The organism is Micromonospora lupini str. Lupac 08 (assembly GCF_000297395.2).
In the GTDB taxonomy this organism is placed as follows: Bacteria; Actinomycetota; Actinomycetes; order Mycobacteriales; family Micromonosporaceae; genus Micromonospora; species Micromonospora lupini.
In genome coordinates, this window is record NZ_HF570108.1 from 5,379,700 (window position 1) to 5,606,923 (window position 227,224).

The 227,224-nt window shown below is 72.6% G+C and carries 210 protein-coding genes, 1 tRNA gene, 1 other RNA gene, 5 pseudogenes and 1 riboswitch (1 of these 218 cut by a window edge); of the genes and pseudogenes, 112 read left to right on the forward strand and 105 right to left on the reverse strand.

The genetic code is table 11. The annotated features are described in order from the left end of the window. Positions 1-577 (forward strand): class F sortase (locus tag MILUP08_RS25515; protein ID WP_337588122.1); only part of this gene is annotated, 577 nt, incomplete at its 5' end. Between the two features lie 114 nt (positions 578-691). On the opposite strand, the gene MILUP08_RS25520 is transcribed toward MILUP08_RS25515, so the two are convergent. The 5 genes from MILUP08_RS25520 to MILUP08_RS25540 all read right to left on the reverse strand — a co-directional run bounded on the left by MILUP08_RS25520 (position 692) and on the right by MILUP08_RS25540 (position 4,502). After that, a complete protein-coding gene (locus MILUP08_RS25520) occupies positions 692-1,042 on the reverse strand; it encodes a DUF2203 domain-containing protein (RefSeq protein WP_007463111.1) in 351 nt (116 codons plus the stop codon). 258 nt (positions 1,043-1,300) lie between these two features. After that, positions 1,301-2,119 (reverse strand): pyrroline-5-carboxylate reductase, encoded by an 819-nt coding sequence (proC, locus tag MILUP08_RS25525; protein ID WP_007463113.1) that lies wholly within the window; start codon positions 2,117-2,119, stop codon positions 1,301-1,303. A 115-nt stretch (positions 2,120-2,234) separates the two neighbouring features. Then, positions 2,235-3,263, reverse strand: coding sequence for a 6-phosphofructokinase (locus tag MILUP08_RS25530; protein WP_039906634.1), 1,029 nt, complete (start codon positions 3,261-3,263; stop codon positions 2,235-2,237). Between the two features lie 159 nt (positions 3,264-3,422). Further along, positions 3,423-3,926 (reverse strand): pyridoxamine 5'-phosphate oxidase family protein, encoded by a 504-nt coding sequence (locus MILUP08_RS25535; RefSeq protein WP_007463117.1) that lies wholly within the window; start codon positions 3,924-3,926, stop codon positions 3,423-3,425. Between the two features lie 78 nt (positions 3,927-4,004). After that, entirely contained in the window at positions 4,005-4,502 is a 498-nt protein-coding gene (locus tag MILUP08_RS25540) for a polyadenylate-specific 3'-exoribonuclease AS (protein WP_007463119.1), read from the reverse strand. 305 nt (positions 4,503-4,807) lie between these two features. Here MILUP08_RS25540 and MILUP08_RS25545 point away from each other — a divergent pair, with 305 nt between their 5' ends. Continuing rightward, positions 4,808-5,500: a Crp/Fnr family transcriptional regulator gene (locus tag MILUP08_RS25545; protein ID WP_007463121.1), complete on the forward strand. Its 693-nt coding sequence runs from the start codon at positions 4,808-4,810 to the stop codon at positions 5,498-5,500. A gap of 92 nt (positions 5,501-5,592) precedes the next feature. On the opposite strand, the gene MILUP08_RS25550 is transcribed toward MILUP08_RS25545, so the two are convergent. Next, on the reverse strand, positions 5,593-5,790 hold the full coding sequence (locus tag MILUP08_RS25550; protein ID WP_007463123.1) for a hypothetical protein: 198 nt from the start codon (positions 5,788-5,790) through the stop codon (positions 5,593-5,595). A gap of 139 nt (positions 5,791-5,929) precedes the next feature. Between MILUP08_RS25550 and MILUP08_RS37205 the strand changes: the two genes are divergently transcribed. After that, complete coding sequence (locus tag MILUP08_RS37205) at positions 5,930-9,505, forward strand: adenylate/guanylate cyclase domain-containing protein (protein ID WP_007463124.1); 3,576 nt, start codon at positions 5,930-5,932, stop codon at positions 9,503-9,505. A 6-nt stretch (positions 9,506-9,511) separates the two neighbouring features. Here the strand turns inward: MILUP08_RS37205 and MILUP08_RS25560 are convergent, their stop codons facing one another. Further along, on the reverse strand, positions 9,512-10,189 hold the full coding sequence (locus tag MILUP08_RS25560) for a lysophospholipid acyltransferase family protein (protein ID WP_007463127.1): 678 nt from the start codon (positions 10,187-10,189) through the stop codon (positions 9,512-9,514). Between the two features lie 378 nt (positions 10,190-10,567). On the opposite strand from MILUP08_RS25560, the gene MILUP08_RS25565 reads away from it, so the two are divergent. Next, complete coding sequence (locus tag MILUP08_RS25565) at positions 10,568-11,428, forward strand: hypothetical protein (protein ID WP_007463128.1); 861 nt, start codon at positions 10,568-10,570, stop codon at positions 11,426-11,428. 168 nt (positions 11,429-11,596) lie between these two features. Beyond that, positions 11,597-13,078 carry an alpha,alpha-trehalose-phosphate synthase (UDP-forming) gene (locus tag MILUP08_RS25570; protein ID WP_083916055.1) on the forward strand — a complete coding sequence of 494 codons (1,482 nt, stop codon included), beginning with the start codon at positions 11,597-11,599 and terminating at the stop codon, positions 13,076-13,078. A gap of 13 nt (positions 13,079-13,091) precedes the next feature. Here the strand turns inward: MILUP08_RS25570 and MILUP08_RS25575 are convergent, their stop codons facing one another. The 6 genes and pseudogenes from MILUP08_RS25575 to MILUP08_RS25600 form a co-directional block, all read right to left on the reverse strand. Then, complete coding sequence (locus MILUP08_RS25575) at positions 13,092-13,904, reverse strand: alpha/beta hydrolase (protein WP_007463133.1); 813 nt, start codon at positions 13,902-13,904, stop codon at positions 13,092-13,094. Beyond that, a complete protein-coding gene (locus MILUP08_RS25580) occupies positions 13,901-15,307 on the reverse strand; it encodes a flavin-containing monooxygenase (protein ID WP_007463135.1) in 1,407 nt (468 codons plus the stop codon). Before MILUP08_RS25580 ends, MILUP08_RS25575 begins: the two co-directional genes overlap by 4 nt. Positions 15,308-15,436: 129 nt before the next feature. After that, positions 15,437-16,140 (reverse strand): annotated as a pseudogene (locus MILUP08_RS25585) (endonuclease/exonuclease/phosphatase family protein). 11 nt (positions 16,141-16,151) lie between these two features. Continuing rightward, the gene (locus MILUP08_RS25590) at positions 16,152-17,099 is read right to left on the reverse strand and encodes an ROK family glucokinase (RefSeq protein ID WP_007463141.1); all 948 of its coding nucleotides are present in this window, start codon (positions 17,097-17,099) and stop codon (positions 16,152-16,154) included. Between the two features lie 76 nt (positions 17,100-17,175). Then, complete coding sequence (locus tag MILUP08_RS25595; RefSeq protein WP_039906636.1) at positions 17,176-17,868, reverse strand: hypothetical protein; 693 nt, start codon at positions 17,866-17,868, stop codon at positions 17,176-17,178. Between the two features lie 31 nt (positions 17,869-17,899). Further along, positions 17,900-18,355, reverse strand: coding sequence for an SRPBCC family protein (locus MILUP08_RS25600; protein ID WP_007463145.1), 456 nt, complete (start codon positions 18,353-18,355; stop codon positions 17,900-17,902). Between the two features lie 122 nt (positions 18,356-18,477). Here MILUP08_RS25600 and MILUP08_RS25605 point away from each other — a divergent pair, with 122 nt between their 5' ends. The 7 genes from MILUP08_RS25605 to MILUP08_RS25635 all read left to right on the forward strand — a co-directional run bounded on the left by MILUP08_RS25605 (position 18,478) and on the right by MILUP08_RS25635 (position 26,729). Continuing rightward, positions 18,478-20,292: an AMP-dependent synthetase/ligase gene (locus MILUP08_RS25605; RefSeq protein WP_007463147.1), complete on the forward strand. Its 1,815-nt coding sequence runs from the start codon at positions 18,478-18,480 to the stop codon at positions 20,290-20,292. 14 nt (positions 20,293-20,306) lie between these two features. Beyond that, positions 20,307-21,998 carry a sensor histidine kinase gene (locus tag MILUP08_RS25610; RefSeq protein WP_007463149.1) on the forward strand — a complete coding sequence of 564 codons (1,692 nt, stop codon included), beginning with the start codon at positions 20,307-20,309 and terminating at the stop codon, positions 21,996-21,998. A 7-nt stretch (positions 21,999-22,005) separates the two neighbouring features. After that, a complete protein-coding gene (locus tag MILUP08_RS25615) occupies positions 22,006-22,674 on the forward strand; it encodes a response regulator transcription factor (RefSeq protein WP_007072219.1) in 669 nt (222 codons plus the stop codon). Positions 22,675-22,862: 188 nt separating this feature from the next. After that, on the forward strand, positions 22,863-23,672 hold the full coding sequence (locus MILUP08_RS25620; RefSeq protein ID WP_007463157.1) for an SAM-dependent methyltransferase: 810 nt from the start codon (positions 22,863-22,865) through the stop codon (positions 23,670-23,672). Positions 23,673-23,751: 79 nt separating this feature from the next. Next, positions 23,752-25,410, forward strand: coding sequence for a putative bifunctional diguanylate cyclase/phosphodiesterase (locus MILUP08_RS25625; RefSeq protein WP_083916057.1), 1,659 nt, complete (start codon positions 23,752-23,754; stop codon positions 25,408-25,410). A 52-nt stretch (positions 25,411-25,462) separates the two neighbouring features. After that, positions 25,463-26,047 (forward strand): TetR/AcrR family transcriptional regulator, encoded by a 585-nt coding sequence (locus MILUP08_RS25630; RefSeq protein WP_007463160.1) that lies wholly within the window; start codon positions 25,463-25,465, stop codon positions 26,045-26,047. A 13-nt stretch (positions 26,048-26,060) separates the two neighbouring features. Further along, on the forward strand, positions 26,061-26,729 hold the full coding sequence (locus tag MILUP08_RS25635; protein ID WP_007463161.1) for a lysophospholipid acyltransferase family protein: 669 nt from the start codon (positions 26,061-26,063) through the stop codon (positions 26,727-26,729). 13 nt (positions 26,730-26,742) lie between these two features. On the opposite strand, the gene MILUP08_RS25640 is transcribed toward MILUP08_RS25635, so the two are convergent. The 3 genes from MILUP08_RS25640 to MILUP08_RS25650 all read right to left on the reverse strand — a co-directional run bounded on the left by MILUP08_RS25640 (position 26,743) and on the right by MILUP08_RS25650 (position 29,678). Continuing rightward, positions 26,743-27,867 carry a glycosyltransferase family 4 protein gene (locus MILUP08_RS25640; protein WP_007463163.1) on the reverse strand — a complete coding sequence of 375 codons (1,125 nt, stop codon included), beginning with the start codon at positions 27,865-27,867 and terminating at the stop codon, positions 26,743-26,745. Continuing rightward, entirely contained in the window at positions 27,864-29,123 is a 1,260-nt protein-coding gene (locus MILUP08_RS25645) for a M48 family metallopeptidase (RefSeq protein ID WP_007463165.1), read from the reverse strand. The genes MILUP08_RS25640 and MILUP08_RS25645 overlap by 4 nt, the downstream gene beginning before the upstream one ends. A gap of 339 nt (positions 29,124-29,462) precedes the next feature. After that, complete coding sequence (locus tag MILUP08_RS25650; protein WP_007463167.1) at positions 29,463-29,678, reverse strand: hypothetical protein; 216 nt, start codon at positions 29,676-29,678, stop codon at positions 29,463-29,465. 316 nt (positions 29,679-29,994) lie between these two features. On the opposite strand from MILUP08_RS25650, the gene MILUP08_RS34020 reads away from it, so the two are divergent. From MILUP08_RS34020 to MILUP08_RS25665, 3 genes are all read left to right on the forward strand, one after another. Next, positions 29,995-30,387 (forward strand): hypothetical protein, encoded by a 393-nt coding sequence (locus MILUP08_RS34020; protein ID WP_007463169.1) that lies wholly within the window; start codon positions 29,995-29,997, stop codon positions 30,385-30,387. A 23-nt stretch (positions 30,388-30,410) separates the two neighbouring features. Next, a complete protein-coding gene (locus tag MILUP08_RS25660) occupies positions 30,411-30,743 on the forward strand; it encodes an SH3 domain-containing protein (RefSeq protein ID WP_007463171.1) in 333 nt (110 codons plus the stop codon). Positions 30,744-30,917: 174 nt separating this feature from the next. Further along, a complete protein-coding gene (locus MILUP08_RS25665; RefSeq protein ID WP_007463173.1) occupies positions 30,918-31,265 on the forward strand; it encodes a hypothetical protein in 348 nt (115 codons plus the stop codon). A 29-nt stretch (positions 31,266-31,294) separates the two neighbouring features. On the opposite strand, the gene MILUP08_RS25670 is transcribed toward MILUP08_RS25665, so the two are convergent. Continuing rightward, positions 31,295-32,725, reverse strand: a complete 1,431-nt coding sequence (locus MILUP08_RS25670) for an NYN domain-containing protein (protein WP_007463175.1) — start codon at positions 32,723-32,725, stop codon at positions 31,295-31,297. A 127-nt stretch (positions 32,726-32,852) separates the two neighbouring features. Here MILUP08_RS25670 and MILUP08_RS25675 point away from each other — a divergent pair, with 127 nt between their 5' ends. The 5 genes from MILUP08_RS25675 to MILUP08_RS25695 all read left to right on the forward strand — a co-directional run bounded on the left by MILUP08_RS25675 (position 32,853) and on the right by MILUP08_RS25695 (position 38,408). Beyond that, the gene (locus MILUP08_RS25675) at positions 32,853-34,607 is read left to right on the forward strand and encodes a DEDD exonuclease domain-containing protein (RefSeq protein WP_007463177.1); all 1,755 of its coding nucleotides are present in this window, start codon (positions 32,853-32,855) and stop codon (positions 34,605-34,607) included. Positions 34,608-34,735: 128 nt separating this feature from the next. Then, positions 34,736-36,529, forward strand: a complete 1,794-nt coding sequence (locus tag MILUP08_RS25680; protein ID WP_039906643.1) for a RelA/SpoT family protein — start codon at positions 34,736-34,738, stop codon at positions 36,527-36,529. A gap of 53 nt (positions 36,530-36,582) precedes the next feature. Then, positions 36,583-37,125: an NUDIX hydrolase gene (locus MILUP08_RS25685; RefSeq protein WP_007463181.1), complete on the forward strand. Its 543-nt coding sequence runs from the start codon at positions 36,583-36,585 to the stop codon at positions 37,123-37,125. Next, positions 37,122-37,991 (forward strand): sugar phosphate nucleotidyltransferase, encoded by an 870-nt coding sequence (locus tag MILUP08_RS25690; protein ID WP_007463183.1) that lies wholly within the window; start codon positions 37,122-37,124, stop codon positions 37,989-37,991. Before MILUP08_RS25685 ends, MILUP08_RS25690 begins: the two co-directional genes overlap by 4 nt. A gap of 129 nt (positions 37,992-38,120) precedes the next feature. Next, positions 38,121-38,408, forward strand: a complete 288-nt coding sequence (locus tag MILUP08_RS25695) for an Lrp/AsnC family transcriptional regulator (RefSeq protein WP_007463184.1) — start codon at positions 38,121-38,123, stop codon at positions 38,406-38,408. A gap of 87 nt (positions 38,409-38,495) precedes the next feature. Here MILUP08_RS25695 and MILUP08_RS25700 read toward each other — a convergent pair whose 3' ends face one another. The 5 genes from MILUP08_RS25700 to ctaE form a co-directional block, all read right to left on the reverse strand. Further along, positions 38,496-39,176: a DUF4142 domain-containing protein gene (locus MILUP08_RS25700; RefSeq protein WP_007463186.1), complete on the reverse strand. Its 681-nt coding sequence runs from the start codon at positions 39,174-39,176 to the stop codon at positions 38,496-38,498. 192 nt (positions 39,177-39,368) lie between these two features. Further along, complete coding sequence (qcrB, locus tag MILUP08_RS25705) at positions 39,369-41,000, reverse strand: cytochrome bc1 complex cytochrome b subunit (protein WP_007463187.1); 1,632 nt, start codon at positions 40,998-41,000, stop codon at positions 39,369-39,371. Further along, positions 40,997-42,085: a cytochrome bc1 complex Rieske iron-sulfur subunit gene (gene qcrA, locus MILUP08_RS25710; protein ID WP_007463189.1), complete on the reverse strand. Its 1,089-nt coding sequence runs from the start codon at positions 42,083-42,085 to the stop codon at positions 40,997-40,999. Before qcrA ends, qcrB begins: the two co-directional genes overlap by 4 nt. Positions 42,086-42,149: 64 nt before the next feature. Continuing rightward, on the reverse strand, positions 42,150-42,989 hold the full coding sequence (gene qcrC, locus MILUP08_RS25715; protein ID WP_007463191.1) for a cytochrome bc1 complex diheme cytochrome c subunit: 840 nt from the start codon (positions 42,987-42,989) through the stop codon (positions 42,150-42,152). A gap of 72 nt (positions 42,990-43,061) precedes the next feature. Then, the gene (gene ctaE / locus MILUP08_RS25720) at positions 43,062-43,661 is read right to left on the reverse strand and encodes an aa3-type cytochrome oxidase subunit III (protein WP_039906645.1); all 600 of its coding nucleotides are present in this window, start codon (positions 43,659-43,661) and stop codon (positions 43,062-43,064) included. A gap of 108 nt (positions 43,662-43,769) precedes the next feature. Here ctaE and MILUP08_RS25725 point away from each other — a divergent pair, with 108 nt between their 5' ends. From MILUP08_RS25725 to MILUP08_RS25740, 4 genes are all read left to right on the forward strand, one after another. Beyond that, positions 43,770-44,759 carry a cytochrome c oxidase assembly protein gene (locus tag MILUP08_RS25725; RefSeq protein WP_007463195.1) on the forward strand — a complete coding sequence of 330 codons (990 nt, stop codon included), beginning with the start codon at positions 43,770-43,772 and terminating at the stop codon, positions 44,757-44,759. A gap of 105 nt (positions 44,760-44,864) precedes the next feature. Then, complete coding sequence (locus MILUP08_RS25730; protein ID WP_007463197.1) at positions 44,865-45,260, forward strand: hypothetical protein; 396 nt, start codon at positions 44,865-44,867, stop codon at positions 45,258-45,260. A gap of 89 nt (positions 45,261-45,349) precedes the next feature. Continuing rightward, positions 45,350-46,414, forward strand: a complete 1,065-nt coding sequence (trpD, locus tag MILUP08_RS25735) for an anthranilate phosphoribosyltransferase (protein WP_007463199.1) — start codon at positions 45,350-45,352, stop codon at positions 46,412-46,414. A gap of 421 nt (positions 46,415-46,835) precedes the next feature. After that, positions 46,836-47,042 carry a hypothetical protein gene (locus MILUP08_RS25740; protein ID WP_007463201.1) on the forward strand — a complete coding sequence of 69 codons (207 nt, stop codon included), beginning with the start codon at positions 46,836-46,838 and terminating at the stop codon, positions 47,040-47,042. A gap of 152 nt (positions 47,043-47,194) precedes the next feature. Here MILUP08_RS25740 and MILUP08_RS25745 read toward each other — a convergent pair whose 3' ends face one another. Both MILUP08_RS25745 and ctaC read right to left on the reverse strand, forming a co-directional pair. Continuing rightward, positions 47,195-47,620, reverse strand: a complete 426-nt coding sequence (locus tag MILUP08_RS25745; protein ID WP_007463203.1) for a cytochrome c oxidase subunit 4 — start codon at positions 47,618-47,620, stop codon at positions 47,195-47,197. A gap of 9 nt (positions 47,621-47,629) precedes the next feature. After that, on the reverse strand, positions 47,630-48,601 hold the full coding sequence (ctaC, locus tag MILUP08_RS25750; protein WP_007463205.1) for an aa3-type cytochrome oxidase subunit II: 972 nt from the start codon (positions 48,599-48,601) through the stop codon (positions 47,630-47,632). A 405-nt stretch (positions 48,602-49,006) separates the two neighbouring features. On the opposite strand from ctaC, the gene MILUP08_RS25755 reads away from it, so the two are divergent. Both MILUP08_RS25755 and MILUP08_RS25760 read left to right on the forward strand, forming a co-directional pair. Continuing rightward, positions 49,007-50,158 (forward strand): cysteine desulfurase family protein, encoded by a 1,152-nt coding sequence (locus MILUP08_RS25755; protein ID WP_007463206.1) that lies wholly within the window; start codon positions 49,007-49,009, stop codon positions 50,156-50,158. Next, the gene (locus MILUP08_RS25760) at positions 50,155-50,388 is read left to right on the forward strand and encodes a sulfurtransferase TusA family protein (protein ID WP_039906648.1); all 234 of its coding nucleotides are present in this window, start codon (positions 50,155-50,157) and stop codon (positions 50,386-50,388) included. The genes MILUP08_RS25755 and MILUP08_RS25760 overlap by 4 nt, the downstream gene beginning before the upstream one ends. Positions 50,389-50,394: 6 nt before the next feature. Here the strand turns inward: MILUP08_RS25760 and MILUP08_RS25765 are convergent, their stop codons facing one another. The 3 genes from MILUP08_RS25765 to MILUP08_RS25775 all read right to left on the reverse strand — a co-directional run bounded on the left by MILUP08_RS25765 (position 50,395) and on the right by MILUP08_RS25775 (position 53,251). Further along, complete coding sequence (locus MILUP08_RS25765) at positions 50,395-51,372, reverse strand: carbohydrate kinase family protein (protein WP_007463209.1); 978 nt, start codon at positions 51,370-51,372, stop codon at positions 50,395-50,397. Positions 51,373-51,571: 199 nt separating this feature from the next. After that, positions 51,572-51,940: an iron-sulfur cluster insertion protein ErpA gene (gene erpA / locus MILUP08_RS25770; protein ID WP_007463211.1), complete on the reverse strand. Its 369-nt coding sequence runs from the start codon at positions 51,938-51,940 to the stop codon at positions 51,572-51,574. 171 nt (positions 51,941-52,111) lie between these two features. Continuing rightward, the gene (locus MILUP08_RS25775) at positions 52,112-53,251 is read right to left on the reverse strand and encodes a glycerate kinase family protein (RefSeq protein WP_007463213.1); all 1,140 of its coding nucleotides are present in this window, start codon (positions 53,249-53,251) and stop codon (positions 52,112-52,114) included. Between the two features lie 67 nt (positions 53,252-53,318). Here MILUP08_RS25775 and nadA point away from each other — a divergent pair, with 67 nt between their 5' ends. The 6 genes from nadA (at position 53,319) to MILUP08_RS25805 (ending at position 64,187) form a co-directional block, all read left to right on the forward strand. Then, complete coding sequence (gene nadA, locus MILUP08_RS25780; RefSeq protein ID WP_039906649.1) at positions 53,319-54,518, forward strand: quinolinate synthase NadA; 1,200 nt, start codon at positions 53,319-53,321, stop codon at positions 54,516-54,518. 212 nt (positions 54,519-54,730) lie between these two features. Continuing rightward, a complete protein-coding gene (gene murA, locus MILUP08_RS25785) occupies positions 54,731-56,086 on the forward strand; it encodes a UDP-N-acetylglucosamine 1-carboxyvinyltransferase (RefSeq protein WP_007463216.1) in 1,356 nt (451 codons plus the stop codon). A 115-nt stretch (positions 56,087-56,201) separates the two neighbouring features. After that, positions 56,202-56,795, forward strand: a complete 594-nt coding sequence (locus MILUP08_RS25790) for a DUF3043 domain-containing protein (RefSeq protein ID WP_007463218.1) — start codon at positions 56,202-56,204, stop codon at positions 56,793-56,795. Between the two features lie 227 nt (positions 56,796-57,022). Beyond that, positions 57,023-57,583, forward strand: coding sequence for a helix-turn-helix domain-containing protein (locus MILUP08_RS25795; RefSeq protein ID WP_007463219.1), 561 nt, complete (start codon positions 57,023-57,025; stop codon positions 57,581-57,583). Positions 57,584-57,957: 374 nt separating this feature from the next. Continuing rightward, positions 57,958-63,144, forward strand: a complete 5,187-nt coding sequence (locus tag MILUP08_RS37210) for a WG repeat-containing protein (RefSeq protein WP_007463222.1) — start codon at positions 57,958-57,960, stop codon at positions 63,142-63,144. A 44-nt stretch (positions 63,145-63,188) separates the two neighbouring features. Beyond that, the gene (locus MILUP08_RS25805) at positions 63,189-64,187 is read left to right on the forward strand and encodes an aldo/keto reductase family protein (RefSeq protein ID WP_007463224.1); all 999 of its coding nucleotides are present in this window, start codon (positions 63,189-63,191) and stop codon (positions 64,185-64,187) included. Positions 64,188-64,250: 63 nt separating this feature from the next. On the opposite strand, the gene MILUP08_RS25810 is transcribed toward MILUP08_RS25805, so the two are convergent. Beyond that, positions 64,251-65,048: a site-2 protease family protein gene (locus MILUP08_RS25810; RefSeq protein ID WP_007463226.1), complete on the reverse strand. Its 798-nt coding sequence runs from the start codon at positions 65,046-65,048 to the stop codon at positions 64,251-64,253. Continuing rightward, positions 65,048-65,248: a hypothetical protein gene (locus MILUP08_RS25815; RefSeq protein ID WP_007463228.1), complete on the reverse strand. Its 201-nt coding sequence runs from the start codon at positions 65,246-65,248 to the stop codon at positions 65,048-65,050. Before MILUP08_RS25815 ends, MILUP08_RS25810 begins: the two co-directional genes overlap by 1 nt. Before the next feature lie 145 nt (positions 65,249-65,393). Here MILUP08_RS25815 and MILUP08_RS25820 point away from each other — a divergent pair, with 145 nt between their 5' ends. The 5 genes from MILUP08_RS25820 (at position 65,394) to MILUP08_RS25840 (ending at position 71,447) form a co-directional block, all read left to right on the forward strand. Then, complete coding sequence (locus tag MILUP08_RS25820) at positions 65,394-66,896, forward strand: serine/threonine-protein kinase (RefSeq protein ID WP_007463230.1); 1,503 nt, start codon at positions 65,394-65,396, stop codon at positions 66,894-66,896. Then, positions 66,893-67,189 carry a hypothetical protein gene (locus MILUP08_RS25825; RefSeq protein ID WP_144057014.1) on the forward strand — a complete coding sequence of 99 codons (297 nt, stop codon included), beginning with the start codon at positions 66,893-66,895 and terminating at the stop codon, positions 67,187-67,189. Before MILUP08_RS25820 ends, MILUP08_RS25825 begins: the two co-directional genes overlap by 4 nt. Before the next feature lie 135 nt (positions 67,190-67,324). Beyond that, the gene (locus MILUP08_RS25830) at positions 67,325-69,322 is read left to right on the forward strand and encodes a bifunctional adenosylcobinamide kinase/adenosylcobinamide-phosphate guanylyltransferase (protein WP_007463234.1); all 1,998 of its coding nucleotides are present in this window, start codon (positions 67,325-67,327) and stop codon (positions 69,320-69,322) included. Next, entirely contained in the window at positions 69,312-70,085 is a 774-nt protein-coding gene (locus tag MILUP08_RS25835) for an adenosylcobinamide-GDP ribazoletransferase (protein ID WP_007463236.1), read from the forward strand. Before MILUP08_RS25830 ends, MILUP08_RS25835 begins: the two co-directional genes overlap by 11 nt. A gap of 66 nt (positions 70,086-70,151) precedes the next feature. After that, entirely contained in the window at positions 70,152-71,447 is a 1,296-nt protein-coding gene (locus MILUP08_RS25840) for a DUF2314 domain-containing protein (RefSeq protein WP_007463238.1), read from the forward strand. Positions 71,448-71,595: 148 nt separating this feature from the next. Here the strand turns inward: MILUP08_RS25840 and gcvT are convergent, their stop codons facing one another. Beyond that, the gene (gene gcvT, locus MILUP08_RS25845) at positions 71,596-72,819 is read right to left on the reverse strand and encodes a glycine cleavage system aminomethyltransferase GcvT (RefSeq protein WP_039906651.1); all 1,224 of its coding nucleotides are present in this window, start codon (positions 72,817-72,819) and stop codon (positions 71,596-71,598) included. 162 nt (positions 72,820-72,981) lie between these two features. On the opposite strand from gcvT, the gene MILUP08_RS25850 reads away from it, so the two are divergent. Then, positions 72,982-74,556: a leucyl aminopeptidase gene (locus tag MILUP08_RS25850; RefSeq protein WP_007463242.1), complete on the forward strand. Its 1,575-nt coding sequence runs from the start codon at positions 72,982-72,984 to the stop codon at positions 74,554-74,556. Between the two features lie 48 nt (positions 74,557-74,604). Here the strand turns inward: MILUP08_RS25850 and MILUP08_RS25855 are convergent, their stop codons facing one another. Further along, positions 74,605-74,934 (reverse strand): hypothetical protein, encoded by a 330-nt coding sequence (locus MILUP08_RS25855; protein ID WP_007463244.1) that lies wholly within the window; start codon positions 74,932-74,934, stop codon positions 74,605-74,607. A 178-nt stretch (positions 74,935-75,112) separates the two neighbouring features. Between MILUP08_RS25855 and lpdA the strand changes: the two genes are divergently transcribed. Together lpdA and sucB are read left to right on the forward strand one after the other, a co-directional pair. Next, complete coding sequence (gene lpdA / locus MILUP08_RS25860) at positions 75,113-76,504, forward strand: dihydrolipoyl dehydrogenase (protein WP_039906652.1); 1,392 nt, start codon at positions 75,113-75,115, stop codon at positions 76,502-76,504. 67 nt (positions 76,505-76,571) lie between these two features. Next, a complete protein-coding gene (sucB, locus tag MILUP08_RS25865; protein WP_007463248.1) occupies positions 76,572-78,416 on the forward strand; it encodes a 2-oxoglutarate dehydrogenase, E2 component, dihydrolipoamide succinyltransferase in 1,845 nt (614 codons plus the stop codon). Between the two features lie 63 nt (positions 78,417-78,479). Here sucB and MILUP08_RS25870 read toward each other — a convergent pair whose 3' ends face one another. Further along, complete coding sequence (locus MILUP08_RS25870; protein ID WP_007463250.1) at positions 78,480-79,415, reverse strand: SDR family NAD(P)-dependent oxidoreductase; 936 nt, start codon at positions 79,413-79,415, stop codon at positions 78,480-78,482. A 153-nt stretch (positions 79,416-79,568) separates the two neighbouring features. Here MILUP08_RS25870 and MILUP08_RS25875 point away from each other — a divergent pair, with 153 nt between their 5' ends. Both MILUP08_RS25875 and MILUP08_RS25880 read left to right on the forward strand, forming a co-directional pair. Continuing rightward, positions 79,569-80,906, forward strand: a complete 1,338-nt coding sequence (locus MILUP08_RS25875; RefSeq protein WP_007463252.1) for a low temperature requirement protein A — start codon at positions 79,569-79,571, stop codon at positions 80,904-80,906. Positions 80,907-80,992: 86 nt separating this feature from the next. Beyond that, positions 80,993-81,502: a hemerythrin domain-containing protein gene (locus MILUP08_RS25880; RefSeq protein WP_007463253.1), complete on the forward strand. Its 510-nt coding sequence runs from the start codon at positions 80,993-80,995 to the stop codon at positions 81,500-81,502. Here the strand turns inward: MILUP08_RS25880 and MILUP08_RS25885 are convergent. Next, positions 81,492-81,911: a MerR family transcriptional regulator gene (locus MILUP08_RS25885; RefSeq protein WP_007463255.1), complete on the reverse strand. Its 420-nt coding sequence runs from the start codon at positions 81,909-81,911 to the stop codon at positions 81,492-81,494. The genes MILUP08_RS25880 and MILUP08_RS25885 overlap by 11 nt on opposite strands. Positions 81,912-81,971: 60 nt before the next feature. Here MILUP08_RS25885 and MILUP08_RS25890 point away from each other — a divergent pair, with 60 nt between their 5' ends. From MILUP08_RS25890 to MILUP08_RS36950, 3 genes are all read left to right on the forward strand, one after another. Next, positions 81,972-82,970 carry an aldo/keto reductase gene (locus MILUP08_RS25890; protein WP_007463257.1) on the forward strand — a complete coding sequence of 333 codons (999 nt, stop codon included), beginning with the start codon at positions 81,972-81,974 and terminating at the stop codon, positions 82,968-82,970. A 130-nt stretch (positions 82,971-83,100) separates the two neighbouring features. Then, positions 83,101-84,000 carry a TIGR01777 family oxidoreductase gene (locus MILUP08_RS25895; RefSeq protein WP_007463259.1) on the forward strand — a complete coding sequence of 300 codons (900 nt, stop codon included), beginning with the start codon at positions 83,101-83,103 and terminating at the stop codon, positions 83,998-84,000. A 198-nt stretch (positions 84,001-84,198) separates the two neighbouring features. Next, entirely contained in the window at positions 84,199-84,564 is a 366-nt protein-coding gene (locus tag MILUP08_RS36950) for a hypothetical protein (protein ID WP_007463261.1), read from the forward strand. Positions 84,565-84,640: 76 nt separating this feature from the next. Here MILUP08_RS36950 and MILUP08_RS25905 read toward each other — a convergent pair whose 3' ends face one another. Beyond that, positions 84,641-85,876: an extracellular catalytic domain type 1 short-chain-length polyhydroxyalkanoate depolymerase gene (locus MILUP08_RS25905; protein ID WP_007463263.1), complete on the reverse strand. Its 1,236-nt coding sequence runs from the start codon at positions 85,874-85,876 to the stop codon at positions 84,641-84,643. Positions 85,877-86,086: 210 nt separating this feature from the next. Here MILUP08_RS25905 and MILUP08_RS25910 point away from each other — a divergent pair, with 210 nt between their 5' ends. The 6 genes from MILUP08_RS25910 to MILUP08_RS25935 all read left to right on the forward strand — a co-directional run bounded on the left by MILUP08_RS25910 (position 86,087) and on the right by MILUP08_RS25935 (position 92,445). Beyond that, positions 86,087-87,919 (forward strand): DUF6311 domain-containing protein, encoded by a 1,833-nt coding sequence (locus tag MILUP08_RS25910; protein WP_007463265.1) that lies wholly within the window; start codon positions 86,087-86,089, stop codon positions 87,917-87,919. 61 nt (positions 87,920-87,980) lie between these two features. Continuing rightward, entirely contained in the window at positions 87,981-89,255 is a 1,275-nt protein-coding gene (locus tag MILUP08_RS25915; RefSeq protein ID WP_007463267.1) for a TolB family protein, read from the forward strand. Between the two features lie 160 nt (positions 89,256-89,415). Continuing rightward, a complete protein-coding gene (gene lipB / locus MILUP08_RS25920) occupies positions 89,416-90,057 on the forward strand; it encodes a lipoyl(octanoyl) transferase LipB (RefSeq protein ID WP_007463269.1) in 642 nt (213 codons plus the stop codon). A 38-nt stretch (positions 90,058-90,095) separates the two neighbouring features. After that, the gene (locus MILUP08_RS25925; RefSeq protein ID WP_007463271.1) at positions 90,096-90,647 is read left to right on the forward strand and encodes a pyridoxal-phosphate dependent enzyme; all 552 of its coding nucleotides are present in this window, start codon (positions 90,096-90,098) and stop codon (positions 90,645-90,647) included. Positions 90,648-90,850: 203 nt separating this feature from the next. Beyond that, positions 90,851-91,195, forward strand: coding sequence for a YciI family protein (locus MILUP08_RS25930; RefSeq protein WP_007463273.1), 345 nt, complete (start codon positions 90,851-90,853; stop codon positions 91,193-91,195). A 5-nt stretch (positions 91,196-91,200) separates the two neighbouring features. Beyond that, positions 91,201-92,445 (forward strand): RNA polymerase sigma factor, encoded by a 1,245-nt coding sequence (locus MILUP08_RS25935; RefSeq protein WP_007463275.1) that lies wholly within the window; start codon positions 91,201-91,203, stop codon positions 92,443-92,445. Positions 92,446-92,490: 45 nt separating this feature from the next. On the opposite strand, the gene aspS is transcribed toward MILUP08_RS25935, so the two are convergent. Next, positions 92,491-93,807, reverse strand: coding sequence for an aspartate--tRNA(Asn) ligase (aspS, locus tag MILUP08_RS25940; protein WP_007463277.1), 1,317 nt, complete (start codon positions 93,805-93,807; stop codon positions 92,491-92,493). A gap of 448 nt (positions 93,808-94,255) precedes the next feature. Here aspS and lipA point away from each other — a divergent pair, with 448 nt between their 5' ends. Together lipA and MILUP08_RS25950 are read left to right on the forward strand one after the other, a co-directional pair. After that, complete coding sequence (gene lipA, locus MILUP08_RS25945) at positions 94,256-95,251, forward strand: lipoyl synthase (protein ID WP_007463279.1); 996 nt, start codon at positions 94,256-94,258, stop codon at positions 95,249-95,251. A gap of 53 nt (positions 95,252-95,304) precedes the next feature. Then, positions 95,305-96,945, forward strand: coding sequence for a hypothetical protein (locus tag MILUP08_RS25950; protein ID WP_007463281.1), 1,641 nt, complete (start codon positions 95,305-95,307; stop codon positions 96,943-96,945). A gap of 18 nt (positions 96,946-96,963) precedes the next feature. Here MILUP08_RS25950 and MILUP08_RS25955 read toward each other — a convergent pair whose 3' ends face one another. After that, positions 96,964-99,855 (reverse strand): helix-turn-helix transcriptional regulator, encoded by a 2,892-nt coding sequence (locus MILUP08_RS25955; RefSeq protein WP_237747190.1) that lies wholly within the window; start codon positions 99,853-99,855, stop codon positions 96,964-96,966. 591 nt (positions 99,856-100,446) lie between these two features. Here MILUP08_RS25955 and MILUP08_RS25965 point away from each other — a divergent pair. Continuing rightward, positions 100,447-101,133 (forward strand): DUF4191 domain-containing protein, encoded by a 687-nt coding sequence (locus MILUP08_RS25965; RefSeq protein WP_007463286.1) that lies wholly within the window; start codon positions 100,447-100,449, stop codon positions 101,131-101,133. A gap of 120 nt (positions 101,134-101,253) precedes the next feature. Here MILUP08_RS25965 and MILUP08_RS25970 read toward each other — a convergent pair whose 3' ends face one another. After that, positions 101,254-101,652, reverse strand: coding sequence for an RDD family protein (locus MILUP08_RS25970; protein WP_007463288.1), 399 nt, complete (start codon positions 101,650-101,652; stop codon positions 101,254-101,256). A gap of 261 nt (positions 101,653-101,913) precedes the next feature. Here MILUP08_RS25970 and glnA (MILUP08_RS25975) point away from each other — a divergent pair, with 261 nt between their 5' ends. The 3 genes from glnA (MILUP08_RS25975) to MILUP08_RS25985 all read left to right on the forward strand — a co-directional run bounded on the left by glnA (MILUP08_RS25975) (position 101,914) and on the right by MILUP08_RS25985 (position 104,784). Further along, positions 101,914-103,338, forward strand: a complete 1,425-nt coding sequence (gene glnA / locus MILUP08_RS25975; RefSeq protein ID WP_007463290.1) for a type I glutamate--ammonia ligase — start codon at positions 101,914-101,916, stop codon at positions 103,336-103,338. A 103-nt stretch (positions 103,339-103,441) separates the two neighbouring features. Beyond that, entirely contained in the window at positions 103,442-103,807 is a 366-nt protein-coding gene (locus MILUP08_RS25980) for a PadR family transcriptional regulator (RefSeq protein WP_007463292.1), read from the forward strand. After that, on the forward strand, positions 103,804-104,784 hold the full coding sequence (locus MILUP08_RS25985; protein WP_007463294.1) for a hypothetical protein: 981 nt from the start codon (positions 103,804-103,806) through the stop codon (positions 104,782-104,784). The genes MILUP08_RS25980 and MILUP08_RS25985 overlap by 4 nt, the downstream gene beginning before the upstream one ends. A 51-nt stretch (positions 104,785-104,835) precedes the next feature. Here the strand turns inward: MILUP08_RS25985 and mptB (MILUP08_RS25990) are convergent, their stop codons facing one another. Continuing rightward, positions 104,836-106,275 (reverse strand): polyprenol phosphomannose-dependent alpha 1,6 mannosyltransferase MptB, encoded by a 1,440-nt coding sequence (gene mptB, locus MILUP08_RS25990; RefSeq protein ID WP_039908812.1) that lies wholly within the window; start codon positions 106,273-106,275, stop codon positions 104,836-104,838. A 92-nt stretch (positions 106,276-106,367) separates the two neighbouring features. Beyond that, positions 106,368-107,768: a polyprenol phosphomannose-dependent alpha 1,6 mannosyltransferase MptB gene (mptB, locus tag MILUP08_RS25995; protein WP_193376581.1), complete on the reverse strand. Its 1,401-nt coding sequence runs from the start codon at positions 107,766-107,768 to the stop codon at positions 106,368-106,370. A 44-nt stretch (positions 107,769-107,812) separates the two neighbouring features. On the opposite strand from mptB (MILUP08_RS25995), the gene MILUP08_RS26000 reads away from it, so the two are divergent. Beyond that, the gene (locus tag MILUP08_RS26000; protein WP_007463300.1) at positions 107,813-109,411 is read left to right on the forward strand and encodes a hypothetical protein; all 1,599 of its coding nucleotides are present in this window, start codon (positions 107,813-107,815) and stop codon (positions 109,409-109,411) included. A 6-nt stretch (positions 109,412-109,417) separates the two neighbouring features. Here MILUP08_RS26000 and MILUP08_RS26005 read toward each other — a convergent pair whose 3' ends face one another. Continuing rightward, complete coding sequence (locus MILUP08_RS26005; protein WP_007463302.1) at positions 109,418-112,639, reverse strand: bifunctional [glutamine synthetase] adenylyltransferase/[glutamine synthetase]-adenylyl-L-tyrosine phosphorylase; 3,222 nt, start codon at positions 112,637-112,639, stop codon at positions 109,418-109,420. Beyond that, entirely contained in the window at positions 112,639-113,406 is a 768-nt protein-coding gene (locus MILUP08_RS26010; RefSeq protein ID WP_007463304.1) for a type 1 glutamine amidotransferase, read from the reverse strand. Before MILUP08_RS26010 ends, MILUP08_RS26005 begins: the two co-directional genes overlap by 1 nt. A gap of 350 nt (positions 113,407-113,756) precedes the next feature. On the opposite strand from MILUP08_RS26010, the gene MILUP08_RS26015 reads away from it, so the two are divergent. Further along, positions 113,757-114,692 carry a S66 peptidase family protein gene (locus MILUP08_RS26015; RefSeq protein ID WP_007463306.1) on the forward strand — a complete coding sequence of 312 codons (936 nt, stop codon included), beginning with the start codon at positions 113,757-113,759 and terminating at the stop codon, positions 114,690-114,692. A gap of 113 nt (positions 114,693-114,805) precedes the next feature. On the opposite strand, the gene MILUP08_RS26020 is transcribed toward MILUP08_RS26015, so the two are convergent. Continuing rightward, complete coding sequence (locus MILUP08_RS26020; protein WP_007463308.1) at positions 114,806-115,696, reverse strand: Vgb family protein; 891 nt, start codon at positions 115,694-115,696, stop codon at positions 114,806-114,808. Positions 115,697-116,003: 307 nt separating this feature from the next. Between MILUP08_RS26020 and MILUP08_RS26025 the strand changes: the two genes are divergently transcribed. Beyond that, positions 116,004-116,462, forward strand: coding sequence for a hypothetical protein (locus MILUP08_RS26025; protein ID WP_007463309.1), 459 nt, complete (start codon positions 116,004-116,006; stop codon positions 116,460-116,462). 553 nt (positions 116,463-117,015) lie between these two features. Here the strand turns inward: MILUP08_RS26025 and MILUP08_RS26030 are convergent. The 4 genes from MILUP08_RS26030 to glnA (MILUP08_RS26045) all read right to left on the reverse strand — a co-directional run bounded on the left by MILUP08_RS26030 (position 117,016) and on the right by glnA (MILUP08_RS26045) (position 120,258). After that, on the reverse strand, positions 117,016-117,393 hold the full coding sequence (locus MILUP08_RS26030; RefSeq protein ID WP_007463312.1) for a VOC family protein: 378 nt from the start codon (positions 117,391-117,393) through the stop codon (positions 117,016-117,018). A 127-nt stretch (positions 117,394-117,520) separates the two neighbouring features. Next, positions 117,521-118,357 carry a helix-turn-helix transcriptional regulator gene (locus MILUP08_RS26035; RefSeq protein WP_237747192.1) on the reverse strand — a complete coding sequence of 279 codons (837 nt, stop codon included), beginning with the start codon at positions 118,355-118,357 and terminating at the stop codon, positions 117,521-117,523. Between the two features lie 38 nt (positions 118,358-118,395). After that, positions 118,396-118,821 carry a DUF350 domain-containing protein gene (locus MILUP08_RS26040; protein ID WP_007463315.1) on the reverse strand — a complete coding sequence of 142 codons (426 nt, stop codon included), beginning with the start codon at positions 118,819-118,821 and terminating at the stop codon, positions 118,396-118,398. 87 nt (positions 118,822-118,908) lie between these two features. After that, complete coding sequence (glnA, locus tag MILUP08_RS26045; protein WP_007463316.1) at positions 118,909-120,258, reverse strand: type I glutamate--ammonia ligase; 1,350 nt, start codon at positions 120,256-120,258, stop codon at positions 118,909-118,911. A gap of 239 nt (positions 120,259-120,497) precedes the next feature. Between glnA (MILUP08_RS26045) and MILUP08_RS26050 the strand changes: the two genes are divergently transcribed. The 4 genes from MILUP08_RS26050 (at position 120,498) to MILUP08_RS37475 (ending at position 125,253) form a co-directional block, all read left to right on the forward strand. Continuing rightward, positions 120,498-122,255: an NAD+ synthase gene (locus tag MILUP08_RS26050; protein ID WP_007463318.1), complete on the forward strand. Its 1,758-nt coding sequence runs from the start codon at positions 120,498-120,500 to the stop codon at positions 122,253-122,255. A 154-nt stretch (positions 122,256-122,409) separates the two neighbouring features. Further along, the gene (panB, locus tag MILUP08_RS26055; RefSeq protein ID WP_007463321.1) at positions 122,410-123,255 is read left to right on the forward strand and encodes a 3-methyl-2-oxobutanoate hydroxymethyltransferase; all 846 of its coding nucleotides are present in this window, start codon (positions 122,410-122,412) and stop codon (positions 123,253-123,255) included. Positions 123,256-123,679: 424 nt separating this feature from the next. Next, the gene (locus MILUP08_RS26065) at positions 123,680-124,930 is read left to right on the forward strand and encodes an HNH endonuclease signature motif containing protein (protein WP_007463325.1); all 1,251 of its coding nucleotides are present in this window, start codon (positions 123,680-123,682) and stop codon (positions 124,928-124,930) included. After that, entirely contained in the window at positions 124,927-125,253 is a 327-nt protein-coding gene (locus tag MILUP08_RS37475) for an Imm32 family immunity protein (protein ID WP_007463327.1), read from the forward strand. The genes MILUP08_RS26065 and MILUP08_RS37475 overlap by 4 nt, the downstream gene beginning before the upstream one ends. 48 nt (positions 125,254-125,301) lie before the next feature. Here MILUP08_RS37475 and npdG read toward each other — a convergent pair whose 3' ends face one another. Further along, positions 125,302-126,000 (reverse strand): NADPH-dependent F420 reductase, encoded by a 699-nt coding sequence (npdG, locus tag MILUP08_RS26070; RefSeq protein ID WP_007463329.1) that lies wholly within the window; start codon positions 125,998-126,000, stop codon positions 125,302-125,304. A gap of 240 nt (positions 126,001-126,240) precedes the next feature. Then, a complete protein-coding gene (locus tag MILUP08_RS26075) occupies positions 126,241-126,657 on the reverse strand; it encodes a winged helix-turn-helix transcriptional regulator (RefSeq protein WP_202805300.1) in 417 nt (138 codons plus the stop codon). Between the two features lie 80 nt (positions 126,658-126,737). Between MILUP08_RS26075 and MILUP08_RS26080 the strand changes: the two genes are divergently transcribed. Next, positions 126,738-127,625 (forward strand): SDR family oxidoreductase, encoded by an 888-nt coding sequence (locus MILUP08_RS26080; RefSeq protein ID WP_237747193.1) that lies wholly within the window; start codon positions 126,738-126,740, stop codon positions 127,623-127,625. A 181-nt stretch (positions 127,626-127,806) separates the two neighbouring features. Here the strand turns inward: MILUP08_RS26080 and MILUP08_RS26085 are convergent, their stop codons facing one another. The 3 genes from MILUP08_RS26085 to MILUP08_RS34915 form a co-directional block, all read right to left on the reverse strand. Then, positions 127,807-129,237 (reverse strand): RNB domain-containing ribonuclease, encoded by a 1,431-nt coding sequence (locus MILUP08_RS26085; protein ID WP_007463336.1) that lies wholly within the window; start codon positions 129,235-129,237, stop codon positions 127,807-127,809. Between the two features lie 187 nt (positions 129,238-129,424). Further along, positions 129,425-130,375, reverse strand: a complete 951-nt coding sequence (locus MILUP08_RS34910; RefSeq protein ID WP_193376582.1) for a histone — start codon at positions 130,373-130,375, stop codon at positions 129,425-129,427. Between the two features lie 81 nt (positions 130,376-130,456). Then, entirely contained in the window at positions 130,457-130,660 is a 204-nt protein-coding gene (locus tag MILUP08_RS34915) for a hypothetical protein (protein WP_083915919.1), read from the reverse strand. Positions 130,661-130,868: 208 nt separating this feature from the next. Here MILUP08_RS34915 and MILUP08_RS26095 point away from each other — a divergent pair, with 208 nt between their 5' ends. Together MILUP08_RS26095 and MILUP08_RS26100 are read left to right on the forward strand one after the other, a co-directional pair. After that, positions 130,869-132,134 (forward strand): M48 family metallopeptidase, encoded by a 1,266-nt coding sequence (locus MILUP08_RS26095; RefSeq protein WP_083916061.1) that lies wholly within the window; start codon positions 130,869-130,871, stop codon positions 132,132-132,134. A gap of 59 nt (positions 132,135-132,193) precedes the next feature. Then, positions 132,194-132,691, forward strand: coding sequence for an NUDIX hydrolase (locus MILUP08_RS26100; RefSeq protein WP_007463342.1), 498 nt, complete (start codon positions 132,194-132,196; stop codon positions 132,689-132,691). Positions 132,692-132,701: 10 nt separating this feature from the next. Here the strand turns inward: MILUP08_RS26100 and MILUP08_RS26105 are convergent, their stop codons facing one another. From MILUP08_RS26105 to soxR, 5 genes are all read right to left on the reverse strand, one after another. Further along, a complete protein-coding gene (locus MILUP08_RS26105; protein ID WP_007463344.1) occupies positions 132,702-133,568 on the reverse strand; it encodes an AraC family transcriptional regulator in 867 nt (288 codons plus the stop codon). A gap of 89 nt (positions 133,569-133,657) precedes the next feature. After that, a complete protein-coding gene (locus MILUP08_RS26110) occupies positions 133,658-134,230 on the reverse strand; it encodes a GNAT family N-acetyltransferase (protein ID WP_039906661.1) in 573 nt (190 codons plus the stop codon). A gap of 35 nt (positions 134,231-134,265) precedes the next feature. Next, positions 134,266-135,207 carry a redoxin family protein gene (locus MILUP08_RS26115; RefSeq protein ID WP_007463351.1) on the reverse strand — a complete coding sequence of 314 codons (942 nt, stop codon included), beginning with the start codon at positions 135,205-135,207 and terminating at the stop codon, positions 134,266-134,268. After that, complete coding sequence (locus MILUP08_RS26120; RefSeq protein ID WP_007463353.1) at positions 135,208-136,434, reverse strand: epoxide hydrolase family protein; 1,227 nt, start codon at positions 136,432-136,434, stop codon at positions 135,208-135,210. Between the two features lie 162 nt (positions 136,435-136,596). Then, positions 136,597-137,055 carry a redox-sensitive transcriptional activator SoxR gene (gene soxR, locus MILUP08_RS26125; RefSeq protein WP_007463355.1) on the reverse strand — a complete coding sequence of 153 codons (459 nt, stop codon included), beginning with the start codon at positions 137,053-137,055 and terminating at the stop codon, positions 136,597-136,599. An 85-nt stretch (positions 137,056-137,140) separates the two neighbouring features. Here soxR and MILUP08_RS26130 point away from each other — a divergent pair, with 85 nt between their 5' ends. Further along, complete coding sequence (locus MILUP08_RS26130; RefSeq protein ID WP_007463356.1) at positions 137,141-138,019, forward strand: NmrA family NAD(P)-binding protein; 879 nt, start codon at positions 137,141-137,143, stop codon at positions 138,017-138,019. 119 nt (positions 138,020-138,138) lie between these two features. Here MILUP08_RS26130 and MILUP08_RS26135 read toward each other — a convergent pair whose 3' ends face one another. Then, entirely contained in the window at positions 138,139-138,585 is a 447-nt protein-coding gene (locus MILUP08_RS26135; protein WP_007463358.1) for a DUF3592 domain-containing protein, read from the reverse strand. Between the two features lie 199 nt (positions 138,586-138,784). Here MILUP08_RS26135 and MILUP08_RS26140 point away from each other — a divergent pair, with 199 nt between their 5' ends. The 4 genes from MILUP08_RS26140 to MILUP08_RS26155 all read left to right on the forward strand — a co-directional run bounded on the left by MILUP08_RS26140 (position 138,785) and on the right by MILUP08_RS26155 (position 144,012). Beyond that, complete coding sequence (locus MILUP08_RS26140) at positions 138,785-139,708, forward strand: expansin EXLX1 family cellulose-binding protein (RefSeq protein WP_007463360.1); 924 nt, start codon at positions 138,785-138,787, stop codon at positions 139,706-139,708. A gap of 82 nt (positions 139,709-139,790) precedes the next feature. Next, positions 139,791-140,513: a hypothetical protein gene (locus MILUP08_RS26145; RefSeq protein WP_007463363.1), complete on the forward strand. Its 723-nt coding sequence runs from the start codon at positions 139,791-139,793 to the stop codon at positions 140,511-140,513. A gap of 168 nt (positions 140,514-140,681) precedes the next feature. Further along, entirely contained in the window at positions 140,682-141,068 is a 387-nt protein-coding gene (locus MILUP08_RS26150; RefSeq protein ID WP_202805237.1) for a hypothetical protein, read from the forward strand. Between the two features lie 148 nt (positions 141,069-141,216). Further along, positions 141,217-144,012: a TIM-barrel domain-containing protein gene (locus MILUP08_RS26155; protein WP_007463367.1), complete on the forward strand. Its 2,796-nt coding sequence runs from the start codon at positions 141,217-141,219 to the stop codon at positions 144,010-144,012. A gap of 56 nt (positions 144,013-144,068) precedes the next feature. Here MILUP08_RS26155 and MILUP08_RS26160 read toward each other — a convergent pair whose 3' ends face one another. Both MILUP08_RS26160 and MILUP08_RS26165 read right to left on the reverse strand, forming a co-directional pair. Then, entirely contained in the window at positions 144,069-144,332 is a 264-nt protein-coding gene (locus tag MILUP08_RS26160) for a hypothetical protein (protein WP_007463369.1), read from the reverse strand. After that, positions 144,329-144,604 carry a hypothetical protein gene (locus MILUP08_RS26165; RefSeq protein WP_007463371.1) on the reverse strand — a complete coding sequence of 92 codons (276 nt, stop codon included), beginning with the start codon at positions 144,602-144,604 and terminating at the stop codon, positions 144,329-144,331. The genes MILUP08_RS26160 and MILUP08_RS26165 overlap by 4 nt, the downstream gene beginning before the upstream one ends. A 394-nt stretch (positions 144,605-144,998) precedes the next feature. On the opposite strand from MILUP08_RS26165, the gene MILUP08_RS26170 reads away from it, so the two are divergent. Genes MILUP08_RS26170 through MILUP08_RS26180 form a run of 3 tightly spaced genes read left to right on the forward strand, consistent with a single transcriptional unit; the run spans position 144,999 to position 146,221 of the window. Further along, the gene (locus MILUP08_RS26170; protein ID WP_007463375.1) at positions 144,999-145,805 is read left to right on the forward strand and encodes a helix-turn-helix domain-containing protein; all 807 of its coding nucleotides are present in this window, start codon (positions 144,999-145,001) and stop codon (positions 145,803-145,805) included. Next, a complete protein-coding gene (locus MILUP08_RS26175) occupies positions 145,792-145,983 on the forward strand; it encodes a DUF397 domain-containing protein (RefSeq protein ID WP_007463378.1) in 192 nt (63 codons plus the stop codon). The genes MILUP08_RS26170 and MILUP08_RS26175 overlap by 14 nt, the downstream gene beginning before the upstream one ends. Before the next feature lie 46 nt (positions 145,984-146,029). After that, on the forward strand, positions 146,030-146,221 hold the full coding sequence (locus MILUP08_RS26180; protein ID WP_007463379.1) for a DUF397 domain-containing protein: 192 nt from the start codon (positions 146,030-146,032) through the stop codon (positions 146,219-146,221). A 329-nt stretch (positions 146,222-146,550) separates the two neighbouring features. Here the strand turns inward: MILUP08_RS26180 and MILUP08_RS35560 are convergent, their stop codons facing one another. Continuing rightward, positions 146,551-146,895, reverse strand: a complete 345-nt coding sequence (locus tag MILUP08_RS35560; RefSeq protein ID WP_193376583.1) for a hypothetical protein — start codon at positions 146,893-146,895, stop codon at positions 146,551-146,553. Between the two features lie 227 nt (positions 146,896-147,122). On the opposite strand from MILUP08_RS35560, the gene MILUP08_RS26185 reads away from it, so the two are divergent. After that, positions 147,123-148,634, forward strand: coding sequence for a cellulose binding domain-containing protein (locus tag MILUP08_RS26185; RefSeq protein WP_007463386.1), 1,512 nt, complete (start codon positions 147,123-147,125; stop codon positions 148,632-148,634). Between the two features lie 59 nt (positions 148,635-148,693). Here MILUP08_RS26185 and MILUP08_RS26190 read toward each other — a convergent pair whose 3' ends face one another. Further along, entirely contained in the window at positions 148,694-151,141 is a 2,448-nt protein-coding gene (locus tag MILUP08_RS26190; protein ID WP_007463388.1) for an ATP-binding protein, read from the reverse strand. A gap of 155 nt (positions 151,142-151,296) precedes the next feature. Further along, on the reverse strand, positions 151,297-151,512 hold the full coding sequence (locus MILUP08_RS26195; RefSeq protein WP_007463391.1) for a hypothetical protein: 216 nt from the start codon (positions 151,510-151,512) through the stop codon (positions 151,297-151,299). 213 nt (positions 151,513-151,725) lie between these two features. On the opposite strand from MILUP08_RS26195, the gene MILUP08_RS26200 reads away from it, so the two are divergent. After that, complete coding sequence (locus MILUP08_RS26200; protein ID WP_007463393.1) at positions 151,726-152,115, forward strand: hypothetical protein; 390 nt, start codon at positions 151,726-151,728, stop codon at positions 152,113-152,115. 210 nt (positions 152,116-152,325) lie between these two features. On the opposite strand, the gene rnpB is transcribed toward MILUP08_RS26200, so the two are convergent. Both rnpB and MILUP08_RS34030 read right to left on the reverse strand, forming a co-directional pair. Further along, an RNA gene (rnpB, locus tag MILUP08_RS34105) (RNase P RNA component class A) lies at positions 152,326-152,741 on the reverse strand. A 122-nt stretch (positions 152,742-152,863) separates the two neighbouring features. Then, positions 152,864-153,397: a hypothetical protein gene (locus tag MILUP08_RS34030; RefSeq protein WP_007463397.1), complete on the reverse strand. Its 534-nt coding sequence runs from the start codon at positions 153,395-153,397 to the stop codon at positions 152,864-152,866. Positions 153,398-153,633: 236 nt separating this feature from the next. Here MILUP08_RS34030 and MILUP08_RS26210 point away from each other — a divergent pair, with 236 nt between their 5' ends. Then, positions 153,634-154,395 (forward strand): sulfite exporter TauE/SafE family protein, encoded by a 762-nt coding sequence (locus tag MILUP08_RS26210; protein ID WP_007463399.1) that lies wholly within the window; start codon positions 153,634-153,636, stop codon positions 154,393-154,395. A gap of 108 nt (positions 154,396-154,503) precedes the next feature. On the opposite strand, the gene MILUP08_RS26215 is transcribed toward MILUP08_RS26210, so the two are convergent. Continuing rightward, on the reverse strand, positions 154,504-155,736 hold the full coding sequence (locus MILUP08_RS26215) for an MFS transporter (RefSeq protein ID WP_007463401.1): 1,233 nt from the start codon (positions 155,734-155,736) through the stop codon (positions 154,504-154,506). A gap of 54 nt (positions 155,737-155,790) precedes the next feature. Between MILUP08_RS26215 and MILUP08_RS26220 the strand changes: the two genes are divergently transcribed. Next, positions 155,791-156,249, forward strand: a complete 459-nt coding sequence (locus MILUP08_RS26220) for a MarR family winged helix-turn-helix transcriptional regulator (protein ID WP_007463403.1) — start codon at positions 155,791-155,793, stop codon at positions 156,247-156,249. A gap of 383 nt (positions 156,250-156,632) precedes the next feature. Here MILUP08_RS26220 and mctP read toward each other — a convergent pair whose 3' ends face one another. The 7 genes from mctP to MILUP08_RS26255 form a co-directional block, all read right to left on the reverse strand. Further along, entirely contained in the window at positions 156,633-158,282 is a 1,650-nt protein-coding gene (gene mctP / locus MILUP08_RS26225) for a monocarboxylate uptake permease MctP (RefSeq protein WP_007463406.1), read from the reverse strand. Next, the gene (locus tag MILUP08_RS26230; protein WP_007463408.1) at positions 158,282-158,524 is read right to left on the reverse strand and encodes a DUF3311 domain-containing protein; all 243 of its coding nucleotides are present in this window, start codon (positions 158,522-158,524) and stop codon (positions 158,282-158,284) included. The genes mctP and MILUP08_RS26230 overlap by 1 nt, the downstream gene beginning before the upstream one ends. A 165-nt stretch (positions 158,525-158,689) precedes the next feature. Beyond that, positions 158,690-159,853, reverse strand: coding sequence for a bifunctional RNase H/acid phosphatase (locus MILUP08_RS26235; protein ID WP_007463411.1), 1,164 nt, complete (start codon positions 159,851-159,853; stop codon positions 158,690-158,692). A gap of 3 nt (positions 159,854-159,856) precedes the next feature. Further along, on the reverse strand, positions 159,857-160,594 hold the full coding sequence (locus MILUP08_RS26240) for a zinc ribbon domain-containing protein (protein ID WP_007463414.1): 738 nt from the start codon (positions 160,592-160,594) through the stop codon (positions 159,857-159,859). Then, positions 160,584-161,456 (reverse strand): Nif3-like dinuclear metal center hexameric protein, encoded by an 873-nt coding sequence (locus MILUP08_RS26245; protein WP_007463416.1) that lies wholly within the window; start codon positions 161,454-161,456, stop codon positions 160,584-160,586. The genes MILUP08_RS26240 and MILUP08_RS26245 overlap by 11 nt, the downstream gene beginning before the upstream one ends. Before the next feature lie 94 nt (positions 161,457-161,550). Then, complete coding sequence (locus MILUP08_RS26250; protein WP_007463418.1) at positions 161,551-162,123, reverse strand: flavoprotein; 573 nt, start codon at positions 162,121-162,123, stop codon at positions 161,551-161,553. Between the two features lie 16 nt (positions 162,124-162,139). Beyond that, on the reverse strand, positions 162,140-163,366 hold the full coding sequence (locus MILUP08_RS26255; protein WP_007463420.1) for a helix-turn-helix domain-containing protein: 1,227 nt from the start codon (positions 163,364-163,366) through the stop codon (positions 162,140-162,142). 249 nt (positions 163,367-163,615) lie between these two features. On the opposite strand from MILUP08_RS26255, the gene MILUP08_RS26260 reads away from it, so the two are divergent. Continuing rightward, positions 163,616-164,287 carry a bifunctional DNA primase/polymerase gene (locus tag MILUP08_RS26260; RefSeq protein WP_007463422.1) on the forward strand — a complete coding sequence of 224 codons (672 nt, stop codon included), beginning with the start codon at positions 163,616-163,618 and terminating at the stop codon, positions 164,285-164,287. Between the two features lie 263 nt (positions 164,288-164,550). Here the strand turns inward: MILUP08_RS26260 and MILUP08_RS26265 are convergent, their stop codons facing one another. Genes MILUP08_RS26265 through MILUP08_RS26285 form a run of 5 tightly spaced genes read right to left on the reverse strand, consistent with a single transcriptional unit; the run spans position 164,551 to position 170,878 of the window. Continuing rightward, positions 164,551-165,273, reverse strand: coding sequence for an FAD:protein FMN transferase (locus tag MILUP08_RS26265; RefSeq protein WP_039908828.1), 723 nt, complete (start codon positions 165,271-165,273; stop codon positions 164,551-164,553). 49 nt (positions 165,274-165,322) lie between these two features. Beyond that, on the reverse strand, positions 165,323-165,928 hold the full coding sequence (locus tag MILUP08_RS26270) for an FMN-binding protein (protein WP_007463426.1): 606 nt from the start codon (positions 165,926-165,928) through the stop codon (positions 165,323-165,325). An 11-nt stretch (positions 165,929-165,939) separates the two neighbouring features. Then, positions 165,940-167,358: a ferredoxin reductase family protein gene (locus tag MILUP08_RS26275; RefSeq protein ID WP_007463428.1), complete on the reverse strand. Its 1,419-nt coding sequence runs from the start codon at positions 167,356-167,358 to the stop codon at positions 165,940-165,942. Then, positions 167,355-168,746, reverse strand: a complete 1,392-nt coding sequence (locus tag MILUP08_RS26280) for a DUF1501 domain-containing protein (protein ID WP_039906667.1) — start codon at positions 168,744-168,746, stop codon at positions 167,355-167,357. The genes MILUP08_RS26275 and MILUP08_RS26280 overlap by 4 nt, the downstream gene beginning before the upstream one ends. 8 nt (positions 168,747-168,754) lie before the next feature. Next, the gene (locus MILUP08_RS26285) at positions 168,755-170,878 is read right to left on the reverse strand and encodes a DUF1800 domain-containing protein (RefSeq protein WP_007463432.1); all 2,124 of its coding nucleotides are present in this window, start codon (positions 170,876-170,878) and stop codon (positions 168,755-168,757) included. Positions 170,879-171,309: 431 nt separating this feature from the next. Between MILUP08_RS26285 and MILUP08_RS26290 the strand changes: the two genes are divergently transcribed. Then, positions 171,310-171,567, forward strand: coding sequence for a DUF3040 domain-containing protein (locus MILUP08_RS26290; RefSeq protein WP_007463435.1), 258 nt, complete (start codon positions 171,310-171,312; stop codon positions 171,565-171,567). 4 nt (positions 171,568-171,571) lie between these two features. Here the strand turns inward: MILUP08_RS26290 and MILUP08_RS26295 are convergent, their stop codons facing one another. From MILUP08_RS26295 to MILUP08_RS37480, 3 genes and pseudogenes are all read right to left on the reverse strand, one after another. Further along, a complete protein-coding gene (locus tag MILUP08_RS26295; RefSeq protein WP_007463437.1) occupies positions 171,572-172,471 on the reverse strand; it encodes an SWIM zinc finger family protein in 900 nt (299 codons plus the stop codon). Beyond that, positions 172,471-175,119: pseudogene (locus tag MILUP08_RS26300) on the reverse strand (DEAD/DEAH box helicase); the annotation flags it as partial. The gene MILUP08_RS26295 and the pseudogene MILUP08_RS26300, both read right to left, overlap by 1 nt. 123 nt (positions 175,120-175,242) lie before the next feature. Then, a pseudogene (locus tag MILUP08_RS37480) lies at positions 175,243-175,710 on the reverse strand (ATP-dependent helicase); the annotation flags it as partial. 171 nt (positions 175,711-175,881) lie between these two features. On the opposite strand from MILUP08_RS37480, the gene MILUP08_RS26305 reads away from it, so the two are divergent. Beyond that, positions 175,882-176,754, forward strand: a complete 873-nt coding sequence (locus MILUP08_RS26305) for a carbohydrate kinase family protein (RefSeq protein ID WP_007463441.1) — start codon at positions 175,882-175,884, stop codon at positions 176,752-176,754. 16 nt (positions 176,755-176,770) lie between these two features. Here the strand turns inward: MILUP08_RS26305 and MILUP08_RS26310 are convergent, their stop codons facing one another. Continuing rightward, positions 176,771-177,292 (reverse strand): DinB family protein, encoded by a 522-nt coding sequence (locus MILUP08_RS26310; protein ID WP_007463443.1) that lies wholly within the window; start codon positions 177,290-177,292, stop codon positions 176,771-176,773. A gap of 82 nt (positions 177,293-177,374) precedes the next feature. Between MILUP08_RS26310 and MILUP08_RS26315 the strand changes: the two genes are divergently transcribed. Then, positions 177,375-177,581, forward strand: a complete 207-nt coding sequence (locus MILUP08_RS26315; protein WP_007463445.1) for a hypothetical protein — start codon at positions 177,375-177,377, stop codon at positions 177,579-177,581. 7 nt (positions 177,582-177,588) lie between these two features. Here MILUP08_RS26315 and MILUP08_RS26320 read toward each other — a convergent pair whose 3' ends face one another. Together MILUP08_RS26320 and MILUP08_RS26325 are read right to left on the reverse strand one after the other, a co-directional pair. After that, positions 177,589-178,731, reverse strand: coding sequence for a polysaccharide pyruvyl transferase family protein (locus tag MILUP08_RS26320; RefSeq protein WP_007463446.1), 1,143 nt, complete (start codon positions 178,729-178,731; stop codon positions 177,589-177,591). A gap of 78 nt (positions 178,732-178,809) precedes the next feature. After that, a complete protein-coding gene (locus MILUP08_RS26325) occupies positions 178,810-179,277 on the reverse strand; it encodes a GNAT family N-acetyltransferase (RefSeq protein WP_144057015.1) in 468 nt (155 codons plus the stop codon). 132 nt (positions 179,278-179,409) lie between these two features. On the opposite strand from MILUP08_RS26325, the pseudogene MILUP08_RS26330 reads away from it, so the two are divergent. Next, positions 179,410-180,343, forward strand: a pseudogene (locus MILUP08_RS26330) (phosphotransferase). 28 nt (positions 180,344-180,371) lie between these two features. Here MILUP08_RS26330 and MILUP08_RS26335 read toward each other — a convergent pair. After that, the gene (locus tag MILUP08_RS26335) at positions 180,372-180,998 is read right to left on the reverse strand and encodes an HAD-IA family hydrolase (RefSeq protein WP_007463452.1); all 627 of its coding nucleotides are present in this window, start codon (positions 180,996-180,998) and stop codon (positions 180,372-180,374) included. Positions 180,999-181,131: 133 nt separating this feature from the next. Between MILUP08_RS26335 and MILUP08_RS26340 the strand changes: the two genes are divergently transcribed. After that, positions 181,132-181,878, forward strand: a complete 747-nt coding sequence (locus tag MILUP08_RS26340) for an SDR family NAD(P)-dependent oxidoreductase (protein WP_144057016.1) — start codon at positions 181,132-181,134, stop codon at positions 181,876-181,878. Between the two features lie 56 nt (positions 181,879-181,934). On the opposite strand, the gene MILUP08_RS26345 is transcribed toward MILUP08_RS26340, so the two are convergent. After that, a complete protein-coding gene (locus tag MILUP08_RS26345; protein WP_007463457.1) occupies positions 181,935-182,483 on the reverse strand; it encodes a hypothetical protein in 549 nt (182 codons plus the stop codon). Positions 182,484-182,741: 258 nt separating this feature from the next. Here MILUP08_RS26345 and MILUP08_RS26350 point away from each other — a divergent pair, with 258 nt between their 5' ends. After that, positions 182,742-183,524 (forward strand): hypothetical protein, encoded by a 783-nt coding sequence (locus tag MILUP08_RS26350; protein WP_051065812.1) that lies wholly within the window; start codon positions 182,742-182,744, stop codon positions 183,522-183,524. A 7-nt stretch (positions 183,525-183,531) separates the two neighbouring features. On the opposite strand, the gene MILUP08_RS26355 is transcribed toward MILUP08_RS26350, so the two are convergent. Beyond that, on the reverse strand, positions 183,532-184,083 hold the full coding sequence (locus tag MILUP08_RS26355; RefSeq protein WP_007463460.1) for a DinB family protein: 552 nt from the start codon (positions 184,081-184,083) through the stop codon (positions 183,532-183,534). An 89-nt stretch (positions 184,084-184,172) separates the two neighbouring features. Here MILUP08_RS26355 and MILUP08_RS26360 point away from each other — a divergent pair, with 89 nt between their 5' ends. The 4 genes from MILUP08_RS26360 (at position 184,173) to MILUP08_RS26370 (ending at position 187,898) form a co-directional block, all read left to right on the forward strand. Continuing rightward, a complete protein-coding gene (locus MILUP08_RS26360) occupies positions 184,173-185,045 on the forward strand; it encodes a class I SAM-dependent methyltransferase (protein WP_007463462.1) in 873 nt (290 codons plus the stop codon). 209 nt (positions 185,046-185,254) lie between these two features. Beyond that, the gene (locus tag MILUP08_RS26365) at positions 185,255-185,722 is read left to right on the forward strand and encodes a hypothetical protein (protein ID WP_039906671.1); all 468 of its coding nucleotides are present in this window, start codon (positions 185,255-185,257) and stop codon (positions 185,720-185,722) included. A gap of 199 nt (positions 185,723-185,921) precedes the next feature. Continuing rightward, on the forward strand, positions 185,922-186,095 hold the full coding sequence (locus tag MILUP08_RS36115; protein WP_007463466.1) for a hypothetical protein: 174 nt from the start codon (positions 185,922-185,924) through the stop codon (positions 186,093-186,095). A 357-nt stretch (positions 186,096-186,452) separates the two neighbouring features. Further along, a complete protein-coding gene (locus MILUP08_RS26370) occupies positions 186,453-187,898 on the forward strand; it encodes an RICIN domain-containing protein (protein ID WP_007463468.1) in 1,446 nt (481 codons plus the stop codon). A gap of 122 nt (positions 187,899-188,020) precedes the next feature. On the opposite strand, the gene MILUP08_RS36120 is transcribed toward MILUP08_RS26370, so the two are convergent. Together MILUP08_RS36120 and MILUP08_RS26380 are read right to left on the reverse strand one after the other, a co-directional pair. Next, entirely contained in the window at positions 188,021-188,194 is a 174-nt protein-coding gene (locus MILUP08_RS36120) for a hypothetical protein (RefSeq protein ID WP_007463470.1), read from the reverse strand. Beyond that, positions 188,191-188,409 (reverse strand): hypothetical protein, encoded by a 219-nt coding sequence (locus tag MILUP08_RS26380; protein ID WP_007463472.1) that lies wholly within the window; start codon positions 188,407-188,409, stop codon positions 188,191-188,193. Before MILUP08_RS26380 ends, MILUP08_RS36120 begins: the two co-directional genes overlap by 4 nt. Before the next feature lie 418 nt (positions 188,410-188,827). Between MILUP08_RS26380 and MILUP08_RS26385 the strand changes: the two genes are divergently transcribed. After that, on the forward strand, positions 188,828-189,067 hold the full coding sequence (locus tag MILUP08_RS26385; protein WP_007463473.1) for a winged helix-turn-helix domain-containing protein: 240 nt from the start codon (positions 188,828-188,830) through the stop codon (positions 189,065-189,067). Positions 189,068-189,666: 599 nt separating this feature from the next. Here the strand turns inward: MILUP08_RS26385 and MILUP08_RS26390 are convergent. After that, positions 189,667-190,131 carry a hypothetical protein gene (locus MILUP08_RS26390; RefSeq protein ID WP_007463475.1) on the reverse strand — a complete coding sequence of 155 codons (465 nt, stop codon included), beginning with the start codon at positions 190,129-190,131 and terminating at the stop codon, positions 189,667-189,669. A gap of 122 nt (positions 190,132-190,253) precedes the next feature. Here MILUP08_RS26390 and MILUP08_RS26395 point away from each other — a divergent pair, with 122 nt between their 5' ends. After that, a complete protein-coding gene (locus MILUP08_RS26395) occupies positions 190,254-190,652 on the forward strand; it encodes a hypothetical protein (RefSeq protein WP_007463477.1) in 399 nt (132 codons plus the stop codon). A gap of 125 nt (positions 190,653-190,777) precedes the next feature. Here the strand turns inward: MILUP08_RS26395 and MILUP08_RS26400 are convergent. From MILUP08_RS26400 to MILUP08_RS26425, 6 genes are all read right to left on the reverse strand, one after another. After that, positions 190,778-190,849 (reverse strand) — tRNA-Val (locus tag MILUP08_RS26400). Between the two features lie 74 nt (positions 190,850-190,923). Then, on the reverse strand, positions 190,924-191,391 hold the full coding sequence (locus MILUP08_RS26405) for a peroxiredoxin (RefSeq protein WP_007463481.1): 468 nt from the start codon (positions 191,389-191,391) through the stop codon (positions 190,924-190,926). Positions 191,392-191,480: 89 nt separating this feature from the next. Continuing rightward, entirely contained in the window at positions 191,481-191,918 is a 438-nt protein-coding gene (locus MILUP08_RS26410) for a DUF3052 domain-containing protein (RefSeq protein ID WP_007463483.1), read from the reverse strand. Positions 191,919-192,030: 112 nt separating this feature from the next. Then, positions 192,031-194,457, reverse strand: coding sequence for a thiamine pyrophosphate-dependent enzyme (locus tag MILUP08_RS26415; RefSeq protein WP_007463485.1), 2,427 nt, complete (start codon positions 194,455-194,457; stop codon positions 192,031-192,033). A 51-nt stretch (positions 194,458-194,508) separates the two neighbouring features. After that, complete coding sequence (locus MILUP08_RS26420; RefSeq protein ID WP_051066061.1) at positions 194,509-194,988, reverse strand: MarR family winged helix-turn-helix transcriptional regulator; 480 nt, start codon at positions 194,986-194,988, stop codon at positions 194,509-194,511. Between the two features lie 55 nt (positions 194,989-195,043). Then, a complete protein-coding gene (locus MILUP08_RS26425; RefSeq protein ID WP_007463489.1) occupies positions 195,044-196,000 on the reverse strand; it encodes an EamA family transporter in 957 nt (318 codons plus the stop codon). A gap of 72 nt (positions 196,001-196,072) precedes the next feature. Here MILUP08_RS26425 and MILUP08_RS26430 point away from each other — a divergent pair, with 72 nt between their 5' ends. Further along, a complete protein-coding gene (locus MILUP08_RS26430) occupies positions 196,073-196,990 on the forward strand; it encodes a LysR family transcriptional regulator (RefSeq protein ID WP_007463491.1) in 918 nt (305 codons plus the stop codon). A gap of 25 nt (positions 196,991-197,015) precedes the next feature. On the opposite strand, the gene MILUP08_RS26435 is transcribed toward MILUP08_RS26430, so the two are convergent. Continuing rightward, entirely contained in the window at positions 197,016-197,420 is a 405-nt protein-coding gene (locus tag MILUP08_RS26435) for a YjbQ family protein (protein WP_007463493.1), read from the reverse strand. Between the two features lie 185 nt (positions 197,421-197,605). On the opposite strand from MILUP08_RS26435, the gene aceE reads away from it, so the two are divergent. After that, positions 197,606-200,344 carry a pyruvate dehydrogenase (acetyl-transferring), homodimeric type gene (aceE, locus tag MILUP08_RS26440; RefSeq protein ID WP_007463495.1) on the forward strand — a complete coding sequence of 913 codons (2,739 nt, stop codon included), beginning with the start codon at positions 197,606-197,608 and terminating at the stop codon, positions 200,342-200,344. 189 nt (positions 200,345-200,533) lie between these two features. On the opposite strand, the gene MILUP08_RS26445 is transcribed toward aceE, so the two are convergent. Continuing rightward, the gene (locus MILUP08_RS26445; RefSeq protein WP_007463496.1) at positions 200,534-200,980 is read right to left on the reverse strand and encodes an SRPBCC family protein; all 447 of its coding nucleotides are present in this window, start codon (positions 200,978-200,980) and stop codon (positions 200,534-200,536) included. Between the two features lie 188 nt (positions 200,981-201,168). Here MILUP08_RS26445 and MILUP08_RS26450 point away from each other — a divergent pair, with 188 nt between their 5' ends. The 3 genes from MILUP08_RS26450 to gltX are packed head-to-tail and all read left to right on the forward strand — an operon-like array spanning position 201,169 to position 205,251. Next, entirely contained in the window at positions 201,169-202,518 is a 1,350-nt protein-coding gene (locus MILUP08_RS26450) for a GH1 family beta-glucosidase (protein WP_007463498.1), read from the forward strand. Further along, on the forward strand, positions 202,515-203,792 hold the full coding sequence (locus MILUP08_RS26455) for an MFS transporter (RefSeq protein WP_007463499.1): 1,278 nt from the start codon (positions 202,515-202,517) through the stop codon (positions 203,790-203,792). The genes MILUP08_RS26450 and MILUP08_RS26455 overlap by 4 nt, the downstream gene beginning before the upstream one ends. 49 nt (positions 203,793-203,841) lie before the next feature. Then, entirely contained in the window at positions 203,842-205,251 is a 1,410-nt protein-coding gene (gene gltX / locus MILUP08_RS26460; protein WP_007463500.1) for a glutamate--tRNA ligase, read from the forward strand. Positions 205,252-205,462: 211 nt separating this feature from the next. On the opposite strand, the gene MILUP08_RS26465 is transcribed toward gltX, so the two are convergent. Further along, a complete protein-coding gene (locus MILUP08_RS26465; RefSeq protein ID WP_237747194.1) occupies positions 205,463-206,122 on the reverse strand; it encodes a copper resistance CopC family protein in 660 nt (219 codons plus the stop codon). A gap of 241 nt (positions 206,123-206,363) precedes the next feature. Between MILUP08_RS26465 and MILUP08_RS26470 the strand changes: the two genes are divergently transcribed. After that, complete coding sequence (locus tag MILUP08_RS26470) at positions 206,364-207,014, forward strand: hypothetical protein (protein WP_007463504.1); 651 nt, start codon at positions 206,364-206,366, stop codon at positions 207,012-207,014. Between the two features lie 69 nt (positions 207,015-207,083). Here the strand turns inward: MILUP08_RS26470 and MILUP08_RS26475 are convergent, their stop codons facing one another. Beyond that, positions 207,084-207,416 carry a hypothetical protein gene (locus tag MILUP08_RS26475; protein ID WP_007463505.1) on the reverse strand — a complete coding sequence of 111 codons (333 nt, stop codon included), beginning with the start codon at positions 207,414-207,416 and terminating at the stop codon, positions 207,084-207,086. 105 nt (positions 207,417-207,521) lie between these two features. After that, entirely contained in the window at positions 207,522-208,061 is a 540-nt protein-coding gene (locus tag MILUP08_RS26480; protein ID WP_007463507.1) for a hypothetical protein, read from the reverse strand. A 203-nt stretch (positions 208,062-208,264) separates the two neighbouring features. Here MILUP08_RS26480 and MILUP08_RS36420 point away from each other — a divergent pair, with 203 nt between their 5' ends. The 7 genes and pseudogenes from MILUP08_RS36420 (at position 208,265) to fabF (ending at position 214,986) form a co-directional block, all read left to right on the forward strand. Then, positions 208,265-209,467 (forward strand): sensor histidine kinase, encoded by a 1,203-nt coding sequence (locus MILUP08_RS36420; protein WP_039906678.1) that lies wholly within the window; start codon positions 208,265-208,267, stop codon positions 209,465-209,467. Further along, a complete protein-coding gene (locus MILUP08_RS36425; protein WP_007463510.1) occupies positions 209,464-210,153 on the forward strand; it encodes a response regulator in 690 nt (229 codons plus the stop codon). Before MILUP08_RS36420 ends, MILUP08_RS36425 begins: the two co-directional genes overlap by 4 nt. A gap of 68 nt (positions 210,154-210,221) precedes the next feature. Beyond that, positions 210,222-211,487 carry a PucR family transcriptional regulator gene (locus MILUP08_RS26495; protein WP_007463512.1) on the forward strand — a complete coding sequence of 422 codons (1,266 nt, stop codon included), beginning with the start codon at positions 210,222-210,224 and terminating at the stop codon, positions 211,485-211,487. A 78-nt stretch (positions 211,488-211,565) separates the two neighbouring features. Next, positions 211,566-212,483, forward strand: a pseudogene (locus MILUP08_RS26500) (ACP S-malonyltransferase); the annotation flags it as partial. Positions 212,484-212,488: 5 nt separating this feature from the next. Continuing rightward, positions 212,489-213,433, forward strand: coding sequence for a beta-ketoacyl-ACP synthase III (locus MILUP08_RS26505; protein WP_007463515.1), 945 nt, complete (start codon positions 212,489-212,491; stop codon positions 213,431-213,433). 84 nt (positions 213,434-213,517) lie between these two features. Beyond that, complete coding sequence (locus tag MILUP08_RS26510) at positions 213,518-213,757, forward strand: acyl carrier protein (RefSeq protein ID WP_007463517.1); 240 nt, start codon at positions 213,518-213,520, stop codon at positions 213,755-213,757. Between the two features lie 2 nt (positions 213,758-213,759). Further along, entirely contained in the window at positions 213,760-214,986 is a 1,227-nt protein-coding gene (gene fabF, locus MILUP08_RS26515) for a beta-ketoacyl-ACP synthase II (protein WP_007463519.1), read from the forward strand. Between the two features lie 92 nt (positions 214,987-215,078). Here the strand turns inward: fabF and MILUP08_RS26520 are convergent, their stop codons facing one another. From MILUP08_RS26520 to MILUP08_RS26530, 3 genes are all read right to left on the reverse strand, one after another. Beyond that, positions 215,079-215,297, reverse strand: coding sequence for a hypothetical protein (locus MILUP08_RS26520; protein WP_007463521.1), 219 nt, complete (start codon positions 215,295-215,297; stop codon positions 215,079-215,081). Between the two features lie 140 nt (positions 215,298-215,437). Next, on the reverse strand, positions 215,438-217,171 hold the full coding sequence (locus MILUP08_RS26525) for a glycoside hydrolase family 3 protein (protein WP_007463523.1): 1,734 nt from the start codon (positions 217,169-217,171) through the stop codon (positions 215,438-215,440). A gap of 85 nt (positions 217,172-217,256) precedes the next feature. Beyond that, positions 217,257-217,748, reverse strand: coding sequence for a DUF3145 domain-containing protein (locus tag MILUP08_RS26530; protein WP_007463525.1), 492 nt, complete (start codon positions 217,746-217,748; stop codon positions 217,257-217,259). 307 nt (positions 217,749-218,055) lie between these two features. On the opposite strand from MILUP08_RS26530, the gene MILUP08_RS26535 reads away from it, so the two are divergent. Continuing rightward, entirely contained in the window at positions 218,056-218,385 is a 330-nt protein-coding gene (locus MILUP08_RS26535) for a hypothetical protein (RefSeq protein WP_007463527.1), read from the forward strand. Positions 218,386-218,834: 449 nt separating this feature from the next. On the opposite strand, the gene MILUP08_RS26540 is transcribed toward MILUP08_RS26535, so the two are convergent. Further along, positions 218,835-219,458: a carbonic anhydrase gene (locus MILUP08_RS26540; protein WP_007463530.1), complete on the reverse strand. Its 624-nt coding sequence runs from the start codon at positions 219,456-219,458 to the stop codon at positions 218,835-218,837. 147 nt (positions 219,459-219,605) lie between these two features. Between MILUP08_RS26540 and MILUP08_RS26545 the strand changes: the two genes are divergently transcribed. The 5 genes from MILUP08_RS26545 to MILUP08_RS26565 all read left to right on the forward strand — a co-directional run bounded on the left by MILUP08_RS26545 (position 219,606) and on the right by MILUP08_RS26565 (position 225,793). After that, entirely contained in the window at positions 219,606-220,550 is a 945-nt protein-coding gene (locus tag MILUP08_RS26545) for an alpha/beta fold hydrolase (RefSeq protein ID WP_007463532.1), read from the forward strand. 107 nt (positions 220,551-220,657) lie between these two features. After that, complete coding sequence (locus tag MILUP08_RS26550) at positions 220,658-222,775, forward strand: HelD family protein (RefSeq protein WP_007463534.1); 2,118 nt, start codon at positions 220,658-220,660, stop codon at positions 222,773-222,775. Positions 222,776-222,882: 107 nt separating this feature from the next. Next, positions 222,883-223,800, forward strand: a complete 918-nt coding sequence (locus MILUP08_RS26555; protein WP_007463536.1) for a cation diffusion facilitator family transporter — start codon at positions 222,883-222,885, stop codon at positions 223,798-223,800. 141 nt (positions 223,801-223,941) lie between these two features. Next, positions 223,942-224,073, forward strand: a riboswitch (cyclic di-AMP (ydaO/yuaA leader). A 5-nt stretch (positions 224,074-224,078) separates the two neighbouring features. Then, entirely contained in the window at positions 224,079-225,146 is a 1,068-nt protein-coding gene (locus tag MILUP08_RS26560; RefSeq protein ID WP_007463537.1) for a coiled-coil domain-containing protein, read from the forward strand. Positions 225,147-225,268: 122 nt separating this feature from the next. Beyond that, positions 225,269-225,793: a hypothetical protein gene (locus MILUP08_RS26565; RefSeq protein WP_007463539.1), complete on the forward strand. Its 525-nt coding sequence runs from the start codon at positions 225,269-225,271 to the stop codon at positions 225,791-225,793. 100 nt (positions 225,794-225,893) lie between these two features. On the opposite strand, the gene MILUP08_RS26570 is transcribed toward MILUP08_RS26565, so the two are convergent. After that, complete coding sequence (locus MILUP08_RS26570) at positions 225,894-226,361, reverse strand: hypothetical protein (RefSeq protein WP_007463541.1); 468 nt, start codon at positions 226,359-226,361, stop codon at positions 225,894-225,896. Between the two features lie 171 nt (positions 226,362-226,532). Between MILUP08_RS26570 and MILUP08_RS26575 the strand changes: the two genes are divergently transcribed. After that, positions 226,533-227,224, forward strand: partial view of a PfkB family carbohydrate kinase gene (locus tag MILUP08_RS26575; RefSeq protein WP_007463543.1) — the 5' portion only. 286 nt of this gene lie beyond the right edge of the window; 692 of the gene's 978 nt are visible here — the first part of the coding sequence; the start codon lies at positions 226,533-226,535; the stop codon falls past the right edge of the window.

The window sequence follows — 227,224 nt, forward strand, 5'->3', positions numbered from 1 at the left end:
CGCGGCCGGCGCGGCGGTCTGCCTGGCCGCCGGCACCGGGGTCGGGTTGGCCACCACCGACCCGCCGCCGCCGGCCGCGAGCTGGCGCCCCGGCTGTGCCGACGGCTGCCCGTCCGTGGCCGCGCCGCCGCGCCCGGCGGGTCCACCCACTCGGGTACGCGTGCCGCGCATCGGCGTCGACTCGGGGCTCACGGTGTTGGGCCTGGACCGTGCGGGCGTGCTCGTTCCGCCGACCGACTTCGACACCGCCGGCTGGTACGGGGGCGGTCCGGCGCCCGGCGACACCGGGCCGGCCGTGCTGGCCGGGCACCTGGACTCGCGGCGCGGCCCGGCGGTCTTCGCCCGGCTCGACGAGCTGCGTCCGGGTGACCGGGTCGAGGTGTGGCGCGGCGGGCGGTGGCTGTCGTTCCGGGTGACCGGATCGCTGCGTACCCGCAAGGACCGCTTCCCGACGGCGGTGGTCTACGGCCCGACGCCCGGGCCGGAGCTGCGGCTCGTCACCTGCGGGGGCGATTTCGACAGGCGGCGCGGGCACTACCGGGACAACGTGGTGGTGTTCGCGGTCGCCGACGGCTGATCAACTCGCCTTCCTGGAACTCGGGGTGTCCGGCTCGGTCGGATGCCCCGGATTCCTGGATCCCGAGTCGATCACCGCCTGGTGGGGCGGCGTCAGACCGGGCGGGGCCCGGCGTCAGACCGGGCGGCGGCCGGCGAAGCCGCACTCGGCGCGGTGGTACCAGCGCACGTCGGAGTCGCCCTCCAGCCAGCACCAGAGCACCGCGCGGCCGGCCCGCTCGCCGGGGAAGTCGAGCAGCACCGGCGCGATGCCCTTGACCTGGATCTCGTGCTGGTGCAGCTCCTCGACGACCCCGTGCAGCCGGGCCTCCAGCCCCTTCACCTCGGCCAGCCCGCCGAGCGCGCTGACGCCGTGGTCGGCCAGGTCGACGCGCAGTTCGGCGAGGTCGGCGCGGAGCCGGATCAGCTCGTCGACACGAGGCTGCAGGGTGGCCACCAGGTGCCGGGCCTGAGCGAGTGTGAACACGCCGCCAGTATGCGCCACGTGCCGCGCCGCGCACGTCCCCACGAGTCGCGCGACTGCCGCGCCGCGCACGTCCCCGCGAGTCGCGCGACTGCCGCGCCGGGCAGCCGATGAAGATGCTGCGCCGCGCGCTGCGGCCCGGTGACGTCGGCGGCCAGCTCGGCCAGGCGACACCACGCACACCACGCGACTGCCGCGCCGTTCGCGGCCCCGCGAGTCGCGTGCCGTGTCGGTCGGCGGGCGCGGTCCGCTCGCCGACCGTCAGTCGGCCTGGGCGGCCAGTTCGCGGGCGCGGTCCCGGGCGGCCTCCAGCGCGGCGAGCAGCGCCGCGCGTACGCCGTGCTTCTCCAGCTCACGGATCGCGGAGATGGTCGTGCCGGCCGGCGAGGTGACCGCCTCGCGCAGCTTGACCGGGTGCTCGCCGGAGTCGCGCAGCATCACGGCGGAGCCGATCGCGGTCTGCACGATCAGCTCGTGCGCCACCTGCCGGGGCAGCCCGAGCAGGATCCCGGCGTCGATCATGGCTTCGACCAGCAGGTAGAAGTAGGCCGGGCCGGAGCCGGAGAGCGCGGTGACCGCGTCCTGCTGTGACTCGGGCACCCGGATCGTCTGACCGAGGGGCTTGAACATCTCCTCGGCCAGGGCGAGGTGTTCGCCTGTGGCGTACGCGCCCGCCGAGATGGCCGTCATCGCCTGGTCGACAAGCGCCGGGGTGTTGGTCATGACGCGGACCACCGGGGTGCCCTCGGGCAGCCGGCGGTTGAAGAAGCTGGTGGGCAGGCCGGCGCAGAGCGAGATGACCAGCTTGTCGGCGGGCACCTTGGGGCCGATGTCGTCCAGCAGGGCGGCGGCGTCCTGTGGCTTGACCGAGACCGCGAGCACGGCCGCCTCGTCGACGGCGGTCAGGTTGTCGACCACCCGGACGCCGTAGCGGGCGGTCAACTCCTCGGCGCGGGCCGGTCGGCGGGCGGTGGCGAGCAGCCGCTCCACCGGCCATCCGGAGCGCAGCAGCCCGGAGAGCATCAGCTCGCCGATCTTGCCCGCGCCGATCACCGCGACCGTGTGCACCCCTGCTGACATCTCGGCCGTACCCCCTCGCGTCGTGCCGCGCCGCGGCGGGCCGCACGCCCGCTGCGCCGTCGAACGTCGGTCGGCGGCGCGACGACCGCAGGGGCCGCCGCGCCGCTACCGTCGATCAGCTGCCGAAGAAGACCTCGGCCTCTTCGTACCGCTCCAGCGGCACCGTCTTCAGCTCGCGGGTGGCCTCGGCCAGCGGGACCCGGACGATGTCGGTGCTCTGCATCGCGACCATCTTGCCCCAGTCACCCTCGTTGACCGCGTCGATGGCCTGCAGGCCCAGGCGGGTGGCGAGCACCCGGTCGAAGGCGGTCGGGGTGCCACCGCGCTGGATGTGGCCCAGCACCACGGTGCGGGCCTCCTTGCCGGTCTTGGCCTCCAGCTGCTCGGCCAGCCACTGGCCGATGCCGCCGAGGCGGACGTGGCCGAACGAGTCCAGCTCCTGGTTGGCGAGCACCATCTGACCGTCCAGCGGCTGGGCGCCCTCGGCGACCACCACGATCGGGGCGTACTGGTGCTGGAAGCGCTTCTCGACGTAGCCGGCCACCTGGTCGACGTCGAACTGCCGCTCGGGCAGCAGGATCACGTTGGCGCCGCCGGCCAGGCCGGCGTGCAGGGCGATCCAGCCGGCGTGCCGGCCCATGACCTCGACGACCAGGGTGCGGTGGTGGCTCTCCGCGGTGGTGTGCAGCCGGTCGATGGCCTCCATCGCGATGTTGACCGCGGTGTCGAAGCCGAAGGTGTAGTCGGTGGCGCCCAGGTCGTTGTCGATGGTCTTCGGCACGCCGACCACGTGCACGCCCAGCTCGTAGAGCTTGGTGGCCACGCCCAGGGTGTCCTCGCCGCCGATGGCGATCAGCGCGTCGACGCCCTGCTCGGCGAGGTTGTCCTTGATCCGCTCGACGCCGTTCTCGATCTTGAACGGGTTGGTGCGGGACGAGCCGAGGATGGTGCCGCCGCGGGGCAGGATGCCGCGGACGTCCGCGATGCCCAGGGGACGGGACAGACCCTCGAGCGGGCCCTTCCAACCGTCCCGGAAGCCCACGAACTCGTGACCGTAGGTGGCGACGCCCTTGCGGACCACCGCCCGGATGACCGCGTTGAGACCTGGGCAGTCGCCGCCGCCGGTGAGCACGCCGATACGCATGATCCGCTCATCCTCCTGGAGCATCAGGTAAAGCCCGATATGCCCCAGGGTATGTGTCAGGTCAGACCATCGGCGCCATTGCCGGCCCGGGGCGGGCCGTCACTGCGCACTGTAGTCGGCCTGCCTGCGCGACGACAGCGCGCCCCGGGGGGCGACGGGTCAGTAGGTCACCTCGTGGTTCTCGCCGGCGGCCGGCGGGTGACCGGTGACGGCGGCCTTCGCGAACCCGAGCAGGTTGACCACGGTGCTGCTCGGCGAGTCCCAGTACTCGGCGGAGCTGGCGTGCACCTTGATCAGCGTCAGGCCGGGCGTGTCCAGCCCGTCCGGGAACCAGGTCTTGAGCAGCGGGTTCCACAGCCGCTCGGCGCGCTCGGCGTCGAAGCCCTCGCTGGCGGTGCCCGAGACCGACACCCAGGCGTTGTGCTTCTGGTCCGAGAAGGCGACGTTGACCTCCGGGTTCACCCGGATCTGGCGCACCTTGGCCGAGTCGTCGTACGCGAAGAACCACAGGTCGCCGTCGAACTCGGCCTCCTGCAGCCCCATCGGCCGGCTCACCTGCCGCCCGTCCAGCGCGATCGTGGTGAGCATGCAGATCCGGGCGGCGCGGACCAGCTCGGTGACCCGCGTCCGGGCCTCGGTGACGCTTGTCGGATCGTTGCTCATGGCAGTCTCCCTCGGCTCGACTGGTCGAACCGATGCCCGGGACAGAACCGGTCAAACCTGCAAACGTACGACGACCGCTCAGCGGGTCGTCATCGCCCGCCAGCGGGCCAGGTTGTGCCGGGCGTCGACAAGGGCGTCGTGCCGGGCCGCGTCCGCATCCGGCAGGGTCGGCCGGCCCCGGTCGTCCCAGAGTTGCCGCAGGTCCTTGGTGAACCGGGGGATCTCCCGGGGCAGCGCCGGCATCGCCCCCCAGAGCTGGGCGAGGACGACGTGGTCGTACGCCGCGTACCAGGCCCACAGCTCCAACTGCTCTCCCGGCCGGTCCCGGACCGGCTCCATGAGGAAGTCGTACAGGTCGTCACGGATGCGCTCCCGGGAACGCCAGGACCGGTCCGCCGGCGACGGCAGCCGGTCCAGCACGTTGCGCCGGACCCAGGGCACGGCACGGGAGTCGTCGAACTCCGTGGAGACCGCGTAGAACTCGCGGCCGTACTCGTCGACGACACCTATCGAGACGAGGTCGACGATCCGGCCGTCCTCGATGAACTCGCAGTCGTAGAAATAGCGGTACACCATTCCGGCCATCCTCGCCCACCGCCGACCGGCGACGCCCGGCGGGGCCGGGTGCGACCCACGGCCGGTCCGCGGCGGACCAGCGGCGACCCGGCCGCCGACCTGCGACCAAGGGCCCGGGCAGGGGGTACGTCGCAGCTCGCGACGGTCACGGAAGTGCTTCGAGGGGTGTACAGCAAGCGACCGGACCGTCATGATCTGATGTGTACCGCTACCGGACGCCGAATCGGTGTCAGTTCACCTTGTCAGGGCCATCAGGTTCACCCGGTGAGCGATTGTGTGGTCCATGACCGGGGAGGGGTTGGGCCGTGGAGATGCGCCTGCCGGAGCCGGGTGACGCGCTCACGGGTGTCGAGATGTTCGCCGGGCTGGAGCCCGAGGTGCGCCAGCGTGTCATCGCTGCCGCCGTCCCGCGGACGTACCGCAAGGGGCAGTTGCTCTTCGTGGAGAACGACCCGGGCGAGTCGCTTATCGTGCTGCGCCGCGGCGCGGTCGCCGTCTTCCGCACCGCGCCGACAGGCGAACGGGCGGTGCTGTCGGTGATCCGTCCGCCGGACGTGCTCGGCGAGGTCTCGCTGCTCGACGCCTCCACCCGGTCCGCGTCTGCCGAGGCCATCGAGGACTGCGCGGCGCTCGCCCTCTCCCGGGGCGCGTTCATGGAGCTGGTGCATTCCAACCCGCGCATCCTGGACGCGGTGATGCGCTCGCTGGGCGGCCTGATCCGTCGCCTCACCGAGCAGAACGCCGACCACGTCTTCCTCGACCTGCCCGGCCGGGTCGCCAAGACACTGGTCCGGCTTGCCGGCGAGAGCCAGGCCCCGATGATCACGATCGAGCTCAACCAGAGCCAGCTCGCCGAGATGGCCGGCGGTTCCCGCCAGAGCGTCAACCAGGCCATCGGCTCCTTCGCCAGCCGCGGCTGGCTGCGGACCGAGGGCCGCCGGATCGTGGTCACCGACGTGGCCGCGCTGCGCCGCCGCGCCGGCATGAACGACCGCTGAGCAGCGCCGCCGCTGCGGCACCACTCTGGACATGACTCGGCCGGGTCGCCCGTGGGCGGCCCGGCCGGGTCGTCGCGTCACCGACGCGTGGTTCAGGCTCCGGAACTGCCCGGGCCGGCCCACTTGTCCGGGCCCTTGCCCTCGCCACCCGGGCCGTGGGACTGCTCGCTGACGATGCCCTCGGCCTGAAGCGTGGCCAGCGTGGCGGCGTCGACGTCCACCGACTCGCCCGCGGAGTGGCTGACCCCGTTGCCGTCGGTCCAGTCGCTCTCCAGCTTGACGTACACCATTGACCTGTCCCCCTCTGGTCGCTGATCGAAGATGTGGCGGACTGAATGTAGTCCGCCGGACCCCTCGTGGGCTGTCCACAAACCAACAGGCCGGTACCTGACACAAGCCGACAGGCCGGTACCTGACAGACGCGCGAGCGTGGATACTCCCTGTGACGGGACGACGGGGGGCGTCGGCCCGGTTCGCCTTGGAGGGTTTGTCATCGCCGCGCAGTGTGGGCGCTGTGGACGTACGGCCGCCGACGGCGACCGCTTCTGCGGTGGCTGCGGCGCCGAGCTGGGTGCCGTCTGCCCCCACTGCCTGCGCCCGCTCGCCTCGGACGTCACGTTCTGCACCTCGTGCGGGTCACCGCGGCCGGGCACGGACCGGGCGACCGCCGCCGCCACGCAGGAGGACCGCCGCCGGGTGAGTGTGCTCTTCGTCGACCTCATCGACTTCACCCCGTACGTCGAGCGGGCCGACCCGGAGCAGGTCCGCGGCATGCAGACCGGCTTCTTCTCGGCGGCCCGCCGGGTGGTCGGCCAGTACGGCGGGGTGGTGGAGAAGTACATCGGTGACGCGGTGATGGCGTTGTTCGGGGCGCCCATCGCCACCGAGACCGACGCGCTGCGCTGCGTCCGGGCCGGGCTGGAGCTGCAACGGGTGCTCACCCGGTTCGCGCCGACCGGCAGCGCCGAGATGCGGTTCCGGGTGGGGGTCGCCACCGGCGAGGCCCTCGTCGACGTGGCCGCCGCCCGCGACGGCGGGCAGGCGATCGTGGCCGGGGACGTGGTGAACACGGCCTCCCGGATGCAGTCGGTCGCGCCGCCGGGCGGGGTGCTGGTGTGCGGCACCACGCACGCGCTGACCAGGGACACGATCCGCTACGAGGAGCAGCCTCCGGTCACCCTGCGCGGCCGGTCGTCGCCGACCGAGGTGTGGCTCGCGCTGTCGCCGCTGCGTCGCCTGCCGACCGACCGGGAGCCGGACACCACGCCGCTCGTCGACCGGGAACACGAGCTGGGCATGCTTGTCAACGCCCTGCACCGGTCACTGCGCGACCGGCTGCCGCAGGTGGTGACGATCTTCGGCCGGGCCGGCATCGGTAAGAGCCGGCTGCTGCGCGAGCTGTACCGGCACACGGGCCGGCTGGTCGACGAGCCGCTGACCTGGCGGACGGGGCGCTGCCCGCCGTTCGGGGAGAACGTCACGTTCGCCGCGCTTGCCGACATCGTCAAGACCGAGGCCGGCATCCTGGACACCGACCCGGCCGCCAGCGCCGCGCAGCGGCTGGCCGGCGCGGTGGCCGAGCTGATCGGCCCGGGCGAACGGGACCGGGTGGTGGACGCCCTGCGCCCGCTTGTCGGGCTGCCCGGCACGCCGCTGCCGGCGGAGGAGGCCGAGTCGGCGTGGCGACGGTTCCTGCTGGCGTTGGCCGCCCGCCGCCCCACCGTGCTGGTCTTCGAGGACCTGCACTGGGCCGACGACGCGATGCTGCGCTTCGTGGAGCTGCTCGGGGCTGCGGCCCGCGAGGCGCCGCTGCTGCTGCTCTGCACCGCCCGTCCGGAGCTGGTCGATCGGGATCCGAGCTGGGCGGGGACCATCACCGGCTCGGTGACCATCACCCTGCCGCCGCTGCGCGACACCGGCATCGCCGCCCTGTACGCGCACCTGTTCGGCCAGGCGGCGTTCTCCGCCGACATGCTGACCCCGCTCATCGAGGTGGCCGGCGGCAACCCGCTCTACGCGCACGAGTACGTCCGGATGCTCATCGAGCAGGGCGCGCTGCGCCAGTCCGGGCGGGGCTGGTCGCTGGACAAGCAGCTCGAACTGACCATGCCGGAGAGCGTGCACGCGGTGATCGCCAACCGGGTGGACCTGCTGGACGCCAAGGACCGCTCGGTGCTGCTGGCGGCCTCGGTGGTCGGGGTGCAGTTCTGGCCGGGTGCGGTGGCCGCCGCGTTGGGGCAGCCGGTCGAGTCGGTCGAGCGGGCGCTGCGCCGGCTGGAGCAGCGCGACTTCGTCCACGAGCAGGCCGCGTCGACGATGGCCGGGCAGGCGGAGTTCCGCTTCCGGCACGTGCTGGTACGCGACGTCTGCTACCAGCGGCTGCCGCGCACCGAGCGGGTGGCGCGGCACGAACGGGCCGCGGACTGGCTCGACGCGTTGTCGCACAGCCGCGACACCGATCTGGCGGAGGTGCTCGCCCACCACCGCTGGGCGGCGCACGAGATCGCCCGCTCGCTGGGCATGCCGGTCCGCAGGTACGCGGGGCCGGCGCGGCAGGCGCTGCACCGGGCGGCCCGCCGGGCGTACGCCCTGCACGGGCTGGACGCGGCGGCGAGCCACGCGGGTCGGGCGCTGGGCCTGGCCGACGACAGCGACCCGGTGGGCCGGCTGCAACTGGAGCTGCTCAGCACGGAGATCTCGTTCTACCGCGACGGCAACGCGTTCCTCTCCGGCGGTGGGCCGGAGCAGGTGCACGCGCTTGCCGACCGGCTGTCGGCGCACGGCGACGACGCGTGCGCCGCGCGGGCGTGGACGCTGCTGGGCCAGGCGGCCTGGCTGCGCGCCGACCGGGGCGACGCGCTGGCCTGCCTGGATCGCGCGGTCCAGTTGTTCGAGTCGTTGCCGGACAGCCCGCAGAAGGCCGACGCGTACGCCGAGCTGGGCCGCCTGCACATGCTCAACTACGAGCGCGACCCGGCCGTGTCGGCGGCGGACACCGCAGCGGAGATCGCGGAGCGGCTGGGCCTGACCGAGGCGCGCACCAACGCGCGGATCACCGCGGCCACCGCCCGCTACCAGGCCGGTGACCGGGTCGGCCTGGACGAGCTGCACGCGATAGTCGAGTTCGCGCGCTCCGGTCAGCTGCTCGCGCTGCCCCGCGCCACCCAGAACCTGGCCTGGGCCATCCGCGAGGAGGGCGACTGGCTGCGTTCGAACGCCCTGCTCTCGGCCGCGCCGGCGCGTACGGCGAGCGGCCAGACGCTCACCACCAGCTATTCCGCCGAGGCGATGCGGGCGTGGTTCGAGGGTGACTTCGGCCGGCTGCTCACCGCGGCGGAGGCGTTCGTGGACACGCCTACCGGCAGCTGGGACATGCAGGTGCGCGGGTTGCGCTGCTGCCTGCTGGTGCTCCGCGACGACGAGGATCCGACCGACCTGACCGACGCGCTGGCCACCGCGCGACGCAGCGGCTTCCACCGGCTGCGCTGGACGATGCTGAGCATGGCGGCGCTGTGCCGGGCACTGCAGGGCCGCGACGCCGAGGCGGCGGAGCTGATCGACGAGCTGGACCGGTCCTGGTCGGCAGTGCCGGCGCTGGCCAGCGGAGAGTGGATCGCCGCCGCCGCGTACGCCGCCGCCCTGGCCGGACGGGACGCCTCCGTGCGGGTCCGCGCGATGCTGGACCGGGTCGGACATCGCACGCCGTGGTCGGAGGCGGCGCTGCGCACGGTGACGGCGGCGGTGGCGGCGGCCGACGGCGACCACCGGCGGGCGGCCGAGCTGCACCTGGCCGCCGCCGAGACGTACGGGCGGATTCCGGACGTCAGCGACCGGGTGTTGGCGCTGGCGCTCGCGGCGGCGGAGCTGGCCTGTGCCGGCGATCCGGCGGGCGCCCGGGTGCCGCGGGCCGAGGTGCGCACCTTCGCGCTGCGCAACGACGCCCCGGGCCTGCTGGCGCTGGCCGGCCGACCGATCAGCCCGACCGGGCCGGCCGTGGCCTGCTGAGGCGACTCAGGCGGGCACCGGCTTGAGCTTCTGGGCGTAGATGTCGACGTACTCGCGGCCGGAGAGCTCCATCAGCTCGTACATGATCTCGTCGGTGACCGCGCGCTCGACGAACCGGTCGCCGGCGAGCCCCTCGTAGCGGGAGAAGTCCAGCGGGGCGCCGAAGCGGATCCGCACCCGGTCGATCCGGGGGATGAGCGTGCCGGGCGGCTGGATCTCGTCGGCGTTGAGCATCGCCACGGGCACCACCACCGCGCCGCTCTCCAGCGCGAGCCGGGCGACGCCGGTCTTGCCCCGGTAGAGCCGCCCGTCCGGGGAGCGGGTGCCCTCGGGGTAGATGCCCGCCACTCCCCCGGCGCGCAGCACCCGTAGTTGGGTGTCCAGGGCGGCGCGGGCGGCCTGGCCGCCGGAGCGGTCCACCGGGATGGTGCCGGTGCCGACGAAGAACATCTTCGTCAACCAGCCCTTGATCCCCTTGCCGGTGAAGTACTCGGCCTTGGCCACGAAGGTGACCTTCCGCGAGATGATCAACGGGGTGAAGATCGAGTCGGAGAAGGAGAGGTGGTTGCTGGCCAGGATCACCGGCCCGGTCGCCGGCACGTGGTGCAGGCCCTCCACCTGCGGGCGGAAGATCAGCTTGAGCAGCGGACCGAGGAGAACGTACTTCAACAGCCAGTAGAGCACCGGCGTCCTTTCCCGTGGTGCGCCCGCGACAGCACCATGCCGGGAGCGCCGCCGTCGCGGACGAGCCTACGAAGCCCGCGCGCACACCACAACGGACGTTGATGCCTCTCATCTTTCCGATCGTCGGCGGTCCGCAGCGCGGCCTGGAAGGGTCGAACCACCCGGTCGCCAACGATCACCGAGATCGCACGTGTCGCGCAAGAACGGACAAAGAGCCACCGCCGCGACCTGCGGCAGCGCCCCTGACTTTGGAAGACGCGACACAACGCACTCCCGGAACGGGCCTCCGACGTGTCACGATTCAGAGCACGGCGTGCGGACGGGCGCCGAGGGGGCAGGGGTGGCCGCGCCGCAGGGCGCGTTGAGGAGGATTGCCGGGTGTCAGCGGGTGGTGCCCGCCGGGGACGGCGGGACAACGGGCTCGACGCTAGCGAGTACGCCATCGTCGGCGACGTCGATCCGCGCGTCGGTGAGCACCTGCTCGACGTGCTGGCCGCCGGCGGGATCGCCGCGTACCTGCAACCCTCCGCCGACCTCAACCCGGTCACCCGCACCACCACGGTTCCGGCCCGTCCGGTCGACCGGCTCTACGTCGACCGTTCGCACCTGACGACCGCCCGCGACTACCTCACCCAGCTCGCCGACGAGAGCGCCCCGGAGCAGCCGCCGGCCCGCGACGAGCCGGACATCGACGCCGAGTGGGCCCGGATCGTTGCCGGCTTCCACACCACCTCGACGACCGACGAGCGCCCGTGGCCGGCTGCGGAGGACGTGGACGAGCGCGACGACCGGGAGACCCGGGACGAGCCGACGGCCGGTCCACTCGCCCGCTCCGGCGTCGACGAGGCCGGGCCGACCGCCACCGACGTCCGCCGGCTGCCGTCGGCCACCGACATCTCCGGGATCTCCGTCGGCCGGGGCACCCGCGGTGACGAGCCCTCGCTGCTGGACGGTCTGGACACCTTCGGCGCCGACCTGCCCGACGACGACGAGGACGAGGGTTACCACCCGCCACCCCCGCCGCCGCTGCCCCGGATCTCGAAGTACGCGGTGGTCGGCGCGCTCGCGGTGGTCGTCGGGTTCGTGCTCTTCCTCTTCCCGTCGCTGATCCCGGTGGACCGCTCGGCGGTCACCCTGTTCGGGTTCACCGGCATCCTGGCCGGCTTCGTCACGCTGATCTGGCGCCTGCGCCCCGGCGACGAGAACGACGACGACCCGGACAACGGCGCCGTCGTCTGACGCCCCCGCCCGCGGACCGCATCGCGGGACGACGACGCCCCCGCTCGGGGCGTAACAATGGTGTAACTTACTGTCAGTAGGAATACCGCTGTACGTCACTTCCCCCGCTGACTGACCGGTTTTCCCTTGCTCGTGGCGGTCAGTCCTCTGCTGATCGGAATGCCCGAGATGCGACAGAGTTCCCTCGTGGTGGTGGCCAACCGCCTCCCCATCGACGACAGCCAGGCGCCCGACGGCGCATGCGAGTGGCGCCGCAGCCCCGGTGGGCTGGTCAGCGCGCTGCACCCCCTGCTCCGGCACACCCCGGCGACCTGGGTCGGCTGGGCCGGCGGCACCGGAGCGGCACCCGCCCTGCCGGACGTGGACGGCGTCCACATGCACACCGTCGCCCTCAGCCACGAGGATCTACGCGACCACTACGAGGGCTTCTCCAACGCCACCCTCTGGCCGCTCTACCACGACGCCGTCGAGCAACCCGAGCACCACCGCCGCTGGTGGGAGGCGTACCAACGGGTCAACCAGCGCTTCGCCGAGGCGGCCGCCGAGGTCGCCGAGCCCGGCGGCGTGGTCTGGGTGCAGGACTACCACCTGCAACTGGTCCCCGGGCAACTGCGCGCGCTCCGCCCCGACCTGCGCATCGGCTTCTTCCTGCACGTGCCGTTCCCACCGCCGGAGCTGTTCATGCAGCTGCCCCGCCGTGCGGAACTGCTGCGCGGCATGCTCGGCGCCGACCTGGTCGGCTTCCAGCGCGCCCAGGCGGCGCACAACTTCGCCCAACTGGTCACCCGGGTACTGGAGCTGCCGGCCACCGACCGCCGGATCGGCATCGACGACCGGGTGGTGCGCATCGGCGCGTTCCCGGTCTCCATCGACACGGCCGAGATGGCCGCCCTCGCCGCCCGCCCCGACGTGGCCGCGCGGGCCCGCCGCCTCCGCCAGGATCTCGGCGATCCCCGCCAGGTCATCCTCAGCGTGGACCGGATGGACTACACCAAGGGCATCGAGCAGCGCCTCAAGGCGTACAGCGAACTGCTCGCCAGCGGCGACGTCAAGGTCCGCGACACGGTGCTCGTGCAGGTCGCCATGCCGAGCCGGGAACGCGTCGGTCAGTACCAGATCCTGCGCGAACGGATCGAGCGCGAGGTGGGCCGGATCAACGGCGAGTTCGGCCGGGTCGGCGAACCCGCCATCCACTACCTCACTCAGCCCTTCGACCGGGCCGAGCTGGCCGCGCTCTACCGGGTCGCCGACGTGATGGCGGTGACCCCGCTGCGCGACGGGATGAACCTGGTCGCCAAGGAGTACGTCGCCGCCCGGGTGGACGACGACGGCGCGCTGCTGCTCAGCGAGTTCGCCGGCACGGCCGCCGAGCTGTCCCAGGCGTACCTGGTGAACCCGCACGACCTGGAGGGGCTCAAGCAGGCGCTGCGCACGGCGCTGCGGGCCAGCCCCGCCGACGTCACCGAGCGCATGCGGGCCATGCGCGCCCACCTGCACCAGCACGACATCCATGCCTGGGCGCGCTCCTACCTGAGCGCCCTGGACGAGCGCGGCGCCCTGGTCGGCAGCCTCGCCAACGCCGACGGCGCTGCCCTGGTGCCGCGTCCCGCGACCCGGGCCACGTCCGCCACGCAGCACACCGGCGGCTGACCGGCGCGACCACTCACCGCGCGGCCGGCTCCTTCTCCAACCAGTCCAGGATGGCGTCGATCGGCTCGGCCCAGCGCGCGTCGAGCATCAGGTCGTGCCCCATGCCGGGGAAGAGCAGCGGAGCCGACCCGTACCGGCGGGCGATCCGCGTCAACGTCGACGCCGGCACCACACGGTCGTCCGGGCTGCCCAGCACCAGGACCGGCGGCGCGCCCACGGCCGGCTCGGCCTCCGGCTCGCCCAGCAGCGCCCACTGCGCCCGCCGACCGGCCCGACCCAGCCGCGCCACGTACCGCCGGGCCTCCTCGTCGGGCAGCTCGCGGCTGAACAGCTGCGCCCGACTGAGCCGCAGCGGCCCGCCGAACACCGCCGGCAGCGTCCCGGCCGGGTTGCGGCGCACCGCCGTGGACAACATGCCCCAGCCGCCGAAGACCGGCGCCACCAGCACCGCGCCGCGGGCCGGGTAACGCGCCAGCGCATGCGCCACCACGAGCGCCCCGGCGCCGTGCCCCACCAGCACCGCCTGGCGCGGCAGGCCCGCCGCCACCTGGACCACATCATGGGCGTACGCGCGCAGCGTCGCCTCCGGCGCCGGCTCGCTGCCGCCGTGCCCGCGCAGGCTCAGCGCGTACGCCGGGAAGCCCCGCGACGCGGCGTGCCCCAACCAGTGCTCGGCGAACGCCCACGCGCCGTGCCCGAACCCGGGAACGAAGAGCAGCGGAGGCCGCCCCTCCTCCACCTCGGGAACGGCGCTGAGCACCTCACGTCGCGCCGGCCGGACCGGCCGGGACCACTCCCGGCCCCGCATGATCCGCAGCTCGGTCATTTGGCCTCCAGGTCGTGCAGGGCGCGCTGGACGGCGCGCAGGTAGTCGGCGTGCCCGACCTCGAACCAGTGCCGGCTGCTGTCCTTGACCTGCCCCGAGTAGCGCTCCCCGGCCCGGTCACGCACCCGCTGCGCGAACGCCGCCGCCCGCTCGGGCCGGTCCCGACGGGCCTGCAACAGCCGGGCGAAGAGCACCGTCTGCCAGTGCGCCAGGGTGAACATCCCGGAGTCCGGCTGCACCAGGCCGGCGACCGCAAGTGTCGGGTGCCCCGGCGTGAAGGCGTTGAGCCAGAGCGTGGGCCGGCCCGTGCCGGCGCTGTCGCCGAACACCGACGCGTCGAGGAACTCGAACCGCGGCAGGTACCCGGTGGCGAAGATGACCAGGTCGGGGTCGATCTCGCGGCCGTCGGCCAGTTCCACGGCGTACGGGCGGAAGCGGGCCAGGTCGGGCACCGGGCCGATGCCGCCGTGGCCCACGTAGTAGACGAGCTGACTGTTGGCGATCGGGTGCGTCTCGTACACCCGGTGGTCGGGCTTGGGCAGCCCGAAGCGGGTCAGGTCGCCGACGGTCAGGCGCAACGTCCAGTGGTAGAGCCACTGGCGGACCCGCAGCGGCACCCGCAGCGCCAGCAGGGCGTCGTTGACCTGGTCGGCCGGACGCCCGAGGACGTACTTCGGGGCGTACCAGTAGCCGCGGCGGGTGGAGTGCCAGCAGCGCGACGCCTGCTGGGCGGCCTCGACGGCGATGTCACAGCCGGTGTTGCCGGCGCCCACGACCAGCACCCGCTTGCCGCGCAACTGCGCCGGGTCCTTGTAGGACGACGCGTGCATGATCTCGCCGCGGAACTCCTCCAACCCCTCGTAGCGGGGCAACTTCGGCGACCAGTTGTGCCCGTTGGCGATGACCACGGCGGCGTACCGGGAGGTGCGCTCGGGCCCGTACCCGCCGGTGGAACGGGTGGTCACGTCCCAGCGGTCCCCCTCGGCGGGCTCCACCCGGATCACCTCGGTGCCGAACCAGACGTGCGACCGCAGGTCGAAGTGGTCGGCGTACCGCTCGAAGTACGCCAGGAGCTGGCTGTGGTGCGGGTAGTCCGGCCACGAGTCCGGCATCGGGAAGTCGGGGAACTGGGTGAACGGCTTCGACGACAGCAGGTGGGTGCTGGCGTACACCGGGCTGCGGTCGTGCCGCCAGTTCCAGGCGCCGCCGACGCCGGTCTCCCGTTCGTAGCAGTCCACCCCGAACCCGTGCTCGCGCAGGTTCTTGATGGCCGTCAGGCCGCTGGCCCCGGCCCCGATGACGCAGACCGTGTCGCCCCGGTCGGAGAGCGGACGGCCCTCGGGGCTCTGCGCGGACGGGGTCGCATCCGGGTCGGGCCGGCCGTGGTCGGTGGAGGTGGACACCGGGACATCTCCTTTTGTGCGGCACGGGTGCCGGTCGCCGCGAAATCCTCTCCACATCGGAGCCGGATGTCCAGCCCCGGCGCGGACCGATCGGCGGGTCCCGGCCGGTGGGGGGTCAGCCGGTGGGGGTCAGCCGGTGGTGGGCAGCAGCAGGTCGACGAGGACCGGGAAGTGGTCGCTGGCCCGGCGGGTCTGCGGGGTGTCCACCACGTCGTAGTCGACCACGCTGATCCGGGGATCGACGAAGAGCGCGTCGATGCGCCGGCGCGGGTCGGCGCACGAGTAGGTGAGCCGGTCCGCCTGGTCGGCGGCGATCGCCGCGTCGGTCAGGCCACGCGCCACCGTGGCCCACGCCTGCCCGTCCGGCCCCTCGTTCAGGTCGGCCCCGGCCACCACCGGGCTGCTCGCCGCGTCCAGCCCCCGCCGGAACTCGGCGGCCTGCGCGGGCCGCTCGGTCGGGTCGGTGGACAGGTGCGAGCCGGCGAGGGTGAACCGGGCCTCGCCGACCCGGCACTCGGCGTACGCGGCGCCGCGCAGGTGTCGACCCGGGGTCAGCGGGAAGCGCTGGCAACGGGTGTCGCGCACCTGCACCGCAGGCTGGTCAGCAACAGGTTGCCCAGGGCGGGCAGGCCCCCGGCGGCCACCACCAGACCGAAGGACTCGGCCAGGGTGGCGGACTTCTGCCGCCACCGGAACCGGCGCGGCCCCTCCTGCACGATCACCACGTCCGGCCTCGCGGCCCGGACCACCGCCGCCAGCGCGGCGGTGTCGTCGCGCTGGCTGTGGACGTTGTACGACACCACGCGCAGCGGTACGCCGGCAGCCTCGCCCATCGTCGGCCGCCTCAGATCCGGCGGGCCAGGTCGGCCGCGCCGATCACCCCGGCGCTGTTGCCCAGCTCGGCGGGGAGCACCTCGGCCACCGGCAGGCGACCCCGCTGGGCGAGCGCGTCGAGATACGAGCGGCGCGTCGGGCCGAGCAGCAGGTCGCCGGCGTCGATCACGCCGCCGCCGACGACAAGGGTCTGCGGGTCGAGGATCTGCGCCATGTCGGCGAGGCTGGTGCCCAGCCAGCGGCCGATCTGCGCGAACGCCTCGGCGGAGACCGGGTCGCCGCCCTGCGCGGCGGCGGTCACCATGTGGCCGGTGATCGCCTCGGCCTCGCCGCCGGCCAGCTCCAGCAGGGCGGTGGCCCGTTGCGGTTCCTGGCGGGCGCCGGCGCGGGCGAAGCGGACCAGGGCGCTGCCGCTGGCGTACTGCTCGATGCAGCCCAGCCGCCCGCAGCCGCACTGGTGCCCGTCCGGCACGGCCAGCATGTGGCCCAGCTCCGCGGCGACGCCGTGCGCGCCGCGCATCAGCTCGCCGCCGAGCACGATGCCGCCGCCGACGCCGGTGCCGATGGTGAACATGATCATGGAGTCGTCGGCAGCCCGGGCGGCGCCGTAGCGGAACTCGGCCCACGCGGCCACGTTGGCGTCGTTCTCCACGATCACCGGCAGGCCGACGGCGGCGCCGACGTACTCGCGCAGCGGCTCGTCACGCCAGGCCAGGTTCGGGGCGAAGAGCACTGTCGACCGGGTGGCGTCGATCCAGCCGGCCGCGCCGATTCCGACGGCCTCGATCGTCCGCCCGGCAGCCAGCTCGCCGACCAGCTCGATGATGACGTCGCGGGTCTTGCCGACGTCATCGGCGGGAGTGTCCCGTCGGCTCTGCACGAGAACCGTGCCGGTGTCATCCACGACACCGCCGGCCACCTTCGTGCCACCGACGTCGACTCCGATGGTCAGCGTCACCGCTGCCGCTCCCCTCTGCTGTGCTGTCCGGTCCGCGCGCCGACGGCGCGCCGGTCCGGATCGCGATGTCCCGCGCTCAGGCGCCGCCGCCCGGCGCGTCCGCGCCGGTGTCGTCGGACGCCCGCGACGCGGGCACCGCGGGTCGGCTGGTCGGCGCCGGTGCGGCCACCGACCCGGCGTCGTCGACGGGTGCTGCGGTGGCCGGGGCGGGTGGGCCCGCCGTCCGGGTGGCGACCGACCAGACATCCCGCTCCGGCGCCGGCTGAGAATCATGCCCGGTGCGGGTGGCATCGCGCCACACGTGCTCGTCGTCGGTCTCGGCGGAGCGGCCGGCCGGGGCGGAGGACGGGGCCTCGTCGTCGCTGCTCGGGGCGGACGCCGGCCGCGACGGCGTGGACGGCTGCGGTGCGGCCGTCGTGGGTGGCTCCGGCGGCGCGAACGCGCGGAGCAGGCTGGCCACGCCGGCCGCGAGGTCTCCGGCGCCGGTGGCGAGCCGTTCGGCGAATTCCGGACTCGGATCGCGCAACGCGGCGATGCCGCGACAGACCGGGCAGACACAACATTCGGCCGAACCGGTGGCGAACCCACCACCGCCGTGGCGGCCGCCGCCCGGAGCGGCACTGTGACCGAGGACACCGGCCAGCATCCCGCCCAGCGGGCCGAACGGGCCGCCCGCCGACCCGCCGGAGGCCAGGCGCGCCCCCGCGAGCAGGGTGGCGACCAGACGCTCCGCCTCTTCCCGGGCCGAACCCGGATCCGTTCCGCCCACAGTCGGCTCCTCTACCCTGCCGGCGGACGCGTCACTGCGCCGCACCGGGTGCTTCTACCCGGCGCTTGAGCTGCTTCAACGCCGTGTCCATGATCATCTTCTCGGCCTTGCGCCGAAACATGCCGAGCATCCCCACCGACAGTTCGACCTCAAGCGTGTACGTCACGGTGGTGCTCCCGTCCGGGTTCGCCACCAGGTCGTACGAGCCGCGCTGGCTCTTCTGCATCTTGGAGGGGCCGAGCAGGTGCCACTCGACGCGGGACAGGTCCTCGGCGTACTCGTAGGCGAGCACGTACTCGTCGGCCATCACCCCGGCGTCGATGACGAACCGCACCTGGCTCGCGTAGCCGTCCTCGTACTCCTCGATCACCTCGGCGTGGCGCACCGCCTCGGTCCACTCCGGGTAACTCGGGAAGTCACAGATGACCGCCGCCACCCGGTCCGGTGACGCGCCGATGATGATCGACTGGGTGGAGGAGTCCGCCATGGGGGGAGGCTACCCGGCGGGTACCGCCCGCACGCCGCGCCGCCCCCGCCGGGTAGGTTTCGACAGAGCCGACAGCCGTGAATGGGCAGCGGCCCGGCCAGTGCGAGCACGAAGGAGTGCAGGTGCGCGAGTTCTCCGTTCCGCCGATCGTCACCGTTGGCGACGCGGCCAACCTCACCGATCCGGTCTGGGACAACGCCGAGGCCGCACCGGACACCGTCCAGTTCGCCCGCGCCACCCGCTCGCCCGACGGCGGCGGCACCGCCTGGGCCGAGGTGACCTGCCTCCAGTTCCGCGACGAGGTGACCGCGGTGGCCCGGGGCCTGATCGCCGCCGGCGTCTCCCCCGGCGCCCGGGTCGCGCTGATGAGCCGGACCCGCTACGAGTGGACGCTGCTCGACTACGCCATCTGGACTGTCGGCGCGGTCACCGTGCCGATCTACGAGACCTCCAGCGCCGAGCAGGCCGCCTGGATCCTGGCCGACTCCGGCGCGGTCGCCGCCGTGGTGGAGACCGACGCGCACGCCGACCTGGTCGCCGGCGTCCGCGACCGCCTACCCGAGCTGACCCACCTGTGGCAGATCGACCGCGACGGGGTCGACGAGCTGGTCACCGCCGGCGCCGCCGTCGAGCTGGCCGAGGTCGAGCAGCGCCGCAAGGCCGTCCGGGCCGGCGACCTGGCGACGATCATCTACACCAGCGGCACCACCGGCCGCCCCAAGGGTTGCGTGCTCACCCACCGCAACATGTACGCCGACATCGCCAACGCGGTGCCGGTGCTGCCGAACCTGTTCAACGCCGGCGCGGCCACCCTGCTCTTCCTGCCGCTGGCGCACGCGTTCGCCCGGCTCATCCAGATCGGCGTGGTGCAGGCCCGGGCCACCCTGGCGCACTGCCCCGACACCAAGAACCTCGTCGGCGAGCTGCAGGAGTTCCGCCCCACCTTCGTGCTCTCCGTACCCCGGGTGTTCGAGAAGGTCTACAACGCGGCCAAGCAGAAGGCCGAGGCCGACGGCAAGGGCGGCGTCTTCGCCCGCGCCGAGCAGGTCGCCATCGCGTACAGCGAGGCTCTGGAGACCCCGCGCGGGCCCGGCCTGGCGCTGCGCGCCCAGCACGCGGTCTTCGACCGCCTCGTCTACCGCAAGCTGCGCGCCGCGCTCGGCGGACGGTGCCGCGACGCCATCTCCGGCGGCGCGCCGCTGGGCGCCCGGCTCGGTCACTTCTTCCGTGGCGTCGGCGTGACGGTCCTGGAGGGGTACGGGCTGACCGAGACCTCGCCCGCCGCCGCGGCGAACCTGCCCACCGGCACCCGGATCGGCACCGTCGGCCGGCCGCTGCCCGGCGTGACCGTCCGGATCGAGGACGACGGCGAGATCCTGATCTCCGGTGACCTGGTCTTCCAGGGCTACTGGCACAACGAGGCCGCGACCGCGGAGGCGCTCAGCGCCGACGGCTGGTTCCGCACCGGCGACCTGGGCCAGCTCGACGCCGACGGCTACCTGAGCATCACCGGTCGCAAGAAGGAGCTGATCGTGACCGCGGGCGGCAAGAACGTCGCCCCCGCGGTGCTGGAGGACCAGGTCCGCGCCCACCCGCTGATCAGCCAGTGCGTCGTCGTCGGGGACGCCAAGCCGTTCATCGCCGCGCTCGTCACCATCGACGAGGAGGCGTTGCCGACCTTCCTCGCGAGCGCCGGACTGCCCTCGGACACCCCGATGGAGGAGCTGCGCGAGCACGAGGGCCTGCGCGCCGAGGTCCAGTCCGCGATCGACACCGCGAACCAGGCCGTGTCGAAGGCCGAGGCGATCAAGGTCTTCCGGATCCTGCCCCGTGACTTCGCCGAGGCCACCGGTGAGCTGACCCCGTCGCTCAAGGTCAAGCGACAGGTCGTCCACAAGACGTACGCGGCGGAAATCGCCGACATCTACCGAGGCTGACTACCATCCGTCACGTGCCCGCATCCGCATCCGCCACACCACGTCCGCATCCCCTCGCCGCGGCCGCCCGCCTGGTGATGCTGGCGCTGGTCGCGATCCTGACCCTGTTCGCCACCCGTGACGTCACCCAGCTGTGGTGGATCGCGCTGCTGGCGGTCGCCGGAGCGCCGTCCCTGCTCGCCCCGCAGCACCGGCTGATCGGGCCGCTGAGCCGGGTGGCCGAGGTGGTGGTGCTGGGGCTGGCCGCGAGCCAGGTCGCCGCGGTCGCGTCGATCGGGGGCACTGTCGACGGCCTCGGCGCCTCCGCGGTGCTGCCCTACCTGGCGGTGCCGGTGACCGTCACCGCCCTGCGCCGCCGCTTCCGCGAGGGCGCGGCGCTGCTCGCGGTGACCGCCGGCACGCTGCTCCTCAGCGGCGCGTTGACCGAGGTCGACGGCGGGCCTCAGCTCGGCCAGGTGGGTTACCTCGCGGTCTGCGCGCAGTGGCTGATCCTCGCCGCGCTCGGGCTCTACGCGGCCGGCACCCTGCACCGGGTGATGGCCGTCCGCGGGGAGGGCAAGCCCCAGCCGTACGCCGAGGCGACCCGGCTGCTGACCCAGCTGCGGACGGTGGCCCGGCAACTGCCCGGGGCGACCCTGGACCCGGGCGGCATCTCCGAGCACCTGCTGGAGGAGCTGCGCACGGTGGCTCAGGCGGACCGTGGCGCGGTGCTGTCGGCAAGCGGCGGGGGCCGGCTCGTGGTGCTCGCCCAGGCCGGCGTGGACCGGGTGGACTGGGAGACGACGCTGGACGCGGACTCGGCGATCGCCGACGCCTGGGCCAGCCAGCAGGCCACGACTGCCGCCCGCTCGCAGTCGCGCTCGCACCGGGGCGGGGACGTGTCGGCGCTCATCGTCCCGCTGGTCGCCGGGGTGCGCACGGTCGGGCTGGTGGTGCTGGAGGCGGACGTCGCGCAGGCGTACCCGCCGCCGGTGGTGTCCCGGGTGACCGGGCTGACCCGGCCGGCCGCGCTGCGGCTGGAGGCGGCGCTGCTGTTCGACGAGGTCCGCTCGCTGGCCACCAACGAGGAGCGGCAGCGGCTGGCCCGGGAGATCCACGACGGGGTGGCGCAGGAGCTGGTGATGGTCGGCTACGGCATCGACAACGCCATGGCCACCGTCTTCGACGACGCCGACGAGACCGCCGAGGCCCTGCGTACGCTGCGCGGCGAGGTGACCCGGGTGATCCAGGAGCTGCGGTTGAGCCTCTTCGAGCTGCGCAGTGAGGTGGACCGGCAGGGCGGGCTGGCCGCGGCGATCGCCGAGTACGCCCGGACGGTCGGCGCCTCGGGCGGGCTGCGGGTGCACCTGTCGCTTGACGAGTCCACCGCGCGCCTGCCGGCGGCCACCGAGGCCGAGTTGCTGCGCATCGCGCAGGAGGCGGTGACCAACGCCCGCAAGCACGCCGGGGCCTCGAATCTCTGGGTCACGTGTGAGGTGGACCCCCCGTACGCCCAAATTGAAGTGTCGGATGACGGTCAGGGGATGGCTGACCAGCGCCCCGACGGACGGTACGGTCTTGCGATCATGGCCGAGAGGGCGGAACGTATCCGGGGCCGGTTGGAGATCAGGCCGCGGCAACCCAGCGGCACGACCGTGGCGGTGGTTCTCGGCACCTCGTCCCGGCGCGACAACGTGCGCGACAGCGCAGCACCAGAAGGGGAGTAACCCGAGGATGACCACAAGTCCGACACCGGCCACCCGCACCAAGGTCCTCCTTGTCGACGATCATGACCTGATTCGCAAGGGCCTGCGGCACGCCTTCGAGCGCGACCGCCAGTTCGAGGTCGTCGGCGAGGCCGCGACCGCGGCAGAGGGGGTACGCCAGGCCGGCGCCCTGCAGCCGGACGTGGTGATCATGGATCTGCGGCTGCCCGACGGCAGCGGCCTGGAGGCCACCCGCGCGCTGCGCAAGTCCAGCGCGTCGATGGGCATCGTGGTGCTGACCATGTACGCGGGCGACGACCAGCTCTTCGGTGCCCTGGAGGCCGGCGCGAGCGCCTTCGTGCCGAAGACCGCCCCGGCCGACGAGGTGGTGGCCGCCGCGCGGCACGCCGCCTCCTCGCCCAGCGCGTTCACCGCCGCCGACCTGGCCGAGGCGATGAAGCGTCGGCTCGCCCCGTCCGGCCCGCAGCTCTCCCCCCGGGAGGGGCAGGTCCTGCGGCTGCTCGCCGACGGGATGAGCGTGGCGGGCATCGCGAAGCAGCTGTTCGTGAGCGAGTCCACCGCCAAGACGCACATCTCGAAGCTCTACGAGAAGCTCGGCGCCGCCAACCGGGCACAGGCGCTGATGACCGCGCTGCGGCTCGGCCTGCTCGAGGCGCCGGACGCCCCGAAGTTCTGATCCGCGCCCGCTCGTCGAGCGGGACACCGCGACCGAAGGTCCGTGCCGGCTCCCCCCGGCGCGGACCTTCGTGTATCGACCGACGTCGGCGGGAATTCGGCGGCAGGCTATGGTCTGGCGGGTACGTCGGGGGCACAATACCCGCGCGGGCGACGACGCCCGCGTCGCGGACTCAAGGGGTTGAGCGCATGCAGCGGCCGGACTGGGCACCCGACACCATCGACATCGAGCGCCCGAGCGTCGCGCGCATGTACGACTACTACCTCGGCGGGTCGCACAACTTCGCCGCCGACCGGGCCGCCGCGCAGGCGATGGTGGCCGCCGTCCCGGAGGCGCCGCTGATGGCGCAGGCCAACCGGGCGTTCCTGCGCCGGGCGGTCCACCACCTCGCCGAGGCCGGCGTCCGACAGTTCCTGGACATCGGCTCGGGCATTCCCACCGTCGGCAACGTGCACGAGATCGCCCAGCGGATCGACCCGGAGTCGCGGGTGGTCTATGTGGACGTCGACCCGGTCGCGGTGGCGCACAGCCGGGAGATCCTGGCCGGCAACGACCGCGCGGTGGTCGTACAGGAGGACCTGCGACACCCGGAGCGGATCCTGGCCCATCCCGACGTCCGCAAGCTGCTCGACCTGAGCCAGCCGGTGGCCGTGATGATCGTGGCCGTGCTGCACTTCGTCTCCGACGACGACCGGCCGGCGGAGCTGCTGCGAGCACTGCGTGACGCGTTGGCGCCCGGCAGTTACCTGGTGCTGTCCCAGGTCAGCGACGACGGGCGCAGCGGAGACGAGCGGGCCGAGGCCGAGCGGGTCTACCGGCGCACCGACAGCCCGCTCTGGATTCGCAACCGGGCCGAGCTGACCGCGCTCTTCGACGGGTTCGAGCTGGTCGACCCCGGCGTCGTCTGGGTGCCACAGTGGCGACCGGACACCCCGGAGAGCGCGGAGGACGCCGAGCGTGCGGCCTTCATGGGCGGCGTCGGGCGACTCGGTGACTGAGTCGCCCGAGGCGGTCACCCGCCCGGGCACCTTCGCCCGCGCGTGGGCCAAGGCGGTCTCCGGCACGAGCTACCTGCCGATGACCCAGGCCCAGCTCGAGGCCCTGCTGCACCGGCTCACCGGGCAGCTCGCCGGCGCGCTGCTCGCCGAGCCGTTCGACCTGCGGACCGGGCACCGGGTCGGCGCGGAGCTGGTCGCGGCGCACATCGCGTCCGCGGAGGGGCTGGGTCGTACGGTCGAGGTCATCCAGCTCCGGCTCGTACGGGACCTGGGACTGGTGGCCGAGGACGTCGAGGACCGGATGGCGCGGCTGCTGGCCGCCGTGGCGACCGGCTACGCCCGCGCCCTGCGCGACCGGACGCTCGACGAGCAGGAGTCGATCCGCCGGGCCGCCATGATGGCCCGCACGCAGGCCGAGCGGGCGCTGCGGGCCAGCGAGGCGCGGTTCCGCCACCAGGCCACCCACGACCCGCTCACCGGGCTGCCCAACCGGACGTTGTTCACCGAACGACTCACCGCCGCGCTCAACGAGCCGGGCCGGGGCGCCCAGCGCGTCGGGGTGTGCTTCCTCGACCTGGACCGCTTCAAGGTCGTCAACGACAGCCTGGGGCACCAGGTGGGCGACCGGCTGCTGACCACTGTGGCCGAGCGGCTGCGCCAGACCCTCGGTGAGCACCTGGTGGCCCGCCTCGGCGGGGACGAGTTCGTCATCCTGGTGGAGGACGCCGCCGGCACCGACGCCGTGGTGGAGGTGGCCGAGAGCGCCCTGGCCGCGGTCCGCACACCGGCGGTGGTCGACGGGCACGAACTCCAGGTCACGGCGAGCATCGGCATCGTCGAGCGGCGGGTGGCCGGTGCCAGCCCCAGCGACCTGATGCGGGCCGCCGACAGCACCCTGCACTGGGCGAAGTCGGCCGGCGGGGCGCGCTGGGCGCTCTACGACGCCGAACGCAACCGCCGCGAACTGGCTCGTTACGCCCTCTCGGCGGCCATCCCGGCCGCGCTGGAGCGGGGCGAGTTCTACCTCGACTACCAGCCCCTCACCTCGCTGCGCGACGGCCGGCTGCTCGGCGTGGAGGCGCTGGTCCGCTGGCGCCATCCGGAGCTGGGCGTCCTGCGGCCGGACAGCTTCATCGCGCTGGCCGAGGAGACCGGCCTGATCGTGCAACTGGGCGGGTGGGTGCTGGCCGAGGCGTGCCGGGAGGCCGAGGCGTGGTCGGCGGGGGGCGTCGAGGCGCCGTTCGTCAGCGTCAACCTGGCGGTCCGGCAGGTACACCGGCCCGGCCTGGTGCAGGAGGTTCGCGCGCTGCTGCGCCAGACCGGTCTGCCGCCCGAGCGACTCCAGCTGGAGATCACCGAGAGCACGATGATGAGCAGCGCCAAGGAGCCCGTGCGCGCGCTGCGGGTGCTTGCCGATCTCGGGGTGCGCATCGCCATCGACGACTTCGGCACCGGCTACAGCAACCTGGCGTACCTGCGGGACCTGCCCGTCACCGAGCTGAAGGTGGCCGGGGAGTTCGTGGCCGGCCTGCGCTCGCCTGCGGTGGGGCGTACCGACGAGCGGATCCTCGCCTCGCTGGTGTCGCTGGCGCACGCGCTGGACCTGACGGTGACGGCCGAGGGCGTGGAGACCGCCGGGCAGGCCGAACGGCTGCGGGCGATCGGTTGCGACGCGGCCCAGGGCTGGCACTTCGGCCGGCCGGCCCCCGCCGACCGCATCCTGGCCCGCATCCGCTGAACCCCCGCACCGCCGGTAGACAGCGTCTACGCCCACCTGGTAGACACTGTCCATGAGTCCGGAGGAGACGGGCGTACGGGCCCGACTGGTGGCCGCCGGGGTGGACCTGGTGCTGCGCGAGGGCCAGTCGGCGGTGTCCCTGCGGGAGATCGCCCGTCGGGCGGGCGTCTCGCACGGCGCGCCGCGCCGCTACTTCCCCACCCACGTCGACCTGCTCTCCGCCATCGCCCGGGAGGGCTTCGCCGACCTCACCGCCCGCGTCGAGAAGACCATGGACGCGGCCGGCGAGGATCCGCGTACCCGCCTGGTCGCGCTGGCCCGGACGTACCTGGACTTCGCCGCGGCGCACCGCGGCATGTTCGAGCTGATGTTCCGCCACGACCTGCTGGCCAGCGGCCGTCTGCGGCTGCGGGAGACGAGCCTGCCGCTGTTCACCCTCCTGGTCGACCTGGTCGCCCGGGCACGCCAGCCGGCCGACAAGCCCGCCCCGGTGCTGGCCGGCGCGCTCTGGGCAAACCTGCACGGCATCGCCCAGCTCTGGGCGTGGGGCAGCCTTCCGCTGGCCACCGGCGCCACCGACGACGACACCCTGCTGCGGGCCGCGCTCGACGCGCACCTCGGCCCCGCGCCGCACTGAACCGGGAGAAGACGTGCCCCTGCTGTACGACATCGGCAAACTGACCGTCGGCACCACACTGCGGCTGGGCTGGCGGCCCCGCGTGGAAGGGCTGGAGCAGGTGCCCCGCCACGGCGGCGCGATCCTCGCCAGCAACCACCTGTCCGTCGCCGACGAGGTGTTCCTCGGCTGCCTGACGCCGCGCCACGTCACCTTCTGGGCCAAGGCCGAGTACTTCACCGGCCGGGGCCCGGGTGGCTGGCTCAGCCGGCAGATCGTCGCCGGCATGGGCGCCATCCGGGTCGAGCGTGCCGGTGGCCGGGCGGCCCTCACGGCCCTCGACGCGGCAGTGCCGGTGCTGCGCGCCGGCGGTCTCGTCGCCATCTACCCGGAGGGCACCCGCTCCCCGGACGGGCGGCTCTACCGGGGTCGGGTCGGCATGACCCGCCTCGCCCGCGACGCCGAGGTGCCGATCATCCCGGTCGGTGTGCTCGGCACCGCCGAGGTCCTGCCGGTCGACGCGCGGCTGCCCCGCCGACACCCGGTCACCCTGCGGTTCGGGCCGCCGATCACCGTCGCCGGGCGCATCACCGGCCCCCGCGACATCCGGACGATCACCGATGAGGTGATGGCCGCGATCCAACGGCTCACCGACCAGGAGTACGTGCCCCGCCACGCCCCGCCACGGCCGGCCCGCACCTGAGCACGGGCTGCGGTCAGCCGGCGAGCAGAGCCGCCATCCGCTGCGCCTGCGCCTCCCAGCGCCACTCCCGCTCCACCCACGCCCGGCCGGCCGCGCCCAGTTGGCGGGCCAGATCCCGGTCGGCGAGCAGGCGGGCGACCCGGTCGGCGAGCTGGGCGACGTCCCGGCCGCGGACCACGTACCCCGTCTCTCCCTCACGGACCGCGTCCGGGGCGCCGCCGGAGTCCCCGGCCACCACCGGCAGACCGGTCGCGGACGCCTCCAGGTAGACGATGCCCAACCCCTCCACGTCCAGGCCGCGGTTGCGGGTGCGGCAGGGCATCGCGTAGACGTCGCCGGCCGCGTAGTGCGCCGGCAGCTCGGCCGCCGGCACCGAACCGGTGAACACCACGTCCTGCTCGACGCCCGCCTGCCGGGCCAGCTTCTCCAGGGTCGCCCGGTACGGCCCGCCGCCGACGATCAGCAGCGCCGCGTCGGGCACCCGGCGGCGGATCTCCGGCAGCGCGCGGATCAGCATGTCCTGACCCTTGCGCGGCACCAGCCGGGACACGCAGACCACCACCGGTCGGTCGGTCAGCCCCAACCGGGCCCGGACCGGCTCACCGTCCACCGTCGGGTGGTAGGTGTCCACGTCCACCCCGGGCGCGAGCCGGCGCAGGTCGGTCAGCCCGTCGAGCACGCGGGCCAGCCGGACGCGGGTGTACTCCCCGAGGTAGGTGGTCACGTCGACACCCCGACCGATGCGCCGCAGCGCCGGCCGGGCGGCCGGCAGCGCCGCCCAGCCGACCTCGTGGCCGTGGGTCTGCGCCACCACCCGGCGGATGCCCGCCCGTCGGCGCAGGCCCGCGGCGAGCAACCCCAGCGGGGCCGCCGCGCCGAACCACACCGTGTCGCAGTCGTACGCGCGGGCCAGGCGGGCCGCCCGGCGGGCGATCAGCGGGGTGGGCAGCAGCACGCGGGTGCGCTCACGGATCACCTCGAACGGCTGGTCGGCGTCGAACTTCGCGGCGCCCCGCCAGCTCGACGCGTACACGACCACCGACCCGGCCGGCTGACGCACGGCGAGGTTGTGCACGAAGGACTGGATGCCTCCCGGGCGGGGCGGGAAGTCGTTGGTGATCAGCAGCGTGCGGTTCATCGGGCGGTCTCCCGGGCGTACGCGCGGGCGGCGGCCATCCGCTCCACGGTGGACGGATGCGAGGCCGAGTAGAGGTATTCCCAGCGCGGCGGATCAGGGTCGCCGAGGTTTACCGAGCCGAGGCGGCGCTGCATCGACTCGAAGGCCACCGGGTCGCCGGTGAGCGCGAGCGCGTGCGCGTCGGCGCGCGCCTCCACCCGCCGCGACAGCAACGCCTGCACCGGCGTGGTGACCAGGCCCGCCACCGTGACCAGGGCGATCAGCAGCGGAAACGCACGTGGATGGGCCACCGAGTCGACGCCTGCCAACCGCAGCAGCAGCCCCCACGAGCCGAGCAGGTAGAGCGCCACCACGGCGGCGGCGGCACCCAGCGCCCCGGTCAGCGTGCCCACCGTCACGTCGGAGTCCTTCGCGTGGCCCAGCTCGTGCGCCACCACCGCGGTCACCTCGGCCGGGGTGGCCTCGCTCAGCAGCGTGTCGTAGACGACCACCCGGCGGGTCGGCCCGAGGCCGGAGACGTACGCGTTGACCGCCCTGGTGCGCCGCGAGGCGTCGGCGACCAGCACGTCGCGCACCGGCACCCCGTCGCGGGCGGCCATGCTCATCAGCTCGGTGCGCAGCGCGCCCTGCTCCATGGGGGTGAACTTGTTGAACACCGGCTCCACCAGCACCGGCAGCACGAACGAGAGCAGCACCACCAGCAGGGCCGCGCCCGCCGCGCCGAACGCCCACCACCAGCGCGGCGCGAGCCGGATGACCGTGTAGAAGCCGAACAGCGCCACCGCGCCGATCACGGCGCTCACCGCGTACGACTTGAGCAGGTCCACGGCCCAGCCGTTCCACCCGTTGGTGCTCAACCCGTAGCGGGTCAGCACGCTCTGCCGCCAGGCGGCGAACGGGAGGGTGAGCAGGTCGGCGACGAGCACCACGGCGAGCCCACCGAGCACCGCCTGCGCGATCCAGTGCCCACCGAACGGCCGGCCCACCAGCTCGACGAGGCGGCTGCCCAGCGGGGTGAGGCCCAGCGCGACGGCGATCAACAGCCCGACGGCGAGCGCGGCGTAGCTCCCGGGGCGCAGCGCGGCACGGAACTCGCGCCCCTTGGCCACCTGCTCCGCCGGGAGATCACGTAGCGCGGCGAGCTGGTCGGCGCGGGGCGCCGGCGGCCGGTGCCAGGGAATGAACAACGCGGCGGTCACCAGCAGGGCCACCGTCAGCCCGGCCAGCGTCAGCAGCGCCCAACCGCGCGGAGTCACCGCGGCACCGCCGCGCGCGTCACGCGCTGGGCCCGCGCAGCACCGACGAGCCCGCCGTACTCGCGTCGTACCCCGCTCATCCGCCGCTCCTCCCGCCGTGACCGCCCATCCTATGGCCCGCGAAAAGCCCGCTTCGCCCGCGGTGTCGCGCTCCGCCGCGCGGCCGGCGGCCGCGAGGGAACTCAGGCCAGCCGGCGTGCGGCGACGTCGGGCCGCGCGGCGGACCGGCGTGTGCGGGGACGTCGGGCCGGCGGACCCGGCGTGCGCGGCGACGTCGGGCCGGCGGACCCGGCGTGCGCGGCGACGTCGGGCCGGGCGGCAGACCGGGCGTGCGGGAAGTCAGGCCACCCGGCGGACCCGGCGTGCGGCGACGTCGGGCCGCGCGGGCGCGGCCAGCACCTCGACGTCGAAGCCGGCCCGGGCGAACACCTCGATCGCCTCGACCTCGGCGGCGACCAGCCCGGCCGCCGGGGACGTCTCGTCGAACAGGGCGGTCAGCGGACAGCCGGAACAGCCGTCGGCCCGCTTCACGCACCCGTCGCAGTCGATGAGCATCGCGCCTCCTGATCGCTCGCGATGCGCGGTCGACGCCCTGTCGTCGTCGCCCGAGCACCGTCGGTCACATCGACGCTATCCACCGGGTACGACAGAACCGCCCGCACCGCCCCGTTGAGGGCTAGATCGACTCCAGATCAGCGAAATCGGGGTATCCCGACCGGCCGGACGCCCCGACATCGGCAATCCCGTGACGAGCCAATCGCCGGTCAACTGCCGGTCAAGCGCCTGTTCCGTCCATGGTGGCCACTGCGATCGTGATGCTACGGCCGAGCGGAACCGGCCGAACCCCAGGTCGACCCACGGAGGACTCGACATGCGCGGACCATCCTCGACCACACGATCCCGCCTCTCGGCCGTCGCGCTCCTCGCGGGCGCCGCGACGGTCGCGAGCGGGCTCGTCGCCACGCCGGCGCAGGCCACCTCGGCATTCGGCTGCAACTACCCCCGCGTCTGCTTCTGGGTGTCCGGGAGCCCGTACGACGACGCCCCGCCGACCGCGTCGTTCCAGGACAACTACTACCAGACCCTCGGCTCCCGCAGCCGGGGCGCCGACTGGGTCTACAACACCCGCAACGACGACGGCGCGAAGATCTTCTACTCCAACGGCGACTGGGTCTGCGTCGCGCCGGGCGAACTCGCCTACCTCGAGCCGTACGGCTACGCGGTCGCCCTCGACATCATGGACTCCCCCTACTGCTCCTACTGACCCGCCCACCGGAGGTTGAAGACATGAATCCACGACGTCTCCTGGCCGCGTGCGCCGTCACCGTGACCGCAGCGGTCGGCCTCGTCGCCACCCCCGCGTTCGCCGGCGGCACCTTCCAGACCAAGACCGACCTGAACCTGCGCTACTGCCAGTGGCTGAACAACTCGCAGTGCTCGGTCATCCTCACGATCCCGAAGGGCCAGTCGGTCTACCTGAACTGCTGGGCGCCCGGATCGTCGGTCAACGGCGACACCGTCTGGTACAACGCCTTCTACGGCAACGCGAGCGGCATGCTCGCCGGCGACTACATGAACACGGGCCACGACCCGAACCCCGCCGTCTACCGCTGCGTCTAGCGACATCCACTCCAGATCGGCGATGTCGGGGTGTTCCGACTGTCCGGACACCCCGACATCGCCGACCTCGTCTCGATCGCCGGGCCAGGACGGGCTACGGCCCGTCCGTTGCGAAGTCCTCCTACCGTGGGCCGTGACCATCGGAGGTAGGCATGACAGTCGGGGGTCAGGTAGGTGGCTGACGAGGATGACGGCCCTCCGTCGGACCATTCGCACGGCGTGGTGCCGCCGCGCAGCCGAACCGGATCGACGAAACGACACGTCATTGTGGTGGCGGTGATCACCTGCGTTCTCGCCGTGGTGATCGGGCTGATCGCGACGTTGGCGCGCGGTGACACCGACGGAACCGTCTCGGGCAAGGACCTGGTCTCCACGTCGGCCTGCAACCGCAAGGGCCAGATGTGCCGCCTGCAAACCTGCTACCAGGTCACCTACGTGACCAGCAGCGGCCGGAGCAGGAAGTCCTGCGTCCAGAAGCCTCGCTACGACCGCATTCGCGTCGGCGACCGCTTCTCGGAATAGCGCCGGGTGCGGCGACCCCGGCCCTGCCCTCAGGAGCGGGCGAGGCGGCGCAGCAGCGAGTCGGCGCCCAGCGGGTACGCCCCGTGCCGGCGTACGCCGTCGGCGACCTCACGGTCGGACGAGATCACGACGACCGGCCGGCCCGCCGGCTCGGCGCGGACCAGACGGCGGATCAGCTCGTCGGCGGTCTCGCCCTTGCGGGAGAAGAGCACCCGGACGCCGCGGGGCGCCGGGGGCAGCCCGTGCATCCGTTCGGCGCCGTCGAACACGACTGTGACCTCGTCACCGGTCTGCGCGGCGATCCCGCCCAGCCCGGTGATGAGGCGCTTGCGCTGCTGTTCCAGCGACATCTCGCCGAAGCCGCGCTTGGTGACGTTGTAGCCGTCCACCACGAGGTGCGCCCGGGGCAGGGCGAGCAGCTGGTCCAACCGGGCCGGGTCGTCGGTGTCGCGGGCACGGGCGGCCGGGCCGGCCGGGGCGGTGCCCGGCTGCTCGGCGAACGCGTCGGCGACGAAGTCGGCGGGGAGCTTGTCCACCGGGTCGAGCGCCAGCTCCCGGCGCAGCCCGACGGCGGCCTGGCCGATGGTCTCCAGCAGCAGCCAGAGGCGGGCGTCGTCGACCGAACGCGCCTCTTTGGCGCTGGCCCGGGCCACCCCGGCGGCGGCCTCCGCCTCGGCTAGCCGGGCGCGGGCGCGGCGCAGTTCGGCGTCCACGTCGGCGCTGGCACGTGCGGCCCGGCCGCGTTCGGTGGCCAGGAGTTCGGTGGCTTTGCGTTCACGGGTCTGCGTCTCGCGCAGGGTACGGGCCAGTTGGCGGGACTCCTCGCGGAGCTGGCCCAACTCCTCGCGGACCCGCGCCAGCTCGTCGCGGAGCTTCTCGGCCTCGACCCGGGCCACCGCCCGGTCGTGCTCGGCGCGGGTGGCCCGCTGCTCGGCCTCGCGGACCAGCTCGGCGACGACAGCGCTGTCCGCCTCGGCGCGGACCGCGGCGCCGCTGGCGTCGATCAGCTCCCGCCAGCCGCGGGGTCGGGCCAGGTAGGCCAGTGCGGCCACCTCGACGGGGTCGGCGGCGGCCGGCGCGGTGCCCTCGACCACTGCCGCGCCGAGGTCGCCGGCGTCGGCAAGCACCCGGGCGGTGACCCGCTGCCGGAACAGCGGGTCGGCGGTGAGCTGGGCGGCGATGGCCGGGGCGCCGAGCCGGGCCCGGCGGTTGGGGGCGAACTTGGCCACCCGGCGCAGCGGCACGGGCACCTCGTCGGCGGGCAGGGTGGGCAGCACGGTGGCGGTCAGCGCCACGATCCGCTGCCGGACCGGCTCGGGCAGCGTCGGCTCCGGCTCGACCGCCGGATCGCCACCGGAATCGGCAGGTGTGTCGCTGTTGTCCAGGTCGCCCACGGCACCGTCGACCGCGACCGGATCCTCCTGCGGGAGGTGGTCGTCGTGCGGCTCGGTGAGGGGCATGTGGCAAGTCTCCCACCGCGACCGGGCCCACCGCCCGGTGAGTGAGCCGATCTCTCATCCTAGCCCCATGGTGACTGCTGGGACGCCTGCGACGGGAGTGTCGGACCGGGGCGCTAGCGTGCCGCCGATGGCACAGGCGGAGTACGTCCAGGAGTCACTGGCCGGTCTCGACCCGGCGGTGGGCGGGGTGGACCCGGCCCTGCCGCTGTACGCGACGACGTTCGTGGTGGTCGACCTGGAGACCACCGGCGGGGCGCCCGACGGCGGCGGCATCACCGAGATCGGCGCGGTCAAGGTGCGCGGCGGCGAGCAACTGGGTGAGCTGGCCACCCTGGTCAACCCGGGGCAGCCGATTCCGCCGTTCATCACCGTGCTGACCGGGATCACCCAGGCGATGCTGGTGCCGGCGCCGCCGATCGAGCAGGTGCTGCCCAGCTTCCTGGAGTTCATCGCCGACGCGGTGCTGGTCGCCCACAACGCCCCGTACGACGTGGGGTTCCTCAAGGCCGCCTGCGCGAAGCACGGCCACCGCTGGCCCAATCCGCGCGTGCTGGACACGGCGGCGCTGGCCCGTCGGGTGCTGACCCGCGACGAGGTGCCCAACCGCAAGCTGGGCACCCTCGCGGCCTACTTCCGCACCGCCACGCAGCCCACCCACCGGGCGCTCGACGACGCGAAGGCCACCGTCGACGTGCTGCACGGACTGATCGGCCGGCTCGGTGGGCACCGGGTGGACACCGTCGGCGACGCCATAGAGTTCGCCCGCGCGGTCACCCCCACGCAGCGCCGCAAGCGGCACCTGGCCGAGGGGCTGCCCAAGGTCCCCGGCGTCTACATCTTCCGAGCCGCGGACGAACGGCCGCTCTACGTGGGCACCTCCGTCGACATCGCCACCCGGGTGCGCAGCTACTTCACCGCCGGCGAGAAGCGCGCCCGGATCTCCGAGATGCTGGCCGCCGCCGAGCGGGTCGAGGCCGTGGAGTGCGCCCACTCGCTGGAGGCGGAGATCCGCGAGCTGCGCCTGATCGCCGCGCACGCGCCTCCGTACAACCGGCGCTCGAAATACCCGGAGCGGATGGTCTGGCTCAAGCTGACCGACGGTCCGTACCCTCGGCTGTCGATCGTCCGGGACCTCTCCCCCACGGACACCGCCTACCTCGGGCCGTTCACCTCGCGGCGGGCCGCCGAGCTCGCCGCCGCCGGCTTCCACGACGCGGTGCCGCTGCGCCAGTGCACGCACCGGCTCTCGCTGCGCACCGTCACGCCGGCCTGCGCGCTTGCCGAGCTGGGTCGCTGCCCGGCGCCCTGCGAGCACAAGATCACCCCCGAGGAGTACGACGACAGAGCGGCCGGGCCCTTCCGCACCGCCACCGCCAGCGACCCGCAGCCCGTGGTGGACGCGCTGCTGGCCCGGATCGACGCGCTCGCGGCCGACCAGCGCTACGAGGAGGCCGCCGTGGTGCGGTCCCGGCTGGCCGCGGTGCTGCGCGCCACCGTGCGGATGCAGCGGCTGGCGGCGCTCACGTCGATCGTGGAGCTGGCCGCCGCCCGACCGGCCGCCCGGGGCGGCTGGGAGCTGGCCCTGGTCCGGCACGGTCGGCTGGCCGGTGCCGGGGTGTCCCCGCCCGGCGTCCACCCGCGACCCACCCTGAACGCCATCCGCGCCACCGCCGAGACGGTGTCGGGCGGGCACGGTCCGGTGCCGTCGGCCACGGCGGAGGAATCCGAGCGCATCCTGTCCTGGTTGGAACGGCCGGAGACCCGGCTGGTCGAGATGTCGTCCGGTTGGTCCTCGCCGGCGGGCGGGGCGGGCCGCTTCCGTGACCTGCTGGCGAAGGCCGAGAGCGGCGCGTCGCACCAACTCTCGACCGAACGCTCATGACCAACTGACCGATCGGACTACGTCGACTCCCTTAGGCTGTTAGAGAAGTGCAGTCCTGCCCGTTTCGTGGGCCTGCTCCCGATCGTCCGGTCCGGCGGTCGCGGAGCCGGGGTGAGGAGGTGTCCCTCGTGGACGTCGACGCCGGACACGGCGCCGCCCTGGGGGGCGCCCTGCCGACCCAGTCGGGTGAGCTGCCCCTGACCCGCCGACTGCGGTCGTTGCTCTCCTGGCCGACCACCGACTCCGACCCGGTCACCCACCTGGTCCGCACCCATCGGGGCATCCACGCCGGCACCGACCCCGCCGTGCTGCGCCGGGCGTACACGATCGCGGAGAACATGCACCGCGGTCAGTTCCGCAAGAGCGGCGAACCGTACATCACCCACCCCCTCGCGGTGGCGCAGATCTGCGCCGAGCTGGGCATGGACACCACGACCCTGGTGGCGGCGCTGCTGCACGACACCGTCGAGGACACCCGCTACACGCTCCAGGCGCTGTCGGAGGACTTCGGCGGCGAGGTGGCCCACCTGGTCGACGGGGTGACGAAGTTCGACAAGGCGTTCTACGGCAAGGCCGCCGAGGCGGAGACGGTCCGCAAGATGATCGTCGCGGCCGCCAAGGACGTCCGGGTGCTGATCATCAAGCTGGCCGACCGGCTGCACAACATGCGCACCCTCGGTGTGCGCTCCGCCGCGTCGCGGGAACGGATCGCCCGCAAGACCCAGGAGGTGCTGGTCCCGCTCTGCGACCGGCTGGGCATCCAGACCCTCAAGCGCGAGCTGGACGACGTGGTGCTGCTGCACCTGGAGCCCGACGAGCACGCCCGGCTGGCCCGGCACGTGCACGACCGGCCCGGCTGGGACTCGTACCTCGACTCGGTGGTGGCACAGGCCCGGGTGGCGCTGCGCCGCAGCCGGGTCGACGCCATGGTGGGCCCGCGTCCCCGGCACCTCTACTCGATCTGGAAGGACACCATCGCCGGCGGCCACACCGCCCCGTACGACCTGCCCCGCATCTCGGTGGTGGTCGACGGCCCGGCCACCGACTGTTACGCCGCGCTGGGCGCGATCCACGGCACGTGGCGGCCCGTCCCGGGCCGTTTCAAGGACTTCATCGCCTCACCGAAGAACAACCTCTACCGCTCGCTGCACACGAGCATCTGCGGCCCACAGGACCGCACGGTGGAGGTGCTGATCCGCACGGAGGAGATGCACCGTTCGGCCGAGTACGGCATCGCGGCCGACTTCCGCTTCCCGCGCTCGGGCAGCAGCAGCGCGGCGGCCCGGGCGGAGCAGTTGGACTGGCTGCGCCGCGTGCTCGACTGGGAGCCGGACGCCGCCGACCCGGCGCAGTTCTACGAGTCGCTGCGCTGCGACCTCGCCGAGGGCCAGATCCAGGTCTTCGCCGACGGGCGTCAGGTCGTGCTGCCGGCCGGTGCCACACCTGTGGACCTGGCGTACGAGCTGGGCAGCCAGCGGGGCGACCACTGTCTCGCCGCCCGGATCAACGGCCGGCTGGCACCGCTGAGCTCGGAGCTGGACGAGGGCGACGTGGTGGAGATCTTCACCGAGAACGACGGCGACAACGGCTTCGAGGCCGGTGTGGCGCCGCGCGGCCCGCGCAAGGAGTGGCTGGGCTTCGTCAAGTCGCCGCACGCGCAGATGCAGATCAACAGGTGGTTCGCCGAGCACACCGAGCCGGGCATCACGATCAGCGACAAGGTCCGCCTCGGCCGGGCCACCATCGGGCTCGCCCTGCGCCAGCACAACCGCGGCCTCGCCAGCGACCTGCCGCTGCTGCGGCTCTCCGAGGAACTGGGCTATCCCGACCTGGAGACCCTGCTCGTCGCGGTCTTCGACCGGGTGATCGAACCGGACACCGTGGTACGCCAGCTCATCGACCTGGTCGACCATCGACAGTGACCGGCCGGCCCCCAGCGCGTCCGAGGGACATTCGTGACCACTAACCTGGGGTCATGATCCCCCGTTCCCGCGCCACCGGTCGGGCCATCTTCTACCAGGCGTTCTACCGGCTACCGCTGCCGGTGCGCCGTCGCCTGGTCAAGCTGGCCGTGCCCAAGTACATCGTCGGGGCGGTCACGCTGGTCCGGGACACCGAGGCGACGGGTGCGGGCCGGCTGCTGATGCTGCGCCAGCCACCCGGCAAGGGCTGGTCGCTGCCCGCCGGCCTGCTCAACCGGGCCGAACCACCGGTCGTGGGCGCGGCCCGCGAGCTGTTCGAGGAGTCCGGCATCCGGCTACCGCCGTCCCGGCTGCGCCCGGCGGCGCCCAACGCGATCGTGCACGCCAAGGGCTGGGTCGACATGGTCTTCGAGACGGAGGTGCCGGCGTCCCGCACCGAGCTGGCGGTCGACGGCGCGGAGGTCTTCGAGGCCGCCTGGCATCCGCTGGACGACCTGCCCAAGCTGACCTGGCCGACGGCCCGCCTGCTCGCCTACTACGACATCGGGCCGCTGGCCGGGCAGTTCCCGCCTCTGATCCCCGACGACCTGCCATGACCGCTCGGGCTTCCGTGCCGGACGAGTTGTGCGCGGTGGTGCTCGCCGCGGGTGAGGGCACCAGGCTGCGCCCGCTCACCGCACGGGTGCCCAAGGCGCTCTGCCCGGTCGGCAACGTGGCACTGCTGGACCGGGCGCTGGCCCGCCTGACCGGCCTCGGCCTGAGCGGTCCGGCACGCGTCGCGGTGAACGCCTGCTACCTCGCCGACCAGGTGGTCGTACACGTCGACGATCGCGCCCACCTGTCGGTGGAGCCCGGCGACCCGCTCGGCACCGCCGGTGGGGTGGCCAACCTGCGAGACTGGATCGACGGCCGGCCGGTGCTGGTCGGCAACGCCGACGCGTACCTGGCCGACGCCGCCACTCCCCCGGGCCCCGACGTGGCCGCGCTGCTGGACGGCTGGGACGGCACCTCGGTACGCCTGCTCGGGCAGCCCGCCGCCGACCCGACGGCGCCCGGCACCTTCGCCGGGCACTGCTTCACCGGGTTCTCGCTGCTGCCGTGGCGGCTGGTCCGCGACCTGCCGCTGGTCTTCTCCGACCTGGTACGCGCCGTGTGGCGGCCGGCCGAGGCGGCCGGCGCGCTGGAGGTGGTCCCCTACCCGGGCACCTTCTACGACACCGGCACCCCCGCCGACTACCTGGCGGCCAACCTGCACGCCGCCGCCGGCGGTGCTCTCGTCGACCCGTCCGCGACGGTGACCGGGCGCTGCGTGGAGTCGGTGGTCGGCGCGGGCGCACGGGTGGACGGCGAGGTGCGCCGCACGGTGGTGTGGCCGGGCGCGCTCGTGCGCGACGGCGAACGGCTGCACGACGTGATCCGGTTCGGCGACGACTGCACGGTCCAGGCCGCGGCACACGGCTGAGCCCGACGCAGAGCCACGCGCCGCACCGGGGTCAGGTCGACGAACCCGACCCGACGGGGTACGCCCTCTCCCGGTCCAGCCGGAGACATCTAGCATGGGCGACGACGCCGACGAACGGAGAATTGCCCCGTGATCACCGCGATCGTGCTGATCGACTGCGCCACCGACGCGATTCCCGAGGTGGCGGAGACCCTGGCCAATGTCACAGGCGTCAGCGAGGTCTACTCGGTGGCCGGGCACGTCGACCTCATCGCCATCGTCCGGGTCCGCGAGTTCGACCAGATCGCCCAGGTCATCGCGGGCAGCATCTCCAAGGTGCCGGGTGTGCTGAACACGGAGTCGCACATCGCGTTCCGGGCGTACTCCCAGCTCGACCTTGAGGAGACGTTCGCGATCGGCCTCGCCGACGCCGACTGACCCGCCAGGCCGCGTGGACGGCCGGTGCCGGACGCGGCGCGGCCGGCCCACCCGTGCGGGTGGACCGGCCGTCTGCCTGCCGCTAGGTCAGCTCTCGCTGGGAGCGGGCCGCTCGGTGGTGCCGAGGCCCGGTTCCGGGGACTCGGTGATGCCACCACTCGGAGCGGGCGACTCGGTGACGCCACCCGGAGCCGGCGACGAGGTACCCGGGCTGGGCGTACCGCTGGCGCTGGTCTGCGGGACCGGGATGCCCAGCTGGTTGGCGAGCTGGACCAGCTCGTCGTAGTGCGCCTGCAGCGTCGGCAGGGCGGTCTGGGCCAACTGGACCACCGACTGCTCGGAGCCCTGCGAGATCTCCGTCTGGGTGGCCTGGATGGCCTGGACGTGACCGGCCAGCTCACTGGTCACCCAGAGCCTGTCGAACTCCGCGCCGCTAACGTTGTTCAGCTTGTCGATGACCGCCTGCTGATCGGTCGTGGGCTCGTTGGGCAGTTCGACGTTGAGCTGGGACGCAGTCTGCTGCACCGTCTGGTCCAGCTGGGTGTGGTCGGTCTTGAACATCGCGCCCAGGTCCTTGACCCCCTGGTTCTGGCCCTTCTGCTGAGCCAGGTCACCGGCGGTGATCTCGAACAGGTTCACCTGGTGCACCGCCTGCAGATACTGGGTGTCCTGCGTCGACGGCTGTGCCGCGGCCTGCGCGGCCACGGCCGGCGCGACACCTACCAGCACCAGTGCGGCCAACAGGCCGAGGCGTTTGAGACCCAACATGCTTCCCCCCCTTGAGACGTTGGACCGCACGGATACCCGGCTCACGGGGGTTATTCCTGCGATCGCCCGGCGCGCGGGGTGCACCGGTCCCGCCGTGGCCGTCCGGCTCCTGCTCGGATGGGCGACGGCACGCCGACAACGACGTGGCGCCCGCCGGAAGTCCGGCGGGCGCCACGTTCGGTGCAGTCGGGGTCAGTGGCGGCTCTCGCCGCTGCCGATCTCCGCGCGCTCGGGCCGGGGCTCGACCGGCGGGTGACCCGGCGAGACCGGCGCCTCGACCGGCTTCTCGATCGGGTAGAAGAAGCCCCGGACCGCCGGGCCGAGAGCCCCGAGCCGGTTCATCTTCTTCGGCACCACCCAGCCGACGTAGTCCAACTCACCGTGGCCGTCCGCGTGCCCGTTCGCCGCGCTGAGCGGCTGGTGCACCTCGACGAACCGGCCGTCCGGCAGGCGCCGGATGATGCCGGTCTCCACGCCGTGCGCGAGCACCTCCCGGTCGTGCTGCTGCAGACCCAGGCAGAGCCGGTAGGTGACGTAGTACGCCAGCGGCGGGACCACGAGCAGGCCGACGCGGCCCGCCCAGGTCATCGCGTTCAGGCTGATCTGGAACTTGTCGGCGATCACGTCGTTGCCGCCCGACAGGGTCAGCACCACGTAGAAGGAGACCGCCATGGCGCCGACGGCCGTACGGGCCGGAACGTCGCGGGGCCGCTGGAGCAGGTTGTGGCTCTTGCGGTCCTTGAGGTGCCGGGCCTCCAGGAACGGGTACATCGTCGACAGGCCGACCAGGATGCCGGGCAGCACGACAGTCGGCCAGAACAGCGGCGGGATGACGTACCCGTCGCCGATCGGGATGTTGAGCTCCCAGGCCGGCATGAGTCGGGTCGAGCCGTCGAGGAACATGACGTACCAGTCGGGCTGGCTGGCGGCCGAGACCACCCACGCCTCGTACGGGCCGAACAGCCAGATCGGGTTGATCTGGAACAGACCGCCCAGCAGCGCGATGACGCCGAAGACGACCATGAAGAAGCCGCCCTGCTTCAGCGCGTAGCGGGGGAACATCCGCTCGCCGACCACGTTGCCGTTGGTCCGGCCGGGGCCGGGCCACTGGGTGTGCTTCTGCTTGAAGACCAGGCCCAGGTGGGCGCTGATCAGCGCGAGCAGCAGACCCGGGATCAGCAGGACGTGAGCGATGAAGAACCGGCTGATGATGATCGTGCCGGGGAACTCGCCACCGAAGATCGACGACGTGAGCCAGGAGCCGATCACCGGGATGGACAGCATGATCGCCGAGGCGATCCGCAGGCCGGTGCCGGACAGGCCGTCGTCCGGCAGCGAGTAGCCGGTGAAGCCGGCCAGGAAGCCGACCCAGAACAGCAGCGAGCCGATGATCCAGTTGGTCTCGCGCGGCTTGCGGAACGCGCCGGTGAAGAACACCCGCAGCATGTGCACGACGATCGCGGCCATGAACAGCAGCGCCGCCCAGTGGTGCATCTGCCGCATCACCAGGCCGCCGCGGACGTCGAACGACAGGTCCAGGCTGGAGGCGTACGCGGCGGACATCGGCGTGCCCTGCAACGGCGCGTAGCTGCCGTCGTAGACCACCTCGGTCATCGCCGGCTCGTAGAAGAAGGTGAGGAACACACCGGTCAGGAGCAGCACGATGAACGAGAACAGCGCGATCTCGCCCAGCAGGAACGACCAGTGGTCCGGGAAGACCTTGTTCAGCAGCCGACGGAGCGGGGTCGCCACCTGGAAGCGGTCGTCCACCCCCACTGCGGCCTTGCCCGGCGTGGCCGCCAGGTCAAACTTTCGACGCTTCATGGCCGCTCCCAGAAGTCAGGCCCGATGGTCTCGGTGTAGTCGGACTTCGCCACGAAGAAGCCCTCGGAGTCCACCTCGATCGGCAGCTGCGGCAGCCGCCGGCTGGCGGGGCCGAAGACGGGCCGGGCGTTGTCGGTGATCAGGAACTGGGACTGGTGGCACGGGCAGAGCAGCCGGTTGGTCTGCTGCTCGAACAGGCTCGCGGGGCAGCCGGCGTGCGTGCAGATCTTGGAGAACGCCGCGTAGTTGCCCCACATGAAGTCGCCGTGGCCGATCCGCTCGTTGGCCCGGCGTGACTCCTGGGCGTCCGAGTCACGCAGGTGGATCAGCAGCGTCGGCGAGTCGGCGTGCCTGTTGCTCACACCGTGCTCGATGCCCGGGAAGACCGTCAGCTGGCCGCCGGTGCTGATGTCCGCCGGGCGCACCGGACGGCCGTCCTCGCGGACGAGGCGGATCCGCTGGCCGCCCTCGGCGGTGGCGAACCCGGTGGTGAACATCTGGTTGTTCTTGTGCGGCTGCGAGATCAGACCGCCGACCAGCGGCGCCGCCGCGACCGCGGCGACCGGCGCGAGGCCGGCCAGCAGCGAGATGCCGAGCAGCGGACGACGCTTCACACCCAGCTCGTCGGCCATGTAGAGCATGGTCTGGCCGGTGATGGTGCGACCGTCGGCGTCCACCGCGCCCTCGTGCCGGTCCTGGATCGAGACCTCCTTGGGCAGCAACTTCTTGCCCCAGGTCAGGATGCCGAAGCCGACGGCGAGCAGCGCGATGCCGAGGGTGGCGCCCAGCAGCGGGGTGTAGAACTTGTCGCCGCCGCGGCCCGGCGCGTACTGCCACGGCCACCAGATGTAGATGGCCAGGAACGCGGTCGCCGCCAGGCCGGTGATCAGGAAGAAGCCGGCCACCACCCGGGTCAGCCGACGCTCGGCCTTCGTGCCGGGCAGCACCTGGGGCTCGTAGTGCACGATCTCGATGTCGTCACGACGCGCGCCCTCACGGACGATGTCGAACCGGGTCAGCCCGGGGTCGTTCACGTCGAGCGGCTCCCGGCCCTGCGGGGCCTGGTGCTCGGTGTGCGTGCTCATGCCGTCACCTCGCTACGGGTGGCGCCGAGCGGCACCACGGCACTGAATCTGACGATCCGCTCGGTCACGACTTACCCGCAATCCACAGGCTAGCGAACACGAGCGCCACAATGCCAACCAGGAAGATCGCCAGGCCCTCGGTGGACGGCCCGTACCGACCGAGGTTGAACCCGCCCGGGTCCTGGTCGGTCTTCAGCGTCTCCTGGATGTAGGCGATGATGTCGGCCTTCTGCTCCGGCGTGATCTGGTTGTCGCCGAACACCGGCATGTTCTGCGGGCCGCTCAGCATCGCCGCGTAGATCTGCCGGTCGGTCGCCGGGTGCAGGCTCGGGGCGAACTTGCCCGACGAGAGCGCGCCACCGCCGCCGCCGAAGGCGTGGCACTGCGAGCAGTTGATCCGGAACAGCTCGCCGCCGGCCGCGACGTTGCCGTCCTCGTGGAGGTTGTCCTCGGTGCCCGGGACGACCGGGCCGCCACCCAGCTCCTGGACGTACTGGCCGAGCTGGCGGACCTGCTCGTCGGTGAAGACCGGCGGCTTGCGGTGCGCCTGGGCCTCCTGGCGGGCCAGCGGCATACGGCCCGAGCTGACCTGGAACTCGACCGAGGCCGCGCCGACGCCGATCAGGCTCGGCCCGCGACCCTCGACGCCCTGGGCGTTGCGTCCGTGGCAGGTCACACAGCTCACGTCGAACAGCGCCTTGCCCTCGGCTGCGGCGCCGGTCAGCGGCGGATTGTCCTGCGCCTGCGCACCGGGGGCGAAGACGGTGTAGGCGCCGCCGGCGAGCATCAGCGCGGCGAACAGCCGGACCGCGGCGCCCAGCCGGCGGCGGCCCCTGCTGCGCGCGGCGGGCCGCCCGCGCAACCGCGCGAGCAGGCCGCGTCGGCGGTCGTTGTCAGAAGTCATGACCTGTGTCCTTAACCGGTTGGACCTTGTCTCAGGGGACGGAGCAGCGGCGCGGTTCGTGACGCGCCAAGATCACTGAAGCCAGTAGATCATGGCGTACAGCCCGATCCACACGACGTCGACGAAGTGCCAGTAGTACGACACGACGATCGCCGAGGTCGCCTGCGCCGGGGTGAACCGACCCATGGTCGTGCGGACCATGAAGATGATGAAGGCGATCAGACCGCCGGTCACGTGCAGGCCGTGGAAGCCGGTCGTCAGGTAGAACATCGAGCCGTAACCGTCGACGTTGAGCTTGACGCCGTCCTCCACCAGGTGGCGGTACTCGTTCACCTGGCCGAGCACGAAGATCAGGCCCATCACGAAGGTGACGGTGAACCAGCGTCGCAGCGCGTGCACGTCACCCTTCTCCGCCGCGAAGACGCCGAGCTGGCAGGTCACCGAGGACAGCACGAGGATCACCGTGAAGGTGGTCGCGTACGGGATGTTCAGCGACTCGGTGTGCTTCTCCCACTGCTCCGGCGCTGCCGCACGGATCGAGAAGTACATCGCGAAGAGCGCCGCGAAGAACATGAGTTCGCTGGAGAGCCACACGATCGTCCCGACGCTGACCATGTTGGGTCGCGTCAGAGAGTGGATCCGGCTCTTGTCAATGGCTGGGGCCGCAGTCACGCCGTCATTATTGCCCCTGACCGGGGCCGGCGATCAGCGGGGTGGCAAACCTGCGCCTTCCGTGGCCCGACCGTCGGGGTCCGGTTCGCCTGGCCTAGCCTGAAAAGCGTGCTGCACGTCGATCCGATCCTCGCCGCCACCTCGGCCGTCCCGGCCGATGTGTTCGCGGCCACTGTGGCAGGCCCGTCCACGCTTGCCGCCGGGGCCGAGGCGACCCCGCCACCGTTCACCGTCGGCGCGGTGCTGACCGAGACCCGGCTGGACAGCTGGCTGGCCCTCGGCCTGGTGCTCGCCGCCGGCCTCTACCTCTACGGGGTGCACCGGTTGCGCGTCCGCGGGGACCGCTGGCCGATCGCCCGTACGGTGTTCTTCCTCGGGCCCGGCCTCGGCGGCATCGCCCTGGTCACCGTGAGCGGCCTGCACGCCTACGACACCACGCTGCTGTCGGTGCACATGGTCCAGCACATGGTGCTCTCCATGGTGTCGCCGATCTTCCTGGCGCTGGGCGCACCGATGACGCTGGCCCTGCGGACCCTGCCGGTCGGCCCGCGCAAGCGCCTCCTGGCGATCGTGCACAGCCGCGTCGCGCGGGTCTACAGCTTCCCGCTTGTGGCGTTCGCCATCTTCGTGGTCAACCCGTTCGCGTTGTACTTCAGCGACCTGTACCGCTTCACGTTGGAACACGCCTGGGCGCACGAGCTGGTGCACGCGCACTTCATCGTGACCGGCTGCGTGTTCTTCTGGCCGCTGCTCGGCCTCGACCCGCTCCCGGGCCGCTGGCCCTACCCGGCGCGGGCCCTGCTGATGCTGCTCTCCGTGCCGTTCCACACCGTGCTCGGGCTCACCATCATGCAGAGCACCACCCTCTTCGGCGGCGACTGGTACCCGTCGCTCAACCTGAGCTGGGCCGACCCCAAGGCCGACCAGGTGGTCGCCGGGGGCATCCTCTGGGCCGGCGGCGAGTTCGTCAGTGTGACCATGCTCGCGGTGCTCGTCGTGCAGTGGGTGAAGCAGTCCGAGCGGGAGGCCCGCCGGGTCGACCGCGAGCTGGACCGCCAGGAGGCCCGCGAGCGCGCCGCCGACGCCGCGACCACCTGAGCTGCGCAGACGGTACGCCGGCGGCCGGGCGTCGGGCGGGATGTCGGCTACGTCACGTCGACCGGTACGATCGGCGGGCAGCTACGAGGTGGGAGCCTGTCAGCCATGAGCGATCGTCTGTGCACCGTCCTGCTCTACAGCGACGACCCGCAGGTCCGTGACCGGATGCGGCTCGCTGTCGGCACCCGGCCCGCGCCCGGGCTGCAGATCGAGTTCGTCGACGCGTCGACGTACGCCGAGACCATCCGGCTTGTCGACGACTACGAGATCGACCTGCTGGTGCTCGACGGTGAGGCGAGCCCCGGCGGCGGCATCGGCATCGCCCGCCAGATCAAGGACGATCGGGACGACGCCCCTCCCACCTGCCTGGTGATCGCCCGCGCCGCGGACCGATGGCTCGCCGCGTACGCCGAGGTCGACGCGACGCTTGTGCACCCCCTCGACCCGGTGACCACCGGCAGCACGGTGGCCGAGCTGCTGCGGACGCACGCTCCCGCCTGACGTCCCCCGCTCTCCGGCACCGACGCGGCGCCGGACCAGCCGGCGCCGGTTCCAGCCCACCCGCACTTCGTACGCTCGGGAGGCCCGCCATGGGCGATCGGACCTGGCCGCACCTGCTCAACTCGCTGCTGCGCGGCGAGGAGCTGTCCACCGCCGACACCGCCTGGGCGATGGGCGAGATCATGGCCGGCTCGGCGGGGGCGGCGCAGGTCGCCGGCTTCGCCGTTGCCCTGCGGGCCAAGGGCGAGACCTCGGCCGAGCTGGCCGGCCTGGTGGAGACGATGTTGAGCCGGGCCGTCCCGGTCGACCTCCCCGACGAGCTGCGCTCGACAGCCCTGGACGTGGTGGGCACCGGCGGTGACCTCGCCCACACGGTCAACATCTCCACCATGGCCGCGCTGGTCGTGGCGGGCGCCGGCGTCCGGGTCGTCAAGCACGGCAACCGGGCCGCGTCCTCCCTGTGCGGCACCGCCGACCTGCTGGAGTTCCTCGGCGTCCCGCTCGACCTCGACCCGGACGCCATCGTGCGCTGCGTCACCGAGGCCGGCATCGGCTTCTGCTTCGCCGCCCGGTTCCACCCGGGGATGCGGCACACCGGCCCGGTCCGCCGGGAGCTGGGCGTCCCGACCGTGTTCAACTTCCTCGGCCCGCTGACCAACCCGGCCCGCCCCCGCGCAGGCGCCGTCGGCTGCTTCGACGCGCGGATGGCGTCGGTGATGGCCGGCGTGTTCGCCGCCCGGGGCGACTCGGTGCTGGTGATGCGCGGCGAGGACGGGCTGGACGAGTTCACCACCGCCGCACCGACCCGGGTGTGGGCGGCGCAGGGCGGCACCGTACGAGAGGCTGTGCTGGACGCGACGGACCTGGGGGTCCCCCGGTCCACCCTCGGTGACCTGCGCGGCGGTGACGCCGCCTACAACGCCGGCGTGGCCCGTCGCCTGCTGGCCGGTGAGACCGGCCCGGTCCGCGACGCGGTGCTGGTCAACGCGGCCGCGGCGCTGGCGACCCAGGGTCCGTTGGACGGCGACCTGACCGAGGCGCTGCGCGCCGGCCTGGACCGCGCCGCCGAGTCCATCGACTCGGGTGCGGCGGCGGCCACCCTGGACCGCTGGATCGAGACCGCCACCACCGCCGAGAAGGCCGCCACCGCCTGACCCGCGCCGGGGCCCGCGTGACCGACGCGGCGCAGCCGCCCGGGTGGCCCGCATGACCCACGCGGCGCAGCAGCGCCGGACGGCCCGCGTGATCGACGCGGCGCAGCAGCCCGGGGTGGCCCGCATGACCCATGCGGCGCAGCAGCGCCGGACGGCCCGCGTGATCGACTCGGGTTCCGGGAATCGGCGGTGTCCAGCCGGTCGCGATGCCCCGACTTCCCTGATGTCGAGTGGATCACGCCGTGGCCAGGGCGCCCAAGCCGCGGGCCGGGGTGCCCGAGCTGCGGGCCGGGGTGCGCGGGCGGCACCCGCGGAGATTTGTCGGACCCGCGTGGGAAACTACAGGCGAGTGATTCTCCGCTTCCGTTGTGCGTCGCTGTCGCATTCGGGGGCGGCTCGCCTGGAGTGAGAGGAGACGCCCGTGTCGCATCACGAGCTTTACTGCGACGTCTGCGAGGGCGTGGCAGCGTTCGAGGCGCCGCCCTGCGTCGACGGCCACGGCAGCGACTGCCCCGAGCTGGCCTGCACCGGTTGCGGCGCCGCCGTGGTGATCGCCACGTACGCCGTCGGCGTCACCCGGCTGGCCGACCGCCGCCGTCGCCAGCCCACCCACCGCCACGCCGCCTGACCCCTCGGTCGACCCCGACCGCGCCGCCGACCTGGCCCCAACGACGGCACCGCCGACGTGGAGTCGACCACGGCACCGCCACGACGAAGGCCCGCTCCCCCGATGGGGTGCGGGCCTTCGTCACGCCTGTCGGTCGCGGGCGACCGGGTGGATCAGTGCTCGGCGGTGCGCCGGGTGCCGGTGTAGTACTCGAACAGCAGGCCGCAGGCGGCGAAGATGACCGCCAGCAGGCCGGCGCCGATCAGCCAGAACTGCCAGAACACCATGCCCAGCGCGGCGGTCGCGGCGGCCAGCGCCAGACCGAACGGCCAGTAGCTGCCCGGGCTGAAGAAGCCGACCTCACCGGCGCCGTCGGCGATCTCGGCGTCCGCCCGGTCCTCCGGGCGCAGGTCGATACGGCGGGAGACGAACCAGAAGAAGCCACCGCACATCGAGCAGAGCAGGAACGACAGCAGCAGGGCTACGGTGCCGACCCACTCGACGTTGCCGGACTCACCGTGGGTCCAGGCGCCGTAGAGGATGGTGGCGCCGAAGAGGAACCCGGCGATGATCAGGAAGATACGCCACTCGGTCTTCATGCGGCTGCCTCAGCTTCCCGTGCCGGCCGGAGCGCTGTCCGGGTTGAAGTTGCTCTGCGTCCGTCGGGTGTCGAACGGCTGCGTGGTCTGCGCGTACGGCTCCTCGCCGATCTGGGCCAGCGCGTCCTGCGTCGACTTGCCGCTCTGCTTGGCCGCGAGGAACTGGTCGTACTTCTCCGGCGAGACCACGCGCAGCTCGAAGTTCATGAACGCGTGGTAGCTGCCGCACAGCTCGGCGCAGCGGCCGACGTACGCGCCCTCGGCGTCCAGGCGGGAGACCTCGAACACGTTGCGGATCTTGCCCGGCATGACGTCCCGCTTGAACAGCAGCTCCGGCACCCAGAACGAGTGGATGACGTCGCGGCTGGTCTCCTCGAACCGGATGGACCGGTTGGTCGGCAGCACGAGCACCGGGATGACCTCACTGGTGCCGAGCGTCGACGCGGTGGTGCGGGCCTCTGTGCCCTGACCGTCGCGGTAGTTGAACTGCCAGTTCCACTTGAAGGCGACGACCTCGACCGTGACGTCCGGGTTCTTCGACAGCTTGTCGACGTCGGTCTGCACGATCGCCGTGTAGTAGAAGAGCACGGAGACGATCAGGATCGGCGCGATGGTGTAGAGGAACTCCATCGGCAGGTTGTAGCGGGTCTGCACCGGCAGGGCGTTGCCGCGCTTGCGGTAACGCACCACACACCAGAAGATCAGGCCCCACACGAAGACGCCGACCGCGAGCGCGGCGACGCAGGAGGCGATCCACAGGTCGTACATCCGGTGCGACTCCGCCGAGATGCCGCCCTGCGGCCAACCGAAGCCTTCGAACGTCTTGCCGACGTCACAGCCCGTGAGCAGAACCAGCAGAGCCACGCCCCCGAGACCGAGCCCGGCCAACCGACCAGCACCGCGTCCCCGGCGTCCACCGACCCCTGGGGCAGCACCGTGCCGTACGGCCGACGGCCGTACCTCCGAACTCCTTGCGACCACCTGGTCCTGCCTCCCTAGCGCGCCGCGGTGCGTCTTTCCTCAGCACCGGCGGCAAAGGCGTCACCGACGGTCGCAGATTACTCGACCATGACGGACTCGGCCGTGGTGGGGTCACTGTCCGCCCCCATCGGGGGGATCCTGGGCATAACGTCGCGATAGCGTCTGATCCGTGAGCGCGAGGAGTGAGCCCGGGTTGCGAGCCCCGCAGCCGCGAACAGAGGCAGGTCCGTGAGCGCGAGGAGTGAGCCGGGGTTGCGAGCCCCGCAGCCGCGAACAGAGGCAGGTCCGTGAGCGCGAGGAGTGAGCCGGGGTTGCGAGCCCCGCAGCCGCGAACAGAGGCAGGTCCGTGAGCGCGAGGAGTGAGCCGGGGTTGCGAGCCCCGCAGCCGCGAACAGAGGCAGGTCCGTGAGCGCCTCTTCGGTCTACCTGGACGCGGCGACCGCCGCGCCGCTGCATCCGGTCGCCCGGCAGGCGCTGCTGGCCGCCTTGGAAGACGGCTGGGCCGACCCGGGAAAGCTCTACAGCCAGGCGCGCCGTGCGCGGCAACTGCTCGACGCCGCCCGCGAGGCCGCCGCGCAGACGCTCGGCGTCCGCGCCGACGAGCTGTCCTTCACCAGCAGCGGTACGACGGCAGCCCACGGCGCGGTGCTCGGCGGCCTGGCGGGACGGCACCGGGCCGGGGCGACGCTCGTGCACTCGGCGATCGAACACTCCGCCGTCCTGCACGCCGCCGAACGGCACGTCGCGGCCGGCGGCGTCGCCCACTCGGTGCCGGTCGACCGGGTGGGCCGGCTCGATCTGGAAGCCTGGTCGGCGGCCGTCCGGGCACCCGGGGTCGCGCTGGCCGCGCTGATCACCGCCAGTCACGAGGTGGGCACCGTGCAGCCCGTCGCCGAGGCGGCGGCCGTCTGCGGGGACGTCGGGGTGCCGCTCTACGTCGACGCGGCGCAGTCGGTCGGGCGGGTGCCCCTGCCGGCCGGCTGGTCCATCCTCAGCGCCAGCGCGCACAAGTGGGGCGGGCCGCCCGGGGTGGGGCTGCTGGCGGTCCGCAAGGGCACCCGCTGGGAGTCGCCCTGGCCGGCCGACGAGCGGGAGGGTGGGCGTACCCCCGGGTCGGTGAATCTGCCCGCGGTGGTGGCGGCGGCGGCGAGCCTGCGCGCGGCGGCGGCCGACGCGGCCGCTGAGGCGACCCGGCTGGACCCGCTGGTGGACCGGATCCGGACGCGGGTCGCGGCGGAGGTGCCCGACGTGGAGGTGGTCGGCGACCCGGTGCTGCGACTGCCCCACCTGGTGACCTTCTCCTGCCTGTACGTCGACGGCGAGACGCTGCTGCACGCGCTGGACCGGCGGGGGTTCGCGGTGTCGTCCGGCTCGTCCTGCACGTCGTCCACGCTGCGGCCGTCGCACGTGCTGGAGGCGATGGGGGTCCTCTCGCACGGCAACGTCCGGGTCAGCCTGCACCGGGACACCACCGAGTCCGACGTCGAGCGGTTCCTCGCCGAGCTGCCCGGGATCGTCGCCGGGCTGCGCGCCGACGCCGGGGTGGTGGGGCTGTGACGATGCCGGACGAGGTGCTCGACTGTCGGGGGCAGCGCTGTCCGCTGCCGGTGATCGCGGCGGCCCGCCGGATGCCGCAGGTGCCGGTCGGCACGGTGGTCCGGGTGCTCGCCGACGACCCGGCCGCGGCCGTGGACCTCCCCGCCTGGTGCCGGATGCGCGGCCAGGAGTTCCTCGCGGCGATCACCGGCCCGGACGGCCCCGCCTACGACATCCGCCGCACCCACTGACCCGGGTTACGGGAGGAGGTGCGGGCGGACCTCGTCGGCGGCGGCGTCGCCGTAGGACTCGGCGAGGCGCTTGACGAACAGGTCGCGGCGGACGTCGTACTCCTGGGTGCCGACCGTCTCCAGCACGAGCGTGGCAAGCAGCGAACCGACCTGGGCGGCCCGCTCCAGACCGAGGCCCCAGGAGAGCGCGGTGAAGAAGCCGGCCCGGAAGCCGTCGCCCACACCGGTCGGGTCGACGGCCCGGATCTCCCGCGCGATGGGCACGTGGATCGGGTCGATGCCCCGGCCGGCGATCTCCACCCCGTCCTTGCCCAGCGTGGTGACCCGCACCTTGACCAGGTCCAGCAACTGGTCGTCGCTGAGCTGCGCCTTGCTCTGCAGCAGCGACTTCTCGTAGTCGTTCGTCATCAGGTACTCGGCGCCTTCGATCAGCGCCACCACGTCCTCACCCGGCATCCGGGCGAGCTGCTGGGAGGGGTCGGCGGCGAAGGCGTACCCACGGGTGCGGCACTCGGCCGAGTGTCGCAGCATCGCCTCCGGGTCGTTGGCGCTGACCAGCACCAGGTCCAGACCGCCGAGCCGGTCGGCGACCGGGGCCAGCTCGATGTTGCGCGCCTCGCTCATCGCACCCGCGTAGAACGACGCGATCTGGCACATGTCGGTGTCGGTGGTGCAGACGAACCGGGCCGTGTGCGCCACCTCACTGATGTGCACGGAGTCACAGTCCACACCGTGCCGCTCCAGCCAGGAGCGGTAGTCGGCGAAGTCCGCGCCCACCGCCCCGAGCAGCACCGGGCGCAGCCCGAGCTGGCCCATGCCGAAGGAGATGTTCGCCGCGACCCCGCCACGGCGGAGCACCAGGTCGTCCACCAGGAAGGAGAGGGAAACCTTGTGCAGCTGATCGGCGATGAGCTGGTCGGCGAAGCGACCCGGGAAGCTCATCAGGTGATCGGTGGCGATCGAGCCGGTCACGGCGATCTTCATGTCAACCCTCGGGGTCGGGAGCAGGGCGCGGTCAGCCTACCGGCCCGGCAACCCGGACGTGACCGGTCGGTCGGGCAACGGCAACCCGCCGGCCACTGATCGGCCGGGCGGTCCCGGGACCGCTCCCACCCTCACCCGACACGACGACGGGGCCGTCCCGGAGGACGGCCCCGTCGTCGGTGGTGCGTGGTGCGCGACTTTAGTTGAACGAGTCGCCACAGGCGCAGGAGTTGCCCGCGTTGGGGTTGTCGATGGTGAAGCCCTGGGCGTCGATCCGGTCGGCGAAGTCGATCGTCGCGCCGGACAGGTAGGGGGCGCTCATCCGGTCGACGACGACCTCGACGCCACCGAAGTCGGTGACGACGTCACCGTCGAGCGAACGCTCGTCGAAGAAGAGCTGGTACCGCAGGCCGGAGCAGCCACCCGGCTGCACCGCGACGCGGAGCCGCAGGTCGTCGCGGCCCTCCTGCTCGATCAGGGCCTTGACCTTCTGCGCCGCGACGTCGGTGAGGACGACGGAAGTAGGGGCCTGGGCCTCGGTCGACTCGGTCTGCGCTGGCGTGGTCACGTGGAAGTCTCCCTGCGCGGTTTTGGGTCCGGACGCACTGGCCAACGCCGCGCGCCGTCCAGTGATTCCCGGTTGTGGTCCGGTTCCGATCGTACGCCGCCCCGGCCGCGCTCACCCGCGTGGCGTGATCGCGGCCGCAGGTCGGCCCCGGTGACGCGTTGGTCGGGAGCCTCAGCGGCTCCACTGCCGGGCCAGTCGGGCGCCCAGCTCGCGCAGCCCGTCGGCGGGACGGCTCAACGCGGCGTCGAGCCCGCCGGCCTGCTCCCCACCGAAGTGCTCGACAAGGCTGTACGCGTCGGTGACCCCCGCCGACGCGGCCTCCCGTCGGCCGGTGCTGACCTGGCCGGCCACCACCACGCAGGGCACCCCACGGTCGCGGGCGGCCCCGGCCACCCCGGCGACGACCTTGCCGCGCAGCGACTGGTGGTCGAAGGACCCCTCCCCGGTGATCACCAGATCGGCGGTGTCGAGCGCTGCCTCCAGCCGGGTGGCCCGGGTGACCAGGCCGATGCCCGACTCGCAGGCGCCGCCGAGCGCGAGGACTGCCGCGCCGAGGCCGCCGGCGGCCCCACCGCCGGGCAGCGCGCCGAGCCCCGCCGGACAGCCGGGGAGATCCCGCTCCAGCACCGCCGCGAAACGCTCCAGGGCCGCGTCGAGCAGCAGCACGTCGGCGCGGTCGGCGCCCTTCTGCGGGCCGAACACGTTGCTCGCGCCGTGCAGGCCGAGCAGCGGGTTGTCCACGTCGGTGGCGGCGACCAGCCGGGCGCCGCGCAGCCGCGGAGCGCCGTCGAGGGCGTCGACCACTGCCAACGCCGCCCCGCCGTACGGCAGCGCCGCACCCGTGGCGTCCAGGGGTGTGGCGCCAAGCGCGGTGAGCATGCCGGCGCCGCCGTCGTTGGTGGCGGAGCCGCCCAGCCCGATCACCACCGTCCGGGCCCCGCTCTCCACGGCGGCGGTCACCAGCAGACCCAGCCCGTACGAGGTGGTGGCCTTCGGGTCACGCTCGGCGGCGGAGAGCAGGTGCAGGCCGCACGCCTGCGCGCTCTCCAGGTAGGCGGTCGCGCCGTCGACGGTGAGCAGGATCTCACCGGCCGCCGGCCGGCCCAGCGGGTCGACCGTCGGCACCGTCACCCGCCGGCCGCCGAGCGCGTCGGCGAGCACGTCCACGAATCCCGGCCCGCCGTCGGCGAGCGGCCGGATCAGCAGGTCGTCACCGTCGGCGACGCTGCGCCATCCGTCCGCCACCGCGGCGGCGACCTCCGGGGCGGGCAGGGTGCCGGCGAACTTGTCCGGGCAGAGCAGCACGCGCATGCCGAGCAGTGTGGCAGCCCACACCGAGCGGAGCTGCGGCGCGCTCGCGCTGTGGGACCATGGCTACGTGACTTCGACCTGGGTGGAACCCTCCAACACGGCGACGGCTCTGCTGCTGCTCGGCCGGGGCAGCGACCCCGACACCGAGCGCGGCGTCGAGTGTCCGGGCGACCTGCCGGCGCCCAGCGACCCGGACCTGGTGGCCCGGGCCACGGCGGCGAAGGCGAAGCTGGGCAGCAAGGTCTTCGTGCTGGGGCACCACTACCAGCGCGACGAGGTGATCCAGTTCGCGGACGTGACAGGTGACTCGTTCAAGCTGGCCCGCGAGGCCGCGGCCCGCCCGGACGCCGAGTACATCGTCTTCTGCGGCGTGCACTTCATGGCCGAGAGCGCCGACATCCTCACCACGGACGCCCAGCGGGTGATCCTCCCCGACCTGGCGGCCGGCTGCTCGATGGCGGACATGGCCGTCCTCGGTCAGGTCGAGGCCGCCTGGGACACGCTCGCCGAGCTGGGCATCGCCGGCGAGACCGTGCCGGTGACGTACATGAACTCCTCGGCCGACATCAAGGGCTTCGTCGGCCGCAACGGCGGCGTGGTCTGCACCTCGTCCAACGCCAAGCGCGCTCTGGACTGGGCGTTCGAGCAGGGCTCGAAGGTGCTCTTCCTGCCGGACCAGCACCTGGGCCGCAACACGGCGGTGCTGGAGATGGGCCTGTCGCTGGACGACTGCGTCCTCTACGACCCGCACAAGCCCGGTGGCGGCCTCACGCCGGAGCAGCTCCGCGACGCCAAGATGATCCTGTGGCGGGGGCACTGCTCGGTGCACGGCCGGTTCACGCTGGAGAGCGTCAACGACGTCCGCGAGCGGGTGCCCGGGGTGAACGTGCTGGTCCACCCGGAGTGCCGGCACGAGGTGGTCACCGCGGCCGACTACGTGGGCTCCACCGAATACATCATCAAGGCCGTCGAGGCCGCTCCGGCCGGTTCGGCGTGGGCGCTGGGCACCGAGCTGAACCTGGTCCGCCGGCTCGCGCTGGCCCACCCGGACAAGCAGATCATGTTCCTCGACAAGGCCGTCTGCTACTGCTCGACCATGAACCGGATCGACCTGCCGCACCTGGTCTGGGCGCTTGAGGAGCTGGTCGCGGGCCGGGTCGTCAACCAGATCACGGTGGACGCCGACACCGCGCACCACGCGCGGGTGGCGCTGGACCAGATGCTCGCCCTGCCGGGGGCGGACACTCCGCCACCGGCGGCTGCCTGATCACGATCAGTGACGCCCTTGGTACGCAAAAGTGCCGGATCACCGATTAATGCCACACACGCCGGTGTGACCGAGTCCTTTTTCGTCACCGAGGGCTATGCTGCCGAGGCGAGGACGCAAGCGGGCCGTTTCGATATGGCCGCATCCGGGGTAGCCACATAGTTCACGCTCCCCACCATCAACACAGCAGCACCGACGCGCTGGAGGTTGCGTTGACCGACGACGTCCTGGTCGTGCATGGAGGCACTCCGCTCGAAGGGCGGATCCGCGTGCGCGGCGCGAAGAACCTGGTTTCGAAGGCGATGGTCGCCGCACTGCTGGGCGACAGCCCGAGCCGGCTGTTCGACGTGCCGAAGATCCGCGACGTCGAGGTGGTCCGGGGTCTGCTCGGTCTGCACGGCGTCAAGGTGACCGACGGCGCCGAGGACGGCGAGCTCGTCTTCGACCCGGCGAACGTGGAGAGCGCCAGCACCGACCAGATCAACGTGCACGCTGGTTCGAGCCGGATCCCGATCCTGTTCTGCGGGCCGCTGCTGCACCGGCTCGGGCACGCGTTCATCCCGGATCTGGGCGGCTGCCACATCGGCCCGCGCCCGATCGACTTCCACCTGCAGGCACTGCGGGAGTTCGGCGCCACTGTCGACAAGCGGCCCGAGGGTCTGCACCTGTCCGCGCCGAACGGGCTGCACGGCACCAAGTTCGCTCTGCCGTACCCGAGCGTCGGCGCCACCGAGCAGGTGCTGCTGACCGCGGTGATGGCCGAGGGCGTCACCGAGCTGCGCAACGCCGCGGTGGAGCCGGAGATCATCGACCTGATCTGCATCCTGCAGAAGATGGGTGCGATCATCAAGGTCCACACCGACCGGGTGATCGAGATCCAGGGCGTGCCGAAGCTGCACGGGTACACCCACCGGCCGATCCCCGACCGGATCGAGGCCGCCAGCTGGGCCGCGGCCGCGCTGGCCACCCGTGGCCACGTCGAGGTGCTCGGCGCGCAGCAGGCCGACATGATGACCTTCCTGAACATCTTCCGGTCCGTCGGCGGCGAGTACGAGGTCACCGACACCCGGCCGCCGAAGCTTGGCGACCCGGGCCAGGAGGGCGGCATCCGCTTCTGGCACCCCGGCGGTGAGCTGAACGCGGTGGCGCTGGAGACGGACGTCCACCCCGGCTTCATGACCGACTGGCAGCAGCCGCTGGTCGTGGCGCTGACCCAGGCCCGCGGCCTGTCGATCGTGCACGAGACGGTCTACGAGCAGCGGCTGGGCTACACCGAGGCGCTGAACTCGATGGGCGCCAACATCCAGGTCTACCGCGACTGCCTCGGCGGCACCCCCTGCCGCTTCGGCCGGCGCAACTTCAAGCACTCGGCGGTGATCGCCGGGCCGAGCAAGCTGCACGCCGCCGACCTGGTCATCCCCGACCTGCGGGCCGGCTTCAGCCACCTGATCGCGGCGCTCGCGGCCGAGGGCACCTCCCGGGTGTACGGCGTCGACCTGATCAACCGGGGCTACGAGGACTTCGAGGCGAAGCTCGCCGACCTCGGCGCGCACGCCGAGCGCCCGTAACCTGTCTCACCCATCGTTCGGCCACGACGGCTCCAGATCGCGCACCGCGACCTGGAGCCGTCGGCCGCTGTACCGCGATGTGCACCGGGCGCGAACCGTTGGCTACCCTTGCCGCGTGCCGTCGCTCTTTCGCCGCAAGTCCACCGACCTCGTCGACGAGGCCGTCTCCTCGGTGACCCCCGAGGAGACCGCTGACCGTCCCCGGGGTTACACCCCCGCCAAGGGTCGGGAGACGCCGAAGCGACCCACCGTCGGCCGTCGCCCGGCCGGCCCCACCCGCCCCCTCACGAAGGAGGAGGAGCGGGAGCGGCGCCGCCAACTGCGCACCGAGGCCGCTGCCGACTTCCGCCGCGAGGGTGGCCCCCGTGACCGGGGCCCGGAGCGACTGCTGGCGCGCAACGTGGTCGACTCCCGGCGTACCGTCGGCACCTGGTTCTTCGGCGGCGCGTTGATCGTGCTGATCGGCTCGAACGCGGCGATGCCCCCGGTGGTCCGGCTGATCTCCAACGTGCTCTGGGGCGCGCTGGCCCTGGGCGTGGTCGTCGACTCGCTGCTCATCTGCCGCAAGATCGGCAAGCTGGTCCGCGAGCGCTTCCCGAAGACCGACCAGCGGATGGGCTCCCTCTACCTCTACGCCGTGATGCGGTCGATCACCTTCCGGCGGATGCGCGCTCCGGCCCCCCAGGTCAAGCTCGGCGACAAGGTCTGATCCCGGCTTCGGCGACCCGGCGCCGCCCCAGCGGCGACTGCGGCCGCGTCGGGTGCCGGCCTCGGGGCCCGCGTCGGGTGCCGGCCCTGGTACCCGCGTTGGGGGCAAAGCACAGCGGGAAGCGTCCGCGCAGCGGCTGTTCGTTGTACCGTGCGCGTAGTTCATCACGGTGAACAGGTCGCCCGTTGTTCGTCACCGCGAACGTTGATCCAATGGAGCGAACACGCATGCCTGGAGAGCCGGCTGCCCCGTTGGCCAACATCGCCGCCGCCCTGCGCCGCGAACGGGAGCGCGTCGGTGTCTCGCTGACCGAGCTGGCTCATCGGGCGGGAGTGTCCGAGTCGACGCTCGCGCACCTGGAATCGGGGACCGGCAACCCCAGCGTCAAGACGCTCTGGGCGCTCGGTGTGGCGCTGGGCGTACCGTTCAGCCGCCTCGTGGAGCCGGCCGACGTCGACATCCGGGTGATCCGCGCCGGGGAGGGGCCCCGGGTTGGTTCCGAACAGGCCGACTTCACCGGGACGCTGCTCAGCGCCGGCACGGCCCACCTGCGCCGGGACGTGTACCTGATCGAGTTGGAGCCGGGCGCGGTCCGGGAGGCGGACGGGCACACCCCCCGCAGCATCGAGCACGTGGTGGTGGCCGCCGGACGGCTGCGCCTCGGCCCCGAGGGGGGCACCGTCGACCTCGGTCCCGGTGACTACGCGACGTTCCCCGGCGACACACCGCACCGGTACGAGGCACTGGTCCCGGGCACCTTCGCCGTCCTCGTCATGGAGCATCCCTGACCCGATGCTCCGGTCCGTCCCGTCGTCGGGTGGGGTATCGTCGAAGGTCAGATAGCGTTATCGGCCCAAATGTCCGGAACCATCGGATAACGTTTGCGCTCGTGGGCGGTGCCACAGTGGCGGTGAGCGAGCCCGCGCCGTTACCCTCCATCCGCAGCCACGCCCTGCCGGAACGGGCGACCCGACCGGCACGCGAGGCCCCAGCGCGACAATTTGCAACGAGGTGACAACGCCGTGAGCGAGCGGACGCGAGCCGGCCACCGGGGCGTGGCAGGCGGCGACCGGACGCCCATCGGTCACCGGGGCACGACCGCGGACACCTCACCGTCGACGGGGAGCGGCCACACGGCCGGGTGTGGCGACGGGCTCGACGGATGAACGGCCGCTACACCGACCGGTGGCGGGACCCGAACGAACCGTCCTGGGTGGTCGAGCCGACCACCGAGTGGCACCCCCAGTTCCCCGGCCAGCGCTACGCCGGCGACATCGGCGTCACCCACCAGCCCGCACCGCCGCCGCGCGGACGAGCGAGCGTGGCCGGTCGTACCGAGGTGCCTCCGCTCGCGCCCACCCGACCGGACGGCACCTACCTCGGCCGCTCCTGGGCCGACGAACCTCCGGCCGAGCCAGCCCCCAACGGCCGGTGGGGAACGGACGACGAGCCGGGCGAGTCACCGGCCTACGGCTGGTCACGCAGCGACGAGCGCCCGGTCGACACGGCGCACCACGGACGACCCGAGACCCCGCACTACGACCATGAGCCGTACCGCCGGCCGCTCCCCGAGCCGCCCCGGCGGGAGGAACGCCGTTCCCCCGAGTCCGACCGGCGGACCGCCTGGTCCGACCGGCGCCCCGGCGACGACCGGGGACCGGCCCGCGAGGCCGCCTGGCACCGCGAGCAGCCCACTTCCGAGCGGTACGACGGCCGCTCGCCCCGCAACGAGCCGGGCGACCGGGACCGGACGTACCCGACAGCGCCACCCGTCTCCCCCGGTCCCTACTCCCCCGCGCCGCGCAGCGACTCCGGGTGGGTGCCCGAGCCGGACGAGGCGCCGCGTCGGCGCGGCACGTCGGAGCGGCCGGCCGCGAGTCACGATCGGCACCCCGGCGACGGGTACGGCACCCGACCGGCCCGGGGCCACGACGGCCGCCCGACCGACGGCTGGGCCGCCGAGGGGGCCGGCCAGTGGGCACCCGTGGACAGTCGCTCCCGCTACCGGGCCGACGGCCACCCCGACGACGCCCGCCGGATGGAACGGCAACCCGACGATGCCCGCCGCGCGGAACGCCTACCCGACGACGCCCGCCGCGCTGAGCGGCAACCGGACGACGCCCGCCGCGCGGAACGGCTGCCCGACGACGCCCGCCGGATGGAACGGCAACCGGACGACGCCCGCCGCTCGGAGCGGGGCGTCGCCGACGGTCGGTCCCGGGTGGACGCTGGCCCCGGCGCGCCCACCGACCGGCAGCGCCGGCCGGACGAGGCCTTCGGCCCGCCGTCGACGTCCGAGGGCGGACGGCGGCGACGCCCCGAACCGGAGGCGCCGGAGCAGCCCCGCCGCGACGACGAGCGCCGCCGTCCCGATGTCGAGCCGCACCGCCACCAACCCCGCGAGGCGGCGGCCCGCACCGAGACGTACCCGGACCGTCGCCCGCGCGAGAACACCCGGCCGGAGCGGTACGGCGAGGAGCAGCCGTACCGCGAGGAGAGTTACCGCGAGACCCGGTCGCAGCCCGGCACCCGGTCGGGTGGCGGCCTGCCCTGGCCGACGCCCGGACCGGTGCACCCGGACCGCACCCGCGAGCCGAGCTACCGGCCCGAGCCGCACCGCGACGCCGAGCCGGGGGGCCCGTCGCGGCCGGCCGCCCGACCCGAACGGCCGCCGGCGGAGCCGCCCCGGTACGACGAACGGCCCGCCGCGACGGCACCGTCCACCTCCGGCCGGGCAACCCCGGCCCCACCGACACCCGTCTCCCCCGCCGCACCGGACACCGGCCGGACCAACCCGGTCCCGCCGACACCCGTGTCCCCGGCGGCACCGGATACCCGCCGGACCACCCAGGTCCCTCACACACCCATCTCTCCGGCCGCACCGGGCACCGGCCGGGCCAACCCGGCCCCGTCCGCACCCGTCTCCCCAGCCGCAGCGGGCACCGGCCGGGCAGAACCGGTTCGACAGGTGTCCCCGGAGCGACAGGTGTCGCCCGCCGGGCCCGTCCGCGACCGGCCGGTGTCCGCGGCCCCCGTTTCTCCCGCCCCGGCAGACCAGGGGTGGCGCCCGTCCACGTCGTCCGCTCGTCCCGAGCGCGACCGGCCGGTGTCGGCCGCACCGGTCTCCCCGGCGGACGTCCCCGTCTCCGGTCCACCGGCCGCCCGGCTGCGGCTGGAGTTCCTGCCCGCCCCGGTGGATCCCCCGCCCTCCGACGAGCGGCCGGAGCCGCCGCAGCGGCCCGAGCACCGCACACCTTCCGAAGCGGCTTCCACCGCCGACGCCCGGTCCACCGCGCCACCGCGCTATCCCGGTCCGGACGCCGGCAGCCGCTCGCCCGACCGACGGCGGGACGACAAGCCGGCGGCCGACCAGCGCCAGCCGGCGCCGCCGGTGCGTCCTGCCCCGCAGGACCAATCCACGCACCCCACACCCGCGCAGCGGCCCTCGTCGACCGCGGATGACCGCCCGCCGGTCGCGCCGCCGCCGGCCTGGCAGCGACCGGAGCAGCCCGCCGCCCAGGTGACGCCGACGTCCTCGGCACCGGCGACGGACGCCGCGCCGGCGCTTCCGATCGCCCCGGGCGTGCCGCGTCGCTACGTGCCGCCGGCACCCTCGGAGACGACCGCGCCGAGCGCTCCGGAGCCGGCGGAGGTGCTGGCCCGGGGGCCGGAAGCCTGGTTCAGCCCCGCCGCCCAGCCGGTCGAATCCGATCAGGACGAGACGCCAGCCGACCAGCTGCCGACCGAGGAAACCGCGACCCCCACCGTCGCCGAGACGACCGACAACTGGAAGCCGGGCGACGGGTCGGCCGGCTCGCCACCACACGACGGGGACGAGCACGACCGGTCGTCGGCATCCGGCCAAGCGCTGGTCGGCGACGCCGCAACCGACCGGCGACCCGACGTGGCCGTCGAGGACACTGCGACACCGATCTCTGGACCGCCCGCCGGTCCGGTCACCCCGCCATCGAGCCGGCCGGTGTCCGCACCGCCAGCCGACCCGACCGCCGCACGGCCCGCCCCGCCCGACTCGGCACGACCAGTCTCGGCGCCGCCCGACTCGGCTCGGCCCGTCTCGGCACCGCCGGTCTCCGCGCCGCACGATTCGGCCTGGCCCGTCTCCGCACCGCCGGTCTCCGCACCGCCCGACTCGGCCTGGCCCGTCTCCGCACCGCCGGTCTCCGCACCCGATTCGGCCTGGCCCGTCTCCGCACCGCCGGTCTCCGCACCGTCCGACTCGGCCTGGCCCGTGTCGGCACCGCCGGCCTCCACCACGCCGTCGGAGGTGGCCGACGGTGAGCGTTTCCCCATGGCCGACGACCTCGTCACCCACGTGGAGCCCGCCAGCGAGCCGACCCCGAGCGACGAACCGGAGCCGGTCTCCGGACCGCCGGCACACCCGGTCTCCGGTGCTCCACCGGCCTGGTCGAACGACCCGCTCGACGATGATGCTGCTGACGACGCAGCGGCAACCGTCGAGCCGACACCCGCCGACATCCACCGTCCAACTGGCGACGAGCCGTACGCCGAGACGCCGGAGCACCACGGCGAACGCGCACCCGACGACGTCCACGAGCCCGCTGGCCCGACAAGCGCGCCGACCGCCGACACCTTCACCGACACATCGCGCGACGGCCTCGCCGACGCTGGGCCGGCGGACCGACCGACGTCGGCACCGCCCGCGACGAGCAGCGCGTTTCCGTCAACCGACGGGCTGGACGCGAATGTCGACCCGGCCGGGTCCGGCCCGGCGACCGAGGCGACGCGCACGCCGCCCGAGCCGGCGGCGGAGCGGCCCACCTCGACGGCACCCGTCTCCGCACCGCCAGCCGCTACGCCACCGGCCGCGCAGGCGCCCGTCTCCGCACCACCGGCCTCCCCGCCACCGGCCGCGCAGGCACCCGTCTCCGCACCACCGGCCTCCCCGCCACCCGCCGCGCCTGTCTCCGCCGTACCGCTCGCCGGCATTCCCGCGCCCCGCAGCGGATCGTCCGACCAGGACGCGCCGGTGTCGGCGCCGCCCGCCGTGGCACCGGAGACGCCTCGTCCCTCGCTTGCCGATCAGGGCGACCCGGAACAGGTCCTGGCCGCGTACCGCTGGCGGCTGGACCCGGTGACCCTGCGCGAGGAGTTGACGGAGCCGGACGCCATGCGGGCCATCCGACGGCGGTTGACCGAGAAGCTGGGCTCGGCCGTGGACAACAGGGCCCGTGCGCGGCTGCTCAGCCTGCGCGCGGTAGCCTCGCGGATCCTCGGCGACCTCGACGACGCGTTGGCCGACGGCCGGCTCGCCCTCACCTACGCCGAAGCCACCGGCGAGCTGCGTCGGACCGCTCTGGCCCAGGCCCGGCTGGCTCACGTCCTGCGCTGGCGGGGCGACTACGCCGAGGCCGACCAGCTCTTCGCCGAGGCCAACTCGATCGAGCTGCCCGACCGGCTGCGGGCCGCACTGCACGAGCACGCCGGGCGGTGCTGCTATGACCAGGGCCGGCTGATGGAGGCCTGTCACCACTTCGAGCGGGCGCTCGACCTGCGCGGGGCCGGCGACGCCGAACTGCTGGACCGGGTCCGGGTAGCCCTCGACGCGGTGACGGCGCGGGCATCGGCGGATGGCTTCGGGGCGTACCCCCGGGGTCGGGACGAGGTGCTCGACCGTGACCGGCCCCCGCAGCCGGACCGGGACGGACCGCTGTGGGGTTACACCGACCACGCCGGCGACCAGGTCATTCCCGCCCGGTACGCCGAGGCGCAGCCCTTCCACGACGGGCTGGCCTGGGTCCGGCGGCCGGACACCGACCGGTGGTCCCTGATCAACCTGCTGGGTACGACGGTGATCCCGCCCTCGTTCCGGGCGGTGCGCCCGTTCAGCGACGGCCTGGCCTGGGTGGTCACCGACGGCGGGTGGACGGCGATCGACCCGACCGGCGCGGTGCAGGTTCCGCCCAACTTCGCCGACGTGCGGCCGTTCCGCCGGGGGCTGGCCGCGGTGAAGCGCGAGGGGTGGGGGGCGGTCGACCGGACCGGCCGGATCGTGGTGCCGACCCGGTACCACGGCTTCGTCACCGAGCTGACCGAGGGAGGGCCGGTCGACGGCTTCACCGACGAGGGTCTCGTGGTCGTCGACGTGGCCGGACGGCGCGGTGTGGTGGACCGGACCGGTGCGGTGCTGGTGCCGCCGTCGTACCCGATGGTGGTCATCCACCCGGTGGCGTTCCTCGTGGGCAGCGGCGGCCGGTGGGGCGCGCTGGACCGGCGGGGTGAGCCGCTTATCGACCCGGTGCACCCCGATCGCGCGACGGTGCTGGAGGAGATCGACCGGCTGCTGACCGACGCCAACCCGGTGCTCTGAGTCGCCGCTCGGCGATCGTGATCCACCGGAGTTAGGGTCGGGGCATGGAATTCCGACACCTGGGCCGTTCCGGCCTGATGGTCAGCGAGATCTCGTACGGCAACTGGATCACCCACGGTTCACAGGTCGAGGAGGACGCGGCGAACGCCTGCGTCCGGGCCGCCCTCGACGCGGGGATCACCACCTTCGACACCGCCGACGTGTACGCCGGCACCCGGGCCGAGGACGTACTCGGCCGGGCGCTGCAGAACGAGCGTCGCGAGGGCCTGGAGATCTTCACCAAGGTCTACTGGCCCACCGGGCCGGGTCGCAACGACCGCGGCCTGTCCCGCAAGCACATCATGGAGTCGATCAACGGCTCTCTGCGCCGGCTGCGCACCGACTACGTGGACCTCTACCAGGCCCACCGGTACGACTACAGCACGCCGCTTGAGGAGACGATGGAGGCGTTCGCCGACGTCGTGCACTCCGGCAAGGCGCACTACATCGGCGTCTCCGAGTGGACCGCCGAGCAGCTGCGGGCCGCCCACCCGCTCGCCCGTGAGCTGCACGTCCCGCTGGTCTCCAACCAACCCCAGTACTCGATGCTGTGGCGGGTCATCGAGACCGAGGTCGTACCGGCCAGCGAGGAGCTGGGCATCGGCCAGATCGTCTGGTCGCCGATGGCCCAGGGCGTGCTCTCCGGCAAGTACCTGCCGGGGCAGCCGCCGCCGGCCGGTTCCCGCGCCACCGACGAGAAGTCGGGCGCGAACTTCATCTCCCGGTTCATGAACGACGACGTCCTGACCCGGGTGCAGCAGCTCAAGCCGCTCGCCGAGCAGGCCGGGCTGAGCATGGCCCAGCTGGCCGTGGCGTGGGTCCTGCAGAACCCGAACGTCTCGTCGGCGATCATCGGCGCGTCCCGCCCCGAGCAGGTGCACGACAACGTGAAGGCGGCCGGGGTGAAGCTCGACGCCGAGCTGCTCAAGGCCATCGACGAGATCGTCGAGCCGGTCACCGAGCGAGACCCGGCGAAGACCGAGTCCCCCGCCGAGCGTCCCTGACGCGGCTCCGGTCCGGTCGGCGCGAGGGTTCTCGCGTCGACCGGACCGGAAAGCTCAGCCCGGTCAGCTCTTCCAGAAGCGAATCAGGTCCAGGCCTGCGGCGTACAGCCACGACGGCAGGCCCAGCAGGTCACCGACGGCGAAGACCGCGTCGAAGAACCAGCCGCCGATGCGCGGGTTCCACAGCAGCGCGAAGAGCAGCAGGAAGCCGTACGGGGCGAACAGGTCGTACATTTTGCGCCACTGCGGATTGAGCCACGGCTGGATCATGTTGCCGCCGTCCAGGCCGGGCACCGGCAGCAGGTTGAGCACGCTGGCGGTGAGCTGGAGGAAGGCGAGCAGCGCCACCCCGGCCCAGAACTCCACCGGGCCGTCCGAGGACGTGCCGAGTCGCACCGCCGCCACGAGCAGCAACGTGAACAGCACGTTTGTCGCCGGGCCGGCGAGGCTGACCAGGGTGTGCCGCAGCCGCCCCGGAATGGCGTGCCGGTCCACCCACACCGCGCCGCCGGGCAGGCCGATGCCGCCGAGCAGCACCACCACCACCGGCAGCACGATCGACAACAGCGGGTGGGTGTACTTGAACGGGTTGAGCGTCAGGTAACCACGATGGGCGATGTTCCGGTCACCGGCCCGGTAGGCCACCACCGCGTGCGCGTACTCGTGCAGGCAGAGCGACACCAGCCAGCCGGAGACCACGAACAGGAACACGTCGAAGCGGACGCTGCCGTAGCCGTTCCAGGCCAGCACCCCGCTGACCGCGAAGAGCGCGACCAGGCCGAGGAAGACCGGGCTGGGCCGGAACGCCGCCTTGGGCACGCCGAGCACCAGCCCGTCGGCACCCGGCCGGTCGTACGCCATCACTCGGCCGTGGGCAGCAGGCTCATCCGGTAATCCACCCGGTCGTCCTCGACGAGTGCGACCGAGGTGACGCCGGACGCCGCGAGCTCACGCCAGGTCTGACCGATCCAGGATTCGGCGTCGGCCTGGCTGCCGAACGACTCCGCCGGGCCCTCGACCGTCTGACCGTCCGTGCCCTCGTACCGCCAGCTCCACGCCATGCCGCGTCTCCCCTCGCCGCTGAAGTCCCCGTGGGACGAACCCCCGCCAGCGTAGTCGGCCCGGCGCGCAACGGCCGCTCGCTCGCCCCCGCGGCAACCCACGGGTTGATCAATCCAGGTCGGTGCGGGCCGGTACGGTGGCTCGGTGCTGACTCGGGGAGTGCTGCTCGACGACCGGTACCGGCTGGGCGATCGGGTGGCGACGGGCGGGATGGGCGCGGTCTGGCGCGGCACCGACGTGCTGTTGGAGCGCGAGGTGGCGGTGAAGGTGCTGCTGCCGTCGCTTGTCGCCGACGCCGAGTTCACCGCCCGCTTCCGCGCCGAGGCGCGGATGCTCGCGGCGTTGCGGCACCCCGGCGTGGTCGCGGTGCACGACGTCGGGCAGGCGGCGCTCGCCGACGGCAGCCGGGTCGACTACCTGGTGATGGAGTACGTCGAGGGCGAGCCGTTGTCGGCCCGCGTCCGCACGGCGGGTCGATTGGATGCGGCCACCACCATGTCGGTGCTGGCGCAGGCGGCCGACGCCCTGCACACCGCCCACCTCGCCGGCATCGTGCACCGGGACGTGAAGCCCGGCAACCTGCTGGTCAAGGCCGACGGTCGGGTGGTGCTCGTCGACTTCGGTATCGCCCGGTCCCGCAGCATGGCCGGGCTGACCGCCGCGAACATGGTGCTCGGCACCGCCGCGTACATGTCTCCCGAGCAGGCCACCGGCCAGCCGGTCGCCGCCGCCACGGACGTCTACGCCCTCGGGGCGGTGGCGTACTTCTGCCTGGCAGGGCAGCCACCGTTCGACGGCGACAACCCGCTCGCGGTGGCGTTGCGGCATGCCCAGGACGAGCCGGCCCCGCTGCCGCCGGATACGCCGCCGGCAGTGGTGGCGGTGATCGCGCGGGCGATGGCCAAGCGGCCGGCGGACCGGTACGCCAGCGCCGCTGAGCTGGCCGCTGCCGCCGCTGATGCCCGCGACGCGACCCTGGCCAGCATCCCGCCCGCCGCCCGCCCTCCGTGGGCGGTGGCCGCACCCGCCCCGCCCGTGGTGGGCGCCACCCCGGCCGTCGCGCCGCCGGTCCCGCCCGTTCCGAGCCCCACACCGTCCGTGCCGACCCGCGCGCCGACGCCGCAGCCGGTCGGGGCCACGGACCCGACCCTGCCACCGGCCTTCCGGGCCGGGCTGGCCCCGATCCGGACCGAGACCGGGCCGACCCGCGAGGATTCGTTGCCGACGTCGTCCCGGCGGCGACGTGGGCCGCTGCTGGTCGGGGTGGGCGCGATCATTCTGATCGCGCTGGTCGGCGGGGCCGTGGCGGCGTTGCGACCGGACGCCGGGCCGGGCAGGACGACCGGTCCGGCGGCGCTGGCGGGTGAATCGACGTCGGGCGCCGGCGTCGCGCCCCGACCGCCGACAACACCACCCCGGGACCCCGGGCCAGTGGCACGCCGAGCGCCGACCGGACCGGGACCGCCACACCGACCGGCGGCGACCGATCGGGTACGCCCGCCAGCGGCAGCCCGGCCATCCGCAGCGCGGCACCGGGGACGACGCCGACCAGGGCGGCCAGTGGCAGACCGACGTCCAGTGGCAGCCCGGCGGGTCGGTCCAACCCGTACACGGCGGTGCAGGCGTGCGGCAGCGGCTACCAGGTGATCGACTCGGCGACGCTCACCGACGGTGGCGGCCGCCGTCAGGGCCGCGTCTACCTGCTCTACCACGCGGGCAACGGCAACAACTGCGTGGTCACCCTCAAGGACACCGCGGTCGGGGTCAGGACGGCGGTGTCGGCGTACCTGGAGGTGCAGGGACGGGCCCGCAGCACCGACAGCGGGTCGTTCGACTACTACGCGGGGCCGGTGCGGGCCTCCGCCGCCGGCGCGTGCGTGAAGTGGGGCGGCGCCACCGGCGGGGTCAGCTACGGCAGCGGGTTCGAACACTGCGACTGACCGTGCCGGCGATGCCGGCCGGAGCGGTGCGGGGATCCGGACGCTTGCCGGCAATGGACGCGGATCGGACTTTCGATCGTCGTCGGGGCTGGGGCGACGTGCCCAACCCCGAAGGATGCGAACTAAGGTACGGACATGTCCGTTGACGGGTGGAACACGGTCCTGGTGCTCGGCGGTATCCGGTCCGGCAAGTCCGAGTTCGCCGAGTCCCTGGTCGCCGACGCGCCGGTGGTCCGTTACATCGCCACCGCGCCCGAGGGCGACCCGGAGGACACCGAGTGGGCGACCCGGCTGGCGACGCACCGCGCCCGACGACCGGGCAGCTGGACCACCGAGGAGACCGCCGACGAGCCGCGCCGACTGGCGGACGTGCTCGAATCCGCCGAGCCCAACGAGACGCTTCTCGTGGACGACCTGGGCGGCTGGGTGACGGTGCTGCTCGACCCGGACCACCAGCCCGCCGACGACGTGGCGACGATCGCCGAGCTGGCCGAGGCGATCCGCACCTGCTCGGCGCGGGTCGTGGTGGTCAGCCCCGAGGTGGGGCTGTCGCTGGTGCCGACCACCCCGCTGGGCCGGGCGTTCACCGACGCGCTCGGCGCGGCCAACCGCGCGGTCGCCGACGCCTGCGACGCAGTGGTGCTGGTGGTCGCCGGTCAGCCGGCCTGGCTGAAGCCGACCGCCGCCCTCGCCGCCGCCCCGACCGTGAGCGCGTCGGCGAGGTCCGTGCCGCCGACCGCGAGCCAGGCCGCCGCCCAGGACGCGAGCCGGACCGACACGAGCCGGGCCGGCGCGGGCAGGGCCGGCACGAGCCTGGTCGACGCCGAGCCCACGCCCGAGGTGCAGCTCCCCGACGTACTGACCCACACCCCGCCGGTCGCTCCGAACCAGGAGCCGGGCAACCCCTGGGCCGCACCCACCATGGCGCTGCCGATGGTGGCCACCGGGCTGGTCATCCAGCCCGGCATGGAGCTGCCGATGCCCGACGACTACGCCGGCCCGCAGGCTGTCGACCGGCTGGCCACGTTGGACGTACCGGGTGCCGGGCTCGGCGTCCTGGACCGGGTGGTCGGCTTCGCCGCCGCCACCCAGGGCACGTCGACGCCTGTCGCCTGGGGTTCGGTGCGGGTGCTGCTGCTCAACGGCGACCACGCCGGTGGCGCGTCGGCCGGCACCGTCGCGGGCGAGTCGGCGCGTCGGGCCGCGCAGGCGCGCGCCGGGCGGGGCGCGCTGGCCCGGCTGGCTGCCGAGAGCGGCGCCAGCCTGCAGGTGGTGGACACCCCCGTCTCCGCCCCGATGGAGGCCCAGCCGGCGCTCTCCGGCGACCAGGTCGAGTCGGCGCTGCGCTACGGCTGGCGGCTGGCCGAGCAGGCGGCCGACGCGGGCGTACAACTGCTGGTCCTGGGGGCGTGCGGTGCCGGCACCGAGGCGGCAGCGGCGGCGGTGCTGGCGGCCACGGCCGGCGCGGAACCGCCGGCCGTGCTCGGCCGGGTGATCACCGATTCCGGTGAGATCGACGACGCGGCCTGGATGGTTCGCTGCGCGGCGGTGCGCGACGCGCTGCACCGCACCCGCCGCTCGCCGCGCGGCGCGAAGGACGTGCTGTCCGAGCTGGGCGGCGGCGATGTGGCGGTGGCCACCGGCGTGCTGCTGGGCGCGACGGCCCGCCGGGTGCCGGTGCTGCTGGACGGGCCGGTCGGGCTGGCCGCCGGGATGGTCAGCCGTGACCTCGCCGGGCAGGCCCGGCACTGGTGCCTGCTGGCCGACCACGGCGGGCACCCCGCGGTACGGCTGGCGGCCGACGTGCTCGGCCTGACGCCACTGCTCGACCTGCGGCTGGACCTCGGCGAGGGTGCCAACGCGCTTGTCGCGCTGCCGCTGCTGCGCTCGGTGCTGGCGCTGGCCGCCGCGCTGCCGGTCCACCCGTCGCTGGCCACCGACACCGACGCCGACCGGGCCGACGAGCCGCAGACCGACCCGGAGTACGCCGAACCTGACGAGGCCGAGGCCGAGCCGGCCTACACCGGGCCCGACTACACCGACCCGGACTTCGCCGAGCCGGAGCCGGCCGGACCGGGCCCCACCCGCACGGAGACGGACGAGCAGCCGGCGTCGGGCTGGCGTGCCGGCTGAGTCGCGGTTCGTCGCGGGCGTCCGGCTGGCCGTCACCACCTTCAGCACGTTGCCGGTACGCGCCGGGCGGATCGACCGTCCGGTGGCGGGTACCGCGATGGCGCTCGCCCCGGCCGTCGGCGCGCTGCTCGGCGTGCTGCTGGGCGGCGTCCTGCTGCTCACCGGCACGCTCGCTCCCCCGCTTGTCGCCGCCGGCGTGACAGTGGGCGCGGCCGCCCTGCTGACCCGAGGGCTGCACCTGGACGGGCTTGCCGACACGGTGGACGCGCTCGGGTCGTACCGGCGGGGCGCTGCCGCCCTGGAAATCATGAAGAAGCCGGACGTCGGGCCGTTCGGTGTCGTCGCCCTGTTCGTCGTACTCCTGGTGCAGGCGGCGGCGCTCGCCGAGCTGGCCGGCCGGTCCTGGCCCGCCGCCCTCGCGGCCGTGGTCGCGGCCACCGCCGCCGGACGGCTGGGCGTCACGGTGGCGTGCCGGCGGGGCGTGCCCGCCGCCCGGCCGGACGGGCTGGGAGCTATGGTGGCCGGCACGGTCGGCCCGGTGGCCGTGACCGTCGGCGCGGTCGCCGTCGCGCTGCTGGCGGTGCCCGCGGTGCCGGGCCGCCCGTGGCAGGGGCCGCTCGCCGTCGTCGCCGCGCTCGCCGTCGCGGTGCCGCTGCTGACCCACGTGGTACGCCGGCTCGGCGGGATCACCGGCGACGTGCTCGGCGCGACAGTCGAACTGGTCACCACGCTGGTCTACCTGGGTGTGGTGCTGTCCGCCTGAACCCGGCACGGCGGGCCGGGTAGCGTTCGGCTCGACAGCACCGGCACGGCCACCGGGGGAACCCACATGCTCATCACTGACGACTTCCTGCCCGTACCGGTGCCGGAGTCGCTCAGCGCGACCTACCTGGTGCCGATGGCGGGGCTGCCGAAGGTCAGCGCGAAGACGGCGGTGGCGGCGCTGACCGGCCGGCTGGCCGAGCCGGTGCACGGGCTCGCCCGGCAGATGCTGGACAGCCCGCTGATGAGCGTGGACACCCGGCCGATCGCCGAGTTCCCCGCGCTGCCGCCGGATCTGCTCACCGCGTTCGGCGCCACCGAGGCGCAGTTGGCCCGGCTGGCCGCGGCGACACACCTGGTGGTGGTGCAGGCGGAGTACCGGCCCGGCTGGCCGCCGGCGCACGAGTGGGCGGCCCGGGCGGTGGCGGCGGCGGTGGCCGAGTCCGTCGACGGCGACGTGGTGGACGTCTTCGGCCTCCAGTTCCTCGACCCGGCGACCGCGCTGCGCTCGCTCCCCGACGAGCAGGGCCGGATCCGGCTGGTCGACTGGGTGCTGGTGCCGTACTCCTCGGACACCGAGGGGCTGTGGTTCACCACGAAGGGGCTGCGGCGCTTCGGTCTGCTGGAGTTGCAGACCCAGGGGGTGCCCGACCATCTGACCCGCGCCTGGGGTGCCGTGATGACCGGGGCGGCGCGGCGGCTGCTGCGGGACTGGACCGACGGGCTCACCGGCGAGGAGGTGCCGGCGTTCGTGCAGCTGCCGGTGCTGGCCACGGTGACCGGGCACGACATCGCGGTGGCGTACGGCAACCCGGAGCAGCACGGCGCGACGGCCCCGGTGCTGCTGCGCCTGGAGCTGGATCCGGCGACCGACCCGGACGCCGACTCGTTCCTGAGCCTGCGTCCGCCGGCCGGGCACCCCGGTCCGGACGGGCGCTACTACGCCGCCGCCTGCGCGACGCTGTTCTCCGGCATCCAGCCGGACGTGCGCTACGCCCGCTCCGGCGACGCGATGAGCCGTGCGGTCGCCACCGCCCGTGCCGCCCTGGACGACGCGCGGGCGCGTTTCGTCGCCGGCCAGCTACCGGTGGAGTCGCAGCTGGTGGTCAAGTACGGCCTGCCGGGCGACGACGGCCCGGAGTACGTCTGGGCGGGCGTCACCGCGTGGGAGACCCCGGAGCGGATCGTCGGCGTCAGCGCCAGCGACGCCAACACCGACCCCAGCGTGCGGATCGGCGCCCCCGTGGTGGTGGAGGCGACCGACGTCGTCGACTGGGCCGTCCTGAACGCCACAGGCGTCATCGAGGGCGGCTGGACCCAGGCGGTCCTGGACGCCGGCGAACCCCCAACCCCAACCCCCTAAAACCCCACCCACCCCCCCAACCCCCAGCCCCACCCCCCCACCCCCGGTTGATCATGGGGTTAGCGGGGGCTTTGATCTCCCAGCGCCCCGCCAACCTCATGATCAACGCCGAAAAGCCGGGGGCGGAGGGGGCGGGGGGAGGTGGGGGTTAGTGGGTTGAGGGGGTTACGAAGGGAGGTTTGGTGAGGGTCAGGGGGGCTCGGCGGCCTCGGATGTCGATCTCGACCTGGTCGCCGTCGGCCAACTGGGCGTCCGTGTCCAGCAGGGCCAGGGCGATGCCCTGCTTACGGGTCGGGGAGAAGGTGCCGCTGGTCACCGTGCCGACCTGCTTGTCGCCCACGTGCAGGGTCATGCCGGGGCGCGGGATGGCCCGGTCGACGGCCACCAGACCGCGCAGCGTACGCCGGGGGCCGGCGGCCTTCTCGGCGAGCAGCGGGTCGCGGCCCCAGAAGGCCGGCTTGTCCCACCCGACCGCCCAGCCCGACCGGGCCTGCACCGGGGTGATGTCCAGGGAGAGGTCCTGCCCGTGCAGCGGGTAGCCCATTTCGGTGCGCAGCGTGTCCCGGGCGGCCAGCCCGCAGGCGCGCAGCTCGAACGCCTCGCCCGCGGCGAAGAGCGCGTCCCACACGGCCACCGCGTGCTCCGCCGGCACGACCAGCTCGTAGCCCAGCTCACCGGTGTAGCCGGTCCGGCAGACGGTCAGCTCCACGGCGGCGGAACGGACGGCGAGGCCGGCGGCGGCACCGGCGGCGGCACCGGCGGCGGGGTCGACAGCCAAGCCGGCCGCGGGGTCGACAGCGGGGTCGGCGGTGAGGCTGGCGGCGTCGAAGCTCATGTAGCCGTGCTCGGTGGGCAGGCCGAGGGCGGCGAGCAGCTCACCAGAGCGGGGGCCCTGCACGGCCAGCACCGCGTACGCCTCGTGCTCGTCGGTGACGGTGATCCGCTCCGGGGCGGCGGCGCGCAGCCGGCGCACCACCTCGGCGGTGTTCGCGGCGTTCGGGATGAGGAAGACGTGGTCGTCGGCGTACAGGTAGGCGATGATGTCGTCCACCACGCCGCCGGTGGCGTCGCAGCACAGCGTGTACTGCGCGCGGCCGGGCCCGATGCGGCGCAGGTCGTTGCTGAGGCAGGAGTTGACGAACTCGGCCGCGCCGGGACCGGTCACCCGGGCCTTGCCCAGGTGCGACACGTCGAAGACCCCCACCGCCGTACGCACCGCGGTGTGCTCCTTGAGCACCCCGCCGCCGGCGTACTCCAGCGGCATCTCCCAGCCCCCGAAGGGGGCGAACTTGGCGCCGGCGGCGGTGTGCCGCTCGTGCAGCGGGGAACGACGCAGCCGGGTCGCGGCGGCGTCGGAGGTCACGTCGGTCATGGGTGGCAACTTACCGGGGGCAACGCCGCTGGTTAGCATCGGCGGGACCCCGTTGGCGTGATCGACGGGACAGCCCTGACGTCCGGCGGGTAGGTTCCGCCGGAGACCTTCACCGCTGGTACGCGACGCCGCGACCGGCCCGGCCCGCCCGGAGTAGCTTCAGTGACATCACCCCGCACCACCAACCTGAGCCTGGTCGACACCGACCCGGCCGAGCTCGCCGTCGACGCGATCGTGATCGGCGTGCACAGCCAGCCCGGAGAGCAGGGCGCCACCAGCGGCCTCGCCGGCACCCTGCTGCTCGCCAGCGGCGCCGAGAGCATCGCCGTCGCGTTCGACGGCAAGCTGACCGAGACCCTCGCGCTGCTCGGCGCGACCGGTGGGCCGGGTGAGGTCATCAAGCTGGCCACGCTGGGCACCGTCACCGCCCCGCTTGTCGTCGCTGTCGGGCTCGGCTCGGAGCCGACGGGCGCCGCCCCGGCGCCGGAGACGCTGCGTCGCGCCGCCGGCGCGGCGGTCCGGGCCCTGGCGGGCGCACCGAAGGTGGCGCTGAGCATGCCGCTGCCCGACGACGCGGACGCGCCGGCCGCGCTGCGCGCCGTCGCCGAGGGCGCGCTGCTCGGCGGGTACCGGTTCGCCGGCTACAAGACCCGGCCGCAGCCGACCCGGCGGGAGCCGGTGGCCGAGGTGCTGATCGCCGTTCCGGACGCCGCCGACCCGGCCGCCCAGGCCGAGATCACTCGCGCGCAGGCGGTCGCCGGCGCGGTCCGGCTCAGCCGGGACTGGGTGAACACGGCCCCGAACGAGCTGCGTCCCCCGTCGTTCGCCGACGCCGTTGCCGCCGCCGCCCGTGACGCGGGTCTCGGCGTCGAGGTGCTGGACGAGGCGGCGCTGGCCGCGGGCGGCTACGGCGGCATCATCGCGGTCGGGCAGGGCTCGGAGGCCCCGCCGCGACTGGTGAAGCTCACCTACACCCCGCAGGACGGCGGCAACGGCAAGCGGGTCGCGCTTGTCGGCAAGGGGATCACCTTCGACACCGGCGGCATCTCGATCAAGCCGGCGCAGGGCATGTGGGAGATGAAGTCCGACATGGCGGGCGCCGCCGCGGTGGGCGCGGCCATGCTGGCGATCGCCGCGCTGAAGCCGGCGGTGGCGGTCAGCGCGTACCTGCCGATGGCCGAGAACATGCCGTCGGGCACCAGCTACCGGCCGGGCGACGTGATCAGCATGTTCAGCGGCAAGAAGGTGGAGGTGCTCAACACCGACGCCGAGGGCCGGATGGTCCTTGCCGACGCCATCGCCCGCGCGTGCTCCGACGGCACCGACTACCTGTTCGAGACCTCCACCCTCACCGGCGGCCAGGTGATCGCGCTGGGCAAGCGGGTGGCCGGCGTGATGGGCACCCCCGAGCTGTGCGAGCGGGTCCGGACGGTCGGCGACGCGGTCGGCGAGCCGGCCTGGCCGATGCCGCTGCCGGACGACGTGCGCAAGGGCATGGACTCCGACGTGGCGGACATCTCGCAGGTCAACGCCGGGATGGACCGGGCCGGGCACATGCTGCAGGGCGGCGTGTTCCTGCGCGAGTTCGTGGCCGACGACGTGGCGTGGGCGCACATCGACATCGCCGGGCCGGGCTACCACTCGGGCGAGCCGACCGGCTACTGGACCAAGGGCGGCACCGGCGTGCCGGTCCGCACCCTGGTGCAGCTCGTCGAGGACGTCGCCGTCAACGGCTGACGGACGTGTGACCGAGGGGCCCTCTTCCCGGGGGCCCCTCGGTTTGTCTCAGTAGCGCTCGGGTCGGCGCTTGCGGCGCTCGTTGAAGTCGCGCATCCGCTGCGGGTAGCCCATCAGCCGGACGTCGTACACCGGGATGCCCATCCGGTACGCGAAGCGCCGCGCGCCGTCCGGGCCGTCGATGCGGCGGCGCGTCCACTCCCCGTCGTCGGCGATCAGGATGACGGTGGTCTCGGTGACAGTCGTCCGGGGCTCGATGAACGCCTCGACGCCGCGCCGGCTGCGGATGAAGTTCTCAAGATGGTCCAGATCGCCGCGATCGGCCGCGCGGTCGTGGCTCAGCACACGCGCCTGCTTCCGGCGCCGGAACAACCCCACCGAACCTCTCCCCCACCTCACGTCATCGACAACGGTGCCAAGGGTACGTGTCGATGACGTGTCGTTGGGCACCTCGGTACGCACCCTGTGCCCAGTGGTGACAAGATGACCGAGGTGGGGTGTGTCCGTGTTACAACCCCGTGACCCCCGATGCAGCGACGCGACCTGGGAGTTGGACGTGAGCGAGCCGAACGAAGCAACCTTCGACATCGTCATCCTCGGAGGTGGCAGCGGCGGCTACGCGGCGGCGCTGCGCGCCGCCCAACTGGACCTGTCCGTCGCGCTGATCGAGAAGGGCAAGCTCGGCGGCACCTGCCTGCACAACGGCTGCATCCCGACCAAGGCGCTGCTGCACGCGGCGGAGATCGCCGACCAGGCCCGCGAGTCGGAGCAGTTCGGTGTGAAGGCCGAGCTGATCGGCATCGACATGGCCGGGGTCAACTCGTACAAGGACGGTGTCATCTCCCGCCTGTACAAGGGTCTGCAGGGCCTGCTCAAGGGCAACAAGGCGATCACCATCGTCGAGGGCCACGGCACCCTGGTCGGCAAGAACGTCGTCGAGGTCGACGGCAAGCGTTACACCGGCCGCAACATCGTCCTGGCCTCCGGCTCGTACGCGAAGAGCCTGCCCGGCCTGGAGGTCGACGGCGAGCGGATCATCACCAGCGACCACGCGCTCACGATGGACCGGGTGCCGTCGTCGGTGATCGTGCTCGGTGGCGGCGTGATCGGCGTCGAGTTCGCCAGCGTGTGGAAGTCCTTCGGTGTGGACGTGACGATCGTCGAGGCGCTGCCCCGGCTTGTCGCCGCCGAGGACGAGGAGTCGTCGAAGGCGCTGGAGCGGGCCTTCCGCAAGCGGAAGATCAACTTCAAGGTCGGCAAGCCGTTCGAGAAGGTCGAGAAGACCGAGAACGGCGTCAAGCTGACCATTCAGGGCGGCGAGACCGTCGAGGCGGAGCTGCTGCTGGTCGCCGTCGGTCGCGGCCCGAACACCGCAAACCTCGGGTACGAGGAGCAGGGCGTCAAGATGGACCGCGGTTACGTGCTGACCGACGAGCGGCTGCGCACCAGCGTGCCGAACGTCTACGCCGTCGGCGACATCGTGCCCGGTCTCCAGCTCGCGCACCGGGGCTTCCAGCAGGGCATCTTCGTCGCCGAGGAGATCGCCGGGCAGACCCCGGCCGTCATCGACGAGGTAGGCATCCCGCGCGTCACCTACTGCGACCCGGAGCTGGCGTCGGTGGGCCTCACCGAGGCGAAGGCCAAGGAGCAGTACGGCGCCGACAAGGTCAAGAGCATCAACTACCCGCTCGGCGGCAACGGCAAGAGCCAGATCCTCAAGACCACCGGCTTCGTGAAGCTGGTCCGGGTCGAGGACGGCCCCGTCGTCGGCGTGCACATGGTCGGCGCCCGGGTGGGTGAGCTGATCGGTGAGGCGCAGCTCATCTACAACTGGGAGGCGTACCCGGCGGAGGTCGCCCAGCTCGTGCACGCCCACCCGACCCAGAACGAGGCCCTGGGCGAGGCGCACCTGGCCCTCGCCGGCAAGCCGCTGCACTCGCACGCCTGATCACCCAAACCGCGGCGTCCGGCGACGGGCGAAGATCCCCCAAGGGGAATGAAGGAGTCTGGAGAACATGCCGGTATCGGTCACCATGCCCCGGCTCGGCGAGAGCGTCACCGAGGGCACCGTCACGCGCTGGCTCAAGCAGGAGGGCGACACGGTCGAGGTCGACGAGCCCCTGCTCGAGGTCTCGACCGACAAGGTCGACACCGAGATCCCGTCGCCCGCGGCGGGCGTGCTGAGTCGGATCGTGGTCGGCGAGGACGAGACCGCCGAGGTCGGTAGCGAGCTGGCCGTCATCGCCGGTGAGGGCGAGTCGACAGGTGGCGGCGAGGCCGCTCCGCAGGAGCAGGCCCCGGCAGAGTCGGTGGAGCCGGCCGCCGAGCCGACGGCCGCCGCCGAGGGCACCGCCGACGAGGTGGCGCAGGACGAGGCGCCGGCCGAGACGCCGGCTCCGGCCGCCGCGCCGTCGGGCGAGGGCACCGCGGTGAAGATGCCGGCCCTGGGCGAGAGCGTCACCGAGGGTACGGTCACCCGCTGGCTCAAGCAGGTCGGCGACACCATCGAGGTGGACGAGCCGCTGCTGGAGGTCTCCACCGACAAGGTGGACACGGAGATCCCGTCGCCGGTCGCCGGCACGGTTCTGGAGATCAAGGTCGCCGAGGACGAGACCGCCGACGTCGGCGCCGACCTGGCGATCATCGGTGTCGCCGGTGGCGCCCCCGCCCAGGCGAAGCCCGAGCCGAAGCCCGAGCCGAAGGCGGAGGCCGCGCCGGCGCCGAAGGCCGAGCCGAAGCCGGAGCCGAAGGTCGAGGAGCCCACCCCGGGCATGTCGTACAACGAGCCGGCCGCGGAGACCGAGAGTTCGGCGCAGCCGGCGAAGACCGAGCAGGCCGCGCAGCCGTCCGGGCCGACCACCGCGCCCCAGCGCCCGTCCGCCCCCGCGCAGGGTGGCGGCGAGGAGGCTGCCGGGTACGTGACCCCGCTGGTCCGCAAGCTGGCCAGTGAGCACGGCGTCGACCTGTCCTCGCTCAACGGCACCGGCGTGGGTGGCCGGATCCGCAAGCAGGACGTCCTCGACGCGGCCGAGAAGGCGAAGGCCGCCAAGGCCGCGCCGGCTCCGGCCGCACAGCCGGCCGCCGCGCCGTCGGCCGCCGCGGCGAAGCCGGCCGCGAAGCCGCAGCCGAGCAACAAGCGGGGCACCACCGAGAAGCTGCCGCGGATCCGCGCGACGATCGCCAAGCGGATGCAGCAGTCGCTGCACGAGACGGCCCAGCTCACCACCGTCGTCGAGGTCGACGTCACCAAGGTCGCCAAGCTGCGGGTCCAGGCCAAGGAGTCGTTCCAGGCCAAGCACGGCGTGAAGCTGTCCTTCCTGCCGTTCTTCGCCCTCGCCGCCATCGAGGCGCTCCAGACCCACCCGATCATCCAGGCCAGCATGGACCTGGAGGGTGGCACGATCACCTACCCGGCCGCCGAGCACCTCGGCATCGCCGTGGACACCGAGCGCGGGCTGCTCGTGCCGGTCATCCACAACGCCGGTGACCTCAACATGGGCGGCATCGCCAAGCGGATCGCCGACCTGGCCGAGCGCACCCGGGCCAACAAGATCACCCCCGACGAGATGGCCGGGGCGACCTTCACGCTCACCAACACGGGCAGCCGGGGCGCTCTGTTCGACACCCCGATCGTGCCGTCGCCGCAGTCGGCGATGCTCGGCACGGGTGCCGTGGTCAAGCGGCCGGTCGTGGTCAACGACCCAGAGCTGGGCGAGGTCATCGCGGTCCGGTCGATGGTCTACCTGGCCATGTCCTACGACCACCGGCTGATCGACGGCGCCGACGCCGCCCGCTTCCTGACCGCGGTCAAGGAGCGGCTGGAGGCCGGCAACTTCGAGTCGGAGCTGGGCCTGGCCTGATCCATTCGCAACGCCGACAGGGCGCCCCGGTCGTCGACCGGGGCGCCCTGTCGTTCGCGGTCGTCAGCTCTTGAGCAGCGCGGTCGAGACCTTCCAGAGCCGCTCGGCGGCCTCCGGGTCCAACGCGTAGTCGGCCACGCCCGTCCGCCCGCCGGGCTGGGCGGGGGCGGCCTCCTGACAGTCCTCGAAGTAGCGCCCGCCCACGCCGTCGAGCAGCGGCGACGCGGCGACCAGCACCGAGGTGGCGGCGCCCTGCTCCACGGTCTTCCAGGCCGCCGCGTTGCCCGCGCGCAGCCGGTCCAACTCCTCCTCGCTGACGTAGCGCTGCAGGTTGGTCCGGATCGCGCCGGGCATCAGCGAGTTGGCCGTGATCCCGTCGTCGGCCCAGAGCCGGGACGCCTCCACGGCGAACAGCACGTTTGCCGTCTTCGACTGCCCGTACGCCTGCCACGGCTCGTACTCCCGCTTGTCGTACTGGATGTCGTCGAAGACCACCGGCGAGCGCAGGTGGGCGGCGGAGCTGACGGAGACGATCCGGCCCCCGTCGCCGGAGGCGAGCGCCGGGCGCAGCCCGGTGGCGAGCGCGAAGTGCCCGAGGTGGTTGGTGGCGAACTGCATCTCCCAGCCCTGCGGGGTCCGGCTCAGGGGCGCGGCCATGATGCCGGCGTTGTTGACCAGGATGTGCAGCGGGCCGTCCCAGTTGGCGACGAAGTCGGCGATGGACCCCTGGTCGGCGAGGTCGAGCGGCGCGACCATGACCCGGTCGTTGCCTGTGGTGCCGGTGATGTCGTCGGCGGCCTGCTGGCCGGCGTCCGGGTTGCGGACGGCCAGTGTGACTTCCGCACCGGCGCTGGCCAGGGCACGGGCGGTTTCCACGCCGATGCCGGACGACCCGCCGGTGACGATCGCCCGCCGCCGGACGAGGTCCACGCCCCGGATCACGTCCATGGCCGTGGAGGTATGGGCGAACGAGGTGGTGATCGGGTTGTTCGTCGTCATGATCCATCCTTGTCCAGGGTGGGTCGAACCGACCGGCCCGCTGCCGGAGGCCATGGTCCCGGTGTTTCCCGAGCCGGGCCGGAGGTAACGCCGGACGCCGTCGCCATCGCTGTTCGGGCCTCGGAGCAGCCCGGACGCTGCCACAGTGGGACCGTGGGCGGCTACCGGCGGGGTGGACAACTGGGACCGGCCGTCCCGATCGCTCCCGGTGCCCGGGTGGACAAGTTCGAGGTCTTCTTCGACCTGGTCTTCGTCTTCTCGTTCTTCATCATCACGCGGGCGACCGCCGCCAACATCTCCGGCCGGCAACTGCTGCACGCCGCCCTGGTGCTCGCCGTGCTCTGGTGGATCTGGGTGGTGCACAGCCTGGTCGCCACCCGGGTCCGGCTCGGCGAGGGCTACGTCCCGGTGCTCATGGTGATCGCGATGGCCGCCCTGTTCGCGTTCGCGCTGGCCCTGCCGCAGGCGTTCAGCGACCCGAAGGCCGGCGCCGCCGGCCCGATGCTGGTGGCCATCAGCTACGTCGTGGTCCGCGGGATCCACTGGATCCTCTATCAGCACGTGGTGCAGGACAGCCCACAGGAGCGGCGGCAACTGCGGCGCTTCGCCCCGGAGCTGGCGGTGAGCATCGTGCTGCTGCTGACCGCTGCGCTGCTCCCGACACTGATCGACGACCCGGGCCGGGCCGCGCTGGTCCGCGACGGCCTGTGGATCACCGTGGTGGTGGTGCAGTACGCCACCGGCTTCATCGTCGGCACCTGGGGCTGGGGGGTGACAAGCGCCGAGCACTGGACGGAGCGCTACGACCTCATTCTGATCATCGCGCTGGGCGAGTCCATCATCTCCACCGGGGTGGGCGGCAATCTGCTCGGCAAGCCGGTGACCTGGCCGGCGGTGGCTGCCGCGGCGCTCGGCATCGTGGTCACGGCCGCCCTGTGGTGGGCGCACTTCGACTTCATCGGGCCGGCCGCCCGGATCGCCTTGCACGCGGCGGAGGGTGGCCCCCGGGTGGCCATGGCCCGCGACGCGTACGCGTACCTCTACCTGCCGATGATCGCCGGGGTGATCCTCTTCTCCATCGGCAACGAGGAGGTCCTGCACAAGATCACTGACCCGGCCGGCGGGATCGCCGAGAAGGTGGAGGGTCCGGCCGTGCCGATGCTCTTCGGCGGGTTGATCTGCTACTTCGCCGTCAACATGTTGTTCCAGCTGCGCACCCTGCACACCGTCAGTTGGACCCGCGTCGGGGTGATCGTGGTGCTCACGGCGGCCCTCCCGGTCGGCCAGCACCTACCGGCGCTCGGCGCGCTCATCCTCGCGACAGTGATCTGCGTGGCACTGGTGGCCGTGGAGGTGATGGTGATGTCGGACTCCCGGCACGCGTTGCGGGCCGCGGTCTTTCAGGAGCGGACCAGTCACGAGGCCCACGAGGCCGCCTGGCGGGCGCGCTGGCACGACGTCCGGGAGTCCGACGAGCCGACCGCGCCGTGATCGGGTTCGGATAGACTCCGGCGCAGCGTCGCGGTGTACCCGGCACGAAGGCCGCCGTGGGCATGGAGGCGCGGGGACAGCATGGGATGAACGTGCACCCGACCGGTTCACCGGCCGACCGGCTCGCCGCCGTCGGCAATCAGATGATCGAGATCCACCTCTGGCTCCGCGCGGAACTGGCCCGTCTCCGGGCAGGTCTCGACGCCGCGGGCGCCGCCCAACCGTCGCGCGACCTGCGCGGGCACTGCCTGACCTTCTGCGCCGCACTCGGCCGACACCACACCGGCGAGGACGCGGGCGCGTTCCGGCTGCTGGCCGAGGAGGTCCCCGAACTACGCCCGGTCATCGCCAACCTGATCACCGATCACGAGGTGGTGGCGGGGATCCTGGAGCGGGTCGAGGCGCTGCTCGCCGGCGATTCGGCGGTGCCACTCGCCCGGGTGCGCGGCGAGCTGGACGGGTTGGCCGCCCTGTTGGAGACGCACTTCCGCTACGAGGAGAAGCGTTTGGTCTCGGCGTTGAACGCGCTCAGCGGCCGACCCGGAACGGCCGAGGAACTCCTCGGCCTGACCGCGCCGGGTCAGGTCAGCGGCTGACGGCTGGGCCGGAGGGGGTGGCGGTGGGCTGCTCGGTCTCGGGCGTCGGCCCGGGCAGCCGCTCGTAGAAGCGGATCTTCTCCCGGAGGTGCTCGTACTGGCGGCTCAGCAGGAGCATCTGCTCCTCGACCTGCGCCGCGTGCTGTTTGAGCAGCTCGCGGCGCTCGTCGACGGTGTGCTCGCCCTCGCGGGCCAGCTCGGCGTACCGGCACATCTGGGCGATCGGCATCCCGGTGTCGCGCAGGCAGCGGAACAGCACCAGCCAGCTCAGGTCGTCGTCGGTGAAGACGCGCTGGCCGCCCGCCGTGCGGCCCACGTCGGCCAGCAGGCCGATCTTCTCGTAGTACCGCAGCGTGTCCAGGCTGAAGCCGCTGCGCCGGGCGGCCTCGGCGGGGGCGTAACCGGTCATGTCTCGGCATCGTAGCCACCCCTTGACCTGGAGCGCACTCCAGGTTGGAGGCTGGTCCGCATGACGACGACACGAACGCTGGGACGCAGCGGCATCGAGGTGAGCGCGATCGGGATGGGGTGCTGGGCGATCGGCGGACCGCTCTGGGGTGACGACGGGCAACCGTTCGGTTGGGGACAGGTGGACGACGACGAGTCGATCCGTACCGTCCACCGGGCACTCGACCTCGGGGTGACCCTGTTCGACACGGCCAGCAACTACGGCGCCGGGCACAGCGAGCGCATCCTCGGCCGGGCCCTGGCCGGCCGGCGGGACAGCGCGGTGATCGCCACCAAGTTCGGCAACGTCAGCGACGAGACCATCCGGCGGGCGCTGGGCACCGACGCCAGCCCGGCGTTCGCCGTACGCAGCCTGGAGGACTCGCTGCGACGGCTCGGCACCGACCACGTGGACCTCTACCAACTGCACATCAACGAGCTGCCGGCGCCCGCCGCGCTCGACCTGGTCGGCACCCTGGAGGACCTCGTCGACCAGGGCAAGATCCGGGCGTACGGCTGGAGCACCGACAACCCGGACTCGGCCGAGGCGTTCGCGGCGGCCGGCCCGCACTGCGCGGCCATCCAGCACGACGAGTCGGTGCTCAGCGACAACGCGGCGGTCCTCGCCGTCTGCGACCGCCACGACCTGGCCAGCCTCAACCGGGGACCGCTGGCGATGGGGCTGCTCACCGGGTCGACCCGGGCCGTCGGGGCGGACGACGTGCGCGGCCGCGCGCCGGAGTGGTTGCAGTGGTTCACCGACGGCCGCCCCACGCCCCGCTGGGCGGCCCGGGTGGAGCAGGTCCGCGCGGCGCTCACCGCGGACGGGCGGACCCTCGCCCAGGGCGCGCTCGGCTGGCTGCTGGCCCGCAGCCCGCGTACGGTGCCGATCCCCGGCCTCCGCACGGTGGCCCAGGCCGACGAGAACCTGGCAACCCTGACCCTGGGCCCGCTACCCCCCGAGGCGTACGCCGAGGTGGAACGCCTCCTCACCGACCTACGCCCCGCCCCCGCCCTCTGACCGAACCACTCCTCGCCGATCGTGCGCTTTCTGTGCGGGCCCCCGCAGAAACGGCGACCCGAAGTGCGAGATCGGCGAGGAGTGGAGGCGGGGTGCGTCCGGGGATGGCGTTTTCGGCGAAGATAAGGGCATGCGGATCCTTCTGGCCGGCGCGTCCGGCTTTCTCGGTACCTGGCTGGGCGACCGGCTCGCCGCCGACGGGCACGAGGTCACCCGGCTGGTGCGCCGTCCGGCGCGCGACCCGCGGGAGCGGCAGTGGGATCCCGCGGCCGGTCAGCTCGACCCGGCTGCGGTCGCCGGAGTGGACGCCGTCATCAACCTGGCCGGCGCGGGCGTCGGCGACAAGCGCTGGAACGACGACTACCGGCGGCTCATCCGCACCAGCCGGGTGGACAGCAGCAGCACGCTCGCGACGACGATCGCCGGGCTGCCGGCTGCCGACCGTCCCCGAGCCCTGCTCAACTCGTCGGCCGTCGGCTGGTACGGCAACACGGGCGACCGGGTCGTCGAGGAGGACGCCCCCGCCGGCGAGGGTTTCCTGGCCGACGTCTGCCGGGTCTGGGAGGCCGCGACCCGCCCGGCTGAGGACGCCGGCGTACGCGTGGTGCGACTGCGTACCGGTCTGCCGCTGCACCGCGACGGCGGGCTGCTCAAGCCGCAACTGCTGCCGTTCAAACTGGGCATCGCCGGGCGGCTGGGCAGTGGCCGGCAGTGGCTGCCGTGGATCTCGATGGCCGACTGGCTGGACGCGACGGTCTTCCTGCTGGCACACGACGAGATCGCCGGCCCGGTCAACGTGGTGGGTCCGCATCCGGTGACCAACGCCGAGTTCACCAGGGAGCTGGCCCGGCAACTGCACCGGCCGGCGATCATCCCGATCCCCGCCCTGGCCCTGAAGGTGGCCCTCGGCGGCTTCGCCCACGAGGCCCTGACGAGCACGAGAGTTCACCCGGCCGTCCTGACAAGGGCCAACTATCCCTACCAGCACCCCACCCTCCCCGAGGCCCTCCGAGCGGCCCTGACCTCCTGACCGCTCCGTGTTGATCAAGAGGTTTGCGTCATCCGGGAGCCGGATCCTGACGCGAAACCTCTTGATCACCGGGGCGGGTGGGGACGCGGCTGCCTGGCGGTCGCGCGGGGCTGCGGCGCGTGCGCGTGCCCGGCTCTTGATCCGCTGTAGAGGAAGTTGTAGACGGCTCCGCCCATCGAACATGACAGGAGAAGAGGAATGGTGGGGGATTCCCACGAATCGCCAGATCGGGCAGAGGTTCCGCTGTCGCGTGACGGTGGGCATCGACAGGGTGGTCACCGCGTTCCCGATCGCGGATCCGAAGCGGTACGCGAGAAAGAAGCGCCTGTCGCCTGCACGGCGTGCGGACAGGACTGGCAGACCTGGTACCGGGTTCGTGACGACGGCCGCGTGTTCCTGCTGTGCCCGGAGTGCGACTCGATCTGGCTGCCTGAGGACGACCGCCACGCCCCTCCGACTGGGGACCTGCGGGAGCTGTTCGGCCCGCAGCCGAAGTTCTTCAACGCCTGGGCCCTGATCGAGGAGTGCCCAGCGCCGCCCGCCGACAGACGCACCACCACCTGAGTTGATCAAGAGGTTTGCGTCATCCGGGAGCCGGATTCTGACGCAAACCTCTTGATCACCGGGCGACCTGGGTGGGTCAGCAGCCGATCACCCAGTAGTTGGCGGCGGTCTGCTTGAGGGTGCTGGTGTAGAAGGTGTTGTAGAGGCCCATGCGCTGGTTGGAGCCGTTCGCGTAGGCGTAGCCGCCGGACTGGTAGGCGCGGCCGGCCGCGACGTGCGCGTAGTTGCTGGCCGTCACGCAGGTCGCCGGCGCGGTCGGGGTCGGCGTCGGCGTCGGGCTGGCCGTGGGGGTCGGCGTGGTGGTGGGGGTGGCCGTCGGGGTGGGGGTGCTGCCGCCGCCGTTCAGGCCGAAGAAGAGCGCGTCGCGGTACGTCGAGCAGATGGTGTCCAGGAAGTACGCGCCAGCCGTGCCGCACTGGTCCGCGGCCGAGCCCGGGTCGACCGGGGTGCCGTGGCCCATCCCGGAGACGCGGTAGAGGCGCACCTCGTCGTTGCCGTACACCTCCAGGCTGGTGTTGCCGGGCAGCGACGACGTGCTGGTCGGCGTCTGCGAGATCCCCCGTATGTTTGTCCACTGGTCGCGGGACTCGGTGCCGTTGAGCGGGGTGACAGTGGTGTCCGACGTGCCGTGCCAGATGGCCACCCGGGGGCGTGGGCCGGAGTAGCCGGAGTACGCGCCACGGACCAGGTCGCCCCAGGCCGCCGGGGACTTGTCCGAGCCTGGGTTCATGCAGCTGAACGCGTTGACCATGCTGGTGGCGCAGCGGTACGGGATGCCCGCGATGATCGATCCGGCGGCGAAGACGTCCGGGTAGGTGGCCAACATGACGGCGCTCATCGCCCCGCCCGCGGAGAGGCCGCTGACGAAGACCCGGGAGCCGTCGACGGCGAAGTTCGCCTTGGCGTGGTCCACCATCTGCTTGATCGACAGCGCCTCGCCCTGACCCCGGGCGGTGTCGCCGGTCTCGAAGAAGTTGAAGCAGGAGTTGGCGTTGTTGCCGGAGGGCTGCTGGGCGACGATCAGGGCGAACTTCCACTGGTCGGCGTACTTCTGCCAACCCGAGCCGGCGAAGTAGCCGGAGGCGTTCTGGGTGCACCCGTGCAGCAGGACCACGGCCGGGGAGTTGGCCGGCAGGTTGTCCGGCCGGTAGGCGTACATGGCGAGGTTGCCCGGGTTGGAGCCGAACCCGGTGACCTGGGTGAGGGTGGCGGCCTGGGCGGGTGTGGCGAGGGCGATCGCGCCCGCCGCGGCGAGGACGAGGCCGGCGACCGCACCGATCAGCCGGTTGAGGGTGGATGAGGAGCGGCGCACGGCGGCCTCCTGAGGGGCGGACTGTGAACTGGGTCACGGTCGAGTTGCCGAGACGTTACGACGACGTGTCGCCGCTATGACATGGGGCACAGTCACACATTCACGGCAGCCGCTGTGTACGACGAACCGCGCCCCTCGCGAGAGCAGCGGAGCCGACAACAACCGCCGGTCTGACCGGCTCGTCCAGGTCCGGTTGGTAACGTCCGCTGCGTGCCCTCCTCCCCGTCTCTCGCCACCGGGCCCGCACCCGCGTCGCCACCGCGCGCCCTCCGGGACCGCCGGGCCGACCTGATCGTCGTGCTGGTGGCACTCGCGCTCGCCGTCTGGGTGACAAGCGGCCTGTGGCGGGACCCGAACGTGCGGACGATCACCGTCAACTCCAGCGACCAGGCGCTCTTCGAGTGGTTGCTGGCCTTCGGCGGGCACGCGGTCACCCACGGGGAGAACCCCTTCTTCACGTACCTGATCAACGTCCCGGACGGCGTGAACCTCGCGGTCAACACCTCGATCACTGTGTACGCGGTGGTCTTCGCCCCGCTCACGTACCTCATCGGGCCACCGGCGACGTTCCTGGTGATCCTCACCCTGAACCTGCTCGCCACGGCGCTGACCTGGTACTGGCTGCTCTCCCGGCACGTGGTCCGCAGCCGCCTCGCCGCCGGGGTGGGCGGCCTGTTCATCGCCTACTCCCCCGGCATGGTCTCGCACGCCAACGCCCACCTGAACTGGACCGCCGGCTGGCTGGTGCCGCTGCTGATCTGGCGGCTGTTCGCGCTGCGCCGCCCCGGGCACTGGCTCCGCGACGGGGTGATCCTCGGCGTGCTGGTGGCGGTGGCCTTCTCGATCGCCGCCGAGGGCCTGTTCTTCGCCGCCCTCGCGCTCGGCGTGTTCGTCGCCGTCTGGGCGCTGCACCCGGCCCACCGCGCCGAGGCCCGAGCCGCCCTGCCCACCTTCGTCCGCGGGCTCGGCGTGACCGCGGTGGTCGCCGGTGTGCTGCTGTCGTACCCGCTGTGGCTGCACTTCGCCGGGCCGCAGCGGTTCCACGGCACCGGCTTCGACCCGGTGATCCACTCCGAGGACATCGCCGCCTTCGCCGCCTTCCCGCGCCGCTCCCTGGCCGGCGAGGTCGGGCTGGGCACCGCGCTGGCGCCGAACCCCACCGAGGAGAACTCGTTCTTCGGGATTCCGCTGCTCGTGCTCACCGTGGTCTGCTTCGTCGCGCTCTGGCGACGCGCCGACCCCGGCCGGCGGGCCGTCCTCTGGGCGCTGGGCGTCGTCGCGCTGATCTTCACGGTGCTCTCCTTCGGGCCGGTGGCGAAGATCGACGGACGGCGTACGGACCTGCCCATGCCGTTCGACGTGCTCGGGCAACTGCCGGTGGTGAACGCCGCGCTGCCCGCCCGGCTGGCCCTGGTGGTGGCGCCGGTGATCGGGGTTCTGCTGGCGTACACCCTCGATCAGTTGCGCGCCGCGCCGCCCCGGCACCGTTCGACGGAGCTGGCCTGGTCGCTGGGGTTCGCGGTGGCCCTGCTGCCGCTGCTGCCCACCCCGCTGCTGACCCGCGAGCGGGAGCCGATCCCGCACTTCATCACGTCGGGCACCTGGCGCGAGTACGTCTCGCCGGACGGGGTGCTGACACCGGTGCCACTGACCGTGGACATCTACCCGGACGGGCAGCGCTGGCAGGCGTACGCGCTGTCGCACCGGCAGGGCGAGTTCGCGATCCCGGGCGGCTTCTTCCTCGGCCCCGGCGGCCCGGACGGGCGGGGCCGGATCGGCCCGGTGCCGCGCACCCTGAGCGCGCTCATGGACCAGGCCGGCCGCACCGGGCTGGTGCCGATCGTCACCGACGGCACGATCCGGGAGGTCCAGTCGGACCTGCGGCACTGGCGGATCGAGACGGTGGTCCTCGCCGACGAGGTGCACGGCGCGAAGTTCGAAGTCGACGAGGCGGCGGTGCGGCGTACCGCCACCGCCCTGTTCGGCGAGCCGCAACGGATCGACGACGTCTGGCTCTGGCGCATCCCACCGGCTGACCGATAGAGGGCGCGCGACACGACCGACCGGGGCATCCCGACCGGCTCCCGTCGGGTCTAATGGGGCGATGAGAGGGACCGGCGGACGGCTCCTGCGCGGCGCTGCGGCCAGCTCCGCCCTGGTGCTCGTGGCCCTCGGCGCGCCGGCCGCCACGACCGCGGGCCACACTGCCACGATCCGCACGGATGCCGGCGGCACGGCCGCTGCCGTGCCGACCCGGGTGCACGATCCGTGGCTCTGGCAGGCGACCGTGGCGCAGCGTCCGGCCGGTCCGGCCGCACTGGTCTTCTTCACCGACCGCACCCGCTACTCCGAGTCGACAGGGGTGCTTGTCGGCCGGGACGGCGGCTACCGGCTGATCCCGCTACACATCGGCGAGGGGCACGGACTGCTCTCCCCGGACGGACGGCACTACCTACGACCGGGCTCCGGCGAGCTGCTGGACCTCAGCACCGGTCGGCAGCGCCGCACCATGAGCCTCGGAGTCGACCCGCTCGCCTGGTCCGCTGACGGGCGACGCGTAGTGGGCACCCGCGACAACGACGACGCGGTGATCACCTACGGGCCGGAGAACCAGCAGCTCAACAATCCGGAGAAGCCCGACGACCTGCTCGTCGTCGACCCGTACCGCGGCACCGAGCAGGTGGTCGCGGCCGGCGCCTTCGCCGCCCACGACGCGGCGGCTTGGTCGCCCGAGGGCGACATGCTGGCGGTTGCCGGTCCCCCCGACGAGGCGGCGTCAGTCACCGCCCGCCAACGGCTGGTCGTCGTCGACCCGGCTGGCGGCGCCCCTCGCTGGCAGGTCGACCTGGGCGACCGGCGGATGTTGGCCGGACCGGCAGCCTGGCATCCGGACGGTCGGCGAATCGCTCTGTTCGCCTTCGACGGCTGCGCCGGGCCGACGTGCACGGCCGAGCAGGCGGCGGCACGCGCCATGCGGATCGAGTTCCTGGACGCCGCCACCGGCCACGCCGTTGGCCGGCCACTGCCGGTCGACGCCTCGACCAGCGAGATCGTCGGCTGGCGCGGCGACGACCCGGTCGTGCAGCAGGTGAGCCGCCCCGGGAAAGGCACCGACCGGCAGGCCGTCCTCGCCGCGCTGTCGACCGGCGGCGGCCGAGAGGTGCTGGTGACCGCGCCGATCGGGTCCACCGGCCTGGCAGCCCCGGGCGACCTGCTGATCCGGGCCGCATTCGGTGGCCCGGAGCGCCGCCCGTCGCCGTTCGCCGCCCCGCTCTGGCTCTACCTCACGCTTGCCGTGCCGCCCCTGCTCGCCGCCGCCCTGCTCCACCGCCGACGGCGCCGCAGGGCAGCAGCCGCCACCACTGCGCCTCCGGGCTGAAGCCGAACGCCGCACGCCGGGCGCGCGTCAGACCCGCACGCCCAGCGCGTCAGGCCGCACGCTGGTGGCGGGACGGGACTCCGCCACCAGGGGGTCGCTCCAGCTCTGGTGAGGTGGCTCACGACCGATTTGGGCCCTCGACGGGACTAGGCTGGACGCCGTGACGACGACGACCTCCGGCCTGACGGCCGTCCGTGCCGGCCTGCTCGACTACCAGGCCGCCTGGGACGAGCAGCGGCGCCTGCACGAGTCGGTGGTGGCTGGCGAGCGCGGCGACACCGTGCTGCTGCTGGAGCACCCGAGCGTCTACACCGCGGGCAAGCGCACCGAACCGTGGGACCGGCCCGTGGACGGCACCCCTGTCGTCGACGTGGACCGGGGCGGCAAGATCACCTGGCACGGGCCGGGGCAGCTCGTCGGCTACCCGATCCTGCGGCTGCCCGACCCGGTGGACGTCGTCGCCTACGTCCGCCGCACCGAGGAGCTGCTCATCGACGTGTGCGCCGAGTTCGGCCTGGCCGCCGGCCGGGTCGAGGGGCGCAGCGGAGTCTGGGTGCCCGAGGACGACCGGGGGCCGGCCCGCAAGGTGGCCGCCATCGGCATCCGGGTGGCCCGGGGCGTCACCCTGCACGGCTTCTCGATCAACTGCGACTGCGACCTGACGTACTTCGACCGGATCGTGCCGTGCGGCATCCGCGACGCGGGTGTCACCTCGCTCACCGCCGAGTTGGGCCGCCCGATCTCCGTGGCCGACGTGCTGCCAGTGGTCGAGCGCCGGCTGTCCACCCTCGTCGAGGTCTGATCGCGGCACCGACCGCACCCGCGCATCGGTGCCGTGACATGACGGACGCGGTACGACAGTCGACCGGTACCGCAGTCACGGCCCTGGAGTGCATTCGATGCGGCGCCCAGCATCCGGTCGGCGACTACTCGCTCGGGTGCCCCTCCTGCGCGGCCGCCGGCCACGGCTCGAACCTGTTCTGCCGTTACCCCGCCGAGGCGGTACGCCAGGACCAACTGCTGCCGTACCCGGTGGTTCCGGATCTGGGCCAGGGGCGCACACCGCTGTTCCCGCTGCCCTGGCTCGACGGGGTGCTCGTCAAGAACGAGGCGGCGAATCCGACCGGATCCCACAAGGACCGGTTCGCGGCGATGGCGGTGACCCACGCGAAGGCGTCGGGCTACGAGCGCGTCGTCGTCGGATCGTCAGGTAACGCGGGGCTGGCCACCGCCGCTTTCGCCGCCGCCGTCGGCCTCCGGGCCGTGGTGGCCGGCTTCACCTGGCTGCCCGAATCGCTCGCGGCGCCGAGATCAGCAGTTGCACCGTGTTGGCCGCCTACGACGTCCTCCGGCGACGCGACGTCATCCCGTCCGGCGACCGGACCGTCCTGATCACCACCTCCCACCTGTTCAAGGGGCTGTGACAGCGCCGGCAATGCGGGAAGGCGGGCCGGCGCCGTCCCACGGGTAAGAAATCCGCCACGGGATGTCCCGTGGGGCGTCCGACCGATCGTCCTTATGGTGGAGTCGGCGAACAGCGCCGGCTCGACACCTACGGCCGGCACCCACCGCCGGCCCGGACGCGAGGAGCGGACATGCCCACCTACATCGCGCTGACCTACACCGCGGACGTCGACTGGAGCAGCCCCGAGCAGGCCGACGAGATGGCGGAGTACCGGGAGTTCGGCGCGGCCGCCCGCGCGGTGATCCGGGGCGGCAGCGCGCTCTACCCGACGGCCACCGCGACCACCGTACGGGTCACCGGCGGCAGGGGCGGTGACGTGCTCACCACCGACGGTCCGTACGCCGAGACCAAGGAAGCTCTCACCGGCTTCTACCTGCTGGAATGCGCGGACCTGGACGAGGCCGTGGCGACTGTCGCGCAGCTGCCCGCGGCCTGGAACGGCGCGGTCGAGGTCCGCCCGATCATCCCGGTGTGACCCCGATGCTCACCGGTGACGCGGCGCGGCGGCAGGCCCGGGCCGCCGACGCGGCGGCGCGGGTGATCCGGGCCGAACGGTCCCGGATTCTCGCCACGCTGATCCGCGTCACCGGCGACGTCGAGCTGGCCGAGGACGCCACGCAGGACGCGATCGTCCGCGCCCTGCGGACCTGGCCGCGCGACGGTGTACCGGACAACCCGCGCGGCTGGCTGTTGGTCGTGGCACGGCGGCGGGCCGTCGACGTGATCCGCCGGGAAGTCCGCCGCGTCGGGAAGGAGGCCGAGGCCGTGGCGCTGCTGGATCCCGCGCCGGACTCGCCCGAGGCCGTCCGGGACGACCTGCTCCGGCTGGTCTTCACCTGCTGCCATCCGGCGCTGTCACTGGACGCGCAGGTGGCCCTGGCGCTGCGTACCCTCGGCGGGTTGGCCACCGGCGAGGTGGCCCGCGCCCTGGTGGTGCCCGAGGCGACGATGACCAAGCGGCTCACCCGGGCGAAGCAGAAGATCACCCGCGCCGGCATCCCGTACCGGATACCGGCGGCCGAGGAGCTGCCCGGCCGACTGGCCGGGGTCGCCGCCACCGTCTACCTGATCTTCAACGAGGGGTACGCGGCCGGCGCCGGCGACGACCTGATCCGGGTCGGGCTGGCGGACGAGGGCCTCCGGCTGGCACGGCTGCTGGTCGAGCTGATGCCGGACGAGCCGACGGTGCTCGGCCTGCTGGCCCTGGTCCTGTTGCAGGACTCCCGGCGGGCGGCCCGGGTCGGTGTCGACGGTCGACCGCTGCTCCTGGCCGAGCAGGACCGGTCGCGCTGGGACCGGGCCGCGATCGGCGCGGGGGTCGAGCTGGTCGGGCGCGGGCTACGCCGCACCCCCGACCACCCCGACCGGTACGTCGTCCAGGCCGCCATCGCGGCCTGCCACGCCCTCGCCCCGTCGTACGACCGGACACCCTGGGACGCGGTGATCTCCTGGTACGACGTGCTGCTCACCGTGCACGACACGGCGGTCGTCCGGCTGAACCGAGCGGCGGCTGTCGCCGAACGCGACGGCCCCGCCGCCGGGCTGGCGCTTGTCGACACGCTCGTCGGGTTGGCCGACTACCCGTGGTTCCACGCCACCCGGGGCGAGTTGCTGCACCGCCTCGGCCGGGCCGCCGAGGCCGCCACGGCGTACCGGGCGGCGCTCGCGCTCGACCTCAACGGCCCACAGGCGGCCCGGCTGCGCGACCGCCTCGCCGAGTGTTGACAGCGATCAACGGGCCGGCGTCGGACGACGCCGGCCCGTGTCGTCCTACGGGGTCAGGCGGTGCAGGTCGCGCGGGAACGCGGTGACCTCCCGGACGTTGGCCGCGCCGACCAGCCGGGCGACAAACCGTTCCAGGCCGATGGCGAAGCCACCGTGCGGCGGCATGCCGTGCCGGAACGCGTCCAGATATCCCGCGTACGGCTCGACCGGCTCACCCCGGGCCGCCAGCGCCGCCAGGTAGTCGTCGTGCCGGTGCAGCCGCTGCCCGCCGGTGACCAGCTCAAGGCCGCGAAAGAGCAGGTCAAAACCGTTCGAGTACGCGGGTCGCGCCGGGTCGGGATGGGTGTAGAACGGCCGCTTCGCCATCGGGTAGCCGGTGACGAAGAGGAAGTCGGAGCCGTGTTCGCGGCGGGCCCACTCGCCGAGTGCCCGTTCGTGGGCGGGCGCGAGGTCCGGCTCGTCGGCGGGCGCCCCGGCGATCGTCAACGCCTCGCTGAAGTGCACCGCCGGGATCTCCGTGGGCACCTGCGGCGGCGTGACGCCGAGCGTCGCCAGCGCGTCGGCGGCCCGCTCACCCACCGTGCCCAGCATCCCGGCCAGCGTGTCGCGCAGCACCCGCATCACGTCGTGGTGGTCGGCGACGAAGCCCAGCTCCACGTCGAGCGACGTGTACTGCGCGAGGTGCCGGACGGTGTCGTGTGGCTCGGCCCGGAAGACCGGCCCCACCTCGTAGACGCGTTCGAAGACGCCGACCATCAACTGCTTGTAGAACTGCGGCGACTGGGCCAGGTACGCGGGCCGGCCGAACCAGTCCAGCGCGAAGACGTTCGCTCCGCTCTCGGTGGACGAGCTGACCACCTTCGGAGTGTGGATCTCCACGAAGTCCCGGGCGTCGAGGGCGGCCCGGAAGCCGGCCACCGCCGCCGCCGAGATCCGCAGCGCAGCCGACCGGGTGGGGTGGCGCAGCGCTGTCGGCGCGTTGTCGAGCTGGGTGGGCAGGCTCGCGGTGAGGGCCGGCCGGTACAGGTCGAACGGCGGCGGCACGGCGGGCGGGCCGAGGGGACGTACCGTCGGGTCGGTCAGTTCGACCCCGCCGGGCGCCGTCGCCGGCGCGGCCTTGGACGCGCCGTGGCTGCCCCGCGCGGTGACCGTCGCGGTCACCTCGACGACCGTCTCCTCGGGGAGTTTCTCCAGCTCGGCGCGGACGGCCGGGTCGGTCACGACCACCTGGGCGAGGCCGGCGGCGTCCCGCACGATCAGGAACGCCACCGACTTGAGCAACCGTCGGCGGTGCACCCAACCGGCGATGCGCACTGTCTCGCCGACGTGGGCGGGCAGGTGCTGGGACAGGGTTCGTTGCATGGTGGAACTGCTCCTCGGTCGATCGCCACGCGTCGCCCCCTGGGGAAGCGATGCGTCGCATCAGCCCCAGGGAGGTGTGGGCGAGCGGGATCCTCGCGGTGCCACCACACCTTCGCCCCCGCCGAAGCGGGGACCTCGTTCGACGCCTGATGACCGGGGCCAGCCGGGCGGACTCTAGTAGGCGTCGCCGCCGTTCTGCCCGCAGCTCGGGAGGGTCTTCGCGCACCCGTCGCCAGACCGCCTCTCAGCACATCGGCGGCTCTCTGCACTGGCGGGCCGGGGCGCTACTCGGCTCCGTCGTCGCTGTTGGGGGGAGACGCTAGCACCCGCACCCCGCGCTTGTGACGCCAATTTTCGGCTTGCCGGTGTCCGGCGTCACAACGTTCGGGGCGTGACGCCGGTCGCCTGACGCACATAGACACCTGCCATCCGGCGTAGGCTCGTTTTCGTGACGATCGAGCACTCCGCGCCGACGACCGGCCAGGCAGCGCGTACCGCAACGGCCGCCCCCGAGGGGCGTCGCCTGCTGCGCATCGAGGCGCGCAACGCCGAGACGCCGATCGAGCGCAAACCGCCATGGATCAAGGTCAAGGCCAAGATGGGCCCGGAGTACACCCAGCTGCGCGGGCTCGTCTCGCGCGAGGGGCTGCACACCGTCTGCCAGGAGGCCGGCTGCCCCAACATCTACGAGTGTTGGGAAGACCGGGAGGCCACCTTCCTCATCGGCGGCGACCAGTGCACGCGGCGCTGCGACTTCTGCCAGATCGACACCGGCAAGCCTGCCGAGTTCGACGCCGACGAACCGCGCCGGGTCGCCGAGTCGGTGGTCGCGATGGGCCTGCGGTACGCCACCATCACCGGCGTCGCCCGTGACGACCTGCCCGACGGCGGCGCCTGGCTCTACGCCGAGACCGTCCGACAGATCCACGCCCTGCAGCCCGGTTGCGGCGTGGAGCTGCTCATCCCCGACTTCAACGCCGTGCCCGAGCAGCTGGCCGAGGTCTTCGGCTCCCGGCCCGAGGTGCTGGCCCACAACGTGGAGACCGTGCCGCGCATCTTCAAGCGCATCCGGCCGGCGTTCCGCTACGACCGCTCGCTGGACGTGATCCGGCAGGCCCGCGCCGACGGCCTGGTCACCAAGAGCAACCTCATCCTGGGCATGGGCGAGGAGCGGGCCGAGGTCTCCCAGGCGCTGCGCGACCTGCACGAGGCCGGCTGTGAGCTGATCACCATCACGCAGTACCTGCGCCCCTCCCCCCGGCACCACCCGGTGACCCGCTGGGTCAAGCCGGAGGAGTTCGTGGAGCTGCGCGAGGAGGCCGAGGAGATCGGCTTCGCCGGGGTGATGAGCGGGCCGCTGGTGCGCTCGTCGTACCGGGCCGGTCGGCTCTACAAGCAGGCGCTCGACGCCCGCGCCGCCACCCCGGTCGTCACCGCCGGCTGACCCGCCGACAGCGCCGCACGGGCCGTGCGGCGCCCGGGTGTCATGATCGTGCGATGACCGCCGGGGTACGCGAACAGCCGCGCGGCGCGGGTCGACCGCGTCCGCGGCCCGCTACGCGCCTCGGGCTGGTCGGCTGGCTCACCGGGCTGACAGTGCTCGCCGGTGTCGGCTACCGGCTCTGGCTGCTGGGTCACGCCACTCCCCCGACGAACAGCGACGAGGCCACCATGGGGCTGGCCGCGCTGCACATCGCCCGGGGCGAGGATTTCCCGGTCTGGTTCTACGGTCAGCAGTACATGGGCACGCTGGAGGCGTACCTGGCCGCGCCGGTGTTCGCCCTGGCCGGCCCGTCCCTGTTCGGTCTGCGGCTGCCCACGCTGGCGCTGTACGCGCTGTTCCTGCTGCTGATCTGGCGGTTGACGCTGCGGCTGACCGGGGACCGCTGGTTCGGCCTGCTGGTGGTGGCGCTGCTGGCGCTCGGCGCCGACCGGGTGGTCAAGAACCAGTTGATCGCCGGCGGCGGCTACCCCGAGATGAACGCGGCCGGGGTGGCGCTCGCCCTGCTCGCCGTCGACCTGGCCGCCGGCCGACCGGGGTGGCGACTCGTCCGCTGGGCGACCTGGGGGTTCCTGGCCGGCCTGCTGCTCTGGGTCGACCCGCTGGTGCTGCCGTACGTCGCGGCGACCGGGGCGGTGCTGGTGGGGTTCCGCCACCGGGAGCTGCGCGGGCGGGCCGGAGCCCTGCTCGGGGCGGCCGCCGTGCTGGGGGCGGCCCCGCTGCTGGCGCACAGCCTGCTGACCGGCCGGAACCCGTTGCACGCGGTGCTCGCCGCCGGCGGGGCGGACGCCACCGCGAGCTGGCCGGACCGGCTGCACGGCGGGCTGCTGCTCGGGCCGCCGCTGGGCATGGGGTTCTGCGGTCCCGGGTCCTGCGCCACCTGGCAACTGTGGTGGGCGTACGCGCTGCCGGTGCTGCTCGTCGTCGCCGTCGGCACGGCCTGGTGGACCCTCCGCCGCCCGCCTGGCTCACCCGGTGCGGACGGCTCGGCGCCCCGGGTCGCGGCGGCCATGCGGCTGGCTCTCGCGCTGGCGGCGGTGGGCACCCTCGGCGCGTACACCCTGAGCAGTTCCTCCGGCCTGACCCCGGTGGAGAGTTCCCGCTACCTGTCCACAGTGCTCATCTCGGTACCGGCGCTGCTCTGGCCGCTCTGGACGCTGGCCGCGCCGCCCGGTGCCGGGTCCGCGACGGCGCGGCCGGGGCCCGGGTGGAGAGTGGCGCGGCCGGTGGCGCTCGTCGTCCTCGCCGCCACGCTTGTCACCGCCGCCCACGCCACCGGGCAGGCGGCGCGGACGGCCCCGGCGAACCGGGCCGCCGAGGCCCGGCACGCCGCGCTGGTGGCCACGCTGCGCCACCTGGGCGTACGACACGTGCGCGCCGGCTACTGGACCTGCAACCGCCTCACCTTCGCCAGCGGCGAGGAGGTGGTCTGCGCGGTCGTCGACGACACCCTGCGCCCCGGCTTCGACCGCTACCCCGCGTACCGCCGCGAGGTGGACCGCGCGGCGGCCCCGGCCTGGGTCGCGCCGACCGGGTCGCCGCTGGCGGCCCGGCTCGACGAGCGGCTCGGTGCCGGCCCGGGCGACCTGGACCTGGTCACCGTCGACGGCTGGCGGATCTACCTGCCGCGCGGCTGACGAGGCCGGACGCCGCCGTCAGCGGGGCGCGGCGGGCTCGGCGAGCAGGCCGAGACGGTGGGCCAGCGCGGCGGCCTCCCCCCGGTTGGTCACATCCAGCTTGGCGATGATCCGCGAGACGTGCACGCTTGCCGTCTTCGGGGAGATGAACAGCCGCTCGGCGATCCGGCTGTTGCTGTGCCCCTCGGCGACCAGCCGCAGCACCTCCCGTTCCCGGGACGTCAGCAGATCCGCTCCCGCCCCGCCGGTGCCCGCCCCGCGCAGGCCGACCCGTCGCGCCAGGGTGGCGGCCGTCTCGGCCAGCGGCGTCGCGCCGAGCAGCCGGGCGATCTCCGCGGCCTCGGTGACCGCCGCCGACACCTCGTCCCGCTCGCCGGCCGCGGCGGCGGCCTCGGCCAGCGCCAGCAACGCCCGGCCCAGCGGGTACGGCTGCCCGTCGGTGCGCCACGCCCGCACCGCCTCCCGCCACGCCGGCAACGCCTCGTCGTCGGCCGCCAGCAGGGCGCTGACCTGGGCGGCGTGCGCCCGCGCGGCCGGGTGCCGCGTCGGCAGGTCGACCGCGAGCGCGGCGACGGCGGCGGCCAACTCCCCGTCACCCACCCGGGCGGCGGTACGCGCCCCGGCGCTCAACACCGGCCAGCCCTCGCGGGGCAGGTGCGGCAGGCTGTCGTCGGCCACCGCGACGCGCGCCGCGCGGACCGCCTCGATCTTGTCGTCGGCGGCCAGCGCCGCCTCGATGCCCAGCTCGTGCAGGGGCAGCCGGTGGTTCGGCCACAGGTAGGGCCGGCCCAGGAAGGCCAACGCCCGGTCGACCATCTCGTCGGCGCCCGGGTGTGCCCGCGCCAGCCGCAGACCGGCGCCCAACTGCAGCCAGTGCAGCCCGGTGACGCCGGGCAGGTCGATCCGGGCGGCCTCCGCGCAGACCTTCTCGGCCTCGTCCCACCGACCCAGCGCGATGAGCGCCTCGGCCCGGTTGGACAGCAGGTACGCCCCGGTCGAGCGGCCGATCCCCACCCGTCGCGCCTCGGCCAGCCCGGCCTCGGCCGCCTGCGCGGACTCGGCGTAGCGGCCCAGCTCGCAGAGCACGTCCGACTGGAACACCTTGACCAGCACGAGAGCCGCCGTGTCCCCGGCCGCCTGCGCCACGGCCTCGGCCCTGCCCAGCTCGGCCAGCCGGTCCTCCTGCTGCTCATAGCAGAGCAGGGCGATCCGCGTCGGCAGCAGGACCAGCTCCTCGCCGAGCGCCTCGGCGTCCCTGCTCGCCTCGGCGGCGACCCGGGCCGCCTGCTCAAGATCGATCTTGACCAGGTGGGCGGCGACGTCGGCGAGCAGCCGGACGCGCTCCACCCCGAAGGGCCCACCGGCCGCCAGGCGGTACGCCTCGTCCAGCTCCCGCCTGCCGTCGCTCTTGCCGAGTACGGCCATCAGTCGGCCCCGCTGGTCCAGCAGGCGCGCGGCGCGCAGCGGCTCGGCGTCGGCGTCCACCTCGGCCAGTCCGGCGCGGGTCAACGTGATGGCCCGACTGAAGTCACCGGCCGTCACCGCCGCGTCCAGGGTCTGCTCCAGCAACGCCAGGTGGTCCATGCCGAGCAGGTCGGCCGCGTCGGGCACCAGCTCCCACAGCTCCAACGCCCGCTCCAGCAGTCGACGCTGCTCGGCGTAGGCGTACCGGTCGGCGGCGGCACAGGCCGCGACCCGCGCGGCGACCAGGGCACGGGGGTGGTCGTGCGCCGCGTGCCAGTGGTGCGCGATCTCGGCCGGGGCGCGGCCGGCGACGACCAGGTGCGGCTGGGCCTCGATCGCGGCGGCGAAGCGCGCGTGCAGCCGGGCGTGCTCGCCGGGCAGCAACTCGTCGTGCACGGCCTCGCGGACCAGCGCGTGCCGGAACTCGTAGTCGCCGTCGTGGTCGGCTACCACCAGTTGGGCGGCGACGGCGGCGCGCAACGCGTCCTCCAGCTCGGCCTCGGGCAGGCCGGCGACCTCGGCGAGCAGACCGTGGGCGAAGCGGGTGCCGCCGGCCGCGGCGATCCGCAGCACCCGCTGGGCCGGCTCGGGCAACCGGTCCACCCGGGCCAGCAGCAGGTCGCGCAGCGTCTCGGGCAGCGCCGCGCAGCCAAGCGGGGAGCCGGCGACGGCCAGCTCCTCGATGAAGAAGGGGTTGCCCTGCGTACGGTCGTGGATGTCGTCGACGGCACGGGGTGCCGGCTCGCCGCCGAGCAGGTCGGCGAGGATCGCGGCGGTGCCGTCGCGGTCCAGCCGACCCAGCTCGACCCGCTCGACATCGCGGGCCCGGTCCAGCTCGGCGAGGAACGGGCGCAGGGGATGGCCACGCTGCAACTCGTCGGTGCGGTAGGTGCAGACCAGCAGCAGCCGGCCCGGCCGCGCGGCCCGGACCAGGAAACCGATCAGGTCCCGGGTGGAGCGGTCCGCCCAGTGCAGGTCCTCGATGATCAGCAACAGTGGCCGGGCGTCGGCGAGCCGCTGGAACAGCTCGGCGACCAGGTCGAACAGGTAGCCACGGGGGGCGTCGGTAAGTGGTCGCACGCTCGGCGCGGCAAGTCCCGCCGGCACCCGGCCCAGCTCCGGCAGCAGGCGGGCGAACTCCGCCTCGTAGCCGGCGAAGACCTCGGCGCCGTCGGCCCGCAGCACCGCGCGCAGGGCCGCGGCGAACGGCGCGAACGGCAGGCCGGCCTCGCCCAGCTCCAGGCACTGGCCGACAAGCACCCGGGCGCCCCCGGCGGTGGCGCCGGCGGCGAACTCCTCCAGCAGCCGGGTCTTGCCCACACCCGCCTCGCCACCGACCAGCACGGTGGCCGGCTCGCCCTTCCCGGCCCGGCCCAGCGCGTCCCGCAGCGTCGCGATCTCACGCTGGCGGCCGACGAGGACGGAACTGGCGGCACGTACGGTCACGGAACCGAGCATGCCATGACCGGACGGAACACCGGTCCCGCCGATCGGCCGGCGACGCGACGACGGGGCGGCCGCCCCGGGCCCGGGCCGGCCGGCCGGCGGCTCGGACCCGGGTCCGCCGGCTGACGGCCTGGACCCGGGCCCCCGTTCGTCGTGCCGGCCGGCCGGCGGCTCGGATCCGGGCTCGCCCGGCGCGGCGGGTGCGGCGGTCGAGGTCACCGGCGGTCGTCACCCGTGCGGCGGGCCGGCTGGCGCGGCCCAGCCAGGTACGACCGGCGCGGCGTGGCACCGACCGGGCCAGTCGGTCCGCCGCTGCCTCGGCCCGCAGCTCGGCGGCGTGGGTACGGTGCAGTGAGAGCAGGAAATCTGCGTCGTTGCCGAACATGTCGGGCTCCTTCGTCGCGTCGTCGTCCTCTGCTGACGACTCTTCGCGCGAAGGCCCCGTCCGGGCATGGGCACACCGCCTCATCTTGTCCGGCCGCACCCTCCTTACCCGCCCGGTCGGAGCGCCTGAGGCGACGTAAGGTACTCAGCCGGCCGGCACCCGGACGCGGATCAACCGGGCCGGCGGGGACCACTAGACTCTGCGGCATGGCAAAGCCCCAGGAGAAGGTCTCGTTCGGCCAGCGGCTGAAGCAGATCGGGATGGTGTTCCAGTTCACCGCCAAGCAGGATCGGTGGTTCGCGCCACTGATCGCCGCAGCGGTGCTCATCCCGCTCGCGCTCACCGTGGTCGCGGTGATCCTCTGGAGCTGGATCTGGCTGCCGCTGGGCATCCTGTTCGCCCTGCTCGCGGTGCTGATCGTGCTGAACCTGCGGTCCAACGCGGCGATGATGAACGCCGCCGAGGGGCAGCCCGGCGCGGCGGCGCAGATCATGGACAACATGCGCGGCGACTGGCGGGTCACCCCGGCCGTCAGCTCGACCACCCAGATGGACATGGTCCACCTGGTGATCGGCAGGCCTGGCGTGATCCTGCTTGCCGAGGGCAACCCGCAGCGGGTGCGCGGCCTGCTCGGGCAGGAGAAGCGGCGACTCGCCAAGGTCATCGGCTCCGCACCGCTGCACGACTACGTGATCGGTCAGGAGGACGGCGAGCTGCCGATCCGCAAGCTGCGGACGACGCTGCTGCGGCTGCCCCGCGCGCTCAGCGGCAAGGACGTCAACGCGCTGGACAAGCGACTCAAGGCGCTCACCGCCCGTCCGCAGATGCCCAAGGGCGCGATCCCGAAGAACATGCGGCCGCCGGGCGCCTCCCGCCAGTCGCGGGGTCGCTGACCCCCAGGTGTACGCGCAAAGGAGCCGGACCCACACGGGTCCGGCTCCTTTCGCGTACACCCTCATCGGGCTGTGGTCTTGTGGGTCGTGCGGGGCAGAGCGGCGTTGTTGGGGTCGGCCTCAGCCGCGGGGGGCGTCGACGACTACCGAGTCGACGAGGCGGTCGTGCACGCCACGGCGGTGCTCGTCCATGATCAGCGCGGGGACGACGAGCGCCAGCAGCACGCCCCGGGCCAACGCGCGGGGCAGGCCGATCCGGCCCCCGTCGTGCCAGTTCACGCAGCGGACCTTGGTGATGTACATGCCCGGCGTCTGGGCGAAGAGGCCGAGGAAGATGCCGTACTCCAGGATCAGCACCAGCACCGGCGCCCAGCCGTCGCGGACCGGATCGGCGAAGATGTTGGCCACCAGCAGGCAGAGCACCCAGTCGATGATCAGCGCGCCGAAGCGCCGACCGAGGCTCGGCGGGGTGAAAGTGGGATCGGTGGCCGGCGCTGCCGGGACGTGCGGACTGGTCACAGCGATCAAGGGTATCCGCGACCCGGTCGGACCCTCGGAGTGCCGTCACCACTGCGTGCCGATTCGGGCGAATGGCATCAAGTGTTATTACACTGGCACAGCCGGTGCGGCGTTCGCGCAGGCTGAGTGCGTGGACAGGAGCGTCGCTGACGCTCCGCGAGGGACGTAACACGGCAGAAACACCGGAGACATGGCCGGGCAACCGCCCGGCCCTAGCGTCGCCAGAAGCCTAGCCACCCCGTGGACGTGCCAGGAGGATGTGTGTTCGCCAATCCCGAGGAACTGCTGCGATACCTCAAGAACGAGGACGTGAAGTTCGTCGACGTTCGTTTCTGTGACCTGCCCGGCGTGATGCAGCACTTCAACCTGCCGGTCGAGTCCGTCAACGACGACCTCTTCACCGACGGCCTCGCGTTCGACGGTTCGTCGATCCGCGGTTTCCAGGCGATCCACGAGTCGGACATGCTCCTGCTCCCGGATGTCGCCACCGCGTTCATCGACCCGTTCCGGGCGCAGAAGACCCTCGCGCTCAACTTCTTCATCCACGACCCGTTCACCCGCGAGGCCTACAGCCGCGACCCGCGCAACGTCGCGAAGAAGGCCGAGGCGTACCTGGCGGCGAGCGGCATCGCCGACACCGCCTACTTCGGCGCCGAGGCGGAGTTCTACATCTTCGACTCGATCCGCCACGAGACCTCGGCGCACCAGTCGTTCTACTACATCGACTCGGTCGAGGGCGCCTGGAACACCGGCCGCGAAGAGGCGGGCGGCAACCTGGGCTACAAGACGGCGTACAAGGGCGGCTACTTCCCGGTTCCGCCGGTCGACCACTACGCCGACCTGCGCGACTCGATCGTGCGCCGGCTCGTCGACACCGGCTTCAACGTGGAGCGCTCGCACCACGAGGTGGGCACCGCCGGCCAGTCCGAGATCAACTACCGGTTCTCGACCCTGCTGCACGCCGGTGACCAGCTCCAGCTCTTCAAGTACATCGTGAAGAACGAGGCCTGGGCCAACGGCAAGACCGCGACGTTCATGCCCAAGCCGCTGTTCGGCGACAACGGTTCCGGCATGCACACCCACCAGAGCCTCTGGCTCAACGGTGAGCCGCTGTTCTACGACGAGACCGGCTACGCCGGCCTGTCCGACATGGCCCGCTGGTACATCGGCGGTCTGCTGCACCACGCGCCGTCGCTGCTGGCCTTCACCAACCCGACGGTCAACTCGTACCGCCGCCTGGTGCCCGGCTACGAGGCCCCGGTCAACCTGGTCTACTCGCAGCGCAACCGCTCCGCCTGCACCCGCATCCCGGTGACCGGCAGCAACGCGAAGGCCAAGCGCGTCGAGTTCCGCGTTCCGGACCCGTCGGCAAACGTCTACCTGGCCTTCTCGGCCATGATGATGGCCGGCCTGGACGGCATCAAGAGCAAGATCGAGCCGCCGACGCCCATCGACAAGGACCTCTACGACCTCCCGCCGGAGGAGTGGGGCGACGTCAAGCAGGTGCCGGGCTCACTGCCGGCCGTGCTCGACTCGCTGGAGGCCGACCACGACTACCTGCTCGACGGCGGTGTCTTCACCCCCGACCTGATCTCCACCTGGGTCGACTGGAAGCGCGCCAACGAGGTCGACCCGGTGCGCCTGCGCCCGACCCCGCACGAGTTCGCCATGTACTACGACTGCTGAGCAGTCACCGATCACCGGCTGGGCCGGCTCCGCTTTCGCGGAGCCGGCCCAGTCCACATGTAACGCCCCCCGCTATACCTTCGCGTCCGTTATATTCAGCACCATGGACACACCCCTGCGGGAACCCACGTTCCTCATCCTCACCGCGCTCGCCGGCGAGCCGTTGCACGGCTACGGGCTGATCGGCGAGGTCACCGCCCTGTCCGACGGGCGAGTGACGCTCCGCCCGGGAACCCTCTACGGCGCGCTCGACCGGCTTGTCGACGCCCGCCTGGTCGAGGTCGACCGGGAGGAGGTGGTGGACGGCCGACTGCGCCGCTACTACCGCCTCTCCCCCGCCGGCGACGCCACCCTGAGCGCCGAGACCGAGCGGCTCCGGCGCAACGTCGAGGCCGCCACCGCCCGGCTGGCCGCACGCTCCCGCGCCACCCGGCCGATCTCCCCGCGCGTGGTCGGAGGGCTGGCATGACCGACCTGGAGCGCCGTTACCTGCGACTGCTCGCCGCGTACCCCGCCGACTACCGGCGGGCCCGGGGCGCCGAGATCGTCGGCACCTACCTGGACCTGGCCGCGCCCGGTCGCCGCTGGCCCTCGCCCGCGGACGCCGCGGACCTCCTGCGCGGCGGGCTCCGCCAGCGGGTCCGCGCCGCCGGAGCAGTCGACCTGATGCCTGGCGTACGCCTCGCGGCCACCGTGGCCCTGCTCACCGCCACCACGCTCGCCGGGGTCTGGGTGGTGCTGGAACTGCGCCCCGCACCGATCGCCGGCTTCGGCGAGCCGACCCTCGGGCCGTTCGTCTCGCTCGGCATCGTGGCGTGGACCGCCTGGGGGCTCGCCGCACTGGCGCATGCCCTCGCGCCCGGTCGGTGGACCCGGCGCGCCGTCGCGCTCGCGCTGCTCCTCACGGCCGCGCTCGTTCCCGCCGGCGCACTCACCGGCCTGCCCCGCCCGCCGCTGTTCGTGCTGCTACCGCAGATCGGGCTGGGCCTGGTCGCGCTCGGCGCAGCCGACAGACTGCCGGCGTCGCTGCGAGCGGTGCCGCTGATCGCTGCCGGCGGCGCCGGCCTCCTGGGGGCGACCCTGATGTCTCGGAACATGTTCTCGGCGAGCTACTACACCTGGACGGTCGTCCCGGTGCTGCCGACCGCGGCCGTGGTGGTGCTCGCCCTGGCGCTGCTGCTCGCCGCGGGGCTCGGGCTGCGCGGCGACCTCCGGGGCGGCTGGGCCCTGCTGATCCTGCTCACCCCGGTCGGCCTGCTGGCCCTGCAACCGCTGGCGGGAGCGTTGGACACCGCGCCGGTCGAGGTCGTGCCGAGTTGGACGGCGCTCGCCGCGACGGCTGTCCTGGTGGCACTTGTCGGCCCCGCGCTGCTGCCGCTGACGCTCGCCGCCCGCTCCCACTGGGCGCGGGTGACCCAACCCCGACGCGGCCACCTCCCGCAGTGATCATGAGGTTGGCGGCGTTCTCGGAGATCATCAGCGCCGCCAACCTCATGATCAGCGCGGTCGGGGGTGTCTGCGCAGGGTATGCAGCAGGACGAACAGGAGCAGGGCGGTCATCGCCACCGCGCCGGGGGCCTTGGTGAAGCGGGCCAGGTTGGTGCCGTCGGGCAGGGCCAGGAAGGTCGCCGCCCCGGCCGGCAGCAGGAACCACGTCGTCCGGGCGGCGGTGAGCGCGAGCAGCACCAGCGGCCAGGTCGCGTACCAGGGGTGGAAGACCGGGGACAGGACGACCGTGGCGGCCAGCGCCAGGCCGGCGCCGTGCAGTGTGACCCACTGGCGGGCCAGGGCCGGATCACCCGAGGCCCGCAGGTCCCGCCAGGCCCTCCACCACAGGACCACCAACACGACCGCGAGCAGCAGCAGCGCCACCGCCCGGGTCACGGGCACCGCCCGCGGGTCCCGCCCGACCAGCGCGCCGGCGTAGTCCACCACCAGGCCGACGGCGGTGGGCGGTGACGTCCACTGCTCGGAGTCCCCGCTGCGGGTCAGCCCACCCACCCAGCCGAACCCGAGCCCGGACAGCGCCGAGGTGACAAGCAGCGCAGCCAGCAGCCCGCCGGCCAGCCAACCGCCGTCGCGCAGCAGCGCCCGTACGGTGTGCCGGCCGTGCACCGCCGCCAGCGCGGCGAACGGCGCCACCACCACGGCGGTGGCCTTCACCGTGACCGCCAGACCGAGCAGTGCCCCGGCGACGAACAGCGCCGCCGGTCGACCCGGCCGCCGGATCACCAGCAGCAGCCCACACAGCAGCAGCCCGAGCATCACTGCGTCGTTGTGCACCCCGCCCACCAGGTGCACGCCGATCACCGGGGCGGCAAGCGCCAACCAGGCGGCCCGGCGGGTCGGCACGCCCGCCGCCCGCGCCAGGCCGGGCAGGCAGAACGCCGCCAGCAGCAGGCCGGCCACGGCGATGACCCGTAGCGCCACGATCGTGCCGGTGAGACCTCCACCGACACTCACCGCGAGCGCCGCGAGCAGCACGAAGACCGGGCCGTACGGAGCGGGCGTGTCCCGCCAGATCGGCGCCACCGCGTCCACCCAGGGGCAGCCGGCCGCCGCCACCGGAACCGCGTACGGGTCGACGCCGTGCGCGTACGTCCAGCCCTGACAGGCGTACGAGTAGACGTCCCGGCTGCCCAGCGGCGGCGCGGCAAGCAGCGGCAGGAGCCACAGCCCGGCGGTGACGTACGCCCACCGGCCCGACGGCGCGCCGGCGCGCAGTGACCACCAGGCCCCGACCAGCAGCGCCGTGCCGATGAGCCAGCAGGTGAGCGTCGCCGGGCCGGCCGGCGCTCGCCAGATCGACGGTGGGGCGCTGCCCAGCGGGGCGTCGGGCAGCGCCCCACCGAGATACCCGGCGACGGTGAGCAGGACCGCGCCGGCCAGGCCCGCGTACCGGGCGCGCCGTGCCCGCACCGGTCCGGCCGGCAACAGGCCGGACGCCGACGAACCAGCCGATGATGCGGCGGCCGGCGGGCCGGGAGGCGGCGGCGGCGCGCCGGGAGCGGTCACCGGCGCACCTTCCCTCAGTCGGCGGCGACCGGTTGACGTGCCGCCCGAGCCGACCGTACCAACCGGATGACCAGCACGATCACCAACAGCGTCATCAGCGGCGCACCGACCGACTTGGTGAACCGGGGCAGCCCGGTGCCGTCCGGCAGCACCAGGAACGAGGCGACCAGGGCCACCACGGTGAACCAGCCGGTCCGCCGGGCGGTGGCCGCGAGCACCGTGAGGGGCCAGATCCAGTACCAGGGGTGGAACAGCGGCGCGAGGGCGACAGTGGCGGCCAGCGCCAGGGCGCCGTGCCACAGCGGCTCCCGGGTGCGAGCCCGCCACCAGAGCCAGACCAGCAGCAGCGCCAGCACCGCCACGCCGATCCCCCGGGTGACCGGCAGCGCGTCGACGTGCGCGCCGAACGGCACCGCCAGGTAGCCGACGGTCTGGCCGACAGCCGTGGACGGCGACGTCCAGGCGATCACGTCACTGCCGCTGGCCAGCCCGGCGACCCAGCCGAAGTCCAGTCCGGCGGCGAAGGTCACCCCGACCACGACCGCGACCGCGCCGCCGACCACCCAGCCGCCGTGCCGGATCAGCGCGCGGATCGAGTACCCGCCGACGATCGCGGTCAGCGCCGCGAAGGGCACCACGACGAGCGCCGTCACCTTGATCGCGGCGGCCAGGCCGAGCAGCGCGCCACCGGCGAGCAGCGGACCGGGGCGGCCGGGCCGGGAGGCGATCACCGCCAGCCCGGCGACAAGCAGGCCGACCATCAGCGCGTCGTTGTGCGCGCCACCCACCAGGTGCACGGCGACCAGCGGGCAGGCGAGCGTCAGCCAGACCGCCCGACCGGCCGGTACGCCGGCTCGCCGGGCCAGCACCGGCAGGCTGACCGCGGTCAGCGCCACCCCCGCCACGGCGATCAGCCGGAACGCCACGATCGCGCCGGTCAGGGAGCCGGTGGCCTTGACGACCGCGCCGGAGAGCACCACGAACAGCGGCCCGTACGGTGCCGGTGTGTCGCGCCAGATGTAGGAGATGGTGTCCAGCCAGGGGCAGGGCAGCGCCGATACGCCCTGCTCGTACGGGTTGATCCCGGCGGCGTAGCTGGCGCCCTGGCAGGCGTACGCGTAGACGTCGCGGCTGGCCAGCGGCGGCGCGATCAGCACCGGCAGCAGCCACAGCCCGACGGTGACAAGCGCCCAGCGGGTCGACGGCACGTTGTCGCGCAGCGACCACCAGGCGTACGCCAGCAGCGCGGTGCCGACCAGCCAGGCGGCGAGGACCAGTGGCCCGTTCGGGCCCTGCCAGATGCTGACCGGGGTGGCTCGCAGGGGTGACCCGGGAAGGGCGCCGCCGAGGAACGCGGCGACGGCGAGCAACGCCGATCCGACCAGTCCGGTCCAGCGCGCGAGGTGGTGAGGCACGCCGGACATGCTGCCAGTACGGTTGTCGCGGTACGGAGGTGGGCATGCGGCGCAGTCGGGTGGTGGCGGTGGCCACCGGTTCCGCAGTCGTGCTCGGCGCGCTCTGGCTGGCCCTGCCACTGATGGGCTCGGACCTCGCCGCGCAGGTAGCCCGTTCGGACTTCTTCGCCGCCCATGGCCCGACCCCGATCGATCTGCGCTGGTACGGCGGGGTGCAGCAGTTCGGCTACAGCCTGGTGTCCCAGCCGGTGATGGCCCTGCTCGGCGTGCGGGTGACAGGTGCGCTGGCCCTGGTGGCGTCGGCCGCCGCGCTCGCCGCGCTGCTGGTCCGCAGCCCGGTGCCCCGACCACTGCTGGGCAGTCTGGTCGGCGTGGTCACGCTTGCCGGAAACCTGGTCTCCGGCCGGGTGACGTACGCCCTGGGGGTGGCGTTCGGGCTGGCCGCGCTGCTCGCGCTCACGCTCGGCCGCCCGACCAGGGTGCCGCGGCTCGGACTCGCCGCGGCCTGTGCGCTGCTGGCCTCGGCGACGAGCCCGGTGGCGGGCCTGTTCGTCGGCCTGGTGGGTGTGGCGCTGCTGCTCACCCGCCGCTACGCCGACGGTCTGGCGCTCGGTGTCGCGGCGGCCGTGCCCCTCGCCACGACCGCGCTGCTCTTCGGCGACGGCGGCTGGATGAACATCAGCCGCACCGACACCCTGCGCGCGGTGGTGACCAGCCTGGTGGTGGCGGCGCTGGTGGCGTACCGGCCGGTGCGGTTCGGCGCGCTCCTCGCCGCCGCCGGGGTGCTCGCCGCCGCGGCGGTGCACACCCCCGTCGGGTTGAACGCGACGAGGCTGGCGACGATGTTCGCGCTGCCGGTCCTCGCTGCCGCCGCCCGGCCGCCGACCTGGCTCTCCGCCCGCCTGGCCCGCCGCTCGGGCTCCGGCGGCGCGCCGACCCGCCGCGCCCGGCTGCTGGGCGCGGTGGCCCTGGCCGCGCTGCTGGTGGCCGTCTGCGGGTGGCAGCCGCCGGTGGTCCCCGCCGACCTGCGCGGCATCGGCGACCCGACAAGCGCGCCCGGCTACCACGCGCCGCTGCGCGCGTTCCTGGCCGGGCAGCGGCTCACCGGCCGGGTCGAGGTGCCGCCGACGCGCAACTACTGGGAGGCGGCCCGCCTCGGCGAGGTGCCGCTGGCCCGGGGCTGGCTGCGGCAGGCCGACATCGACCGCAACCCGCTGTTCTTCACCACGGTTCCCGGCGCGGCGGGCACCGGCGTGCCGCTGACCCCGGCCAGCTACCGGGCGTGGCTGGCGGAGAACGCCGTGCAGTACGTGGCGGTGCCGGACGCCCCGCTGTCCTGGGTGGGGCGGGCCGAGGCGGAGCTGGTCGAGGGCGGCCTGCCGTACCTCACGCCCGCCTGGACCGGCGCGCACTGGCGGGTCTGGGCGGTGGCCGACCCGACGCCGCTGATCGCCGCGCCCGCCGAACTGGTCCGCGCCGACGGCGCGGCACTCACCTTCCGGGCACCGACCGCCGGCCCGGTCGCGGTCCGCGTCCGGCACAGCCGCTGGCTGACCGCGTCCGGCGGCGCCACCGTCTCCGCCGACGGCGACTGGACCAGCGTCACCGTCCCCCACGCCGGCGAGTACACCGTCGGCAGTTGACGGGCGCTACGCCTCCAGGACCCGCTGGGCGGCGGCGCGGGAGCGCCGGCCGGTGCGCAGGTACTCGTCGAGGAACTCCCCCGGGTCGTCGCGCCCGAGCAGCCGGACCACCCCGGCCAGCTCCACACCGTGTCGGGGAAGCTGATCGCCGACGCGGCCGCGGACCAGCATCAACGCGTTGCGGACCTGAGCGGCCAAACTCCATCCGGCGGCCATCTCGGCGGCGTCCGCCGGGTCGATCAGGCCGGCCCGCTCTGCCGCCGCGAGGGCATCGAGGGTACGCGTGCCGCGCAGCGCCGGGACCGCGCCCGCGTGCCGGAGCTGGACGAGCTGGACCGCCCACTCCACGTCGGCCAACCCGCCCCGGCCCAGCTTGGTGTGGGTGGCCGGGTCGGCGCCGCGCGGCAGCCGCTCGGTCTCCACCCGGGCCTTGATCCGGCGGATCTCCACGACCTGCTCGCGGGTCAGCCCGTCCGCCGGGTAGCGCACCGGCTCGATCATCGCCTCGAACTCGGCGCCCAGGTCGGCGTCGCCGCAGACGAACCGGGCGCGCAGCAGCGCCTGCGCCTCCCACACCCGCGACCAGCGGGCGTAGTACTGCGCGTACGCCGCGAGGCTGCGCACCAGCGGACCCTGCCGGCCCTCGGGACGCAGGTCGGCGTCGACGCCGAGCGGCGGGTCGGGGGCGGGCACCCCGAGCAGTCGGCGCAGCTCCTCGGCGATCGCGTGTGCGGCGGCGCTGGCGGCGCTCTCGCTGGCCCCGGCGGGCGGGTCGTAGACGAAGAGCACGTCGGCGTCGGAGAGGTAGTTCGACTCGTACCCGCCCAGCCGGCCCATCCCGATCACCGCGAACCGCAGCCCCTCCGGGGCCGGCTGGCTGGCCCGGGCGGCGCGCAGCGCGGCGGCGAGAGTGGCGTCGGTGACGTCGGAGAGCGCCGTACCGACCTCGGTGATGTCGGCCAGGCCGACGGCCGGCCGGGTCGTGCCGTCCGGTCGCGTCGGGGTGGGGGCGAGCGCGCCCGCGCGGCAGAGCAGGTCGGCGCACGCCACCCGGACCAGTTCCCGGCGGCGCAGCGCCCGCACCGCGCGGGTCGCCTCGACCGGGTCGGTGTGTCGGGCCGCCGCCGCCAGGAAGCCCTCCCGGAGGATCTCGCGGGGGCGCGGCGCCAGCTCGTTCTCCTCGGCCAGCAGCCGCAGCGCCTCCGGATCCCGGGCCAGCAGGTCGGCGACGTACCGGGAGAGGGCCAGGACCCGGGCCAGCCGCCGGGCGACGGGACCGCCGTCGCGCAGCAACCGCAGGTACCAGGGGGTGCTGCCCAGCTTGTCGGAGACCTTGCGGTAGTTGAGCAGCCCCCGGTCCGGCTCCGGCGCGTCGGCGAACTCGCTCAGCAGCACCGGCAGCAGGGTCCGCTGGATGGCCGCGGTGCGGCTCACCCCGCCGGTGAGGGCCTGGAGGTGACGCAGCGCCCCCGCCGGGTCGGCGAACCCGAGGATCTCCAACCGGTGCCGGGCGGCCTCCGGCGTGAGCCGCAACCCGTCGGCCGGCACCCGGGCCACCGACTCCAACAGCGGCCGGTAGAGCAGCTTGGCGTGCAGCCGGCGTACCTCGGTGGCGTGGGTGACCCACTCGGCCCGGAAGCTCTCCACGGCGCTGCGCCCCGGGGTGGCCGTGAAACCCAGCGCGGCGGCCAGCCAGCGCAGCGCGGACGGCTCGGTGGGCACGGTGTGCGTACGCCGCAGGGCCTGCAACTGGAGCCGGTGCTCGACGCCGCGCAGGAAGCGGTAACCGCGCAGCAGCGACTCACCGTCGGCGCGACCGACGTAGCCGCCGGCGACAAGCGCGCGCAGCGCCGGGATCGTGCCCGGGGCCCGCAGCGTCTCGTCGCCGCGGCCGTGTACGAGTTGCAGGAGCTGGACGGCGAACTCGATGTCGCGCAGTCCGCCGGGACCACGCTTGATCTCGCGTTCCAGCTCCTTCGGCGGGACGTTGTCGATGATCCGGCGGCGCATCGCGCGGACGTCCTCGACCGCCTCGGGTCGTTCGGCGGCCCGCCACACCAGCGGAGCGAGCTGGTCGATCCACTCCTGGGCCAGCGGCAGGTCCCCGGCGGCCGGACGCGCCTTGAGCAGCGCCTGGAACTCCCACGTACGCGCCCACCGCCGGTAGTAGGCCAGGTGGCTGGCGAGGGTACGCACCAGCGGGCCCCGGTTGCCCTCGGGCCGCAGCGCGGCGTCCACCGGCCAGGCGACCAGCCCGCAGATGTTGATCAGCCGGGCCGCCACAAGCGTCGCGGCGGGCAGGTCACCGTCCTCGGCCGCCACGAAGATCACGTCCACGTCGGAGACGTAGTTCAGTTCACCGCCGCCGCACTTGCCCATCGCCACCACGGCCAGCCGGGGTCGCTCGGTGCCCTCCGCCAGCTCGTCGACGGCGATCTCGTACGCCGCGGCAAGCGTCGCGTCGGCGAGCGCCGACAGCGCCGCCATGGTCTGCTCCAGGGCACGGCCGCCGGTGAGGTCGGCCGCCGCGATCCGCAGCAACGCCAGCCGGTACGCGGTCCGCAGCACCGCCACGGGGTTGCCGTCGCCGGCCGGTTCCAGTCGACCCTCGGCGATCGGCGCGAGCCCGTCCGACGCGGTGCGCAGCGCCAGGCAGTGCTCCGGATTCGCCACCAGATGATCACCGAGCGCCGACGACGCGCCGAGGACGGCGATCAGCCGACGCCGCAGCCCGGGGTCGGCATGCAGCTCCGCGATCAGCGGGGAGCCGCCGGTCGTGCCAGCCGTCGTGCCGGCGGGCTTGCCGCCGGTCGTGCCGGGTGCGGTGCCGGCGGTCTTGCCGCCGGTCGTACCGGGTGCGGTGCCGCTTGTCGTGGCGGCGGTCGTACCGGGTGCGGTGCCGCTTGTCGTGGCGGCGGTCGTGGCGGCGCTCGTGCCGCCGCCGCTCGTGCCGCCGGTCGTGCTGGCTGCGGTGCCGGTGGCGCGGGCGCGGCGTTCGGCCTCGACGACGCGGTGCAGTTGGCGTAGCGCCAGATCCGGGTCGGCGGCCCGGGACAGCGCGGCGAGCAGCTCCGCGGCCGTCTCTTCGACCGGCTCCTGCTCGACCGGCCGCCAGAGGCCCAGCCCGTCCGGGCCGAGCAGGTCGGCGGCGCGGGCGCCGCCGTCGCCGTCGGCGACGCCGAAGCCGTAGCGGGCGAGCCGGCCCGGCGCCCTCGTCGGCCGACTCATCAGTGCCCGAGCAGCGGCAGGCCGCGCCTCGTCGTGCTGTCGTCCAGCTCGCCGAGGGCCAGTGCCGCGAACCGGGCGGCGAACGGCTGCCAGACCTCCTCGACGTCGACCATCACCGCGTCGCAGGCAGCCACGACCAGCTCCGGGTCGTAGCCCAGCTCGGCGAGCTGCGCCGAGTCGGTGGCCCAGTCGGCGATCATCGCGGTGTCGCACTCGATGTGGAACTGCAGCCCCCAGGCCCGGTCGCCGAGCCGGAACGCCTGGTGCGGGTACCGGGTGGAGGCCGCCAGCAGGGTGGCGCCCCGGGGCAGCTCGGTGATCTCGTCGGAGTGCCACTGGAGCACGTCCGGGATCAGCGGCACGTACCGGAACAGCGTGTCGCCCTCGGCGGCGTCGCGCCGACCGACCACGCCCGGCCCGATCTCCGGCCCGGACGGGCTCCGCTCGACCAGCCCGGCGTGCGCGGTGGCGAGCAACTGCGCGCCCAGGCAGACGGCAAGGGTGGGCACCCGGTACCGGACGGCCTTGCGCAGCAGCCCCTCCACTGCCGGGAACCACGGTGCGCCGGGCGAGCCGTCCGGCAGCGGGTACGCCTGCTGGTCGCCGCCGAGCACCACAAGCGCCGCGTACCCCTCCAGGTCGGCGGGGAGTTCGTCACCGGCGTGCGGGCGGACCACCCACAGCTCCAGCCCAGCCTCGGTCAGCCACTCACCCAACCGGCGTGCGTCGTCGGTCGGGTCGTTCTCGATCACCAGCGCGGTTGCCACGCGTCGAGGCTAGCCGGTACGTCCCACAGCGCCACGCCCCGCCACGGTCCACGCCACTCGGCCGCTTCCCGCCCGTACGCCGAGGGTTCGACACCGACGGGTTCGCCGACGGTCCCGGCCGACGGGCGCGTCGGCGTTCGCGGCCGGTGCGTGCACCGACGGTCGCGGCCGATGGGCGCGTCGGCGTTCGCGGCCGGTGCGTGCACCGACGGTCCCGGCCGACGGGCGCGTCGGCGTTCGCGGCCGGTGCGTGCACCGACGGTCGCGGCCGATGGGCGCGTCGGCGTTCGCGGCCGGACCGTGTGCCGGCGTCGACGGCCGGCGTTCGGGGATCGTTAGGCTCTGCGTTTGTGATCAGCGAGGATTCCGCAGTCGTCCGCCCGCCCGTCCTGCGCCCCGGCGACACGGTGCTGCTGGTGTCACCGTCCGGGCCGACCTCGCCGGAGCGGGTCGCCCGGGGGATGGAGTTGCTCACCGGGTGGGGCCTGCGGCCGGTACCGGCGCCGAACGCGTACGCCCGCCACGGCTACCTCGCCGGCACCGACGACCTGCGGGCCGCCGACCTGAACGCGGCGTTCGCCGACCCGCAGGTACGCGGCGTGATCTGCACCCGGGGCGGGTACGGCGCCCAGCGGATCGTGGACGCCATCGACATGGCCGCCGTCCGCCGCGACCCGAAGGTGGTGGCCGGCTTCTCGGACATCACCGCGTTGCAGCTCGCCCTGTGGCGGGGCGCCCGACTGGCCGGTGTGCACGGCCCGGGGGCTGCCTGGCGGGACGAGCGGACATCCCTGCGCTCCGCCGAGTCCCTGCACGCGGCGCTGATGACCACCGAGCCGGTGACCGTCGAGGCGGTGCCCACCGAGGAGACCTTCGGCGTACGCGTGCCGGGTCGCGCCACCGGCACCCTGCTGGGCGGCAACCTGTGCCTGATCGCCGCGTCGATCGGCACGCCGGACCTGCCCGACCTGACCGGTGCGGTGCTGTTGATCGAGGACGTGCAGGAGCCGCCGTACAAGGTCGACCGGATGCTCACCCACCTGCGCCGGGTCGGCGCGTTGGACGGGCTGGCTGGGGTGGCGGTCGGGCAGTTCACCGACTGCGGCGACGGCTGGGAGACCACGATCGTCGACGTGCTCACCGAACGCCTCGGCGACCTGGGCGTGCCGATCCTCGGCGGCCTCCCCATCGGCCACGGCCCCGACCAGCTGACGGTCCCGGTAGGCACGACCGCAACCCTGGACACCACCACGAACACCCTGCAGGTGACCCCCGCAGTCCGCTGACCCCCTCCCTCCCCCCTTTGCCCCGGTGATCAAGAGGTCTGGGTCATTTCCGGGCCGGATCGTGACGCGAACCTCTTGATCACGGGGCCCGCCTCGGATGCCTGGGCTGCGGGTCAGGCGGTGGGGTTCGGGATCAGGTGGGCTACCGCGCCGATCTCCAGTGCTGCCCAGACTCCGTCGGGGGTTTTGGTTATGCCGTGCGGTTCCGCGTGGGCGGTGGGCAGGTCGTAGCTCTCGATCCGACCGGTGGCATCGATGTGGCCGATCCGGTTGGCGCCCCACTCGGTGAACCAGGCGCCACCCGCCGGGTCGGCCACGATCGCGTGGGGACGGGCGGCACGGTCCGGTAGCGGCACCTCGACGAGCACGCCGTCCGGATCGATCCGGCCGAGCTGACCGGCCGCGATCTCCACGAACCACACGGTCCCGTCCGCGCCGAGAGTAATGCCGACCGGCCCGGCGTCCGCGGTGGGCAGGGGATGCAGTTTCACGTGGCCGTCGAGGTCGATCCGGCCGATCGCGTTCGCCCGGTTGAGGGTGAACCAGAGCGCATCGTCCGCGCCAGCGGTGATCATCGAGGCGAACCCGCCGGTCACCGGCAGCGGAAATGTGGTGACCGTACCGTCGGTGTCCACCCGGCCGATCGCGTCGGAGGTCATCCCGGCGTACCAGAGCGCGCCATCGGGCCCGGCCGCGATGCCGCCCGGCCCGGTCCCGGCCGTTAGTGCGATGGTGCGCTGCTCGCCGTCGACGGTGAGCCGCCCGATCCGGTCGTCCCCGGAGCGGGTGAACCAGAGCGCGCCGTCCGGCCCCGTCGTGATGATCAGAGGGCGGCCGCCGGCCGGCTCCAGCGGGTAGGTCCGGACCTCACCGTCGGGCCCCAGACGGGCGATGCCGCCGGCCTGGACCAGCGTCAGCCACAACGCGCCGTCGGGCCCAACCGTGATGCCGTACGGCCCGGTGTCCGGCCCGACGAGCGGAATCTCCCGAATCTCGACGGTCATCTCGCGTGTCCCTCCGTTGGCGACCACCAACCCTGACCGCCCGCCAACGACGACACAACCGATTTCACCAAGCGCCGGTCCCGGCCGTCAGCCCACCGCCAGACAGTCAGCCCCGCCGCCCGAGCGTCAGCCCCGCCAGCTCGACCGGCGGCCCGCCGCCCGGCGTCCGGCCGTCAGCCCGGCCGCTCGGCTGTCGGCCCGCCGTCCGATTGTCAGCTCGCTGACAGGGTCGCCACGGGTCGCGCCCAGGATCGCCGGTCACTGTCGGTGACGACATTGCCGCATCATCAACCTTCTGGAGGACCGCATGTCCCGCACCATCCGTAGGAAGCACCTGCTGGTCGGCCTGGCCACCGCAGGCGTCCTCGGCGTGGGGATCGCCGCCCCGACGATCGCGTTCGCCGCGGACACTCCGACGCCCGCCCCGAGCGCCAGCACCGCCTCCGCGCCCGGAGCGAAGGCCGACCGGCAGGGTGAGTTCGCCGAGGCGCTCGCCAAGGAGTTGGGTGTCCCCACCGACAAGGTGACGGCCGCACTGGAGAAGGTCCGCGAGCAGCATCGGCCCGCAGATCGGCCGGCGCGCCCGTCCGCCGAGGACCGGCAGGCCGCGCTCAAGGAGCGGCTGGACCAGGCTGTCAAGGACGGCAAGCTCACCCAGGAGCAGGCCGACGCCATCACCAAGGCCGTCGAGGCCGGCGTCTTCCCCGGCCCGGGCGGCCACCGCGGGCCCGGCGCCCACCACGGCGAAGGCACACCCGCCAAGTAATCCAGACGGCCCGACCCCGGCCGGCAGGCCAGCCGGGGTCGGGCCCGACAGGCCAGTCGGGGCCAGCACAGGCCAGCCGGGCAAGCACAGGCCAGCCGGGGCCCGCCTTGATAGGCGCCGGCTGGCCTTCTCCGCCCTGGCCGGCCCCGGTATGCCCCGGCCGGCCTGTCCGCCCTGTCGGGCCGGGGGCCGACCCCGGCCTGTCGCGGCTTGATCCCCCGATTTCCGTGAAGTCGGGGTATCCGACCCACTTGATCCACTCGAGTTCCATGAAGTCGCGGTATCCCATGCACTCGGACACCGCGACTTCATGGAAACCGAGTCGATCATCGGCCCGGGGCGTGGCGGCCAGGCGGGCTCGGTCCAGGCACCGGGTCGGGTAAGGGCCGGGGACCAGGCCAGACCGGGCCGGGACCAGACCGGGCCGGGCCGGGACCAGACCGGGCCGGGCCGGGACCAGACCGGGCCGGGCCGGGACCAGACCGGGCCAGACCGGGCCGGGACCAGACCGACCATACCGGGCCAGACCCAGACCGGACCGAGCCTGGAGGGGTCAGCCCTGCTCGGGTGGGGGTGCGAACACGCCCAGGTGGTTGCCGGAGGGGTCGAGCAGGTGGACCAACGTGAGCCCGCTCGGGGCGGTCCGCGCCGGCACCAACACCCTGCCGCCGGCTGCCTCGGCTCGTCGGCAGGTCTCCGCGACGTCGGCGACCTCGGCGTAGAAGATCGCGTAGTTCGGGGACGTTCCGTCGGTCGCCCGGATCGCCCCGCCGATCCCGGTGTCACCGCCGGCGCCCGTCACCCGGTAGGACCCGCCGCTACCTCCGCCCTGCTCCTCGAAGGTCCAGCCGAACAGCTCGCCGTAGAAGCGTTCCGCCTCCTCCGGCCGATCGGTGCCGATCTCGAACCAGGTGATGGGCGTCGTGGACACGTACTGCCTCCAGAGTTGCCGGGACGGCGGTTCGCCGTCGTCCAGAGCAGTTTCGGGGCCGTCCGCGACACCGTCCTGTCGGTGTTTCCGGATCACCCGACGGAGATCGGCGCGTGCCTGACCCAGCTCAGACGAGGCTCAGCGGGCGGACGCGTTCGTGGGGGATGTCGAGATCCGTCAGGCGCAGTTCCCGGACCACCACCTCGGGCAGCGCCCGGACGTCCTCGATCCGGTCGGTACGGAAGCAGCGCAGCTCGTCGCGCAGCCGGCACCAGGCGAGCAGATACCAGTGTCGGGGGTTGCCGAGGTAGCCGAGCGGCTCGACGTCGCGCACCGAGTCGATGCCGGCGCGGTCGGCGTACCGGATGCGCAGCACCCGCCGCGCGGTGACCGCGTCGGCGACGGTGGCCGGGACGGGCGTGGCCGGCCCGTCGCCGATCAGGTGCACCCGGCCGGCGAGGCGGTGCGCCTCGGCGGCGTCGGCGGCCGGCAGCACCGCCACCAGCTTGCGCAGCGCGGTGGCGCCCGGCCCGGCGAACGGGGTGCCGGCGAGCCGGTGCAGCGCGACGGCCATCGCCACCGCCTCGGCCGCGGTCAGGTTGACCGGTGGCAGCGTGCGGCTGCGGTCCAGGACGTAGCCGCCGGTGCGGCCGGGCTCGGCCCAGATCGGCACGCCGGCCTCCTGGAGCGCGCCGATGTCCCGCTCGATGGTCCGGCTGCTCACCTCGAAGTGGGTGGCCAGCCAGCGGGCGCTGCGCGGCCGGGGCGACACCGCCCGCAGCTCCTCGACCAGGGCGTAGAGCCGGTCCGTGCGGTTCATGCCCGGCACGCTACGGCCGAGGTACGACGCCCCGCAGCGACCGCCCGAGGCGACGCCCACGAACACCCGCGCAACGAGCACCACGCCCACGAACACCCGCGCAACGAGCGCCACGCCCACGAGCACCCGCGCAAGGAGCACCACGCGCACGAGCACCCGCGCAGCGAGGCGAGCGACCGGCCTCAGGCGATGCAGGCGCAGACGATCAGTGCCGCGCCGAAGTGCGTGGCGGCGCTGACCCGGGCGGCCGGGTGCGGCTCGGGCGAGCAGATGACCTCACCGAGCTTGCCGGGGGTGAGCAGGTCGAGCACGAAGAAGGCCAGCGCCATGATGGCCAGCCCGACCAGCCCGAAGACCACCGTGGAGGCGAGCCCTCGACCGAAGTCGCTGTAGCTGGTCAGGATCGCCGTGAAGACGATCCCGGCGATGCCGAGCTGGTTGGCGGCGAGCAGCAACCCCGCGTTGGCGTTGCGCTCGACCCAGATCAGCTCCCGCAACCGCCCCGGGGTCAGCAGGTCGACCAGCCCGAACCCGGCCGCCATGAGCCCGACGCCCACGACACCGAACACGACGCTCTGCCAGGCACCGCTGAGCAGATCCTCCAGCACCGACTGCCTCCCGACTCTCCGCCCGGAGGGGTACCGGCGCGGTGATCGAGACGATAGCGGCAGCGCGCCACCGCGTCAGCCCCGCGACTACAGCGCCAGGTAACGCTGCCGCTCGTACGGGGTGACCTCGCGGCGGTACTGCTCCCACTCGGCCCGCTTGTTACGCAGGAAGAAGTCGAAGACGTGCTCGCCGAGCACCTCGGCGACCAGTTCGGATTCGGCCATCACGTCGATCGCCTCGGCCAGGTTCTCCGGCAGCGCCTCGTACCCCATGGCGCGGCGCTCGGCGCTGCTCAGCGACCAGACGTCGTCCTCTGCGCCCGGCGGCAGCTCGTAGCCCTCCTCGATGCCCTTCAGGCCGGCGCCGAGCAGCACGGCGAAGGCGAGGTACGGGTTGGTCGCCGAGTCCAGCGAACGGACCTCGACCCGGGCGGAGTTGGGCTTGCCGTACGCCGGGACGCGGACCAGCGCGGACCGGTTCAGGTGACCCCAGCAGACGTACGCGGGGCTCTCGGTGATCCGGTCCGGCAGGGCCTGCGGGAAGAGCCGCTTGTACGAGTTGACCCACTGGTTGGTGACCGCCGTGTACTCCCGGGCGTGCACCAGGAGGCCGGCGATGAAGGACTTCGCCACCTTGGAGAGCTTCATCGGGTCGCCACCGTCGTGGAAGGCGTTGCGCTCGCCCTCGAACAGCGACAGGTGGGTGTGCATGCCGCTGCCCGGCTGGTCGGTGAACGGCTTCGGCATGAAGCTGGCCTGCACGCCTGTGGAGAGTGCGACCTCCTTCACCACGTGGCGGAAGGTCATGATGTTGTCGGCGGTGGTCAGCGCGTCGGCGTAGCGCAGGTCGATCTCCTGCTGGCCGGGCGCGACCTCGTGGTGGCTGAACTCCACGGAGATGCCGATCCGCTCCAGCGCCAGCACGCCCTGGCGGCGGAAGTCGCGGGCCACCGCGTGGGTGGTGTGCTCGAAGTAGCCGCCGGTGTCGACCGGGGTGGGCACCGAGCCGTCCTGCGGGCCGTTCTCCAGCAGGAAGAACTCGATCTCGGGGTGCGTGTAGAAGGTGAAGCCCTTCTCGGCCGCCTTGGACAGCGCGCGGCGCAGCACGTGCCGCGGGTCGGCCCAGGAGGGGCCGCCGTCGGGCAGCAGGATGTCGCAGAACATCCGGGCGCTCTCGCCGCTGACCCCGCCCTCGAACGGGAAGACCTGGAAGGTGGTCGGGTCGGGCATGGCCACCATGTCCGATTCGAAGACCCGGGCGAAGCCTTCGATGGCCGAGCCGTCGAAGCCGATGCCCTCCTCGAAGGCCGCTTCCAGCTCCGCGGGCGCCACCGAGACGCTCTTGAGCGTGCCCAGCACGTCCGTGAACCACAGCCGGACGAACCGGATGTCCCGCTCTTCCAGCGTACGGAGGACGAACTCCTGCTGACGGTCCACTTCCCCAACCCCTCGCGACAACTCTTTTGTCCGCCTTGGTCGGGCTGTACCCGACCTGACCGCCCAGTGTTCCCGGGCCTGGTTACGCAGACGTTACGCGAACCGCCGCCGCCCGTCCCCTCGTGTCCCGCCCGCCGAGCGGTACCGATCCGGCCGGACCGCCGCGCGGCGTCCGAGCGTGGCCGCCATCTCGTCCGACGGTACGGATTGCTCCGGCCCTGCTGGGGCAAGATGAAGGCATGCCCACCCTGCGTCTCGCCCTGTCCCAGGTCAACCCGAGCGTCGGCGACCTCGCCGGCAATGCCGACCTGGTCCGCAGCTGGACCCGCCAGGCCGCCGACGCCGGCGCCCAGCTCGTGCTCTTTCCGGAGATGATGCTGACCGGCTACCCGGTCGAGGACCTGGTCTTCCGACGGTCCTTCGTCGCCGCGTCCCAGGCGGCCGTCCAGCGGCTCGCCGCCGACCTCGCCGAGGACGGTCTCGGTGACCTGCCGGTCGTGGTCGGCTACCTGGACGCCGACGGGCCGCCGCAGGTGAGCGGGGACGCCGAGCCGGGCCGGGGCGCCCGCAACGCCGCCGCGCTGCTGCACCGGGGCACCGTTGTCGCCCGCTACTTCAAGCACCACCTGCCCAACTACGGCGTCTTCGACGAGGACCGCTACTTCGTCTCCGGCGACCGGCTGACAGTGGTGCGGATCGGCGGGGTGGACGTCGCGCTGACCATCTGCGAGGACCTGTGGCAGGCCGGCGGGCCGTTCGCCGCCGCCCGGCAGGCGGGCGTCGGCCTGGTGGTCAACATCAACGGCTCGCCGTACGAGCTGAACAAGGACGACATCCGGCTGCCGCTGGTGCGCCGCCGGGCCGCCGAGGCGGGCGCCGCCATCGCGTACGTCAACATGATCGGCGGGCAGGACGAGCTGGTCTTCGAGGGCGACTCGATGATCGTCACCTCCGAGGGTGAACTGCTCACCCGCGCCCCGCAGTTCGTCGAGCACCTGCTCGTGCACGACGTCGAACTGCCGGCCGCGACCACGGCCCCGGGCAGCCGCAACGTCGCGGACGGCATGCGGGTGGCGCACCACACGCTTGACGTGATCCCGCCCGCGCCGTCCGGCCCGGCCGTCGCCGGCGGGCTGATCGAGCCGGTGGCCGACGAGGCCGAGGTGTGGCACGCGCTGGTGCTCGGCCTGCGTGACTACGTCAACAAGAACCGGTTCGCGTCGGTGGTGCTCGGCCTGTCCGGCGGCATCGACTCGGCGGTGGTGGCCGCCCTCGCCGTCGACGCGCTCGGCCCGGACCGGGTGGTCGGGGTGTCGCTGCCCAGCCAGCACTCCTCCGAGCACTCCCGGGAGGACGCCGCCGACCTGGCCAAGCGCACGGGGCTGGACTACCGCGTCGAGCCGATCCAGCCGATGGTGGACGCCTTCCTGGCCAACCTGTCGCTGTCCGGGATCGCCGTGGAGAACCTCCAGGCCCGCGTACGCGGTGTCATCCTGATGGCGCTGTCGAACCAGGAGGGCCACCTGGTGCTCACCACAGGCAACAAGAGCGAACTGGCGGTCGGCTACTCCACCCTGTACGGCGACTCGGTGGGCGGCTTCAACCCCATCAAGGACGTCTGGAAGACGCTTGTGTGGCGGCTGGCGAAGTGGCGCAACGCGGACGCGGCCCGCCGCGGCGAGACCGCCCCGATCCCGGAGAACTCGATCGGCAAGCCGCCGAGCGCCGAGCTGAGCCCGGGTCAGCTCGACAGCGACTCCCTGCCCGACTACGACGTGCTGGACCCGATCCTGATCGGCTACGTCGACGGCGACCTGGGCCGCGACGGGCTTGTCGAGTCGGGCCACGACCCGGCCGTCGTCGACAAGGTGCTGCGGCTGGTGGATACCGCCGAGTACAAGCGACGCCAGTCGGCGCCCGGCGCGAAGATCTCCATGAAGGCGTTCGGCCGCGACCGTCGTCTGCCGATCACCAACCGGTGGCGCGAGAACGGCTGAGGCCCGTACACCCGGGCCGGGTCACCGAACCCGGCCCGGTACGGCGGTCGTGAGTGACATCTTCCACTGCGCCCTGCCGTCACCCGGTCTTCCGGTGCGACGATCGCGACGGAACCCGGGGACCGCGCAGGCGGCCTCGAGGAAGGAGACAGTCATGACCGAGTCCACTCCGAACGAGGTGACCGCGCTGTACGGCGGACCGGCCACCCGTCGGGTCCGCACCCGCGACCTGATCGCCGCCAAGGAACGCGGCGACCGGTGGCCGATGCTCACCTCGTACGACCAGTACACGGCGGGAATCTTCGACCGGGCCGGCGTGCCGGTGCTGCTGGTCGGCGATTCGGCCGCGAACAACGTGTTCGGCTACGAGACCACCCTTCCGGTCACCACCGACGACCTGCTTCCGCTGGTACGGGCCGTCGTGCGCTCGACGCGGCAGGCCCTCGTCGTCGGTGACCTGCCGTTCGGCTCGTACGAGGAGGGCCCGACCCAGGCGCTGCGCACCGCCGTCCGGTTCATGAAGGAGGGTGGCTGCCACGCGGTGAAGCTGGAGGGTGGCCGCCGCAACGCCGCGCAGATCGCCGCGATCGTCGGGGCCGGCATCCCGGTGATGGCGCACATCGGCTTCACCCCGCAGAGCGAGCACACCCTGGGCGGCTACCGCGTGCAGGGCCGGGGCGACACGGCCGACGAGGTGCTGGCCGACGCGCGGGCGGTGGCCGAGGCCGGGGCGTTCGCTGTGGTGCTGGAGATGGTGCCGGGTGAGGTGGCCAAGCGGATCACCCACGAACTGTCGATCCCCACGGTCGGCATCGGCGCGGGCCCGGACACCGACGCCCAGGTGCTGGTCTGGCAGGACATGGCCGGCCTGCGTACCGGAAAGGCGCCGCGCTTCGTGAAGCGCTACGCCGACCTGGCCGACGTCCTCACCGACGCCACCCGCCGCTTCGCCGACGAGGTCCGCGGCGGCGAGTTCCCGGCAGCCGAGCACACCTTCTAGAGCGGGCCGTGGGCTGCGGGCCGAGGCCGGGTCCGCAGGCTGGGTCCGCAGGCTGGGTCCAGTCCGCGCGCCGCAGGCCAGGTCCGCGCGCCACGGGCCGCAGGCCAGGTCCGCGCGCCACGGGCCGTGATCGTCACGGCCCACGCTCTGAGTGCCGGCGTGGTTGCCCGCTGCCCGATCCGCCGGCCACGCATCGAGCGGCACGACGTGGAGCCGCACAACGTGGAGCCGCACAACGTGGAGCCGCACAACGTGGAGCCGCACAACGTGGAGCCGCACAACGTGGAGCGGCACGCGAGCGGCGGGGTCGGCGACACGGTGTCTCCCGTCACCGGCCGGCCCCGCCACTTGCGGTCTGAAACGCGGGACGGATCAATCGATCCTGGCCGCTGAAAGTGTCGTACAGGTGTTCTAGTCTCGGGTCATGGTGGAGGGGTTGGCGCAGGCAGAGGCCGTGGTCGCGGCCTGCGCCGACACGGCGGTCTGGGCCCTCGGAGCAGATGACCTCATCGCGGCGCTCGACGCCGCGCACCGCGTCGAGCAGCGTCTCGCCGCCGTCAAGCTGGCCCTGATCCGCGAACTCGACGGTCGGGGCACACCCATCGTCCAGGGGGCGTCCTCCACGGCGGTGTGGCTGCGCGAGCGCCTGCACCTCACCGTCCCCGCAGCCCGCCGCCTCGTCGACCTCGCCACCGCCCTCGACGCCGGCAACCCCGGCATACGACAGGCCCTGGCCGACGCCGACATCACCCTCGATCAGGCCCGGGTCATCGCCGACACCGTCACCACGGTCGAGAGCGCCGCCGGCAGCGCGGTCGCGGGCAAGGCCGTCGGCGTGCTCGTCGAGTGGGCCGGGCAGTTCGACCCCACCCTGCTGCGCAGACTCGGCACCCGCATCCTCGACCACATCGCACCCGATATCGCCGACCGAGCCGCCCAGGCCGCCCTCGACGCCGAGGATCGCCGGGCCGCCCGCGACCGCCACGTCACTCTCTCCACCCTCGCCGACGGCCGCCTGCGCCTCACCGGCACCCTCGACAGCGAGACCGCCGGCCTGCTCCGCGCCGCCATCGACCCACTGACCGCGCCCACCGGTCCCGACGACCAACGCTCCCCCGGGCAACGCCGCCACGACGCGCTCGCCGGCCTCTGTCGACTCAGCCTGCGAACCGGTGAGCTGCCCGAGCACGGCGGCGAGCCGGCGCAGCTCGTCGTCACCACCAGCTTCGACGGCCTCGTCCGGCAGATCGGCGCGGGCACGCTCGACAGCGGTTTTGAGCTCGCCCCGGAGACCGTGCGGCGGCTCGCCTGCGACGCCGCCATCCTGCCCGCCGTCCTCGGCAGCGCCGGCCAGACCCTCGACGTGGGCCGGCATCGCCGCCTCATCACCGGGCCTCTGCGTCGTGCGCTGGTCCTGCGCGACCGCGGCTGCGCCTTCCCCGGCTGTGACCGCCCGCCGCGCTGGTGCGACGCCCACCACATCCGACACTGGGCCGACGGCGGCGACACGAGCCTGCGCAACGCGGTGCTGCTCTGCGGGCATCACCACCGGCACGTCCACCGCGGCGAGTGGGCCGTCCGGCTGGGCGGCGACGGTCACCCGGAATTCGTTCCGCCGGCCTGGCTCGACCCCGACCAACTCCCCCGCCGCAACCATTACCACCGGCGGACGTGACCACACCTCGGAATTTGCCACACCCCTGGGCCGCAGAGTGCGCGCACAGATCGAGCAAGCCGGGGCGCCGAGCCTCCGACACGATCGGATACAACCGCCCCGGGAGCGGCACCTACGGTTGCGGGACAAAGCTCGACTACTACTCCGCCGCCGAAGGCGTCGACATCACGAGTGACCGGGCAGCCGACCAGCTACGCGACACAGCAACCATGCACGACGGCGGCCACGTTCACCTGGAGTACGTCAAGGGCCACCCGTATCTGGCGCCGGGAAGCGTGCCGCTCATCCTCAACAGCCCACGTGGAGGAATGCCTCGACGGTGATCAGGCGAAGGCACGATCAGCATCAAACACGCGTGGTGTCAGGAGCCGTCAGAGGTCGGTGACGCGGATGCCGGCGTGGGCCTTGTAGCGCTTGTTGATGGCGATCAGATTCGCCGTGAACGCCTCGATCTGGTGGGCGTTGCGCAGTCGGCCGGCGTAGATGCCGCGCATCCCGGGGATCCGGGCGGCGAGCGCTCCGACGATGTCGACGAGTTCCCGGTCTTCGGTGCAGATCAGCACGTCGAGGTCGATCCGGTCGACCTCGGGGTCGGCGAGCAGCGGGGCGCTGACATGGTTGAACGCGGCGCAGACGCGGGAGTCGGGCAGCAGCGCGGCGGCCTGCTGGACGGCGCTGCCCTCGGCGACGGTGAGGGCGTACGGGCCCTGCTTGTCGAAGCCCAGCGGGTTGACGCAGTCGACGACTATCGTTCCGGCCAGCGGCTCGGCGAGGGCGGCGACGGTGGCGGCGTGCCCATCCCACGGCACCGCGATGATCACCACGTCGCTGCGGCGGGCCACCTCGTCGTTGGCCGCTCCGGTGATCCGGACGTCGGCCGGCATCCGGGGCAGGGCCGCGATCTCGGCGGCGGACTCGGCGGCCCGCTCCGCCGACCGGGAGCCGATCAGCACCGTCTGCCCGGCCCGGGCGAGCCGGTAGGCGAGGCCCCGGCCCTGGTCGCCGGTGCCGCCGATGATGCCGACCGTCAGCCCGGACACGTCGGGCAGCGTGCTCGCGTCGTATGCCATGGGCTCATCCTCGCAAACCGCCCGGTGCGTCAGCAGCGCCGGCCGCGGTGAGAGGGCGGTCACGAACGGTTTGGGTTGATCTAAGCGCTGAGTCCGTTTGGAGATCGTTGTCTAGGTTCGCTGCAGCGAACCGATCTCCGCAGTGGTCGATGCAGGGGTTCGGATGGATGGCCGGATGACGGTGCGGCGGTACGCCGAACGGCGTCCCTGTTGCTGTGGACCGGCTGTTCGACGGCCTCGCTAACGTTTGCCGGTGCGCTCGTCATACTCCTCGCGAGCGCCGAGGACTTCCTCGATGTGCTCCACCGACCAGGCCGTGAGCGCTTTCAGGGGACCTCGCAGCGTCTGGCCGAGCGGCGTCAGCTCGTACTCCACCCGGATCGGAGTCTCCGGGTACACCGTTCGCAGCAGCAGGCCGTCGCGTTCGAGCGTGCGCAGCGTCTGGGTGAGCATCTTCTCGCTGACCCCCGCGAGTTGCTGGCGCAGCCGTGTGAACCGGCACGCCCCGTGGCGGCCGAGTTCGCCCAGTACGAGGACCGCCCACTTACTGCCGATCTGGTCGAGCAGATCACGCGACGGACAGCCACGGGTGTAGGGATCCCATGACGATGTGGGCTCGTTCACTTCCTGGGCCGTCGTCACCGCGCCTACCTCGATCCTCACGTCCAGGTGATCACCTTACCCGCAAGTGCGTACTTACCAAAGGAGAGCGACCAGGTGATCGTGGTCCTTGCGCCGTGGGAGGTCCACGGCAGGATGGAACGACCACCATGTCTATCGTTGTTACCGCAGCCTCCGGACAGCTTGGCAGGCTCACCGTCAAAGCTCTTCTGAACCGCGGTGTCCCGGCTTCCGGGATCATCGCGACCAGCCGTGACGTCTCCAGGATCAAAGACCTCGCCGACCGCGGTGTCACGGTCCGCCAGGCCGACTTCGCCGAGCCCGCCAGCCTGCCGGCAGCCTTCGAGGGCGCGGACAAACTCCTGCTGATCTCCACCACGACCCCGAGCGAACGCGTCGCCAACCACAGGCGTGCCATCGACGCCGCAGTTACGGCGGGCGTTTCGCTGGTCGCATACACGAGCATGCTGCGTGCGGACACGTCCACCACGAGCCTTGCCCCGACTCACAGCGCCACCGAGGAGTACCTGCGCGAGCGACTGCCCAGCGTGATGCTGCGCAACGGCTGGTATCTGGAGAACTACACCGCCCAGCTTCCACAGGTGTTGCAAGGCGGAGCCGTCGTCGGGGCCGCCGGGCAGGGAAGGATCAGCGCCGCGACCCGCGCCGACTACGCCGCCGCCGCCGCGGTCGTGCTGACCACCGACGGTCATGCCGGCAAGGCGTACGAACTGGGCGGCGACGAGTCCTTCACCCTGGCTGAGTTGGCCGCGACGATCTCCGCCGCCGCCGGCAAACGCATCGAGTACACCCACCTCACGGCCGACGCGTTCACCCGGGTGCTGCTAGACGCGGGAGTGCCCGCCGAACTGGCGCATGTTCTCGCCGACGCCGACCTGGCCATGAGCCGCGACGAGATGTTCACCGATTCCGGCGACCTGCGGCACCTGATCGGACGGCCGACCGCGACGCCTGCCGAAGCGATCGCCGCAGCGCTGCGCTGACCGGTCGACGCCGACATTGCCGGCGGCCACGAGCACCGGGTGCCCGTGGCCGCCGGCCAGTCGGGGCCTGCCTCGGCGGCGACATCTATTGCTTGCTCGCACGGGCACGGTTCCACCAGTACCTGACATGACGGCAGCCACCAGTGGTCCACGGTGGGCGCCTCGCTGTGGCCCGGCCGGCTCAGGCCAGCTCGAACAGCACCGTGCGGGCCGCCGGGTCGGCGGTGACCAGGCGGACCCGGACCCGTTCGCCGAGCGGCAGCGCACCGAGGCAGCGGCCGCGGACCGGTGGGGCGTCCAGCGCCACCGTCCCGCCGGGCGGGCGGGGCCGGGACTTACCGTTGGGCGGGGCGTCGACGTCGAGTACCGCCGCGTCGAAGGTCTCCCCCACCCGGTGCTCCAGCAGCACCGCCTCGGTCAGCTCGACGGCGCCGCGGCTGGCCGCCGAGGCGGTCCGGTCGGTGCTGGCCATCACCTCGGGCAGCCGGGGCAGCGCCGCGCGGGACCAGTCGGGCACCTCCCGGCCCTCGTGCAGGGCCAGGCAGACCTCCGTGGCGTACCTGTCGGCCAGGCGCCGCAACGGCGCCGTGACATGGGCGTACGCGGCGGCGACCCCGCCGTGCTCCGGCTGCTCCGGACGGGCGCCGTCGAAGGCGGTGTACGCGGCGCCACGCATCAGCTCGGCCGCCTGGTCGATGAACGCGGCGGAACGTGGCTGCGCGGCGTCCAGGCCGGCGATCACCTCACCGGGGCCCGCGCCGTCCGGCCAGTGCACGCCCAGCGGAGCGGCGGCCGCCCGCAGGCGTTGCACCGCCTCCGGCTTCGGTGCCGGCATCGTGCGCAGCAGGCCCACCCCGCCGGCCAGCATGATGTCGGCGGCGGCCATCCCGGTGAGCAACGAGATCTGCGCGTTGTGCTCCTCCATCGGCACCGGCCCGCGCAGCACCAGTCGCCAGCCGTCCCCGTCGGGCTCCACATCCTGCTCGGGCAGCGGCAGGTTGATGGCGCCGCGGCGCAGTCCTCGGGCGGTCAGTCGGTCGCCGATCTCGGGCAGCAGCGCGATCGGCTCGGGCAGCCGGCCGGCCTCGGCCGCCGCCTGCACCCCTGTGTAGTCGAGTTTCGCCCGGCTGCGCACCAGAGCACGCTCCAGCTCGACGGCCACGGTGGCGCCGTCGGCGTCCAGGTCGATGGTCCACACCACGGCGGCCCGGTCGTCGTCGGGCAGCAGACTGGCCGCGCCCTCGCTGAGCGTCAGCGGGTGCAGCGGCACGTGGCCGTCGGGCAGGTACACCGTCTGCCCCCGCCGCCAGGTCTCCTCCTCGAGGGCGCCGCCCGGCGTGACGTGCGCGGCGACGTCCGCGATCGCGTACCGCACCCGGTAGCCGCCGCCCGGCCGGCGGGCGAGGTGCATCGCCTGGTCCAGGTCACGTGAGCTGGCCGGGTCGACGGTCACGAACGGGATGTCGGTGCGGTCGACGGTCGGCCGGGGCGGCGCGGCAGCCGCCGCGTCGGCCTCCCGTTGGGCGGCCGCCGGGAAACCCTCGGGCAGGCCGAGTTCGCGGCGCAGCGCGCCGAAGTCGATGCGGGGCGCGAGTACGCGTCGGATGACCACGGGTCAATCCTGACAGCGCCGCCGGTGATCCGCTTCCGGTGACCGGGCGAGATCTTCGTCGCCCGCCGTCGAACCGCCTCGCGCAGAGCCGCGTGCGGGCCCGCCAGCTCGGAGCAACCTGGCGGGCCGCGCGTCGGGTACGGCGGGCCCGTGAGACGAGCCGATGTCGAGCCGAGGACGCCTGCGGTCAGCCGGTCGCCTTCCGGGCGGTGCTGCGCGTACCACGGGGGGTGGTGGCTCGTGCGGCGACCGGGCGGCCGGGTGACTTGCGGGCGGTCACCTTGCGGGCCGGGGCCTTGGCGGCGGTGGTCTTCTTCGCCGGGGCCTTCTTCGCCGCCGACTTGCGGGCGGTGATCGCCGAGGTGCCCGTCGCCTTCGCGGCCGGGGCCTTCTTCGCCGGGGCGTTGCGGGCGCCGCCGCTCGGGCGGGTGGAAGCGGTCTTCTTCGCCGCGGCCTTCTTGGCGGGGGCCTTCTTGGCGGGGGCCTTCTTCGCCGCCGTCTTCTTCGCCGGGGCCTTCTTGGCGGCCGTCTTCTTCACCGCGGACGCCTTGGTCGCGACCTTGCGCGCGGGCGCCTTGGCGGCGGCGGTGGTCTTCTTCGCCGCCGACGCCGTCGTCTTCTTCGCGGCGCCTGTCGTCTTCTTGGCGGCGCTCGTCGTCTTCTTCGCCGTACCCGTCGTCCGGCTCGCGGCGGTGGTGCTCTTGCGCGCCGTGGACGCCGGGGCCCGCTTCGCGGCGGTGGTCGTCTTACGGGTGGCGGTCGAGGTCCTGGCCGGAGCCTTCTTGGCCGCCGCGCTGGTCCTGGCCGTGGTCTTCTTCGCCGCCGTGCTCTTCGCGGCGGCGGTCTTGGTGGCGGCCGTCCTGGTGGGGGTGGCCTTGCTCGCGGTGGTCTTGGTCGCGCTGGCCCTGGTCGCGGTCTTCTTCGCCGGGGCCTTCTTCGCCGCCGTGGTGGCCTTGCTGGCCGGGGCGCGTCCTGCGCCGCCGGCTGCCTTCCGGGCCGGCGCCTTGGCGGCGACCGTGGTGGACTTGCGCACGGGGGTGGTCCGGCTCGCCGACGTGTTGCGCTCCGCCGCGGCGGTCTTCTTCGCGGTGGTGCGTCGGGCAGCCGGACGGGTGGTGGCCTGCTGTGCTTCGGCCATCGTGGTTCCTCCTCGGGGACGTGCTCTCGCGTGCGTCCTCGCGGAGCACGAACTACCGCGACGCGGGCCGTCCCGCGCCGTCTACCTGTCCTCCCCGGCCCAACGGGCGTCCTCGGCCTCCCACGCCTCGTTCCGCTCCTGCACTCGCTGCAGGGCGTTCTCCGCGTCGGCCGCCGAGTTGTACGGGCCGAGGACGTGCTTCGCCGGGCACACGTCGGCGTCCGTCTCGACCCGGTGGTGCCGCGTGCACCAGTAGAACTGCCCACTACGTTCGCTGTCGCTCATGGCAATCACTGTGCACCGCGAACCGGCTGACCGCCACCGGATCACGCAAGTCGCCGAACCCTCTCCACAGTAGAGACGGTCGGCGCGCTGCGGGCGAAAACGGCGAAAGAAGTGCAGGTGGGGGCGTTGGACGCGGGAAAGGCGCCGTGGCCGAACGGCCAATTCCGGCGTACGGCGGGCTGGGGCAGGATTCGTGCCCGTGATCAACATGACGACCGGTGCGGGGGCGTGCCCGGGATGCGGAACCACCACCACGTCGGTTCGGGACGCGGTGCCGTGGTGCCCCGGCTGCGAGTGGAATCTGGACGCCTACGACCCACGGCGGCGCGAGCGTGAGTTCGGCTGGACCTGGGTCGACAGGTGGACCCACCGGTTGGCGTTCCGGGCGACCGGGCAGCAGTTCCGGCAGTTGGTCGGCCGGCCGCTCGGCGACGGCGGGTCGAACAGGGCACGGACGCTGACCGCGGTGGCGTCCCTGCTGCTGATCGCGGCCGTGCTCGCCCTCGCGGTCGTCGGCGGATGGCTGATCGTGGCGTTTCCCTTTCCCAACCTGGCGATCCTGCTGGGTGTGGCGATGGTCGGCCTGGCTGTCGCTCTCCGGCCGCGCTTCGGCCGGGTCGACCCGGATCTGGAGGTGCTGTCCCGCGACCGGGCGCCGGAGCTGTTCGGGCTGATCGACGAGGTGGCCGCGGCGATCGGTGCGCCGGCGCCGGACGTGGTCGGCGTCGACGGGGACATCAACGCGTACGCGAACGCGGTCGGCTTGCGACGCCGCAGGGTGCTCGGGCTCGGGCTGCCGCTGTGGGGCTCGCTTCCCGCCGGCGAACGGGTGGCGTTGCTCGGGCACGAGCTCGGGCACTTCGTCAACGGCGACCCGCGTCGGGGCCTGCTCACCCAACCCGCGTTCACCATGCTCGCGTCGGCCGCCGACCTGTTCCGGCCGGTACGGACGACTGTCGGTGGCGGGCTGGTGGAGATGGTGGGTGACGCGTTGGGCCGCGCGTTCCAGTGGGTGGTGTCCCGGGTGCTGTTCGGCGCGCACCTGGCGCTGGTGATCGTGGCGCTGCGGGACAGCCAACGCGCCGAGTACCTCGCCGACGACCTGGCCGCGCGGGTCGCCGGCACGACGGCCGCCACCAACCTGCTCGACGCCCTGCTGGCCGGAGAGTCGATGGCGTTGGCGGTGCGCGTCCACGCGCGGGCGGGGCACGGTCCGGACCGGTGGCGTTCGGCGTTCGCCGAGGCGCGCGCGGCCAACACCGACCGGCTGCCGCTGCTGCGTCAACTGTCGGTCCGCGACGAGGCCTCGCTCTTCGCCGCCCACCCGCCGATCGGACTGCGTCGCCGGATGCTCGCCGGACGCCCCTGGCAGGACCCGACGGTGGTGGTCACACCCGACCGGCTCGAGCGGATCGACGCCGAGCTGGCCGGGGAGTACGCGCGCTTCCGTCGTACCGTCGCCTGGTCGGGCTGAGCGCGGCGCGACGGCGACGGGTCGGCGGTGGCCGCGTGCGTGCGGCCTATGATCGCCGGATGGCGGTACCGGACTACATCGTGCGGATGCGCAAGCACATCGGTCATGACCTGCTGTGGCTGCCCAGCGTCAGCGCGGTGATCCGCAACGACGCCGGTGAGCTGCTGCTCGGCCAACGCGCCGACGACGGACGGTGGTCGATCATCAGCGGCTTCGTCGAGTCGGGCGAGCAGCCGGCCGCCGCGCTGCTGCGGGAGGTGCGGGAGGAGACGGGACTGGACGTGGCGCCGGTCCGGATGTCCAGTGCCGTCTCGCACCCGCACACCTACCCCAACGGGGACCAGTGCGAAATTCTCAACCTGGGCTTCCTCTGCCGGGTGGTCTCCGGCACCGCGCGGGTCAACGACGACGAGTCGGTGGCCGTGCGGTGGTTTCCGCTGGACCGGCTGCCCGAGTTGACCCCACACGACCTGCTGGTCATCGCCTACGCGCTGCGCGACAACCCGTTGGCCGGCTACCTGCCGCCCGGCACGAACTGGGAGGACATTCCCACCTGAGCCGCGCCCGTCAGGCCACGACCCGCTCGACGGGGATCCACAGTTCGGCGTCCGCCGTGGTCCCGTCCGTGGACACCCGCACCCGGGAGATCTCCGGTCCGGGTCGGCTGCGGTACGGGTTGGACGGGAACCACTGGGTGAAGACGTCCCGCCACAGGTACTGCACGGCCTGCGGGAACGCGCCGGAGGTGGTGAACACGGCCCACGTTCCGGCCGCCACCGGAAGCGCGTCCAGGTCCTCCGGTGGGGTGCCGCCGGTGACCACCCCGTGCCAGTAGTCCAACTCGCTGCCCTCGGCCCGATCGTCGGCGAGGTTGTCGCTGACGTTGACGATCCCGGCCGGCTCCTGATCGGAGAGCGCCTCGATCCGGGCCGTCGTCTCCCGGTCGATGCCGCGGATGAACGCGACGATCGCCGGGTTCATCCCCTCGTGCACCAGCGGGACCCGGGCCCTGCGCCCCACCAGCGCGAACGCGTCCTTGGTGACGATTCGGTACTCCATGCTGCCACTCCCTTCCACGGTGAGTCGGAAGGACATCCGGGGCTGGGCGCGCAGCGCTGCCCCCGTACGCCGAGCTTCTCCCGGCCCCACGCCGTGCACGGCGTGGAACGCCCGGGCGAACGCCTCGGCCGATCCGTAGCCGTGCCGCACGGCGACGTCGAGCAACGTCCGCTCCCCCGCCAGCACGTCCGCCCCGGCGACGGTGAGCCGACGCCGACGGATGTACTCCGACAGCGGCATGCCGGCCAGCGCGGAGAACAGCCGCCGGAAGTGGTACTCCGATGTCAGCGCGATCCGCGCCAGGTCGGCCACCTCGATCTGCTCGTCGAGGTGCCGCTCGATGTGCGCCATGGCCTCGTTGAGCCGCTCCAGCACCCGGGCCTCCTTCCCCCTACGAGCAGCAACGCTAGGCGGCAGGGCAGGGAGCCCACCCGACATCCGGTGCCCGCAACGATCGGGTGGGATCAGCGGGGCGGCTGCTGCATGATCCAGGTGGGCACGGGCTCCGGCAGCAACGCCACCACGTCCCAGCCGGCGCGTCGGTACAGATCCACGTTGCCCGGCTTGCTGGTCTCCAGGATCGCCGGCAGACCGTCGGCGGCGGCGCGTTCGAGGCCGGCCCGCATGACGGCACGACCCCAACCGCGTCCGGCGCTGTCGGGGTGCGTGCCCAGGACGCCGAGATACCAGAACGGGTGCGCCGGCAGGACGGTGTGCAGGGCCTCCTCGTAGCCCCGCACCCGGGCCAGCACGTCGGCCGGGTAGTCGGGGGCGAGGTCGGCGTCCGGCGACTCGTGCCCGGCGGCCGGAGGCTCCCAGATGGCGACCGACGCGCCCCCGGCGATCGTCCAGATCGACGACCGGTGCACCCGCTTGTCGAAGAGGTGCCCGAAGAAGGCGGCGGCGTAGCGCGGGTAGGTCGCGTCGTCGGGAAACAGGTGCCGCAGGATGGGGTCCTTGACGAAGGCGGCAACCAGCGTGCCGACCACGGCATCGCGGTTCGTTGGCGTGGCGAGAGTGATCTCGGGCGCTGTCACAGTGGACGAGACTATCGCGGACGGTGCGCGCAGGCTCACCCGAACGTGAAGGCGTACGCCGCCGCGCCGGGCTCGTCGAACGTGATCTCCAGGGTCCGCTCCCGGACCGCATCCTGCTGGCGTACGAGCTGGTAGAGACGCCCGTCGGCCAGGACGCCGTTGCCGTCGGGGTCGACGTCGACGCCGTGCGACGGACCGGGAGCCTCCCCGTCGAGGAGCACGCGGAACGGGACCGGCCGCCCCGCCCCGGGGGCCAGCACGAGATGCGCGTCGCGGGCGTGGAACCGGAAGGCGATGCTGCCGCCGGCCCGGTCGAGGGCGACGCGCTCCGACCCGATCGTCCACTCCCCCGCCAGGGCCCACTGGTTGAGGGCCAGGCTCGCGGGGAGGTCGTAGGCGCGGCGTTCGTCGAGCGCCGCGCCGTTGGGCGACGCGAAGTGGTCGCCGCGACGGAATCCGAGGTACGTCTCGGGCGTGCGCAGACTGTCCCAGTCGGCCGCCGCCTCCGGGCCGGTGCCGTTGACGGGTACGGGGTTCCGCTCGATGCCGAGCAGGTGCTGAAGGGTCCGCTCGGACTGCTCGTAGCGCCCCTCACCGAAGTGCTCGTCGCGGATGACGCCGTCGGTGTCGACGAAGTACAGCGCCGGCCAGTACTGGTTGGCGAAGGCGCTCCAGATCGCGTAGTCGTTGTCGACGGCGACCGGGTAGTCGATCGAACGCGCCGCGACCGCCCGGCGCACCCAGTCGACCTCGTGCTCGAAGGTGAACTCCGGCGTGTGCACCCCGACGACGACGAGGCCGTCGTCGCGGTAGGCCTGCGACCAGGCGCGGACGTACGGTTCCTGACGCAGCCAGTTGATGCAGGTGAGCGTCCAGAAGTTCACGAGCACGACGCGACCGCGCAACTCGGCGGGGCCGAGCGGCTCGGAGTTGAGCCACTCGACCGCGCCGTTCAGCGGAGGCAGGTGCACGGCCATCTAGCGCAGCGACCGGAAGGCGGTCCGCAGTTCCTCGGAGAAGATCTTCGGCTGCTCCCAGGCCGCGAAGTGCCCGCCCACGTCGAGCTTGTTGAAGTAGATGAGGTTCGGGTACGCCTGCTCGGCCCAACTCTGCGGGGCCTCGTACAGCTCGTCCGGGAAGACGCTCACGGCGACCGGGACGTTCACGCCCTTGGCGGCGAAGAACGACAGCTTGTTCTCCGCGTACAGCCGGGACGCGGAGATCGCGGTGTTCGTCAACCAGTAGAGCGAGATGTTGTCCAGGATGTCGTCACGGGTCAGGCCCGCCTGCGCCCCGTCGAAGACCTGCGCGATGAGGGCCAGGCTCTTCGCGTCGTGGTCGAGCAGGAAGGACGCCAGGCCGGCCGGAGAATCCGCCAGGCCGGTGAGCGTCTGCGGACGCGTCGCCATCATGAGGGCGTACGCGACGTGCTTCCAGACGTAGTTGGCCTCCTCGGCGGCACGCATCTCGTCGGCGGACAGGCCGGAGGGCAGCGAGCCCATGGCGTTGTTCGCGCCTGTGGTGTCGCCCTGGAACAACAGGTCGATCTCGGGTGGAATCGCGCCGGGCATGTTGGTGTGGATGCCGAGCAGTTCCGGAGGCGCCTGGATGCCCATCTGGTCCACGATGACAGCGCCCCAGTCGCCGCCCTGGGCGACGAACCGCGAGTAGCCGAGACGCTTCATCAGCTCGGTCCACGCGGAGGCGATCTTCTGCGGGTTCCAGCCCGCCACCGTTGGCTTGCCCGAGAACCCGTGACCGGGCAGCGACGGGATCACCAGGTGGAAGGCGTCCGAGGCGCTGCCGCCGTGAGCGGTGGGGTCGGTGAGCGGCTCGATGATCTTCAACTGCTCGATCACCGAACCGGGCCACCCGTGGGTGACGATGAGCGGCAGCGCGTCCTCGTGCTTCGAGCGCACGTGGATGAAGTGGATGTCCACCCCGTCGATCGTGGTCATGAACTGCGGTAGCGCGTTCAGCCGTGATTCGACCTTGCGCCAGTCGTACTCCTTTTCCCAATAACGCGCGACGGCCTGGATCGTCGCGAGTGGCACGCCCTGCGACTGGTCGTCGACGATTTCCTTGTCCGGCCAGCGGGTGGCCGCGATCCGCCTTTTCATGTCGTCCAGGTCCGCCTGGGGGATATCCACCGTGAAGGGCCGGATCTCCGTGGTGCCGGGACGTGCCTTCGTCTTGACAGCCATGCGTGCTTCCTCTCTGTCGGAGTTGGTGCCTCGCGAGGGGAATCATGGGGTGAGGGCACTGCCCGAGCTTGTGCGCCAATTCGGAATGGGCACGCCGCCGCCATATCTCGGAGCCTAGAACGCGGTCTTCGAGCGCGTGGCGATACGAGCAGACGGCAGTGGTCAGTCCGTCTGCGGCAGGCGGCGTGCGCCGGGGCCTTCGCGGCCGAGCACGTCGCGCGGGTTGGTCAGGTGGCAGGACCGCAGCGAGAGGCAGCCGCAGCCGATGCATTCGGTGAGGTCGTCCCGCAGCGCCTGGAGGTGTGCGATGCGGGCGTCGAGTTCGGTGCGCCAGGCCGCGGACAGCCGGGTCCAGTCGTCATGGGTCGGGGTGCGTTCGCTGGGGAGCTGGTCCAGGGCTTCCCGGATCGCCGTCAGCGAGATGCCGACGCGCTGCGACGCCCGGATGAACGCGACCCGGCGCAGGGTGTCGCGAGCGTACCGACGTTGGTTGCTTGCCGTCCGGGTGCTGCGGATGAGGCCCTTGCGCTCGTAGAAGTGCAGCGCGGAGATGGCCACGCCACTGCGGTCGGCGACCTGCCCGACGCTGAGTTCGTGGAATGCGGTGCGGGCCCTGGGCATGGCCCGACCCTAACGCTTGCCCTCAACCATGGTTGAGGGCACAGACTCGGCGTCGTCCCCGAACCGCTATCGAGGAGGCCGCACCGTGACCACCGTTCTCGTCATCGGCGCCACCGGTAAGCAGGGCGGCGCTGTCGCCGAACTCCTGCTCGACCACGGCCACGACGTCACCGCCTACGTGCGGTCGCCCGAGTCACCGTCCGCCGTGGCACTGGCCACCGCCGGCGTACGCCTCGCCGTCGGTGACCTGGCCGATGCGCGGGCGCTCGCCAACGCCGCACACGGCGCCGACGCGATCTTCGGCCTGTCCGTGCCGTTCGGCGCCGGCGGCAGGGACGAGGAGGTCGCCCAGGGTCGCCTCCTGGTGGACACCGCGGCGCGGGCCGACGCGCATCTCGTCTACTCCTCCGTGCGCGGCGCCGACCGGATGGTCGTCACCGACATCGACCACGCCGACAGCAAGCAGCTCGTCGAGGCGTACCTGCGGGAACGGCGGGTCCCCGCCACAGTCCTCGGGCCGGTGTACTTCATGGAGAACGCCCTGAACGTCGGGTTCAGCCGCCTCACCGACGGCGTCCTGGCCAACCCGCTCTCCCCGGGCAAGCCGCTGGACCAGGTGACCGTCCGGGACATCGCCGGCCTCGCCGTGCACGCCATCGAGCACCCCGACCGGTTCGTCGGGGAGCGGATCGACATCGTCTCCGACCGGGTGACCGGCGAGGAGGCGGCCCTCATCCTCGGCGACGTGCTCGGCCGCGAGATCCCGTACCGGCGGATGCCGCTGGACCAGGTCCGGCAGTGGGCCGGCGACGAGATCGCCGACATGTTCCAACGCTTCGAGGACACCACCGACTTCGCCGACATAGACGCGCTGCACGCCCGCTACCCGGACGTCACCTGGCACAGCTACGCCGACTGGGCCCGCACGGTGGACTGGGACCACGTCCTGCGCAGCGCGTCCTAGGCCGTGATCTCGCCTTCCGTGAAACCGGCCTATCCCGGGCCCCGGAACACCCCGATGTCAGGGAAGCCGAGTGGATCAACTGCATCGCGGGCAGGTCCCGGCGTAGGGCTGTCGGTTTGTCAGGGCATGCCGGCGTACCGCAGCGGGAGCGGAGGTCGTGGCCGGCGCCAGACGACGTACGCCAGGATGGCGGCGACGGCCAGGAGTGCCACACCGATGAGGGCGATGAACCATCTCGATCGGTTGCCGATCTCCTGCACACCGAAGCAGGGGTCGCTCTCGGCATAGGCGACTCGGATGCGATCGCCGGTGGTCACGGCTCGGTTCGCCTTGACCGCCACGGGAAACCGCACGTCACACGTCTCGCCGCGGCTGGTCGTGAATTTAACCGTGACGAACGTTCGCGCACCGCGATGCTCGACCTCTCGCACCACGGCCGACGCCTCCGCCGCCCGACGGTGCACCACGATCGACCAGATCCCGAGGCCCGTGAGCGTCATCGCGAAGACGAGATAGAACGCCGAGAACACCCGCAGGAAGGTTCGGCTCGGGCGTCGACGGTTCATGGCCGGAACTCTAGGAGGAACCTGCAACGGGACCTTCTTGCCGAACTGCGGCGAATAACGCGCGGGCGACCGTGTCCGTCGGCCCCGCGGTCCCTGCGGTCGCGCCGCCGCAACGGACCGCTTCCTCGCCGATCCGGTGGGTGACCATGCGCTCCACGGCTTTGCGCTGCCGCAGCGGAGTGCGGCAACATCAGCCGCCGTGACGGCAGCACCAGGCACGGATCCGGAAAACGCCACCCCGGCCGGCGACAACGGCACGACCCGGTTGAGTCGACGGGTCAGGCACTGGCTGGCCGGCGCCGGGGTCGCCGCCCTGGCCGCCGTACTCGGCGTCACCCTCGCCGTACGCGGCGGTGCCACCCCGGCCTGCGCCGCGCCGCCCACGGGCACCACCGTCCACAAGGGAACGGCGAGTTTCTACGAGGCGGGCCGCTCGGGCGGTACCTGCTCGTTCCCGAGCCCTCCCGCGGACCGACTCTACGTGGCACTGGGCTCGTCGCAGTACGCCGGTGCGGCGGCCTGCGGCAGCTACCTGGACGTCAGTGGCCCGAAGGGCACGGTCCGGGTGATGGTCATGGACCAGTGCGGCGGGTGCGGGACCAGCAAGATCGACCTCTCCGACGAGGCGTTCGCCCGGATCGCCGACCGGGCGCAGGGCATCGCGCCTGTGACGTACCGGGCGGTGGTGAACCCGCCGCTCGACGGCGGTCTCACCTTCCGGATGAAGGGCGGCGCGTCGAAGTACTGGTTCGCCGTGCAGGTCGGCAACCACGGCAACCCGCTGCGCTCGGTCGAGGCGAAGGGGTCGAGCGGCGGCTTCCGCAAGGCGGCCCGCCAGGTCGACAACTACTGGACCGTCGAAGACGGGGTCGGCCCCGGGCCGTACAGCATCAGGGTCACCGACGTGTACGGCCACCAGGCGACCGCCACCGCCATCAGGATGGTCACGAAGCAGGTCCAGCGCAGCACCGCCTCCCTCGTCTCTCCGACGCCGAGCAGCTCACCCTCGGCCACGCCGAGCCCCACGGTCGCGCCCTCAACGACCCCGGCGGAGTCGGCCGCACCAACGGCGACAGTCGAAGCCCTCGCCGGCGCCGGACCACTCGGCGCCCCTGGCTGCTGACCGCTTGCCCCCTGACTGCCCTGGTCACGGCAGCACGATGAGCGGCGGGCTGGCCACGGTCCGCGCTGGCTAGACTGCCCGGGTGGCCGATGTCCTGAGGCTTGAGCCGCTGCTGTTCCCCGCCGAGTTCACGTCCCACCGCATGCGGCTCCTCATCAATGGCCTCGACGTCGTGGCCGCGGCGTACCCGCCGGACGGCTTCCACCGACAGCCGGTAGCGGGATTCGCGCCCTCGTGGCTACTGGGACCGGACGGGCTCACTGCCACACCGGAAGCCCGAGAGGTCGCGGTAGGCGGATCCGACATGAGCGAGGACCAGTTGACGGTCCACGTCAGCCAGGCCGGCTCTGACGTGATCTGGGATCGCTGGCGTCTCAGAGTCATCGACCGTGTGCACAAGGAGGGGCCGGAGGTCGGGCTGGGCAGCTTCCGGTTCGACTCGCACGCGTACGCGGACGAGATAGCCCAAGCGGCGGAACGCGCCGCCCGAACGTGGCCGGCGCGGTCGGTTGCCGAGAACCTCCAGGCCACGCTGTGCCGTGAAGGGTGGGGGCAGGACGGCGGAGCCTGGATTCGCCGCTACGTAGCGATTCGCGCGCCCCATGATCGCCCGGAGGTGGTCGAGATCAGCTACTACGCCCGCGACCTGAGCGGACTGCGTTATGAACTACCGGGTAGATACGTCGTGACCTTCCCGGTCGACGATACCGACCCGGACGTTCAGGCCCAGGCCATCGCACACCGGCTGGGCGATGAGGATCTCAAGCCGATATCGGTCCACCAGCCTCGTCGACGACACCGCTGAGCGCACTCGCACCGGACGCAGGCGGACACCCGGCGGGATTCTGAGTTGCGTCGGGGCAGGTAGCAGGCTGAGTATCCGCGTGTGGATGCCGTGGTGCAGTGGGTTCGGACGTCGTGGACCAGGCGTTCGCGTGGCGGCATCGAGGCAACTCGGCGTAACGCGGTACCGGTGTCGTTCGCACTGCCGACACAGGCGGTGCCGCTCACCCATGAGGTCGACATGGCCGAGGCCGATGGGTTCGAGCCTCGCGAGGCCGTCGCGGCACCTGGGCCGTACCGCAGCGAGGCGCGCCTCCGGGTGGTGGACGGTCAGCTTCAGGTGGAACTGATTGCCGCATCCTGGGGTGTGCCGCGCCGTCACCGCCGGCCGCCCGCAGTGCGACTGGCCCAGGGCGATTGGCTGCGCTGGCAGATCAACTACCGCTTCAGCGGGATGAATGGCGGCGCCACGCTGTACCGGTTGGACACCCTGAGCCTGGCGCACGGGGCGGTCCCGGCCGACACCTTCCTCGGCGACCCGCCTCGATTCATCGACGAACGCGCACGCATCTGGTAGCTCGCCGCGCTCAGCGCCGTTGCGTCATGGTCGTCAACCTCTGCGTGGAGAGAGAAGGGACACTCTCCGACGCCCGTTGACAGGTGTTTCGGTCGAGTGACAGCGTTGTCATCGACTCATTTCCTCCATATGAGACGAGGAGCGCATCTTGCTCTATCGGAACTCACCGCGCCGCCGCACGACGGCGGCCGCTGCGGCCGGCATTCTCATCACGGGGCTGGCACTCGCTCCGTCCGCGCCGGCCCAGGCCAGCCACCACCAGGCGCAGGACGAAGCCGTACGGTCGGGCGACGCTCGTTTCGAGGTGCTGTCCCCGACCCTGATCCGCACCGAGTACCAGAAGGACGGCAGGTTCACCGACGCCGCCACGTTCAACGCCATCGGGCGCGACGACTTCCCCCGTACGCGTTTCACGAAGCGCGTCGAGCGCGGCTGGCTCACCATCGACACCGGCGCGATGACGCTGCGATACAAGGTCGGCTCGGGCGCGTTCACCGCCGACAACCTCACCGTGCGGCTCACGACCGGTAAGCAGATCGTGCAGGGCCAACCCTGGGCCGGCCACACCGCCCCGGCCTGCGCGTTCGGTGCGCTCTGCGAGGCCGAATCGCTCCAGCTCAACGGTCCCGGCGTGGCCACCGACCACCAGGGATTCACCGGGCGCGGCTTCGCGGCCGGTTTCGCCTCGTCCGGCGACTCGGTCACGTTCGTGCTCGACGCGCCGGAGGGCGGCGCGAAGCAGCTCGCCGTCCGCTACGCCAACAGCACCGGCGGCGACGGCCAGAACGTGGCCCGCACCCTGACGGTCCAGGTCGACGGCGACGCCGGCCACACGCTGACGCTGCCGCCCACCGCGAACTGGGACACCTGGGGCCTGGCCACCGTGCCGGTCGACCTCACCGCGGGCCGGCACGAGATCAGCGTCGTACGGGGTGCCAACGACTCCGGCAACGTGAACGTCGACAGCCTCGCGGTGGTCAACCCGGGCGATCCGTTCCCGGCGCCGACCCCGCCCCAGCCGCAGCCCCTGCGGTTCGGCACGCTGGCAGAGGCCGAGACCGGCGCGCTGACCGGCGGCGCGAGGCCCGCGAACGACCACAACGGCGCTTCCGGTACGGGATTCCTGGCCGGCCTGGAGAGCACCAGCTCCGCCGACGCGCTCACCGTGACGGATGTTCCGTCGGCAGGTGACTACCAGGTGCAGATCCGCTACGCCAACGGCCAGGCCGGCGCCCAGCCGAGTCAGGCGCGCACCATGTCGGTCACGGCCGGAACGGCGGCGCCGGTCACGGCGACCCTTCCGCCGACCAGCGGGTGGGACTACTGGAACACCGTCTCCGTCCCGATCCACCTCGAGCGCGGCACCAACACCGTGACGCTGGGCTGCCCCACGGACGCCAGTTGCAACGTCAACGTCGACACGGTCGCCGTCACGAGCAAGGGCTCCCCGCTGCTCGCCCCGCACGCGCCGCTCGGCGGCTATCGCCGTGGCCTGGACGGCGTGACCGGTTCCGCACTCACCGCTCCGGGCCTGCTCTACCAGGACGGCTGGTACCTGCTCGACGACTCGGCCTCGGCCCTGAGCACCACCAAGCCCCGGCCGGCTCCCGAGCAGGACGGCTACGTCTTCGCGTACGGGCAGGACTTCACCCGCGCCCTGAAGGACCTGGCCACCCTGACCGGGCCGACGAAGCTGCTGCCGAAGTGGGCGTACGGCGTGTGGTACTCCGAGTACTACGACCGCACCGCCACCGAGTTCCAGGACCTGGTCGCCCGGGCCAAGGCCGAGGGCGTACCCATGGATGTTCTTGTCCTCGACACCGACATCAAGGCGCCGGACAAGTGGAACGGCTGGAGCATCGACCCCACCCGGATCCCGGACCCGAAGGCGTTCTTCGAGTGGGCCAGGAAGCAGGGCCTGCACACCGGCATCAACATCCACCCGAGCATCCTCGGCTCGGACCCGAAGTTCGCGCAGGCGCAGGCCACCGCGAAGGGCAAGCTCCAGCGCGTCGGCTGCAACGGTGGTGCCGACTGCTACGCGTTCGACTTCGGTGACCCGGACCAGCTCAAGGCGTACCTGGAGCTGCACGACGGGATGATCCCGAAGGGCAGCAAGGGCCCGGACTTCTGGTGGCTGGACTGGTGCTGCGACAACACGAAGTCCTCGCTCGACGGGGTGACCGCCGACGCCTGGATCAATCAGCAGTACGCCGACAAGACCGGCTTCGCCTTCTCCCGGGCGTACGGCTCGTTGCAGGCCGGCGGCTACGGCAGCCCGACGCCGGTGTCGACCGGCCCGTGGGCCGACAAGCGCACCACCCTGCACTTCACCGGCGACACCACGTCCGACTGGTCGACCCTCCAGATGGAGGTCGGCTACACGCCTGGCGAGTCGGCCGCGACCGGACTGGCCGCGGTCAGCCACGACATCGGCGGGCACACGGGCGGCCTGCGGGAGCCGGGCAGCGAACCGGGCAGCACCAAGCTGCCCGACGACCTGTACGCCCGGTGGGTGCAGTTCGGCACGTTCCAGCCGATCGACCGGCTGCACTCCAACCACAGCGATCGGCTGCCCTGGCAGTACGGCCCGGAGGCGAACGCGTCGGCCAAGAAGTTCCTGAACCTGCGGGAAAAGCTGCTGCCGTACACGTACGCCGCCGCCAAGGAGGCCACCCGCACGGGTACGCCCATCGTCCGCTCGATGTACCTGGCGTACCCGAATGAGCAGGCCGCGTACGCCACCGCCGGTTCCCAGTACCTCTACGGCCCGGACTACCTGGTGGCACCGGTGACGACGCCGGGCACCACCGCCACGACGTCGGTGTGGTTCCCGCCGGGCAACAGCTGGACCGACATCTTCACCGGGAAGACGTACCGGGGCGGCACCACGCAGAACATCACCACCACACTGGACACCATGCCGGTGTTCAAGAAGCACTGACGTTCTGGCTCGACACCGGCCGGGTGGGCTGCCCCACCCGGCCGGTGCGTTCGCTGCTACCGGTGCGACCGTCGCGCCAGCGACAGCCAGCCGAGGAACCGGGCGTGCAGCGCAGGCAGGTCAGGGCACAGCCCCAGGCCGTACGCGTCGTCGATCGCCTCCTGCATCGACGCGGCGAGGTAGAACGCCAGCGCGATCGAGTGACCGTAGAACTCGGCAGCGAGGGCGAGCTGAGCCGGGCCACACGGCCAGGGCGCGGCGCAGTTGCGGCACAGCCACGCCGGGCGCATCGGCAGGTGCGGGCGAGGGCGCGCGATCATCCGACCCGCACCGGGGCTCGTCGGCGTCTAACGGGCGTGGTCGGTGCGACGGGCAGGGACTGCAACCGCACGCCCGCACGCAGCACGAACAGCTCGCGCCGCGCGACCGCGTCGCCGGCCGCGTTCAGCTGGTAACCCTCAATCCAGACCCATCCGTCGTACGTGTGCCGCTCGGGCAGCTCGCGGATGACGCGCACGAAGATCGGGCGCAGGAACTGCACGCTCGCCGCGGTCGTCAAGAGGATCACGTCGCCGGCCTTCAGCGTCCCCATCACCGCGACCCCCAGGGGTACGCGAAAGCGCGGCTCGCGCCCGGGGGCGGAACGATCGTCCCGGGCGACCACAGTTCGTAGGGCGCATTCGGGTCGCCGAGTGGTGGGCTTGCCGGTTCCGGTGTGGGCTTCCCGGGTTTGTCGTCGGGCACGGTCTCCCCCTTGGTGCCGTTGGGAAGGGGCCGCTCCCGTGAGTGCTCGCCCGTCGGGAGCGGCCCCGCTACGAACGCGACCGCCGGATCTCGTAGGCCTGCTGGCCGCGCCGCCTGGTGACACTCTGCTGTGGAGGCCACTACGCTCGGAAGGCGTTCCAGGTGTCCGGGCCGGAGCTGGCGGAGCAGGCTCCAGGGGTGTGGCACCTCGGGTAGTCGATCTCCGATTTGAGGCGCCTTGAATGGCTGACGTGCCGAGCCCTCTCGCGGACTTCATCGTGAGCGAGATCCGCCGCGCTCGCGGAGCCTCCGGGATGACGCAAGAAGCGTTCGGCCGGGCAGCGGGCTTCAGCGCCTCGCACGTCAGCGCCGTGGAGAGCGGCAACCGGGCGCTGACGATCGACTTCATCCGGGGAGCGGACCGCGCCTTCAGTAACGACGGCCTGTTCGGGCGTCTGGTGGCGAAACTCGGCGCACCGTCGTGGTTCCTGCCGTGGCTGGACGCCGAACGCGGCGCGCGACAGCTTCGCCTCTTCGAGCCGCTTCTGATCCCGGGCCTACTCCAGACCGAGAACTACGCCCGCGTCGTGATGCGCCTGAACGACCTCATGTCCGCCACGGAGGTAGACCAGCAGGTGAGCGCCCGGATGAGCCGACACAAGATCCTGACCGGTGACAGTCCGCCACAGGTGGTGGCCGTGCTGGATGAGTCCGCGCTCCGTCGCTCGGGCGACGAATACGCCGGCATCATTGCCGAGCAGGTCGCGCACCTCATCACCGTCGCGGAGTTGCCGCACGTTCACGTCCATGTGATTCCGGCGGGCGCCGGCCTCCACATCGGGCTGTCCGGGCCGTTCGCGCTGGCACGGGCCGGTGACGGGAGCTGGGTCGGGCACCTTGAAAATCAGCTGGGCGGGATCGTGGTCGACACCGAAGATGAGCTACATACTCTTCAGACGAGGTGGGAGAACGTCCGAAACGAAGCCCTACCGCGCCGACAGTCCAACGAGCTGATGAAGGAAGTGCACAGCGATCATGGACCTCACTAACGCCACCTGGCGCAAGTCCCGGCGCAGCGGTTCGTCCGGGGGCAACTGCGTCGAGGTCGCCGACAACCTGCCCGGCGTCGTCGGCGTCCGGGACAGCAAGGATCCTGCCGGCCCGGCCCTGACCTTCGGTCCGGCGGCCTGGCGGGCATTCGTCACCCAGGTCGCCGCGCGGCGCTAACCGCGCCGGCAGTCCATCGACCTGCTGAAGGAAGTTGAGAGCCATCATGGACCTCAGTAACGCCCGTTGGCGCAAGTCCACCCGCAGCGGCGCGAGCGGGGGCAACTGCGTCGAGGTCGCTGACGACCTGCCCGGCGTCGTCGGCGTCCGGGACAGCAAGGACCCTGCCGGTCCAGCCCTGACTTTTGGTCCGGCTGCCTGGCGGGCATTCGTCACCCAGATCGGCGCGCGACGCTAACCGAAGCCGGAGGCGCTTCACCGCCCGTCGCGGGATCGTCTCGTCGCAGGCCGGGTGCCAGACTGCCCGGATGACCGAACGCAGCCGATCGAATTCCTGGCCTCGCGACAGCTTGCCCGACTACGGGATGCGGTGGATTTCGCTTGAACGTAGGGCGTCGCACCTTGTTCCTCTCCCGGGAGGTTGAACGGTCTGGCTGTGCGATGTGACGTGGAGTCCGCCGGGGTTACGGCGTGGGACGGTTCATCGCAGGCCCGTCGGGAAGGCTCAGGCCGACGTCTGTCCGGCACAGGTAGCTGATCTCCGTCGACTCCTTCCCGGTCCACGGGTCATGTGCGACGTACCGCTCGGTGCGTGGAAGCGGCACCTCGAGCAACGCGCCGTCGTACATCATCCACAGGCCCGAAGCAGTCGTCCTCCTCGTCATGGATCAGCACCTGCACCGTCTCTGGGCGCGGCCAAGGGAGGGACTGCAGGTAATCCAGCAGGTGGGTCCAGTGGCGCCGGTGGGTGAACTCGGCGGCCCAGCCGCGGCCGAACGTACCTGGCCATTGGCTCTCGATTGGCACGAAGACGCCGCTCCACGGACGTGTGCCGTCGTTCTCCCGGGTCAGCTGAGCCATGACCTCGTGGGCGTCGGCAGCCAGCACGACCACTTCCGAGAATCTGCTCACAGCAGTATTCGATCTCGTGGGCGGCGGTCACCGCAAACTGCGTTGCTGCTGCCTGTAAGCAACGAACCGCGAAGGTAACCATCCCGTCGTGCAGCCAGCGCGGGCCAGTAGTGACGAGGCCGAGCGGTTACGCCAAGGCGTGAGAGGCCGGCAGGACCGCCGGCATGTTGACTCCTGCCGGGCGTCCTGCCTGTCTCCCGGCAGCGGACGTTGCTTGACTCAGCGGCATGACATCAATACGGAAAGCGATCGCCAGTACGGTGATCGTCGGGGCACTGGTCGGCGCGACAGCGCTCACCGGTCCCACCTCCGCGTACGCGGAGTCCGGCCAACCGGGGGCCGCCGGGGCCGCCAAGTCCCTCCTCGACATCATCCCGGCACGGACCCTGGACCAGATGGTTGCCCAGGCCCCACTGGTCGACGTGGCCAATGTCATCCGCACCGCGGTGGAACGCGCACCGGCACGCGGCTATGCCGGTATCGGCCTGGTCGACGACCACGTCACCCTGTGGTGGAAGGGTGCGCTGCCCACCGACATCGCCGCAGCCGTCACCGCCGCCCGCCGCACCGCGCCGGTCGAGGTGGCCAACGCCACCTACTCCCGCGCCGAACTGCGCAAGGCCGCCGCCAGACTCACCCCGGTGGTGGAAGCCGCCCCGGCGGACGCCAGCCACTCGGTCAGGCTCCGCACGGACGGTACCGGCATCGAGATCGCCGTCGGCCACACCCCGGCCAAGCTGCCGAAGCTACCGGTCACCGGCGTCCGTACCAGCTTCGTCGAACGCGACCGCATGGTCGCACGGTCACGGGCCAACGACGCCGCGCCGTTCGACGGCGGGGCGGGCATCGGGATCACCACGCCCGGGTGTACCGCAGGCTTCGGCGTCCGCAACGCGGACACCAACGCCGGTTACATCCTGACCGCCGAGCACTGTGGAGCCATCGGCTCGCCCTGGCACGTCGGCTGGAACAAGACCACCGGCACCGGCACCCTGGTCGGCTACGCGGTCGCCAGCAATGACAACCACGACACGATGATCATTTCAACGCCGACGCCCGGCGGCCAGCTCTACGTCGGCGGTCAGCAGGACGAGGTCCGAACCCAGGTGATCGGCTGGACCGAGGTCTTCCCCGGCCAGCTGTTGTGCCAGTCCGGGTACACCTCGGCGGGTGCGATCGGCGGTCCGGTCTGCAACCTGCGGGTCGATTACCACTACGACGACATCGAGGACCTCGTCGAGGCCACCCAGCTCGACGGCCAGGAGTCCGCACGGGGAGGCGACAGTGGCGGCCCGGTCTACGCCGTCAACGCCAACGGCACCGTGCTCGCCGCCGGCACCACCACCCGATCGGCCGGTCGGGGCTTCGGGTTCCAGGACTTCGCCACGGCCCGCGACGACTACGGCAACCTCGTGCCGGCGACGAAGATCGCCAGCACCTGCCGGGTCTCCTTCGTCGTCACCGACTCGTGGGTCACCGGCTACAGCGCCAGCGTCACCGTCTACAACGACGGCCCGGCCGCCAACGGCTGGTCGCTGGGCTTCGCCTTCCCGGGTGGACAACTCGTCCAGGGCCACTGGAACGGCGTCTTCCAGCAGGCCGGCTCGGCGGTGACCGTCACCAACGAGAACTACAACGCCACCATCCCGACCGGCGGCGCCGTCAACTTCGGCTTCACCGCGAACGGCCCCCCCGCCACCTCCGCACCGTTCACCCTCAACGGCACCACCTGCAACTGACCCCTGTCCCTGCAACACCGGGCCCCGCCTCGTCGGCGGGGCCCGGCGCGTGTCCGGGATCAGGACTCGGCCAGTTCGCGTCGCAGGGTGGCGCGCAGGGTCCGCACCTCCGGGGCGTCCAGTTCGCCGCACCGGTCGAGCGCCCGCTGGCGCAGCAGGCGGGCGTCAGCAGCCCGGCCCGGAGCCGAGCCGGCAAGCGCCGCGAGCGCGGACAGGGTCTGCGCCTCCCACCACGGGCAGGACAACGCGGCATACAGGGCCAGCGCCGCCCGCAGCGCCTCGGCCGCCGCGTCGACCTCGCCCAACGCCTGAAGCGCGAGCCCGTAGCGATGGATGGCGACGGCCTCGCTGAACGTCGCGCCGCACCTGTTGAACAGCCGCCGGGCGCGGGCGTACTCGTCAGCGGCGTTCCGCCACCGGCCCATCCCGGCCAGATCCGCGCCGAGACTCATCATCGCGCCCGCCTGGGCCACCACGGCGCCGGTACGACTGAGACCGTTTCCCTGGACGTAGAACGCCAGCACGTCGCCGTGCAACTCGGCCGCTTCGGTGAACCGGCCGAGCGTTGCCAGCGCCCCGCCCAGCGCGCTCGCCGCGCTGTGCTCGCCGAGGGCGTACCCGATCTCGCGGAACAGGCCCACGGCCCGGCGGCAGTGGTCGACGGCCGCCCCGCCACGGCCGATCCGAATGAAGATCGCGGCGGTGTAGGTCAGCGCCCACGCCTCCTCGCGGCGGTCCCCGATCCGCTGGGCCAGTTCCAGCGCCCGGTCCAGCGCGGCCAGCCCGTCGGTGTTGCGGTCCCGGCAGAAGTACCGGGCCCAGCCCAGGAAGTTCAGCAGCACGGCCTCGTCGCGCGGGCTACCGGCGGCCCGGGCCGCGGCCACTCCCAGCGAGAAGATCTCGTCCCAGGAGTGCCGGTGGCTGTTGGCGTCCGAGTACCAGTGCAGAGCCCTGGTGACCGCGACCACGTCGGCGTGCCGACCGCGCCGGGCCGCGTCGCGCAAAGCCGCCAGCCAGTTGACGGACTCCCGATTCAACCAGTACGCCGCCGCCCGATCGTCGTCGAACGGGGAGTCGACCCGAGAGGCGACCGGTTCGAACATCAAGCCGGCCTGCCGCGTACGCCGCAGCAGCCAGCCGACCATCTGATCGTGCGCGCCCGTCCGGGATGCCTGTTGTTCCTCGGCGTCGAGGCGTTCCTGGGCGTAGAGCCGGAGCAGGTCGTGGAACTGGTACCGGTCCCCCATGGTCAGGAGGACACCGGCCTCGACCAACTCCTCCAGGGCTGCGGCCGCGGTGTCCTCGTCGGTGCCGGCCACGGCGGCGACCAGCGCGGGCTCGAAGTCGCTACCGGGAATCAGCGAGGCCCGCCGGAACACTCGCGCGGTCATCGGGTCCAGTTGCCGGTAGGAGACCTCGAACGCGGATCGAACGCCCAGGTCTCCGGCGGTCAGAACGGTCAGCCGCTGACGCTGGTCGCGGAGCAGGTCCACCAGCCAACCGACCGACCATTGCGGTCGGCTGGCGAGGCGGTTGCCGGCGATCCGAACGGCAAGCGGCAGCCGGCCGCAGAGTTTGACGAGTTGGTCGGCCGCGGCCGGCTCGGCGGCGATCCGGTCGGCACCGACGATCGCCGCGAGCAACAGTCGACCCGCTGCCGGGGCGAGCAGGTCGAGCGGCAGGCGGACCGCACCGGCAAGACCCGTCAGTGGACGCCGGCAGGTGACCAGCGCGAGGCATCCCCGCCCGGCCGGCAGCAGTGGGCGTACCTGTGCCTCGCTTGCGGCGTTGTCCAGGACCACCAGGAGCGGCCGGTCCCGAGTGAGGGTGCGGAACAGACCACCGCGCTCGGCCGCCGAGATCGGCACCCGGCTGTCCGGCACCCCGAGCGACCGCAGCAATCCGGCCAGCGCCTCGGCCGGGTCGACCGGGTCGTCCGGCGAGGCGCCCTGCAGGTCGACGAAGAGTTGTCCGCCGGCGAAGGCCGGGCTGAGTCGATGTCCAGCGGCGACGGCGAGGCTGGTCTTGCCGATTCCGGGCGGTCCGTGCAGCACCACCACCGAGGCGGTGTCCGGCCGCCCTGCGGTGACGTCGGCGGCCAGCGCCGAGAGCCGTTCCAGGATCTCCGCCCGGCCGGCCAGGTCCGGTACGGCGACGGGCAGTTCCCCGGGTACGACCAACGCCGAACGGTCGTGCGGCACCTCCGCGACGCGGTCGTCCGGCACCGCCACGCGGTCGTCCGGCACCGCCGCTCGGTCCGGCTGCCGCTCGACCCGGGCCAGGGCGACGAAACGATCGCGGTCCTCCCCGGTCAGCCGCAGGGCGTCGGCGAGCAGCACCACCGTCCGTCGTTGCGGGCTACGCACCCGGCCGCGCTCCATCTCCCGGATTCCGCGGACACTGGAACCGGCCGCCTCGGCAAGCTCCTCCTGGGTCAGCCGCCGCTCCAGGCGGAGGGTCCTGAGGAGGCCTCCGAAGTGGTCACGCCGCACCTGACTCTTGGGCATGCTCCCCCAACCACCAAGCGCCCGCAGTTACGTAACGTGTGTCGATGCTCGCATGTGCGTGACGAGTTAAGGGCCACTGTGCACCGAGTGTGAGCATCGCCATGGCGGGCGGTGAGCCACCGCCATCTGCCGGGACACTGCCCCACGGTCGGATCTCAACTCAGCGCGGGTTCGTCCGGGTAGAGCTTGTGAAGCGCGGCGACCGCATGCTTCAGGCAGTAGTCGAGGCTGTGGCCGTCGACCCTAATCGCCGCACCATCGAGCCGCTGACCCGAGATCACCACCGTCCAGGGCTTACGCTCCCGCTCCCCGTCAATCTTGACCAGCCCGACCAGACCCATCTCCCCCAGGTGCTCCAGCAGCTCCGGCACGCACTCATCCCACCTCATCCACGAATGGGACCACCAAGACCGCTACGGAAGCCAGCGGGTCGGCCCGGTCGTGCGTCAGGGCTTCCGGCTGCCGCGCCAGTCCAACCCCAGGACTGGCTTGCCATCGGTCTCCGGGATGCAAGCACGTCAGGAGGCGCCCAGCCTGATCGTGCTCCGCAGCCATACCCTCGTGATCGTCCAGGAGGTTGCCGGGTGACCATTTCGTGGAGTGCCACATCTCCGACATCAGGGAAGTTCGCCTCGGTGGAGCGGTCGGACTTCGCTGGGCTCGCGAAGCGGTTCGACGACCTGCGCGCCCAAAGGCGCGGCTATCTCGAGGTACGGGGCAGCGCCATGTTCCCTGTGCTGACGCTCGGGTTCGCGGGTTCCGCGGCGGTCGTCCACCTGCTGACGGACGAGAACGCCATCTCCCTCCTGGCCGCCGATCAGCCGGCGGACGCAGATGCGGAAGTGCTGGTGCTGGACGACCCGGTCCACTTCACCGCGGACTTCGTTCTCAACCTCGAACGCGCCTGGCAGGTTGTCGAAGAGTTCGCCCGCACGGGTGATCCTCGTCGGGCAGGAGAGTGGCGCGAGTTGTAGTGGCACCCATGGGCGGATCGTTCCCGCGCGTTGCTGCAGCGGCCAAGCCGGCACGGGGATTGCTGAGCCGGCGCTCAGGGCGTCTCCAGGGCGTCAGGGCGTGCGTCTCCAGGGCGTCAAACGCCGGCCAAAGTTGACCAACGACGACCATCGACGCCCGGACATAGAACCAGCTCAGAGCCTTGATCGAGGCTCTGAGCTAATGGGCGACGGACGAGTCGACCTGTACGCCGGATTCTGTGCGCGGCGCGTACCCCGAAGGGTTTGCGCCGGCGGCGGCCATCCATCTCGGCCTGCCGTTGCCGGCAGGCTCCAGCGGCCTACCCGCAGACATCGGGCGGGCAGCCCTCAAGCGTCTGCGCCGGGTCGTCAGCTTGCGGTGACGGCCCTTGCTTGGCCTTGCTCCGGGTGGGGTTTACCTAGCCACCCCGGTCACCCGGGGTGCTGGTGGGCTCTTACCCCACCGTTTCACCCTTACCGTCCCCGTTGGGGTCGGCGGTCTGTTTTCTGTGGCACTGTCCCGCGGGTCGCCCCGGGTTGCCGTTAACAACCACCCTGCCCTGTGGAGTCCGGACGTTCCTCGGCGGCGGGCCGGAGCCCGCCGACGCGACCGCCCGGTCGACTCGTCCGTCGCGCTCCCATCCTAACGGCGTGGTGAGGCCGCCCTGTTCCGCCCCGGCTCGGCCGGCGGCGCTGGCGGACGGTGCGGCCCAGCCCGTGGATCAGGAGCAGACCACGTGATCCCCCATCAGCGATACCGGGTCAGCAGTTCCGCCCGAAGGTCGACGCCGGTGGCGGTGGACACCGAATCGACGTCCCCGAGCCGCAGCGCGGGAAAGTCTTCCAGCTGGTACTCGGAGATCAACCAGAACATGACCTTGCAATCCGGTATCCAATACTGTTCGAGGGAGGCCATATGCAGCCGGCTGACGTGATAGATCTCCACGCCCGCGCTGACGAGTCGGTCGGCCACCTCCTCAAACGGCACCCGAGGCGGGAAGCTCCCGTACCGGCTGCCGATCGACTTGGGGACCGAGTCGTCGAACTTGTGCAACTTCCAGGCGTGGACGACGACGGAATCACAGATCCACTCGCCCGACCCGTCATGAAAGTTGGCGTTGACGAACCCGAACTGCCGCACCAGGTGGCGCTCGTTCCACGACCCCTCATCGAAGTCGGACCCCAGTACGCCCGGCCAGTCGTCCGGACGGGAGCCGAGACCGACGCCCAGGACCGTGCCGGTGACCGCGAAGCCAGCGAAGAAATCCAGATGCGAGGACATCCCGCCAGTCCACACCCAGCTTCCGGAGTACGCCACCATAAAGCCTGGCGGAGCCACCGGAGTTGGCGAGTGTTTCGCCCTTATCGTCCCCGTTGGGCGTCGGTCCGTTTTCTAGGGCACTGTCCTGTGCGAGTCCGCTATGCCGATATTTGCGACCCGCCTGCCCGAGATCGCGCGGCTCACGGGCGGCAGTCCGGCGGATCGCGTCATCGCCCAGAGGTTAGCCTCGTGGGGCTATGGATCTCTCCCACGCCGCGCTGCTGCTCGCCGCCGGTCTCGCCGCTGGCACGGTCAACGCGGTGGCCGGTGGCGGTTCACTGATCACCTTCCCGGCGCTGATCGCAATCGGGTTGCCGCCGGTGCCGGCGAACGTGAGCAACTCCGTCGCCGTGTTCCCCGGGTACGTGGCAAGCGTGGCGGGCAGCCGGATGGACCTGCCGCGCCCTCGGGCGCTGGCCACGCTGGTGCCCACCACCATCGTGGGCACGATCGTCGGGGCGCTGCTGTTGCTGGCCACCCCGGCCCGCGCGTTCGAGCTGGTCGTACCCTTTCTGGTCCTCGGCGCGACAGCGGTCCTGGCGTTCCAGGACCCGCTGCGCCGGCTGGTCGGCCACCCCCGCGACCTGTCGCCGCGGCAGCGGACGGTCGCGGTGCAGACGATGGTCGCGCTCGGCTCGGTGTACGGCGGGTACTTCGGCGCCGCGCTCGGGGTGATGCTTGTCGCCGGCCTGGCCTTGGTGCTGGACGCGACGCTGGCGCGGGTGAGCGCCATCAAGAATCTGCTCTCCGCGATCGTGGGGCTCACGACGCTCGTGGTGTTCGCCCTGTTCGGCCCGCTGAACTGGGCGGCCGTCGCGGTGGTCGCGCCGGCCACCCTGATCGGGGGGTACGCGGGCGCCCGGCTGGTCCGTCGGCTTCCGCCGGTGGTGCTCAAGACGCTGATCGTGGTGTTCGGTACGACGATCGGCCTCTACCTGCTCTACCGCGCCCTGAGCTGAGCCGCCCGACGCCAAGATCCGCACGGCTTACCGGGAAACCGCTGTGTCAGCGCACGTTGAAGCAGCGGTTTCCCGGCAAAGCGTGTGGATCTTGACGACGGTTCCGCGTTAGTAGGCCTCGCCTACCGGCTCTTCGGCCGCGTGTTCGGTGTCGGCGGCGGCGCGGTTCCAGCGGGACCACAGGACCCGCTCGCCGTAGCCGGCGGCCATCAGGTGCGCGAACGCCAGGTAGACCAGCACGCCGACGGCGAGCACCCCGAAGCCGACCCAGAAGGGCAGCGCCAGCGAGCGCTCGGCGAGCTTGCCGGAGATGATCGGCGCGGGCGCGGCGGCACCCCAGCGGACCAGGTTGAACGCGCCGGTGGCGAGCCTGCGGTCGCTGGAGCCGAGGCCGAGCGCCAGGTCGGTGAGGTTGGCGTTGGCCAGGCCCATGCAGAGGCCGGCGAGCACGAGCACCACGAGCGCCTCGGCGGTGCTGATGGAGGTGGCGAAGAGAACCATGCAGACCAGCAGGCCGGCGATGGCCACGCCGACGGTCTGCACCGCGCCGATCCGGTGGGCCAGCCGGTGGCCGATCACCAGGATGCCGGTGGCCAGGCCGAGGCCCCAGCCGGTGAACGCGAGCCCCAGCGGGACGACGTCGAGGCCGAGGAAGAGCGGCGTGTAGCCGAGCACGACGAAGAACACGAAGTTGTACGCGGCGGTCACCACGCAGAGGGCGATGAACGCCGGTTTGCGGTAGGTGGCGAAGATCTGGCCGACGCGTACCGGAGCCTGCCGGTTGGTGGGCTCGCGCAGCTTGCGGGCGGCCACGCCGAGGGCGAGGACCATGAACACGCCGCAGACGAAGAACGGCAGCCGCCACGAGACCTGCCCGAGCAGGCCGCCGATCAGCGGGCCGACGGCGAAGCCGAGACCGAGGGCGGTCTCGAAGAGGCCGACGACCCATTCTCGGTCGATGGCGAGGTTGACAAGTACCACCATGGCGGTGGCGAAGAACATCGCGTTGCCCAGCCCCCACACGCCGCGCAGCACGGACAGCTGCACGATGTTGTCGCTGAACGAGGCGAGGATGGCGGCCAGCCCGACCACCGAGACACCGGCGATCAGCACCGGCTTGAACCCGAACCGGCCGCTGGCGAGCGTCGCCGGGATCATGCCGAGGGCCATGACCGCGATGTACGCGGTGAACAGCAGCTCGACCTGCCAGGCGGTGACCCCGATCGCCTCGCCGATGGCCGGCAGGATCGGGTCGACGACGGCGATGCCGGCGATGGCGAGGAAGGCCACAAGTGTGGTGGCGTAGATGGCACTGCGGTTCGGTTCGGAACTCCGATCCACTCCGACTCCCCAATTAGCTGTATCGTACAGGTACTTACTCTGTATCATACAGCTATGAGCGACGACCACGAGAGCACCCTCGGCCACATCGAGACCGAGGTGGCCCTGCTGATGCGCTTCGGCGAGGCCACCCGCCGGGCCACCGGCACCGACGAGCACCGGGTGCTGGACCGGGCGGCGTACGTCATCCTGCGGCACCTGGACTCCGCCGGCCCGCAGAACGTCTCCGCCCTCGCCGCGCGACTCAACCTGGACGGCTCGACGGTGACCCGGCAGGTCTCCGCCCTGCAACGCGACGGCCTGATCGTCCGCGCCCCCGACCCGACGGACGGCCGCGGCACCGTCATCTCCCCCACCCCGGCCGGGCTACAGCGGATGGCCGCCGTGCAGGCCGCCCGCACCCGGCTCTACGGTGACATGCTTGCCGACTGGAGCGCCGAGGACCGGGCCAGCCTGGCGACCCTGCTGGGCCGCCTCAACCACGCCCTGGTGAACCGCAACCGCCACCGCTGACCGCACCGCCGCAGACCGCACCGCCGCAGGCCGCCGCAGGCCGCGCAGGCCGCGCAGGCTGCACCGCCGCAGGCCGCCGCAGACCGCCGCAGGCTTGATTCGTTTGCGACATCAGCTCCATAGCGCTCGAACGAGGCCCGGCCTGCCCGGCGGCGGCGCGCCCGACCACCCGACCACCGCCGACGCGGCCCGCCCAGCCCACACCGACCCGGCCCGCCCAGGCCACACCGACCCGGCCCGCCCAGCCCACACCGACGCGGCCCGCCCAGCCACCGACCGCACCGACCCGGCCCGCCCAGGGCGCACCGACGCGGCCCGCCCAGCCCACACCGACGCGGCCCGCCCAGCCCACCGACCACGTCGGCGGCCGGGCGGGCCGGAGGTCAGGCGACCGGTTCGCGGGCCGAGTCGGCGTCGCGCTCGACGCCGGGGGTGACCCGCGGGTCGCCCTCGTCGGCGAAGTAGTCGTCCGGTGTGGTGCCGTCGACGCCCTCGGGCGCCTTGGCGGCCCGCAGGATCAGCGTCAACAGGGCGGCGACCGCCAGGTTGACAAGCACCGCCACGATGCCCACGTAGATCGTCTTGGGCGTGTCGAAGCCGAACTTCTCCAGCGGGAACGCGGACCCGCCGAAGTGCTTCTTCGTCGGGCTGGCCACCTGGTAGAGCATCCACATGCCGAGCCCCATGCCGGCGACCCAGCCGGCGATCAGGGCGGTCCGGTGGAACCAGCGGGTGTAGAGGCCCAGCGCCACGGCCGGCAGCGTCTGGAGGATGATCACGCCGCCGATGAGCTGGAGGTCGATCGAGAACTGCGGGTCGAGGAACACGATGCAGGCCACGGCCCCGACCTTGACCACCAGCGAGGTGATCTTCGAGACGTTCGCCTCCTGCGCCGGGCTGGCGTCCCGCTTCAGGTACTCCTTGTAGATGTTGCGGGTGAACAGGTTCGCCGCCGCGATCGACATGATCGCCGCCGGCACCAGCGCGCCGATGCCGATCGCCGCGTACGCGACGCCGGCGAACCAGTCCGGGAACTGCTTGTCGAACAGCAGGGGCACGATCGTGTTGTTGTCGACGCTGCCCGCCGACGCTCCCGGCAGCGGCTTCACCCCGGCCGCGATGGCCATGTAGCCGAGCAGCGCGATCAGACCGAGCAGCAGGCTGTACGCCGGCAGTGCCGACATGTTGCGCTTGATCACGTCGCGGTTCCGGCTGGCCAGCACGCCGGTGATGCTGTGCGGGTAGAGGAACAGGGCCAGCGCCGAGCCGAACGCCAGCGTGACGTACTGCAACTGGTTGTTGCCGTTGAGCAGGATGCCGTCGTTCGGGCTCGGTGACGCCTGGAACTTCGCGTCCGCCGCGTCGAAGATGTCGCCCCAACCGCCCAGCTTGTACGGCAGGTAGATGACCGCCACCAGGATCACGATGTAGATCAGGCTGTCCTTGACGAACGCGATGAGCGCCGGTGCGCGCAGCCCCGACTGGTAGGTGTACGCGGCCAGGATGGCGAACGCGATGATGATCGGCAGGTGCCGGGCCACGGTGCTCTCACCCGTGACGCCCATCGTCTTGAGGACGGCCTCGATGCCCACCAGTTGCAGCGCGATGTAGGGCATCGTGGCGACGATGCCGGTGATCGCGATCAGCAGCGCCAGCACCGGCGAGTCGAAGCGCGTACGGACGAAGTCGGCCGGGGTGACGAAGCCGTGCCGGTGCGAGACCGACCAGAGCCGGATCAGCACCAGGAAGACCAGCGGGTAGACGACGATCGTGTAGGGCACCGCGAAGAACCCGGCCGCCCCGGCGCCGAACATCAGCGCCGGCACCGCGACGAAGGTGTACGCGGTGTAGAGGTCACCGCCGACCAGGAACCAGGTGATCCAGCCGCCGAAGCTGCGCCCGCCCAGGCCCCACTCGTCGAGGTGCGCCATGTCCTTCGGCCGCCGCCAGCGCGCGGCCACGAAGCCCATCGCGCTGACCAGCAGGAACAGCAGGGAGAAGACGATGATCTCGGTGAGATGGTCGCGCCACATCAGCGGCCTCCCCGCTTCTTCGTCATCTGGTAGACAAGCGTCGTCGTCGTGACGCCGAGCAGGATCCAGGCCAGTTGCAGCCAGTAGTAACGCGGGAACCCGAAGATCCGGGGCGCGTCACCGTTGAAGAACGCCGGGATCAGCGGCACCACGATGGGGAGGAAGAGCAACCAGTTCCAGGGACTGTGGTCCTTCGCCCGGGTCGGCGCCGTGGTGGGCGCCTCCGGTTCCGGTGCAGGCATCTGACACACCTCCGGGGAGTCGTGGCACGCGATGTGACGGCCGGAGGCTACGACTCTGTGACTGCCGTCACGATCAGCGCGTGGACGGCTCTGCGCCGAACGGCGCACGGGCTGCGCCGAACGGCGCGACCGGGCGGTCGACCGGATGGGTCGGGGTGTGCCGGCTCAGAGGGCGGCGAGGTGCGCGGTGTCGTTCACCGTGCGTACCGCGATGCCGCCGTCGGGCCACAGGTCGAGCACCGAGATGCCGGCCGCGTCCAGGAAGAGCCGGTGCAGGAAGGCGTCACTGGCGGCGAGGGCGTCGCGCAGCGCCAGCTTGATCGGCGAGACGTGCGAGACGACCACAACGGTCTCCCCGGGGTACGCCTTCGGCAGCGCGTCGACGACCCGGTGGACGCGTTCGGCGACCTGCGTGAACGACTCCCCGCCCGGCGGGGCGATCCGCGGCGAGGCGAGCCAGGCGTCCATCTCCCCCGGCCACTGCTGGCGTACCTCGGCGAAGGTGCGCCCCTCCCACTGGCCGAAGTCGCACTCGATCAGGTCGGCCTCGGTGCGTACCGGCACGTCGCCATCGACAGCCCCGGCGATCGCCGCCGCGGTGGCCGTACACCGGGACAGGGGTGAGCTGAGCACGGCCGCGACGGACGGGGCCAGCGCGGCCACCCGGGCGCCTGTGGCGCGGGCCTGGGCCCGGCCGCGCTCGGAGAGTGGCACGTCGCCGCGGCCGGAGTAGCGGCCCTGCTCGGTGTACGCGGTCTCGCCGTGCCGCACGAGGATCAGGCGGGTGGCCGTGAAGCTCGGGCGCGGCTCCCAGGAGGCCGGCGCGGTCGCCGGGTCGCTGCCCGTCGACGCGCCTCCGGCCGGGGCGCTGGCCGAGGCCGGTGCGCCGAGGGAGGCCGGCGGCGGGGTGGGTCGGCCGGCGGCGGCGTCCATGGCGGCGTTGGCGAGCGCGTCGGCGTGCCGGTTCTGGTCGCGGGGGATCCAGGTGAAGCGGACCGCGCCGAAGCGGCCCACGAGCGTGGCCGCCTGGGCGGCGAGCGGGCGCAGGCCCGGGTGCTTGATCTGCCACCGGCCGCACATCTGCTCGACCACCAGCTTGGAGTCCATCCGGACGTCCACCTCGGCGGCGCCCACCTCGGCGGCGGCCCGCAGACCGGCGATCAGGCCCTGGTACTCGGCGACGTTGTTTGTCGCCGTGCCCAGCGACTCGGAGCGCTCGGCGAGCACCTCGCCGGTCTCCGAGTCACGCACCACCGCGCCGTAGCCGGCCGGGCCCGGGTTGCCCCGGGACCCGCCGTCGGCCTCGACGACGACCACGCGCGGCGCCACGACCTACAGGCCCGACTCGTTGGTACGGACCATGATCCGCCGGCAGTCCTCGCAGCGGACCACGTCGTCGGGGGCGGCCTTGCGGATGCGGGCCAGGTCGGCGCCGGAGAGGTCCAGCCGGCAGCCGCCGCAGCGGCCGGCGGTGAGCAGCGCCGCGCCCAGCCCGGTGTCCGCGCGGATCTTGTCGTAGAGGGTGACCAGCTCGGCCGGGAGGTCGGCCGCGAGCGGCTGCCGGGCGCCCCGCTTGAACTCCTCCTCCTTGGCGATCTCGGCCAGCGCGTCGTCGCGGCGCTGTTCGGTGGCGGCCCGCTTCTCCCGGGTGTCGGCCAGCCGCTGCTCCACGCCGTCCAGCACGCCCTGCGCGGTCTCCCGCTGCTCCATGAACTCCAGCTCGGCGTCCTCCAGGTCACCCTGGCGCCGGTTGAGCGAGGCCAGCTCGTGCTGGAGCGCCTCCAGCTCCCGGGCCGGGCCGGTGCCGGCGGCGAGCCGGTTCTGGTCCTTCTCCTTGCGGGCCCGCACCTGCTCGACGTCCTTCTCCAGGCGGGCGATGTCCCGGTCCAGGTCGTCGACCGCGACCTGGGCGCGAACCCGCTCGTCCTCCAGCGACGACAGCTCCCGGGCCAGCGCCTCCAGTTCGGCCCGCTCCGGCAGCGACCGGCGGCGGTGCGCGAGCTGGGCGAGGTTGGTGTCGATCGCCTGAAGGTCGAGCAGGCGGCGCTGGACCTGGGGGTCAGCCTTCACGGTCGGGCTCCTTGTCGTCCACAACGGGTGCGGCGGCGTGCACGGTCCACGGATCGGTGTCCAGGTCGGACACCAGCGTCTCGACGCCCGGCGCCTCTCGCAGGAGGGCGGCCAGGTCGTCCAGCCACGGTCGTTCGGTCGCCCAGTGGGCGGCGTCGATCAGGGCGGGACCATCGGCGGCGAGGTGTTCGCTGGCCGGATGGTGCCGCAGGTCGGAGGTGAGAAACGCGTCCACCCCGGCGGCGGTCGCGGCGCCGAGGAAGCTGTCCCCCGACCCGCCGCTGACGGCGAGGGTACGAACCATACGCCCGGGATCCCCCGCGGCGCGAACTCCCCAGGACGTGACGGGGAGCACGGCGGCGGCGTGCCGGGTCAGCTCGGCGAGGGTCATCGGACGGGGCAACTCCCCGATCCGGCCGATGCCCCGCTCGTCGCCGTGGGCGGCCGAGCCGGCCGCCGGCCGCTGCAACGGGCGCAGACCGGTCAGGCCGAACCGGGCGGCGAGGGCGTCGGAGACGCCGGGGGACGCCACGTCGGCGTTGGTGTGCGCCACGTACAACGCGACGCCGGCCCGGATGAGCTGGTGGACGATCCGCCCCTTGACTGTCGTCGGGGCGACCGACGAGACCCCCCGCAGCAGCAGCGGGTGATGCGCGACGATCATGTCCGCACCGACGGCCAGCGCCTCGGCGACCGTCTCGGGCACCACGTCGACCACGCAGAGCACCCGGCGGACCGCTGCGGTCGGCTCGCCGAGCACCAGGCCGACGCGGTCCCACTCCTCGGCCCAGCTCGGCGGATAGCGCCGTTCCAACTCGGCGACGACGTCCGTCACCGTGGCTGCGGATGCGCTGATGCTCACGGCGGGCCAGCTTACCGGCGCGGGGAGCTTCGGGCGGCGACGCCCGGCCCGGCCGCGCCGGTCCGTCGACCCGGCCGAGGCGACCGCCGGACGCTCAGGCGGCCCGGTACGCGACGGTCCGCAGCGCGGCCAGCGGCATCTGCCAGGGGAACGCGTGCAGGTGCTGCTCACCGGTCCCGGGCGGGTGCAGGGCGACCACATGGTCACCGAAGAGCACCGTGACGCCCCAGTCGGCCAGCCGGGCCACGCCGGCCCGGAACGCCGGGTGGGCGGCCATCGCGACATTTGTGTACGGCACCGCGACGATCGGAACGCCCTTGCCCTGCGCCTCGACGAGCAGCCCGAGGGCGAGGGTGTCGGCGATGCCGGCGGCCCACTTGTTCACCGTGTTCACTGTCGCCGGGCAGACGATCATGGCGTCGGCCGGCGGCAGCACGTCCGGGTCACCGGGGTTCTTGTAGTGCGTCCGCACCGGGTGCCCGGTCTGCCGGACCAGGGCCGACTGGTCGACGAACTTGGCGCCGTCCGGCGTGGTGACCACGCAGACGTCCCAGTCGTCCGACTGGGCCAGCTCGACCAGACGACCGACGTGGCGGGCCAGCGGCGAGCCGCAGGCGATGACGTAGAGCACCGCACGGTGCTCGCTGGTGCGTGGTGCGCCGGTCATCAAGCCGGCTCCGCGCTCATACCCCTACTCCCATGTGCTCAGCCAACTCCGCTATCGGAGAAGGCGGCGCACCACGTGTGCGACGAAGGACGTCCGACATCACCTCGTGGGCGATCGGCCGGCAGCGGATCTCCGACGGCGCGAGCCGGTCGCCGCGCAGCAGCATCTCGCCGGCGTTCGCCACGTCGCCGATCTGGGCGTACCCCCGGGCGATGTCGAGCAGGTGGTGGGCGCGGCGCTCGGGCAGCAGCGCGTCGAACGCGGGCTCCACGATGCGTACGTGCACCTCGACCGCGCGGCCCCCGTCGCCCAGCTCGACGGCGGCGGCGGCCCGGTGCAGCTCGACGTTCGTCGGGCCGAACGAGGTCCAGTAGTGGTTGTGGTCGCCGCCGAGCAGGGTGGCGGCCTCCTGCGCGCAGTTGATCAGGTCGTCGACGCTTGCCGAGTCGCCGATCCGGGACGCGGCCATCGCACCCTGCAACAGCAGCATCCCGTAGACGGACAGCCGGGCCGGGGAGACCTCGTTGCTGCCGCCGGGCGCCAACCGGTTGGCGATCTGGACGTTCAGCTCCAGCGCCGGCCGGGCCCGGCCCATGGCGACCAGGGCGTTGCAGACCCGGGTCGTGGCGATGCCGGCCAGCAGCGGGTCGTCGGCCCGCTGGGCCACCGCCATCGACCGGTCGGCGGCCAACCAGGCCAGCTCGAACTCGCCGAGCTTGCGCAGCACCGACGAGGCGATCTGGTAGACCTGCCCGAGCAGGTGGGCCGCCTCCGGCGCCTGCGTTCCCCCGTACGCGGCGTCGGCCGCCTGAGCGTCGCGCAGCAACTTCGGCAGCGCCCGGGTGAGCATCCCGTAGCGGCCGTACTGGTAGGTGAGCCAGGCGTGGTTGACGGCCTTGCGCATGTCGTCCAGCGGAGGCGGGTACGGCACGGCGTCGAAGTAGGCGCTCATCGAGTCGTACCGCTCCAGGGCCGCCCGGATCTCCTGCACCTCGACCTGGTCGATGCAGTTCAGCCCGTCGGTACGCCGCTCCGGGTCCCGGCCCATCAGCAACTGCACGTCCATCTGGAGGATGTCGGCGATCTCGTAGAGGACGGAGAACTTGTCCAGCCGGCGGACGCCCCGCTCGACCTTGTCCACCCAGCTCTTCGACTTGCCCAGGCGGTCGGCGAAGACCTGCTGCGACATCTTGCGTCGGCCCCGCCAGTAGGCCACTCGCCGCCCAATGGGTAGCTCGTCCATCTCCCCATCCCTCCCCTGCCGTCGCCACCCATCGGGTGCCGACGATGTCCGCGGGTGCGGCGATCAGTCGTCCGTCTTGAAGTTTTCGCTGGTCGCACAGCCTGTACGTCAGTCGGACAGTCAGTCCTCGTAACTTTCGTGCAAGTTGCACGAGCCGTTCGTCAACCTCAACGATCGTGGGTTACGGCAGTGACGGTGCTCGACATGCGACCTGGCGTTCGCCGGGCCCAACGAGGGGAGATGGCACACATGTGGGGGAACGTCGTACCGCGCGTCGCCGAACTGTCGCCGCTGGAACGCGTCCGGCTGCGCCGGGTCGCCATCCGGTACGCCGTACACGGCTGGGAGGTGACGCCCGGCGCCTGCCTCGCCCGCAGCAGGTTCGTCTGCGGTCGGGCCGGCTGCCCCACCGTGGGTTGCCACCCCGCCCTCGAGAACTGGGAGCTGGCCGCCACCACCGACCCGGCCCGGGTGGCCACCTGGTGGCGCACCCGCCCGCACGGCGTGCTGCTGCCCACCGGACGGACCTTCGACGTGCTGGAGGTGCCGGCCCACCTCGGCCGGCACGTGCTCGACGCCGTGCAGGTCCACCCGGCCGGCACCGGCGTACGCGGACCCGTGCTCGTCACGCCCACCGGGCGGTGGATGTTCCTGGTCCGCCCCGGCGACCCGCTCCGACCGGAGTTGGAGCACTGCTTCCACGTCGTCCGGCACGGGCCGGGCTCGTGGATCCCGGCGCCGCCCACCCGGCTGCCCGAGGGGACCGTCCGCTGGGCGGTCGCCCCGGAGCAGGCCCGCTGGCAGCTCCCCGACTCCTACCTGGTGCAGAACACCCTGATCGAGGCGCTGCGGGCCAGCGGGGTGACGCTCGCACCCGACCTGCTCCCCGGCCACCTGCCCCTGCCTCGCCGGGGTAGGTGACCCGGCCCCGGCCGACGATTCGATCCGGTGGCCGACAGCGTCGCCGGGCGGCCGGCGCTCGTTGAGCAGGTGACAGCGCGAACGCGCGCCACGAACGGGGGAACGATGTCCACACACGACAGGTCGCCGTATCCCGGCGGCACCGAACCGCCCCGTCGCAGCCACCCGCGGCACCGTTGGGCGGGCACCCGCCCGGCCGGCTCGCGCCCCGGGCGGCCCCGCCCCACCGGCACCCGCCCCGCCGGCACCCATCGCCCGCTGCGCTAGACGGTCAGCGGAAGCGCGGTGGAGTGGAACTGGCGGGCGTCGTCGGTGACGACCGCGTGCGTGTGGTCGCCGAGACGGTCCAGCCAGCCGATTCCCCCCGCTCCCATGGCCAGGGCTGCGGTGGCGTAGGCGTCGGCGACGCCGAGGTCGCTGCCGACCACTGTCACCGAGCGCAGCCCGCCGGCCGGCGCGCCCCGGCGGGGGTCCAGCACGTGCCGGCCCCGCTCGTACACGCCGGAGGTGGCCACCGCCAGGTCGGTGCCGGCAAGCACCAGACAGGTCGCCATCGCGTCCCAGGGGTGCCGGATGCCGATCCGCCACGGCTCGCCGGCCGGCGAGAAGCCGCGGACGCGTACGTCGCCGCCGGCGTTGACGCAGTGGTTCGCCGCGCCGGCGGCGAGCAGCCGGTCGGAGGCGACCTGCGCCGCCCAGCCCTTCACGAACCCGGACGGGTCGAGCCGTCCGGTGGCGTACGCGTCGAAGAACCCGTCGGTGGCGCCCCACAGGTCGGCGCACGCCTCCAGCACGAAGCGCAGGTCCGTCGACGCCTCGGAGAGCAGCACCTCGCCCCGGTCGAAGCGGCACACCTCGCTGTCTTCCTTGTACGTGCTGAACCGGGCGTCGACCTCACGCATCCAGGCGAAGACCTCGTCGGCAAGCTCGTGCAGCCGCGCGGGGGGCAGGTCGTCGGCGAGGTCCAGGGTGATCGCCGTACCCATGATCTGCTCGACCCGGCACAGGCCGGGTCGGATCATCGCCGCCGGCACGTCAGAACGCCTGCTCGATCGCGGACCGCAGGGAGCTCTTGTAGGCGATGCTGGTCTCGGTGGCGCCGGAGACGGTGTTGAGGTTGGCGCTCTGCTTCTGCACCACCTCACCGCCGGTGCCGTTGTACGTGTCCCGCACGTCGCCGCTGTGGATGTCGGACTCGCCGCCGCTGGGCAACGCCAGGGTGGTGGCTTCGATGATCTTGCTGCCGGAGACCACGATCTGCACCTGCACGTACCCGTAACCCTTGGCCGTGTCCACCGGCGGGCCGGTCACCCGGCGGGTGGTCGACTGGGGCGGCTTGGTGGTGGTGCGCGGCGCGCTCGGGGCCTTCGCGGTGGTCTTCGTGCCCGACGGCCGCGCGGTGGTCCTGGTCGGCTTGGGCGACGACGACGGTGCGCCGGCGGTCACCGACGGCTTCGGCGCCGCGCCCGTCGGGCCGACGGCCGGGTCGGCGCTCGGGTCGACGACCTGTCCGGTCGGGTTGACCGGCTGCGCGGTCGGCAGGTTCTGGGCGACCTGGGTGGTGCCCGGCGAGCCCTTGAGCACCACCAGGGCGGTGGTGCTGGCGGCCAGACCGGTGATCGCGAACAACGCGCGACGCATGCGATGCCTTCCTACAGCTCGAACGTGGCCAGGTGAATCTGCCGGCGGGGCACGCCGGCACGGCGCAGCGCGCGTACCGACTGCTCCACCAGCCCGGGCGGCCCGCACAGGTAGACGTCGCGCCGGGCCACGTCGGGCACCAGTTGGCGCAGCCCGTCCGGGCTCATGAGCTGGCGGGGGCCGGGGTCGTCGCGGGAGCCGATGACGTACCAGATCGACGTGTCGCGTTCCTGGGCCAGCCAGTCCAGTTCCCGGCTGAGCAGCACGTCGGCAGGCGTACGGGCCCGGTAGATCAGGGCGGCGCCCGGGGGCAGCTCCTCCAGCATGGCCCGGATGGGCGTGATGCCGCTGCCGCCGGCGATCAGCAGCGCCCGCTCGCGCACCCGGTGGGCCGCCGTGAAGGTGCCCGACGGGCCGTGCGCCCAGACCCGGGTTCCCGGGTCGAGGTCGCGCAGGTCGGCGGTGTGCCGGCCGACGACCTTGACGGTGAGCCGCAGCCAGCGGCCGTTGGCGGCGGCGGAGACGGAGAACGGGTGCGACTGCCACCAGCTGCCGGGGGTGAGGAAGCGCCAGCGGAAGTACTGCCCGCCGAGCATCTCCAGGCGGTCCAGCCGATCACCGGTGAGGTAGATGGAGACCGTGTCCGGGCTCTCCGCGACCACGTCGGCGACCCGCAGCCGGTGGCGCATGTTGAACGCCAGCGGCGCGATCACCCGGCCCCAGAGCAGGGCGGCGACCACCAGCAGGTACAGGGCGATCCAGCCGGTCCGTACCGGGCCGGGCCGGTAGAGCTGCCCGCCGTGGCTGAACTGGTGCCCGTAGCCGAGCAGCAGTACCAGGTAGCTCGACCGGTGCAGCAGGTGCCACACCTCGTAGGGCAGCGCCCGACGGATCGCCCGGACGCTGCTGAAGCCGACCACGAGCATGATGCCGGCGGCGACGAAGGCCGAGAGCATGTCCTCGTAGTCGCCGAGCAGCGTGCCCACCTCGGCGAGGATCGAGTGGTTCCGCAGGTCGGCGTACCCGACGAGGATCAGCGACAGGTGCGACAGCACGGCGACAAGCAGCGTCGCGCCGATGTCGCGGTGCCAGCGGGCGAGCTGCTCGCCGCCGATCCACCGCTCGAGCACCGACAGCCGGCTCATCATGAGCACCTGCACCAGCAGCAGGTAACCGGCGATCAGGCCGGTGATCCGGCCGGCCGCGGTGACGGTGGCCGCGGTGGTCCGCAGCGAACCGGCGGGGGTGCCCAGCCACCAGGGCAGCACGCTGGCGAGCAGCCCGACCAGGAGCAGCGCGGCCAGCAGCCGCCGGCCGCCGGGTCCGCGCCGGGCCGGGATCTGCGGGGGTACGGGAGCAGCCGACCGGCCGCCGTGCCGGGACGAGGTCCCGGTGCGGCGGCCGGCGGCGTGGGTGTGCGAATGCGTCACGCGTACAGCTTCATCGGCTTGTAGGCCCGGTCGCTGCCGGGGAAGAGCATCTTCTCCACCTGCGCGTTGGTCAGGCCGAACCGACCCTGCGCCACGGAGCCGTACACGTTGAACATGTTGTTGTACTCCGGCACGTCGCCGGAGTCCAACTTGTCCAGGCCGTTCCAGGTGCCCAGCAGAGAGCTGGCCAGCTTCTTGCCGGAGAGCACGGTGACCACGCCGCCGTGCCCGTGGTCGGTGCCGCCCTTGTTGGAGCTGACCCGCCGGCCGAACTCGCTGGACACCATGATCGTCACGTCGGCGGCCTGCGGGCCGAGGTCGGTGAAGAAGGCGGCCATCGCGCTGGCCAGCTCGCCCAGTCGGCGGTGCAGTTGACCGCCCTCCTGGGTGCCCTGGTTCTCGTGGGTGTCGTAGCCGCCCATGCCGACGGTGGCGACCCGGACGTTGGCGCCGCCCTTGATGAGCTGGGCGAGCTGCTGGAAGGCGTTGCCGATGCCCTCGTACTTGACACCCGCGGCGGGCTGGTACGGCTTGGCGGCGAGCTTCTGCGCGGTGGCAAGCGCACCCATGCCGTCCTGCACGGCCTCCTCGACCGGGTGGTTGATCCCGGTGAAGAGCCCCTTGATCGCCTTCTCGGTGGCGGCCCGGAACTTGTCGTCGCCGTTGAGTCGCAGCGAGCCGACGCTGTTCAGCGACAGCGCGCCGTTGTTGCCGACAAGCGAGCGGGGCAGCGTGCTGCCGATGCCGACGCCCCGGAAGGCGGTGCCCGTGCCGAGGTGGTCGACCAGGTTGTCCAGCCAGCCCCGGCCGCCGGTCTCGTGCGGCAGACCGCCCAGGTTGCAGGCGTCCGCGGCCTGGAAGTGGCTACGGGACAGGCGCTCGTCCGAGACGGCGGGGATGAAGCCGAGCTGACCGGCCTTGAGGTACTGCTCCAGCGGCTTGAACGCGCTGGTCAGCTTGAAGCCGCGGGCCAGGGCCAGCGAGTCGTTGCCGAGCAGCAACTCGGGCCGGCCCTTGGTGAGCGCCGGGTCGCTGTCCGGTGCGACAAGGCTCAGCCCGTCCAGCCCGCCGTAGAGGAAGACGTGGATCAGCGTGCCGGTCTTGGTCGCCGCGAACGACGCCGAGGTGGTGACGAACTGGGCGGTGGCCAGCGCGGTGGCGGTGGCCGCGGCACCGGCGACGAAGGTCCGCCGGGTGACGCCGCGACCGTCCTGCTGGGCCTCCTCCAGATCCTCCAGGGTCCGGTAGCGGTCGGCCTCGGCGGCCTTCTCGGCGGCGACGATGTCGGCCTCCGCGCGCAGCAGTGCCTCGGTCGGGTTGTCGGCCAGCCGCCCCAGGTCGGGGCATTCGGGGTGCAGGGGGAAAGAGTTGTACACAGTCTTCTCCATCGGGTGCCTCACCGGAGGTGGTGCTGGGGGGACGCGAGGATCGCCCGCGCGACGGCGGTGATGGCCCCGTTGAACGTGGCATCGACCTTGGTGGTCGCCGAGACGCCGGCGACGCCGAGGATCAGGTTCTTCTCCCGGGCGGTGAGCTTCTGGTGGACCAGCCGCTGGGCGAGCGCGTCCACGTACGCCCCGGCGGTGGCCGGCGGCTTGGCGACCAGCTTCTCCGGCGCCGTGTACGTGAAGGAGGTGCGGTAGCCGGCAATGATCTCGCCGGCCTCGTTCCAGCCGTTGACCATGGTGCCGGCCGAGGTCCACGCGACGTAGACGTCGGGGTAGCCGTCCGGGGTGGGCTGACCCATCGGGTACTGACCCAGCTCGCGCAGCTTGTCGTGGATCTGCCGCAGGCCCCGGGCGAACGGGGTGCGCTTGTTGTCGCCGTTGTCGTTCTTCGCCGACGCCTCCGGCGAGACGCCCAGGACGCGGTACGTGGCGACCAGGTACTCCATCGGCCGGCGCACCTTCTGGCCCACCGCCGCCCAGAACTCTGACGAGCTGAACAGCGCCATCAGCACCGGCTTGATCATGCCGTTGTTGCTGGTGTACGCCTTGGCCAGCCGGTCCACGAGGGACTTCGGCGGGGTGTCCGAGACGAACCGGGTCGCGAGGCTCTGCGCCACGTACTTCGCGGTCGAGGGGTGCAGCGCGATGTAGGTGATGTACTTGTCGATCGCCGCGTCCACGGCGGCGATCTCCTTGGCCGTCGGGTTGTTGACGTCCTTGATGCTGAACGTGTTGGCGTGGGTGAAGCCGAGGATCTTCACCTTGCCCATGTAGTGCTGGTTGACGCGCAGGACGTACTGGCCCTTGTCGTCGACGCCACGGCCGGTCTGCAGCATGGCGGCCTGCCGGACGTCGCCCTCCTTGTAGCCACCGTCGACGCCCACCGAGTACAGCTCCAGGTTCTCCCGGGCGAGGTTCTCGTTGATGGCGTCCTTGCGGGAGTCCTTCTGGTTCAGGTAGATCAGCAGCGCGGGGTGCTTGTTCGCCGCCACCAGCATCTCGGGGTAGCTGCCCAGCGCGTGCTTGCGCACCACGTCCTTGTCGAACGACGTGCGGTACACCTCTCCGCCGTCGAAGTCGGCGGCGACGTGCAGGAAGTCGTTCCAGAAGTCGACCATCACCTCGAACAGCTGGCGCTTCGACCAGATCTGCCGGGCCAGGGTGGCGTCGACGACCTCACGCTCCGGCTGGGCGCCCTGCTCGTTGAGCTTGTCCCGCTGGTCACGCAACTGCTGCACGGAGAGCGTCTGGGTGGGCAGCTCGGCGAGCTTCAGCTCGGCCTTGCTCGGCTCGATCTTGTCCGGGTCGAGCTGCCCGCGGATCCAGGCGTCGATGCCCTGCTTCTTGATGTCGGAGACCACTGCGGGCGTCGCGCCGAAGGTGGTCCGCCGGGCCAGGTGCAGGATCGGGTCCTTGGCGAGCACCGTCTTGACGGTCACCTTGGTCTCCGCGGCGGCCGCGGCCGGGCCGGAGAAGGTCCGGCCACCGCTTGGCGCGTTCTTCTTCAGCGCCTCGCCGGCCCGGGAGCCCATGTAGCTCTCGTTCTGCTCGGTGTAGGTACGCACCGTGCTGGGCTGCTGCCCGCTGGGCCGCGCCAGGGTGCCGTCGGTGACGGCGCTCCCGGTCGCGTCGCCCGCGGCTGCCTCGTCACCGAAGAGGCTGCGGAACTGCGGGGTCATGGCGAGGGCCGCGCCACCGGCCACGACGGCGGCGGTGCCACCGAGCGCGACAATGGCCTTGCGCCGGCCGACCTTGCGGCCCGGCTCGTCGTCATCGTCCAGGGTGGGCAGTCCGGCGCCGGCCGGACGCGCCGGGGCCGGGCGGCCCAGACCCTCCGGGCCGACCCACTGCGGCCCACGCGGGGCGGGGGCGGGCTGTCCGGCGTGCGCGTACCCGTCGCCGTACTGCTCGCGCGGGTCGCCCTGGGCCGCGTAGCCGCCCTGGTAGGGGTGGGGCGAGTCGTATCCGTACGACGCGGTGGGGTCGCCGTAGCTGTCCGAGGTGTGGTGCTGGCGTCCGTCCCAGCCGCGGTCGTCCCGCGGTCGACGTGGTGGCACATTCTGGTCGGCCATGTACCAATCCCGATTTCTGATGAGCGCCGGAAGCTGCGACCGAGCGGGTGCGGCAGGTGCGGCGACTGTTGCCTGAGGGGGTTGCTACGGCAAGGTAACCAAGCGCTCAGGTGCCTTCAAGGTGGGCCGAACACGCCGGTGAGGGCACTTAAGACAGCCCTCACCACCGCGTTCGTGGCCGGCCGGTGACGTGAGCCGTGCTCCGACCTTCCCAGCAGGGCGGACGTGCGGCAGCCGGGTACGGATCGGACCACGCCGCCGTACGCGACACGTTCCGCGCCGTTCACCACCACAGGCAAACTTAAGGTTTGGCTAAGCCGGACGTGAGGTGTCCTCACACGGAGGAAAAGTAGGAGGAGCGGGCGAGCGTGAGCCGCCGCCGCAGCGGGTATGCCGCCGAACCGCTGGACGCGTGAGGGGAAGGCAGCGCCATGCTCAGCAAAGAGGATCAGCGCAGGTTCGACCAGATCACCCGTCAGCTCCGGGAGAGTGACCCGGCCTTCTTCGCCCGGCTGGACCACCGGGCCCGAGCCCGCAGGGGCCGCTACCTGATGTTGTTGACCATCGTGCTGTGGGCGTCGCTCCCGGCGATGGCCGTGTTCGCCGGCCGGCTGGCCGGCGCGATCTGCGCGGTGGTGCTGGTGGCCAACGCGGCGATCATGTGGCGGTTCCGCCGCCGCTGGACGTGACCGCTCACCCCGGGCCGAAAGCCCGGTACGCGCGCCGCAGCCGCTCCAGCAGGCCCGGCCCACCGATGGCCGGCGCCGGCGGGCCGAGTTGGCGCAGCAGGAGATCCGGCCCGGTCGCCAGCCGCGGCGGCCGGTCGGGCAGCGGCACCGGCGCCGCCCAGAAGCGGTCCACCGCCTCCGCGAGAGGGGTGGCCGCCAGCCCGGCGAGCGCCCGGGCCGCACCGACCGGCGGCAGCACGTCCACCGCGTCCACAACCGACGGTACGGCGTCCGGTGTGGACGGTCCGGGAGGCACCGCCGTGCCGGTGGCCTCGGCCCGGCGGGCGCGCAACCGGTCGAGCAGGTCCGCGCGCGAACGGCCACGCCAGTGCAGCAGCTCGAACGGGTCCGCGTCGAACGCCTCGGCGAGCAGATAGAACGTGGCCGCGAGGTGCTTGCACGGCACCGCGAAGTCGGGGCAGTTGCAGCGTTGGGTCAGCTCGTCCACGGCGGCCGGGAACAGCGGGGCGCCCGCCGTCACGAACAGCTCCTCCAGCTCGTCGGGCAGGTCCCCGGCGAGCAGGCGGGCGCTGAAGAACGCCTGCCCGGCCAGCTCGTCCTCGATCCGGGTCCAGAGCGCGGCCGGGAACGTCGCCAGCGCGATGGAGACCTCGTACGGCCGGGGCCGGGAGCCCTGCACCTGGGCGGTGACCCGGCCCGGCGCGATGTCGAGCCGGAGCACCTGACCCGCCCGCGCGTACGACCGGCCCCGGGTCAGCCGGGTGCCGAGCGCGAACGACTCCAGCACCTCCAGGAAGCGCCGGGACCACCAGGACCGCCCGATCGCGCCCCGGGCGCTTCGTGCCCGCAGCCCGCCGTCGACCTTGCGGGGACGGCCGTAGTCGGCGAAACGGTCGGTGCTCATCACTCCACCACCGCCCCGGCCTCCAGGGCGAACAGGTCCCGCAACTGACCCGTGGACAGCTCGGTGATCCACTGTTCGCCGGTGCCCACGACCCGCTGGGCGAGGGCGCGCTTGTCGGCGATCATCGCGGCGACCTTCTCCTCCACGGTGCCGGCGCAGACGAACTTGCGGACCTGCACCCGCCGGTGCTGCCCGATCCGGAACGCCCGGTCGGTGGCCTGGTCCTCGACCGCCGGGTTCCACCACCGGTCCACGTGCACCACGTGGTTGGCGGCGGTCAGGGTGAGACCGGTGCCACCGGCCTTGAGCGACAGGACGAACAGCGGCGGTCCGTCGGCCGACTGGAAACGCTGCACCAGGGCGTCCCGCTCGGCCTTGCCGAGCCCACCGTGCAGGAACAGCACCTCCCGGCCGAACCGCGCCGACAGGTGACCGCGCAACATCGCGCCGAACTCCGCGTACTGGGTGAACAGCAGCGCCCGCTCCCCCGCCGCCAGCACCTCCTCCAGGATCTCGGTGAGCCGGGCCAGCTTCCCGGAGCGGCCTTCCAGCGCCGAGCCGTCGCGCAGCAGTTGGGCGGGGTGGTTGCAGACCTGCTTGAGCCGGGTCATGGTGGCCAGCACCAGCCCGCGTCGCTCGATGCCGTCGCTGGTCTCGATCCGGGCCAGCATGTCGTCGACCACCACCCGGTAGAGAGCGGCCTGCTCCGCGGTGAGGTTGCAGAGCACCTCCATCTCCAGCTTCTCCGGCAGGTCCGAGATGATCGACGAGTCGGTCTTGAGCCGGCGCAGCACGAACGGGCCGGTGATCCGGCGCAGCCGCTCGGCGGCCTCGGCGTCGCCGTGGCGCTCGATCGGCTCGGCGAACCGCTTGCGGAACGTCGCCGCCGGCCCGAGCAGCCCCGGATTGGCGAACTGCATGATCGACCACAGGTCCGCGAGCCGGTTCTCCACGGGCGTACCGGTCACCGCCACCCGCTGCCGGGCCGGCAGCGCGCGGACCGCCTCGGCCTGCCGGGTGGAGGCGTTCTTGATCGCCTGCGCCTCGTCCACCACCACCCGGTGCCAGTCGATGCCGGCCAGGTCGACGGCGTCACGGGCGGCCACCGAGTAGGTGGTGAGGACCAGGTCCGCACCGTGCGCGGCAGTCGTGAACTCCGCCCCCCGCGCCCGCTCGGCCCCATGGTGTACGTGTACCCGCAGCCCCGGGGTGAACCGGGCGGCCTCCCGCTGCCAGTTGCCGACCAGCGACATCGGACAGACCAGCAGGGTCGGCCCGGCCTCCGGCGGATCTCCGGCGAGCAGCGCCAGCAACTGCACCGTCTTGCCCAGCCCCATGTCGTCGGCGAGCACCCCGCCCAGGCCGAGCGACCGCAGGAACGCCAGCCAGGCCAGTCCCCGCCGCTGGTACGGCCGCAGCGTCCCCTGGAAACCCGGCGGCGGGTCGAGCGGGGTGAGCCGGCGCTCGACGGCACCGGCGAGCAGGTCGCCCAACGCCCCGTCGGCGGTCACCTCCAGCACCGGCAACGCCTCGGTGTCGTCGCCGTCGGCGAGGCCGAGGCGCAACAGGTCGGCGACGCTCAACTCGCCGGCCGAGCGGAGCAGGCGCAGACCCGCCGCGAGCCGACCCGGGTCCAGCTCCACCCACCGGCCGCGTAGCCGTACCAGCGGCGTCTTCAGCTCGGCCAGCGCCGCCAACTCGTCGGCGGACAGCGGCTGGTCGCCGAGCGCGACCTCCCAGCGGTAGTCGACGAGCGCGTCCAACCCGACGCCGGCCTCGGTGCTGGCCACCGTGCCGGGTGCGGTCCGGCTGCGGGCGCGCAGCCGGGCGCCGAGCCGCGCCGACGGCCGCCGCCACCAGGACGGCAGCAGCACCCCGAAGCCGGCGGCGTGCAGCACCGGAGCGCCCTCGCTGAGGAACCGGTGCGCGCCCTCGACGTCCAATTCCATCGCCTCGGGCGCGGCGGTGCGCAGCGCGGCGTCCAGGTCGGGCCAGAGCCGGCTGGCCCGGCCCAGCTCCGCGAGCAGGGTCTCCTGCGGACTGGCCGTACGGTCGGCGAGACCGTCGAGCGTGTGCGCCCGCCAGACCTCCCCGGCGTCGATGTGCAGACCCGGCTCGTCGGCCGCCTGCAACCCGAACTCCAGCCGCCACCGCGCGCCGACGACCGGCGCCTCCTCGACGAGGCCGGCCTCCGCCGACCCGGCCGCGTCGCCCGGTAGCGGACGGGTGGCCAGGATCGGCTCGGTGACCTCGTCGGGGGCCGGTTCCACCAGGCGGAAGCTGGCTCGGACAGCGCCGCCGGCCGCGTCCCGCTGCCAGTCGTCCAGCTCGGCGCGAAGGATATCCAGCGCCGCCTGGTCGACACTGAAGTCGCGGCGAGGACCGGCGAGCGCGGCCAGCCAGGCAGGCGCGGGCCCACCGGGCCGCACCCCTCGGGCCAGCGTCGTGGTCGCGAGGGCCGCCCGCGCGGCGGCGTCGGTGAGCGCGTCGAGCGCGTCCGCGACCAGCACGGCAGCCGTCACCTCGGACCCCTCCGGATCGGAGGTGCTCGCTGCGGCGGCACGGGCGGCGGGCGGCAGGGCCAGTGCCAGCGATCGCGCCCAGCCGGCGTCGGTGCCGGTCAGCAGCGGACGCCACACCGCCCGCGCAGTCACCTGGTCCGCGGCCGGTCCGGCTACGCGGACATCGGCCGACCCGGCGCGCGACACTCCGCCGCCCTCCGTCGCGTCGGCGTCGGCGTCGGCCGGCCCGGGGGTGTTGATCGGCGTGCTGACGCCGGGGAGGACACGGCCCCGGGCCACCAGGTCGGCGGCGAAGTCGGCCAGCTCGGCGAGGTGACGCAGGGTCGCCCCGGGCACGACCGGGAGGTCGTCCAGGGCGCGCAGCAGGAGCAGGGCGTCGTCTGGGGCGTACACCAGGGTGGGCACCCGCCACGCGGCCAGGGTGAGCCGGCTCCGGGCCGGGGGTGCGACGGTGGTCCGGATCAGTTCGGGTGAGTCGGTCGGCGCGCCCGCCCGGGTGGGCAGGGCGAGCAGCGCGGTGGCCGGGCGGGCCGGCTCGGCGGCGTCGGCGAGGGCCGCGGCCAGCTCGACGTGCCCGGCGGCGAAGGGGTGTGGGCGCTCCCGGGGCGGCCGGCCGGAGCGGGCCGGCGCGGGCGGCGCGGCGCTGTCCTCGGCCCAGAGCGCGAGGCCGCCGGTCGAGCTGTCGCCGGGCTTCCACAGCCCGTGGATGACCAGCACCTACTCCCCCTCGTCGCCGCCCGCGCCCAGGATAGGCGGCCCCCGGCGCGACCCCGGCGCACCCCTCGCGCCATCGCGCGGTTCCGGTCGACGTTGTGCGCCGTATGCCCGTTATGCCCGCGACCGAAAGTGCAAGATCGGCGAGGGGGACGCATGGGTTAGCGTCGACGTGTGGAGGATCTGCTTGTTGTCGGAGGGCTCGGGGTGGATGTGCGGGTGCGGGTGCCCGCGCTGCCGTTGCCGGCCGCCGATTCGCACACCGTCGAGCCGATCGAGCTGCGGATCGGCAACACCGGCGCCGGGGTGGCGCTGGCCGGTCGGGCGCTCGGCCTGCGGGTCCGGGTGGTCGACACCCTCGGCGCGGACCCGGCCGGCGATCTGGTCCGGGCGGCGCTGACCCGGGCCGGGGTGCCGGCGGTGCTGGCGCAGGACCGCGGCGGCACCCGACGGTCGGTGAACCTGGTGGACCCGGGTGGCCGACGCACCTCGCTGTACGACCCACGCCCGTGGCGAGGCGACCCGCCGTTCTCGCCCAGCCAGATCGCCGAACTGGTCCGGGGCGTCCGGCACGTCCACCTCTCGATCATGGACTGGGCGGTGCCGTTGCTGCCCGCCGTGCGGGCCGCGCTCCCGGCGGGCATGTCGCTCTCCACCGACCTGCACGACTGGGACGGCACGAACCCCTACCACCGGCCGTTCGCCGAGGTCGCCGACCTGGTCCTGGTCAGCGGGGTGCGGCTGGCCGAGCGAGCCGCGGCGCTCGCCGGCACGCTGGCCCCCCGGACCGTGGTGGTGACCCGGGGCGCGGACGGCGCCGACCTGTACCCGGGCGACGGCACGCGGGCGCCGGTGCCGCCCGCCGCCGCGCCGGGGCCGGTGGTGGACAGCAACGGGGCCGGCGACGCGTTCGCGGCCGGGCTGATCGCCGGGCGGCTGCGGGGCGAGCCCCTGCCGGAGGCGGCCCGGTACGCGGCACGGGTCGCCGCGGCGGCCTGCGCCCACGACGGCATGGAGTATCCGCCGGGCCTGCTACCCGCCGGATGACGACGGACGGCCGGGGTCAGAGCGCGCCTGTCGACCCGTCGGTCAGCTCGCGCAGGATGTCGGCGTGGCCGGCGTGCCGGGCCGTCTCCTCGATCAGGTGGACCAGGATCCAGCGCACCGACACCTCACCGAGCTGCGGGTGCGGCACCACGTGGTCGAGGTCGAAACGGGCGGCGACCGCCCGGGAGCGGGCGCAGGCCCGCTCGTACGCGTCGACGAGCCCGTCGACCGTGTCGCGCTCGTCGACCGTGAAGCTCGCGACCGCGTCCTCCTCCGAGGTCAGGTAGACGTCGTCGGGCTCGGGCGCGAGCAGCACCGGGAACCAGTTCCGCTCGACGACCGTCAGGTGCTTGACCAGCCCCGCGAGCGTGGTCGCGGAGGGCACCAGCCGGCGGGTCGCCTCGGCGTCGGACAGGCCACGCAGCTTGCGCAGCACCACGGCACGGTGGAAGTCGAGGAACGAGTCCAGCACGGCGCGCTCGTCGCCGACGCGGGCGAGCACCGGGCCGAGCGTCGGATCGATGGTCTGCTCCACCATTCGCCGACCCTAACGACGTCGGAGCCCTCGCGCTGCCCCGCATCCCGCTGCGAGGCGCGCTCGCGACAGGCAGGATGGGCGCATGGCTTCATCCGTGCAGATCCTCCTCGTCGGCGGCGCGGCGGACGGGCAGACCGTGACCGTCGAGCTGGACACCAACGGCCGCCCGCCGCTCACCCACCACCACCTCGGGTCCGGTGGGCTGGCCGGTGCGCAGATCTACGAGTTGGAGTCCGCCCGCGAGGAGAGCCGCGAGTGGCGCTACCGGTGGACCGGCCCGGCGGTGTGACAGCTGGTCAGGCCCGGGTGAGGGTCTGGCTGCGCAGCCTCTCCAGCACGCCACGGGTGACCTCCGAGGTGCCCCGGGCCTGTTCGCAGACCTCCGCGACCCGGCGGGCGGTGGCCTCGGCGCGTTCCGCGCGTTCGTCCCAGAGCCGGTCGACCTCGGCCAGCAGCGGACCCTCCACCTCCCGCTCCACGCCGCGCAGCGCCGGCACACCGAGCCGCTGGGCCAGGTCGAAGACCTTCCCGGCGTACGGCAGCGGCAGGAACGGCGTGCCCACCATCGCCGCGAAGATCAGGAAGTGCAGGCGCATGCCGACGGCCAGGTCGAAGTGGCGCATCAGCCCGAGCACCTGCTCGGGCGAGTAGGTGCCGTGCAGGATCCGCCCCCGCTCGGCGGCGACCATGTGCGACAGCACCCCGTGGGAGTGCCGGATGTCGTCGCGTTCCATCGGCACGAACAGCACGTACGCGTCGATGCGGTGCACCAGGAAGTCGCCGATCTGGGCGAGCAGCCGGTGGTAGCCGTCGACGTCGAGGCGTTCGGCGGCCCGTCCCGGCTCCCGCACGCTGATCCCGACCAGCCTCTTACCTGCCGGCACCCCCTCCTCGGCGAGCAGGTGCGCCGGGAAGTCGGCCGGCTGCAACAGGAACGCCGGGTCGGCGGTGACCGTGATCGGGTTGAGCAGTCCCGCCTCCTCCAGGACCATCCGGGACTCCTGGTCGCGGACGGTCACCTGGGTCGCGCCGGCGAGGGTCTCCCGGACCATGCCGGTGTCGACCGCGTCGCTGAGCGGCCCGACCCCCACCGCGTACGTGATGAGGGGCAGGCCGCGTTCCTGGGCGACCCGGACGACCCGCAGGTAGCGGCGGGCCTCCCGGTCGTAGAGGATCCCGCCGCCGCCCAGGATGAGCAGGTCGAGCTGGGCCAGCACCAACGCCGAGTCGGTCCGGCTGACGCCCTCCCAGGGCACCGCCTCCACGTCCGGGTGGGCGGCCCGGGTGTGGTCCGGGTTCCGGGAGAAGACGATGATCCGGGCGTTCGGTTCCTGCGTGCGTAGATCGGTGAGCAGGCCGGTGAGGATCGCCTCGTCGCCGAGGTTCCGGCCGCCGTACGAGCCGAGCACACCGATGGTCAGTCCGGCGCCATGCGTCATCCGTCGCTCCTCCCCGGGTGCGTTCCGCAGCGGTTTCCCGCTGGTCGGAGGAACAGTCCTGGCCGGGGCGGCGGTGGCTCAGCCGGACGGGTCGAGGCGCTTGGCCATCTGTTGCGCGGTGACCTCGAAGCCCAGACTCCGGTAGAGCCCGATCGCCACGGTGTTCGTGCCGAAGACGTTCAACCCCAGCTCGGCCACCCCGAGTCCGGCCAGTTCGGCCTCGATGAGCTGGATCATCCGTCGTGCGTGCCCACGCCCCTGGTACGCCGGATGGACCTCGATGTTCAGAATCCACGCCTGCGTCGGACCACCCGCCGTACCCACCCCGGGCAGGCTCACCCAGATCCACCCGACCTCGGTGTCGCCGACCCGCGCCAACCGCAGCAGCACTCCCTCGGTGGCCGCGCCCGCCGGCAGCCCTTCCCGCATCTGCTGCGCCGACCGCTCCCGTGCCGCCTCCGGGGTCATGCCCCGGTGCGCGACCAGATCCTCGGCGTAGCCCACCTCCAGCGGTTCCCACAGCCGGGCCAGTTCCTCTTCGGTCATCGGCGACAGCGTCAACTCCACCGGGGCCTCCCCTTCGATCTCGAATCCAGCGGGTAGTGCAGCAGAACACCGCCGACGCCGCCACCGGGAATTGGGTTGTTCGTCGAGGCGGGCCGGGCGCACCGTGGGTGGATGCAGCGGACAGCGACGCGGATCGGCTGGGGTGATCTGCCGGCGGCGGTCCGGTCCGCGGTGGAGGGCATCATCGGTGACCGGGTGATCGAGGCGGTGTCCCAGCCGGGCGGCTTCTCGCCGGGCACCGCCGACCGGGTCCGCACCGCGACCGGCCGGCGGGCCTTCGTGAAGGCGGTCAGCCCCGCACAGAACCCGGACAGCCCGGTCATGCACCGCGCCGAGGCCCGTACCTCCGGCGCGCTGCCGACGACGGCGCCGACGCCCCGCCTGCTGGGCTGCCACGACGACGGCGAGTGGGTGGCGCTTGTCTTCTCCGACGTGAACGGACGGCACCCGACAACCCCGTGGCGGGCCGACGAGCTGACAGGTGTGCTGAACGCACTGGAGGCGATGGCCGTTGCGCTCACCCCGAGCCCGGTCGCGCACGTGCCGGCCGCCGCCGACCTGCTGGCCGGGGACTTCGCCGGCTGGCACCGGATCGCCGCCGACCCGCCGCCACGACTCGATCCGTGGGTGCGCGCCCATCTGGACCACCTGCGGCACGCCGCCGACGAGGGTGTCGCCGCGCTGACCGGCGACACGCTCTGCCACCTGGACGTGCGGGCCGACAACCTGCTGCTCGACGCCGCCGGCACGGTGACAGTGGTCGACTGGCCGTGGGCCTGCCGGGGGCCGGCCTGGCTGGACACCGCGTTACTGCTGGTGAACGTCCGCCTCTTCGGGGGGGCACGACACCGAGGCGATGCTGGGCCGGCTGCCGCTCACCACCGGTGTCGACCCGGCCGCGCTCACCGGTGTGTACGCCGGGCTGGCCGGCTTCTTCGCCGACAGCGCCCGCCGCCCGCCGCCACCCGGCATTCCCACCGTACGGGCGTTCCAGCAGGCCCAGGCCGACGCGCTGCTCCCGTGGCTGGCCCAGCGACTCACCTGACCCCGCCCGGGCTCCGCGGGGCTGGCGGTCAGCGTGCCGCAGCCGCCGCCAACCCGTACGCCAGTTGCGTCAGGTCGACCAGCCGCAGGTCGCCGTCGAGTCCCTTGAGCGCGGCGGTCATCGCGCCGGCCGCGCGCCCGGCCTGCAACCCGACCTCGGCGTCCTCGACGACCAGGCAGCGCGCCGGTGCCACGTCGAGCAGCGCGGCGGCCCGCAGGTAGCCCTCCGGGGCCGGCTTGCCCGCGCGCACGTCCTCGACTGTGACAAGCACGGGCGCGGTGATGCCGGCGGCACCGAGCCGGGCCTCGGCCAGCCGGACGTCGGCGCTTGTCACCACCGCCCAGGGCAACCCCAACCGGGCCACCGTCGACAGCAGCTCGTGGGCGCCCGGGGTGGCCCGCACGTCGGACAGGTCGTCGTACTGCAACGCCAACTGCCGTGCCGCCGCCACGGCGACCGCCGCGTCGTCGAGCGCGGGAAGGAGCCGGCGGATCGTCTGATCGGCGGGTCTGCCGTGCGCGATAGCGAGCGCCGCCGCCGGCTCGACCGCGTACTCGGACGCCCAGCGCTCCCAGGCCCGCTCGACGGCGGCGTCGGAGTCGACAAGGGTGCCGTCCATGTCGAACAGCACCGCGTCGACGTCTGCCAGCTCCACGACCACACTCCCCCTACGCTCCGTCACGAGGATAGGGCGTCGCCGACCGGCGGCGGAAAACGGACCCGGCGCTGGGAACCAGTGGTCCGATGGCCGCCAGACTCGACGACGAGCCGTCGACATGATCGTTTGCATGACGACGACGACACTTGACGGCAAGGCCGCCCTGGTGACCGGGGGTTCCCGCGGCATCGGGGCCGGTATCGCACTGCGCCTCGCGCAGGACGGGGCCGACGTGGCGCTCACCTATCGGCAGGACGCCACGCAGGCCGCGGCGGTGGTGAAGCGGATCGAGGCATTGGGCCGGCGGGCCCTGATGATCCAGGCCGACAACGCCGACCCGACGGCCGTCCGGGACGCCGTCGACCGGACGGCCGCCGAGCTGGGCCGGCTGGACATCCTGGTCAACAACGCGGCCGTGTTCCTGGTCGGCGCCGTGGGCGATCTCGGCGCGGCGGAGTTGGAGCAGACGATCGCCGTGAACGTGCGGGCGCCGTACCTCGCCGTGCGGGCGGCGCTGCGGCACCTGGGCGACGGCGGACGGATCATCAGCATCGGCAGCAACGTCGGGGAACGGGCGGTCTTCCCCGGGCTGGCCCTGTACTCGATGAGCAAGACCGCTCTGGTCGGGTTGACCCGAGGGCTGGCCCGCGAGCTGGGCCCCCGGGGCATCACCGTCAACCTGGTCAACCCGGGGCCCACGGACACCGACGCCAACCCGGCCGACGGGCCGAACGCGGCGGCCATCGCCGGCTTCACCGCCGTCGGCCGGTACGCCCGCCCCGCCGACATCGCGGCGACAGTCGCGCACCTGGCCGGTCCCGAGGCGGGCTACGTGACCGGGGCGGTGGTGAACGTCGACGGGGGCTTCACCAGCTGAGGACACCGGGCTGCGGCAGCCCGTCGACAGGCGTGCGGCGCCATCCTGCCCCCGCGTCAGCCGTCCCGACCCAACGCCTGACGCACGACGTCGACGAAGGAAACCCGGCGATTCGTCCGTACCTCGATGGCCGCGAGCCAGCGCTCCCGATGCCTGTCGCGCAACGGCACTGCCGCGTCGCCCGGCTCGTCGGCGAGCCGGCGCTGCTCGGCGTACTCCGTGGTGACGCTGGCCAGCACCGACCGGCCCGCCGCCGCGACGTCCGCCGGACCCTCAAGCAACACCAGGTTGTACGCCTCGTCCACGGCGCGCAGCGCCGCGTACGTCTCGTCGTAGCCGGGCGTGGCAGTGTCCACGCCCGGCTCGACCCACCGTCGGTCCAACCGCCGGTACGCCGCGTCGCAGGCGCTGAGGAACCCGACGTACGCGTCGCGCCGCAGCTCGTCGCGGCGGGTCGCCCACCGCTCGGCGCTCTCCTGGCGGGCGACGGTGAGCTGGTGGGCGAGTTGCCGGCGGGTGCTGAGCGCGCCGACCAGCCCGGTCAGGGCGGCAGCGGCCAACGTGGACAGTGACGTGATCAGCGCGACGGCAACGGTGTCCTGCACGCGCCCATCATGACTGTCGCGCAACACGAGCCAGCGCCGGCACGTGTCACCCCACACGGGCTGCCGAAAACGGGGTCACGTTGTGTACGCGCTGTTGATACAGTCGGGCCTTCCCCTTGATCAACAAAGGACGTCGCCATGACCGGGGCTGACCCTGCCGCAAGCCCGCCGCCGGACCCCACCCCGGCCTCACCAGATCCCACTGGCGCACCGGACACGTCGCCCGAGCTCGCGTCAACGCCGGATCAGGCGCCAGCCATGCAGCTGCCACCGCCGCCGGCCGATCCGACCGGCCCGCCCGGGTGGGTTGCCGCCCAGCCGCCCACCAGCTCGAACCGCACCGCCATCGTCGCCGCCGTCGTCGGAGGCGTCGTGGTCGTCCTGCTGGTGCTGTGCCTCGGCCTGGTGAGTGGCTTCTTCCTGCTGCGTGACAGTGAGACCACCGCGTCCGACCCGGAGGCCACCGCTCCGGCGCGCCCCCCGACGAACGCCAGCCCCTCCCCCAGCCTCTCCGAGGAACCCGTCGTGCAGGGGCCGCAGGCCAGCGCGTACCCGGCGGAGAAGATCGAGGACCTGAACCGGGTGTGCGACGAGGACGTCTACTACCCCGAGCTGCCCAAGCGCGCCGGTAAGGCACCGCACCCGGTCGTCCTGCTCCTGTCGGACACCCCTGGTCTACGCCGCAAGAACGACACCTACTACTACGACCTGGGCCTGTCCAAGAAGGTCGAGCAGACGTGGTCCTCGGAGGACCCCAAGGTCGTGCAGATCGTCGCCTGCCTGGACCGGGTCAGCTCCGGCTCGACGATCCGCACCTGCAAGTTCGACGACCCGAAGCCGCAGAGCCTGCCGCTGGTACGGACCAGTTGGCGTCTGCGGGTCTACGAGACGGCGACCGGCCGCAAGCTGCTGGAGAAGAAAATGACCGGCGACGACCAGAAGTGCCCGTACGTCGTCCTGGTCGGCGCCGACAAGAAGATCTACGCCGAGGTCAGTGATCGGGCGGCGATCGCGGCACTACGCAACCTGGTGACCAAGTAGCTTTCGGTCAGCGGGGTGGGTCCTCGCCGGTGAGCCCGTCCACCGACTCCCGGATCAGGTCGGCGTGCCCGACGTGCCGGGCGTACTCCTCGATCAGGTCGACCAGGACGCGGCGCAGGCTCGGCACCCGCCCGTCGGGCCACTCGCCCCGGGCCAACTGCTCCGGGCCGCCGTCGGCGAGCAACTCGGCGACTGTGGCCCGGGAACGGGCCACCGCCTCCCGCCACAGCGTGTAGAGCTGTTCGGGGGTGTCCTCGGCGGCCGTTCGCCACTCCCAGCCGGGGTTGGCGTCCCAGTCGACGGTTTCCCACGGCGGCCCGGGTGAGCGTCCGGCCAGCTTCAGCGAGAAGTACAGGTCCTCGACCAGGGCCAGGTGCTTGAGCAGCCCGCCCAGGGTGATCGACGACGGGCCGAGCGTCGCCCGCAGGCCGGCCGCGTCGAGCCCGCCGGTCTTCCACGCCAGGGTGGCGCGCTGGCGGTCGAGGGAGCCCAGCAGGGTGGCGGTCTCGTCGCCCGCGATCGGCGGTTCGGGGTGACCGTGCTCGTCCGCGTTGGTCATGGGGATCGAGGCTAGCGGGCCGAGGGGCCTCGCGGAACGCTACCGTCGGCCACGGAGCCCATGCCTGAGCAAGGACGGGAGCGATACCAGTGCCGAGAACCCCACAGCCGAGTCGCACGGCGGTGCTTGTCTGCCAGGGCCGCGCGGCGGCGGACGGCCTGGTCGCTCCCGGCCGTTTCGCGGACCCGACGGCAGTGCGCCTCCTCCGCGCCGACGAGCGCGAGGCCGTCGAGTGGGTACGCCACGCCGCCGCCCCCGGGCCGTGGCGGCAACGGGTCGACTACGAGACGGTACGCGCCAACGCCGAGATGATCGTGCCCCGCACGGTCGCGATCGACGACGCCGTACGCGCCCACCCCAGCTCGCAGGTGGTTATCCTGGGGGCCGGGTTGGACGGTCGCGCCTGGCGGATGGCGGAACTCGCCGGCGCGACGGTCTTCGAGGTCGACCAGCCGAGCAGTCAGCGCGACAAACGGGAACGCGCCGAGGGCCTGCCCGGCAGTGGGCCGACGTTCGTCGCGGTGGACTTCGGCCGCGACCGGCTCGCCGAGGCGCTGGCAGTAGCCGGGCATCGCCCGGGCGAGCCGACGACGTGGATCTGGGAAGGCGTCGTGCCGTATCTGACCAGGGCCGAGGTGTCTACGACGCTCGCCGCGATCGCCGCCTGCTCGGCGCCGGACAGCCGTCTCATCGTCAACTTCCAGTTGCCCGGGAAATCTCTGACGCTGGGCCGGCTCGTCGCACGGCTGCTGATGGCGTCCACCGGCCGGCGCAGCGTCTGGGCGAAGGAGCCATGGCGCTCGACCTGGACGCCCGACGCCATGGCCGCCCTGCTCGACCGCCACGGCTTCACCGTCACCGGCGACCACGACCTGCTCGACACGGCGCGGGCACTCGACCTGCCGATCCGCCGTGCCACGTCACTCGCCCACAGCCGGGTGATGGTCGCGGATCACGCCTGACCCCGGGTGGGACTTGGGCCTCAGCGCCGGGTGCGCTTGCGGCGTACGGCCCAGACGCCACCGGCGATCGCTGCCGCCGCTGGCAAGAAACAACAAATGCTGAGGACCGCGAGGTGCCACGGCTTGATTGCGCCCATGACCGCGAAGGCTAACGGGTGCGGTCAACGCCGGGCTGCCGACTCGGGCGGACGCACGTACCATCCTGCGGCGTGAAGCCGCGGGTGGTCATGCTGGACCTCGGAGCGACTCCGTCGCCGTCCGGATCAGGTGAACTGCTGCTCGCGGACGAGCGCAGCTGTCGCCTCGTCTTCGTAGCCCTGGGGGAACCATGGGCACGACAGGTGGCGATGGCGACCTTCACCGGCTTCTCCCAGGTGATCTTCGGCTACCCGAACGACGAGGCGTTGCCCGGCCATCCCCTCCATGACCCCACCGACGGCTGGGAGTACGGGTTCTACGAGGTGCAGGGATCGCCGTGGCCCGGCCGGTTGGCGGCAGAGAACCGCGTCGCGTTCCCCGACCAGACGGCCTCGGGGTCGCAGCGCCACTTCCTGGTGGTGTGCCATGAGGACCTCGTCGAGGTGCTCTCCGACGACGTGACGGTCGAGCTTTTCGACGAGCCGTTCGAGGAGGTGGCAATGCGCGCGCTACGGCTCAACATGGGAGCGCACGGTTGACTCGGCGCTACCACTTCTGGCGCCATTCGAGGCGACCTCGATACGGCACAGCCGCCGCGTTGCCCCGCTGGACGTACAGCACCTCGTCCTCAACCCACCAGACGTCACCGACGCGGAGGAAGCGCCAGACCCCCGCACACCACCGACGCCGCCTTTGGCAGAGTGTTGATCAACCAGTCCTGCTGATCACGGGAGTGTCATGGCCAGAGCCGGAGATGGAGCGGGCGACACCCGTAACGCATTCAAGAGCCTGTTGGCGATCGGCAGCCTCAGCGGCATCGCCCTGGTCGCCATCGTGGCACTCGTCGTCCTCCTGTGCTGCGCTCCCTGCCTCTGGTATCGAACGCTCTCGCCAGACCTGCCCTTCAACTGAATTTGTCCGGCCGGCACGTCAATCGGGCCTCAACGCACGCACGGATGCCGCCGGAACAGCCTGAGTCGGCTCTCGTCGCGGTATGGCGGGAAGTCGGGTAGCGGGCCTCGTCGTCCGCGAACCCGCACCGGCTCCCACGGCGGAGCTAGCCGGTGGATGCGTCGTCGACAACGACGACAACAGATGTACATTCATGGATGGATTGTTTCGGAGGGTTGCGCCGTGGTCCGCACTCGGTAATCAAGGTGTCACCCCCGGTGTAAACCGGCGCCTGTCAGCGGTGGATGGCACCGGAGTCCGAGGGTGTCGCTCCGATGCCGGCGGCGGTCGCCGCCCGCCCATGGAAGGACGAACGTAGTGCGACGCAACAGACGGCTGCTATCCCTGCTGGCAGCGTTCAGCCTGGTCGGAACGGCGATCGTGGCGGTCACCACGCTGGCCGCCGCGCCGGCCCAGGCCGCGCCGGTCACGATCCCCAACGGCACGCAGTTCACCGACACCAACGGCAACGTGCTGCACGCGCACGGCGGTGGGGTGCTCAAGGTCGGCGACTACTACTACTGGTTCGGTGAGAACCGCAACGCCAACAACACGTTCCGGGCGGTTTCCGTCTACCGCTCCACCAACCTGCGCGACTGGGAGTTCCGCAACAACGTGCTGACCCAGGCGTCGGCGTCGGAGCTGCAAACGGCGAACATCGAGCGGCCAAAGGTCGTCTACAACGCCAGCACCGGCCGGTACGTGATGTGGATGCACAAGGAGAACGGCAGCGACTACGGCGAGGCCAGGGCCGCCGTCGCCTCCTCGGCCACCGTGGACGGCACCTACACCTACCACGGCAGCTTCCGGCCGTTGGGCAACATGTCGCGGGACATCACGCTCTACAACGACGGCGGTACGGCCTACATGGTGTCCGCCGGCGACGAGAACCGCGACCTGCTCATCTACCGCCTCACCGCCGACTACCTGACCGTGGCCACGCTTGTCGGCAACTTCTGGAACGACGGCAACCGTGAGGCACCGGCGCTGTTCAAGCGCGGTAGCACCTACTTCATGCTCACCTCGGGCCTGACCGGTTGGAGCCCGAACCAGGCCAGGTACGCGACGGCGTCAAGCATTTCCGGTCCGTGGACCGGCATGACGAACGTCGCCGACTCGACCACCTTCCGCTCCCAGTCGGCCTTCGTGCTCCCCATCCAGGGCACGTCGACGACGAGCTACCTCTACCTCGGCGACCGCTGGGCCGGCGCGTGGGGCGGGCCGGCAAACGATTCCCAGTACGTGTGGTTGCCGATCGCCTTCCCCTCCGCCACGACCATGAGCCTGACCTGGTATCCCACCATCACCATCGACGCCGCCACGGGCACCGTCACCGGAGAGGCGTCGTCCTCCTACCGCATCACCAACCGCAACAGCGGCAAGGTGATCGACGTGCTGGACAGGGCCGTCACCGACAACGCCGAAGTCAGACAATGGTCCTGGAACGGCGGCACGAACCAGAAGTGGGAGTTCCGCGACGCCGGTAGCGGCTACTTCCGGATCGTCAACCAGAACAGCGGCAAATGCCTCGACGTCGCCAACGCCTCCACCGCCAACAACGCCAACGTCGTCCAGTACACCTGTGGCGGGGGCACGAACCAGCAGTGGCAGTGGGTCGCCACCGGCGACTACTACCAGCTGCGCGCCCGACACAGCGGCAAGTGCCTGGACGTGGTGAGCAGCGGCACCGCGGACGGCACCGACATCACTCAGTACACCTGCGGAACCGGCACCAACCAGCAGTGGACCCGCAGCCAGTCCTGACATCGCCCGTCACGTCAAGACCGGCCTTGACGCACGCACGGACGGCTTGGTGCGAGGTCGGACGGCCTGCTGACACGCCTCTCGGCTCGGTTCGGCTGGCCGGTTGCTGTGCTTCGCTCCCGTCAGACGAGGCGCTGGATGCGGACCTTCGGGCGCTCGTTCCTGAGGTGGCCGTGCCTGTGCTGGCGGACCTGTTCGTCCCAGACCTCCTGGTCGTAGTCCGGGTCCGGTGGGATCCACTTGTGCGAGCCGTCGCTGTAGTGGAACTTCTCGTCGCCAGGCCGCAGGATGCTCATCGGGTCCACCCGAGGAAGCGGTAGTGCAGGTGGCTGGCGGGAACGTGGACCAGGTCCTGGGCGGCGTCGACGAGATGGGCGGCCAGGTAGAGAGCCAGCGACACCCGGGCGCGGTCGTATTCGGCTCGCAGCTCTCGGCACCGGGTCTGGCACGGCCACTCCTCCGCACAGCCGCCGCACGTCCACGCCGGCTTGATCGGCTGGTGCGTGGTCACGACGGGCCGTCCTGACTGGGCCAGTGGCCGCGGTTGATCGGGGTGCGGTGGCGGCTTCGGCATGGCAGCTCGCGTCCGCAGCGGCACGTACGCCGCCAATGTCGCCAGGACCAGACGGGCCGGTGACGGCGAGCCAGAGTTAACGCCACCGCCAGGACGTACTCGTCGTACGAGACTCGCTTCACCAGGTCGCCACTCCCGCTCGCGCCGTGGTCTGCCGTGCCGCCCAAGTCAAAGGACGCACCGCCGCCTCCTCGTGCCGCAGCAATCTGGAGGCGTGGATGCCCGAGCGCGGGGGACGCGCCGGACATCCACGCCGGCGAGGACGACCGACAGCGCCAACCGAGGGAATCGACCTCCTCGGAAACCTCCCACAGGTACCGTTGGGTAGTCAAGGGCTGACGTAGGTGGTCTACTCGTGTTGCCAACCGAGGAGAGCCACGTGCCACCGCGCTACCGCTACGAGCAGATCGCCGACGACCTCGCCGAACGCATCGCGTCAGGTGAGTTCCAGCCGGGCTCCAAGCTGCCCAGTCGGCGAGAGTTGATCGAGCACTACGGGGTCACCGAGCCGGTGATCGACCGCGCCATGCAGGTATTACGGATCAAAGGCATGACCGAGACCCTGCCTGGCGTGGGAGTCTTCGTCGCGGAGTAGCCGGGGCTGTAACTGCCGAATGCGGACCTACCCACACACCAAGCTTGCTGCCGTGCAGCGGGCGTTCGTTCGGGAAGCTCGACAAAAGATTTAGCGCATGTACTGCTGGGTTTCCGTCCGATGCGACGCATGCCTCGGTGCTCGTCGCGCGAACCGTGAGACGTTGAAGCGGAACCTAGACGACCTCTCCTCGCCTGACCCGCGGCGGCTTGGTCGACGCGTTGCGCACACTCGTTCCTCGACTCACGTCGTTGACGGCTAGGGCCTGTTTCATAAGGACTGGCCGGCCTGCGGCGGGCCCGGACGACGACCGGCGGCGTTGCGGTTTCGTCCGGATACAACACCGGTATCCGAACGAAACCGCGCCTTGCCGGATCGCCGCCCGGACTCCGCCTCGGCTCGACCGCCCTTATGAAACAGGCCCTAGTTGCCGACGTTGAACGCTGTCTTGTGCGTTATGTGTGCTCCGAAGACTCCTTGCCCCCAGCCAACACAGCTCGCCGACATGGGCTGCCCATGGGAGTCTGTCTTTGGCCACTGTCCACGATCGTCGGTGGACGTCCGCAGTCGCTCGTCCCCGTTGCCACCCAGATAGTCACTCAGCCATTGCTCGGGCTGGAAATCTCCCGTTCCCTGAAGGAGTTCGCGACGTCATCGAAGACTCTGACGGCAAGCTCGGGCTGCGCGAGGGCATCAGACAACGGCAGCTCCAACTGGGGGTCGTAACCGGGTAAGCCCGTGACGGCCTGGACGGCTTCGCCGAGTTGATACATCGCCGCGACGACCGCCCGAGCGTCTCCGCCTCGGTGCCAGTAGGGAACCGTAATCCCAGCCTCTTGGCGGTAGTAGCTGAGCTGGATGCCAGTCTTCTCATGGGTCAACTCATAGTTGTAGGCCCCCTCGAAGACGGAAACCTCGCCGAGCACCTGCCGCGCCGCCACCACCAGTCGTGCCCAAGCCTCGCCGCTGGGGCGCTCGTCGCTGTCGGCCTCCTCTGCCGCGTCCAACGCGTCATCCCAGGACTGGTCGTCGCTTCGAGGAACGAAGGTCAGGTCGTAGCTCATGGCGTTGGACCGTACAGCTCTCCGGCCTCGCCGCGAGGGCTCCCCCGACTGACCTTTTGGAAGGTACATAGCGCCCAGGATGTTTGACATGATCGTTCTGACGGAGGCGATAACTTGCTCGGGTGAGCTACGACATGTTCGTTCAGCGTTTCGAGCAGGGCGACGTCGCCCCTCTGGCGGGGGATGCGTTCCTGGCCGTTTTCGAGCCCCGCGTCGACCGTCGAGAACCTGAGCACAGCTACTGGCACATCAGTGCCGACGACGGCGGCACCGCGGACGTCTACGCCACCCTTGCCGGCGGCACGCTCGGCAGTCTCATGATCAGTCGGTTCTCCGCTGGCGCCGTTCTCGACATGCTCGTGAAGTTCATCGGGCTCGCTGATGCCGTTGTGCTCCCACCTGGTTGCCCCACCTTGCTCGCTCACGAAGGGCAGCGGCACCACCTTCCCACAGAACTACGCGCCGACGCCGTGGTCGTCCAGGCGGGCGCGGACGTGGAGCGCGTCCTCCAGAGTTGCTAGACGATGTGCAGAGCATGTGGTGGGACCAGACAGCACGGCCGCCCTCGCCCGGTCGGCCCACTGGCCCTGGCCACGGGATGGCGGGAACTGATCTTCGCGGGGCGGGCTCCGCTGCTGGTTAAGGGTGGGCGCGGCAGGTTTCGAACCTGCGACCCCCCGCTTGTAAGGCGGGTGCTCTCCCACTGAGCTACGCGCCCGGATCGCCCGTGTGCGGCGGGCCGGTGGCTGGCAAGCCTACCTGTTCGCCGCCGACCCGGCCGCACGCGTACCCCTATCCGGCGGTCGCGTCGGCGATGGCCTTGCGCCAGCCCTGCTGGTCGCGGGCCTCGCCGGGGCCGTTCATCTCGGCGAAGCGGACCACCCCGGTCTTGTCGATGACGAAGGTGCCCCGGTTGGCGAAGCCGGCCACGTCGTTGAAGACCCCGTACGCCTGGGCGACGGCGCCGTGCGGCCAGAAGTCGGCAAGCATCGGGAACTGGTAGCCCTCGCGCTCGGCCCAGATCTTGTGGCTGTAGGCCGAGTCGACGCTGACGGTGAGCACCTGGACGTCGTCGTTCACGTACTCGTCGAGGTTGTCCCGCACCTCGCTCAGCTCACCCTGGCAGGTGCCGGTGAAGGCGAGCGGGTAGAAGACCAGCAGCACGGTGCGCCTGCCGCGGAAGTCCGACAACCGGACCTCCTGGTTGTTCTGGTCCTTCAACACGAAGTCCGGCGCCTCGGCGCCAACCGCGATGGGCATGCGAACTCCTCGGGGGTCGAGTCGGGGGACGACGCCAGCCTGCCACACCCGGCGGCGCGGACCGCCGGGCGCGAGGGGAGCGGATTGGACTACTTCTTGGCCTTGGCTCCACGGCGCAGCACCAGGCGGGCGCCGCTCCAGTCCCGGCCGGCGTTGACGGTCGAGGTCTGCTGGAGGCCGGCGGTGGGCGCGGACTCCGCGACCTCGCTCGGCTCGACGTGCCCGTCACGCCCCGCCTTCGGGGTGAGCAGCCACACGACCCCGTTGTCGGCCAGCGGGCCGAGGGCGTCGACGAGAAGCTCGAAGAGGTCACCGTCGCCGTCGCGGTACCACACCAGCACGGCGTCGACCACCTCGTCGGTGTCCTCGTCGACCAGATCTCCACAGCGGTCGGTCAGGGCGTCCCGGAGATCCTGGTCGACGTCGTCGTCGTACCCCATCTCCATGACGACCATCCCCGGTTCGATTCCGAACCGGTCCGCCAGGCTGCGTACCCCGTCGGCGGCCTGACCAGCGGTCGCGCTCACTGTCGCGTGCCTCCTCATCTCGTCCCTGCTCGCGGCGTCGGACCGACGCCGTCAGGCAAAGTCCACACAGTTGTGCCTCTGCGCGCAAGTGGCGCACCGGGTGCAACGGAATTTACCGTGCCAGCAGCGTACGGGCACCGTCGGTAATGGCTTCCGGGGAGACCAGAACGTGACGTGCTGCCGGACCTAATGGTACAAACGAGTCAACTCCGGCCACCCGCCGCGCGGCGCCGACATATCCGGCGTCGACGAGCGCGGCGATCACCCCCTCGCCGACCCCGCCCGACCGGCGTGTCTCGTCCACCACCAGCACCCGGCCGGTGGCCGAGGACTCCCGGATGATGTCGGCCACCGGCAGGGGCGCCAGCCAGCGCAGGTCCACCACCCGGGTGCCCACCCCCTCCTCGGCGAGGACGGCCGCGGCCCGCAACGACATCCGCACCCCGTTGCCGAAGGTGATGATGGTCAGGTCGTCGGCCGAGCCGACGCGGTAGACGCGGGCCCGGCCGATCGGCACGTGCCCGGCCACCCACGAGCCGGGCTCCGGATAGCCAGCCAGCCACTCCCCGTCGCCTTCGGTGTACAGGTCCCGGGTGTGGTAGAGCGCGATCGGCTCCAGGAACACGCAGACACTGCCGTCCACCGCCGCGCTCGCCAGGCAGGTCCGCAGCATGGGCGCGGCGTCGTCCGGCCGCGCCGGCACCGCGACCACCAGACCCGGCACATCCCGGAGTACGGCCACCGAGTTGTCGTTGTGGAAGTGCCCCCCGAAGCCCTCCTGGTACGCCAGCCCGGCCACCCGGACGACCATCGGGTTACGGAACGCGCCTCGCGAGAAGAACTGCATGGTGGCGGCCTCGCCGCGCAGTTGGTCCTCGGCGTTGTGCAGGTACGCCAGATACTGGATCTCCGGCACCGGCAGCATCCCGGCCAGCCCGGCGCCGAGGCCCAGCCCGAGCACCGACGTCTCGTCGAGCAGGGTGTCGAAGACCCGTGCCGCCCCGAACCGGTCCCGTAGGCCCTTCGTCACCCCGTACACACCGCCCTTGGCGGCCACGTCCTCGCCGAAGACGGCCATCTGGGGGTGGTCGAGCAGCCCGTCGGCGAGCGCCGCGTTGATGCTCTGCGCCAGGGTGAGCGGGCCGGCCAGCTCGGGCGGTTTGCCCCCGAACGACTCCTCCCGGGCCGCCGAGCCCGCCCCGCTGGCCCGTGCCGCCGCGTCGGCCACCGCCCGCGCCACCCGCACCGGGCGGCGGGGCGCCAGCGCCGACACCACGTCGGCGGCGGAGGCCAGCTTCGGCTCGGCCAGCACCTCTTCGGCGAGCCGGCGGACCTGCCAGCCGGTCTCGTCGTACCGAGCCAGCAGCTCGTCGACAGTCGCCACCCCTGCCTCGACGAGCAGCCGGGCGGTGGCGGCCACCGGATCGGCCTGGAGGTCCTCGGCCAGCTCCGCGGGGCTGCGGTACGCCGACTCCGCGTCCGCGCCGGCGTGGCCCATCAGCCGGACCGTGCGCAGGTGCAGCACGGCGGGCCGCCGATGCCGGCGCACCCAGGCGGCGGCCTCCTGCGCCACCTCGTACGCCCGCACCGGGTCGGCCCCGTCGGCGCTGAGGTAGTGGATGCCCGGCTTGGCGCGCAGGGTCGCCTCGACCCAGCCCTCCGGCGAGCGGACGCTGATGCCCAGCCCGTTGTCCTCGCAGACGAAGAGCACGGGGATGCGCAGCCCGGCGTGGTCGTACCAGCCGGCGGTGTTGAACGCGGCGGTGGCGCTGGCGTGGTTGACCGACGCGTCGCCGAACGAGCAGACCACTATGGCGTCCGGCGGCCAGGGGGCGTGTGCCGCGCCGGCCCCGCTGCCGACCCGCACCCCAGCCCCGGCACGCCGGCCGGCGGTGTCCAGCCGGCGTAGCCGCTCCACGGCCAGTCCCATCCCGACCGCGCGGGGCAGGTGCGAGGCGATGGTGGAGGTGGTCGGCACGATCGCCAGGTCGGCCCGGCCGAACACCTTGTGCCGGCCACCGGCGATCGGTTCCTCGCTGGAGGCGACCATTCCGCGCAGCACGTCCCGGGCCGCCTCGGCGTACGCCGCGAATCCCCCGACGGGTGGCGCGGACCCGGCCGGCTCGGGTTCGGTGGCCGGGTCCAGCTCGACGGCGGACGCGGAAGCGTCGGCGGCGTCGGACGCCGGGGCGGCGGCGACCTGGGCGGCCCGGACGCAGTAGAAGGCGCCGGAGCGGTAGTGCAGCAGCGCCGGGTCGGTGGGGCGCAGCGCGGCGGCGACCACCGCGTTGCCCTCGTGCCCGGCCGAGCCGATCGTGTAGAAGCCCTCCCCGAAGCTGCGCAGCCAGCGGCCGGCCAGGTCGAGCTGCCGGCTCGTCACCTGCGCGTCGAACAGGTCCAGCAGCTCGGCGCCGGTAAGCGGGGCGTCGTCGGTGACCGGGTCGGCGGGGTCACGCCGACGCTGCGCGGCGGGCAGAGCCGCCAGCGTCTCCCGGAAGCGGTCGTCGAGATCTTGCGGGGTGGTCACGTCGCACAGCATTACCGACGCAAGCCCTGGTCGCCCAGTGGGACACGGCTGCGGAGCGCGGACTCACCGCGTGTCGCACTGCTCCGGGCAGCCGTCGTCGGACACCTTCCACACCAGGTCACGAAGGGTGCGCAGCTCCTCGTCGCTCAGCGCGGCCAGGAGTCGGGAGTCGGACATCACCTCGACCACCCCGGCCCGTACGCCCCGGCCCGGACCGGTCACCACCAACGTCTTCTGCCGGCGGTCGGCCGGGTCGGTGCGGCGCTCGACAAGCCCGGCCTGCTCCAGCTTGTCGACGAGCGCCGTGACGTTCGAGCGGTCGCAGCCCAACCGCTCGGCCAGGTCGCGGGCCGGCGACGGGCGGTCCGGGTCCAGCTCGTGCAGCGCCCGGGCGGCCGCCGGCGTGAGCCCCAGCTCGGCGAACACGGAATCCTGCCGGTGGCGCAGCGCGGCGGTCACGTGGGCCAGCCGGCGCACCACGTCGGCCGCGAGGTCGGCCCGGTCCACCGGTCGACCTGCTGCGGCACCTGCCTCCTGCGTCACCGCCACATCGTACGCACGCGCGCCGGCTGCCTACGCGCCAAGATCCGCGCAAACGTCAGCGCTGTTGCTGCTTCAACGCGCGTCGCGGCAGCAGTTTCTCCGACCTAGTGCGGATCTTGGTGCTGGCCGGTCGCGCCTGGTCGGCCGGCTCAGCCGACGGGCGTGAGCCGCCGACCACGAGCGCGAGCCCGACCAGCACGATCAGGGCGGCCAGCACCTCGCCGCCGGTCATCCGCTCGTGCAGGAACAGCCACGACGCGGTGAGCCCGAAGACCGGCACGAGCAGGCTGAACGGCGCGACCCGGGCGACCGAGTAGCGGCCGATGAGATGGTTCCAGAGCCCGAACCCGACCAGGGTCGAGACGTAGGCGACGTACCCGACCGCCGCCAGGGCGCGCCAGGAGAGGCCGAGCAGCGAGTCGAGCACCACCTGCGGGCCGTCGATGACGGCGGCCAGCCCGAACAGCGGCAGCGGCGGCACCAGACTGGACCAGACGAGCAGGGAGATCGGCCGGGTTTCGCCGCTGGCGCGCACCACGACGTTCGCGACGGCCCAGCTCGCGGCGGCGAAGAGGGTGAACGCGAAGCCGATCGCAGTGGTGTGCCCACCGCCGGAGACCGCGAGCACGCCGATGCCGGCCGAGCCGACCAGCACACCGGCGATCTGCCGCCGGGCAGGGCGCTCCCGCAGGAGCAGCGCGGCGAGCACCACCGACGCCAGGGCCTGCGCCTGAAGCACCAGGGAGGCGAGGCCGGCGCCCATGCCCAGGGCCATCGCGCTGAACAGCATCCCGAACTTCAGCACCCCGAGGACCAGGCCGTAGGCGACGACGTAGCGCGCCCGGGCGGTCGGTCGGGGCACGAGGAAGACCAGCGGTACGGCGACGACGACGAACCGCAGCGCGGTCAGCACCAGCGGCGGCACGTCCCGCAGGCCTATCTCGATGACCACGAAGTTCACGCCCCAGATGGCGGCGACCAGGATCGCCTGGAGCCGGTGCGACATTCTCATGAGGTCGACTCTGCGAGGCGTCACCTATTAGCACAAGTTCATAGTTCTTCAGCAATCCTGTAGCTTCACTTCATGGACCTCGACGTACGACGGCTCCGCGTGCTGTACGAGGTGGCCCTGCGCGGCGGGATCACCGCAGCGGCCTCGTCCCTGCACGTGACCCCGTCCGCGGTCTCCCAGCAGCTCGGTCAGCTCGCCCGCGAGGCCGGCTGCGAGCTGGTCGAACGGTCCGGCCGAGGGGTCGTGCTCACCCCGGCCGGCCACGTGCTCGCCGACCATGCGAAGCAGATCATCAGCGCGGTCGAGCAGGCCGGGGCGGGACTCGCGGCGCTGCGGCGCGACGTCAGCGGCACCGTACGGGTGGGAGCCTTCCCCTCGGCGGCGGGAGCCCTGGTCGCGCCGGCCGCCGCGCGGGCGATCGCCCGGCATCCGGACCTGGACGTGCGCGTCTTCGAGGCGGAGGACCAGCAGAGCCGACTCGACCTCCGCTCGGGCAGGCTCGATGTGATCGTGCTTCAGGAGTACGACCACGTCCCGACGCCACTCCCGCCCGACCTGGATCGACGGCCGATCGCCAGTGACCCGATGCACCTGATCACGCCGGCCGGCTGGGGCAGCCGATCGGGTCGGCTCGACGACCTGCGCGACGCGCGATGGGTGGCCAGCGCGGAGGGCACTCCCTGCCTGCACTCCACGCTGCACGCCTGCCGACTGGCCGGATTCGAGCCGGACATCCGCCACCGGGCCGTCGACTTCGCGCTGACGCTCGACCTCGTCGGTGCGGGTCTCGGCGCGGCACTCGTTCCGGAGATGGCGCTGCGTGGGGTGCCGTCAACCGTGCACGTCGAGCCGCTCACCGACCCGGTGACCGAGCGGCGGATCTTCGCGGTGACCCGGGGCCGGGGCACGGGACCGCTGCGCCCGGCGATGGAGGCGTTCCTCGCCGAACTCACCGCGTCCGCCTCGGCGCCCGGACCCAGGCCCGCCTGAGCCCGACCCGCGGGCGGGAGCGGGGTCAGGCGGGGAGGAAGGAGAAGCGGACCTGGCGGGTGGGATTGTCGCCGTTGGTGTCGACCAGGCAGATCGACTGCCAGGTGCCCAGGGCGAGCCGTCCGTCGAGCACCGGCAGCGTCGCGTACGGCGGGACGAAGGCCGGCAACACGTGGTCGCGGCCGTGGCCGGGCGAGCCGTGCCGGTGCCGCCAGCGGCTGTCGGTGGGCAGCAGCGCGTCGATGGCGGTGAGCAGGTCGTCGTCGGAGCCCGATCCGGTCTCGATGATCGCCAGGCCGGCGGTGGCGTGCGGCACGAAGACATGCAGCAGGCCGTCTCCCTCGCCGGAGACGAAGCTCTGGGCCTCGGCGGTGATGTCCCGGACGGCCGGCCGGGACCCGGTCTGGACGGTGATCACGTCACTGCGCATACGTCGCATTCTGCCGCAGCGGCCCGGGGTCCTCCGCGCCTGGGGAAAGAACTGCCGTCGCGCTAAGTTACCGGCGGGTACCTGTGTTCAGCATCGCGTCCGGGGGACCTAGACGTGACGACGGGTGCCACCAGGGGGCAGGATGGCGCTAGAGACCTATCCCACACACAACCGAGGGAACGCCTGTGGCTACGGAACGCAAGCGCCCGGTGATCAGCGACGGCCTACCGAGCCAGCTTCCGGACATCGACCCTGAAGAGACAAGCGAATGGGTCGAGTCGCTTGACGGTGTCATCGACGAGCGCGGCGCCAAACGTGCCCGCTACGTCATGCTGCGCCTGCTGGAGCGGGCCCGCGAGCGCCAGGTCGGGGTTCCGCCCCTGACCACCACCGACTACATCAACACCATCCCGCCGGAGCAGGAACCCTGGTTCCCGGGTGACGAGCACGTCGAGCGGCGCATCCGGGCGTACGTCCGGTGGAACGCCGCGATGCTCGTGCACCGGGCGCAGCGCCCGGAGATCGGCGTCGGCGGGCACATCTCCACCTTCGCCAGCTCGGCGTCGCTCTACGAGGTGGGCTTCAACCACTTCTTCCGGGGCAAGAACCACCCCGGCGGCGGCGACCAGATCTACTACCAGGGTCACGCGTCCCCCGGCATGTACGCGCGGGCGTTCCTGGAGGGGCGGCTCAGCGAGCACCAGCTCGACGGGTTCCGCCAGGAGCTGTCGCACCCGGGCGGCGGGCTGCCGTCGTACCCGCACCCGCGGCTGATGTCGGACTTCTGGGAGTTCCCCACCGTCTCGATGGGCCTCGGCGGTCTGAACGCGATCTACCAGGCCCGGTTCAACAGGTACCTGCAGCACCGCGGCATCAAGGACACCTCGCAGCAGCACGTGTGGGCGTTCCTCGGCGACGGCGAGATGGACGAGCCGGAGACGCTTGGCGCGATCGGTGTGGCCGCCCGCGAGGAGCTGGACAACCTCACCTTCGTGATCAACTGCAACCTCCAGCGGCTGGACGGCCCGGTCCGGGGCAACGGCAAGGTCATGCAGGAGCTGGAGTCGTTCTTCCGGGGCGCCGGCTGGAACGTGATCAAGGTGGTCTGGGGCCGTGAGTGGGACCCGCTGCTCGCCGCGGACACCGACGGCGCGCTGGTCAACCTCATGAACACCACGACCGACGGTGACTACCAGACCTACAAGGCGGAGTCCGGCGCGTACGTGCGGGAGCACTTCTTCGGCCGGGACGCCCGGACCCGCAAGATGGTCGAGCCGCTGAGCGACGACGAGATCTGGAACCTCAAGCGGGGTGGGCACGACTACCGCAAGCTCTACGCGGCCTACAAGGCGGCCACGGAGCACACCGGTCAGCCGACTGTCATCCTGGCGAAGACGATCAAGGGCTGGACGCTCGGATCGCACTTCGAGGGCCGCAACGCGACCCACCAGATGAAGAAGCTGACGCTTGAGGACCTGAAGACCTTCCGCGACCGGCTCTACCTGGACATCCCGGACAAGGCGCTGGAGGACAACCCCTACCTGCCGCCGTACTACCACCCGGGTGAGAAGTCCGAGGAGCTGGCGTACCTGAAGGAGCGCCGCGAGCAGCTCGGCGGCTACCTGCCGTCGCGGCGGACCAGCACCAAGCGGCTGGCCATCCCCGGTCCGGAGCGGTTCGCCGACGTCAAGCGCGGCTCGGGCAAGCAGAAGGTGGCCACCACGATGGCCTTCGTCCGCCTGCTCAAGGACATCATGAAGGACAAGGAGTTCGGCAAGCGCTGGGTGCCGATCATCCCGGACGAGGCCCGCACCTTCGGCCTCGACTCGATCTTCCCGACCGCGAAGATCTACTCGCCGCACGGGCAGCGCTACACCTCTGTCGACCGGGAGCTGTTCCTGTCGTACAAGGAGTCGACGACCGGGCAGATCCTGCACGAGGGCATCAACGAGGCCGGTTCGGTCGCCTCGTTCACCGCCGCGGGTTCGGCGTACGCCACCCACGACGAGCCGATGATCCCGATGTACATCTTCTACTCGATGTTCGGGTTCCAGCGGACCGCCGACGGGCTGTGGGCGGCTGCCGACCAGATGGCGCGGGGCTTCCTGCTCGGCGCGACCGCCGGTCGGACCACGCTCAACGGTGAGGGCCTCCAGCACGAGGACGGCCACTCGCTGCTGCTCGCCGCCACCAACCCGGCGGTGGTCGCGTACGACCCGGCGTTCTCCTTCGAGATCGCGCACATCATGGAAGCCGGTCTGCACCGGATGTACGGGGACGCGCAGGAGAACGTCTTCTACTACCTGACGGTCTACAACGAGCCGATCCTCCAGCCGGCCGAGCCGGCCGGGGTGGACGTGGAGGGCCTGCTCAAGGGCATCTACCGCTACTCCCCGGCGCCGCAGGTCGACGGCCCGAAGGCCAACGTCCTCGCCTCCGGCACGGGCATGCAGTGGGCGCTCAAGGCCCAGCAGCTGCTCGCCCAGGACTGGGGGGTGGCCGCCGACGTCTGGTCGGTGACCTCCTGGACCGAGCTGCGTCGCGACGCGGTGGAGACCGAGGAGTACAACCTGCTCAACCCGGGCGCCGAGGCCAAGGTGCCGTACATCGCGCAGAAGCTTGCCGACGCGGACGGGCCGAAGGTCGCGGTCAGCGACTGGATGCGCGCCGTACCGGATCTGATCGCCCGCTGGGTACCCGGCGACTACACGTCGCTGGGCACCGACGGCTTCGGGATGTCGGACACCCGGCACGCGTTGCGCCGGCACTTCCACGTCGACGCCGAGTCGATCGTGGTGGCCACGCTGCGGCAGCTCGCCCGCAGCGGCGCGGTGCCGGCCACCGTGCCGGCCGAGGCCGCCAAGAAGTACGCGATCGACGACGTCAACGCCGCCCCGGTCGGCGAGACCGGTGGCGACAGCTGATCCAGCACGATCGAGAAAGGGCCCGGCGCACCCGCGCCGGGCCCTTCTTGGTGCACCCGCACCCTCGCTCCCCGCCCCGACCGACCGGGCGGACGGCGGGTGAGAAGGGAGCGGCGGCGCTCCGGGGCCCCTGGCGGAGGCCCGGGACCACCGCCGGGGGGCGGGTGACGCCGGGAGCGGACGCGCTCGTCAGCCGACAGCGGCCAGGTCGGTGAGCCGGGCGAGCGAGTCCTCCAGGTCGGCGCCGACCCGGCGCAGGCCCAGACGCAGCAGGGCCGCCTTGACCGGGCCGGCCGGCCAGCGGACCACGATGAGCCGCACGATCGTCCCGCCCTCGTCCTCGTCCTCGGTGAGCTGGACGTAGATCTCGGTGCGCGCCTCCGCACGGGCACCGGCGCCCTTGGCCCGTTCCCGCCAGCCGATCAGTGTCGGCTCCTGATAGGCGATCACCTCGGCCTCATGCGCCGAGCCGCGCCCCGCCTGGACCAGTTGCCGCCGCCCGAAGCCCTCTCCGGAGAGCACTTCGGCCGCGCGGACCCCCGCCAGCCAGGCCGGTAACTGCTCGGCCCGCTGTACGACGTCCCAGACCACTTCCACCGGCGCCGCCACGTGCGCACTGCGTTCCACGAGGATCATTTCCGTCTTTCCTCCAGTGAGGACATCCCACGATATCGGCACTCTATGCGCTAAATCGGACTTACACGGACGGGTTGGGAAAAAGACACGCCGATCAACCATTGCGGATTGCGCCAACCCGGCCTATGGCGCATTCATCGACAGCGCCCTAGAGTCCCGAACACGTTTCACGTTGACCGGGAGGGCGCATGTCTACCGCACCGATGCCCGAGTTCCCCGCCGGCTTCCGCTGGGGTGTCTCCACGTCCGCCCACCAGATCGAGGGCGCCGCCACGGCCGACGGACGCGGACCGTCCATCTGGGACACCTTCGCCCACTCCCCCGGGCGGATCAGCGACGGCAGCAGCGGCGCGGTCGCCTGCGACCACTACCACCGGCACACCGAGGACGTGGCGCTGCTGGCCGGGCTGGGCGTCGACGCGTACCGGTTCTCCATCGCCTGGCCCCGGGTGCAACCCGGCGGCAGCGGCGTGGCCAACGCCGCCGGCCTGGACTTCTACGACCGCCTGGTCGACGACCTGCTGGCCGCCGGCATCGACCCGGTGGCCACCCTGTACCACTGGGACCTGCCCCAACCCCTCGAGGACGCCGGCGGCTGGCTCAACCGCGACACCGCAGCCCGCTTCGCCGAGTACGCCGACCTCACCGCCGCCCGCCTCGGTGACCGCGTCCGACTGTGGATCACGCTCAACGAGCCGTTCATCCACATGAGCCTCGGCTACGGCATGGGCGTGCACGCCCCCGGCCAGATGCTGCTCTTCGACGCCTTCCCCGTCGCCCACCACCAACTGCTCGGGCACGGGCTCGCGGTCGCCGCGCTGCGCGCCAACAGCGCCAGCCCGGTGGCGATCGCCAACAACTACTCCCCGGTGCGGGTGCTCGGCGACAGCGACGCCGACCGGGCCGCCGGGGCCGCGTACGAGGCGCTGCACAACCGGCTCTTCACCGACCCGCTGCTCGGCCGCGGCTACCCCGAGATGCCGGGCCTCGACCCGGGCGTGGTCCACCCCGGCGACCTGGAGACCATCGCCGCGCCGATCGACGTGCTGGGGGTCAACTACTACAACCCCACAGGTGTACGGGCCGCCGAGGAGGGCTCGCCTCTGCCGTTCGACCTGGTGCCTCTGGACGGCTACCCGCGTACCGCCTTCGACTGGCCGGTCGCCCCCGACGGACTGCGCGACCTGCTCGGCTGGCTCCGCGACACGTACGGCGACGCGCTGCCGCCCATCGAGATCACCGAGAGCGGCTGCGCGTACGACGACGTGCCGGACGCGCACGGGCAGGTGGCGGACCCGGACCGGATCGCGTACCTGGACGGGCACCTGCGGGCGCTCCGGGCCGCCATCGACGACGGGGTGGACGTGCGCGGGTACTTCGTCTGGTCGCTGCTGGACAACTGGGAGTGGGCCGAGGGGTTCACCAAGCGCTTCGGTCTGGTGCACGTCGACTACGCCACCCAGCGGCGTACGCCGAAGTCGTCGTACACCTGGTTGCGGGACGTGCTCGCGGCCTCCCGGGACGGGTCGGCGCGGTGACCACCCTCGACCCCACGCCGGCGTCGCTGCCGGCGGCGCTCGCCGAACCGACAGTGCCGGTGCGACGCGGCTGGATCGGTCTGGTCTTCGCGGCCAACCTCGGCGTGTGGATGGCGTTCTTCACCCCGATCCAGGTGCTGCTGCCGCAGCAGATCGAGCGGATCGCGCCCGGCGACAAGGAGACCATGCTGGCAGTGGTCACCGGCCTGGGCGCGTTGGCCGCGGTGCTGGCCAACCCCCTGGCGGGCGCGCTGTCGGACCGGACCTGCCTGCGGATCCTCGGCCGGGAGTTCGGCCGTCGGCACGTCTGGACCGCCGGCGGTGCGGTGCTCGGCGCAGCGGCGCTGGTGCTGCTCGCCCAGCAGCGGACCATCCTCGGGGTCGCCGTCGGTTGGGTAGCGGCCCAGGTCTGCTTCAACGCGATGCTGGCCAGCCTCACCGCCGCCATCCCGGACCGGGTTCCGGTGGTGCAGCGCGGCGCGGTCTCCGGCTGGGTGGGCATCCCGCAGGCGCTCGGGCTGGTCCTCGGCGCGGTGCTGGTCACCGCCGTCGTCACCGGCAACTCCGCCGGCTACCTGGCCATCGCGGTGGCCATCCTGGTGCTGTCGCTGCCGTTCGCGCTGCTCACCCCCGACGACCGACTGCCCCGCGAACATCGGCCGGTACTGCGGGCGCGCGCGCTGTTCGCCTCGATGTGGATCAGCCCGCGCCGGCACCCGGACTTCGCCTGGGCGTGGATCACCCGCTTCCTGGTCCAGCTCGGCAACGCGCTGGGCACCCTCTACCTGCTGTACTTCCTCACCGACGGGGTGCGCCACCCCGACCCCGAGGGCGGCCTGCTGGTGCTGATCCTGCTCTACACGCTCGGAATGATGCTGACCGCTGTGGTCGCCGGTCGGCTGTCGGACCGCTCCGGGCGACGCAAGATCTACGTGATCGTCTCCGGCCTGATCATGGCGGTGGCGGCGTTGCTGCTCGCCATCGCGCCGGTCTGGCCGATGGCGATAGTCGCCGCCCTGCTGCTCGGCGCCGGCTACGGCGTCTACCTCTCGGTGGACGCCGCGCTGATCACCCAGGTGCTGCCCCGGGCCACCGACCGCGCCAAGGACCTGGGCGTGATCAACATTGCCAACTCGGCGCCGCAGGTGCTCGGCCCGGCGCTCTCCGCCCCGCTCGTCGTCCACCTGGGCGGCTATCCGACGCTCTACGCGGTCACCGCCGCGGTCACCCTGGTCGGCAGCGCGCTGGTCGTCAAGATCCGCTCGGTCCCGTGAGTCAGGGGGCCTGAGGGAATCCCCTCGCGTGCCGCCGTAGGCTGGGGGCGTGACGGTACGTGTGCGATTCGCCCCCTCCCCGACCGGTATGTTCCACGTCGGCGGCGCCCGCTCGGCGCTGCAGAACTGGATCTACGCCAAGCAGCAGGGCGGGGTGTTCGTGCTGCGCATCGAGGACACCGACGCGGCGCGCAACAAGCCCGAGTGGACCGAGGGCATCCTCTCCGCGCTGGACTGGATCGGCATCTCCCGGGGCAGCTACGAGGGGCCCTACTTCCAGTCCGCGAACGCCGGCGAGCACCGCGCCGCCGCCACCCGGCTCTACGAGTCGGGTCGGGCCTACTACTGCGACTGCACCCGCGAGGACGTGCAGGCCCGCACCGGCTCGCAGTACCAGGGCTACGACGGCTACCACCGCGACCTCGGCCTCGGGCCGGGGCCGGGGCACGCGCTGCGCTTCCGTACGCCCGACGAGGGCCTGACCGTCGTGGTGGACCTGATCCGCGGCGAGCCCACCTTCGAGAACAAGCTCATCGAGGACTTCGTCATCGCCCGCGGTGACGGCTCGCCGGTCTTCCTGCTCGCCAACGTCGTCGACGACATGACCATGGGGATCACCCACGTGATCCGGGCCGAGGAGCACCTGCCCAACACCCCCAAGCAGCAGCTGCTCTGGGACGCCCTCGGGGTCAAGCCGCCGGTCTGGGCGCACGTGCCGGTCGTGGTCAACGAGAAGCGGCAGAAGCTCTCCAAGCGCCGCGACAAGGTCGCCCTGGAGGCGTACCGGGACGAGGGCTACCTCGCCGGCGCGATGCGCAACTACCTGATGCTGCTCGGCTGGGCGCCGTCCGGCGACCGGGAGATCGTTCCCTGGTCGGTCATCGAGGACGAGTTCCGGCTGGAGGAGGTCAACCCCTCCCCCGCGTTCTTCGACGAGAAGAAGCTGCGCGCCTTCAACGGCGAGTACATTCGCGCGCTGCCGGTGTCCGAGTTCGTCGACGCCTGCCAGCCGTGGCTGACCGGCACCGGGACCATCGCGCCGCCGCCGTGGCAGCCGGAGGAGTTCGACGCCGACGCCTTCGCCGCCGTCGCACCGCTGGCGCAGACCCGGCTCGCCGTACTCAGCGAGATCGTGCCGAACGTCGACTTCCTGTTCCTGGCCTCGCCGCTGATCGACGAGGCGGCCTGGACCAAGACGATGAAGGACGGTTCCGCCGACCTGCTGGACGCCGCCATCGCGGCGTTCGAGGCGCTGGAGCCGTGGGACGCCGAGTCGCTGAAGTCGACGCTGGAGGCGGTCGGCGCCGAGCGCGGCCTCAAGCTCGGCAAGACGCAGGCGCCCGTCCGGGTCGCGGTCACCGGCCGCACCGTCGGCCTGCCGCTGTTCGAGTCGCTGGAGGTGCTCGGTCGCGAGCGCACCCTGACCCGGATGCGTGCGGCCCGGCTGCGCCTGGTCTGACAACCCGACCGGCCGTGGGCCGGCGGCGTACCTGTGCGTCGCCTCCTTTGCTCTGCTTCAACCCACGCAACACCTGGTGTCCGGATATCGGACGCCGGGTGTTGCGTCCGTTGAAGCAGAGCAAAGGGGGCGCGAACACCCCGCCCACCCGGGCTGCGACGATCGGGTGATCAGTGCGCCTGATCAATGCGGCCTGATCAGTGCGGCCTGATCAGTGCGAACGGCTCCTGCGGCGGAACAGCAGGCCGGCGGCGAGAGCAGCGAGCAGCACCAGGCCGCCGAGCGCCCCGAGCCACCAGCGGCCGCCGGAGTCGGACCGCTCCGAGGCCGCCGGCACAGCGGACGCCGTCGAGCTGCCCGCCGTTGCCGGCGACGGCCCGACGGAGGACGGGTCGACTGCCGAAGGCCCGGCCGAGGGCGAGCCGGTCGGAGCGGCGCCGCCGGCCGAGGGCGAGCCAGTCGGAGCGGCGCCGCCGGCCGACGGCGAGGCGGACGGGTCGGCGGCCGTGCCGGTGGTGAGGGTGAACCGGACCTCGCCCTTGATCGGGTGGCCGTCGTTGGACGCGAGTTGGTAACCGACGATGTAGAGCCCCGCCGCGCCGGGCGTGAAGGGCACGCGCACCCGACTGCCGTCGAAGGTCGGCCGCCCGCCGGCGACCACATTGTCCGGCCCGGTTATTGTGATCTTCGTCGTAGCGGGGGCCGGCTTGGCCAGGAACCGAAGCTCGACCCGGGCGGGCGCGGTGGCCACCCGGGCACCGTCGCGCGGATTGCTGCCGGTCAGCGAGTTGTGCGCGGCGGCCGGTGTCGCCGGGGCCAGCAACGACACACCGAACGCCACGCCGAGCACCACTGGCACGACCCGTGCCAATCGTGTAACCCTGCCCCCCATGAACCCCTCCGTAAGGGTACGATCCGCCCGCTGATCAAAACAGCTCCTCATTAGTCGAGCAGAGATCGCAGATAGTTCCAAATACTGTTCCACTAGCTGCAATTCATCGACGTTCTGCGAGTCTGTGAGAGTGGGCCCGACCGCCCGGTCGGTGTCGTCACCGGCCGATCGACCCGGACGTCACGACGAAGCCATCCATCGAACGGGGCGAGGAGGCGGGATGGTCCGACAGATGAGGCGCTGGGCCGCCGTGCTGGCGGGCACGCTGGCAGCGGCAGTGCTGGCGCTCGGCGCCGCCGGCCCGGCCAGCGCGGCGCCGAAGCCGGCACCCGCCGGTGTGGACATCACCGGCGAAGGGCTGACCGAGCCGCTGCGGCTCCGGTCGGACACCCAGCCCGCGCACGTGGTGGCGGTCGTCGACCAGGTCAACTTCTTCGCTCGTACCGGCATGCCGACCGGGCCGAAGGCGGCCGACCTCGGTCCGAAGTACACGGTCGTGGTGCTCGCCGGTGAGACGCCGAAGCAGACGTACGACCTCTACCCCAAGGCTGCCGGTGGGCCGCGCGTCTACCGACCGGCCAAGCAGCCGGACGGCCGCAAGACCAGCGCCGGCTGGTTCCTCGGCCGGCTCAGCATGTCCGAGACGCTGCGCACCGCCGGAGTGCCGCTGGAGCGGCAGTTCGACACGGTCAGCGGCGGCGTGGGCGGCGGCGAGCGTGTCCTCCCGGAGGACACGATGGACCCTGCCCGGGACATCGACGAAGCGCTCGGCGAGTTGCAGCGACTGCTGCTGCTCAACGTCGCGGTGATGCTGACCATCACGGTCGGTCTCGCCGGCATCGCCCTGCTGATCCGCCGCCGGACCCGCTGAACCCGGGGCGGAGGGTCAGACCCGTCACCCGCTGACCTCGGCCGGCGGGTCAGACCAGCCGTCGCGCGGTCAGCACCAGCGGCGCGGCGGGCGCTCCCGGCGGGTGGCCCGCTGACGCGGCCGGACCGGGCCGTGCCGGTGCGCGCCGGCCCACCCGGGCAGGTCGCTGCGGCAGCCGGTGACGTCGTCCGGCTCGGCCGGCGTCGGCTCGGTGGCCCGTTGGCGTGGCACGGCCACGTCGTCGTCGGCCCGCTCGGTCGGACGGCCGCCTGTCGACTCCGCCGGGTGCGCCGGCGCCCCGCCGACCGGCCGGCGCGGCTTGCCCGCCGTCTGCGGGTCGTGGTGCCCCAGCCGGCAGGGCTCGCCCTGGGCGCAGCCGTGCTCGGCCTCCCCGTGCGCCATCCCCGGTCTCCTCACGCTCGCACTCACGCGCGGGGGCGCTCCCCCCGACGTGCCCTGCCACCGTACTGGCCGGGACCGACGGCCTGTGCACGGCGTACCCCCGGGTCAGCGCTTCGGGCGGCGAGGAAACAGGGTCTCCCAGACGGGGAAGGCAAGCAGCCAGATCACGAGGGCGACGGTGAGCTTGTGGATCCAGCCCACCAGCCCGCGCGTCCGTTCGGCGTCGTCGACCCACAGGATGGCGGCACCGAGCAGGCCACAGGCGATGATCCAGCCGAGCAGTGCCTTGGCCCACTCACGCCACTCGTAGCGGGTGCGCGCCCAGCCGTAGCGGGGCGGCCGCACCGGCGGTGGACCACCGGCGAACCGGTGGGCGAAGCGCTGGTCCGCCCAGCGCACCATCGAGTGGCCGAAGGCCACCGAGAAGCCGAGATAGGCGGCGGCCAGACCGTGGCCGACCCCGGCGGTCGCGCCACGGCGCAGGTCGAGCACCGACGCGGCGAGCAGCGCCAGGTCGACAAGCGGTACGCAGACCAGCAGCGCCGCGCCGAGTCGTGGCCGGCGCAGCGGGTAGCGGGCCACCAGCCCGGCGCCGAGCAGCACCCAGAACGCGATCTCACAACCGATGATCACCGCGACCACCATGGCGACCTCCCCCCGTCGTCGCCACCCAGCGTCGCCGATCGGCGGGGCCCGGGCCTCGACGCCGGAGAGGAGATCGGGGTCCTCCCTTCGACGGACCAACCGCCCGCGGCGCGCTCGACGTACCCCTTTCGGCGCATGTCGGAGCCGGAAGGCTCCTTCCCTGGTCGGAGTCGGAGGGTCGACGGTTGTGGTGGGATCGGGGCATGCGACCGCCACCGTGGCTCGGCTCCGGCACGGCCGGCCGGGACCTCACACTGGCCGGCGCGTCGCTGGTCGGTGGTCTGGTGCTGTACGGCCTGGGCATGCAGCCGCAGATCATCCCGCACCCGGACGTGCCGCCGGCGCTTTTCCTGGCGCCGCTGCTGGCGGTGTGTGTGGCCGTCGGCCTGCGTCGGGTCGCGCCACGCACCAGCCTGGCGGTGGGGACCGGGGCGCTCGTGGTGGACACGGCGCTGGGCAACTCGCTGGGCACGGTGGTGGTCTACACGCAGGTCCTCTACGACGCCTGCGTGTACGGCCCACCCCGGCTGTGGCGGTGGCTGCTGGGGATCACCGTGACGCTGAGCGTGATCGGGACGGTGGCGGGTGTCCTCGGCTTCGGTCAGTGGCGCGGTGCCGCCGTCGGGGTGCCGGTGGTGCTCGCCGGGCTGCTGCCGGTGCTCACCGGGATCAGCGTGCGGCAGTACCGCGACCAGGCTGCCGCCGAGCGGGCACGGGCCGAGCAGACCGCCCGGCTGGTCGAGTTGGACCGCCGGCAGGCGGTCGGCGCCGAACGGGCCCGGATGGCACGGGAACTGCACGACGTGGTCGCCAACCACCTGAGCGCGGTGGCCATCCACGCCACCGCCGTGCTGTCCGTTCCGGGGCTGGAGCGGGGCCAGGTGGAGTCGGCGCTGCGGGTCATCCGGGAGAGCAGCGTGCAGGGCCTGGCCGAGATGCGGCAGATGATCGAGCTGCTGCGCGAGCCGAGCGGCGGCGACCGGAGCGCGGCGGGCACCCTCGGCGCGGCGCCGGAGACGGTCGCGGCGCGGCTCGCCGAGGCGGACGGGCTGGTCGAGCGGATCCGGGCCGCCGGCCTCGCGGTACGGGTACGCACCGACGGCACGCCGGGTCCGCTGCCGGTGGGGGTGGACCTCGCCGCCTACCGGATCGTGCAGGAGTCGCTCACCAACGCCCTCAAGCACGGCACGGGCGAGGCGGAGCTGACGATCGCGTACCGGCCGGCCGAGGTGGTGCTGACGGTGGAGAATCCGGTGCGCCCGGACGGGTCGGGGCTGCCGGGCGCGGGGGCCGGACTGATCGGGATGCGGGAGCGTGCCGCGCTGCTGGCCGGCCGGTTCACCGCCGGGCCGCACGACGGCCGCTGGCAGGTCCGTGCCGCGCTGCCGACCGGGGAGGGCGGGTGAGCGGGCCGGCACGGGAGCAGGGCGCGGCGCAGGCGGTACGGGTGGTGCTCGCGGACGACCAGCCTGCGGTACGGGCGGGGCTGGCCCTGATCCTGGGCGGCTCGCCGGGCATCGAGGTGGTCGGCGAGGCGGCCGACGGACACGAGGCGGTCCGGCTGTGCCGGGAGGCGCGCCCCGACGTGGCGGTGCTGGACGTGCGGATGCCACGCCTCGACGGGATCGCCGCGACCAGGGCGATCGTCGCCGACCGGCTCGCCGACGTGCTGGTGCTGACGACCTTCGACCTGGACGAGTACGTCTTCGGCGCGCTGCGCGCCGGGGCGTCCGGATTCCTGCTCAAGGACACCGACGCGGCGGGACTGGTCGCGGCGGTGCACACCGTGGCGCGCGGCGAGGGGTTCATCGCCCCCACGGTGACCCGTCGTCTGATCGCCGCCTTCGCGGCCACCGCGCCCGGCGCGTCGGCGGCCACCCGGGCCGCGCTGGCCACCTTGACCCCGCGGGAACGCGACGTGCTGGCCTGTCTCGGCCTGGGCCTGTCCAACCAGCAGATCGCCGACCGGCTGGAACTGGCGGAGAGCACCACCAAGACACACGTGAGCCGGATCCTGGCGAAGCTGGACCTGCGCAGCCGGGTACAGGCCGCGATCCTGGCCCAGGAGCTGGGCCTGCCCGCGCCACCGTGACCCCGCTCCCGGGTCCGCCTACCGGTGCCGACGTGGATGGCCTGCTCACGACGTGTCAGGCTAGGGCGGTGAGTACGCCCGACGGTGGGGAGTTGGCGGCCACGCTGCGCCGGATCGAGCGTTCGGCGGGAGCGTTGGCCACCGCCAGCGTGGCCCGGATGGACGAGACGCTGCCGTGGTTCCGTGCCCTGCCGGCCGACCAGCGCTCCTGGGTGATGCTTGTGGCCCAGGCGGGCGCCCGGTCGCTGGTGCAGTGGCTGCAGGACGGCGGCGGCACGGCGGACAGCACCCAGGAGGTCTCCGACGACGTCTTCGACGCCGCACCGCAGGCGCTGGCCCGGTCGATCACCCTCCAGCAGACCGTGGCGCTGATCAAGGTGACCATCGACGTCGTCGAGGAGCAGGTGTCGCAACTGGCCGCCGAGGGCGAGGAGCAGTTGCTGCGCGAGGCGGTGCTGCGCTTCTCCCGGGAGATCGCGTTCGCCGCCGCCCGGGTGTACGCGCGGGCCGCCGAGTCGCGCGGCGCGTGGGACGCCCGCTTGCAGGCCCTCCTGGTCGACGCGCTGCTGCGCGGTGACTCGCCGGACGTCCTGGCGAGCCGGGCCGCCGCGCTGGGCTGGGCGGACGCGCCGCCGGTCGCGGTGGCGGTCGGCCGCTCCCCCGGCGGGGAGGTCTCCGCCGTGCTGCACGTGGTGTACCGGCAGGCGCGGCGGATCGGCGTCGAGGTGATCGGCGGAGTGCACGGCGACCGGTTGGTGATCGTGCTGGGCGGCGCTGCGGACCCGCTGAGCGCCACCGGCAAGCTGCTGGACGCGTTCGGTGACGGCCCGGTGGTGGTCGGTCCGGCCGTACCCAGTCTGGACGAGGCGACGGAGTCGGCGCGGGCCGCGCTGTCCGGTTTCCGGGCGGCGCCGGCGTGGCCGTCCGCCCCCCGGCCGGTGCCGGCCGCGGACCTGCTGCCGGAGCGGGCTCTCGCCGGCGACGCGGAGGCGCGTCGCCGGTTGCGCCACGACGTGTACGCGACGCTGGTGCGCGCCGGTGGCGAGTTGCTGGAGACCCTGGACGCCTTCCTCGCCGCCGGTGGCACGCTGGAGAGCGCGGCGCGGGCGCTGTTCGTGCACCCGAACACGGTGCGGTACCGGCTGCGCCGTATCGCCGAGGTGACCGGCTTCTCGCCGCTGTCGCCCCGCGACGCGTTCGCCCTCCAGGTGGCGTTGACTGTCGGTCGACTGGATCCGGTGGTACCGGTGGCCACGGCGGTCCCGACCCAGACATTGACCCCGGCCGTCCGGAAATCCGCCCAAAGCAGTGATGATCCCCGCCGATCTTTGTGAGAAACCTCCAAAGGTTCTAGTGCGGTTTGGTGGGCCTCGGCACAGCGCTACCCACGCGTATCCGGGAGAGTCATAGGCGTGCTCGCCGTACTTAGTCCCGGCCAGGGTTCCCAGAAACCCGGCTTCCTGACTCCCTGGCTCGACCTGACCGGCACCGAGGCGCGACTGCGCGACTGGTCGGCGTTGGCCGGGGTCGACCTGCTGCACCTGGGCACCGCCGCCGACGCCGACGAGATCAAGGACACCGCCCGCACCCAGCCTCTGCTGGTCGCCGCGGCGTTGCTCGCGGCCGAGCACCTGCCGCTCGACGGCGTCGCGCTCACCGCCGGCCACAGCGTCGGCGAGTTGGGTGCCGCCGCCCTGGCCGGTGTGCTGTCGGCCGACGCCGCGATCAGCCTGGCCGGCGTACGCGGCCGGGAGATGGCCGCCGCGTGCGCGCTGGAGCCGACCGGAATGGCCGCGGTGCTCGGCGGTGACCCCGACGAGGTGATCGCCGCGATCGAAGCGAACGGGCTGTACCCGGCCAACCGCAACGGCGCCGGGCAGATCGTCGCCGCGGGCGCCCTGGACGGGCTCGACAAGCTCGCCGCCGCGCCGCCCGCCCGGACCCGGATCATCCGACTCCAGGTGGCCGGCGCGTTCCACACCCCGTACATGGCTCCGGCCGAGACCGCGCTCGCCGCGGAGGCCGCCGGGATCACCCCCGCCGACCCGGCTCGGACCCTGCTGTCGAACCTCGACGGCACCGCGGTCGACGACGGCGCCGCCATGGTGCAGCGCCTCGTCCGTCAGGTCACCGCGCCGGTGCGCTGGGACCTGTGCATGCGCACGCTGGCCGACCTCGGGGTCACCGGCGTGATCGAGCTGCCCCCGGCCGGCACCCTCGCCGGCCTGGTCAAGCGGGAACTCAAGGGCGACGGCGCCCCGGAGATCGTCACCCTCAACACCCCGGACGACCTGCCGGCCGCACGGGACCTGATCGCCCGTATCGGAGGTCGTTCATGACTGGCAGTCGCATCGTCTCGATGGGGCACTACCAGCCCTCCCGGGTGGTGACCAACGACGACATCGCCAAGCTCGTGGACACCAACGACGAGTGGATCCGCGACCGGGTGGGCATCGTCAGCCGGCGGATCGCCGACGGTGAGACGGTTGCCGACATGGCTGCCGCGGCCGCCGGCAAGGCGCTGGCCAACTCGGGGCTCAGCGCCTCCGACATCGACCTGGTCGTGGTCGCCACCTGCTCCTCGATCGACCGCAGCCCCAACGTGGCCTGCCGGGTCGCCGCCAAGCTGGGCATCGCCGCGCCGGGCGCGTTCGACGTCAACACCGCCTGCTCGGGCTTCGCGTACGCCCTGGGCACCGTGGACCACGCCGTGCGGGCCGGGGCGTCGCGCAACGCGCTCGTCATCGGCGCCGAGAAGCTGTCCGACTTCACCGACTGGACCGACCGCTCCACCTGCATCATCTTCGGTGACGGCGCGGGCGCCGCGGTGGTCACCGCCACGGCCGACGACGAGCCGGCCGGCATCGGCCCGGTCGTGTGGGGCTCCGTGCCGGAGAAGAGCGACGCGGTCCGCATCGAGGGCTGGCGCCCGTACATCCAGCAGGAGGGGCAGTCGGTGTTCCGCTGGGCCACCACCGCGATCGCGCCGCTGGCCCTGCAGGCGTGCGAGCGGGCCGGGGTCGACCCGTCGGAGCTGGCCGCCTTCGTGCCGCACCAGGCCAACGCCCGGATCATCGACGGCATCGCCAAGCGGCTCAACATCCCCGACGCGATCATCGCGAAGGACATCGTCGAGTCCGGCAACACCTCGGCGGCAAGCGTGCCGCTGGCCCTGTCGAAGCTGGTCGAGCGTCGGGAGGTGCCCTCGGGCGCCCCGGTGCTGCTGTTCGGCTTCGGCGGTGGCCTGACCTACGCCGGCCAGGTCGTCCGCTGCCCCTGAACCCCCTCGGACGCGTACGCGTCGAGGAGTGGCGGTCGGCGACGCCGGCCGCCGGAGAACCCCCTATGAGAGGAACCAACCGCAATGACCCGTGACGAGATCACCACCGGCCTCGCCGAGATCCTCGAAGAGGTTGCCGGGGTGAACCCGGACGACGTGGCCGAGGGGAAGTCCTTCACCGACGACCTCGATGTCGACTCGCTCTCCATGGTGGAGGTCGTGGTGGCCGCCGAGGAGAAGTTCGGCGTCAAGATCCCGGACAACGAGGTGCAGAACCTCAAGACCGTCGGGGACGCCGTCAGCTTCATCGAGGCGCAGTCCTGATCATGAGTCGTCCTGACGTCGTCGTCACCGGGCTCGGCGCGACGACCCCGCTTGGCGGGGACGTCGCGTCGACCTGGGACGCCATGCTCGCCGGCCGCTCCGGGGTGAGTGCCCTCACCCAGGAGTGGGCCGCGCAACTGCCGGTCCGGATCGCCGCCCAGTTGGCCGTGGAGCCGTCCGAGGTGCTGGACCGGGTCCGGCTGCGCCGGCTCGACCGCTCCGAGGCGATCGCGATCATCGCGGCGCAGCAGGCCTGGGCGGACGCCGGCCTCGCCGGCTCCGACCTCGACGGGGAGCGGTTGGCCGTCAGCGTCGGCTCCGGCATCGGCGGTGCCACCACCCTGCTCGCCCAGGACGACATCCTGGAGGCCTCCGGGCCACGGCGGGTCTCCCCGCACACGATCCCGATGCTGATGCCGAACGGTCCGGCCGCCTGGGTCGGGCTGGAGCTGGGCGCGAAGGCCGGGGTGCACTCGATGGCAAGCGCCTGCGCCACCGGCGCCGAGGCGATCGCTCTCGGCCTGGACATCATCCGCTCCGGCCGGGCCGACGTGGTGGTGGCCGGCGGCACCGAGGCGGTCATCCACCCGCTGCCGATCGCCGGCTTCAGCTCGATGCGGGCCATGTCGACCCGCAACGACGAGCCGGAGCGCGCCTCCCGCCCGTGGGACCGGGGCCGTGACGGCTTCGTCCTCGGTGAGGGCGCCGGGATCCTGGTGCTGGAACGTGCCGAGCACGCCGCGGCCCGGGGCGCCCGGGTGTACGCGCGCCTCGCCGGCGCCGGCATCACGTCCGACGCGTACGACATCGTGCAGCCGCACGCCGAGGGTGAGGGCGCCATCCGGGCCATCGCCAAGGCGATCGCGGACGCGGACGTGGCGAAGCAGGACATCGTGCACGTCAACGCGCACGCCACGTCGACGCCGGTCGGTGACATGCTGGAGATCGGCGGGCTGCACAAGGCGCTCGGCGACCACCCGGTGCTGTCCGCGACCAAGTCGATGACCGGTCACCTGCTCGGTGCGGCCGGAGCGCTGGAGTCGATCGCCACGATCCTGGCCATCCGCGACGGTGTCGTCCCTCCGACGATCAACCTCGACGACCCGGAGCCCGGTCTCACCCTGGACGTCGCCGCGCACAAGGCACGCCACATGGAGATCCCCGCCGCGCTGAACAACGCGTTCGGCTTCGGCGGCCACAACGTGGCGCTCGTCTTCGCACGGCCCTGACCCGACGGTCCGGAACGGCAGCGGCCCGGAAACGGCAGCTCCGCGAGCTTTACCCGAAGGGCCCCCTCACCCGAGGGGGCCCTTCGGCACGTTCAGCCCCGGTTGCGGGGGTGCTGCTTGGCGGTGCGTTCGTTGCCGTGGCGGTAGTTGCCGGTCCAGCGCGCCATCACCAGTTGCGGATCGCCGTCGACCTCGGCGAGGAACTCCGCCGCCCGGGCGCCGCGCAGCGTGCCCGCCAACCGGCCGTGATGCGTGATCACCACCGTCCCGTCGGCACGCTCGTCGTACCGGAAGCCCTGCGCGGTTGTCATGGGGCGAGGCTGCCAGGCCGGTGCCACCCGGGGCGAGGCGATTTCCAGGCGGCGGCAGACCGGCCGGACGGCGGCAGACCGGCCGGACGGCGGCAGACCGGCCGGACGGCGGCAGACCGGCCGGACGGCGGGAGGACCGCTCAGGCGCCGCAGGTGGTGGCGGGCAGGCCGGACACGGCCACCGGGGACCGGCCACCCGGGCGGGCCTTGCCGGCCAGCACGGCGGCCAGCGCGGTCATCGACGCCCGACTTGAGGAGTACGTCGCCAGCAGCGTCGGCGACTTCGCCTTGGCCAGCACGTACGGGGTGTCCATGGCGACGGTGACCGCCGCGTCGGCGCGCAGGTCGCTGTCGCCGTCGCCGTAGCCGACGAGGTGCACCACGGTCCCGCCGCTCGGCTTCACGGTCACGCCGGCCTTGGTCAGCGCGGCGGTGAGCGCCGCCCGGGTGGCGTCGCGACCACCGGAGGAGGTGACGGTGACGGGCCCCTGCACCGCCTTGCCGCAGGCGCCGCGCAGCACGGTGACCGCGCCGGCGGCCAACGCGTCCGCCGCCGCCCGGTGCGCCGGGGTGTTGAGCGTGGACATCGGCTCGGTGGGGGCCGCCGCCAGCCGGAACTTCATGGTGAGCACCCGGGTGACCGCCTCGACCAGCCGGGCCCGGGGCAGCGACCCGCCGCGCAGGGCGGCGAGCAGCCCGTCGTACGCCTGGCCGACGTTCGGGGTCATGAGGATCAGGTCGTTGCCGGCGTTCAGAGCCCGGACGGCGGCCTCGCCGGGCGCCCAGCGCTTCGCCGGCGGCATGTTCATCCCGTCGGTGATCACCACGCCCTGGAAGCCGAGCTGGCCGCGCAGCACGTCGGTGAGCAGTTTGTGGGAGAACGTCGCCGGGGTGCCCGGGTCGATGGCCTGCGCGTCCAGGTGGCCGGACATCACGGCCATCGCGCCGGCCTCGAACCCGGCGGTGAACGGCGGCCACGCCCCACTCTGCAGCTCGGCCGCGGACTGGGTGAGCACCGGCAGGTCCTTGTGCGAGTCGTCGGCGCTGTGGCCGTGCCCCGGGAAGTGCTTCAGGGTGGCCGCCACGCCGCTGGCCTGCAGGCCCCGGACCGCGCCGCCGACCTGGGCGCCGGCCTGCTTCGGATCGGCGCCGAACGACCGGGAGCCGATCACCGTGCTGTGGGTGGCCAGCACGTCGGCCAGCGGGGCGAAGTCGACGTTGATGCCCATCGCGGCGAGTTCGGCGCCGGCGGCCCGCCAGGCGGCCTCGGTCAGCTTCGGGTCGCCGGCCGCACCCGCGGCGAGCGCGCTGGGCAGGATGGTGACCCCGTCGGTGACCCGGGTGACCACGCCGTACTCCTGGTCGGTGCCGATCAGGAAGGGCGCCGGGCCGGCGGCCAGCCGTCCGGCGGCGCCCCGCAGCCCGGTGGTCAGCTCGTGGACCTGCTTCGGGTTGTCGACGTTCGTGGTCTCCTGGTTGCCCTTGGTCGGATCGTCGGCGCTGAAGCCGACCAGGATCAGCCCGCCGAGCCGGTACTTGGCGATCATCTCGGCGGGGGTGTCGACGCCGGCGAGGGCCTGGTTGCCGGCCGCGGAGCCGGTCGAGACCTTCGTGGCCGAGTCGCCGTACGCGTACGGCATCAGCACCTGCCCGACCAGGTCCTCGTCCGAGAGCGTCGCGACCAGGGCGGCGGCCCGCGCGGCCGGGTCGTCGGCCGGGGTCGGAGCGGGAGCGCTCGGGGCCGCCGAGACGCCTGTCGGACCGGGCGTCGGGTCGGGCCGGTCCGGGGCGCCGGAGCAGCCGGAGACGAGCAGAGCGGTCAGGGCGGCGACGGCGACACCGGCGTGTCGCGGGCGAATCGGCACGTCGCCCATCCCACCAGCTTCCCCCTTATCGGGGCAACTTGACCTTACCGGTCGCAGCGCCCGAGGGCGTCTGGCCAGCGGGCGGTGGCCGAGGTCAGCCGACCCGGGTGAGCAACGTCACGGGCGCGCCGTCCCCGGCGTACCGGTAGGGCTCCAGGTCGGCGTCCCACGCGGTGCCGAGCGCCTTGTCGAGGGCGTGCGACAGCGCCTCGGGGGCCCGGGCGGAGGCCATCAGGGCCCGCAGCCGGTCCTCGCCGAGCTGGATGTCACCGGCCGCGCCGACGGTGGCCCGGAACAGGCCACGGGCGGGCACGTACATGAAGCGCTCACCGTCGGCGCCGGGACTCGGCTCCTCGGTGACCTCGAAACGGATCATGGGCCACTGCCGGAGGGCAGCAGCCAGCTCGGCGCCCGTCCCCGGACGGCCGGTCCACCCGCACTCGGCCCGGCGTGCGCCGGGATCGACGGGCTGAGCCGTCCACTGCAGGTTGACCGGCGCGGCTAGGACGCGCGCGATCGCCCACTCGACGTGCGAGCACACGGCGAGCGGGGTCGAGTGGACGTATACGACGCCACGCGTTGGCACGGTGACCTCCCGGAGAGCGAGGTGCGTCTTCCCCTACGACCTCGTCCACCCGAGTGGTTGCTGCAACACATGATGACCCCTGTGACGGATGGTGCGCCAGGGAATCGGAAAAAACGCCTCCCGGAATAGCCGGACGGGTGGTCTCCGTTGCCTCTCAGGACACCGCGACGACCAGCCTGATGTCGTGGTCCTGTACAGTTCCATCGGCGGCTTCTGCCGCGTTACACCTTCGCGGGCCGACCCAGTGTCACCCGCACACAGCCCCCGGACGTCCAGTCCTCCCGTACGTCTTGCAAGGAGTACCTCCGTGGCGAGCAACACCTCTAAGACCGCGCGCGCGTCCGTCCGGGCCGGCCAGGCTGGCCAGGGTGGCGCCCTCAGCGTGCTGGGCGAGTTCAAGTACCTCATCCCGCTCAACGGCGGCAAGCACGCCTACGTGCGCAACCTGACCAACGGCAAGACCGCGCACCTGCGCACCGACTCCGACGCCTTCGTCGAGGAGATCCGGGTGCTGGCCGCCGCCGGCCACGCCGCCAAGATCCGGGCGGAGATCAACAACCTGGCTGCCGTTCACCCGAACGACGGCTGGGAGGCCACCGAGAAGCGCCTGGTCGCGGCCGGCGTCTTCGAGGGCTGAGCCTCTCCCCCACCACAGCACCAGCAAACCGCCCGCCGGGAGTTCCCGGCGGGCGGTTTCGCGTCCGCCACCCGCAACCCGCAACCCGCGACCCGCGACCCGCGACCCGCCGGGTCGGCGCGCGCTCTGATCAACCTGCTGCACGTCGTCTCGGTAGCCCGGCGCCGGTCCGGGCTGTGGCGCCCAGACGCTTTGGAGCTGATGTCGTATACGAATCGGCGCAAGTCAAGGCAGCGCAGAGGCGATGTGATTCGTTTGCGACATCAGCTCCAAAGGGGCAGTGCCGCACTCCGGCCCCGGCCTGGGAGCGGGCCGGGCCGGGCCGAGGCCGGGCCGCGGGTTCAGGCCGGGCCGCGGGTTCAGGCCGGGCCGCGGGTTCAGGCCGGGCCGCGGGTTCAGGCCGGGCCACGGGTTCAGGCCGGGCCACGGGTTCAGGCCGGGCCGCGGGTTCAGGCCGGGTCGAGCAGGGTGACCTCGCCGGTGGCCAGGTCGTAGAGGCCGCCCACCACGGCCACCCGACCAGCCGCGACCGGCCCGGCGAGGAGGTCGTCGACCCGCAGCGCGTCGACCGTGCGCCGGACGTGCCGGCGGATCGCCAGGGGATGCACCGCCGGATCGTCCAGCCCGGCCTCGATGACCGCCGGGGCGATCTCGTCGACCAGGTGGGCGAGCGAGCCGCCGGGCCGCTCCCCCGACCGCAGCGCGTCGACCGTGGCGCCCACCGCGCCGCACCGCTCGTGTCCGAGCACCAGCACCAGCGGTACGCCGAGCTGACCGACCACGTACTCGATGGAGCCGCACACCGCGCGGTCGAGCACGTGCCCGCCGGTACGGATCACGCAGATCGCACCGAAGGTCTGGTCGAAGATCGCCTCCAACGGGACGCGCGAGTCGATGCAGCCGAGCACCACCGCGTACGGCTGCTGGTCGCCGGAGGCGGCTGCCGCCGCGGCGGTGACGTCGTGCCCGTGCACGGGTTGTCCGCTGACGAAGCGCCGGTTGCCGGCGAGCAGCTCGGCGAGCGCGGCGCGGGGCGTGCCGCCGGCCTGCCGCCCCTGCCCCGCCGTCTCCATGCCGTTCAGCTTGGCTCGCCGCCCACGGGTCGCGGGCGGGGTCGGGAATGTTGGCCCCGGCGCGATTGGTGTGGCGTCCTGGCGGGTAGCCGGTGTTACTGCCGGGTATCCCGGTGCTGGTGGTGCCGGGCGGCCCGGGAGGTGGCGATGCCGGAGCGTTTCGAGGTCGGTATGCCCGACGGTGTACGGCTGCACGTGGAGACCACGGGGCCGGCGGACGCCCCGGTCACGGCCGTCCTGCTGCACGGCTGGACGTTGGACGGGCGCAGCTGGCACCGGCAGCTCGACGCGCTCACCGCCTCGTTCGGCGACGCGGTGCGGGTGGTCACCTACGACGCGCGGGGCCACGGCCGGTCGAGCTGCATGGCGTTGCCCACGGCCACCCTGGCCCAGCTCGGCGACGACCTGGCCGCCGTCCTCGACGCGGTCGCGCCGACCGGTCGGGTGATCCTGGTGGGGCACTCGATGGGCGGAATGACGATCATGGAGTACGCGCACCGCCACCCCGGCCACTTCGCCGCCCGTACGGCCGGCCTGGTCTTCGTCTCGACCACCGCCGAGGGGCACACGCACACCGTCTACGGGCTCTCGCCGCGCATCGCCCGGCTGATCCGGCTCGCCGAGACGACGGGCGCCGGCGTCCTGGCCCGGTGCGGGTCGTGGCGCGCGCCCCGGGCGCTGCTGAACGCGTTGCAGCCGAGCATCAGGTGGATGCTCTTCGGCGACCGCTGCGAGCCCTCCGACATCCGGCTGGTGACGTCGGCGGTGGCGCGCGCCTCGCTGCGGTCGATCGGCGGCTTCCGTGCCTCGATCGGCGCCCAGCACCGGCTGGACACCCTCACCACGCTGGCCCACCTGCCGGCCGCCGCCCTGGTCGGTGACCGGGACCGGCTGACCCCACCGCCGTGCGCCGAGTCGATCGCCGCCGCCCTGCCGGCCACCGAGCTGACCGTCTGCCCCGGCGCCGGGCACATGCTGATGATGGAGCGCCCGGACGAGGTGAACGCCGCGCTGACCGGCGTACTCCGTCGGGTGCTCGCCGCGCCGGCGCCGGACGGGCGCGACGCGAGCGCCACCGGGACCTGTCGCTGAGCACGTTCCCGCACCTCGGGCGCAGAGCGTCGGGCCGGGGGCCGTACCCTTCTGCGGTTGGCCCGCGCGGTTCGCGCCGCTTGCCGGCGACATCGAAGGAGCGTGCGTTGACCGACCAGACCGCCCTGGAGCAGGAGATCGCCGTCGAGCAACGGCACCTCGACCGGGTGTACGCCCGACTGGCCGAGCTGCGCCAGTCCGCGGTTCGGGCCGAACGGGACGGCTACCGGATGGCGCGGGTGGGCACGTTCGGGGCGCTTGTCGAGCGCGACGCGATGGTCTTCCACGCCGCGCAGCGGCGGCACACCCTCGACGCCGAGCACGAGGGGCTGGTCTTCGGCCGTCTGGACCTGCGCGACCGGCAGGTGCTGCACGTCGGGCGGCTCGGCATCCGCGACGAGGACGCCACCACGCTTGTCGTCGACTGGCGCGCCCCGGCCGCCTCGGCGTTCTACCAGGCCACCCCGTCGCAGCCGCTGGGCGTGGTGCGTCGTCGCACCATCCAGTCCCGCGCCGAGCGGGTCACCCGGATCGAGGACGACCTGTTGGACCCGACCGCCGCCCCGGAGGGGATGACGGTGGTCGGGGACGGCGCGTTGCTGGCCACCCTGTCGCGGGCCACCGGTCGGGGCATGCGCGACATCGTGGCGACGATCCAGCGGGAGCAGGACGAGGCGATCCGGTCGCCCGGCTCCGGGGTGACGATCGTCGCGGGCGGTCCGGGCACCGGCAAGACGGCTGTCGCCCTGCACCGGGCGGCCTTCCTGCTCTACTCCGACCGCAGCCGGTACGCGGGCGGCGGCATCCTGGTGGTCGGGCCGTCCACCGTCTTCGTCGAGTACATCGCCTCGGTGCTGCCCTCGCTCGGTGAGGACACGGCGACCCTGCACTCGCTGGGCACCCTCTTTCCGGGGATGACCGCCACCCGCACCGACCCGCCCGAGGTGGCGGCGGTGAAGGGCTCGCTGCGGATGCGTCGGGTGCTGGAGCGCGCGGCCCGCGACGCGGTGCCGGGCGGCCCGGGTGAGCTGCGACTGCTCTACCGGGGCACGCTGCTGCGGCTGGACCGGGCCGAGCTGGACCGGATCCGGGACCGTGCGCTGCACCGCGGCGCCCGGCGCAACGAGGCACGTCGGGCAGGCTTCGACGGGGTGTTCGCCGCGCTCTGGGCGCAGGCTCGCGCGGTGGGCATCACGCGGCTGCCGGAGCAGCGGGCCTTCGAGGGCGAGATCGCCGAGCGGGCGGAGTTCCGGGAGTTCCTCAAGGCGTGGTGGCCGCGCCTGCACCCCCGACACGTGCTCGGCTGGCTGGCTCGGCCGGATCGGCTGCGCCGCTACGCCGGCGGGATCCTCTCCGGCGCGGAGATCCGGCTGCTCACCACCGCGTACCAGAGCCTGGACAGCGCGGGTCTGACCATCGCGGACGTGGCGCTGCTGGACGAGTTGGACGCGCTGCTCGGCAAGCCGCTGCAGCCGGCGCGGGCCCACCGCGACCCGTTCCAGCTCGCCGGCGGCGTGCGCGAGCTGAGCACCGCCAGCGACCGGCAGCGGGCCGCCCGCGCGGCGGCCCGGGAGCGCCCGGAGGACTACCGGGAGTACGCGCACGTGGTGGTGGACGAGGCGCAGGACGTCTCGCCGATGCAGTGGCGGATGGTCGGACGGCGTGGCCGCCTGGCTTCCTGGACGGTGGTGGGTGACCCGGCGCAGACCGCGTGGACCGGTGATCCCGAGGAGCTGACCCGCGCCCGGGACCAGGCGCTGGGCCGGCGCAAGCGGCACGACTTCACGCTCACCACCAACTACCGCAACTCGGCCGAGATCTTCGCGGTGGCGGCGGCGGAGATTCGCCGGCTCTACCCGGACCTCTCGCTCCCGACCGCCGTCCGCTCCACCGGGATCGATCCGGTCGAGCTGGTGGTGCCGCCCGCCGGGCTGGAGACCGCGGTGGTGGAGGCGGCCACCGGCCTGCTGGCCGAGGTGGACGGCACGGTCGGGGTGATCACGCCGGTCACCCGCCGCGACGAGGTCGCCGGTTGGCTCGGCACGCTCGGCGCGGCGCGCCTGCAGGTGGTGACCAGCCTGGAGGCGAAGGGCATGGAGTACGACGGGGTGGTGCTTGTCGCCCCGAGCGAGATCCGGGCCGATCCGGGCTCCGGCGTACGCACCCTCTACGTGGCGCTCTCCCGGGCCACCCAGCGGCTCACCACCATCGACCCGACCGGCTGACAGGCGCGTTGGCGGTATCGGGTGAGGCACCGGCCCGTACAGTTGCATACATAGCGATGTGAGCATACATTTGACCGGGTCCCGGGTGGCGACGGAGGGTGGATCTCGTGGGAGCAGGTCATGACCACCACCACGCGTCGGTCGCCAACGCCGCCCACCAGCACCGGGGCCGCCTCTGGGCCGCGTTCGGGGTGCTCGCCACCCTGATGGTGGTCGAGGGTGTGGCCGCCTTCCACACCGGCTCGCTGGCGCTGCTCTCCGACGCCGGGCACATGTTCACCGACGTGCTCGGCATCGGGATGGCGCTCGCCGCGATCACCGCCACCCGGCGGGCCACCGGCGACCCCCAGCGCACCTTCGGGCTCTACCGCCTCGAGGTGCTCGCCGCCCTGGCCAACGCCGTCCTGCTCTCCGGCGTGGCGGTCTACGTGGTGATCGAGGCGATCGGCCGGTTCGGCGACCCCCACGAGGTGCTGACCGGCCCGATGCTCGCGGTGGCCGTCCTCGGCCTGCTCGCGAACCTCGTCGCGTTCGCGCTGCTGCGCGCCGGCGCCCGGGAGAGCATCAACCTCCAGGGCGCCTACCTGGAGGTGCTCGGCGACCTGCTCGGCTCGCTCGGCGTGATCGGCGCGGCGGTGCTCATCACGGCCACCGACTGGTGGTGGGCCGACCCGCTTGTCGCGGTCGCCATCGGCGTGTTCATCCTGCCGCGCACCTGGCGGCTGGGGCGCGCCGCCGTCCGCATCCTGGTGCAGGCCGCCCCGGAACACCTCCAGGTCACCGCCGTGCACGATCGCCTGGCCACGGTGCCCGGCGTGGTCGAGGTGCACGACCTGCACGTCTGGACGCTCACCTCGGGCATGGAGGTGGCCTCCGCCCACCTGATCATGGCACCCGGCGCGGAGGTCGGCGCGGTGCTCACCGCGGCGCGTACCGCCCTGCGGGAGGACTTCCGCATCGAGCACGCCACGCTGCAGATCGAGCCCGGTGCCGCCCCGGGGGCCTGCGGTTCGATCGAGTGGTGACCACTTACATAACGGATAGGTCGTTTCACAGTCATTTTCGGTGAGGCCGCAGACACCTTCCGTCACATCGACTGCAGGCGTCCCACCTGTCCCGGTAGGCTCGGTCCCGGCCACCACCCGGCGGCGCCCTCCCGGCGCCGGTGGCGGCCGCCGCCTAATCACCCGAGAGGGCGAACCGGGGAACCATGTTCCTGGGGTGCATCCGCGTCAGCGGTAGGGATCTTCCGTCCCGAACCCGTCAGCTAACCCGGTCGGCGGCTGACGGAAGGACATGCGTAGTGGCACCAGCACGACCCCCCGCCGCCCGACTGGCGGCGCTGATCGTCATGATGGTCACCCTCGGCGTCGCCGTGCCGGTCGGCGCGGCCACCGCCGCTCCCCCCGGCGGCCTGCGGGCCGCCGCGGCGCCCGACGGCGACGAGGAGGGCGGCACCCCCGCGCTGCGGGCCCAACTCGACGCGGCCAGCAAGGGCTACCTTGACGCGAAGCGCGCCCTGGACACCTCCGTCCAGCGACAGCAGCAACTCGCGACCAAGCTGAAGGCCACCGAGGCCGAGATGACCGTGCGCAACGGCAAGGTCGGCGAGATCGCCGGCGTGGCGTACCGCACCGGCCGACTGAGCACCGTCTCGGCGTTGCTCAACACCAACACGCCCGAGGGCTTCATGGACCGGGCGGCCGCGCTGGACGTGGTGGCCGCCAACGAGGACCGGGTGCTGCGCGACCTGCACGCCACCCGCGACGAGGCCAACCGCACCCGCACCGCTCTGGACGGCGAGATCCGCGAGCAGCGCAAGCAGGTCGAGGTGATGGCCAAGCGCAAGGAGCAGGCCGAGCGGGCCCTGACGGTCGCCACCAGCAAGCCGCGCACCACCGCCGCCGACACCAGCTCCAACCGGGGCACCTCCACCGCCAACGCCGAGCCCGCGCCGCGCAACTCCGACGGCTCCTGGCCGTCCGAGTCGTGCAGCATCAACGACCCCACCCCGGCCAGCGGCTGCATCACCCCACGCACCCTGCACGCCCTCAACCAGGCCAAGGCCGCCGGCTTCACCAGGTACGTCTCCTGTCACCGCTCCGGCGGCTCCGGCGAACACCCGAAGGGTCGGGCCTGCGACTTCGCGGCGCAGAAGGGCGGCTTCGGCGGGATCGCCAGCGGCGGCGACAAGACGTACGGCAACAACCTGGCCGCGTACTTCATCCGCAACTCCGACCGGCTCGCCGTGCTCTACGTGATCTGGTTCAGGCAGATCTGGCTGCCGAGCAGTGGGTGGAAGTCGTACAGCGGAGGCAACGGCGACCCCTCCAGCGACCACACCAACCACGTGCACCTGTCGGTGTACTGACCCCACCGGTGGCCGGCGCACCGTCGACACGGAGCGCCGGCACCGGGTACGTCAGCTGACGTACCCGGGACGTCGTCGGCGGTCGGACGACCCGGACGGGCCGGGCCGGCAGCATTTCCGGTATGCCGCGAATACCGCCCACCACCCGCAAGGCGCTGCTCACCCTGCACCTGATCACCTCGCTCGGCTGGCTCGGAGCCGACCTGGTGCTGCTCACCCTCGGCATCGCGGCACAGCGCGGCGCCGACCCGGCCGTGGTCTATCCGGTCGCCGGGCTCGTGGGCACCGTGCTGTTCGCGCCGCTGAGCGTGCTCGTCTGGCTCGTCGGCGTCGCGAGCGCGCTGCTGACGCCGTGGGGCCTGGTGCGTTACCGGTGGGTGCTGGTCAAGCTCGTGATCACCACGGTGATGGTCGGGCTCGTGCTGTTCCTGCTGACCCCGAACCTGCGGCACGCCAGCGCGCTGGGCGCCGCCCTCCCCGCCCGGGATCGCGCCGACCTGGTGATCGCTCCCGCGGTGTCGACCACCCTCATGATCATCGCGACCGTGCTCTCCACGTACAAGCCCTGGGGCCGTCGAGCCGCCCGCCCTTCCCGCCCCGCGACCGCACCTGCCGCAGCCCGAGATCGCGCAACAACAAGCAAGTAGTGGCCACCGCGCCGCAGCGAGGCCACCACATTCAGGATCGGGCATGACCATGCCGTGGGGCGCGGCGAGCGCCGGGGCGGGCGCGGTGGGCCCGGAGGGCTCAGCTCGGGGGTTGTTCGTTCCCGGTGGTGTCCAGGGCCGCGCCGAGGCGGGTGGCCAGGGCGAGGTGGGCGGCGCGGGCCTGCCGGAAGGCGTACCGGAAGAGGGGCGTCGGGGCGCGCAGGGTGATGTCGACGTCGATCCGGACCAGGCCGTCCGGCTCGGCACGCAGCCGGGTGTGGTTGCGAACGGTGGTGGCCGGCCACTGGCGGGCCACCGTGACGATCTCGTCAGGCTCGCAGATCAGCACGTCCGCCTGGTAGGTCGTGCGGAAGCGGAACGGCCCCGCCGCGAGCCTGTCGTTGATCGTGTAGCTGGCGCGGGCGCCCGGGCGGGGCGGCACCCGGCGGACCCGGACGATCAACGGGTGCAGCTCACCCTGGCGGGTCAGGTCGCTCAGCAACGCCGCCGCCTCGGCGAGTGAGCAGCGGGCCTGGACGGTGTAGCTGAAGGTATCGCTGCTGAGCACACCGTCTCCCGACGTCGCTGGTCGCACGATCGTCCCGTACACCGCTCAGGCTGGCAACGCCCGGACGGACACCGTCCGTTGTCCCGGTATTCGCGCAGCGTTCCCATTACGGTCGGCTGATGGGAAATCACCGGTGGTGACGAAGGGTGGACACATGTTCGGTGACGACCGGTGAGCGGGCACGTGATGGTCTTCGCGCCCACCCCACAGCTGACGGTGACCGTGGACCAGCCGAACGACCAGCCCGAACTGCACCTGCACCCCGGCGGCCAGGGCGTCTGGCAGGCCCGCATGGTGTTGTCGCTCGGGGTCGACGTGGTGCTCTGCGCCGCGCTCGGTGGCGAGATCGGCCAGGTGCTGGAGCCGCTGCTGGTCAGCGAGGGGGTGAACCTGAAGGTGGTGGTACGCGACTCCGGCAGCGGCGCGTACGTGCACGACCGGCGAGGTGGGTCCCGCCAGGAGGTCGTGGACGTGCCCGGGGATCGACTGAGCCGCCACGAGCTGGACGAGTTGTACAACCTGGCGCTCGGCGAGGGCCTACGCGCCGACGTGAGCGTCCTCAGTGGCCCGAACGCCCCGTGGCTCGTCCCGGCCGACCTGTACCGCCGCTTCGCCGCCGACCTCGGCGCCAACGGCAGCCGGGTGGTGGCCGACCTGTCCGGTGACCACCTGGGCGCGGTGCTGGACAGTGGCGTGTTCTTCCTGAAGGTGAGCCATGAGGAGCTGATCCGTGACGGTCGCGCCCGCAGTGGGGACGGTCCCGAACTGACCCGGGCGATGTACGACCTGCACGCCGGCGGCGCTGAGACGGTGGTGGTGAGCCGAGCCGACCAGCCGGCGCTGGCGCTCATCGACGGCGAGCT

What these genes read in the sequence shown, in the direction of transcription:
- proC (WP_007463113.1), bottom strand. Translation starts at nt 2,119, where the DNA reads ATGTCAGCAGGGGTGCACACGGTCGCGGTGATCGGCGCGGGCAAGATC.
- MILUP08_RS25530 (WP_039906634.1), bottom strand. Translation starts at nt 3,263, where the DNA reads ATGCGTATCGGCGTGCTCACCGGCGGCGGCGACTGCCCAGGTCTCAAC.
- MILUP08_RS25535 (WP_007463117.1), bottom strand. Translation starts at nt 3,926, where the DNA reads ATGAGCAACGATCCGACAAGCGTCACCGAGGCCCGGACGCGGGTCACC.
- MILUP08_RS25540 (WP_007463119.1), bottom strand. Translation starts at nt 4,502, where the DNA reads ATGGTGTACCGCTATTTCTACGACTGCGAGTTCATCGAGGACGGCCGG.
- MILUP08_RS25550 (WP_007463123.1), bottom strand. Translation starts at nt 5,790, where the DNA reads ATGGTGTACGTCAAGCTGGAGAGCGACTGGACCGACGGCAACGGGGTC.
- MILUP08_RS25570 (WP_083916055.1), top strand. Translation starts at nt 11,597, where the DNA reads ATGCGACAGAGTTCCCTCGTGGTGGTGGCCAACCGCCTCCCCATCGAC.
- MILUP08_RS25575 (WP_007463133.1), bottom strand. Translation starts at nt 13,904, where the DNA reads ATGACCGAGCTGCGGATCATGCGGGGCCGGGAGTGGTCCCGGCCGGTC.
- MILUP08_RS25600 (WP_007463145.1), bottom strand. Translation starts at nt 18,355, where the DNA reads ATGGCGGACTCCTCCACCCAGTCGATCATCATCGGCGCGTCACCGGAC.
- MILUP08_RS25615 (WP_007072219.1), top strand. Translation starts at nt 22,006, where the DNA reads ATGACCACAAGTCCGACACCGGCCACCCGCACCAAGGTCCTCCTTGTC.
- MILUP08_RS25620 (WP_007463157.1), top strand. Translation starts at nt 22,863, where the DNA reads ATGCAGCGGCCGGACTGGGCACCCGACACCATCGACATCGAGCGCCCG.
- MILUP08_RS25625 (WP_083916057.1), top strand. Translation starts at nt 23,752, where the DNA reads ATGACCCAGGCCCAGCTCGAGGCCCTGCTGCACCGGCTCACCGGGCAG.
- MILUP08_RS25630 (WP_007463160.1), top strand. Translation starts at nt 25,463, where the DNA reads ATGAGTCCGGAGGAGACGGGCGTACGGGCCCGACTGGTGGCCGCCGGG.
- MILUP08_RS25640 (WP_007463163.1), bottom strand. Translation starts at nt 27,867, where the DNA reads ATGAACCGCACGCTGCTGATCACCAACGACTTCCCGCCCCGCCCGGGA.
- MILUP08_RS25650 (WP_007463167.1), bottom strand. Translation starts at nt 29,678, where the DNA reads ATGCTCATCGACTGCGACGGGTGCGTGAAGCGGGCCGACGGCTGTTCC.
- MILUP08_RS34020 (WP_007463169.1), top strand. Translation starts at nt 29,995, where the DNA reads ATGCGCGGACCATCCTCGACCACACGATCCCGCCTCTCGGCCGTCGCG.
- MILUP08_RS25660 (WP_007463171.1), top strand. Translation starts at nt 30,411, where the DNA reads ATGAATCCACGACGTCTCCTGGCCGCGTGCGCCGTCACCGTGACCGCA.
- MILUP08_RS25670 (WP_007463175.1), bottom strand. Translation starts at nt 32,725, where the DNA reads ATGCCCCTCACCGAGCCGCACGACGACCACCTCCCGCAGGAGGATCCG.
- MILUP08_RS25675 (WP_007463177.1), top strand. Translation starts at nt 32,853, where the DNA reads ATGGCACAGGCGGAGTACGTCCAGGAGTCACTGGCCGGTCTCGACCCG.
- MILUP08_RS25685 (WP_007463181.1), top strand. Translation starts at nt 36,583, where the DNA reads ATGATCCCCCGTTCCCGCGCCACCGGTCGGGCCATCTTCTACCAGGCG.
- MILUP08_RS25690 (WP_007463183.1), top strand. Translation starts at nt 37,122, where the DNA reads ATGACCGCTCGGGCTTCCGTGCCGGACGAGTTGTGCGCGGTGGTGCTC.
- MILUP08_RS25700 (WP_007463186.1), bottom strand. Translation starts at nt 39,176, where the DNA reads ATGTTGGGTCTCAAACGCCTCGGCCTGTTGGCCGCACTGGTGCTGGTA.
- qcrB (WP_007463187.1), bottom strand. Translation starts at nt 41,000, where the DNA reads ATGAAGCGTCGAAAGTTTGACCTGGCGGCCACGCCGGGCAAGGCCGCA.
- qcrA (WP_007463189.1), bottom strand. Translation starts at nt 42,085, where the DNA reads ATGAGCACGCACACCGAGCACCAGGCCCCGCAGGGCCGGGAGCCGCTC.
- qcrC (WP_007463191.1), bottom strand. Translation starts at nt 42,989, where the DNA reads ATGACTTCTGACAACGACCGCCGACGCGGCCTGCTCGCGCGGTTGCGC.
- MILUP08_RS25730 (WP_007463197.1), top strand. Translation starts at nt 44,865, where the DNA reads ATGAGCGATCGTCTGTGCACCGTCCTGCTCTACAGCGACGACCCGCAG.
- trpD (WP_007463199.1), top strand. Translation starts at nt 45,350, where the DNA reads ATGGGCGATCGGACCTGGCCGCACCTGCTCAACTCGCTGCTGCGCGGC.
- MILUP08_RS25745 (WP_007463203.1), bottom strand. Translation starts at nt 47,620, where the DNA reads ATGAAGACCGAGTGGCGTATCTTCCTGATCATCGCCGGGTTCCTCTTC.
- MILUP08_RS25765 (WP_007463209.1), bottom strand. Translation starts at nt 51,372, where the DNA reads ATGAAGATCGCCGTGACCGGCTCGATCGCCACCGATCACCTGATGAGC.
- MILUP08_RS25775 (WP_007463213.1), bottom strand. Translation starts at nt 53,251, where the DNA reads ATGCGCGTGCTGCTCTGCCCGGACAAGTTCGCCGGCACCCTGCCCGCC.
- MILUP08_RS25795 (WP_007463219.1), top strand. Translation starts at nt 57,023, where the DNA reads ATGCCTGGAGAGCCGGCTGCCCCGTTGGCCAACATCGCCGCCGCCCTG.
- MILUP08_RS37210 (WP_007463222.1), top strand. Translation starts at nt 57,958, where the DNA reads ATGAACGGCCGCTACACCGACCGGTGGCGGGACCCGAACGAACCGTCC.
- MILUP08_RS25805 (WP_007463224.1), top strand. Translation starts at nt 63,189, where the DNA reads ATGGAATTCCGACACCTGGGCCGTTCCGGCCTGATGGTCAGCGAGATC.
- MILUP08_RS25810 (WP_007463226.1), bottom strand. Translation starts at nt 65,048, where the DNA reads ATGGCGTACGACCGGCCGGGTGCCGACGGGCTGGTGCTCGGCGTGCCC.
- MILUP08_RS25815 (WP_007463228.1), bottom strand. Translation starts at nt 65,248, where the DNA reads ATGGCGTGGAGCTGGCGGTACGAGGGCACGGACGGTCAGACGGTCGAG.
- MILUP08_RS25830 (WP_007463234.1), top strand. Translation starts at nt 67,325, where the DNA reads ATGTCCGTTGACGGGTGGAACACGGTCCTGGTGCTCGGCGGTATCCGG.
- MILUP08_RS25840 (WP_007463238.1), top strand. Translation starts at nt 70,152, where the DNA reads ATGCTCATCACTGACGACTTCCTGCCCGTACCGGTGCCGGAGTCGCTC.
- gcvT (WP_039906651.1), bottom strand. Translation starts at nt 72,819, where the DNA reads ATGACCGACGTGACCTCCGACGCCGCCGCGACCCGGCTGCGTCGTTCC.
- sucB (WP_007463248.1), top strand. Translation starts at nt 76,572, where the DNA reads ATGCCGGTATCGGTCACCATGCCCCGGCTCGGCGAGAGCGTCACCGAG.
- MILUP08_RS25870 (WP_007463250.1), bottom strand. Translation starts at nt 79,415, where the DNA reads ATGACGACGAACAACCCGATCACCACCTCGTTCGCCCATACCTCCACG.
- MILUP08_RS25880 (WP_007463253.1), top strand. Translation starts at nt 80,993, where the DNA reads ATGAACGTGCACCCGACCGGTTCACCGGCCGACCGGCTCGCCGCCGTC.
- MILUP08_RS25885 (WP_007463255.1), bottom strand. Translation starts at nt 81,911, where the DNA reads ATGACCGGTTACGCCCCCGCCGAGGCCGCCCGGCGCAGCGGCTTCAGC.
- MILUP08_RS25890 (WP_007463257.1), top strand. Translation starts at nt 81,972, where the DNA reads ATGACGACGACACGAACGCTGGGACGCAGCGGCATCGAGGTGAGCGCG.
- MILUP08_RS25895 (WP_007463259.1), top strand. Translation starts at nt 83,101, where the DNA reads ATGCGGATCCTTCTGGCCGGCGCGTCCGGCTTTCTCGGTACCTGGCTG.
- MILUP08_RS36950 (WP_007463261.1), top strand. Translation starts at nt 84,199, where the DNA reads ATGGTGGGGGATTCCCACGAATCGCCAGATCGGGCAGAGGTTCCGCTG.
- MILUP08_RS25915 (WP_007463267.1), top strand. Translation starts at nt 87,981, where the DNA reads ATGAGAGGGACCGGCGGACGGCTCCTGCGCGGCGCTGCGGCCAGCTCC.
- MILUP08_RS25925 (WP_007463271.1), top strand. Translation starts at nt 90,096, where the DNA reads ATGACGGACGCGGTACGACAGTCGACCGGTACCGCAGTCACGGCCCTG.
- MILUP08_RS25930 (WP_007463273.1), top strand. Translation starts at nt 90,851, where the DNA reads ATGCCCACCTACATCGCGCTGACCTACACCGCGGACGTCGACTGGAGC.
- MILUP08_RS25935 (WP_007463275.1), top strand. Translation starts at nt 91,201, where the DNA reads ATGCTCACCGGTGACGCGGCGCGGCGGCAGGCCCGGGCCGCCGACGCG.
- aspS (WP_007463277.1), bottom strand. Translation starts at nt 93,807, where the DNA reads ATGCAACGAACCCTGTCCCAGCACCTGCCCGCCCACGTCGGCGAGACA.
- MILUP08_RS25950 (WP_007463281.1), top strand. Translation starts at nt 95,305, where the DNA reads ATGACCGCCGGGGTACGCGAACAGCCGCGCGGCGCGGGTCGACCGCGT.
- MILUP08_RS25965 (WP_007463286.1), top strand. Translation starts at nt 100,447, where the DNA reads ATGGCAAAGCCCCAGGAGAAGGTCTCGTTCGGCCAGCGGCTGAAGCAG.
- MILUP08_RS25980 (WP_007463292.1), top strand. Translation starts at nt 103,442, where the DNA reads ATGGACACACCCCTGCGGGAACCCACGTTCCTCATCCTCACCGCGCTC.
- MILUP08_RS25985 (WP_007463294.1), top strand. Translation starts at nt 103,804, where the DNA reads ATGACCGACCTGGAGCGCCGTTACCTGCGACTGCTCGCCGCGTACCCC.
- MILUP08_RS26000 (WP_007463300.1), top strand. Translation starts at nt 107,813, where the DNA reads ATGCGGCGCAGTCGGGTGGTGGCGGTGGCCACCGGTTCCGCAGTCGTG.
- MILUP08_RS26005 (WP_007463302.1), bottom strand. Translation starts at nt 112,639, where the DNA reads ATGAGTCGGCCGACGAGGGCGCCGGGCCGGCTCGCCCGCTACGGCTTC.
- MILUP08_RS26020 (WP_007463308.1), bottom strand. Translation starts at nt 115,696, where the DNA reads ATGACCGTCGAGATTCGGGAGATTCCGCTCGTCGGGCCGGACACCGGG.
- MILUP08_RS26025 (WP_007463309.1), top strand. Translation starts at nt 116,004, where the DNA reads ATGTCCCGCACCATCCGTAGGAAGCACCTGCTGGTCGGCCTGGCCACC.
- MILUP08_RS26050 (WP_007463318.1), top strand. Translation starts at nt 120,498, where the DNA reads ATGCCCACCCTGCGTCTCGCCCTGTCCCAGGTCAACCCGAGCGTCGGC.
- panB (WP_007463321.1), top strand. Translation starts at nt 122,410, where the DNA reads ATGACCGAGTCCACTCCGAACGAGGTGACCGCGCTGTACGGCGGACCG.
- MILUP08_RS26065 (WP_007463325.1), top strand. Translation starts at nt 123,680, where the DNA reads ATGGTGGAGGGGTTGGCGCAGGCAGAGGCCGTGGTCGCGGCCTGCGCC.
- npdG (WP_007463329.1), bottom strand. Translation starts at nt 126,000, where the DNA reads ATGGCATACGACGCGAGCACGCTGCCCGACGTGTCCGGGCTGACGGTC.
- MILUP08_RS34910 (WP_193376582.1), bottom strand. Translation starts at nt 130,375, where the DNA reads ATGGCCGAAGCACAGCAGGCCACCACCCGTCCGGCTGCCCGACGCACC.
- MILUP08_RS34915 (WP_083915919.1), bottom strand. Translation starts at nt 130,660, where the DNA reads ATGAGCGACAGCGAACGTAGTGGGCAGTTCTACTGGTGCACGCGGCAC.
- MILUP08_RS26095 (WP_083916061.1), top strand. Translation starts at nt 130,869, where the DNA reads ATGACGACCGGTGCGGGGGCGTGCCCGGGATGCGGAACCACCACCACG.
- MILUP08_RS26100 (WP_007463342.1), top strand. Translation starts at nt 132,194, where the DNA reads ATGGCGGTACCGGACTACATCGTGCGGATGCGCAAGCACATCGGTCAT.
- MILUP08_RS26115 (WP_007463351.1), bottom strand. Translation starts at nt 135,207, where the DNA reads ATGGCCGTGCACCTGCCTCCGCTGAACGGCGCGGTCGAGTGGCTCAAC.
- MILUP08_RS26120 (WP_007463353.1), bottom strand. Translation starts at nt 136,434, where the DNA reads ATGGCTGTCAAGACGAAGGCACGTCCCGGCACCACGGAGATCCGGCCC.
- soxR (WP_007463355.1), bottom strand. Translation starts at nt 137,055, where the DNA reads ATGCCCAGGGCCCGCACCGCATTCCACGAACTCAGCGTCGGGCAGGTC.
- MILUP08_RS26135 (WP_007463358.1), bottom strand. Translation starts at nt 138,585, where the DNA reads ATGAACCGTCGACGCCCGAGCCGAACCTTCCTGCGGGTGTTCTCGGCG.
- MILUP08_RS26160 (WP_007463369.1), bottom strand. Translation starts at nt 144,332, where the DNA reads ATGATCGCGCGCCCTCGCCCGCACCTGCCGATGCGCCCGGCGTGGCTG.
- MILUP08_RS26165 (WP_007463371.1), bottom strand. Translation starts at nt 144,604, where the DNA reads ATGGGGACGCTGAAGGCCGGCGACGTGATCCTCTTGACGACCGCGGCG.
- MILUP08_RS26170 (WP_007463375.1), top strand. Translation starts at nt 144,999, where the DNA reads ATGGCTGACGTGCCGAGCCCTCTCGCGGACTTCATCGTGAGCGAGATC.
- MILUP08_RS26175 (WP_007463378.1), top strand. Translation starts at nt 145,792, where the DNA reads ATGGACCTCACTAACGCCACCTGGCGCAAGTCCCGGCGCAGCGGTTCG.
- MILUP08_RS26180 (WP_007463379.1), top strand. Translation starts at nt 146,030, where the DNA reads ATGGACCTCAGTAACGCCCGTTGGCGCAAGTCCACCCGCAGCGGCGCG.
- MILUP08_RS26185 (WP_007463386.1), top strand. Translation starts at nt 147,123, where the DNA reads ATGACATCAATACGGAAAGCGATCGCCAGTACGGTGATCGTCGGGGCA.
- MILUP08_RS26190 (WP_007463388.1), bottom strand. Translation starts at nt 151,141, where the DNA reads ATGCCCAAGAGTCAGGTGCGGCGTGACCACTTCGGAGGCCTCCTCAGG.
- MILUP08_RS34030 (WP_007463397.1), bottom strand. Translation starts at nt 153,397, where the DNA reads ATGTCCTCGCATCTGGATTTCTTCGCTGGCTTCGCGGTCACCGGCACG.
- MILUP08_RS26210 (WP_007463399.1), top strand. Translation starts at nt 153,634, where the DNA reads ATGGATCTCTCCCACGCCGCGCTGCTGCTCGCCGCCGGTCTCGCCGCT.
- MILUP08_RS26220 (WP_007463403.1), top strand. Translation starts at nt 155,791, where the DNA reads ATGAGCGACGACCACGAGAGCACCCTCGGCCACATCGAGACCGAGGTG.
- mctP (WP_007463406.1), bottom strand. Translation starts at nt 158,282, where the DNA reads ATGTGGCGCGACCATCTCACCGAGATCATCGTCTTCTCCCTGCTGTTC.
- MILUP08_RS26230 (WP_007463408.1), bottom strand. Translation starts at nt 158,524, where the DNA reads ATGCCTGCACCGGAACCGGAGGCGCCCACCACGGCGCCGACCCGGGCG.
- MILUP08_RS26250 (WP_007463418.1), bottom strand. Translation starts at nt 162,123, where the DNA reads ATGACCGGCGCACCACGCACCAGCGAGCACCGTGCGGTGCTCTACGTC.
- MILUP08_RS26255 (WP_007463420.1), bottom strand. Translation starts at nt 163,366, where the DNA reads ATGGACGAGCTACCCATTGGGCGGCGAGTGGCCTACTGGCGGGGCCGA.
- MILUP08_RS26260 (WP_007463422.1), top strand. Translation starts at nt 163,616, where the DNA reads ATGTGGGGGAACGTCGTACCGCGCGTCGCCGAACTGTCGCCGCTGGAA.
- MILUP08_RS26265 (WP_039908828.1), bottom strand. Translation starts at nt 165,273, where the DNA reads ATGGGTACGGCGATCACCCTGGACCTCGCCGACGACCTGCCCCCCGCG.
- MILUP08_RS26270 (WP_007463426.1), bottom strand. Translation starts at nt 165,928, where the DNA reads ATGCGTCGCGCGTTGTTCGCGATCACCGGTCTGGCCGCCAGCACCACC.
- MILUP08_RS26280 (WP_039906667.1), bottom strand. Translation starts at nt 168,746, where the DNA reads ATGGAGAAGACTGTGTACAACTCTTTCCCCCTGCACCCCGAATGCCCC.
- MILUP08_RS26285 (WP_007463432.1), bottom strand. Translation starts at nt 170,878, where the DNA reads ATGGCCGACCAGAATGTGCCACCACGTCGACCGCGGGACGACCGCGGC.
- MILUP08_RS26290 (WP_007463435.1), top strand. Translation starts at nt 171,310, where the DNA reads ATGCTCAGCAAAGAGGATCAGCGCAGGTTCGACCAGATCACCCGTCAG.
- MILUP08_RS26295 (WP_007463437.1), bottom strand. Translation starts at nt 172,471, where the DNA reads ATGAGCACCGACCGTTTCGCCGACTACGGCCGTCCCCGCAAGGTCGAC.
- MILUP08_RS26310 (WP_007463443.1), bottom strand. Translation starts at nt 177,292, where the DNA reads ATGGTGGAGCAGACCATCGATCCGACGCTCGGCCCGGTGCTCGCCCGC.
- MILUP08_RS26315 (WP_007463445.1), top strand. Translation starts at nt 177,375, where the DNA reads ATGGCTTCATCCGTGCAGATCCTCCTCGTCGGCGGCGCGGCGGACGGG.
- MILUP08_RS26320 (WP_007463446.1), bottom strand. Translation starts at nt 178,731, where the DNA reads ATGACGCATGGCGCCGGACTGACCATCGGTGTGCTCGGCTCGTACGGC.
- MILUP08_RS26325 (WP_144057015.1), bottom strand. Translation starts at nt 179,277, where the DNA reads ATGACCGAAGAGGAACTGGCCCGGCTGTGGGAACCGCTGGAGGTGGGC.
- MILUP08_RS26340 (WP_144057016.1), top strand. Translation starts at nt 181,132, where the DNA reads ATGACGACGACGACACTTGACGGCAAGGCCGCCCTGGTGACCGGGGGT.
- MILUP08_RS26350 (WP_051065812.1), top strand. Translation starts at nt 182,742, where the DNA reads ATGCAGCTGCCACCGCCGCCGGCCGATCCGACCGGCCCGCCCGGGTGG.
- MILUP08_RS26355 (WP_007463460.1), bottom strand. Translation starts at nt 184,083, where the DNA reads ATGACCAACGCGGACGAGCACGGTCACCCCGAACCGCCGATCGCGGGC.
- MILUP08_RS36115 (WP_007463466.1), top strand. Translation starts at nt 185,922, where the DNA reads ATGGCCAGAGCCGGAGATGGAGCGGGCGACACCCGTAACGCATTCAAG.
- MILUP08_RS36120 (WP_007463470.1), bottom strand. Translation starts at nt 188,194, where the DNA reads ATGAGCATCCTGCGGCCTGGCGACGAGAAGTTCCACTACAGCGACGGC.
- MILUP08_RS26390 (WP_007463475.1), bottom strand. Translation starts at nt 190,131, where the DNA reads ATGAGCTACGACCTGACCTTCGTTCCTCGAAGCGACGACCAGTCCTGG.
- MILUP08_RS26405 (WP_007463481.1), bottom strand. Translation starts at nt 191,391, where the DNA reads ATGCCCATCGCGGTTGGCGCCGAGGCGCCGGACTTCGTGTTGAAGGAC.
- MILUP08_RS26415 (WP_007463485.1), bottom strand. Translation starts at nt 194,457, where the DNA reads ATGCTGTGCGACGTGACCACCCCGCAAGATCTCGACGACCGCTTCCGG.
- MILUP08_RS26425 (WP_007463489.1), bottom strand. Translation starts at nt 196,000, where the DNA reads ATGAGAATGTCGCACCGGCTCCAGGCGATCCTGGTCGCCGCCATCTGG.
- MILUP08_RS26430 (WP_007463491.1), top strand. Translation starts at nt 196,073, where the DNA reads ATGGACCTCGACGTACGACGGCTCCGCGTGCTGTACGAGGTGGCCCTG.
- MILUP08_RS26435 (WP_007463493.1), bottom strand. Translation starts at nt 197,420, where the DNA reads ATGCGCAGTGACGTGATCACCGTCCAGACCGGGTCCCGGCCGGCCGTC.
- MILUP08_RS26445 (WP_007463496.1), bottom strand. Translation starts at nt 200,980, where the DNA reads ATGATCCTCGTGGAACGCAGTGCGCACGTGGCGGCGCCGGTGGAAGTG.
- MILUP08_RS26450 (WP_007463498.1), top strand. Translation starts at nt 201,169, where the DNA reads ATGTCTACCGCACCGATGCCCGAGTTCCCCGCCGGCTTCCGCTGGGGT.
- MILUP08_RS26470 (WP_007463504.1), top strand. Translation starts at nt 206,364, where the DNA reads ATGGTCCGACAGATGAGGCGCTGGGCCGCCGTGCTGGCGGGCACGCTG.
- MILUP08_RS26475 (WP_007463505.1), bottom strand. Translation starts at nt 207,416, where the DNA reads ATGGCGCACGGGGAGGCCGAGCACGGCTGCGCCCAGGGCGAGCCCTGC.
- MILUP08_RS26480 (WP_007463507.1), bottom strand. Translation starts at nt 208,061, where the DNA reads ATGGTGGTCGCGGTGATCATCGGTTGTGAGATCGCGTTCTGGGTGCTG.
- MILUP08_RS36420 (WP_039906678.1), top strand. Translation starts at nt 208,265, where the DNA reads ATGCGACCGCCACCGTGGCTCGGCTCCGGCACGGCCGGCCGGGACCTC.
- MILUP08_RS26505 (WP_007463515.1), top strand. Translation starts at nt 212,489, where the DNA reads ATGACTGGCAGTCGCATCGTCTCGATGGGGCACTACCAGCCCTCCCGG.
- MILUP08_RS26510 (WP_007463517.1), top strand. Translation starts at nt 213,518, where the DNA reads ATGACCCGTGACGAGATCACCACCGGCCTCGCCGAGATCCTCGAAGAG.
- fabF (WP_007463519.1), top strand. Translation starts at nt 213,760, where the DNA reads ATGAGTCGTCCTGACGTCGTCGTCACCGGGCTCGGCGCGACGACCCCG.
- MILUP08_RS26520 (WP_007463521.1), bottom strand. Translation starts at nt 215,297, where the DNA reads ATGACAACCGCGCAGGGCTTCCGGTACGACGAGCGTGCCGACGGGACG.
- MILUP08_RS26525 (WP_007463523.1), bottom strand. Translation starts at nt 217,171, where the DNA reads ATGGGCGACGTGCCGATTCGCCCGCGACACGCCGGTGTCGCCGTCGCC.
- MILUP08_RS26540 (WP_007463530.1), bottom strand. Translation starts at nt 219,458, where the DNA reads ATGGAGACGGCGGGGCAGGGGCGGCAGGCCGGCGGCACGCCCCGCGCC.
- MILUP08_RS26545 (WP_007463532.1), top strand. Translation starts at nt 219,606, where the DNA reads ATGCCGGAGCGTTTCGAGGTCGGTATGCCCGACGGTGTACGGCTGCAC.
- MILUP08_RS26565 (WP_007463539.1), top strand. Translation starts at nt 225,269, where the DNA reads ATGCCGCGAATACCGCCCACCACCCGCAAGGCGCTGCTCACCCTGCAC.